Source organism: Paraflavitalea sp. CAU 1676, from assembly GCF_029223285.1.
Classification (GTDB): Bacteria; Bacteroidota; Bacteroidia; order Chitinophagales; family Chitinophagaceae; genus Paraflavitalea.
The window spans coordinates 173,015-403,700 of the sequence record NZ_JARHUJ010000004.1; the positions used below are offsets into that span (position 1 = coordinate 173,015).

General features: G+C 49.5%; 178 protein-coding genes (2 of these 178 cut by a window edge). 115 read left to right on the forward strand and 63 right to left on the reverse strand.

Features of this window, described 5'->3' with window-relative positions:
- Positions 1–666: the 5' portion of an adenosylhomocysteinase gene (gene ahcY, locus P2H89_RS13710; protein ID WP_275827665.1), read on the reverse strand. 663 nt of this gene lie to the left of the window's left edge; 666 of the gene's 1,329 nt are visible here — the first part of the coding sequence; the start codon lies at positions 664–666; the stop codon falls past the left edge of the window.
- A gap of 130 nt (positions 667–796) precedes the next feature.
- Between ahcY and P2H89_RS13715 the strand changes: the two genes are divergently transcribed.
- Positions 797–1,099, forward strand: coding sequence for a phosphoribosylpyrophosphate synthetase (locus P2H89_RS13715; protein ID WP_275827667.1), 303 nt, complete (start codon positions 797–799; stop codon positions 1,097–1,099).
- 1 nt (position 1,100) lies between these two features.
- Here P2H89_RS13715 and P2H89_RS13720 read toward each other — a convergent pair whose 3' ends face one another.
- From P2H89_RS13720 to P2H89_RS13750, 7 genes are all read right to left on the reverse strand, one after another.
- Entirely contained in the window at positions 1,101–1,511 is a 411-nt protein-coding gene (locus tag P2H89_RS13720; RefSeq protein WP_275827669.1) for an Rrf2 family transcriptional regulator, read from the reverse strand.
- 56 nt (positions 1,512–1,567) lie between these two features.
- Positions 1,568–1,789, reverse strand: coding sequence for a LuxR C-terminal-related transcriptional regulator (locus P2H89_RS13725; protein WP_275827671.1), 222 nt, complete (start codon positions 1,787–1,789; stop codon positions 1,568–1,570).
- Positions 1,790–2,113: 324 nt separating this feature from the next.
- Positions 2,114–2,830 (reverse strand): 4-hydroxy-tetrahydrodipicolinate reductase, encoded by a 717-nt coding sequence (dapB, locus tag P2H89_RS13730; protein WP_275827673.1) that lies wholly within the window; start codon positions 2,828–2,830, stop codon positions 2,114–2,116.
- A 17-nt stretch (positions 2,831–2,847) separates the two neighbouring features.
- The gene (locus tag P2H89_RS13735) at positions 2,848–3,534 is read right to left on the reverse strand and encodes a DUF5683 domain-containing protein (protein WP_275827675.1); all 687 of its coding nucleotides are present in this window, start codon (positions 3,532–3,534) and stop codon (positions 2,848–2,850) included.
- Positions 3,535–3,545: 11 nt separating this feature from the next.
- Entirely contained in the window at positions 3,546–4,469 is a 924-nt protein-coding gene (locus P2H89_RS13740) for a ParB/RepB/Spo0J family partition protein (protein ID WP_275827677.1), read from the reverse strand.
- A gap of 78 nt (positions 4,470–4,547) precedes the next feature.
- Positions 4,548–5,348 (reverse strand): AAA family ATPase, encoded by an 801-nt coding sequence (locus tag P2H89_RS13745; RefSeq protein ID WP_275827679.1) that lies wholly within the window; start codon positions 5,346–5,348, stop codon positions 4,548–4,550.
- 154 nt (positions 5,349–5,502) lie between these two features.
- Positions 5,503–6,186: a metal-dependent hydrolase gene (locus tag P2H89_RS13750; RefSeq protein WP_275827680.1), complete on the reverse strand. Its 684-nt coding sequence runs from the start codon at positions 6,184–6,186 to the stop codon at positions 5,503–5,505.
- An 84-nt stretch (positions 6,187–6,270) separates the two neighbouring features.
- Here P2H89_RS13750 and P2H89_RS13755 point away from each other — a divergent pair, with 84 nt between their 5' ends.
- Both P2H89_RS13755 and P2H89_RS13760 read left to right on the forward strand, forming a co-directional pair.
- Complete coding sequence (locus tag P2H89_RS13755; RefSeq protein ID WP_275827682.1) at positions 6,271–6,780, forward strand: NAD(P)H-dependent oxidoreductase; 510 nt, start codon at positions 6,271–6,273, stop codon at positions 6,778–6,780.
- A gap of 168 nt (positions 6,781–6,948) precedes the next feature.
- Positions 6,949–8,184: a metallophosphoesterase gene (locus tag P2H89_RS13760; protein ID WP_275827684.1), complete on the forward strand. Its 1,236-nt coding sequence runs from the start codon at positions 6,949–6,951 to the stop codon at positions 8,182–8,184.
- Positions 8,185–8,990: 806 nt separating this feature from the next.
- On the opposite strand, the gene P2H89_RS13765 is transcribed toward P2H89_RS13760, so the two are convergent.
- Both P2H89_RS13765 and P2H89_RS13770 read right to left on the reverse strand, forming a co-directional pair.
- Entirely contained in the window at positions 8,991–11,201 is a 2,211-nt protein-coding gene (locus tag P2H89_RS13765) for an ATP-binding protein (protein WP_275827686.1), read from the reverse strand.
- An 85-nt stretch (positions 11,202–11,286) separates the two neighbouring features.
- Positions 11,287–11,979 carry a LytTR family DNA-binding domain-containing protein gene (locus P2H89_RS13770; protein ID WP_275827688.1) on the reverse strand — a complete coding sequence of 231 codons (693 nt, stop codon included), beginning with the start codon at positions 11,977–11,979 and terminating at the stop codon, positions 11,287–11,289.
- Positions 11,980–12,255: 276 nt separating this feature from the next.
- Between P2H89_RS13770 and P2H89_RS13775 the strand changes: the two genes are divergently transcribed.
- Positions 12,256–12,843, forward strand: coding sequence for a porin family protein (locus P2H89_RS13775; RefSeq protein WP_275827690.1), 588 nt, complete (start codon positions 12,256–12,258; stop codon positions 12,841–12,843).
- An 84-nt stretch (positions 12,844–12,927) separates the two neighbouring features.
- On the opposite strand, the gene P2H89_RS13780 is transcribed toward P2H89_RS13775, so the two are convergent.
- Positions 12,928–13,416, reverse strand: coding sequence for a DoxX family protein (locus tag P2H89_RS13780; RefSeq protein ID WP_275827692.1), 489 nt, complete (start codon positions 13,414–13,416; stop codon positions 12,928–12,930).
- Positions 13,417–13,723: 307 nt separating this feature from the next.
- Positions 13,724–14,305, reverse strand: coding sequence for a Crp/Fnr family transcriptional regulator (locus P2H89_RS13785; protein ID WP_275827694.1), 582 nt, complete (start codon positions 14,303–14,305; stop codon positions 13,724–13,726).
- A 17-nt stretch (positions 14,306–14,322) separates the two neighbouring features.
- Here P2H89_RS13785 and P2H89_RS13790 point away from each other — a divergent pair, with 17 nt between their 5' ends.
- The 4 genes from P2H89_RS13790 (at position 14,323) to P2H89_RS13805 (ending at position 19,466) form a co-directional block, all read left to right on the forward strand.
- On the forward strand, positions 14,323–14,868 hold the full coding sequence (locus tag P2H89_RS13790; RefSeq protein ID WP_275827696.1) for a hypothetical protein: 546 nt from the start codon (positions 14,323–14,325) through the stop codon (positions 14,866–14,868).
- A gap of 251 nt (positions 14,869–15,119) precedes the next feature.
- Complete coding sequence (lon, locus tag P2H89_RS13795; RefSeq protein ID WP_275827698.1) at positions 15,120–17,522, forward strand: endopeptidase La; 2,403 nt, start codon at positions 15,120–15,122, stop codon at positions 17,520–17,522.
- 251 nt (positions 17,523–17,773) lie between these two features.
- On the forward strand, positions 17,774–18,820 hold the full coding sequence (porQ, locus tag P2H89_RS13800; RefSeq protein ID WP_275827700.1) for a type IX secretion system protein PorQ: 1,047 nt from the start codon (positions 17,774–17,776) through the stop codon (positions 18,818–18,820).
- A 244-nt stretch (positions 18,821–19,064) separates the two neighbouring features.
- The gene (locus tag P2H89_RS13805) at positions 19,065–19,466 is read left to right on the forward strand and encodes a response regulator transcription factor (RefSeq protein WP_275827702.1); all 402 of its coding nucleotides are present in this window, start codon (positions 19,065–19,067) and stop codon (positions 19,464–19,466) included.
- Positions 19,467–19,573: 107 nt separating this feature from the next.
- Here the strand turns inward: P2H89_RS13805 and bioB are convergent, their stop codons facing one another.
- From bioB to P2H89_RS13840, 7 genes are all read right to left on the reverse strand, one after another.
- Positions 19,574–20,578 carry a biotin synthase BioB gene (bioB, locus tag P2H89_RS13810; protein WP_275827705.1) on the reverse strand — a complete coding sequence of 335 codons (1,005 nt, stop codon included), beginning with the start codon at positions 20,576–20,578 and terminating at the stop codon, positions 19,574–19,576.
- A gap of 151 nt (positions 20,579–20,729) precedes the next feature.
- Positions 20,730–22,322 carry a hypothetical protein gene (locus P2H89_RS13815; protein ID WP_275827707.1) on the reverse strand — a complete coding sequence of 531 codons (1,593 nt, stop codon included), beginning with the start codon at positions 22,320–22,322 and terminating at the stop codon, positions 20,730–20,732.
- A gap of 63 nt (positions 22,323–22,385) precedes the next feature.
- On the reverse strand, positions 22,386–23,873 hold the full coding sequence (locus P2H89_RS13820; RefSeq protein WP_275827709.1) for a sulfatase-like hydrolase/transferase: 1,488 nt from the start codon (positions 23,871–23,873) through the stop codon (positions 22,386–22,388).
- 29 nt (positions 23,874–23,902) lie between these two features.
- Positions 23,903–25,276 carry a hypothetical protein gene (locus P2H89_RS13825; RefSeq protein ID WP_275827711.1) on the reverse strand — a complete coding sequence of 458 codons (1,374 nt, stop codon included), beginning with the start codon at positions 25,274–25,276 and terminating at the stop codon, positions 23,903–23,905.
- Complete coding sequence (locus P2H89_RS13830) at positions 25,269–25,451, reverse strand: hypothetical protein (protein WP_275827713.1); 183 nt, start codon at positions 25,449–25,451, stop codon at positions 25,269–25,271. The genes P2H89_RS13825 and P2H89_RS13830 overlap by 8 nt, the downstream gene beginning before the upstream one ends.
- Positions 25,448–26,560 carry a M42 family metallopeptidase gene (locus P2H89_RS13835; RefSeq protein WP_275827715.1) on the reverse strand — a complete coding sequence of 371 codons (1,113 nt, stop codon included), beginning with the start codon at positions 26,558–26,560 and terminating at the stop codon, positions 25,448–25,450. The genes P2H89_RS13830 and P2H89_RS13835 overlap by 4 nt, the downstream gene beginning before the upstream one ends.
- 154 nt (positions 26,561–26,714) lie before the next feature.
- On the reverse strand, positions 26,715–27,194 hold the full coding sequence (locus P2H89_RS13840) for a hypothetical protein (protein ID WP_275827717.1): 480 nt from the start codon (positions 27,192–27,194) through the stop codon (positions 26,715–26,717).
- Positions 27,195–27,236: 42 nt separating this feature from the next.
- Here P2H89_RS13840 and P2H89_RS13845 point away from each other — a divergent pair, with 42 nt between their 5' ends.
- Entirely contained in the window at positions 27,237–28,223 is a 987-nt protein-coding gene (locus P2H89_RS13845) for an acyl transferase (protein ID WP_275827719.1), read from the forward strand.
- 59 nt (positions 28,224–28,282) lie between these two features.
- Positions 28,283–28,663 carry a hypothetical protein gene (locus tag P2H89_RS13850; protein ID WP_275827721.1) on the forward strand — a complete coding sequence of 127 codons (381 nt, stop codon included), beginning with the start codon at positions 28,283–28,285 and terminating at the stop codon, positions 28,661–28,663.
- On the opposite strand, the gene P2H89_RS13855 is transcribed toward P2H89_RS13850, so the two are convergent.
- The gene (locus P2H89_RS13855) at positions 28,664–29,737 is read right to left on the reverse strand and encodes an oxidoreductase (protein WP_275827723.1); all 1,074 of its coding nucleotides are present in this window, start codon (positions 29,735–29,737) and stop codon (positions 28,664–28,666) included.
- A 53-nt stretch (positions 29,738–29,790) separates the two neighbouring features.
- Entirely contained in the window at positions 29,791–31,104 is a 1,314-nt protein-coding gene (locus P2H89_RS13860) for a gluconate:H+ symporter (RefSeq protein WP_275827725.1), read from the reverse strand.
- 98 nt (positions 31,105–31,202) lie between these two features.
- Here P2H89_RS13860 and P2H89_RS13865 point away from each other — a divergent pair, with 98 nt between their 5' ends.
- Entirely contained in the window at positions 31,203–32,219 is a 1,017-nt protein-coding gene (locus P2H89_RS13865; RefSeq protein ID WP_275827727.1) for a metal-dependent hydrolase, read from the forward strand.
- Here P2H89_RS13865 and P2H89_RS13870 read toward each other — a convergent pair.
- Positions 32,190–33,338 carry a phospholipase D-like domain-containing protein gene (locus P2H89_RS13870; RefSeq protein WP_275827729.1) on the reverse strand — a complete coding sequence of 383 codons (1,149 nt, stop codon included), beginning with the start codon at positions 33,336–33,338 and terminating at the stop codon, positions 32,190–32,192. The two genes, P2H89_RS13865 and P2H89_RS13870, sit on opposite strands and share 30 nt — an antisense overlap.
- A 528-nt stretch (positions 33,339–33,866) precedes the next feature.
- Between P2H89_RS13870 and P2H89_RS13875 the strand changes: the two genes are divergently transcribed.
- A complete protein-coding gene (locus tag P2H89_RS13875) occupies positions 33,867–34,862 on the forward strand; it encodes an AraC family transcriptional regulator (protein ID WP_275827731.1) in 996 nt (331 codons plus the stop codon).
- Positions 34,863–34,895: 33 nt separating this feature from the next.
- On the opposite strand, the gene P2H89_RS13880 is transcribed toward P2H89_RS13875, so the two are convergent.
- The 3 genes from P2H89_RS13880 to P2H89_RS13890 form a co-directional block, all read right to left on the reverse strand.
- Positions 34,896–35,174, reverse strand: coding sequence for a hypothetical protein (locus tag P2H89_RS13880; RefSeq protein ID WP_275827733.1), 279 nt, complete (start codon positions 35,172–35,174; stop codon positions 34,896–34,898).
- Between the two features lie 1,484 nt (positions 35,175–36,658).
- Positions 36,659–37,189: an RNA polymerase sigma-70 factor gene (locus tag P2H89_RS13885; RefSeq protein WP_275827735.1), complete on the reverse strand. Its 531-nt coding sequence runs from the start codon at positions 37,187–37,189 to the stop codon at positions 36,659–36,661.
- A 569-nt stretch (positions 37,190–37,758) separates the two neighbouring features.
- Positions 37,759–38,454 carry a sugar transferase gene (locus tag P2H89_RS13890; protein ID WP_275827737.1) on the reverse strand — a complete coding sequence of 232 codons (696 nt, stop codon included), beginning with the start codon at positions 38,452–38,454 and terminating at the stop codon, positions 37,759–37,761.
- A gap of 139 nt (positions 38,455–38,593) precedes the next feature.
- On the opposite strand from P2H89_RS13890, the gene P2H89_RS13895 reads away from it, so the two are divergent.
- Positions 38,594–39,559, forward strand: a complete 966-nt coding sequence (locus tag P2H89_RS13895) for a hypothetical protein (RefSeq protein WP_275827739.1) — start codon at positions 38,594–38,596, stop codon at positions 39,557–39,559.
- A 158-nt stretch (positions 39,560–39,717) separates the two neighbouring features.
- On the opposite strand, the gene P2H89_RS13900 is transcribed toward P2H89_RS13895, so the two are convergent.
- From P2H89_RS13900 to P2H89_RS13920, 5 genes are all read right to left on the reverse strand, one after another.
- A complete protein-coding gene (locus P2H89_RS13900) occupies positions 39,718–41,124 on the reverse strand; it encodes a radical SAM protein (protein WP_275827741.1) in 1,407 nt (468 codons plus the stop codon).
- Positions 41,121–41,993 (reverse strand): class I SAM-dependent methyltransferase, encoded by an 873-nt coding sequence (locus tag P2H89_RS13905; protein ID WP_275827743.1) that lies wholly within the window; start codon positions 41,991–41,993, stop codon positions 41,121–41,123. The genes P2H89_RS13900 and P2H89_RS13905 overlap by 4 nt, the downstream gene beginning before the upstream one ends.
- Positions 41,986–43,446 carry a radical SAM protein gene (locus tag P2H89_RS13910; protein ID WP_275827745.1) on the reverse strand — a complete coding sequence of 487 codons (1,461 nt, stop codon included), beginning with the start codon at positions 43,444–43,446 and terminating at the stop codon, positions 41,986–41,988. The genes P2H89_RS13905 and P2H89_RS13910 overlap by 8 nt, the downstream gene beginning before the upstream one ends.
- A gap of 96 nt (positions 43,447–43,542) precedes the next feature.
- Positions 43,543–44,337 (reverse strand): hypothetical protein, encoded by a 795-nt coding sequence (locus P2H89_RS13915; RefSeq protein WP_275827746.1) that lies wholly within the window; start codon positions 44,335–44,337, stop codon positions 43,543–43,545.
- 328 nt (positions 44,338–44,665) lie between these two features.
- Positions 44,666–45,169, reverse strand: coding sequence for a hypothetical protein (locus P2H89_RS13920; RefSeq protein ID WP_275827748.1), 504 nt, complete (start codon positions 45,167–45,169; stop codon positions 44,666–44,668).
- 216 nt (positions 45,170–45,385) lie between these two features.
- Between P2H89_RS13920 and P2H89_RS13925 the strand changes: the two genes are divergently transcribed.
- Positions 45,386–46,393 (forward strand): glycosyltransferase family 2 protein, encoded by a 1,008-nt coding sequence (locus P2H89_RS13925; RefSeq protein ID WP_275827749.1) that lies wholly within the window; start codon positions 45,386–45,388, stop codon positions 46,391–46,393.
- The gene (locus tag P2H89_RS13930; protein ID WP_275827751.1) at positions 46,390–47,928 is read left to right on the forward strand and encodes a hypothetical protein; all 1,539 of its coding nucleotides are present in this window, start codon (positions 46,390–46,392) and stop codon (positions 47,926–47,928) included. Before P2H89_RS13925 ends, P2H89_RS13930 begins: the two co-directional genes overlap by 4 nt.
- Before the next feature lie 29 nt (positions 47,929–47,957).
- Here P2H89_RS13930 and P2H89_RS13935 read toward each other — a convergent pair whose 3' ends face one another.
- From P2H89_RS13935 to P2H89_RS13945, 3 genes are read right to left on the reverse strand one after another with little or no spacing between them, the layout of a single operon-like run.
- Positions 47,958–49,148 (reverse strand): glycosyltransferase family 4 protein, encoded by a 1,191-nt coding sequence (locus P2H89_RS13935; RefSeq protein ID WP_275827753.1) that lies wholly within the window; start codon positions 49,146–49,148, stop codon positions 47,958–47,960.
- 6 nt (positions 49,149–49,154) lie between these two features.
- Positions 49,155–50,210 (reverse strand): glycosyltransferase, encoded by a 1,056-nt coding sequence (locus tag P2H89_RS13940; protein WP_275827755.1) that lies wholly within the window; start codon positions 50,208–50,210, stop codon positions 49,155–49,157.
- On the reverse strand, positions 50,203–51,900 hold the full coding sequence (locus tag P2H89_RS13945; RefSeq protein ID WP_275827757.1) for an ABC transporter ATP-binding protein: 1,698 nt from the start codon (positions 51,898–51,900) through the stop codon (positions 50,203–50,205). The genes P2H89_RS13940 and P2H89_RS13945 overlap by 8 nt, the downstream gene beginning before the upstream one ends.
- 497 nt (positions 51,901–52,397) lie before the next feature.
- Here P2H89_RS13945 and P2H89_RS13950 point away from each other — a divergent pair, with 497 nt between their 5' ends.
- The 8 genes from P2H89_RS13950 (at position 52,398) to P2H89_RS13985 (ending at position 70,629) form a co-directional block, all read left to right on the forward strand.
- The gene (locus P2H89_RS13950; protein ID WP_275827759.1) at positions 52,398–53,270 is read left to right on the forward strand and encodes an ROK family protein; all 873 of its coding nucleotides are present in this window, start codon (positions 52,398–52,400) and stop codon (positions 53,268–53,270) included.
- A gap of 153 nt (positions 53,271–53,423) precedes the next feature.
- Positions 53,424–57,683, forward strand: a complete 4,260-nt coding sequence (locus P2H89_RS13955; protein WP_275827761.1) for a hybrid sensor histidine kinase/response regulator transcription factor — start codon at positions 53,424–53,426, stop codon at positions 57,681–57,683.
- Between the two features lie 189 nt (positions 57,684–57,872).
- Entirely contained in the window at positions 57,873–60,740 is a 2,868-nt protein-coding gene (locus P2H89_RS13960) for a TIM-barrel domain-containing protein (RefSeq protein ID WP_275827763.1), read from the forward strand.
- A 65-nt stretch (positions 60,741–60,805) separates the two neighbouring features.
- A complete protein-coding gene (locus P2H89_RS13965; protein ID WP_275827765.1) occupies positions 60,806–63,976 on the forward strand; it encodes a TonB-dependent receptor in 3,171 nt (1,056 codons plus the stop codon).
- A gap of 21 nt (positions 63,977–63,997) precedes the next feature.
- On the forward strand, positions 63,998–65,614 hold the full coding sequence (locus P2H89_RS13970; protein WP_275827767.1) for a RagB/SusD family nutrient uptake outer membrane protein: 1,617 nt from the start codon (positions 63,998–64,000) through the stop codon (positions 65,612–65,614).
- A 29-nt stretch (positions 65,615–65,643) separates the two neighbouring features.
- Positions 65,644–66,852 (forward strand): glycan-binding surface protein, encoded by a 1,209-nt coding sequence (locus P2H89_RS13975; protein WP_275827769.1) that lies wholly within the window; start codon positions 65,644–65,646, stop codon positions 66,850–66,852.
- An 85-nt stretch (positions 66,853–66,937) separates the two neighbouring features.
- A complete protein-coding gene (locus tag P2H89_RS13980) occupies positions 66,938–68,860 on the forward strand; it encodes a T9SS type A sorting domain-containing protein (RefSeq protein WP_275827771.1) in 1,923 nt (640 codons plus the stop codon).
- An 11-nt stretch (positions 68,861–68,871) separates the two neighbouring features.
- The gene (locus tag P2H89_RS13985) at positions 68,872–70,629 is read left to right on the forward strand and encodes a glycoside hydrolase family 9 protein (protein WP_275827773.1); all 1,758 of its coding nucleotides are present in this window, start codon (positions 68,872–68,874) and stop codon (positions 70,627–70,629) included.
- 11 nt (positions 70,630–70,640) lie between these two features.
- Here the strand turns inward: P2H89_RS13985 and P2H89_RS13990 are convergent, their stop codons facing one another.
- The 3 genes from P2H89_RS13990 to P2H89_RS14000 form a co-directional block, all read right to left on the reverse strand.
- The gene (locus P2H89_RS13990; protein ID WP_275827775.1) at positions 70,641–71,423 is read right to left on the reverse strand and encodes a hypothetical protein; all 783 of its coding nucleotides are present in this window, start codon (positions 71,421–71,423) and stop codon (positions 70,641–70,643) included.
- A complete protein-coding gene (locus P2H89_RS13995; RefSeq protein ID WP_275827777.1) occupies positions 71,423–72,025 on the reverse strand; it encodes a DUF5034 domain-containing protein in 603 nt (200 codons plus the stop codon). Before P2H89_RS13995 ends, P2H89_RS13990 begins: the two co-directional genes overlap by 1 nt.
- A gap of 110 nt (positions 72,026–72,135) precedes the next feature.
- On the reverse strand, positions 72,136–73,170 hold the full coding sequence (locus P2H89_RS14000) for a LacI family DNA-binding transcriptional regulator (protein ID WP_275827779.1): 1,035 nt from the start codon (positions 73,168–73,170) through the stop codon (positions 72,136–72,138).
- A 385-nt stretch (positions 73,171–73,555) separates the two neighbouring features.
- On the opposite strand from P2H89_RS14000, the gene P2H89_RS14005 reads away from it, so the two are divergent.
- The 10 genes from P2H89_RS14005 to P2H89_RS14050 all read left to right on the forward strand — a co-directional run bounded on the left by P2H89_RS14005 (position 73,556) and on the right by P2H89_RS14050 (position 92,067).
- A complete protein-coding gene (locus tag P2H89_RS14005; RefSeq protein WP_275827781.1) occupies positions 73,556–76,786 on the forward strand; it encodes a TonB-dependent receptor in 3,231 nt (1,076 codons plus the stop codon).
- Positions 76,787–76,818: 32 nt separating this feature from the next.
- Complete coding sequence (locus P2H89_RS14010; protein ID WP_275827783.1) at positions 76,819–78,654, forward strand: RagB/SusD family nutrient uptake outer membrane protein; 1,836 nt, start codon at positions 76,819–76,821, stop codon at positions 78,652–78,654.
- A 13-nt stretch (positions 78,655–78,667) separates the two neighbouring features.
- Positions 78,668–80,317 carry a DUF4957 domain-containing protein gene (locus P2H89_RS14015; RefSeq protein WP_275827784.1) on the forward strand — a complete coding sequence of 550 codons (1,650 nt, stop codon included), beginning with the start codon at positions 78,668–78,670 and terminating at the stop codon, positions 80,315–80,317.
- A 14-nt stretch (positions 80,318–80,331) separates the two neighbouring features.
- Positions 80,332–81,744, forward strand: a complete 1,413-nt coding sequence (locus P2H89_RS14020) for a pectate lyase (RefSeq protein ID WP_275827786.1) — start codon at positions 80,332–80,334, stop codon at positions 81,742–81,744.
- Positions 81,728–82,495, forward strand: a complete 768-nt coding sequence (locus P2H89_RS14025; protein WP_275827788.1) for a rhamnogalacturonan acetylesterase — start codon at positions 81,728–81,730, stop codon at positions 82,493–82,495. The genes P2H89_RS14020 and P2H89_RS14025 overlap by 17 nt, the downstream gene beginning before the upstream one ends.
- 61 nt (positions 82,496–82,556) lie before the next feature.
- Positions 82,557–87,563 (forward strand): pectinesterase family protein, encoded by a 5,007-nt coding sequence (locus tag P2H89_RS14030; RefSeq protein ID WP_275827789.1) that lies wholly within the window; start codon positions 82,557–82,559, stop codon positions 87,561–87,563.
- Positions 87,564–87,641: 78 nt separating this feature from the next.
- Positions 87,642–88,631 (forward strand): pectinesterase family protein, encoded by a 990-nt coding sequence (locus P2H89_RS14035; protein ID WP_275827791.1) that lies wholly within the window; start codon positions 87,642–87,644, stop codon positions 88,629–88,631.
- A gap of 20 nt (positions 88,632–88,651) precedes the next feature.
- A complete protein-coding gene (locus P2H89_RS14040; protein ID WP_275827793.1) occupies positions 88,652–89,668 on the forward strand; it encodes a zinc-binding alcohol dehydrogenase family protein in 1,017 nt (338 codons plus the stop codon).
- Between the two features lie 24 nt (positions 89,669–89,692).
- A complete protein-coding gene (locus tag P2H89_RS14045; RefSeq protein WP_275827795.1) occupies positions 89,693–91,336 on the forward strand; it encodes a glycoside hydrolase 43 family protein in 1,644 nt (547 codons plus the stop codon).
- 89 nt (positions 91,337–91,425) lie between these two features.
- Positions 91,426–92,067 (forward strand): RNA polymerase sigma-70 factor, encoded by a 642-nt coding sequence (locus tag P2H89_RS14050; RefSeq protein WP_275827797.1) that lies wholly within the window; start codon positions 91,426–91,428, stop codon positions 92,065–92,067.
- Between the two features lie 43 nt (positions 92,068–92,110).
- Here P2H89_RS14050 and P2H89_RS14055 read toward each other — a convergent pair whose 3' ends face one another.
- On the reverse strand, positions 92,111–94,990 hold the full coding sequence (locus P2H89_RS14055) for an endopygalactorunase (protein WP_275827799.1): 2,880 nt from the start codon (positions 94,988–94,990) through the stop codon (positions 92,111–92,113).
- Positions 94,991–95,183: 193 nt separating this feature from the next.
- On the opposite strand from P2H89_RS14055, the gene P2H89_RS14060 reads away from it, so the two are divergent.
- Positions 95,184–96,203: a hypothetical protein gene (locus P2H89_RS14060; protein ID WP_275827802.1), complete on the forward strand. Its 1,020-nt coding sequence runs from the start codon at positions 95,184–95,186 to the stop codon at positions 96,201–96,203.
- Between the two features lie 80 nt (positions 96,204–96,283).
- Here P2H89_RS14060 and P2H89_RS14065 read toward each other — a convergent pair whose 3' ends face one another.
- Positions 96,284–96,709: an SRPBCC family protein gene (locus P2H89_RS14065; protein ID WP_275827804.1), complete on the reverse strand. Its 426-nt coding sequence runs from the start codon at positions 96,707–96,709 to the stop codon at positions 96,284–96,286.
- A 187-nt stretch (positions 96,710–96,896) separates the two neighbouring features.
- On the opposite strand from P2H89_RS14065, the gene P2H89_RS14070 reads away from it, so the two are divergent.
- The 14 genes from P2H89_RS14070 (at position 96,897) to P2H89_RS14135 (ending at position 118,136) form a co-directional block, all read left to right on the forward strand.
- The gene (locus tag P2H89_RS14070; protein WP_275827806.1) at positions 96,897–98,012 is read left to right on the forward strand and encodes a FecR domain-containing protein; all 1,116 of its coding nucleotides are present in this window, start codon (positions 96,897–96,899) and stop codon (positions 98,010–98,012) included.
- A gap of 204 nt (positions 98,013–98,216) precedes the next feature.
- A complete protein-coding gene (locus P2H89_RS14075; RefSeq protein WP_275827808.1) occupies positions 98,217–101,441 on the forward strand; it encodes a TonB-dependent receptor in 3,225 nt (1,074 codons plus the stop codon).
- A 38-nt stretch (positions 101,442–101,479) separates the two neighbouring features.
- Entirely contained in the window at positions 101,480–103,183 is a 1,704-nt protein-coding gene (locus tag P2H89_RS14080) for a RagB/SusD family nutrient uptake outer membrane protein (RefSeq protein ID WP_275827809.1), read from the forward strand.
- 420 nt (positions 103,184–103,603) lie between these two features.
- The gene (locus tag P2H89_RS14085) at positions 103,604–105,280 is read left to right on the forward strand and encodes a glycoside hydrolase family 28 protein (RefSeq protein WP_275827811.1); all 1,677 of its coding nucleotides are present in this window, start codon (positions 103,604–103,606) and stop codon (positions 105,278–105,280) included.
- Positions 105,281–105,294: 14 nt separating this feature from the next.
- A complete protein-coding gene (locus tag P2H89_RS14090; protein ID WP_275827813.1) occupies positions 105,295–107,238 on the forward strand; it encodes a glycoside hydrolase family 88 protein in 1,944 nt (647 codons plus the stop codon).
- 30 nt (positions 107,239–107,268) lie between these two features.
- Positions 107,269–108,348: a pectinesterase family protein gene (locus P2H89_RS14095; RefSeq protein WP_275827815.1), complete on the forward strand. Its 1,080-nt coding sequence runs from the start codon at positions 107,269–107,271 to the stop codon at positions 108,346–108,348.
- A gap of 8 nt (positions 108,349–108,356) precedes the next feature.
- Positions 108,357–109,880: a tagaturonate reductase gene (locus P2H89_RS14100; protein ID WP_275827817.1), complete on the forward strand. Its 1,524-nt coding sequence runs from the start codon at positions 108,357–108,359 to the stop codon at positions 109,878–109,880.
- 32 nt (positions 109,881–109,912) lie between these two features.
- Positions 109,913–111,565: an altronate dehydratase family protein gene (locus P2H89_RS14105; protein WP_275827819.1), complete on the forward strand. Its 1,653-nt coding sequence runs from the start codon at positions 109,913–109,915 to the stop codon at positions 111,563–111,565.
- Positions 111,566–111,610: 45 nt separating this feature from the next.
- On the forward strand, positions 111,611–113,053 hold the full coding sequence (uxaC, locus tag P2H89_RS14110; protein WP_275827821.1) for a glucuronate isomerase: 1,443 nt from the start codon (positions 111,611–111,613) through the stop codon (positions 113,051–113,053).
- A 17-nt stretch (positions 113,054–113,070) separates the two neighbouring features.
- On the forward strand, positions 113,071–113,841 hold the full coding sequence (locus tag P2H89_RS14115; protein ID WP_275827823.1) for an SDR family NAD(P)-dependent oxidoreductase: 771 nt from the start codon (positions 113,071–113,073) through the stop codon (positions 113,839–113,841).
- Positions 113,842–113,923: 82 nt separating this feature from the next.
- Positions 113,924–114,754 (forward strand): 5-dehydro-4-deoxy-D-glucuronate isomerase, encoded by an 831-nt coding sequence (kduI, locus tag P2H89_RS14120; protein WP_275827825.1) that lies wholly within the window; start codon positions 113,924–113,926, stop codon positions 114,752–114,754.
- Between the two features lie 65 nt (positions 114,755–114,819).
- Entirely contained in the window at positions 114,820–115,836 is a 1,017-nt protein-coding gene (locus P2H89_RS14125; RefSeq protein WP_275827827.1) for a sugar kinase, read from the forward strand.
- Positions 115,837–115,844: 8 nt separating this feature from the next.
- Positions 115,845–116,501, forward strand: coding sequence for a bifunctional 4-hydroxy-2-oxoglutarate aldolase/2-dehydro-3-deoxy-phosphogluconate aldolase (locus P2H89_RS14130; protein ID WP_275827829.1), 657 nt, complete (start codon positions 115,845–115,847; stop codon positions 116,499–116,501).
- A 63-nt stretch (positions 116,502–116,564) separates the two neighbouring features.
- A complete protein-coding gene (locus P2H89_RS14135; RefSeq protein WP_275827831.1) occupies positions 116,565–118,136 on the forward strand; it encodes an MFS transporter in 1,572 nt (523 codons plus the stop codon).
- 651 nt (positions 118,137–118,787) lie between these two features.
- Here P2H89_RS14135 and P2H89_RS14140 read toward each other — a convergent pair.
- From P2H89_RS14140 to P2H89_RS14185, 10 genes are all read right to left on the reverse strand, one after another.
- The gene (locus tag P2H89_RS14140; RefSeq protein ID WP_275827833.1) at positions 118,788–119,105 is read right to left on the reverse strand and encodes a multidrug efflux SMR transporter; all 318 of its coding nucleotides are present in this window, start codon (positions 119,103–119,105) and stop codon (positions 118,788–118,790) included.
- A 58-nt stretch (positions 119,106–119,163) separates the two neighbouring features.
- Positions 119,164–119,733, reverse strand: a complete 570-nt coding sequence (locus P2H89_RS14145) for a Crp/Fnr family transcriptional regulator (RefSeq protein ID WP_275827835.1) — start codon at positions 119,731–119,733, stop codon at positions 119,164–119,166.
- A gap of 93 nt (positions 119,734–119,826) precedes the next feature.
- Positions 119,827–121,131, reverse strand: a complete 1,305-nt coding sequence (locus P2H89_RS14150) for a Gfo/Idh/MocA family oxidoreductase (protein ID WP_275827837.1) — start codon at positions 121,129–121,131, stop codon at positions 119,827–119,829.
- 28 nt (positions 121,132–121,159) lie between these two features.
- A complete protein-coding gene (locus tag P2H89_RS14155) occupies positions 121,160–121,897 on the reverse strand; it encodes a ThuA domain-containing protein (protein WP_275827839.1) in 738 nt (245 codons plus the stop codon).
- An 81-nt stretch (positions 121,898–121,978) separates the two neighbouring features.
- The gene (locus P2H89_RS14160; RefSeq protein WP_275827841.1) at positions 121,979–122,548 is read right to left on the reverse strand and encodes a hypothetical protein; all 570 of its coding nucleotides are present in this window, start codon (positions 122,546–122,548) and stop codon (positions 121,979–121,981) included.
- 86 nt (positions 122,549–122,634) lie between these two features.
- Positions 122,635–123,354, reverse strand: a complete 720-nt coding sequence (locus P2H89_RS14165; RefSeq protein ID WP_275827843.1) for an intradiol ring-cleavage dioxygenase — start codon at positions 123,352–123,354, stop codon at positions 122,635–122,637.
- A gap of 206 nt (positions 123,355–123,560) precedes the next feature.
- Positions 123,561–124,262 (reverse strand): LytTR family DNA-binding domain-containing protein, encoded by a 702-nt coding sequence (locus P2H89_RS14170; RefSeq protein ID WP_275827845.1) that lies wholly within the window; start codon positions 124,260–124,262, stop codon positions 123,561–123,563.
- 17 nt (positions 124,263–124,279) lie between these two features.
- Complete coding sequence (locus tag P2H89_RS14175; protein ID WP_275827847.1) at positions 124,280–125,506, reverse strand: histidine kinase; 1,227 nt, start codon at positions 125,504–125,506, stop codon at positions 124,280–124,282.
- A gap of 124 nt (positions 125,507–125,630) precedes the next feature.
- Positions 125,631–128,231, reverse strand: coding sequence for a matrixin family metalloprotease (locus tag P2H89_RS14180; RefSeq protein ID WP_275827849.1), 2,601 nt, complete (start codon positions 128,229–128,231; stop codon positions 125,631–125,633).
- Between the two features lie 237 nt (positions 128,232–128,468).
- A complete protein-coding gene (locus P2H89_RS14185; RefSeq protein ID WP_275827851.1) occupies positions 128,469–128,966 on the reverse strand; it encodes a DinB family protein in 498 nt (165 codons plus the stop codon).
- A gap of 128 nt (positions 128,967–129,094) precedes the next feature.
- Here P2H89_RS14185 and P2H89_RS14190 point away from each other — a divergent pair, with 128 nt between their 5' ends.
- From P2H89_RS14190 to P2H89_RS14205, 4 genes are all read left to right on the forward strand, one after another.
- The gene (locus P2H89_RS14190) at positions 129,095–129,484 is read left to right on the forward strand and encodes a BlaI/MecI/CopY family transcriptional regulator (protein ID WP_275827853.1); all 390 of its coding nucleotides are present in this window, start codon (positions 129,095–129,097) and stop codon (positions 129,482–129,484) included.
- A 10-nt stretch (positions 129,485–129,494) separates the two neighbouring features.
- A complete protein-coding gene (locus P2H89_RS14195; RefSeq protein WP_275827855.1) occupies positions 129,495–131,525 on the forward strand; it encodes a M56 family metallopeptidase in 2,031 nt (676 codons plus the stop codon).
- Between the two features lie 227 nt (positions 131,526–131,752).
- Positions 131,753–134,200 (forward strand): outer membrane beta-barrel protein, encoded by a 2,448-nt coding sequence (locus P2H89_RS14200; protein ID WP_275827857.1) that lies wholly within the window; start codon positions 131,753–131,755, stop codon positions 134,198–134,200.
- 168 nt (positions 134,201–134,368) lie between these two features.
- Positions 134,369–135,301 carry a D-2-hydroxyacid dehydrogenase gene (locus P2H89_RS14205; protein WP_275827859.1) on the forward strand — a complete coding sequence of 311 codons (933 nt, stop codon included), beginning with the start codon at positions 134,369–134,371 and terminating at the stop codon, positions 135,299–135,301.
- A gap of 22 nt (positions 135,302–135,323) precedes the next feature.
- On the opposite strand, the gene P2H89_RS14210 is transcribed toward P2H89_RS14205, so the two are convergent.
- From P2H89_RS14210 to P2H89_RS14230, 5 genes are all read right to left on the reverse strand, one after another.
- Positions 135,324–136,274, reverse strand: a complete 951-nt coding sequence (locus P2H89_RS14210; RefSeq protein ID WP_275827860.1) for a hypothetical protein — start codon at positions 136,272–136,274, stop codon at positions 135,324–135,326.
- Between the two features lie 57 nt (positions 136,275–136,331).
- Positions 136,332–138,257: a gamma-glutamyltransferase gene (locus tag P2H89_RS14215; RefSeq protein ID WP_275827862.1), complete on the reverse strand. Its 1,926-nt coding sequence runs from the start codon at positions 138,255–138,257 to the stop codon at positions 136,332–136,334.
- Between the two features lie 79 nt (positions 138,258–138,336).
- A complete protein-coding gene (locus tag P2H89_RS14220; protein WP_275827864.1) occupies positions 138,337–138,993 on the reverse strand; it encodes a YdcF family protein in 657 nt (218 codons plus the stop codon).
- Positions 138,994–139,017: 24 nt separating this feature from the next.
- Positions 139,018–139,248: a hypothetical protein gene (locus P2H89_RS14225; protein WP_275827866.1), complete on the reverse strand. Its 231-nt coding sequence runs from the start codon at positions 139,246–139,248 to the stop codon at positions 139,018–139,020.
- 8 nt (positions 139,249–139,256) lie between these two features.
- Entirely contained in the window at positions 139,257–139,856 is a 600-nt protein-coding gene (locus tag P2H89_RS14230; RefSeq protein ID WP_275827868.1) for an SET domain-containing protein-lysine N-methyltransferase, read from the reverse strand.
- A 683-nt stretch (positions 139,857–140,539) separates the two neighbouring features.
- Between P2H89_RS14230 and P2H89_RS14235 the strand changes: the two genes are divergently transcribed.
- A complete protein-coding gene (locus tag P2H89_RS14235; RefSeq protein ID WP_275827870.1) occupies positions 140,540–140,968 on the forward strand; it encodes a MauE/DoxX family redox-associated membrane protein in 429 nt (142 codons plus the stop codon).
- Between the two features lie 99 nt (positions 140,969–141,067).
- Positions 141,068–141,352, forward strand: coding sequence for a DUF6520 family protein (locus tag P2H89_RS14240; RefSeq protein WP_275827872.1), 285 nt, complete (start codon positions 141,068–141,070; stop codon positions 141,350–141,352).
- A 301-nt stretch (positions 141,353–141,653) separates the two neighbouring features.
- Here P2H89_RS14240 and P2H89_RS14245 read toward each other — a convergent pair whose 3' ends face one another.
- From P2H89_RS14245 to P2H89_RS14260, 4 genes are all read right to left on the reverse strand, one after another.
- On the reverse strand, positions 141,654–143,045 hold the full coding sequence (locus P2H89_RS14245; protein ID WP_275827874.1) for a RagB/SusD family nutrient uptake outer membrane protein: 1,392 nt from the start codon (positions 143,043–143,045) through the stop codon (positions 141,654–141,656).
- Positions 143,046–143,050: 5 nt separating this feature from the next.
- Positions 143,051–146,527: a SusC/RagA family TonB-linked outer membrane protein gene (locus P2H89_RS14250; RefSeq protein ID WP_275827876.1), complete on the reverse strand. Its 3,477-nt coding sequence runs from the start codon at positions 146,525–146,527 to the stop codon at positions 143,051–143,053.
- A gap of 262 nt (positions 146,528–146,789) precedes the next feature.
- The gene (locus P2H89_RS14255) at positions 146,790–148,004 is read right to left on the reverse strand and encodes a FecR family protein (RefSeq protein WP_275827878.1); all 1,215 of its coding nucleotides are present in this window, start codon (positions 148,002–148,004) and stop codon (positions 146,790–146,792) included.
- A gap of 48 nt (positions 148,005–148,052) precedes the next feature.
- Entirely contained in the window at positions 148,053–148,748 is a 696-nt protein-coding gene (locus tag P2H89_RS14260; RefSeq protein ID WP_275827880.1) for a sigma-70 family RNA polymerase sigma factor, read from the reverse strand.
- Between the two features lie 543 nt (positions 148,749–149,291).
- On the opposite strand from P2H89_RS14260, the gene P2H89_RS14265 reads away from it, so the two are divergent.
- From P2H89_RS14265 to P2H89_RS14275, 3 genes are all read left to right on the forward strand, one after another.
- Positions 149,292–150,689, forward strand: a complete 1,398-nt coding sequence (locus P2H89_RS14265; RefSeq protein WP_275827882.1) for a sugar porter family MFS transporter — start codon at positions 149,292–149,294, stop codon at positions 150,687–150,689.
- A 60-nt stretch (positions 150,690–150,749) separates the two neighbouring features.
- Positions 150,750–152,039 (forward strand): DUF4861 domain-containing protein, encoded by a 1,290-nt coding sequence (locus P2H89_RS14270; protein ID WP_275827884.1) that lies wholly within the window; start codon positions 150,750–150,752, stop codon positions 152,037–152,039.
- A 129-nt stretch (positions 152,040–152,168) separates the two neighbouring features.
- Positions 152,169–154,682 carry a glycoside hydrolase family 95 protein gene (locus P2H89_RS14275; protein ID WP_275827886.1) on the forward strand — a complete coding sequence of 838 codons (2,514 nt, stop codon included), beginning with the start codon at positions 152,169–152,171 and terminating at the stop codon, positions 154,680–154,682.
- A 111-nt stretch (positions 154,683–154,793) separates the two neighbouring features.
- On the opposite strand, the gene P2H89_RS14280 is transcribed toward P2H89_RS14275, so the two are convergent.
- Together P2H89_RS14280 and P2H89_RS14285 are read right to left on the reverse strand one after the other, a co-directional pair.
- Positions 154,794–155,201 carry a nuclear transport factor 2 family protein gene (locus P2H89_RS14280; RefSeq protein WP_275827888.1) on the reverse strand — a complete coding sequence of 136 codons (408 nt, stop codon included), beginning with the start codon at positions 155,199–155,201 and terminating at the stop codon, positions 154,794–154,796.
- Positions 155,202–155,240: 39 nt separating this feature from the next.
- A complete protein-coding gene (locus P2H89_RS14285; RefSeq protein ID WP_275827890.1) occupies positions 155,241–155,603 on the reverse strand; it encodes a hypothetical protein in 363 nt (120 codons plus the stop codon).
- Between the two features lie 15 nt (positions 155,604–155,618).
- Here P2H89_RS14285 and P2H89_RS14290 point away from each other — a divergent pair, with 15 nt between their 5' ends.
- The 5 genes from P2H89_RS14290 (at position 155,619) to P2H89_RS14310 (ending at position 162,464) form a co-directional block, all read left to right on the forward strand.
- Entirely contained in the window at positions 155,619–158,363 is a 2,745-nt protein-coding gene (locus tag P2H89_RS14290) for an ABC transporter permease (protein WP_275827892.1), read from the forward strand.
- Between the two features lie 487 nt (positions 158,364–158,850).
- The gene (locus P2H89_RS14295; protein WP_275827893.1) at positions 158,851–159,237 is read left to right on the forward strand and encodes a response regulator; all 387 of its coding nucleotides are present in this window, start codon (positions 158,851–158,853) and stop codon (positions 159,235–159,237) included.
- Between the two features lie 12 nt (positions 159,238–159,249).
- Positions 159,250–160,863, forward strand: a complete 1,614-nt coding sequence (locus tag P2H89_RS14300) for a PAS domain S-box protein (protein ID WP_275827895.1) — start codon at positions 159,250–159,252, stop codon at positions 160,861–160,863.
- An 8-nt stretch (positions 160,864–160,871) separates the two neighbouring features.
- The gene (locus P2H89_RS14305) at positions 160,872–161,120 is read left to right on the forward strand and encodes a hypothetical protein (protein WP_275827897.1); all 249 of its coding nucleotides are present in this window, start codon (positions 160,872–160,874) and stop codon (positions 161,118–161,120) included.
- Positions 161,121–161,816: 696 nt separating this feature from the next.
- The gene (locus P2H89_RS14310; RefSeq protein ID WP_275827900.1) at positions 161,817–162,464 is read left to right on the forward strand and encodes a response regulator transcription factor; all 648 of its coding nucleotides are present in this window, start codon (positions 161,817–161,819) and stop codon (positions 162,462–162,464) included.
- An 88-nt stretch (positions 162,465–162,552) separates the two neighbouring features.
- On the opposite strand, the gene P2H89_RS14315 is transcribed toward P2H89_RS14310, so the two are convergent.
- Positions 162,553–164,202: a RagB/SusD family nutrient uptake outer membrane protein gene (locus P2H89_RS14315; protein WP_275827902.1), complete on the reverse strand. Its 1,650-nt coding sequence runs from the start codon at positions 164,200–164,202 to the stop codon at positions 162,553–162,555.
- Between the two features lie 170 nt (positions 164,203–164,372).
- Between P2H89_RS14315 and P2H89_RS14320 the strand changes: the two genes are divergently transcribed.
- The 8 genes from P2H89_RS14320 to P2H89_RS14355 all read left to right on the forward strand — a co-directional run bounded on the left by P2H89_RS14320 (position 164,373) and on the right by P2H89_RS14355 (position 174,077).
- Positions 164,373–164,921, forward strand: a complete 549-nt coding sequence (locus P2H89_RS14320; protein ID WP_275827904.1) for an RNA polymerase sigma-70 factor — start codon at positions 164,373–164,375, stop codon at positions 164,919–164,921.
- A 51-nt stretch (positions 164,922–164,972) separates the two neighbouring features.
- Positions 164,973–166,064 (forward strand): FecR family protein, encoded by a 1,092-nt coding sequence (locus P2H89_RS14325; RefSeq protein ID WP_275827906.1) that lies wholly within the window; start codon positions 164,973–164,975, stop codon positions 166,062–166,064.
- Between the two features lie 65 nt (positions 166,065–166,129).
- Entirely contained in the window at positions 166,130–168,709 is a 2,580-nt protein-coding gene (locus tag P2H89_RS14330; protein ID WP_275827908.1) for a carboxypeptidase-like regulatory domain-containing protein, read from the forward strand.
- A gap of 84 nt (positions 168,710–168,793) precedes the next feature.
- Positions 168,794–169,795, forward strand: a complete 1,002-nt coding sequence (locus P2H89_RS14335; RefSeq protein WP_275827910.1) for a DUF4249 domain-containing protein — start codon at positions 168,794–168,796, stop codon at positions 169,793–169,795.
- A gap of 137 nt (positions 169,796–169,932) precedes the next feature.
- Positions 169,933–170,796, forward strand: coding sequence for a glycosyltransferase family 2 protein (locus tag P2H89_RS14340; protein ID WP_275827912.1), 864 nt, complete (start codon positions 169,933–169,935; stop codon positions 170,794–170,796).
- A gap of 67 nt (positions 170,797–170,863) precedes the next feature.
- A complete protein-coding gene (locus P2H89_RS14345) occupies positions 170,864–171,538 on the forward strand; it encodes a polysaccharide deacetylase family protein (protein ID WP_275827914.1) in 675 nt (224 codons plus the stop codon).
- Between the two features lie 12 nt (positions 171,539–171,550).
- The gene (locus P2H89_RS14350) at positions 171,551–172,312 is read left to right on the forward strand and encodes a glycosyltransferase family 25 protein (RefSeq protein ID WP_275827916.1); all 762 of its coding nucleotides are present in this window, start codon (positions 171,551–171,553) and stop codon (positions 172,310–172,312) included.
- A gap of 145 nt (positions 172,313–172,457) precedes the next feature.
- Positions 172,458–174,077 (forward strand): OmpA family protein, encoded by a 1,620-nt coding sequence (locus P2H89_RS14355; protein ID WP_275827918.1) that lies wholly within the window; start codon positions 172,458–172,460, stop codon positions 174,075–174,077.
- 221 nt (positions 174,078–174,298) lie between these two features.
- Here P2H89_RS14355 and P2H89_RS14360 read toward each other — a convergent pair whose 3' ends face one another.
- Both P2H89_RS14360 and P2H89_RS14365 read right to left on the reverse strand, forming a co-directional pair.
- On the reverse strand, positions 174,299–175,498 hold the full coding sequence (locus P2H89_RS14360) for a copper amine oxidase (RefSeq protein WP_275827920.1): 1,200 nt from the start codon (positions 175,496–175,498) through the stop codon (positions 174,299–174,301).
- A 105-nt stretch (positions 175,499–175,603) separates the two neighbouring features.
- Positions 175,604–176,839, reverse strand: coding sequence for an ROK family transcriptional regulator (locus P2H89_RS14365; protein ID WP_275827924.1), 1,236 nt, complete (start codon positions 176,837–176,839; stop codon positions 175,604–175,606).
- 174 nt (positions 176,840–177,013) lie between these two features.
- Here P2H89_RS14365 and P2H89_RS14370 point away from each other — a divergent pair, with 174 nt between their 5' ends.
- From P2H89_RS14370 to P2H89_RS14435, 14 genes are all read left to right on the forward strand, one after another.
- Complete coding sequence (locus P2H89_RS14370; protein ID WP_275827926.1) at positions 177,014–178,252, forward strand: AGE family epimerase/isomerase; 1,239 nt, start codon at positions 177,014–177,016, stop codon at positions 178,250–178,252.
- Positions 178,253–178,392: 140 nt separating this feature from the next.
- Complete coding sequence (locus P2H89_RS14375; protein ID WP_275827928.1) at positions 178,393–180,255, forward strand: FAD-dependent oxidoreductase; 1,863 nt, start codon at positions 178,393–178,395, stop codon at positions 180,253–180,255.
- A 47-nt stretch (positions 180,256–180,302) separates the two neighbouring features.
- Positions 180,303–183,503, forward strand: a complete 3,201-nt coding sequence (locus tag P2H89_RS14380; protein ID WP_275827931.1) for a TonB-dependent receptor — start codon at positions 180,303–180,305, stop codon at positions 183,501–183,503.
- A gap of 17 nt (positions 183,504–183,520) precedes the next feature.
- Entirely contained in the window at positions 183,521–185,227 is a 1,707-nt protein-coding gene (locus tag P2H89_RS14385; protein ID WP_275827932.1) for a RagB/SusD family nutrient uptake outer membrane protein, read from the forward strand.
- 100 nt (positions 185,228–185,327) lie between these two features.
- Positions 185,328–187,001 (forward strand): DUF5018 domain-containing protein, encoded by a 1,674-nt coding sequence (locus tag P2H89_RS14390; protein WP_275827934.1) that lies wholly within the window; start codon positions 185,328–185,330, stop codon positions 186,999–187,001.
- Positions 187,002–187,109: 108 nt separating this feature from the next.
- On the forward strand, positions 187,110–188,510 hold the full coding sequence (locus tag P2H89_RS14395) for an alpha amylase family protein (protein WP_275827936.1): 1,401 nt from the start codon (positions 187,110–187,112) through the stop codon (positions 188,508–188,510).
- A gap of 29 nt (positions 188,511–188,539) precedes the next feature.
- The gene (locus P2H89_RS14400; protein WP_275827938.1) at positions 188,540–189,982 is read left to right on the forward strand and encodes a calcineurin-like phosphoesterase family protein; all 1,443 of its coding nucleotides are present in this window, start codon (positions 188,540–188,542) and stop codon (positions 189,980–189,982) included.
- 49 nt (positions 189,983–190,031) lie between these two features.
- Positions 190,032–191,426: a DUF5009 domain-containing protein gene (locus P2H89_RS14405; protein WP_275827940.1), complete on the forward strand. Its 1,395-nt coding sequence runs from the start codon at positions 190,032–190,034 to the stop codon at positions 191,424–191,426.
- A 23-nt stretch (positions 191,427–191,449) separates the two neighbouring features.
- Entirely contained in the window at positions 191,450–192,151 is a 702-nt protein-coding gene (locus P2H89_RS14410; protein ID WP_275827942.1) for a GDSL-type esterase/lipase family protein, read from the forward strand.
- 62 nt (positions 192,152–192,213) lie between these two features.
- Positions 192,214–194,076 (forward strand): sodium:solute symporter family protein, encoded by a 1,863-nt coding sequence (locus P2H89_RS14415; protein ID WP_275827944.1) that lies wholly within the window; start codon positions 192,214–192,216, stop codon positions 194,074–194,076.
- Between the two features lie 2 nt (positions 194,077–194,078).
- Positions 194,079–194,753, forward strand: a complete 675-nt coding sequence (locus P2H89_RS14420) for a GDSL-type esterase/lipase family protein (protein WP_275827946.1) — start codon at positions 194,079–194,081, stop codon at positions 194,751–194,753.
- A 48-nt stretch (positions 194,754–194,801) separates the two neighbouring features.
- Positions 194,802–195,530, forward strand: coding sequence for a GDSL-type esterase/lipase family protein (locus P2H89_RS14425; RefSeq protein WP_275827948.1), 729 nt, complete (start codon positions 194,802–194,804; stop codon positions 195,528–195,530).
- Between the two features lie 17 nt (positions 195,531–195,547).
- Positions 195,548–196,420: an alpha/beta hydrolase gene (locus P2H89_RS14430; RefSeq protein ID WP_275827950.1), complete on the forward strand. Its 873-nt coding sequence runs from the start codon at positions 195,548–195,550 to the stop codon at positions 196,418–196,420.
- 75 nt (positions 196,421–196,495) lie between these two features.
- Positions 196,496–197,425: a DUF4434 domain-containing protein gene (locus P2H89_RS14435; protein ID WP_275827951.1), complete on the forward strand. Its 930-nt coding sequence runs from the start codon at positions 196,496–196,498 to the stop codon at positions 197,423–197,425.
- Between the two features lie 232 nt (positions 197,426–197,657).
- Here the strand turns inward: P2H89_RS14435 and P2H89_RS14440 are convergent, their stop codons facing one another.
- Positions 197,658–198,635: a helix-turn-helix domain-containing protein gene (locus P2H89_RS14440; RefSeq protein WP_275827953.1), complete on the reverse strand. Its 978-nt coding sequence runs from the start codon at positions 198,633–198,635 to the stop codon at positions 197,658–197,660.
- 396 nt (positions 198,636–199,031) lie between these two features.
- Between P2H89_RS14440 and P2H89_RS14445 the strand changes: the two genes are divergently transcribed.
- The 31 genes from P2H89_RS14445 to P2H89_RS14595 form a co-directional block, all read left to right on the forward strand.
- Positions 199,032–200,270, forward strand: coding sequence for a hypothetical protein (locus P2H89_RS14445; RefSeq protein WP_275827955.1), 1,239 nt, complete (start codon positions 199,032–199,034; stop codon positions 200,268–200,270).
- A gap of 426 nt (positions 200,271–200,696) precedes the next feature.
- A complete protein-coding gene (locus P2H89_RS14450; RefSeq protein WP_275827957.1) occupies positions 200,697–201,194 on the forward strand; it encodes a UpxY family transcription antiterminator in 498 nt (165 codons plus the stop codon).
- 73 nt (positions 201,195–201,267) lie between these two features.
- A complete protein-coding gene (locus P2H89_RS14455) occupies positions 201,268–202,554 on the forward strand; it encodes a nucleotide sugar dehydrogenase (protein WP_275827959.1) in 1,287 nt (428 codons plus the stop codon).
- A 12-nt stretch (positions 202,555–202,566) separates the two neighbouring features.
- On the forward strand, positions 202,567–203,568 hold the full coding sequence (locus P2H89_RS14460) for an SDR family oxidoreductase (RefSeq protein ID WP_275827962.1): 1,002 nt from the start codon (positions 202,567–202,569) through the stop codon (positions 203,566–203,568).
- Positions 203,569–203,605: 37 nt separating this feature from the next.
- Complete coding sequence (locus tag P2H89_RS14465) at positions 203,606–204,409, forward strand: polysaccharide biosynthesis/export family protein (protein ID WP_275827964.1); 804 nt, start codon at positions 203,606–203,608, stop codon at positions 204,407–204,409.
- A gap of 15 nt (positions 204,410–204,424) precedes the next feature.
- Positions 204,425–206,779 carry a polysaccharide biosynthesis tyrosine autokinase gene (locus P2H89_RS14470; RefSeq protein WP_275827966.1) on the forward strand — a complete coding sequence of 785 codons (2,355 nt, stop codon included), beginning with the start codon at positions 204,425–204,427 and terminating at the stop codon, positions 206,777–206,779.
- Between the two features lie 61 nt (positions 206,780–206,840).
- Complete coding sequence (locus P2H89_RS14475) at positions 206,841–207,734, forward strand: glycosyltransferase (RefSeq protein ID WP_275827968.1); 894 nt, start codon at positions 206,841–206,843, stop codon at positions 207,732–207,734.
- Complete coding sequence (locus P2H89_RS14480; protein ID WP_275827970.1) at positions 207,731–209,524, forward strand: ABC transporter ATP-binding protein; 1,794 nt, start codon at positions 207,731–207,733, stop codon at positions 209,522–209,524. The genes P2H89_RS14475 and P2H89_RS14480 overlap by 4 nt, the downstream gene beginning before the upstream one ends.
- An 11-nt stretch (positions 209,525–209,535) precedes the next feature.
- Entirely contained in the window at positions 209,536–210,615 is a 1,080-nt protein-coding gene (locus P2H89_RS14485; RefSeq protein WP_275827971.1) for a DegT/DnrJ/EryC1/StrS family aminotransferase, read from the forward strand.
- An 18-nt stretch (positions 210,616–210,633) separates the two neighbouring features.
- Entirely contained in the window at positions 210,634–211,329 is a 696-nt protein-coding gene (locus tag P2H89_RS14490; protein WP_275827973.1) for a WbqC family protein, read from the forward strand.
- Positions 211,326–212,285 carry a hypothetical protein gene (locus P2H89_RS14495; protein WP_275827975.1) on the forward strand — a complete coding sequence of 320 codons (960 nt, stop codon included), beginning with the start codon at positions 211,326–211,328 and terminating at the stop codon, positions 212,283–212,285. Before P2H89_RS14490 ends, P2H89_RS14495 begins: the two co-directional genes overlap by 4 nt.
- Positions 212,282–212,830, forward strand: coding sequence for a GNAT family N-acetyltransferase (locus P2H89_RS14500; protein WP_275827976.1), 549 nt, complete (start codon positions 212,282–212,284; stop codon positions 212,828–212,830). The genes P2H89_RS14495 and P2H89_RS14500 overlap by 4 nt, the downstream gene beginning before the upstream one ends.
- Before the next feature lie 47 nt (positions 212,831–212,877).
- On the forward strand, positions 212,878–213,711 hold the full coding sequence (locus P2H89_RS14505; RefSeq protein WP_275827978.1) for a glycosyltransferase: 834 nt from the start codon (positions 212,878–212,880) through the stop codon (positions 213,709–213,711).
- Between the two features lie 3 nt (positions 213,712–213,714).
- Entirely contained in the window at positions 213,715–214,530 is an 816-nt protein-coding gene (locus P2H89_RS14510; protein ID WP_275827980.1) for a WbqC family protein, read from the forward strand.
- On the forward strand, positions 214,527–215,324 hold the full coding sequence (locus P2H89_RS14515) for a phytanoyl-CoA dioxygenase family protein (RefSeq protein WP_275827982.1): 798 nt from the start codon (positions 214,527–214,529) through the stop codon (positions 215,322–215,324). The genes P2H89_RS14510 and P2H89_RS14515 overlap by 4 nt, the downstream gene beginning before the upstream one ends.
- Before the next feature lie 13 nt (positions 215,325–215,337).
- Positions 215,338–215,919, forward strand: a complete 582-nt coding sequence (locus tag P2H89_RS14520; protein ID WP_275827984.1) for a GNAT family protein — start codon at positions 215,338–215,340, stop codon at positions 215,917–215,919.
- A 26-nt stretch (positions 215,920–215,945) separates the two neighbouring features.
- On the forward strand, positions 215,946–216,782 hold the full coding sequence (locus P2H89_RS14525; protein ID WP_275827986.1) for a glycosyltransferase: 837 nt from the start codon (positions 215,946–215,948) through the stop codon (positions 216,780–216,782).
- Between the two features lie 12 nt (positions 216,783–216,794).
- The gene (locus P2H89_RS14530) at positions 216,795–217,643 is read left to right on the forward strand and encodes a glycosyltransferase family A protein (RefSeq protein WP_275827988.1); all 849 of its coding nucleotides are present in this window, start codon (positions 216,795–216,797) and stop codon (positions 217,641–217,643) included.
- Between the two features lie 39 nt (positions 217,644–217,682).
- A complete protein-coding gene (locus P2H89_RS14535; RefSeq protein ID WP_275827990.1) occupies positions 217,683–218,555 on the forward strand; it encodes a glycosyltransferase in 873 nt (290 codons plus the stop codon).
- A gap of 61 nt (positions 218,556–218,616) precedes the next feature.
- Positions 218,617–219,471 carry an FkbM family methyltransferase gene (locus P2H89_RS14540; RefSeq protein ID WP_275827992.1) on the forward strand — a complete coding sequence of 285 codons (855 nt, stop codon included), beginning with the start codon at positions 218,617–218,619 and terminating at the stop codon, positions 219,469–219,471.
- On the forward strand, positions 219,404–220,636 hold the full coding sequence (locus P2H89_RS14545; RefSeq protein ID WP_275827993.1) for a glycosyltransferase: 1,233 nt from the start codon (positions 219,404–219,406) through the stop codon (positions 220,634–220,636). The genes P2H89_RS14540 and P2H89_RS14545 overlap by 68 nt, the downstream gene beginning before the upstream one ends.
- Entirely contained in the window at positions 220,633–221,763 is a 1,131-nt protein-coding gene (locus P2H89_RS14550; RefSeq protein WP_275827995.1) for a glycosyltransferase family 4 protein, read from the forward strand. Before P2H89_RS14545 ends, P2H89_RS14550 begins: the two co-directional genes overlap by 4 nt.
- A gap of 11 nt (positions 221,764–221,774) precedes the next feature.
- The gene (locus P2H89_RS14555; RefSeq protein ID WP_275827997.1) at positions 221,775–222,953 is read left to right on the forward strand and encodes a glycosyltransferase; all 1,179 of its coding nucleotides are present in this window, start codon (positions 221,775–221,777) and stop codon (positions 222,951–222,953) included.
- Positions 222,950–224,161: a hypothetical protein gene (locus tag P2H89_RS14560; RefSeq protein ID WP_275827999.1), complete on the forward strand. Its 1,212-nt coding sequence runs from the start codon at positions 222,950–222,952 to the stop codon at positions 224,159–224,161. The genes P2H89_RS14555 and P2H89_RS14560 overlap by 4 nt, the downstream gene beginning before the upstream one ends.
- A 7-nt stretch (positions 224,162–224,168) precedes the next feature.
- On the forward strand, positions 224,169–225,200 hold the full coding sequence (locus P2H89_RS14565) for a polysaccharide deacetylase family protein (protein WP_275828001.1): 1,032 nt from the start codon (positions 224,169–224,171) through the stop codon (positions 225,198–225,200).
- On the forward strand, positions 225,175–226,173 hold the full coding sequence (locus P2H89_RS14570; RefSeq protein WP_275828003.1) for a GNAT family N-acetyltransferase: 999 nt from the start codon (positions 225,175–225,177) through the stop codon (positions 226,171–226,173). Before P2H89_RS14565 ends, P2H89_RS14570 begins: the two co-directional genes overlap by 26 nt.
- A 102-nt stretch (positions 226,174–226,275) precedes the next feature.
- Positions 226,276–227,481, forward strand: a complete 1,206-nt coding sequence (locus tag P2H89_RS14575) for a glycosyltransferase family 4 protein (protein WP_275828005.1) — start codon at positions 226,276–226,278, stop codon at positions 227,479–227,481.
- The gene (locus P2H89_RS14580) at positions 227,444–228,061 is read left to right on the forward strand and encodes a sugar transferase (protein WP_275828007.1); all 618 of its coding nucleotides are present in this window, start codon (positions 227,444–227,446) and stop codon (positions 228,059–228,061) included. The genes P2H89_RS14575 and P2H89_RS14580 overlap by 38 nt, the downstream gene beginning before the upstream one ends.
- Entirely contained in the window at positions 228,058–229,023 is a 966-nt protein-coding gene (locus tag P2H89_RS14585; RefSeq protein WP_275828009.1) for an ATP-grasp domain-containing protein, read from the forward strand. Before P2H89_RS14580 ends, P2H89_RS14585 begins: the two co-directional genes overlap by 4 nt.
- The gene (locus tag P2H89_RS14590) at positions 229,007–229,669 is read left to right on the forward strand and encodes an HAD family hydrolase (RefSeq protein ID WP_275828011.1); all 663 of its coding nucleotides are present in this window, start codon (positions 229,007–229,009) and stop codon (positions 229,667–229,669) included. The genes P2H89_RS14585 and P2H89_RS14590 overlap by 17 nt, the downstream gene beginning before the upstream one ends.
- Positions 229,666–230,686 carry the 5' portion of a DegT/DnrJ/EryC1/StrS family aminotransferase gene (locus tag P2H89_RS14595; RefSeq protein ID WP_275828013.1) on the forward strand. 152 nt of this gene lie beyond the right edge of the window, so only the first 1,021 of its 1,173 coding nucleotides appear in the window; the start codon lies at positions 229,666–229,668; its stop codon lies beyond the right edge, outside the window. The genes P2H89_RS14590 and P2H89_RS14595 overlap by 4 nt, the downstream gene beginning before the upstream one ends.

The window sequence follows — 230,686 nt, forward strand, 5'->3', positions numbered from 1 at the left end:
GGCGAGCATTACGTCGGTAGCGCGACGGATGGCATCTACCAGCGATTCTTTACAACCATACTTGTTGTCGAACTTGCTCTTGGTAACGGAGTCGTTTACGTTGAAGGCGGGGATAGGCAGGGTGCCTTTCGCCATTCTTTCGTACAGGCGGTGAACACCGGTAGTGGTTTCTTCACTGAGGCCTTTGATATGCTGTACCAGCTCGGGGTATTTGTCGAATACGATGTTGGTAAGGTCGCCACCGTCGTCGAGGATCATGTTGAGGGGACGCTCGGAGCTACCGAAAAACAAGGTTTGCTCGATACACCAATCAGCCTCTTCGAGCGATTGTCCTTTCCAGGCATAAACACCGATACCGGCAGCAGCGATGGCAGCAGCGGCATGGTCTTGCGTAGAGAAGATGTTGCAGGAGCTCCATTTTACCTCAGCACCGAGGGCCACGAGGGTCTCGATCAGTACGGCAGTCTGGATGGTCATATGTAAGCAACCGGCAATCCGGGCACCTTTCAGGGGTTGGGTGGGACCATATTCCGCACGCAGGGACATAAGACCCGGCATTTCTGCTTCGGCCAAACGAATTTCTTTGCGGCCCCATTCAGCCAGGCTGATATCTTTTACCTTATAGGGTAAGGTGAAATCAATGTTTTTCGATGAGATTGTTGACATATAAAGTGTTTATTTCAGGCGGCAAAGCTACAATTATGCCCTGTAATGGCCAAAGCACCAACGTTAAAGGAGCGGCTTCCTGTTTAAATACCGGTACATTTGTAGTGGTTGACCCATAAAACACTCTTTTATGTACACCTACGACACAGTGACCGAAGCAGTGAATAACCTGCGGCAACGGGGGTATGACATTGATTTTAACCAGGAGTATGACTGTATCGCTTGTATAGCGCCCACGCTATCGCTTCAACCCAATGAATTTGAGATCACGGAAGTGTATCGTTTCGAGGGGCCTTCCGATCCGGCCGATGAAGCGGTGGTATACGCCATCGAATCGAAGCATGGTGAGAAGGGTATCCTGGTGGATGGTTTCGGACCCAGCTCCGATACAGCCAGCGAAGCCATGGTGGAAAAGCTGGCTGTTCGGCGATAGGTTAATGCTTGGCTATATCCGCCACGGTTTTCTTTTCCAATAGTTTGAGCGTTACGTCGCGCACCTGTATCATGGTGTCGTGCAGACCGCATTGCTTTTCATCGCAATTTTTACAACGCTCATAGAAATAAAGACTTACACAGGGTAGCATGGCAATGGGCCCGTCTATCAGGCGCATAATTTTGGCCATGGATACCTCCTTGGGCGGCACTTTGAAAAAGTAACCACCTCCTTTCCCTTTTTTACTTTCGAGAATGCCGGCTTTTTTCATTTCCAGCAGAATATTCTCCAGGAACTTTAATGGGATTTTCTTCTTTTTAGCGATCTCGGCAATGAGGACAGGCTGGTTGTCTTTTTTTTCAGCCATGTACATCAATGCTTTAAAAGCATATTGGGCTTTTTTTGAAAGCATGTGACTTATTGATTTGGCGGCGAGAAGTTAGAATAATTTTTTGAATGGCCAAGAAGTTACACGAGTTTATGTTCGTAGACGTACTTGATGAGCCCGATCACGTTGTTTGTCCTGGTTTTACGGAGGATGTTCTTCCGGTGGGTCTCTACGGTTCGCTCACTGATGCCCAGGTGGCCGGCGATCTGCTTATTGCTGAATTCTTTCTCGATAAGGCGTATCACTTCCAGTTCACGAAGGGTAAGGGGAGCATTCTCCTCGGTAGCTTGCAGCTTTTTCATACTATCAGATTAATTTTCAGTTGACAAAGGTTAATGGTTAGCTGGCACGAATGCCAGATATCGTACAATAGAATAGATGTTGATTGTTACAACAAGGTTGCCAGACAAGGCACCCAAAAAGGAAGCAGGTTTTTGCTTTTCGGTTTCAGGACCGGTTGTTTCGCGGCGGGGACCGCCTTACAGGGGAAATAGGATCGGGTTACGGGGATGGCTTCGGCAGCCATGGGTGATAAGGTCATGCAGCACATTTTGGTTAATCCCCGAAAAATTACGTCAATTGTTCTGTAGCAGGAAAAAAAACTTGGCCAATTTGATTGTGCCAGATCAAATTCCTAAAACGTCACTCATGCTGAAGATGCCTTTCTTACCGGTAATGAATTCGGCGGCCAGTACGGCGCCGGTCGCAAAGCCGGTTCGGTTGTGGGCTGTATGTTTGATCTCGATGTCGTCTATGGCTGAGGTATAGGAAATAATATGGGTGCCGGGGGCAGGGTCGATACGTTCGCTGAGGATCACCAGGTCGTCCGTACGCTTACTGGATTCATTGACCCATTGTTTTTTGGCGTTATTGGTGTCGAGGATCTGTTCGGCCAGGGTAATGGCGGTGCCGCTGGGGGCATCCTTCTTCTGCGTGTGGTGTATTTCTGTAAGCGCTACATTATACTCCTTGTGGGGAGCCATCAGTTCGGCAAGCCGCTTGTTGAGGGCAAAGAAAATGTTAACACCTACGCTGAAATTGCTGGCATAGAGCAAGGCGCCTTTGTGCACCAGGCAAAAGTTCTTTGCTTCTTCATAGCGCGACAGCCAGCCGGTAGAGCCGCATACCACCGGTACGCCTGCTTCGATGCAGCGCAGTACATTTTCGTAGGCGCTTTCGGGGCCGGTAAATTCAATCGCCACATCAGCCTTGCGGATATTGTTGATGGTATTGTCTTCGAGGTTCTCGATGCCTACCTTCAGCACGATCTCATGACCACGTTGTACAGCGATTTCCTCGATGGCCTTTCCCATTTTACCGTATCCGATGAGCGCGATTTTCATGTTCTGTGTGCTATTTTTTAGCGCAGCGAAGATATCGTTTTTGAACGATTATTGTTGAGGGATAATACAAAACTTAAGCCCGGCGCATTGCCTGGCAGTATGGTTGGTTTTATGTAGAGGGAGAGATCTTCGCTGACGTCAAAGTCTTTGAGATGCGCATCAACCGTAGCATCCACAATATTGAGGCCCCAGAACAGCAGTCCGAAAAGAATGGCGTAATCGCGGTTCTTGCGGAAGTCGTTACGGTAGTTGATGAGGGCGGGTGTTTGTTTAGCTGTTACGAGGGGCAGCAATTGGGGATCTACCTTTTCAAGGTATACAGGCATATTGTTGCCGACGTCGGACACTTTTACCGCATAGCTGGTGCGCTTGTACCATTCCTGGTTGTAATAGACCAGCCAGGCCGGTATACCTACAGCTGCCCAAACGATGGGTACTTTCCAGTATTTCTTGTTGTAGGCTTGCCCCCAGCCGGGTATGATGGCCGAGCGGATTGCCGCTTTGCGCGGGCTGTGCTTGGGTTTCACGATGGAGTCCTTCATCTTCGTCGAGTCGATCCGGATGGGTACTTCTTCTTTTACCTTGCCGGTATTATCGCTGATGACGAGTGTTGGGCGCTTTGGAATAGTGTCTTTAGGCTGTTGGGATATAGCCAACAGGGGCATGATGACGATGACTAAACCAACAATAAATGCTCTGATCATGCAAAAGATACTTAGTTGGCAGTTACACCAATCGCATCCAGTATCTTGTTAAGGTCCTGGATGGAGTAATACTCAATGTTGATACTACCGTGTCCTGTTTTGTTGTGATTGAGTTTTACTTTGGTGCTGAAATGCGACGCTAAATTATCTTCAATTTTCTTGTAAGCGGGTGGGAGAGAGCTTTTTACCGTATTTTTAACAGCGGTGCCCGTTTTATAGAGTCTTCGTACAAGGTCCTCCGTTTGTCGTACAGAAAGCCCCTTCGATTTGATCTCATTAAAAATAAACAACTGCTTGTCGACAGTATCGACATTGATGATCGCGCGGGCATGGCCCATGCTGATCACACTGGTACGCACCGCTACCTGAATATCGGGTGGTAATTTAAGCAGGCGGATATAGTTGGCAACAGTACTTCTTTCTTTACCCATACGTTCGGCCACCTGCTCCTGTGTTTGACTCAACTCTTCCATCATCCGTTTGTAGCTGAGGGCAATTTCCATGGCGTTGAGATCTTCCCGTTGCAGGTTTTCGAGCAGGGCCAGTTCGAGCAATTGCTGGTCGTTGGCCTGGCGAATGTAGGCTGGCACGTCTTTAAGGCCTGCCAGTTTGGAGGCTCTCCAACGGCGTTCGCCGGAGATGAGCCGGTATTTATTATTGGGCAATGCCGATACGGTGATCGGCTGCACCAGGTCGTGCATTTTGATCGAAGCAGACAGTTCGTTCAACGCCTGCTCATCGAAATCGCGGCGTGGCTGCTTGGGGTTGGGTTCAATGTTCTCTACCGGAATACGCTGCATGGTCGTAACCTGCTCCACCACCTGGGCTTTGAGGCTACTGCCGGTTGTATTCTTGAGATCGGAATCAATACTCTGCAAAAGGGATCTGATCCCTTTTCCCAATAACTCTTTATTGTTACCCTTTTCTTTTGACATTTGTATTTGTTTGAGCTCCGGGCTATGTACCCTGCTTTCTAAAACCTGAGATATATGTTGTACGTAACGGCGTAAAGGCTATTCGAGGATCCTTTCTTCCTGCTTGATCTTCGTCATATCATTCTTCTGCAGGATCTCTTTGGCGAGGTTGAGATAGTTCATCGCTCCCTTGCTTTGGCCATCGTACAGGATCACCGGCTTGCCTACACTGGGCGCTTCACTGATGCGGCTGTTACGGTGAATGATGGTATTGAATACCATTTCATCGAAGTGCTTGCGTACTTCATTAACCACCTGATTGCAAAGGCGCAGGCGGCCATCGTACATCGTCATCAGGATGCCCTCGATCACCAGTTCGGGATTGAGCCTGCTTTGAACGATTTTGATGGTGTTCAATAATTTTCCGAGACCTTCCAGGGCGAAGAATTCTGTTTGTACCGGCACGATCACGGAGTCGGCACCCGTAAGGGCATTGACGGTGATGAGGCCCAGCGAGGGAGAGCAGTCAATGATCACGAAATCGTAATCGTTCTTGACCGGTTCGAGAATACCCTTCAATACGCTTTCGCGGTTGGGATAATTGATCATTTCAATTTCCGCACCTACCAGGTCGATATGGGAAGGGATTACGTCGAGGTTAGGTATTTCCGACTTCAGGATCACATCCCTTGCCTGTGTGCCGTTGACCATGCAATCGTACAGGCTTTGCTGAATGTTGTGCAGATCAAAGCCCACACCAGTGGTACTGTTGGCCTGGGGGTCGGCATCCACCAGCAGGGTCCTGAATTCGAGGACGGCCAGGCTGGCAGCTACATTGATCGCTGAAGTGGTTTTTCCTACACCGCCTTTTTGATTGGCTACTCCAATTACTCGCGCCATTGTTTAATATAAGGTTGTTTATTTACGTCTGTCGTGAATCGTCAACCGGTAAATGACCTGCTTTTAGACGGCCTTTTTACCAGAATTCGGGCGCCATAATACTCAATAATTGTCTAATTGTTAATTACTGATTTATTGTATGGCGTTGTAATAATTATAGGTCTATCGTATCGCCGATCTTCACCAGTTGAAGCGCGGCTCCGGCATCGGCAAAAGCTTTGACGGCCTGCTGGTGGTCGATCCTGATAAAACCGAAGGTATCGTAATGAACGCCAACCACCTTGTCGCATTGAACCATCCGGGCACATTCGGCTGCATCAGTAGCATCCATAGTAAAGTTGTCCCCAATCGGTAAGACGGCAAAATTTAGTTTTGCCCACCTTGGTATCAGTTGCATGTCCAGGGTAAGGGCCGTGTCTCCGCTATAATAAAAATTACCTTCATCTGTATAAACTATGAAACCCATAGGGTTACCTCCGTAACTGCCATCAGGTAATCCGGAAGAATGCTGGGCAACCACACACTTTACCATGAAGTCGCCAAAGTTCCATTTACCTCCGGTATTCATCTGGTGTACGTTGGTGATGCCCTGCTTCATCAACCATTCGCCTACTTCCCAGGTGGCAATCACCTGGGCACCGGTGCGGGCAGCAATGCGTACACAATCGGCGATATGGTCGGCGTGGCCGTGCGACACGAGAATATAGTCGGCCTCCACTTGATCAACATCTACTACATTATTAGCCAGTTCGTTGTAAGTGATAAAGGGATCGAACAACAGTTTCTTACCTTTGACGCTTACCGAGAAACAGGAATGGCCGTAATAGGTTAGTTTCATAAAAAGTTTTACAGGACGGCAAAAGTACGTCTTCGGTATAAGAAATAGCAACCAAAAACCTTCTAAGCTGTTTAATGCTTTAATATGAGTGAGTTTTATACGATCATTTCCGGTACCAACAGGGTGGGCAGCAATACCATGAAAGTGGCGCAGCATTACCGCGACCTGCTAGAGGCAAAAGGTATCGAAACCCGCCTCGTGACACTGGAGGGCTGGAAATCGGTTGACAGGAACCCCGAATACGTGCAACTGGAAAATGAGATTCTGATCCCTTCGAAGAAGTTTATTTTCATTGCTCCCGAATACAATGGAAGCATCCCCGGTGTACTGAAGGTGATGCTCGATATGTCGGACTACAAAAAAGCGTGGTGGGGTAAAAAGGCCCTGCTCACCGGCGTAGCCCTTGGCCGCTCGGGCAACCAGCGGGGCATGGACCATTTAACCGGCATTCTGCACTACCTGAAAGTGATCGTTCACCACAACAAACTGCCCATCTCTTCAGTCGATAAATTATTGAATGGTACCGGAACCATTCACGACAAGGCTACCCTGGATGCCATTGCCGCCCAGGTGGATGAGTTTATCGCTTTTTAATTTGCATTTGCTTGCCGGGAGGATACCGGAAAGAGTAATCCTAAAAAAATTACGGGGTTTACAATATTCCCGGTTGTCAGCCGTCTACCCCGGTATGTGCGAAAGTTGACCGTGCAGGTTCGGGCACGCTGCAGCTTCGTCATTTTAACAAATTCTAAACATCTTCTCATGCGTAATGCAGGTTTTACGTGGTTTTTACTAGGTCTTATGGTATTGCTGGACATCTATGTATTCCAGGCCATCAAGGTCATTGCGCCCGCTTCTCCAAGAGCGCGGATCATCATTACCACGGTGTATTGGTTATTGTCGGTGGCGTCCATCGCCATGATCATGATGCTGCCTTATAGTAATTCGGCGGCCTGGCCAAAATGGATCAGGACCTACGTATTTGCCATCGTGATCGGTTTGTTCATGAGTAAACTGCTGGCTTCGTTGTTTATCGCAGTTGATGATATTCGCCGTGCAGGCACCTGGGCCATCGGGAAGTTTACCGGTAAAGCCGCAGCACCCGCCGAGGCCGGTATTTCAAGATCGGTGTTCCTGAGCTGGCTGAGCCTGGCCGTAGGCGGCGGATTGTTCGGCACCCTGCTGTACGGGTTCAATAATAAATACCGTTACCAGGTGAACAAGCTGCGACTCAGTTTTGCGAACCTGCCGGCCGCCTTCAAAGGAATGAAGATCGTGCACATCTCCGACATCCATTCGGGCAGCTTTACCGATAAGGAAGCGGTGGAAAAGGGCATTCGCAAGATCATGGATCAAAAGCCCGACCTTATACTCTTTACCGGTGACCTGGTGAATGACCGGGCCGTGGAAATGGAGGAATACAAACATGTCTTTGCCAAACTTAAAGCGCCGATGGGCGTGTATTCTACGCTCGGCAACCATGATTATGGCGATTATGTACATTGGGAAAGCGCGGATGTAAAAGCAGCCAATCTCGAAAGCCTGAAGTCCGTACACGGTGAAATGGGATGGCGTTTGTTGATGAACGAGCATGTGGTGCTGGAAAAAGAAGGTGAGCAGATCGCTTTGCTGGGTATCGAGAACTGGAGCGCCCGTGGCAATTTTCCCAAGTATGGTAAGATGCACGAAGCGCATACAGGATCCGAAAAATATCCGTTTAAGATCTTAATGAGCCACGACCCCAGCCATTGGGAAGCCGAAGTGCTGGATAAATATAAAGATGTAGACCTCATGCTGGCCGGCCACACGCATGGCATGCAGTTTGGTCTCGAAGTGCCGGGTTTTAAATGGAGTCCCGTACAATATATGTATAAGCAATGGGCTGGGTTGTATGAGGCCGAGCAACAACGACTGTACGTAAACCGTGGCTTTGGCTTCATTGGATATCCCGGCAGGGTGGGTATTATGCCCGAGATCACGGTACTGGAGCTGGCTTAATAAAGCTGGAGCCTTAAATACATTCTTAGTTATCAGGCAGGCATAGTTGTATTGAGGCGGAAAAATAAAACAAAGGCGGTTTACACTTCGTAAACCGCCTTTTCACCTTTTCCACAAATAAATCAAAATGCTACTAATTGCAGAGCAGAAACCAATTAACATTAACCATTGTACCAATCCTTCAATAAGGTTTTAGAGCCTGTAACCATGTCGTATGTACGGCAAACAATGTTTGGTTGGGTCACTGCGTGCTTAACAATTCATTTCAATGGTACAGAAGAAGCACAGGAATCTTACAGTAAGTACGGATCGAATAAAGTACGGGATTAAAAACGAGCACCCTGGATTCGCAATAGCTTTCTTTCATCACCTTCAATCACAAAAAGAACAAGGAGAGTTGCTAAAGGAATTTATCTCATGTGACTAAAAAACTTCTCTCATGTGACCCTCAAGGGGTAATTCGCTACGTCCGGGATAAGGGGTTGGTTTTTCAGACAGGCGATAATCATTTTAAACAATTCGGTTTAGGGCTTAGGGGCTTAGGTTAAAAACTTTCCCTATTTGTTAACCTGTCGTTGTAATTACAAATCAAAGATACGCTGCCGGGGAGGGGGTAGCCGGCCGTAATCGGTGAGCCGGGTCTATTTGTAGCCGAGGTGTGTCTATTTGCCGGTGAAGCCCGCGCGGACCACCAGTATGGGACGGATATGCGTGGAAAAATGGTGCAACAACGCGCGTCATTGTGCACTACTTCACCGATAAGTGATTGATAATAAGTAAAGTCGCTTCTAGTTAGGCAAAAACCCTTACAAGGTACTTTGTGTGATCAACCGGTTGATCTCCATTAAAAGGGTTTGACGGCCCCTGTCCAGTTGCTGGTAAGCGTTGGAAAGGTTTTGTCCATTCACCCGGCTATTCGCCATCTTTTCCAGGTTCTCCAGTTGCCGGAAGAAGGTAGTGTCCCTGCCGAATACAGATACGGTGGATTGTATGTGGTGCGCCAGGCTGGCAATCTGCCGGTGATCCTTTTGGTTGACTGCCTCCTTTAGTTTTTCCATTTCGCCGGGAAACTGGTTGAGGAACTGCCTGATGATGTTGTTGAGAAAGGCGCTATTGCCCATCACGAGGTCGTAGAGGAAATCGATATTTATATTATTAAGACTTGCTTTGAGATTTTCGAATGCGTGCTTTTGTTTGGAGAGGTATTTTGTCATGAGGTGCAGCAACTCCTTTTCCGATATGGGCTTCGAAATATAATCGTTCATACCGTGGCTAAGACATTTTTCCCTTTCGCCTGCCATGGCATGTGCTGTCATCGCGATGATGGGTATATTGCTTTTAAGTTCGTGGCGAATGGTTTTGGCCGTGATATAACCATCCATGACGGGCATTTGAATATCGAGTAGCACCAGGTCATACTTATCCAGTTTCAGCTTGTCTATTGCTTCCTGCCCATTTTCTGCCAGTACATAATGAAGGTTCCAATGCTGAAAAGTGTGTTTCATCAGCAACTGGTTCATCTGGTTGTCTTCCACAGCGAGTATTTTCACGCCTTCGAATGAGCCGTTTGCAGTAGCTGCGGTATCAGACTGTCCACCGGCCTGGTTATTTTCGTGCATGGGTAATGTGTCGTATGGAAGTTCAAATATAAATTCCGTGCCTTTGCCGGCTTCACTCCTCACTGAGATAAAGCCATCCTGTAGCTCTATGAGGTTGCGCACGATCGAGAGGCCCAGGCCGGTGCCGCCATACTTCCTGGTGGTATGGGCTTCCCCCTGTTCAAATCTTTCAAAGATGGTTTCCAGCTTGTCGCCCGGGATACCGATACCAGTGTCTTTCACAGAGATGCTGATGCGGACCGAATCGATGTTTTGCTGCACAGAAGCGATCGTGACCGCCACTCCTCCCTCGTGGGTGAACTTGATGGCATTGTTGATGAGGTTCACCAGAATCTGGGTGAGTCGTACGGCATCGCCGGTCAATGTATCGGGAATATCATCCTGGATGGTGAATCGCAGACTCAGCTGTTTTTCCTTCACGCGCGGTTGAAACATGGTCTCCAGCGAACTGCATAGGCCGCGCAGGCTGAAGGGGCTTTTCTCAATCCGCAGCATTCCGGCCTCGATCTTTGAAATATCGAGAATATCGTTGATGATGGTGAGCAGGCTTTCACTGGCCGACTGCACCAGGTGAACATATTGTTCCTGGTCGGGTGCCAGTGGTGTTTTCTGCAGCAGGTTGGTAAAGCCGATAACGGCATTGATGGGCGTACGTATCTCATGGCTCATATTGGCCAGGAACTGTTCTTTAATGGTAGCCGAATCATCGGCCAGGCGTTTGGCATCTTTCAGCGCCTCTTCTATCTTTTCCTGTTCCGATACATCGAACACGGTAGACCGGCTCGAGATATATTCATCTTCTTCGTTGTAGATGGCGATGGAGTTGAGCGATACCGGTATGAGAAAACCATGCTTGCTGACCATATTGAGGCGCAGCTCGCGCATTTCACCATTCTTTTTGAACTGGGGGAAACGTTTATTGATGATCTCTGCACTTGGTTCATCCAGCACTTCGGCAAACTGCAGCCTTCCTACTACCTCATCGCGCCGGTAACCGAGCCAGTTCAGTTCGGTTTGGTTGATGGCCTGGAAATAACCGTCCTTATCGATGGAGTGGTAACCACAGGGAGCATTGTTATACAGGTCATAGATCTCTGCGGATACCTTCTCGAGGTTTTGGCGGTAACGGATCTCGCTGGCATGGGATTGTTCCAGTTCTTTAATAAGGGATTGCTGTCGCCCCAGGCGGCGGATGATGATATAACTGAGGATCGCGATAGCGGCTACCGACAAGGCTGTGAGCAGCCGGCTGATCTTCAATACCGATGCGGCCCTGGCGCCGCCGCCCGTAAGGATGGATTCGAGCCGTAATTGCAGCATGATGCCCGTAGTAACGAAGGCAATCAGCAGCAGTACGATCAGGGCAATAAGATAATTGGGTCTTAACTTCATTTTCATGTACAGGTTCCTTATGTGCAATAAAAACTAAGCGGCCCTCCGAAAGCGATGATGCGGTTGATGACATTGGCCTACGCCCGTTGCATCACAATAACTTCAGTTTTTTCATGAGCTGGCCCCGATAGCTGTCGGCCACCGGGATGGGCGTACTCATGATATTCAGTACACCATCTTCGATGCTGTCGATCTTGTCGAGCGACACGATATAACTGCGGTGGATGCGCATCAGTTTCGGGGAACGGATCTTTTCTTCTACGGCTTTCAGGGTGGTATGTACGATATGCCATTTGCCGGGCGTGAAGATCTTGATGTAATCGCCCATGGCCTCTATCCACAATATTTCATCGAGCTTCACCTTTTTCAGGGCGCCATTATCGCGAATAAAGATATTGTCCTCATCGATATTGTTGACTTCCGAGTTATCGCGCTGCAGCACTTCCCGGGCCTTTTCTATGGCTTGCAACAGGCGCGGGAGGGTGACCGGCTTCAACAAATAATCGACTACGTTCAGTTCGAACGCTTCGAGTGCATAATCCTTATTGGAAGTGGTGAATATGATCAGCGGTTTTTTGGGCAGTGACCGCAACAGTTCTATACCACTCATACCCGGCATTTCTATATCCAGAAATACCAGGTCGGGCGTATGCCGGTTGATCTGCTGGTGGGCTTCCATGGCATCACGGCATTCTCCTATTACTTCCAGCAGGCCGGTTTGTGTGACCAGGTGACTTAACATGAGCCTGGCCATATCGTTATCATCGACTATAAGGCATCTCATTTTTCAGAGGAATCAAACTATGGTTAAATGGTAATGTTGAATTTAAGGTAGTAAAAATCTGGCAATGCTGTGATCATTCATAGCAATTTAATTCCGGCTGCTTATCACCGAAGGTTGTGACCGTTTATGGGTATGTTAACTTCTTGATTAGAAATTAACGTGCCAACAGTATTTTTTATACCTTTCTTCACGATTGATGTAATGAATTAACAACCAGTTTAGTTTCCTTGGCATGTAAGTTGAAATTTTGTCAGTGAACTAAACATCAATTGATTTATGAAAAAGAAAACACTGGCTTTACTGGCCTTTGCCCTGGCCCTAACCTCTGTATCATTTGCTCAAGGTTTCCATCTTGGCGTTAAAGGTGGTGCCAATATTTTTAAAGTAGATGGCAAGTCCTTCAGCGAAGAATATAAGTTTGGTTACCACCTTGGCGCTTTTGCCGAGATCAATATCAACGAAAAATGGGGTATTCAACCCGAACTGCTCTGGAGCCAAACGAATTATCGTACCGGTAATAAATTTTCTGATCTTTATCCGGAAGGTCAAAATGATGTGAAAGGGAAACTCAATTATGTGAGCATTCCTATCCTGTTAAGTTTCCGGCCGGTTAAACTGATCTCCTTTCAAGTCGGCCCTCAGTTTGGTATCATGACAAGCCAGGATAAAGACCTGCTGGGCGAAACAAAAGAAGCATTCAAGAGTGGTGACTTTTCCATGCTGGGAGGCGCGCAGCTCAACCTGGGTGCTTTACGCGTTGGTGGCCGGTATGTCGTTGGCTTAACGAATATCAATGACATCGACAACAAGGATAAATGGAAGAATCAGGGCTTCCAGCTCTATCTCGGTTTTGCTATTCTGTAAGGCTTATTGAAAATACTGGAAAGGTCTTGCTGCCCAACGGCTGCAAGACCTTTTTCATTCATGGCTGATAAGTATAGTGGAATGTTATACTGCAGGAGTAGGGATCGATGAGGAACGTGCGCCCGCGGGTTTGCGGGCCGTCAACCACCTGTCGATCGAGCAGCGGCCGCTACCATTAATAGTTATTACGAGCGCAATGGCCCACAACAGGATGTCGAACTCGTACCCTTCCCCTTTATTGGTGCCAAACCAGTTCATGAAAAAGCCATTGGGCAAGTGATCGACAAAGAATGCGCCGATCATGACAATACCGGTGAGGGCTGCATTGATGCGGCCGGCAAAACCAACAATGAGTAGTAAAGCGCCCAGCGATTCGATGAGGATCACCAACGCACCCATCCAGGAAGGCATACCCACAGTGCCTGTAAAATAGCCAATGGTATTGTCCCAGCCGTAGCCACCAAACCATCCAAATGCTTTTTGTACGCCATGGCCCAGCATGACGAAGCCAAGCGCAACCCGTAAAATGAACCAACTGTAACTGTCTGTCGTAGCTAATATTCTGTTTCGCATAACTGTCGTTTTTTCTTTCCGGTTGTTTTGTACAGCAAAAATGCATCGGAAGGAAGGCCTTTGCCAATGACACCCGGTAAGAAAAAACATTAACCTATGGTAAGGGTAGGCGGCGTGGCTTGAAACCTGCAGGAGCGCGGGTAATGGCAATTTAAGAGGCGTTGGCGTGTCGTGGTGGACCAGAGATACCCTCTGCCAAAGTAGTGGCAGAGACTCGTCCCGGCCAGGTGGGTGGGGTGAAGGAGCCGGGTTAGCTTTTACTCATGCGCTGGCGCCTGCCCCTGCCTGTGCATGGGATGGCGTGGCCTCAATTTTTGCTCATGCGCTGTCGCCTGATGCGGCTGAGCGACTCGGGCGTAATGCCCAGGTAAGAGGCGATCTGGCGCAGGGTGAGGCGTTGTTCGAATTGCGGATACCTGTTCAGGAAGTCGATGTAACGTTGTTCCGCCGAAAGGCTCATACCATCGCTGATACGCCGTTGCATAGCGATGTAGGCATTCTGTAGCAGGATGCGGAAGAAACGATCAAATTTGGGTATATCTATGTACAGTTGTTCAAGGTTGTTTTTTTCGATCATCAACAGTTCACAATCTTCCAGGGCGTCTACATTGTACAGGGCAGGCTGTCCGCTCAGGAAACTGTACATATCTCCTGTCCACCAGCCTTCAAAGGCAAAGTTGACGATCCGTTCCTGGCCATTATTGTCGATGTGATAGATACGCAGGGCGCCTTTGTTCACAAAACATTCATACCGGAACACATCTCCGGCCTGTACGAGGTACTGGCGCTTACGCAGGGTGCGAGTTTTGATGATCGAAGTAAAGCGGTCCGTTTCATCGGGGGTTAATTGGATGAAGCGGGCAATGTTTTTGAGAATAAGATCATACATTGGGTAAAGATAAAAATATGCTAACAAACAAACCCTTCACGCCCCTAGGAGAGGCCGGTCTGCTGCCACCGCCGGTATATGCGCCGGTGAAGGAAAATGAGCAGGTACTACTCTCGCTCGGCATAACGGCCGATCATATTGCCGCCCTGCCCATGATCGTCGAATCGGGTGCCGCATTCCTGGTGCTGGAGCTGCGGAATGCCGATCACTTCCGGCTGCTGCAGCCGGTGCCCGAAACGGTAAGTTTGCTGGCGCAGCAGTATGGGCTGGCGGGATATTGCATCTTTTGCCGTAATACCGATCATGCCGCTGATGCCTTCATTCGTTACTTCGGGGTGATCCCGGAAGCAACCGCCAACAGCCACCCCGCCTTGCCGGCCAGCGCACTGACCTGCTATCTGTATGATATTGCGATGATTAAGAAGGATGAAATGTCAATTTACATATCCTCAGCGGATACTGACAACCGGCCTGGCGCTATAGAGCACGTACAGGTGCGGTTGGTGCTTAAAGACGGAAAGATCAAAGCGGTACAGCCTGGTGTACCGGAACCTTCACTATAGCATTTTCGTATTTTTAGTGGTATTCGTTAACGATTCTGACAATTTATGCAACCTGCTACCTTGTAATACGTTGTATCTTTGAACCATTCAAAGATCCCTGCCTTGCATGGTCACTGGCTTGTTTAACCGGAAGTTATGTCTCCCTCCACCGGTTGGCATTAAACTTGACCTATATACCCCTCTCTTGAAAATCTCAGGATTTTAAGGCAGGACGTGTTATTTTGTCATAGATAAACTGTAGTATGAGTCGTATGAAAGAACCCTCAATCTTGTTTCAGCCGGAAGACGATATGGACTTTATCCCGATAATCCCTCTCAATGAAAATGAAGGCGATAACGGCCCGGAGATTGTCATTCCGGATGAACTGCCCTTATTGCCGCTTAGAAATACGGTACTGTTTCCCGGGGTGGTATTGCCCATCACCGTGGGTCGAGATAAAAGTATTAAGGCAATTAACGATGCTTACAAGGCTGACAAATTGGTAGGCGTTGTTGCACAAAAAGACAGTAATGTCGAAGATCCTACCGTTACCGATCTCGAAGATATCGGCACGGTGGCCCGGATCATTAAGATGATCAAAATGCCCGATGGGGGCACCACGGTGATCATCCAGGGTAAAAAGCGGTTCAAGATTGCCAGCATTACCACCGAAGATCCTTACTTCAAGGCCCGTATTCAATTGCTGGAAGAAGACGATTCTCCCAAATTGGAGGACTTCGAAGCCTATGTGGCCAATATCAAGGACCTGGCTACCCAGATCATCCAGCTGTCGCCCAATATCCCCTCCGATGCGGCGATCATCCTCAAGAACATTGAAAATCCCTCGTTCCTTATCCATTTTATTTCCAGCAACCTCAATACCGAATTGGTGGAGAAACAAAAGCTGCTGGAAATGAATAATATAGAGGCCCGGGCCGACCTGCTCATGCAGTTGTTACAGCGTGAGTTGCAGTTTGCCGAGCTGAAGAACAAGGTAACCACCAAAACCAAAACGGAACTCGATAAGCAGCAGCGTGAATACTTCCTGCAGCAGCAAATGAAGAGCATCAAGGAAGAGCTTGGCGGCGATACCAACGACCGGGAGATCCGCGATATGCGAAACAAGGCCGAGGCGATGAAGTGGTCGGAAGCTGCTAAGGAGATGTTCAAAAAAGGCATCGAGAAACTGGAGCGGATGCATCCCAGTACGCCCGATTATTCGGTGGTGTACAACCACCTCGATCTCCTGCTGGATCTTCCCTGGGGCACGTTTACCAAAGACCTGTACGATCTGCGCAAAGCACGCAAAATACTCGACCACGACCATTACGGAATGCACAAGGTAAAAGAGCGTATTCTCGAATACCTGGCCGTATTGAAATTGAAAGGTGATATGAAAAGCCCCATCCTTTGTTTTATCGGCCCTCCCGGCATTGGTAAAACCTCGCTGGGCCGCAGTATCGCCAGCGCCATCGAGCGCAAATATGTGCGCATCAGCCTGGGTGGCCTTCATGATGAAAGTGAGATCCGCGGTCACCGAAAAACTTATATAGGCGCTATGCCGGGCCGCATCCTTCAATCGTTGCGGAAGATCAAATCATCCAATCCCGTCGTGATCCTCGATGAGATCGATAAGGTAGGCACCGACTTCAGAGGCGATCCTTCTTCTGCCTTACTGGAAGTGCTCGATCCCGAACAAAATCATACATTCTACGATAACTACCTCGAGCTGGAATATGATCTCAGTAAGGTATTGTTCATCGCCACGGCCAATGACATCAACAATATCCAGCCGGCACTGCGCGACCGCCTCGAGATCATAGACCTGAGCGGTTACGCTGTCGAAGAAAAGATCGAGATCGCCAAGCGTCACCTGCTGCCCAAACAAAAGGACGCGCATGGGTTGAAGAATATACCACTCAAGGTGAGTGATAAAGTATTGGAAAAGATCATCCAGGATTATACGAGAGAAAGTGGTGTGCGTGAACTGGATCGTTATCTCGCTTCGGTAATGCGTTATGAGGCAAAAGAGTATGCTTTAAAGGAAAAAGTGAAGAGTACCGTAACGGCCAATGATATCGAGAAGATACTGGGTAAGCCGCGTTTCAGCAATGAGATGTATAAGGTAGCCAATATGCCTGGTGTAGCCGTGGGGCTGGCCTGGACCTATGTTGGTGGTGACATTTTGTTTGTGGAAACCAGCTTAAGCGATGGGAAGGGCGAATTGAAGCTCACGGGCAACCTGGGTAATGTGATGAAAGAAAGTGCTGCCACAGCGCTTACCTGGTTGCAATCCAATGCCAAAAAGCAGGATATCGACACCACACTGTTCGAAAAGAAAACCATCCACGTGCATGTGCCCGAGGGAGCTACGCCTAAAGACGGTCCCAGCGCCGGAGTTACCATGATGTCTGCGATCTGTTCGGCCTTAACAGGGCGTCGGGTAAAACCTTACCTGGCTATGACCGGTGAGATCACGCTGCGAGGGCAGGTATTGCCGGTAGGTGGGATCAAAGAGAAAGTGCTGGCCGCCAGAAGGGCTGGTCTTAAAGAGATCATTCTCTGCTGGCAAAATGAAAAAGACATCCAGGAGATCGACAGCACATTCATCAAAGGACTTAAGTTCCACTACGTGAAGACCATGCAACAGGTGCTTGACCTGGCGCTGGTGTAAAGTGCGCTATAACGCCGGTCATTGTTTGCTTTAATGGGATTTTAATGAAAATGATAAATGGTGCGTGAACAAAAGATTTGAAGCGGCGTTATATTAGCATAGTGGTCACTTACAAAGCAAAATCAAGATTACTATAAATTTTTCATGTTGGTTGTTTTAAGGGTTAAAGGAATTCCTCCATATCCATGGAGGAATTTTTTTTTAACAATACCTTGAGAATTATCAGTTATTTTCGTTCGCAGCTACACTGCATGCGGAAAGTATTGCTGATACCGGTTTTAATGCTGATTACGGTTTATGGGTTTGCTCAAACCCTGGGAGGCAACACCGTATACAACTTTCTCCGTCTTTCCAATACGCCACAACTCACCGCCCTCGGCGGTATCAACGTATCGAATCAATCGCCCGATATTGGTCTTGCCTGGCACAACCCTTCATTATTAAGGGCATCCATGCACACGCAGGCAAACTTCGTGTTCAATGCTTTCTATGCCGATATCCGCAATTACCATTTGTTTACAGGCTTCCGGCATGAGGCCTCCAAAACCAATTTTGCGATCGGTGTCAATTATTTCAACTACGGCACCATACCCGCTACAGATATGGCGGGTAACCGATTCGGTGATATCAGGCCAGCCGATTATGTGGTGCAGTTGTCGGCCAGCCGCCAATACCTGGAACGCTGGCACTATGGGGCCTCCCTGAAGTTCATTTATTCCAACTATGGGATGTATAGGTCATCAGGATTGGCCATGGATATAGGCATCAGTTATGCCGACACGGCCAACCTGCTGCAGGCTTCGCTGGTGATCAAAAATATGGGTGCCCAACTCAAGGCTTATACGGGTACGGCCACCGGCGATCTTCCCTTCGATCTGCAGATGGGGATCTCGAAAAGGCTTGCCAAAGCTCCCCTGCAATTCTCCCTCACGGCGCATCATTTGCATCAGTTCGATATCAGCTACCGCGACACTGCCTTCAACAACGAGAATGGCTTTGATCAGAATATGAGTGATAAAAAGTTCACCTTCGACCAGTTATTTCGTCACATTGTATTGGCCATGCAAGTGTACATTACGGATAAGGTAGAGATCAGTGCAGGGTATAATCATTTGCGGCGCAGGGAGTTGAATGTAGGGAACACCGGCAATGGCATCAATGGGTTTTCTTTGGGGGTGGGGGCTTTGTTCAGGAAACTGCAAATACGGTATGCCCGCAGCTATTATCAGAACAATACCGCCTATAACCAGTTTGGCTTGTCGTTGACCATGAAGGATTATGTTAGAAAGGGACGTTAAGTGCGCTGTTTTCTGGCATCATATAATTGTTTACCCTTAGAACCTGTAAACCACTTCCTTGGACTTTGTTAAAAATACCCGGCCAATTGAATTATTAACCCCGGATTCTCCTACTTTTATCAGTTAAGTTCCATTCGGACCGGCATACTGATAACAGTATGGTTTGAACGCAGTGAGTTGTTATGCCTGGTAAAAGGCATCAGCGGAGCTCCCGGAAGAATGTGTATCAATAAAAGGAATATAAATGATCAAAGTGGTTATTGCAGATGATCACCGCCTTGTGCGGGAAGCGTGGAAGTTGGTATTGAACCGCGACAATCGATTATCCGTTTCGGCGATTTGTGAGAACGGGTTTCGGGCGGTTGAAGCCTGCCGCAACCTTCACCCCGATGTGGTTTTAATGGATATCAATATGGACCCCATGAATGGTATCGAGGCCACTAAAGCCATTCGTGAATTTTCGCAGGATATCAAGATCATCGGTATCTCTGTGCATACCGATCAGGCATATATCAACGCACTCATGAAGGCCGGGGGCAATGGATATGTTACCAAGAACTCTTCTGGCGAAGAGATGATCGGCGCCATCATACTCGTGATGGAAGGCAAGCAGTATTTCTGTAAAGAGATCAGCGACAATGATTGATTCAGGTATCTCCGATCATACAATGGCAGCTGCCTGCAAGCAGTAATGCCTATCATGAAAAAGCCCGAAGCATTGCTTCAGGCTTTTGTTATTTAGTGTGCGATTGATCAGGCCGTGGTTGCTGCTGCAGTATGGTGATGATGGTGATCGCAGCCGTCTTCTTTGAAAGCGGCCCGTGGTTTCAACCCCAGCATATCGAACATTTCCATGTCTTCATCAAATGAGGGATTGGGCGTGGTGAGCAGCTTGTCGCCGGCAAAGATCGAGTTGGCGCCAGCCATGAAGCAAAGTGTTTGATCCGAAATACTCATGCTGGTGCGGCCCGCGCTGAGGCGTACCATCGACTTAGGCATCAGGATGCGGGCCGTAGCGATCATACGTACCATATCCCATACATTCACTTTCTGGTTGTGCTCGAGCGGAGTTCCTTTTACAGGCACCAGCGCATTCACCGGTACACTTTCGGGATGTTGAGGCATCGTGGCCAGTGTACGCAGCATGTTGATCCTGTCTTCGTGCGTTTCTCCCAAGCCCACAATACCACCGCAGCAAACAGATACACCTGCTTTACGTACGTTATCGAGGGTTTCGAGACGATCGTCGTAGGTGCGGGTGGTGATGATCTCGCCGTAATATTCAGAAGACGTGTCAAGGTTGTGGTTATAAGCATATAAACCGGCATCGGCGAGTTTTTGTGCCTGCTCTTCGGTAAGCATGCCGAGGGTGCAACACACTTCCATGCCCATTTCATTAACCCCCTTTACCATTTCCAGTACGCGGTCGAAGTCGCGGTTGTTGCGAACTTCGCGCCAGGCAGCGCCCATACAAAAACGGGTTGAACCGGCATCCTTGGCTTTCTGGGCATAAGACAGTACTTCGTCTTTCTTCATCAGGGCCTGTACGGTTACGTCGGTATGATAGCGGGCAGCCTGGGGGCAATAGGAACAGTCTTCCGAGCATCCCCCGGTCTTTATCGATAAGAGCGTACAAACCTGTACCTCATGGCTGTCATTATAGGTACGGTGCACTGTAGCGGCACGGTAAACCAGCTCCATCAGCGGCAGGTTATAGATCTCCTGGATCTCTTCAATTGACCAGTCATTTCTAATCATAGCTATAGTTTTTCGCTTTGCGGGCTCATCGTAAGAACAAGGCCCATTCGGTTAACACGGCAATATTAGCAAGTTTCCCTGAATTGGGTTTTAATCTGGTGCCTTATTCAGCCGGCAACAACCCATTTTTTTCAGCCATTTGTGGATAAGATTATTGCTGCACGAATAGTCTGCGTACTTCCAACAGCTTGAAATCGGGCAGCGGTGGTGAATATTCAACCCGACCACCCGTAATTTTTTGATAGTACAGAAGAAGTGCCTGGCTTGGGGGCCCGGCAAAGTAGATATTCTTGTAGACAGGCGCTTGGCGGATATCGGCTACGCCAAAGGCTGCCTGCAAGGCGCTGCTTCTTGATTGTACCGGATGATCCAGGAAGAGGATGTTCTTAAAGGAATATTGCGAGGGATTGGCGAAGCAATAAAAATAGCCATAGGCTTCGTCATTGTTCGTGTTGATGAACAACCTATCCGGCCGCGACGACATCTCTTGGTACATTGATTGAAACCTGCTAAACTTTTCTGCATTCTGCTGACTAGCCTTTACGGTGCGTACCAGGGCCCATGCGCCAAGCCCGATGGCTAAGGCGAACAGACCGATAGGCTTTAACTTATTCCTGCTTTGGGAAACCGGTAGCATGGTGGCTGTGCAAGCGGTGATCGTAAACAATACAGCCGGTATAAAATAAGCCGGCATCTTCCGGTACTGCTGCATATAAACAATAGCGGCGAGGCCGGTCAGCAAACTGGTTGCGGGGACTATCCATTGCGGCCTTTGTACACATACCGCCAATAACGCCAGTAGCAACACGGCGATCATGAGGCGGTGGTTGACAAAGTTCCAGTGCCAGGTGTTGGTGCTTAGCAGTTCTTTAACAGGCATAGGGCCATTTGTCGTTTGCGCCAGCGTATGCAGGGTAGCTGCATTGGGAAAACTGGTGTCGAACAACAGGAGCTCCCTGAGCATGGCGACTTCCGTTTTGTAGGGCGATTGCTGTAAAGCCTGCTGGTCTTTATGGTAATTGATATTCGCGTATTTCGCCGCACGATATTGTTCCTCCTGCTCCCAGGCACTACATTGGGCTGTATAGTGGCTGTACTGGTTTTGGTACAGGAACCAGCAAATGATCACCGTGATGGCGATAGAACCCCATGCCTTCACTTTGTTGCCGATGCCCGGTACCAACAGGAAAAAGGGGGCGGCAACGACGATCACGGGAACAATCGTATGAAACCTGATCAGCGCAGCAACCAGTAACAGCAATACGCCAGCGCTCCCGTAAAACTTGTTCAGCTTCGTTTCCGATACAGACTCCCATATCAGTAGCAGGCTGGCCAGGGTGGCTACAATAGAGGTAGAAGACTGGTTGAGGTATAACAGCATCCAGCTGCCAAACACCAAAAACAGCAATAGGTAGCTGATGGTCGCTATATAAAAAGAGGTACGCCTGAAGAGTACCAGGAGTACGCCAATTCCCGACAAATATTGAATCATCACCAGCCAAACCGAATACCAGTTTACCGATGGAAATTGTTGGTACAAATTCCTGATGGGAACGCTGATGAAGTAATGGGTGCCATACAAAAAGGGTGGGCAAATCGAAGTATCCTTTCCATAACCGCCGGCCAGCGTTTGCATGATATTGAGATCATCACCAGATAGGTATACCGGGCAGGTGAACGCCAGGATTATCCCAAACAGCCCGGTATTGATCAGCCAGGCGCTGGTCAGCGGGTGAAGCTTCAAATATGGTTGCGTTGGCTGTCCTGGCATCTTGCCGCTCATTTAATTGCAATGGTATTCAATTGATCAATGCGGTATGTATACCGTCGAATCTTTTTTCAAAGGAATGCGGGCATGGAAATACTTGTTGAACAACAGGGGGAACGTATTGATCGCGGTGACCGAATCGCTGAGGGTAGAATATTCCTCATCAGGAAAGTACACCGCAAAAAGATTGTTGAATTCAAAGGATCTCAGTTCTTCCTTCCTGAACCCGCGGTAACCATGATCGCTGATCAACAATATGATCCTTGGCCGTGCGGCATCGCGCTTTAGCCTTACTGCCAGGTCTTTGATATAGGTATTGGCATATTTAAGCTGCGAAAGGTAATTATGCATTGATCCCTGGGATTTGAACCAGATAGAGTCGGGCGTTAAGCGGCCGGTGCTGTCGTAAAAATAAGGGTCGTGTGGAAACAGGAAATGGGTGAACACAAACCGCGGGGTTTGGTTGGCCTGTCCCGAGATCGCTTTGATGGCGGAATAGTTCTGGCCGATCTGCTCCCGTTGCTGCGCCGCAAGGCTGTATTCTTCTTTTACTTCATCCTCCGGCTTATACCAGCCAAAATTCCAGCCAATATCAGTGCGTGTGCGTTTGGGCAGCGTCTGTGACAGGATGGTTCTTTCCTTACCGGCCAGGTATGTCATGTTGAGGGCCGGCTTTTCTTCCGACAGCGGAAAGAAAGACTGATTGATGATCTCGTATTTGTTTTGCCGCAATACTTCCATCACTTTATTGGGCCGCATACGGGCAATGCCTTCGCTGAATTCCGGAATATCGGCCATATTGGGCACCGATGCGTGAAAGTCCATATTGAGCATACTGCCGAGCGAATAGGGTGTGAAGTTGTAATTGCTTCTTGCATGACCGGCGACAAAGAAATGCTGCTGCCGCAGGAAACTGTCGAGTCCGCTGTTATCATAGCCCCAAAAGTCTTTCAGCGTGCGGGAGGCGGAATAGCCATCGAACACCACCATATAAATATCCGGGTGCTGACAGGTATCGCAGATGGCCGATTGGAAGTCGGCATCTTTGCTGTAGTTGGGGCCAAACCGGTTGCTCAGGGTGCTGCTGTTGACGATGATGCCCTTGCCAATCTCGTTAATGTTGAAAATGACCAGTAATATATTCAGGTAAAGGAACAGGTTGTGAAATGGATGCTTCGACCGGCGCAGCAACCAGAAAATGATGGCGCCAATGATCAACAGGAACGGGAGCAGGTAAGTGTACGTGGATAAAATTGGCAGGTACCGCTTGAAGAAGTCCAGTATACTGCCAAAGAACAGGTACACGACTGATGCATACAGCGCCAGCAAGGCAAATTTCCGTTGCCTGGGCCACAGGTAGCCAAACAATAAGTATAGTGCAGTATGTATGCCGATGATGGTAAGAGAAGTAGGTATGAAGAGGTCGCTCCACAACAGTAGGTTGAAGTAAGCGTTGAGGGTGCTAAAAAGATAAAATAACGCGACCAGAAGTATAAACAATGGTTGCTCGCTGAAAAACTTCTTCATCTTAAACAGGTGGTCCTTGGGTCAATAAATCAGTTCTTTCTTTTCATCAGGTACAGTATCCGGTGTGTGCCGGGTACCGGGCGGCGATCCTCCAGGTTAAAATACCGGGAGAAGCACGCTTCAAAATGCTCCTGTGTATAGTCTCCAAACACATCTTCCCGGCTGCTCAGCATTTGCTGCACTTTATCATCCTGTTTGGGTACAAATTCGATGATCAGCAGGGGGGCTATATCGTTGAACCAGGCAGCCAGCAATGGCAGTGGAATGTTCTTGCCGATCACCAGGTGATGTACGAGCGCCAGTGCCAGCACCAGGTCGGTTTGAATGCGATCGAAGAAGGAAGCCCTTTCCCGGTTGTGAAAACCAACGGCCGGTGAGGGATTGGCCACATCGAGGATCAGGGGAAGGATATTGGCTGTTTTGTTCCTGCTCACTTCGCGGTACAACCGGCTGATGCATTGCCCGTCTACATCGGATGCCACCACGTCGATGCCCTGAGAAGCCAGTATCCGCGAAAAATAGCCGTCATTGGCGCCGATGTCCAGCGCTGTGCGCACGGTTAACCCCGAGCAAAAAGCACGGAACAGCTTTTCCTTTTCCTGCAGGTATTCCTGGCTCAGGATGGTATCATCGTAATAGTTATTCCAGGTGGTTTTGTACGTGCGTTCGCCGGGAAATCTTTGCAGGATGGTGTCCAGGTGGCTCAACAGGTCGAGCAGCTTTTTTTTCTGGAACTGCACAGCATTGGCGCCGGGCTTTTTGCCGCGTTGCACGGTGTTCTGCAGGTACACGTGCAACCACACGCCGAGGCTGAGGTTGCTTTTCCAGGGCAGTAAGCGGGCGGTTACATCTACCGGAATGCCGTCGATGTACACGCTGAGTATCTTTTGAACGTCCTTTTTGAGGTAGTGTTCGAGGTAAAGAGGAAACAGGAAGCACTGGCAAAACTGCCGGTAGGCTACCCAGGGTTTGGCGGCGTCGTACAGGTCGAACGAGAGCGTGTCGATGAATACGGGCCTGCCTCCAATGAACTGAATATTGAAAGGGGTGGCGTCTTTGAGGATCATGCCGTGGTTAAGGGCCAGCCGCATGATTTGCAGGGTCAGCAGGGCGGCATCGCGCAATTGCTCAAAGCTCCACTCGTAGGGATAAGAAATAAAAGGAATGGTGTCGGGCTGCAAGGTCTTGTACCAGTCGGGCGAACCGGTGAGGTTGCTGTCGAGCTCCGTGTGGGTAATCAGTAACTGCTTTGCGGTAAGTTGCTTGTACAGGCCCGAGCTCATGAGCTGATCGTACGCCGTTGCGTATGACCGGTTTACCTGGCGGTACAGGGTACCACCGGCCTCGAATATAAAGCCCGATGGGTCTTTGAAGGATGCTGGATGCTGGTGGTAATTAGTCATTTACGGTATCGTTCCCGGGCGTATCGTCCTTTTTGGGCCTGAAGAAAAATGCCTTCACCCGCCACCAGATGTTCTTGAAGTAGAACAAAGCTCCCAGAATGGCAGCAATGATGGCCTGCACAAGGTAACTGCCGCTACCCGGATCTACGTACAGGAACAGATCGGTTAATATCATAGGTAACTCAGATTCGTTTTAGGCGATAAAGTTAATAAAGTCTCATACATGAGGTGTATCGTTTGCTCTATATCGCTTTTGTGCAGCATTTCTACTGTGGTATGCATATAACGCAAGGGAATGGAGATGAGCACAGAGGGGCATCCGTCATTGGCATAGGCGAATGAATCGGTATCGGTGCCGGTGCTCCTGGATACGGTGCGCAGCTGTACAGGGATCTTTTTCTTTTCTGCCACATCCTGTACAATGGTCAGCAGTTTGTTGTGTACTGCCGGACCGTAGGCGAGGGAAGGCCCTTTGCCGCAGGCTACATCGCCTTCGATCATTTTGTTGACCATGGGTGTATAGGTATCGTGCGTTACGTCGGTAATGATGGCAATATCGGGTTTGATGCGGCGGGCGATCATCTCTGCACCACGCAGGCCGATCTCTTCCTGCACGGCATTCACCACATACAATCCATATGGCAGGGTTTTCTTGTTTTCCTTCAGCAGGCGGGCTACTTCGGCGATCATGAAACCACCAATGCGGTTATCGAATGCGCGGGCGATATAGTAGTCGTTGGCCAGCTCATCAAACCCATCCTGGTAAGTTACTACAGAACCAATATGGATACCGAGGTCATCCACTTCTTTGCGGTTACGCGCGCCGGTATCGAGGAACAGATTGTCTACTTTGGGTTGAGGGTCCTTCACGTCGGGGTTGCCGAGGCGGGTATGGATGGCAGGCCATCCGAATACGCCTTTTACCGGTCCCTTCTTGCCGTGAATGAATACGCGCTGGCCGGGGGCTATCTGGTGGTCGACACCGCCATTGCGCTTCAGGTACAGGAGACCTTCGGCTGTAATATAGTTCACGAACCAGCTGATCTCGTCGGCATGCGCCTCGATCACTACTTTAAAAGGGGACTTCGGGTTGATAATACCTACAGCGGTACCGTAGGGGTCAACAAAGGTCGTATCCACATAAGGTTTCAGGTACTCCAGCCATACTTTCTGACCACTGCTTTCAAAACCTACCGGGGAGGCAGTATTGTGGTAGTCTTTCAGAAATTGCATGGAATTCTTCGTAATTACCGATTTGGATGCGGAAGTCTCCTTTTTAGCCATATGATATCTTTAGAATTTCAAATGTAATTAAATCTGAAGTAAATAGCCTCTAATCCCTAATCCGATTCCGGGTCTGCCGTCAATCGTTGGGGAGACGGGTGAAAACGAATCAATCGGATGATTAATTATGGCTTAGCAAAAAAATGGGATGCTATTACTGTCTGATAATAACGATCTGCTCGGTGGTGAGCGTGTCGCTGGTATTGCCGCCTCTATCCTGCAGGGCAAATCGAAAACGTATCGAGTCGGGTACTTTGCCATTGGGCTGACTGGCGTCGCCATGAGGGCTCTCAGCGTCGACGAGATAGCCGTTGTAGGCCAGGTTCAGCAGGATCTCTCCGGTCATCTTGGACGGGAATTTGGGAATCATGATATAGAAAGAATCGCTGGTGCGTTTGTTGCCAAAGTCGCCGTCTATTTTGTTTAACCGGTCTCTCTTCACGTAGAGCGAATCGTCGACATCGCCCTCTTTATCGCTAAATTCCAGCGTAATTTCCAACGGTTGATTCGGCTGGATCTCTTTCGTGCTGAGGTATTTTAATTTTATGGAGGGTTTGGTCTCAGGTTTATCTTTGCCACAGGCCAGTATCAACAATATGCCGGCACAGATGGTTATATATCGCATATTTTTCATGATTGTGTACAAATTTAACCGCTTGCGGTTTAACAATATGATATGAATTGTGAACATGAAGATAAAGTTTTTTCAACGGACGATACGAATTTCGAAGAACTGGCAGTAGAGCTGTTTCATTTTCAGTACCAGCACAATCCTGTTTATAATCAATACGTAAACAGTCTGCCGATCGTTGGGGCCTCCATACGGTCACTGGCCGAAATTCCGTACTTGCCCATCCAGTGTTTCAAGAGCCATACGATCAAAACGACCCGCTTCGAACCGGAAGCCGTTTTTGAAAGCAGCGGCACCACCCAGTCCATCAACAGCCGTCATTATGTGAAGCACCTGGAGCTGTATAAACGCAGCTTCTTGACGGCTTTCCGCCATTTTTATGGCCCGGTGGAAGACTGGTGTGTGATCGGCCTGCTGCCATCCTACCTCGAGCGCCGCCACTCATCGCTGGTGGTGATGGTGGATGAGCTTATCCGCCAAAGCAGCCATGCCGCCAGTGGCTTTTATCTTTATGAACACGAAAAGCTGGCCGGCGTATTGCAGGAGCTGGAAGCCAGGGGGCAAAAAACGATCCTCATAGGCGTTACCTTTGCCCTGCTCGACTTTGCTGAAAAATTCCCCCTCTCGCTGAAACATACCGTTGTCATGGAAACCGGAGGCATGAAGGGCCGCCGGGAAGAGATCACCCGCCTGCAGGTGCACGATATCCTGAAGGCGGCCTTGAAGTTACCCGCCATCCATGCCGAATATGGTATGACGGAATTGCTTTCACAGGCCTATTCGGCCGGCAATGGCATCCTGCATTGCCCATCGTGGATGAAAGTGCTGGTGCGCGAGGAAGATGATCCCTTTGCGGTACATAAGGCCGGCACCGGTGTGCTGAATGTGATCGACCTGGCCAATGTTTATTCCTGTTCCTTTATCGCCACTGAAGATGTAGGGCGTGTGTACAACGATGGCAGCTTCGAAGTGCAGGGGCGTATGGACAACAGCGATATCCGCGGTTGCAGCCTCATGGTAGCCGGTATATGAACCGGTTTTTGATGCAACGTTTTCCAGTCACCAACTATCAATAACCAAATTAAATCGCTATGAAGCAAACCATTTTCGTGCTCGCAGGCATGGCCATACTCGCATTGCATTGTGGAGTCAATAAGAAGCAGCCTTCCAAATCATGTGTGCAGGGAAAGATCATCCGCATCAGCTGCGCCAGTTATGTAGTACAATCGCTCAACGTGGATACGCTCGGCCAGGACGGCTGGAAGAACATGATGGATACCACCCAGGTGTTCGACAACGTGTTTGATGTAACCAACAAATGTAAACTGCCAAACGATCTCAAGGCGGGCGATACCATTTACTTCACCGTACAACCCACACAACCTTCCGACTGCGTGAGTTGTATGATGTTCGATGGGCCGCCCACGGTAAAATATGATCTGCAAAACGTTTCCAAACAGCCCTGCCAGTAATTAGCGGTAAGGCGCATCGAGTAAATCCGAACAGGGAATGGTACATTGACGGGTGTGGCTTTCAAAGGCCAGTTCTATCATCCGTACGGTATTATATCCATGTTCGGGTTTTTCTTTGAGCGGAGCGCCCAGGCGAATCGTATTGTAAATATGCCGGTAATAGCCGCTGTAATCTCCTGCCTTCGAGGGCATGCGCTCTTTCACCAGCTTGCCATCGATCTCCGTATGCAGCAGGCCGAAAGTGTCTTCCGCTTCCTTACCCCAATCATCGCCCACCGGCAGATCGCCGGCGCGTAGCCTGGCTTCCTGCGGATCTTCTCCGTACTTGATAAAAGACCCCACGGTGCCGTGAATCATATAGCGAGGCCCCGGCTCGCGCACGAGCATGCCAGCATGCAAGATCACTTTGGTGAAACCATAATTCAACCGGATGTCGAAATAATCGTCCACTTTGGCGTGGGGCCGTTGCTGGCGGATATCGGCAGTGATCGCTTGCGGTAGCCCAAACAGGTACAATACCTGGTCGAGCAGATGCGCACCCAGATCAAACAGAATGCCGCTGCCCGGCAACGCGTGCTCACGCCAGGCCTGCGGGCGTGCCTCGGCGCGGTAACGGTCATAATGGCCTTCAAATTCATGTACCTCGCCCAGCAGCTTCTTATCGAGCAGGTCGCGGATCGTCAAGAAGTCGCTTACATAGCGGCGGTTCTGGTAAACACTGAGCACCTTGCCCGTGAGGGCTGCCAGGTCTACCAGCTCTTTTGCTTCGGCCGTCGTATTGGTAAAAGGCTTTTCCACCACGACGTGTTTGCCCGCCAGCAAAGCCGCTTTGGAGTAAGGGAAATGTGTATCGTTGGGGGTAGTGATCACGATGAGGTCGATGGTAGGGTCGTCTACCAGTTCCTCGATGGTGCGTACCACCTTGACAAAGGGATATTTTTTTTGTGATTCGTTTTTCGTTCTCTCCAGTACAGCTACCAGCTCAAACTCGGGCATCGTTACAAAGAACGGTGCGTGAAACACGGTAGCAGAGATACCAAAACCTACTAAACCTACTCTGATGGGTTGGGCCATGCTGTAATTTTTGGCAAGATAGCCAATTTGAACGCCTCACGCGCCATCCCGCCTTACACGAAGAGATCGAGGATCAGTACGCCGATAAGGCCCATAATGCCCACAATGGTTTCCATCACCGACCACGACCTGATGGTATCGCGAATGCTGAGGTTGAAGTATTCCTTGTACATCCAGAAGCCCGAATCATTCACGTGCGATAACATCAGGCTGCCGGCGCCAATAGACAACACCATCAGGTTCGGGTTTACGTGCAAGAGCGGCATTACAGGAGCAATGATGCCGGCCGTGGTGAGCCCGGCCACGGTGGCCGAGCCGATACATACCCTGATGATGGCGGCGATCAGCCAGCCCAATACCAGGGGATGAATGTCCCAACCCTTCAGCAGGTTGGCGATCTCGTTGCTCACGCCGCTGTCTACAAATACCTGTTTCAGGATGCCGGCGCCTGCCACGATCAGCACGATGAGGGCCACCTCTTTCACGGCCTCTCCAAATATGTCCATCACTGCCTTGATGCTTTTACCCTGTGCTATACCCAACGTAAACACGGCAATGATAAGGGCCACCAGCATCACGATATTGGCATCTCCCACAAAGGCCAGCAAAGCGCTGCTCTTTTCATCGGTGTTGATGAACCAGGGCAGCACGGTAGTGAGCGCCAGCAGGATCACTGGCAGCAGAGAAGTGAGGAAGCTGTTGAACGTGCCGGGCAATTGATGTTCGGGTATATGTTTTGGTTGAAAGGTTTGCAGCGGCTGGGAAGGGATCTTTTTCAGGGTGCTGGCAAATACAGGACCGGCTACGATAATGGCGGGGATGGCCACCACCAGACCGTACAACAGGGTGAGGCCCAGGTTGGCATGGAACTGGCCAGCCAATGCGGTAGGAGAGGGATGCGGCGGCAAAAAGCCATGGGTTACCGACAGCGCGGCCAGCATCGGCAGACCGATGTATACGGCCGGTAGTTTGTATTGATAAACCACCGAGAAGATCAGGGGCACCATCAGCACAAAGCCCACGTTGTAGAACAAGGGAATGCCGGCCACAAAGCCGGTGATCATGAGCGCCCACTGGATGTACTTTTCGCCGAAGGCCCGCATCAGTACCGAAGTGATCTTCTGCGCCGCTCCGCTTTCCACGACCAGTTTACCCAACATAGCGCCCAGCATAATGATGATCGTGAGCGAGCCAAGTGTATCGCCAATGCCTTTCTGCACCGATTGGTTGATCTTATTGAGCGGAATACCCAGCCACCAGGCTGCGAGGATCGAAATGATCAGGAAGGCCAGGAAAGGGTTGCATTTACCCCAGGTGATCAATAATATCAGGAGCAGGATGCATAGCAGAACAATCAGTATCGTCATATTTGAACTTTAGCAGGGATTACTTGCTGACTAATTTAGTCAATTATCCCAACCCATGGCCTGGTAAATGAATTGCTATCACTAACTTGTTACAGCGTATGGATTCGCTTACACATATCGTATTGGGCGCCTGTATCGGTGAAGCGGTGGCAGGTAAGCGGCTTGGCAAGAAAGCCATGTTCTGGGGTATCCTTACACAAAGTCTGCCCGATATAGATTTTATAGCCGCCTTCTGGATGGGGCCGGCCGATGAGCTGTTGGCCCACCGGGGCTTTACGCATTCCTTTCTGTTTATAGCTATCGTAGCGCCGCTGCTGGCCCTGGCGGCCGACCGCTGGCACCGGCCGCACAATTATACCTGGCGCAAATGGACGATCTTTTTTGCCATCGAAATGTTGGTGCATGTGTTGCTCGACGCGTGTAACGCCTATGGAACCGGTTGGTTTGAACCTTTCTCGCACTACCGGGTGTCGTTTCACCTGCTGTTTGTAGCTGATCCATTATTTTCGATCTGGCCGGCTATCGGATTTTTGGTCCTGTTGTTCTCTCGCACCGGTTACCGTGCACGGCGTACCTGGGCCACGGCTTCCGTGGCCGCCAGCGTAGCCTATATCGGCGTAAGTATGATCAATAAGGCAACGGTCGATCGGGAAGTGAAAGCCATTGCACGGGCCGAAGGCATTGGCTGGAAACGTTATTTCAGCACGCCTACGCCGCTCAACAACATGCTGTGGTTTGTGGTGCTGGAAGACAGGCAGGGGTACCATATTGGTCACCGGTCGGTGTTCGATAGGGCCGGTGATACCTCGCTGCTGCATTACCGCCTGCGGCACGATGATTACCTGGAGCCCTTAAAGGACATGGAAGACCTGCACCGCCTCATCCGGTTCTCCCAAGGATACTATATCATCGACCGCTACGATAGCACAGTCGTGTTCAACGATCTCCGCTTTGGGCAGATCATCGGCTGGCAGCATCCCGAAGCCCGTTTTGTGTTCCACTATTTCCTGCAGAAGCCCGAGGAAAACCTGCTCGTGATACAGCGGGGGCGGTTTCGCAATTGGGACCGCGACGCCATCCGTTTCTTACTTCGACGCATTCGCGGACTTAAATGACCTTTGTTTGAAATAGAAGGTGAAGAGGAAGAAAAGGACCCGCACAACCTGGTAGCAACCATGTTGAAACAGACGCTTGAAGAAATTGTAGCGGGTGCGGAAGTCTTCTTCGGTAATGCGTTCGCAATCTTCCCGGATAATGCATTCTATCTCCCCTTGCATAGATCTTGCAATAGCTTCCTGGTGCACATCGAGGTTAAGCTCGATGCTGGCAAAAGCACTTATGTTGTTGACGTTGTAAGAGCCGATGGTACACCATTTGCCATCGTAGGTAGCTATTTTAGCATGTAGTACACTGTGGTTGTATTCGTATACCTCGATATTGTTCTTAAAGATCCAACGGTATATATAGCGTTCGGCATGTTTGGCCAGCTTCACATCCGAAATACCCGCCAGCACCAGCCTGATCTTCACACCCCGCCGGGCTGCCCGGGCCATTTTCTTACGCAGCAGCATACCAGGTAAAAAGTAACTCGACATGATGTAAATGTGCGATCGGGCATCTTTGAACATTTCAAGATAGCTGGTGGTGATCTGACTGCGTTTCTGCACCCAATCATTGCGCCGCAGGCGGATGGGGCATACTTGTTTAATACGTTTTTCCGGTGCATCAGCCTGCCACAACAAACTACGGCGGTCTTTCCGGAAGCGTGTCCATAGTTCGAGGCTTACCCGCACCAGTTCGGGTACAATGTCCCCTTCACTGTAAAGGGCCCAATCGAGCCAGGCAGGATGACCAAAGCCGTCATTGTATTTGTTGCTGATATTAATGCCGCCCACCAGGCTATGCCTGCCGTCTATTACCAGCAGTTTATGATGCAGGCGGCGGCCGAAGTAAAAGAAATCACTTTTCAGGATGGGTTGAAAGTAGCGGAACCGGATGCCTGCTTCTTCCATCGTTTTGATGAATGGTTTCGACATGTTCTGCGATGCATATCCATCGGGTAGCAGGTATACTGCCACCCCACGTTTGGCGGCGGCCATCAGCGCCTCCGCCACGGCACGGCCCGTATCGTCTTCGTCATAGATATAGACCTGCAGGTGAATGAACCGTTCAGCCTGTTCTATTAGCGACAACAACAGGGTAAAATATTCCTTCCCACCCCGGATCAGTTTCACCGTGTTATGTTGAGTATAGGAAAACGAAGGCCTTGTTCTTACCAAAGTCATAGGCTACAAGCTATTAAAATAATCCATTCGGCTATCAGCCGGCTTTTTAACACATTGGAGATGAGCATTGTTTGCAAATCAGATGCCGTGGTTGGCGGCTGCCTCGCCAGTGCTCCTGCCTCGCCGGTTCCCTTCCCCAATGCAAGTGCTTGCCGGCATCATAGGGGGCCTTTCCGATTAGTAGTCTCCTTGCCGCCGCCTTTCCTCCTAACAGACATCTTTCCACCTCGCCGGCGACCACCTGCCCGGCTGCATCACGCTGACCGGTCCGGAATTCTGGCTGCGTGCTATCATGCTCCCGAATACGTCACTGTTCCGGCACAGGACTTGTTCTATATCAAAAAATGTATCGTGTACGTTGAATGCCTTAATGCGGATTAGTGGTAACCTCTTAGGTGTTTTTATTTAGGTTGTCCATAACTGCTATATTTCCGATGGGTAGGCGATTGTGGCGAATGAAGGTGATAAAGCATAGCTATGGATATACAATTAATGTTGCGTGATAATGAACCGGTATCCTTTTCGAAAACTGTGCCGGGACCGCTGGCACGCTTGCAGGTGCCGGGTGCCATGCCACAATATGCTTCGGGCGAGTGGGGCAATTTCCTGTTTTATGAACAAACTGGTCCGGATTTCAGTATCTGGTACAAAACCTACCAGATGAAGCAAAGTATTTGCCTGCATGCAGTGACGGAGGCGCCCATGTACTCTTTGTGCTTTGCCATCAATCGTTCTTTTCGGTTTCAGCAGGAAGGCATGTCCAAAACACGTTTGGCAGAAGGAGAATTCAATATCCTATACGGAGCTTCCCTGCACCACCAGCTTTGGCTCGAGAAAGGTAAGAAGTATACGGTTTGTGAAATACAATTCGCGCCTGCCTGGCTTCATCGGTTAGGCGGCAGCTATAGCCTGGTTGATGAGTTCCTGTTCAAAACTTCGTTGGGCTTTTCAGGTCAGTTGAACCCCGTACATGCCGCCATAACGCCCGATATTCTTACGATCCTGCAACATATGCGCAACTGTCCATTTACGGGCGATGCTAAAAATACCTGGTTGCAGTCGTTGTTGTCGCGCCTGCTCCTGCTCACCGTCACAAAGATGTCGATGAGCAGCCAAACTGCAGCCGGATGGAAGTTGCAGGCCCATGAACTGGCTAAAGTGCGCGAAGCACGCGAATATTTGTCGCAGCGTATCGATCAGCCGGGCACTGTTATGGAACTGTCTCATACGATTGGATTGAATGATTTCAAATTGAAGCGCAGGTTCAAGCAAATGTATGGGGTCACTATATTCGAATTCCTCCTGGAGGCACGTATGGAAAAAGCAAAAGGGCTGCTGCTGGAAACCAATATGACAGTGCATGCCGTTGCTATCAGCGTGGGTTATAAGAATATCTCGAGTTTTACTGTGGCCTTCAAGAAGAAGTATGGAGTGCTACCCAGTACGATGCAACGTAGTGGTACTGATCAGTGACGGGTGAACATACTGCAAATGGAGAAAGGTTGTTTAGTTGGTTCCGGGTTCTTGCGTGGCGGATGGATTATCGCCAAAAAGGCGTCTGGTAGCTTTGTCGAGACGTTCTGCTGTATTGAATTTACTATAGTTGACAAGTTCCTGGTAAAGTGTGTCGGGCTCATTCAATTCATCGATCAGTAATTGATTGGCAGGATGTTCCAATAACCAGCGCTGCAAATCCGGTGAAGCAGCTGCTTCGGTGGCGGAGCACAGCGCATGAAGGATCAGACAGGCTGTGCGGGAAACTGGTAAAAATTGTTCTTCATTCATCGGAATACAAGTTAAATATAATTCAGTGGCGAAACATGTATGATCTGAGGGTTAGTCAGTCTGCAATGCAGGTCCGCCGATTGGGTCGGTTTAACCAGGATGAGGAAGAGAGGGGCGTAGTTTATCTAATAATGGATCGGGCAACCGGATTCAATGCCCAACTTAGATCGTCCAGCTATTATTATAACAACTATATCGGCATTTCGTACTAAAGGAAAACCGGAAAATTATTATTAAAATTTTGCCGGGCCCTTTGGATGATAATGGTAACTGGGTATTGTCGGGGATGATATAATTGGTTATGACGCTGGTTTATAACGGGAAAGCAAATATGAAAAGAATACACTTTGTAGCTTGTGCTGGAAGGGGCCTAATGGTTTACTCTTAAGGTGATAAAATAATTGAGTTTATAGTCAATTATGGAAATTTTTATCCGGCTAACATAAACAAGCAGGTCAATTCGGTTGGATATTTAGGTGGCAAAGAATAGTATGTTTAACGGCGGGCTGCAGGGCATTCGCTGCTCCTGCGCCGGCTTTGAAAAGCGGTTGAATGATAGGAACTCTTCTTACAATCCGGGTGTATGGCTGTGGTAAGTAGTCTGTTCGTGTTAACGAGGCCCTGGTTATGTTTAGGTTAGAGGGTCAACATAACTCGTTGGGTATACATCGAACTAACTGTGTTATTTCCCCTGCTCTGTCGCTCCTGGCAGTGGAGATCATTGGGTGATCAAGAGGTTTTACCCGCCAGCACCCGGATTATAATACAAAAGTTCATCGATGTCGGTAAGACAGATGAACTTTTATAAAGTGAGGGTTGTAGAAATCTATGGTGTATCCCTTTCGGGACTATCAACAAGTAAAAGGAAAGCCAGGTAAGAATACCCGGCTGTGGGGATTCCTGCACCTCTTCTGTACCCTGAAGAGGGCATGATGCACATGAGGAAACATAGTGAACACAGTTCACATTCGTTTAATCAATCGCCTTATGATTTGGCTAAGGATAATCAGTTCTTACGAGTATATTCGGAGGCCAGACATGCCGGCACGTTGAAAGCAAATTGAAAGGGAGAGTAGAAACACTCCCTTGTTGTGACCCAACCAAACAGTCACATGAGATCAAAACTAACTGTTATAGTAGAACAGTGTTTGCCATAAGATAACAGTAGCTTCGGACTCTCTATGTCAAGTATCTTTAAGACTTACTTTTACTACACAATCCATGCTGATTATTCTCACTTTTCTGACAATCATATAGAGACTTTATGGTGATCGTCGCCCTCGCAGCATGCTGTACTATATAGAAACAACTAATCAGGCATTTTGTACTAAAGCAAATCAAAATATATTTTCAGGAACTTTGTAGGCGAGCTACTAAAGGAGCACAATAGGTGCTGTAAATGACAGGGTTGAAGTATAGATCTTGCATGGATTATTTTTACGGCTTCCTATGAGCAGCTATGCATAATGGGTTGCCTGTACGCATCAGCCAAGCAGCTCATTGCTATCGACCTTGGTACGCAGTAATTGCAAACCCCTGGCTTTTTGGTTTCTGACTGTGTTGACAGATATGGCGAGTTTGTCGGCGATTTCCTGGTTCTTAAGGCCCTTTACATAACTCATCTTTAAGATGGTACGGCATTGAACAGGTAACTTGTTCAGCTCTTTGTCGATCACACTCAATACCTCGGCCCGGATCATTTCATTCAACACAAAGCCTTCCTTTTTTTCTGATAGGTAAAGCAACTCGGCCTGCGATTGGTTGTCGCGATGTGACTGTTTGATAATGTTTAAACAGGCATTTCGGGTAGAGATGTACAGGAACGCCTTGATACCTTGTTCCGTCTCAAAATCAAAACGTTTGTCCCAGAATTTCATGAAGGTTTCTTCTACAATGTCTTCTGCCATCAGTTGATCTCTTACCAGCCGCTCGGCAAAGTAACAGAGCGCATTGTAATGTTGGTCGAAGAAAAAGGCAAAGGCCTTCGGGTTGTCGCCTTTCAGCTCGGTTAACATGTTTGGGCTCGTGCAGGTTTCCTCTTGATACATCAGCGTCGGATTTTTAAACGGTTTAAAGAAATAACGTACAATGAGCCATCGTTAATGGCCCGATCCGTTCCGGGTAGGGCAATACTTAATCGCCACCGGATTGGTGATAACTTTACTGATGGGAATGCAAGGACAAGTGATGCTCGAATACGAGCATTGCGCTGCCAGACGAACTATTCGACAGCAAAAAACAATTCATTCACCAGGAGTGCCCGTTGAACTACTGCCTAATGAAATCTTGCTACCAGAGAGCTTTCTTTACCAAAAAAAAGAGGAGGAGGAATACTATTTCAAGAACAAGTTTACAAGTATTATTCAATATATCAAAATTACCTGTCATCTTTTACTTCCACAATACTGACCTTTAACGGGTATAAATAGTCAATGGTTAAACGATCTTCGGCAATCAACCGCCTCCATTGAATTATTCGGAAGTTTCAAGCTCGTTTATTAGAAAATAATTATCTGTCGGCCCGTTATATCACCAGATTGCTTAAACGTTGTAGCATCGTTGACCACTTCCCGATAAGTGTATATTATACATTGTTTACAACTGGTGTTGCAGTTCCGGCAGTAAGGGTTCTCGTGATGGTTTTTGTCATGATCCTGATATCCAGCCAGATAGATGCATTGCGGATGTAGTACAGGTCGTACTGGTAACGAAGCACCGCATCAGTCCGGTCGCGTACAGGGCCATGATAGCCACCGATCTGCGCCATGCCGGTGATGCCGGGCTTCACCAGGTTCCTCATCTTGTAGCGGGGGATGATCTCGGCAAAGCGGCGACAGTCGGCATGCATATGCGGCCTTGGCCCCACAATACTCATGCTGCCTTCCAGTACATTCAGGAATTGTGGAAGCTCATCAATATTGGTTTGCCGCAACCATCGCCCCAGCCGGGTAACGCGCAGGTCTTCCGGATCGGCCGGCAAACTGTCTGCCAGTTCGTTCACCACCATCGTACGGAACTTATAGCAGACAAAGCTGCGCCCGCCCCGGCCAACCCTCTTTTGGCGAAAGAATACCGGTCCGGTTGAATCAAATCGCAATAACAGCGCTACCAACGGCACCAGCCAGCTCAGTACGCCCGCGATCACGACGATCGATAGCACGATGTCAATGATCCGCTTCAGCACGAAGTAATGCCGCTTGCGGGTAATATAACGCCTGATCGATGGACTGCTTCGGGTCCCGGTTTTATCAATAGCAACGGGTGCCAATAGAACATTCATGCTAAATTGGATATGCTTTTGGGAAGAAGGAGAGTAGTAATGCCGGATATCAGATGGAGTTGGCTATAGAAGCAACCTTTTTTAACCAACCCCAGTATTTTATTGGAAATACGTTCGCCTCATTAAAAAAGTTGCCTGCATGTATGCACTCGATCACCCAGCCACTAGTACCCGGACAACGCTGGCTTATAGTGTACTGAAAACCCTGGCCTGGTTCGATCTTTTTCATTACCCGCTGACCGCCGGGGAGATCTTGCATTTTTCACATCGTACCGCAACCATTGAAGAGCTGCAACCCTTGCTGCAACAATTGCTCAGGGAGCAGGTCGTTTTTTATGTCGATGGGTTTTATGCCTTACACAATGAAGCAGCCCTGGCAGCACGGCGAAGAAGCGGAAATGAAAAGGCAACCGTTATGCTGCGCAAAGCCCATCGCATCGCCCGACTGCTGCAGGGATTTCCCTTTGTGAGAGGGGTTTGCATATCGGGTTCGTTGTCCAAAAATTTTGCCGGCGACAATGCCGATATAGACCTCTTTATCATTACCAGCGCCAATCGCCTCTGGCTGGCACGTACTGCCATGCATGCGCTCAAGAAATTATCGTATTGCTGGGGCGGACAGCATGACTTTTGTATGAATTACTATATCGATGAAGAGGCGTTGCTTATCCGCGAGCAGAATATGTTTACCGCCATCGAGTTGCTTACGCTGATGCCGGTTTGCGGGGACGATAGTGTGCAGCGTTTCTTTGCAGTCAACAGTTGGGTACAGGACTACCTGCCAGCCTACCGCGGTAAAAGCCCTGTCTATCCCTCTAGGGGGAAAGGTAGTTGGTTGAAACGGTCGATCGAATGGTTACTTAACCTTTCAGCAGGCGAAGCGGCAGACAACTACCTGATGCAGCTAACCTCCCGGCGGTGGAAGAAGAAAGAATCAGATCAACGACAAAACATACAAGGAGGAAGAATGGGATTGGTAACCGGTAAACATTTTGCCAAACCCAATCCGCAATATTTTCAACGGAGGATACTCGACGAATACCAACAGAAATTACAAAAACTCTGGGCAATGGTCGATCGGGCCGATGTTCCTGTCTTGAAGTAAGGATCACGCCGGCTCGGATAAGTGCTCACCTCAGTGGGCTCAATTTGCCGGCCAGGCTACTCCCTTCCGGATATACCTTTTGCCTCAAGCCGTGGCCCTCCACTTAAGCCGTACTACTTGCTCAAACCGTGGCGTTCCACTCAGCACGAACTACTCTCTCAAGCCGTGCCCCTGCGTTCTTCCACACGCATATTTCGCTGCGCCCAAACCGACCGGAGCTTAAACATTGGGATGCGGAACAGGTTGGCCAGTGGATGCTTCAAGGCACGGTGATAATACATTTCATTATTGATCATCTCGATAGCATAATCATAATACCGGCGGTTGTACGTGCGCTTAAAATCGATATCGCGGTCGGTACTCGATTCCCATTCCAGTTGTTGCACAAAGCGATCTTCCACTTCGGCATAAAGTGGGGTTCCCTTGATAGGGTAAGTTACAGTAATCGTGAAAAGATCGGGCTCGGCCGATTTCAGGTGATGAACCGTTTCAAAAATATCTTCCTTCGTTTCTCCGGGGTAACCCACCATGATAAACGTACCGGCCTGTAAGCCATGATGGCGGGCCAGCCTGATCATATCACGTACCTGCCCCACTTCCACCCGGCGGTCCATCAGGTCGATGATCTTCTGTGAACCACTTTCGGCCCCGATCCACACCCGGAAGCAGCCACTGGCCTTGAGTTTCAAAATAACCTCTTCATTCATGCGGTCGGCCCGGGTAATACATTCATACGGCATAACCAGGTTGCGGCTGGTCATTTCTTCGGCAAATTCATCGAGCCACTTATGGCTTACGGTAAATACGTCATCCACAAACCAGATGCTATCTACCGAGTAATGCAATTTGATCCAGGCAATTTCGTCGGCCACGGCTTGCGGGCTACGCCGGCGATAGCTTTGTCCATACACGGCGCGGCTGCACCACTTGCAGGAGTAAGGGCAGCCCCGCATGGTACTTACCGAAATGGCATTGGTGCCATGTTTCTGCTTCCAGGCGTCGAAATAAAGTTGCAGGTCAACCTGTTGCCGGTTGGGCATCGGCAACTCATCGAGATTTTTTAGTTTACCGCGTTCCCGGTTTTGTCGCACGCCATTTGTTTCATCCATATAGGCGATGCCATCAATGGCGGAACGATCACCCTCGCAGCCACCTTCCACCCATTGCACCAACTCAAGCATGGTTTGTTCGCCCTCCCCCAATACCAAAAAGTCGGCCTGCTGCTCGAGGAATTTTACCAGGTGATTGCGCACTTCGGGACCGCCTAATACGATCTTTGTATGATCCAATGCCCGCTCGCTCCTGATGAACCGGATAATGCGCAGTACATTCAGTTTGGTCATCAGGTTGGTATAAATGCCCACCACGGCAGGTTTGTCTTCGAGCAGGGTAGCGCACAGCTTTGCGAAAGAAGAGAACGTACTGTCGAATACACGGTTTGAATAGCCGTGTTGTTCCAGGTAGGCGGATATATATAAGATACCCAGGGGAACATAAGGCCGCATAATGGCTTGTTCCTTCTCATCTTCCCCGATAAAATATCCGTGGGTAAGCAGGATATTCATAACAATTCCTTTTTTAAAAGTAAATAGGTGTGGTCGGCGAGTGAGCTACAAACAGAAAACTGTTGCAGTTGATTTTCCAGTTTGCTCAACAGCGTAAAAACCTGGCGGTGACGGCGCATCGCAGGCTCCATATAAGAAGGCGGGATGAATAGCCCTACCGGTCTCCTCGCTTTGAGTTTGAATGCCGGTAGCTCGCGGAGAAACCGGCGTACTGAATAATAGTGTATTTCCTGGTGTACGTCGTCGTTCAGGCGGGCCAGTTGTGGTTTATGCGTCCAGCGCCGGAAGGCCTGGCGCAGGTTGGCCTTTGTAAGAAAGTAGCAGGTCTCCCACCAGCAATACTTCCCAAAGATCACAGCCGCGAGGTGTCCATCGCGCCGAAGCAGGGATGCTACAGATCGGCCGAAGGTTGACAATTGTCTGGGATCAATGCAATTAAGTCCGGCGAAATTGGAGAAGACTAGATCGTACTGCTCGCCGGCAAGGGTATAGCTGAGCGCTTCAAAAGAACAGGTGATGAATTGTGGCGCTGCAATAAGACTGTTGCCGGTTAATCCCCTATGTGCATCCATTGCCATGCCGGTTATCCGGTTTGCTTCCGCTCCGCCATCAATCAATTTCATCCTGGCCTGTTTGATCATTGCGGCGCTTTGGTCGGTGGCGGTTACAGTATGTCCCATCGAAGCCAGCCACCAGGCATCGTCGCCGGTACCGCAATTGATCTCCAGTATCCGCAAGGGGCCCCGGTTGGCCAGGAAAGCCTGCAACCAGCTCCGGCTGGCATTTCGTTGAGCCTGCCCGGTGAGGCTTTGGCTGAACGACACATCGTAGCCGGCAGCCAGTACATCAAAAGCGGCTGTTTCATTCATACGATAGTTTTTTCAATTGCCACCGCCCGATGAAGGTGCGGGGCAGGTAGAGGCAGGCGGCTGCCACTTTTTTAATATCGCTCAGCTTAACGGCAAAGGGATTGCGTATTGCCTGCCTGAAGGCAGCCCATCCCTGCCAGGTGCGGTACACGTGGTGCACATGCCGGTGCAGTTTCTTGTAGAAGGCAGGTGGATAGGTGTTCCTGAACATCAATTGCAGTTCGTCCGAATCGGCCCAGTTGGATTTTGCCTTCAGATCATTCTTCACGCGTTCGTAGAAAACCGTACCGGGTAATGGATAGGAAACAGAAATGCCCAGTTCGGCCGGCATCAGTTGCCGGATCATGTTGATCGTTTTACGGATATCTTCCTGGGTTTCGCCGGGATAGCCAAACTGTATGAAGAAAGAGGGGCGTATGCCGTGTTGCTTGAGCAGCCCGGTAGCCTGGTGTATCTGTTCGATGGTAGTGCCTTTATCCATCGCGTCGAGTATTTGCTGCGAACCGCTTTCGGCGCCCATCCATGCGTTTTCGCAGCCAGCGCGCGCCAGTGAGCGTATATAGTTTTCCTGCACCAGCAGATCGGCACGCGATTGAATCTTGAAACGAAGCGGTAATTGTTCCTGTTCGGTAAGGGAGGCAAATTCCTGGACCCAGCCGGGCTTTAGGCCGAAGATGTCGTCGCAAAACCAGATATAGTCAAACTGGTAACGTTCTTTCAATAGCTTAAGTTCCTGCACCACATGTTGAGGCGACCTGGAATTGTAACGATTGCCATAGATCGGTTTGGCGCACCAGTTACATTTGAAAGGGCAGCCGCGCGTAGTGGCAACGTTCATAGAGAAATAACCCGTGCTCTTTTGCCACATGGCCCGGTAAGGCGCCATATTCACCAGGTCCCAAGCTGGTAGGGGAAGACTGTCGAGATCCTTCATCACAGGGCGTTTGCCTGTTTTTACATCCGTGCCTTTTTCGCGATAGGCAAGTCCGGGAATGGAAGTAATTGAAGTGCCGGGTGTATCGAGTGCCTGCACCAGTTCAAGCAAAGTCATTTCGCCTTCTCCCAGGATGATGTAGTCGGCCCCCTCATCGAGGTATTGCGCAAAATGATCAGTGGAGTCGGAGCTGCAGACGATCACGGTACAGCCTTGTTGCCGCGCGAGTTTGCTCATGCGGAAGGCTGCTTCCCGCATATTGGTGAGGCACATCTTGGTGAGGTAGTTGAAGCCATCGTCGTACAGAACGAAGACGTCGGGCCTGAAGTTTTCCAGCAAAGGCAACACTTCATCGGGCCCCTGCGCAAACATGGTATCGAACAGGGATACTGCATAGCCATGTTCCCGCAGCAGCGATGCCGCATACAGCGTGCCCAGGGGGGCATAGGGTTGTCCGGTATCCCATTGCTTGGGGTCGTAACGCAGGAAATAGGAATGGGAGAATAATAACTTCTTCATAATCCGTTCAGGGCAACAGCCATCGGCTGCTGCAGTTCCTAAACAGTACGGCTGTCAGCCTATTAGGTTGCCTGAGACCAGCAAGAAGCCTGCACTTTATGCCATAGCAAGTACCCTGCTGGCTCCAGCATAAGGAACCTGGTCGATCAGCGTGGCACTGCGCATCACGCCAAACCGTATACCAATAGAGATCATGATGCTGAATTGTTCATCGGGTGGCACCAAGGGGTGTTGGATGTCCAGGCTCGTGGCTGGTGATCCCTCCACCAGCGGATACCATTCTGTACCACTTACAACAGGCACAAAACCGGCATATTCATTCACGGGAGCGTATCCCTGAGGTGTGTAAAACAGATCGGGGATGATACCGAATACAACGGTTATGGCATACAATGGGTGTGCTTTCGGTGCATGCAGGTTAATACCCGGGAGGAGTGCAGGAATATCCACCCGGACATGCAGGTTTTCTCTTAACACCTGGCAACCAATATAGGTGCGCACAATGGAATCAAAGCCCGTTTTTCTGTTGAGTGAAAAGCCTTCCAATATGGAGGGATAGTTTGATAATCTTATATGGCGTTCTCCATTTTCACTTCCTGTATCCAGCGCCTGGACGGGCTTCATCAGGGCATTGAGCGGCCCGGCAATATTGTGATCGGCCAGGGCTTTCTGTGGCCACAACATGCGCATGATCCATTTACTGGCAGTGGCCCTGCCTCCAAACTCGGCATTGATCCGCCGGGTAGTTTCAAACTTCGGATGTGTTTTGATCTTCTGTTTTGAAGCGCCACCCTTGCTGCGAACAATGGGCTGGTCTACGCCCCTCATTTTGTAGTAGGAAAAATTCCCCACCGATCCGGTCAGGGAAGCATCGGGATTGATACGTGCCATACTTGTGTTTTGAGGTAAGCAATAAGCTCCGGCCAGTCTAATTTGCACCGGATTGTCTCCTTCTAAATATATAACATGTATTTTAAATGTAAAAAAAATATATGTAAGCCGTAGATAAGCCGCCCCTTAAAAGGACAGTTTATCTACGGCTTATGTACAGCTTATATACAGCTTATCTACGGGTTAATGGGTAAGCTATCGCCTGTTATACTAGTAGATTGGGTAGGCAGGAAATGTATTTTACCTGGAGGAGAGATTATGCGGCACGGGGATAAAAAAAGCCCTGCCAATCAACAGATCGACAGGGCTCAATGAATAAGTGAGCGAGCTATTTTACGGAGAAATAGACATAATTTGATGTAAAGATGTATTCCCGTTCTTTTGCTTCGGGGGCTGTACTGATCGACTGCAATAAAACCTTTACCCGGTAATCACCTTTTTTCAGGGTACAACAGCTCAATAAATCCAGGTTGAACTGAAGTTGTTCTCCCTTCTTTAAAGAGCTGCAGGTACAGCAGGCATTTATGCATGGGTCTGGCACAGGCAAGCCCGGTACGCCATCAACACCGGGGAAAAATTCATAGGTATCTTTTTCTTTTTTTTCAAAACGGGGTGCTATCGAATTGATCGGACTGCCGGCATATTGCTGCAAAATGGCTGTATCCTGAACATGGAATTTTTGAAAAGAATTATTCTTTATTGATACGCTGAAAAGCGCTTTACCTGTTGAATCATCCTTGCCCTGTTTACTAATTTGAATGGTAACAGGTTGGGCATGCCCAACACAAGCAATGAAAAAAAATAGTATAATCAATATTCCTCTTACTGTCATCGCTTTAATGTCGTTGAGGTAAAGATGGGAGAAACTGAAGTTACTTGTTATGAGATTAGTAAAAACAATTCAGGAAGAGCCCGGTTTATACGAAGTATTATGAGTAAGGGTTGCCTGCCTAAAGGGGTAAATAATTTATTGTTTTTCACTGAATTGTATTGGGAGAATATTGTATAATATTGTTGGGGGCTGTTATGGCCGCAGCCCTGTATGCTCATGGATATCAGCGTCGTAATACCCACCTGCAACCGAAAGCAGCGTGTATTGCAGTTATTACAGCACCTGCAGGGATCTCAACATCCCCTGCGGGAAGTGATCATCGTCGACTCGGGCGATGACCAGTTTGGAGACCATGAACTTTCGGCGTTCGCCGCGATGGACATACAATATGTGAGGGCCGAAAAATCGGTATGCATACAACGTAACGAAGGCATTCGTCTGGCAAAGGGCGAATGGATATTTCTCTGTGATGATGATATTGAAGTGCCGGCCGATTACCTGCAAAAGATCGCCGCGCATGTGCAGCAACATCCCGAAGCCGGCGCCGTATCGGGCCTCGTACTGCAACAGGAGAAAGGGGAGTGGAAAGCAGCGTACGACCTGCATTCGCCCATGGCCCTTTACTGGCATTACCTGTTCCGCTTGAGCATATGGGGCGAAATACGCTGCGCAGAGAATAATTTCCTGGTTCGCAACATTACCAGCTATTACCGGCGAAAAGGAAATCATATCACAAAGGCGGGTTGGCCTGTGATCACCGATTTCAGTGGTGATTATTTTACAACTCCTATATACGGACTGGGCGCTTCGGTGGTTCGCAAAAGCTGGCTGCTGCAATCGCCCTATGAAGAAGTACTTGATCGACATGGTATAGGCGACAACTACGGCGTCAATATCGGATTCCCGGTGGCAGGCGTACAGGTATTGAACAACGCCTTTGTCTACCACCACCATGCAGCCGAAAACCGGCTGCAAAGGCCGCTGCAATATTACCGGCGCATGCTGGCCCTCGATTATTTCAGAAGAACCAGGGCCCGCCAGTTGCCCGCCAGCAAAGGCTGGTTATTGTGGTCGCTCACGGGCAATATGCTCAGTTTTATGCGGGTGGGAGATCGGCGCATGGTGCGTGCATCGCTGAAGACGATCTGGCAAATTGCGTGGGGATCGAATCCTTATTACAAAGCCGCTAAAGCCAACAAGAAAGTGGTAGAACCTGTTTTATGAATACCTGGTCGTCAACAGCAAGCCTTCGGCCTGCAACTGTTTTGTCGTACGAAAAGATCCTGTTATGGACGGCGGGATTGCTGTATGTGGCGATCGCCGCCGGCGCCATGCTACGCCATGAGCCTTGGGGTGATGAAATACATAGCTGGAATATCGCCAAGGGAAGCGTCAGCTATGCGGATGTTATTTACAATAGTCGCTTCGAGGGACATCCACCCACCTGGTATACCATCATGTGGATCATATCGCGGGTTACGCACAACTTCCTCTATGTGCAGGTTGTTCACCTGGTAATAGCTTCGGCCACGGTATTCCTGCTGCTTTTTTATTCGCCGCTTCCGCTGCCGTCCAGATTGCTCATTCCCTTCGGTTATTTTTTCCTGTTCGAGTTTGCCGTGCTCACGCGCAACTATGCTATCGGCGTGCTGCTGGTATTTTGTATTTGCGGATTGCTGCGTCAACAGTTCAAATACAAAGCGATCCTGTATTATGCATTGCTGCTGCTATTGTCGAATGGGCATCTCTTTGCCCTGCTGCTGGCCGGCAGCCTTCATCTTTATTACTTATGGTGGAATTATGAACAATACAAGTCGACGAAGGGATTGGCGGGGCATATGGTTGCAGGCTTATTGGTGTTGCTGCCTTCTTTGTATTTCATCTTCCCGCCATCGGGTGGCGCGCTGGCCGTGCCTTTCTGGCTCGACCGGTGGAATGCTTCAAACATCATCATCACCATTCAATCGCCCATTCGCTCGATGATACCGGTGCCGGCCTGGTGGGAAGCGCATTGGTGGAATACCGAATTCCTGATGCAGTGGCAGGCGCACCATACCTGGCTGAAATATGTAACGCCGTTCCTTGCCGCAGCGATCGTTGTGCTGATGGTAAGCCTGTTGCGGAAAAGCCGCAAGAGCCTGCTGCTGTTTGGCGCCAACCTATTGGCTACAGCCCTGGTCAGTATCGTGGTGTTTCCGCTGGGATGTGCCCGGTATGCAGGGCTCATCTTTATAGGCTTCCTGGCAGCCTGGTGGTTGTATTGCTACGAATACCGTACCAGCCGCTGGCAGCAACGGCTCTTCAATGTCTTGCTGGTGGTGCAGATAGTGGCTACGGCTATTGCATTGAGCAGTGATTGGAACAAGCCCTTCTCAAACTTCAACCGCGTAGGCGGCTTGATGGCTAAGGTGCCGGTCGGTGAAAAGCTCGTATGCGATTATTGGGGCCTGAATGCGGTAGCTGCATTTACTGATCAGCCGCTTTATTGCATCGATCTGCAGCGGGAGGTCAATTTCCTGTTGTGGGATGAGCACATGGCCCGGCTCATGAAGCTGCCCCATCGGTATGCCGATGGCGCGACGCAACTTTTTCAACAAGGTCTGGATGGATTTTGGATGATCTCTTCCGGCTCGCCCGCCGAGCTGGCTAAGGTGGATGACCTGTTCCAGCAAACATATAATGTAGCCCTCACAGACAGTGTAGGAGGTGCTATAGAAAAAGGTGGGAATGTTTACCTGTACCGGGTTGAAAAGCATTGACGCTTCCAAGACATTAACGCGTGCGAAATTCAAACCTGCTGAGGCTGGAGCGTTGCTTTTCCTTTTCGCCTCGCCTCAATTACGTGTTGATAATGCTTTTTGGCCACCCGGGCAATGGCATCGAAGGATAGATGCTCCCGGTAATAATCGATGCAGGCCTGCGCTTCCGTCGCTAAAGGCCTGGCCATCGCAGCGGTGGCGGCCGCCAGGAAAGTCTCTTTGTTGCCGGGTTGCCACAATGCGCCTAGTTGGCCTTCATTGGTCATGCGGCGAAAGCTGGGAATATCGGTAACAATTGGCACGCATCCGCAACGCATGGCTTCACTCATCGCATACCCACAACCTTCATAATGACTGCCCAGCACAAAGTAATCGGCGCTGTTGTAATACCAGGGCATCTGTTCATGCGGTATAGCGCCCAATAAGGTCGTTTGCGCATACAGCGAAGGGTGCTGCGCAATAAATTGTTTCACGGCCGTCTCCAGCCGGTTGTCACTATAGATCATATAAAGCCGCGACTGCGGGCGTTTCCGCAACAACAACGCAAAGCCGGCGAGTACCGTCAGCGGGTCTTTGTTGTCATCGAGCCGGCCCACCCACAGAAATACCGGCGATCCCTGCATGCCGGTTTCCTGCCTCGCCACCGCCCGGTTGGCATAGACCAGCGGCAGGTTTGCATCACGGCTGTCATAATCAAAAAAAGTAGTGCCCTCTATTACAGGCATCACCTTAGGGCAGGGGGCTTGCTTCATCAGCCATTCGGCTCCTTGTGCATGCGTGGTAAAAAAGAACGCATCCGCCACTTTGTTGAGTAGGTTATGAATGGTTCGTTTCAGGCGGCCGGGTGACCGTCCGCCATGATGTTGTACTACTATGGCTGTAGTGCGGGGCAATAAGCAACGAAGTACAAAGGTTTGCAGCGATAAGGTAAGGCTATGTACATGTACAACGTCGGCATCCAGCTTTTTAACTTCCAGCAAAAACTTAAACGGCACCTGCCAGGCCCGCAGCTGACTGCTGCCGCCGTCATGGATGAAATAGTGACGGATATTGTTTTTCTCAAAATGCTCATCCTTGCCAAAGCGGGTCATGAAAATGCTTTCCACGCCCAGTGGCAATAAAGATTCGGCCCAGCCGGTGGTGGTATAGTACAGGCGCACCAGTGCTTCCGCATCATCAATGCGATCGTCGTAATAATAAAAAATGTTCACCACCTTCATGAGCCCTTATTTGAATAATTGCATAACGGTCCTGGCACTATCATGCATGGAATGATACAGTATGCGTTCATGGGGCAGACTGGCATCTCGTAATAACTCCACTGCTTTCTGTTCCATTTCATCTGCATTGCTCACCACATGCCAATGCGCCACCGGATGATCGAAGGGATAACAGAAGCTGATCACATGCGCGCCGGCATACAGCGCTTCCAGGCATACCGTACTGCAGCCTTCGTACCTCGACGTATGCAGGAACACTTTGCTGCGCTGCATCAGTTGCAGCACTTCTGCATGGGGAAGCCCGCCCAGCAGCGAAAGATGATCCTGCAATTGCAGTTCCCCGATCACTGCTTCCACTTTTTCCTTTTCGCGGCCCAGTCCGCAATGAATGGCTTTCAATGTCGGTATCGATTGTTGCAATGCCCCCACCACCTTGGCATACAGGTCATATTGCTTCAGCGGTTCGAAAGAGCCGGCTGCCATGACGTCAATATCGCGGACAGCAGGCAGGGCGGCCGGAAACACGCGTTGGTCGATGGCATTGGGTACAAGATGCAAAGGGCGTACGCCGTGGCTGTGCTCATAGAGATCGCGCAGGGTGGCGCCCATAGCGGCCAGCTGGTGGCTGCGCGGACGAATGTAACGAACCCAGCGGTTCTCCTTCTTAGCATCCTGACCGCATATCCAACTGATATGGCGAATGGCATGAAGCCTGCCAAAATACTGACCGATGAAGGCGCATTCTCCGCTCCAGAAACTGAACAGGCCAATGAGTTGATGATGCTTGCGTAAACTGCGCAGCGTAGCCCATACCTGTTGATACAACAATAATCTTTTGGCTTTGCGTTTATGGGTGCCATCGAAAGCCTGCACATCGATGCCATGCCATTGGTAAACGTTCTGGTGATAGGGATACAACAGCGCCAGCACAACGATCCGGGTGCCCGGGTAGTTCTCCTGCAAAGCCCGCACCATCAATTGCTGCGAAGGCACCCACCAGGTGGCCGATTCGTTTTCCGGAAAAGCCGGGGTGATCACCACCAAGGTTTCGGGTTTATACATCGAGTTGCAGGATTTTGTTACAAAATGAAAAACTGTCCTGGTGATGGGTGATCAGGATCACCATCTTACCGTTTTCAGTGAGGTGCCTGAAATGTTGCAACAGGGTCAGTTCCGATGACTGGTCAAGTTCATTGAAAGGCTCGTCGAGTATGATGAGGTCGGCATCTTTGTACAAAGCGCGGGCGATGGCGATGCGCTGCCGCTGGCCACCGCTGATGTTGCGGCCCTGCTCGGCGATCAGTGGTCCCGCTTCCTGCTGTTCCTGCATCAGGTGGAGGAGTCCGGCGGCCTGTACGGCCCGGTGAAATTTCTTTTCATGATAATGGCTGCCATTGAGGGTAACATTGTGCTGTAAGGTATCGTGCAACAGGAAAGGCTGCTGTTTTACATAAGCGATCACGGGCCAGTAGCGTTTGCGTTCTTCCTTCGCCGTAGGCTGGCCGTTGATGAGTATCTGCCCGGCGTCGGGATGCAGGAAACCGAGCAGCAGGTTGAGGATGGTTGTTTTACCCTGACCCGATGGGCCCGAGATGCCCATGAAGTCTCCGGGCTGCAACGTCCAGTTGAGCTTGTGCAGCACCTGCTTCTGTCCGAAGTTGAAATGCACGTTGCTGAATTGCAATTGGTGAATGGCGGGCAGGGTAGCGGCGTCCGCTGCAGTGGTGGCCAAGGGGCCGGGAGTTGTTTTGTTGGCCGGTGTTTGCTCCAACAATTCTTCCGCAGTGTAGTAATAGGTTTGAACCTGGCCCAGGGTATTGAGAATTTTCACAATGCCGGGAATGATCTTGTACGCCGCGGCCATAAAAGCGCCGACGGTAATGATCGTTGCGGAGTTGGCGTAGCCGCTCCACTGTTGAAGGGCCAGCAAGATGAACAGGCCCAGCAGGGCAAACACTTCCATCATGCGGGCGGGAATGCCCTGCACGATCATCGTTTGGGCGAAGTGATGGGTGAATTGTTCCTGGCGTGCCATATAGCGCTCGAGGAAGGCGTGATTCTTATCGTAGATATTACTTTCTACAAACCCATGCAGGGCTTCCTGCAAATGCTGCAGTGCTTTTTCACTGCTGCTGCGTGTTTCGCTACGTACCCGGCGCAACCGTTTCTTCACGAGATAGGATACTGCGATCACCGGCGGCAACAACAACACGAACAGCAACAGAAACAATGTTGCATTGAAGAGCAGGATGGCAACGATCGTCAGCGCGATCAGTACCACCTGGGTGATCACCTGCTGCAGGCCAGCCAGCACATGCTGACAGAAATCGATGGGCTGATAACTGATGCGTCGAATATGCACCGACGAATCCACATGGATGAAGTTGGTATAGGCGCCTTCAAGGTATTGCTGCAGGCGCTGCCGGGCGAGGCGGGTAGCCACGCTGGCGACAAACCGGCATTGTGCGCGGTATACCAGGAAGCCGGCCAGGTTCTTTACACTAAACAGCAGCAGGCATATGCCTACCGGTAACAGGCTTTGCCGGTTTTGCAGCCAGGCTGGTAGCAGGCTGCTGGCCGGTGCGCCGGTGGGCGTGGCGTAGATCCTGATGATCAACAGCAACCAGGCCAGAGACGCTATATCGGCCAGGCTGATCAACAGATCGTATACTGCCAGCCAGCCCATCCGTTTGCGTTCGGGCGGGTGCAGGATGGCGATACTTTGCTGGATGATCTGTTTTAAGTTGGCCACGATTTAGCGTATTGATGCTCAGCTTTCCATACGGGCAGCAGCACCACGGGGTTGCCTCTGGGCCGACAGCATTTACCTGCCGCCCGACCAGCCAGCTGTAAGCGTGCTTCCTCCCAAATCGACAGAAAGCACCTGCTGGCCCACCATTGATCTGGGACCATTGTCCGGATCGTGTTGGTTAGTGTGGCTTGGCCAGGTGTTTTTCTGTAAATTTTCCCAAACTGGGTAAAGGTGCTTTCTGCGTTTGCCATCGGAATACCTGCAATAAGTTGAAAGCCATCAGGCAGTTAACTGGTTTGTTTTCCAGCCTCATTACCAGGCTCCTTTACGATCCGTTAACAAACAACCGTCGTTCCCCGTCTTGCGATATTAGGCAGAATAAAATCAGCTAAAACGGTATAGTTAGCGATTCCGCGAGTATATTTGCATGCTGTACTTATTCGTTAGCCGAACTTAATAACCAAACGACAGGCAAGACCCAAAAAATTGATTTGCCCATGAACAATCCCTTAGTGGCCGGTGTCGATATCGGCGGCTCGCACATCACGGCGGCCCTGGTCGACCTGGAGGTCCGGAGTGTATTACCTGCCTTTTCTGCCCGCAAGCATATTAATGCTCAGGAAGACGCTGCCAGCATTGTGAACGATTGGTGCGAAGCCATCGTGGAAGTATTTGCCTCCCAGCCCGCCATGCCCCGTAGAGTAGGCATTGCCATGCCCGGTCCCTTCGACTATGAAAATGGTATTTCTTTCATTAAGGATCAAAACAAATACCAGTCGCTTTATGGCCTCAATGTAAAAGAGATGATGGCCGAACGCCTGGGCATCGAACCCGATCAGATACGCCTCATGAACGATGCCGGTTGTTTTTTGCAAGGCGAAGTAGTAGGCGGCGCCGGACGCGGTTACAAAAGCGCCATCGGCGTTACGCTCGGTACCGGTCTTGGCACGGCAACCTTTCACCAGGGTATTGCCAAAGATGCCAACCTCTGGTGTGCACCCTTTCGCGACAGCATTGCCGAAGACTATATTTCCGCCCGCTGGCTCATCAATACCTACGAGCAGCAAAGCGGCACGCTGGTCGAAAATGTGAAAGACCTGGTAGCGCTCATCCGCACTGATCCCCGTATCAAGGACATATTCAAAGAGTTTGGTCAGAACCTCGCTGCCTTCCTCACCGGCTTTATCCGTGATAACAATCCCGAAGTGGTGGTGATCGGCGGTAACATTGCCCGCAGCGCCGAATGGTTCCTTGCGCATACCGAGGCAGCCTTGCTGGCCCAGTCAATTGCCACACCGTTGCGCGTCGCCCGCCTGGGCGAAGATGCCCATATCATGGGTGCGGCCGGCTGCTGGATCGAGAACTTGTAATTTACCTTCACTTTATACGAACAAGCTGATTTGCACAGGTTATCTCATCTCCGGATGATCTGTGCAGATCATTGCGAACCAGATGGTTTGTGATTGTCAAAAAGACAGTTTTCGGCATTCGGCCAAAAAGCTGTAAATTTTTGCCGATTGCATATGAGGAAGCTTGTCATTTTAGTATTACTCTGCACTACAGGCTGGTGCCTGCGTGCTCAAACCCAACAGTACCAGTTCTCCCGGATTGATATCAGCCAGGGATTGTCGCATAGCCAGATCAATACCATCATGCGCGACAGTAAAGGCTTTATGTGGATCGGCACCATGAGTGGCCTCAATCGCTACGACGGGTACAATTTCACCATCTACCGACACAATCTCCACGACTCTACCACCATCGGCGATGATTTTATCGTACGTATTTTCGAAGGGCCCGATAATACCATCTGGGTCGAGAACAGGAACGGGCTCAATGTTTTTGACCAGGCCACGGAACAGTTTAACCGCAATGCCTCTGCCTGCCTGGCGCGTTATGCCCTGCCACCGGCCTCCGTTACCAGCATCCTGCGCGACAGCCGCGGAAAGTTCTGGTTCGTAATGGGACAAGCCGGCTTGTATACCTATGATCCCGCCAGCCGTAAAACTGTTCGGGTATTCCAAACCGATGCCATTGCCCTCAACCCCGTCTCCATTGGCGAAGACAACAAAGGAGATATCTGGGTGGTCTTCAACAACGGCCATATTGAAAAACTGGATGGCCGCACCGGCTCCGCCACTTTTAAGACAGACCTGCTGGGCTCGGCCACCCGCTTCGAACGGCTGCCGTATTCCTTATATATAGATGCTGAGAACGAATTGTGGTGTTTTGTGTCGAACGATCCCCGTGGCGTATTTCAATACAATCCCGCCACCAATACCTTGCACCATATTACCGGCGACAGCGGTCCGTTCAGGCTCAACAACAACCTCGTAACCGGACTGCTGCAGGATAACAAAGGCAATATCTGGGTGTTTACCGATCATGGCGGCGTTAATATACTCAACAAGAAGAAAGGTACGAGCCAGTACCTCATGCACAACGACGACGACCCGCGCAGCCTTAGCCAGAACAGTTTGACCACTGGTTACAAAGACAAAGCAGGCAATATCTGGGTGGGCACCTATAAAAAAGGCATCAACTATTACCGCGAACGTACGGCCAGCTTTCCCCTGTTCGATCACCAGCCTGCCGATCCCAACAGTTTGCCCTACAACGATGTCAACAAGTTCATCGAAGACGCAGCCGGTAACCTGTGGATCGGTACCAATGGCGGCGGCCTCATCTATTACGACCGCACTAAAAAAACATTCCGGCAGTTCCTGCACAATCCCAGCGATCCCAACAGCCTCAGCAATAATGTTATCGTAAGCCTCTTCATAGATCATAACCAGAAGTTGTGGATCGGCTCTTATTTCGGGGGGCTCGATTGTTACGATGGAAAACGTTTCACGCATTATAAACACAGCAACGATCCGGCCAGTATTGCCGACGACCGCGTATGGGAGATCTTCGAAGATTCGCGTAAGGAGTTGTGGGTGGGCACGCTCATCGGAGGGCTCGACCGCTTCGACCGGCAGAAGAATGTTTTCCATCATCACCTGCCCACCGGCGGCAACTCGGTGAGCTCGGGGTATATCGCCGCGCTCATGGAAGACAATACCGGCAAACTCTGGATCGGCACGGCCAATGGGGTCGATGTGCTTATTCGCCGGCCCAACCTGCCCGATAGTTTTGCACATTATTACAATACGCCCGGCAATGCAGCCAGCCTCAGCAACAACAACGTGATCACGATGCTGCAGGATAAGAAAGGACAGATCTGGATCGGTACGCGCGATGGGCTCAATCTCTTCGATCCGCGCAAAAACGCGTTCCAGATATTTCGCCGGGAAGACGGCCTGCCCGACAATGCCGTGCTCACCCTGCTCGAAGATGATGCGGGCGAACTGTGGATGAGCAGTCCCAACGGTATTGCGCATATCCAGCTGCAATATGATGCTCAAAAAGACCGGTACCTGCTGCTAAGCCACAACTACAATGAACTCGATGGTTTGCAGGGCACGGCTTTCAATGAGAATGCCGCCTATAAAACCCGCAACGGAGAACTGATCTTTGGCGGCGCCAATGGTTTCAATCTCTTCCATCCCGAGGCCATCAGGCCCGGTAAATTACAAGCGCCCCTCGCTTTTACCGACCTGCGCATCTTCAATAAAACGGTGGCCGTCGGTGAAAAGATAAACGGGAGGATAGTGCTTCCGCAATCCATTACCCAAACCAAAGACATTACGCTGCGCTACAACGAAAATGTGCTGTCGATCGAGTTTGCGGCCCTCAACTTTTCCAATGCCGAGCGCAGCAAATACGCCTATAAGCTGGATGGCTTTAACGAAGATTGGAGTTATACCGATGGCAGGATGCGGATGGCTACCTATACCAACCTCGACCCCGGCGATTATACATTCCGGGTAAAGGCCGCCACCAGCAACGATGTTTGGAACGACCAGGAGCTCACACTACATATAAAGGTATTACCGCCATTCTGGAAAACACCCTGGGCCTACGCACTCTATGTGCTCGTACTCGGCGCAATCCTTTGGTTCAGCCGCCATATGGTGCTGCAGCGGGCACGCATCCGCTTCCAGCTGGAGCAGCAAAGAAAAGAGGCCCAGCGTATGCACGAGCTGGATATGATGAAGATCCGCTTCTTCACCAATGTGAGCCACGAATTCCGAACGCCGCTCTCGCTGATCCTCGCTCCGGTCGAAAAGATGCTGCAACAGGCCGAAGACGAGGGGCAGAAAAAGCAATACAGCCTCATTCACCGCAATGCCCGCCGTTTACTGAACCTCGTAAACCAGTTGCTCGACTTCCGCAAAATGGAAGTACAGGAACTGCGGCTCAATACCAGTACAGGCGATATTATCAGGTTCACCAAAGACATTACCTATTCTTTTACAGACATTGCCGAAAAGAAGAATATCCGCTTCAATTTTCATTCCGCAGTCGATCGCTTCTTCACCAGTTTCGACCACGATAAACTGGAACGCATCCTGTTCAACCTCGTGTCCAATGCCTTCAAGTTTACCCCCGAGCAAGGTAGCGTTACGGTGGCCCTGCGCCTGGAAGAACAGGGGGAAGGAACATTCCGGCTGGCCATCCAGGTAAAAGATACGGGCATCGGTATTCCCAAAGAAAAGCAGGATCTTATTTTCGAACGTTTCTTCCAGCACGATACACCTGGCAGTATCGTAAACCAGGGCAGCGGCATCGGTTTGTCGATCACCCGTGAGTTTGTCAAGTTGCACCAGGGTACCATTTCGGTAGAAAGTGAGCCCGAACAGGGTAGCTGCTTTACCGTCATACTGCCGCTGCAGGCTGTGCCGGCAGCAGCCCTTTCGATGCCGTTAGCCGCAACAGAACAAACCGGGCTGAACGGCGTGGCGCCAGCCGGGCAATCCATAACCGCACTCCCGGTAGCGATGAATGACCCGGAAGGCCGGGCCGCGGCCATCACCGGCGAAACGGGCAACGGCGTCCATCACGCTGAAAGGGAAACCACTACAGGCAACGGCGTCCACCACGCCGAGGCGGAGGCCGCCGCCGGAGAGCACGAGGCAAAGAAGAAGATGCTGCTGCTGGTGGAAGACAACGAAGACTTCCGCTTCTACCTCAAGGATAATTTACGCCAGCATTTCACGATCCTCGAAGCGGCCAATGGCAAAGAAGGCTGGCAGAAAGCCCTCGGTCATCACCCCGACCTGGTGGTGAGCGATATCAGTATGCCCGAAATGAATGGTATCGACCTGTGTAAAAAGATCAAGAAAGACCAGCGCACTTCCCATATCCCCGTCATCCTGCTTACGGCCCTGGCCGGCGAGCAGCAGCAGTTGAAGGGGCTCGAAACCGGGGCCAACGACTACCTCACGAAACCATTCAATTTCGAGATCCTCCTGTCGCGCATCCGGAACCAGTTATCGCAGCAGGCCATCGCCCGCAAAACGTTTGAGAAGCGCATCGAAGTGAGCCAGGCCGCACTGCAAACCGCCTCGCCCGACGAGCAGTTCCTGCATCAGGTGATGGAGCTGATCGAAAAAAATATGGGCAATCCCGAGTTCTCGGTCGAAGAACTGAGCAAGGGTGTATACATGAGCCGGGTGGCGTTGTACAAAAAGATACTGGCGCTAACCGGCAAAACGCCCATCGAGTTCATCCGGTCGGTGAGGCTGAAACGGGCTGCCCAGTTGCTCGAAAAGTCGCAGATGACGGTGGCCGAAATTGCCTACGAAGTTGGCTTCAATAACCCCAAATACTTCTCCAAATACTTCAAACTCGAGTACCATGTACTGCCCAGTCAATGGGGTGCGCAGGGTGCAGGATAATGTAGCCCGTGCAGAATTTTATATTGACAATCAATCGTTTGAGGTTGGTGGTTAACATTTCGATACCCATTCATAAACATCTGCATACCCTGCTTTTTCTTCCACAGTTCTACATTTATGATGAAGGAACCGGCGGGCCAACATGCTCCTGGCCGGTGACTGGAATGTGAACCAAAACGAATGATTGCTATGTGGAAGATCAAGACTTCTCTGTGCCTTATTGTGGTCGCTCTATTGTCCGTAACCACCCTCTCCGCTCACCATATCCCTCCCGGTGAATACTCGAAAATCGACGACGGAATTATCGTTCATGTGAAACGCAAGGTTACCAACGGCGTGTGCCTGGTGCGTTTGCAGGCTGTTACCGATCGCATTATCCGGGTTACAGCCAGCGCGGCCGATTCATTTTCCAATATCCCCAGCCTCATCGTGCTGTCTACTAAAAGACCGGCGGTGAAATGGGAAGTGAGGGAGGATAAAGAGCAGCTTATACTTGTTACGTCCGCCATCCGGGCGATGGTTTCGCGCATTACCGGCGAGATCAGGTTTACCGATCCCACCGGCAAGCTGTTGTTGGCCGAACCTACAGAAGGCGGTAAAAGCTTTGTGCCGGCAGTGGAAGAGGGGCTGCCGACCTGGAAATTGCGTCAGGCGTTTATCACTACACCCGATGAAGCGTTGTACGGCCTGGGGCAACACCAGCAGGGCCTCATGAACCAAAAGGGCTACCAGGTAGACCTGGCACAGAACAATACAGAGATCGCCATCCCCTTCCTCGTATCAACCCATCATTATGGTATCCTGTGGGATAATTATTCTATTACCAAAGCAGGCGACACGCGCGATTATGAACCGCTGTCGACCTTGAAATTATATTCGGCCGAAGGCAGCGAAGGCTGGCTTACGGCTACGTACGCACAAAAAGGAAAGCCGGAAAACATATTCGTCAAAAGGCCCGAGTCGGTATTGTCTTACGACTGGCTGCTATCGCAAAAGGATTTTCCAGCAGGAATTAAACTGGGTAATACGGTAGTCACCTGGGAAGGGGCCATGGCTTCTTCGTTTACCGGCGTGCACCAGTTTCTGCTGCGCTATGGCGGTTACTGTAAATTATGGATCGATGGTAAACTGCTGGCCGACCGCTGGCGCCAACCCTGGATGCCGGGTACGGCCTTGATACCCGTTGCTATGGAGCAGGGAAGGAAATACAAGATCCGGATCGAATGGCTGCCCGACGGCGATGTATCTTATGTATCCTGCAATTGGTTAAGCCCGCTGCAGGGTGATCTTCAACAACAATATGCTTTGAGTGCCGAGTCGGGCAGCCAGTTGGATTATTATTTCATCAGCGGCAACAACCTCGATGAGGTGATCGGCGGTTACCGCGAGCTCACCGGCGCCAGCACCCTGATGCCCAAATGGGCCATGGGTTTGTGGCAAAGCCGCGAGCGGTACAAAACGCAGGACGAAATACTGAATACCGTTAAGGAATTCAGGCAACGGAAGATACCGCTCGATAATATCGTGCTCGACTGGTCGTACTGGAAGCCGGACGATTGGGGCAGCCAGGAATTCGACAGCAGCCGTTTTGCCGATGCGGCGGGGATGATCAAGACCCTGCACGATCAATACAAAACACGGTTCATGATCTCCGTGTGGCCCAAGTTCTATGAAGGCCTGCCCATCTATGAAACCTTCAACAGGAACGGCTGGCTGTACAAACGCAATATTGCCGAGCAGCGCCGCGACTGGATCGGTAAAGGATATACCTCTACTTTCTACGATGCCTTCAACGACAAAGCCCGCGTGGCCTTCTGGAACCTGCTCAACGAAAAGCTCTATAATAAAGGCGTAGATGCCTGGTGGCTCGATGCTACCGAACCCGATATTCATTCCAATATGTCGGTAGGCGAAAGGAAAGCAACGATGAACCCCACTGCACTGGGATCTTCTAACCGTTATTTCAATGCCTTCCCGCTCATGAATACCAAAGGCGTTTATGAAGGGCAGCGTTCGGTAAATCCCAATCAACGTGTATTCATCCTCACCCGCTCGGCCTTTGCCGGTCAGCAGCGTTATGCGGCCGCTTCCTGGAGCGGCGATATTGGCGCACGCTGGGACGATTTTAAAGACCAGATCGCAGCGGGTTTGAATTTCTCCTTATCGGGATTGCCTTATTGGACAGTCGATATCGGCGGCTTCGCCGTAGAGAAACGATACGAACAGGCGAAAGGGGAGGACCTCGAAGAATGGCGCGAGTTGATGACACGCTGGTACCAGTTTGGTGCATTCTGTCCCCTGTTCCGCGTGCATGGTCAGTTTCCGTACCGCGAGATCTTCAACGTAGCGCCCGAAACACATCCTGCTTACCAAAGCATGTTGTACTACGATAAACTGCGCTACCGGCTCATGCCATATATCTATTCCCTGGCCGGCAAAACTTACCACGATCACTATACCATGATGCGCGGTCTTGCCATGGACTTCCCGGCCGATGCCGCTGTGCGCAATATCGGCGATCAGTTCATGTTTGGTCCGTCCATACTCGTTAACCCCATTATTCATTATAAAGCTACCAACAGGCAGCTGTACCTGCCGGCAGGTACTGGATGGTTCGACTTCTACACTGGTGCGCGCCTCGAGGGCGGCCGTACGCTCACGGCCGATGCGCCGGTGGAGAGAGTTCCCTTGTATATAAAAGAAGGAAGCATTGTACCCGTTGGCCCGGCCCTGCAATACACGTCCGAAAAACCGGCCGATCCCATCACCCTGTTTGTATACACCGGCAAGGATGGGCAGTTTACCCTCTATGAAGATGAAGACACCAATTACAATTACGAGAAAGGAGCATTTGCCCGCATCGCTATGCAGTATTCAGAAGCTACCAAAACCCTCACGATCGGTGAGCGTGCAGGCAACTTCCCCGGCATGCTGGTAAAAAGAACTTTCCGCATTGTATGGATCACCGGCAACAAACCGGTTCCATTTGATGCCGATGCCAAACCCGACCAGGTGATCAAATACACCGGAAAGGCAGTGAAGGCTACCATGAAGTAAGTGATTCGCCCCTGGCTGCGGGCGATTGATATACATTGATTCTTGCAAAACGTAAACGATCACATATGAAAAAGACCAAAACAGTCAACAAACCAGTAGTCTTTTTATGGATGCTGGTGCTGTGCATACTGGCGCTCTCTCCAGGCTATGCGCAGGAAGGAACTGCTAAAAAGAGAATTACCGGTAAAGTAACCGGCAAACTGGGTGAGGAGGCGATAGCTGCTGCCTCCGTCACCGTTAAAGGAACCACGAACTCAGTACCTACCAACACGCTGGGCGAATTTGTCATCGAGGCCAAGGCCGGCGATGTACTCATCGTAACATCGGTAGGGTATGAAACCAAAGAAACCAAAATCGGCAATGGCAATTACCTCGACATCCGCCTGGATAAAAATTACAACGACCTGCAGGATGTGGTCGTGGTAGGGTATGGCCGCATGAAGAAAACCGACCTCAGTAGCTCGCAGGTTACGGTGTCCTCAACCGATATGAAGCGTACGGTCAACACCACCCTGGAGCAGGGTTTGCAGGGCCGTGCTGCCAACGTATATGTAACCTCCAACAGCGGACAGCCAGGCGCTGCACCATCGGTGTTGATCCGTGGGATCAGTTCGATCAATGGTACCAGCCAGCCCCTGTATGTGATCGATGGGGTACAGTTCAGGCCCGAGAATCCATCCGGTGGTACTTCTACCGGCACCAACCTGCTGTCGGGTATCAATGATGACGATATTGAGTCTGTCAATATCCTGCAAGGCCCTTCGGCCACTGCCATCTATGGTTCTATCGCTTCCAACGGTGTAATCCTCATTACTACCAAACGTGGTAAGGCCGGTGATACCAAGATCTCCGCAACCAGTTTGATCACCATACAGGATGTACCCGAGAAAGTGCCGGTGATGAACCTGCAGGAGTACGCCACTTATCGTAATGAATTCGCCAAGGCGGGTGGAGCGCAATTCGAACCTACCTTCGCCGATCCTTCGGTGCTGGGTGAAGGAACCGACTGGCAGAAAGCCTTGTTCCGCCGCACGCTGTTACAGAAATATGCACTGGGACTTAGTGGTGGTAATGAACGCACCACCTTTTATACCGGCGTTGAATACTTCAAGCAGGAAGGGGTGGCCAAGGGATCGGGTTTTGAGCGTTTCTCGGCACGCCTTAACCTCGATAACCAAACCCGTCGCTGGTTGAAGATCGGTTTGAACCTCAACATCAACCAAACCAAGGAACAGATCAATACCACCAATGGCGACCTGTTAAACATCGCCATCGGCCAAAACCCTTCGGTGCCGGTTACGAATCCCGATGGCAGCTGGGGTGGACCTGTCAATACTCAATACCAATATACCAACCCCGTTGCCCTTGCCGAGATCAATGACAACAGGAACAAAGCGCTCACAGCGATCGGTGGTATCTATGCCGATATCACCATTCTCCCGGGCCTGGTATTTCACAATGACTTCAACACTTCTTATCGTTATACCAACAATTATATATTCAGACCCTCGTATAAGTTCAATGGCTACGAGAACACCACCACCGAATCGAGCCGGGAAAGCGGCAATAATTATTGGTGGGGTTTCAATACACGCCTTCAATACGACAAGAAATTCAAGAAACATGCGATCACGGTTATGGCAGCGCATGAGTCTACCGAAAATGGTTGGGAAGGTTTGAGTGGCTTGCGCCGCGGTTTTGTGACCAATGCCGTGCAGGAACTACCTGGTGGCGATGCCCAATCGGCCACCAACAGCAGCTCGAAAGGATCGGCAGCACGCGAATCCTGGTTTGGCCGCGCCAACTACGTATACAACGACCGTTATATTGTACAGGCTACCATCCGCAGGGATGGATCGGCCAACTTCGGTCCGGAGAACAGGTGGGGCACCTTCCCGTCTGTATCGGCTGCCTGGCGTATATCGCAGGAAAGTTTTATGTCGAATGTCAAGGGATTGAACGACCTCAAGCTGCGCCTGGAATGGGGCAAAAGCGGTAACCAGTGGGCTGGTGGCTACTATGCTACCTTGTACACCGTGCCTACAGCCTGGGGTACGGGTTACCTGTCGGGCAACTTCTCCAACCCCGGTCTGAAATGGGAGAGTGCTACCACCACCAACGTTGGTTTCGATGCACGCTTCTTCGGCAACCGCCTCGAGGTCATCGGCGATTTTTATATCAAGAAGATCACTGACCTGCTCACCACCAACGATTATCCTTTCTACTCCGGCGGCGACATGAGCTACTCTTCGGGTTATATCCGTTTCCCTACTACGAATGTGGGCGAAATGGAGAACAAGGGTTTCGGCATCACCATCAATTCGGTAAACATCGAAAAGCCCTTTACCTGGAAAACAGGGTTGAACTTCTCCATGGATCGTAACAAGATCACCATGCTGTACAACAATACACCGATCAACAGCACGTATGGCACCAGCTCACTGATCAGCTCTACAAGGGTAGGTCAGCCGGTAGCATTGCTGACGGGTTACATGGCAGATGGGTTGTTCCAGAACATCGATCAGATCAAGAAACACGCGGTTCAAACGTCCAGTGGTGTGCTGCTCGTTGACCCGGCACAAGGCAGCTGGGTGGGCGACCTGATGTTCCGCGATATCAGCGGACCCGATGGTAAACCCGATGGCAAGATCGATCAGAACGATCGTACGGATATCGGTAACCCCTGGCCCAAGTTCAGCTTTGGCTTTACCAACACCTTCTCCTACAAAAATTTCGACCTCAGTGTGCTGATCCTCGGCGTGCAGGGCAATGATATTTTCAACTATACCCGTTACGAGAATGAGAATCCGCAGGGAACGGCCGTATACAGCAACTATTTTAAATCCGTGGCTAATTTTGCACGGCCCAGCAGTGTCAATGCCAGCGATCCCAACGTAACCCTTACCAATCCCGGCTACCAGATCGCACGCATCACCACCAATACCGCCAATGGTAATTTCCGCGCCACACAATGGTATGTTGAGGACGGCTCTTACATACGTATCAAGAATGTAACGCTGTCTTATGCCCTTCCCGGCAAATGGGCCTCCAAACTGGCAATGCGTTATCTCAAAGTATCGGCCGGTGTGCAGAACCTGGCCACTTTCACGAAGTACAAAGGATATGATCCGGAGATCGGTATGACGCCCAACAATGGTTCGCTGATGGTGGGCCTGGACGATGCCCGTTATCCCTCTACCCGCATGTACATGTTCAGCCTTACCGCTGATTTTTAACTATCTCAAAATTGCTGAATTATGAATAAGCATACAACCATATTACTATTGCTGGCGCTGGTGGTGTCGCAGTCCTGCAAGAAGGAGTTCCTCAACAGGCCCCCCGAAGATACCCTGATCGCCGATGTGTTCTATAAAACAGCCGAAGAAGTAAGGGCTGGTACTGCTCCGCTGTACAATATCGTGTGGTTCGATTACAATGACAAGGCCGCCCTGTCATTTGGTGATGCGCGTGGTGGCAATATGATCTCCAACGACCGCGATCAGTTCTACCGTTTTGCGGTGCCTGCTACCGATCCCAATACGTTGTTGCCGGCTTATAAATCTTTTTACAAGATCATTGCCCAAAGCAACCAAACCATCCGCAACATCACGATCAATGCTACTGCTGTGGCGGAAGATGTAAAGCGTGCCGGAATCGGCGAAGCCCGGTTCATGCGTGCCATGGGGTATTATTTCCTGGTGAGCAACTGGGGCGCCGTACCCGTCATTTACGACAACGTAAAGCAGATGGGCGATCCCAATGTATTGCGCAATACGCCCGAAAGCATCTGGCAGCTCATCCTGAAAGACTTGCGGTATGCGGCCGAGAACCTGCCGGCAGCACCATTTGCGGAAGGAAGGCTCACCAAATACTCTGCCGAAGGAATGCTGGCACGCATGTACCTCACCCGTGCCGGTGTGGGCAGTGGCGGTACCCGCCGCAAGAGCGACCTCGACAGCGCCAAATATTATGCGGCCGATGTGGTACGCAATGCGCCCAATGTACTCGAGGCCAATTATTATGACCTGTTCCGTGGCGAAAACCACAACAGCGCGAAGAACAATAAAGAAAGCCTGTTCTCCATTCAGTGGATGCCCATCAAAGATCCCTGGGGTATCAACAACTCCTTCCAGGCTTATATGGCGCGTAACGGAGATATTACCGGCAGTTGGGACGGTTGGGGTGCTGCACACGGGGCATCTGCGAACCTGATCAAATACTATATGGACAATCCGGCCGACTCCATCCGGCGCAAAGCGACCTTCATGTTCGATAGCGATTTCTATCCCGAGATCCGCAAAGACCTGGGTGGTTACCGCTTCACGTCCACCGATGTGGCCAATACGAAGAAATACATTATCGGTTCCGTAAAAGACAATGGCGGCAAAGGCAGCGAAATGTGTGCCTATATCAATACCTACATGCTGCGGCTCGCCGAAGTGTACCTGATCTATGCCGAATCGATCCTGGGTGATGCAGCCAGCACCACCGATGCCGAAGCATTGAAATATTATAATGCTGTTCGCAAAAGAGCAGGCATGCCGGAAAAGTCATCCATCACTTTCGACGATATTTTCCTTGAGAAAAGGATAGAGACCGTGTTTGAAGGCATTTACTGGTACGAACTGATGCGTTTGTATTACTTCAATCCCACCAAGGCGAAGGCCATCATCAACGACCAGGATAAAGGGGCGTATACCCTTACCTACAATGGTGGAACAAATCCGCGCACGTGGAAGGCGGTGTATAATACGGTAAAGTATCCGGTAACAGATGCTACTATTTACTTGCCGATACCTGAAGCCGAAATGGTGAAAGCACCCAACCTGGCCAAGCCACCGGTACCATTCGATTTAAGCTTAATGCCCGACTAACCGATTCTTAACACCTAATATTCGCAACCATGCGTAAACATAAAAGATTATTGACCGTACTGCTGGTGCTGCTTACAGCCCTGGTGGCCTGTGATAAGGATAAAGACAGCAAGCCATCCATCGCCCGCCTGCGGGCCATCAGTCCGGCGCCCAACGACAGCACACTCACCACTGCAGGCCCCGGACAAACGGTGGTGATCCAGGGTGCAGGATTCGCTTCTACCAAGCAGATATTCTTCAATGGATACCCGGCACCGTTTAACTCAGCCCTGCTGGCCGATGATAACATTGTGGTGACTATCCCGGCCGACATGCCTTTTGCCAGCCTCGATCAGGCGCAGCTCAATACGGTGAAGGTGATAACTGCCAATGGAGAGGTGGTATTCAATTTCCCCATTGTGCCGCCCCCGCCAGTCATCCTGCTGATGTCGAACGAAAATGCGGTGGCAGGTACCCGCGTAACCATTGTAGGGAATAATTTCTTTTATATCGATAAAGTGATCTTCCCGGGTGGTAAAGAAGTTAGCGCCAACCTTACATCCAATGCAGCTGGTACGTTGCTGTCCGTTACAGTCCCGGCCGGAGTTACCGCATCAGGAAACATAAAAGTGGTGAATCGCTACGGCACCGGTACCTCCATATTGTTGTTCAACGACTTTACAACCGGCGTACTCCACAATGCCGATAATGTGAATCAGATGGAGTGGGGTGGAGAGATCGCTACCGATCCTGCCTTGTATCCCGGTGGCCAGGGTAAGTATACGCTCATTAAAGCGGCCAGTGTTGGTGGAGGTGATATGGGTTGGTGGAATGGTGCACGCTCTATCAATACCTTTAAAGGGCAGTGGGTGCCCCAGGCTGATATCAACAGGCCTTTGACCGATTTCGCGCTTAAGTTCGAGATCAATGCGAAAACTGATTGGGCGCTGGGCCGATTGTACATAGTAAAAGATTATGACTGGGGATACCTGGTAAACTTTGCCCCCTGGAAAAAGGCCGATGGCTCGACCGGCCCGTTCAAAACAGATGGATGGCAAACTGTGGTAGTTCCTCTTACAGAATTCCGCACCAAATCGGGTAGTCTTGATGGTACGGGCACTTCAGCTTCTTCGCTGAAGACTTTGCTGAAGGACAACGTACAGGGCAGCATCCATTTTATGCTGGTGAATCCCGAAACGACAGGGGTAGAGAATTTCGAAGTGGCTATCGACAACATTCGTATTGTGAGACTCCAATAGGAAGGCGGAACCGCTTATCCGGATTGGCAGGTGGTGAGCATAGAGAGCCCCCACCTGCCATCTTTTTAGTCCTTAACTTCAACAGGTGAAACAACAACTTCTTGCTTTTTGCTGCTGCTTTTGTTCCGGCTTTGCGATGGCGCAGGATGCTGGTTTCTTTCTTAACGATTGGCAACCCGTTACTATCACAGCGCCACTCTTTAATAATGTGGCCAAGCCAACCGGTACGGCCGGCGTTAGCATTACTATCGATGCCGGCAATGTCATCAACAAGGTGTCAAAATACTTATTTGGCAACAACGCCAATCCTTACATGTCGCAGATGGTCACCGAGCCGGTACTGATTGACCATATCAAAAACCTTTCGCCGGGTGTAATCCGCATGCCGGGTGGAAATATCAGCAGCGTGTATTTCTGGAATGCCTTGCCCAATACACCGCCCGCCGATGTACCGGATTCGCTCTACGATTCGGACGGAAAAAAGGTGATCGCAGGATGGTGGTACGGAAAGAACACCGCCGGATGGACGCTTTCGCTCGATAACTATTATGGCATGCTGCAGCAAACCGGCAGTACCGGCATTGTGTGTGTCAATTATAGTTATGCCCGGTATGGTACTGGTACCGATCCGGTGAAGCAGGCTGCACACCTCGCAGCTGATTGGGTGCGTTACGACAATGGTCGCACCAAATACTGGGAGATCGGCAATGAAGACGCCGGCCCCTGGCAGGCCGGATACAAGATTGATGTTACTAAGAATAAAGACGGCCAGCCGGAGATCATCAATGGCGGGCTTTACGGCGAACATGTAAAAGTATTCATCGACTCCATGCGCAAGGCGGCCACGGAAAAAGGTGCCACCATCTACATCGGTGCACAATTGATACAGGTGGATGCCGCTACCTCCTGGAACCCGGTAGAACGTAACTGGAACAGTACTTACTTTTCTAAGGCAGGTAATGCGGCCGACTTTTATATCGTTCATTCCTACTACACGCCTTTCAATGAAAACTCCACCGCTACTACCATACTCAATACCGCCGCGGCCGAAACCCAGAGTATGATGAACTGGATGAGGACCACCACGCAACAGGCAGGTGTTGCGTTGAAACCCATTGCACTTACGGAATGGAACATCTTTGCGGTAGGGTCCAAACAAATGGTATCGCATGTCAGCGGGTTGCACGCGACCCTTACACTTGGCGAACTTATTAAAAACAAATACGGCCAGGCTTCACGATGGGACCTCTCGAACGCGTGGGACAACGGCAATGATCATGGCACATTCAGTGCAGGCGATGAGCCAGGCGTTTCCAAATGGGCGCCGCGGCCATCCTTTTACCACATGTATTATTTCAGAAAATATTTTGGCGATCAGCTGGTGGCCTCCTCCGTTACCGGCCACAACGATATTGTAAGTTATGCCTCTACGTTTAGTTCGGGCCAGGCAGGCGTGGTGATCGTCAACAAGGGTACCAGCGCACAACAGGTAAAACTGAACTTTCAGAACTTCAATCCCGGTACCCGGTACTATTGGTACACCCTGACGGGCGATAATGACAACGGAGAGTTTTCGAGGAAGGTATTGGTCAATGGTACCGGCCCTGCGGGGGTAGCCGGTGGTCCGGAAAACTATGTAGACCTCAAGGCCAACGCTGCCCTGTGTGAAAATGATGTACGGATCAGTATCCCTGCCCGCTCGGCCACCTTTGTACTGGTCGAGAAAAGCAGTGTGACCGGAATGGCGGATATCGACCCGGAAGATAAGCTCGTGAAAGTGTATCCCAACCCCGCACGCAATGGCAACTTCACACTTCACCTCAATGGCTTTACACCGGTAGAGTCGATCGGATTGCGTCTTGTGAACAGTGCAGGGCAGTCGTTATATGAAGCGAATGCGCGGGGGCGGCAAATTTGGCCTATGCAACAATACCTGAGGCCGGGTACCTATTGCTTGCAGGTGGTCACGGCCAAAGGAAGTACCACCAAGAAGATATTTGTACCATAAACAGCGTGCACATGCGATCAATAGAAAGTTACGCCGTACTGATTTGCCTCTTACACGCAGCTACCTTACTGGCGCAGCAACCTGTAAATGCGATCCGCATCAACCAGGAAGGTTATTATCCACAGGCTCCGAAGTATGCGGTGCTGGTGGTCAACAAGGCGGCCCGTGATTTTTGTGTTGTATCCGGTAGCGGTAAGGATACGGTCTTCAAAGGCCAACTCGGCGAGCTGAAGACGTCGGCCAATTCAGCCTTGCAAACGCAGCTGGCCGATTTCAGTACCATCCGTAAAACAGGTACCTATCGCCTCGTGGTGCCCGGCACAACAAGCTCTTATACCTTTAGGATTGCACCATCCGTACACCACAGCTCGGCGGTGGCCTTATTGAAAGGATATTATTATCAGCGCGTATCAACAGCGCTTGAAGCTACCTATGCAGGTAGCTGGCATCGGCCTGCCGGCCATCCCGATAATGTAGTACTGATACATCCCTCTGCGGTGAGTACGCAACGCCCTGCCGGTACTGTCATCTCTTCGCCGGGCGGCTGGTACGATGCGGGCGATTACAACAAGTATATCGTGAACAGTGGTATTACGATGGGTACCCTGCTATCGGCCTATGAAGATTTTGCTACTTACTTCGATACGTTGCGCACGCATATTCCCGAAAGCAGGAACAGGATACCCGATGTGCTCGATGAAGTACTGGTCAACCTGCGTTGGATGCTCACCATGCAGGATCCTGCTGATGGAGGCGTGTACAACAAATGCACCAATGCCGCATTCGACGGCATGGTAATGCCGGGTGTTACGAAGGCGCCGCGGTATGTGGTACAGAAGGGAACAGCCGCTACGCTCGATTTCGCTGCCGTGATGGCGCAGGCATCCCGTATCCTGAAAAGGTTCAATAAGCAATTACCTGGTCTGTCCGACTCCTGTCTGCTGGCTGCAAAAGCAGCCTGGCAATGGGCTGCTGCCAACCCGGCGCTGGTATACGACCAGGACAAAATAAACCGTGAATTTAAACCGGTCATCAGCACCGGTGGTTATGGCGATAGAAACTTTTCCGACGAATGGTACTGGGCAGCTGCCGAGTTGTGGATCACTACCGGCGATGATCAATACGCATCACTGATCGGCAAAGCCGATCAACAGGATATGTCGATACCCTCCTGGGCCACCGTGCGTATGCTTGGCCATTATTCCTTGTTAAGAAGCGGACGGCGCTACGCAGCGAAATATCCTGCATCCGCAACTGCACTCAAAGAAAAACTATTACGCTATGCCGATGGATTCGTAGATGCCATTAATAACAATGCATTCCATACGGTGATGGGCAGGTATAGAACCGATTTTGTGTGGGGCAGTAGTGCCGTAGCGGCCAACCAGGGCATACTGTTGATCAACGCCTGGCTGTTGAGCAAAGATCGTCGCTATTTCGAGGCGGCCCTTACTAATCTCGATTACCTGCTGGGTCGAAATGCCACCGGCTATTCTTTTGTTACAGGTATTGGCACCCAGCGTGTCATGAAGCCCCATCACCGGCCCTCGGTGGCAGATGGCATTGTTGATCCTGTACCTGGCTTATTATCGGGTGGACCCAATCCCGGGCAACAGGATCGCTGCAAATATGAGTATGCTGAACCGGAAACCAGTTTTACTGATCAGGATTGTTCTTACGCCAGCAATGAGATTGCCATCAACTGGAATGCACCGGCAGTATACCTGGCGGCTGCCATCGAAGCGCTCTATAAGCGGGTTGGCTACTAAGAGGCCATTGATCAAAAGCTGATCAGCATACCGATCAAAGGGGTAAAGGCGAGTAGGTCTTTCTTATAAGTGATCGTTTCGCCGGAGCCGGCCCCGGTGTTTTGATCGGTCATGGTCTTATGGATGTTGAAATTGCTCCTGGACCAGGATGCCTGCAGGTCGAGGTTCACTGCGGCCCATTTGTTGAGCCTACAACCCATACCGGTAGCAGCAGCAAGCAGTAGTTGGTTCTTCGAGGTCGATCCTCCATCATAATAGATCATGATCACATTATTAGTTTCCTTTTCCTTCAGGTAGTGAAGCTCTGAGTTTACATAAAAAGAGGTGATCCCGATTGATAGTTTAGGCTGCAGGTAGAACCGACCCTGCTCCATGCGGTACACGACGCCCAGCATGCCGCGTTCGAGATGATTGCCCAATGCGTCGGCTGCATAGTTGCTATAAGCAGGGCGCGGACTCACGTAGTATTTGTCACTGTATTGCTGCTCAAGGGCTTGCTGAAACCGGTCGCTTTGTTTGCGCACTTGCTTCGAAGTATTGAGCTGGTAGGTGAACTCAACGCCCCAGTGTTTGTTCCAGAACACACCAAATGATACGACCTGCCAGGAGAGTGATTGTTCATCGTACTGTAACTGATAGTCGGTGATCTCATTTTTGAATAAGGAAGTAATGGGGATATTGATGCCAATGGCCGGTTTAGCCTGCCATTGCCACCTGAATCGTTTCTCCGACTGCGCTGGCAGCAGGAGTGATGGAAGTACCGCGATCAACAGCAGGAAGAAGGACCTATGCATTAGAGCAGTTTTATGGGTGAGGTATCGCTTTCCAGGATCCGTCCGTCGGAAAGCCTGATCTGTACGCGGAACCTGTGTTCAGCCCCACCGGCAGGTGGCGCCATGAGCAGCAAGTCGATCGCCGGTTTCAGTTCCTCGTCAGTAAACAACGTGGGAGAGGTATTCTTTACATAGTCGCCGATGGTGAGGAAGTAGTAAGGCTTATACACTTTGAAATAAGTCGACACATCGGCCCCGGCCAGATGCGTATTGTCAAAATCATTGAGTGTTAAGATACGGATGGCTTCGATGGAATCTTTGGGGCGGTATTGCGTTGGTGGCGGGCATCGGCAGCCGAAAGCATAGGCCGATTGAATAAACAGGGAGCGGCTTTTCTGCAGGCAGGCCATTTTTTCGCGCTCGAGCTGAACGCGGATACCGAATGCGCGTTTCGCTACCGTGTCGGCAGTCGTTACCTGTGGTTCGGCGCCACTGTTGTTGAGGTTGAATACGGATATGGTTTTATTGGTATATCGTTGAATAACTGGCTCAACGCAGTTGCAGCAGGATACTACCACTTCTGCGATCAGGGGAAGAAGCAGGAGAAAAATGACTTTTTTCATGTTGGTCGGGTTGGTCACGTATCGGTAACTGATCAGTTGACCACCCTATTGTACACAATGTTGCTTTGCAGACCAATTTTTCTGCCTGCGGCTTGCAGGGATAAGGTGTATTACTTCCGCCGCAGCGACGATTCGCGGATCTGTAACTCGGGGGTGAGTGTTCTTTTCTCGAATTGCTTGATGGGGCGCTTGCTTTCGATCAATTGCAACAGGAGTTCGGTAGCATCCCGGCCTATCTCGTAAGCGGGTTGGCGAATTACCGTCAGGGGCGGACTGATCAGTTCTGCAATATCGGAGTTGGAGAATCCTACCAGGGCTATGTCTTCGGGCACCCGGAGGCCACGCCTTTTCAGGGTCTTCAGGCAACCGCTGGTGAGCTTATCGCTCATGGTAACGATGGCGTCGGGCTTTTGCTTGAGGGTGAACAGGCGGTTAACGGCTTCTTCGATCTCCGAAAAGATCATGCCGCCGTAAAAGCAATGCTTCACCAGCGAGTCGTCTGCCTGGATGCCATTGGCGGCGAGCGCCTGGCGGTAACCGGCCAGTCTTTCGGAAGTGATCGAGAGGAATTCGGAGTTGGCAATGGCGGCGATCCGCCGGTAGCCATTCTGCACCAGGTGTTCGGTGGCTTCGTAAGCGCCTTTAAAATTATCGACGATCACGCTGTGGGTATTGATCTCTTCGGTGATGCGGTCGAAGAAAACGATGGGCAGCCCTTTTTCGTGCAGGGCTTTGAGGTGGCTGATATCGTTGGTTTCGGTCGAAACGGAGATGAGCAGGCCGTCTACCGAGCGTGACGCGAGGTAGCGCAGGTCCATCACCTCCCGTTCGTACGATTCATGGCTTTGCGAAATGATCACGTTATAGCCGCGATCGTAAGAAATAGATTCGATGCCGTTGATGATCTGGGAGAAAAAGTTGTTGGCTATCTCGCAAACCACCACGCCGATGGAGCGGCTGCGTTTCTCTTTCAGGCTGAGTGCGATGGGATTAGGCCGGTAGTTCAGCTTCTCGGCACAATCCAGCACCAGCTGTTTGGTTTCGGGGCTGATCTCGTAGCTGTCGCGCAGTGCTCTTGAAACAGTTGAAGTAGATATTCCGAGTGCTTTAGCAATATCCTTGATAGTAACTGCTTCAAATTTCATATGCCTGCCGTGATTTAGTTGAGGTCGTTTTCTGGTCGGTCACTAAGATACAGTTTTTCCCGCAGAGCCCTGTAAAACATTCACTTGTCATTTTGACACAACGCCATCGTTGCCGGGAACGATTGCGTAAATAAAACAATTCAAAGACTTCCGCATTCCTGAAAAAGGGTATAGAATTGTTGTGCTATTTGCTAACGAAAAAATTGCTTGCTATGTATGGAATAATCCTTTCTCATAGTGGACGGACCACTGCGTGCCTACCTCTCCATCCGCCCGATACTCCTGATATAAGAAAATGAAATAATTAAACAGATATAGACCTGTTTCGCTGATTCTAACGATCATAAATCCTCATTCCCGAACTATTTACTTTAAAAACTGCTGTATGAAAAGACTATTGATGCTATTGGTGTTATTTGCCGCATCAAAAGGACTGATTGCCCAAACGACTGTAAAGGGAACGGTGCTGGACGACAGTACCGGCCTTCCGTTGCCGGGTGTATCGGTTATCCTGGAGGGCACCACCAATGGTACGCAAACCGGGGCCGACGGAAAATTCTCCCTTTCTGTTCCCGCCACGACCAAAAAGCCTCAAATCACCGTCACTTCACTGAGCTATACCTCCCAAACGGTGAACGCGGCCAATGCAGCCAATCTTACCATCCGCTTAAAGAAGAGCCAGAGCACACTCGATGATGTGGTGGTGATCGGTTATGGCACCTCGCGGCGTAAGGATCTTACCGGTGCTATCAGTTCTTTACCCGGCAAAGTATTGGAGACAATACCCGTTGCGAATGCTGCCGAAGCGCTTACAGGGCGTATCCCCGGTGTTATGGTTACGTCTACCGACGGTGCTCCGGGTGCCGAAGTGGTGATCCGCGTGCGTGGGGGTGGATCGGTAACGCAGGACAACTCCCCGCTTTTCATCGTAGATGGTTTTCCCGTTGATAATATCAATGACATCGCCACCACCGATATCGAGAGCTTCGACGTGTTGAAAGATGCATCGGCTTCTGCCATTTATGGATCACGTGGCGCCAATGGCGTTATCATCGTAACCACCAAACGGGCAAAAGCGGGCAAGGCTGTGGTCTCTTATAATGGCTTCGCACAGGCGCGTGCTTTTCCCCGTAAGCTGAAAGTATTATCGCCCTACGAATTTGTGCTGGCACAATATGAATATGCCCGTCTGAGAAGTCAGAGCGATGTAGATAACTTCTCTAAATTTTTCGGCGTGTTTGGTGACCTCGAATTATATAAAGCTCAAAAGGGAACCGACTGGCAGGAAGAATTGTTCGGCGACCCGCCTGTTTCCACCCAGCACAATATCAGTGTAGCTGGTGGCACCGACAAAACCAAGATCAACCTCAGCTTTACCAATAATAAAGATGAAGGACTGATGACCGGTTCTTCTTACGAAAGAAATTACCTGAGCTTTAAACTTAATCAGGAGATATCCAAATCGATTAAGTTAGACGCTGGCGTGCGTTACAGCAAGGCAACTACCATGGGAGCCGGTACCGCAGCCGGTGCAAGCGTTCGTATCAATGATGCCATCACTACACGGCCGGTAAACGGTCTGGCCGATCAAATTGTACCAGATGAAATTTCTGCAGACCAGGGTGATGATTACGAACAATTCCTGAAAAGTTTGATTGCTCCTCCAAAGGTGGCCGAACAGGATTACCGCAGAAGGATCGCCAATACCCTTAACCTCAGCGCCGCATTGACCTGGCAGATCATGAAAGGTCTTTCATTCCGTACCGACTTCAACATCGATCGCATGCAGGAAGAAGTGCGTCGGTATTACGGACCACTTACGGGCGAGTCGAGGAACGTGGGTGGTAACCTGCCGCTCGGTGAGATCACCGATAATTCCAAAGACGGCTATCGCTGGTCAAACACCCTTACTTATAATTTCAAAACTGGAAACGACCATACCTTCACGGTGATGGGCGGCCACGAGATGATCGATGCCAAGGGCATGGTTAAATTCATGCGCGCCAAATATTTTGCCGAGAACCTGCAGCCCGAAAAGCTGTTCTCGAATTTTTCGTTGGGAACGGTTGATCGACTCTCGTCGAATGATCTCGTAGGTAATTCACTCATGTCTTTCTTCGGCCGGGCCAATTATTCTTATAAAGGGAAATACCTCGCTTCACTCACTTTCAGAGCAGATGGATCGAGTTTATTTGCCCAGGGCAACCAGTGGGGTTACTTCCCTTCTGTGTCGGTGGCCTGGCGTTTATCCGAAGAGGATTTCCTGAAGGACGTGAATTTTGTCAATGACCTTAAGCTCCGTCTTAGCTATGGAGAAGCTGGTAACAACCGCATCGGCATCAATAACTTTAAAGAAACCTACATGATCTCCGATGTACGCACCATTGGTTTCGGAGATGTGGCCAATCCTTATTATACGTTCACCGCTGCGGAATTGCCCAATCCAACCCTCCGCTGGGAAACAACGGTTACCCGTAATGCAGGTCTCGATTTTACCCTCTTCGGTAATGCAGTAACAGGTTCACTGGACGTGTACTGGAATACCACCAAGGACCTGCTCGTCAAAGAACCAATACCACAGCTCACCGGTTTTTCAAGCCAGTGGGTCAATATCGGCCAAACCTCCAACAAGGGTATTGAACTTGGCTTGAATGCGAACCTGATCAATAAGAAAGATTTTACCCTGACTGGTTCTTTTAATATCGGTTCCAATACTGCACGTATCGATGCATTGGGCGCCGCTACTCAAATGTCGGTCAACTCCAATTGGGCCAGCACCGATCTGAAAGCGCAGGACGATTTCCGCGTGATAGTAGGGCAAACAGTGGGGCTCATGTATGGATATGTGACCGATGGCTTTTACACTTCCGACGACTTTGCATCCTATAATCCCGCCAACGGTTCTTATACTTTGAAAGATAAGATCGCCAATGCTGCGGCAGTATCGGGTGGTATCAGCATCCGCCCCGGTGTGCTGAAACTGAAAGACCTCAACGGCGACGGGGTGATATCGCCCGACAAAGACCGTCAGATCATCGGCCAGGCGCTGCCTAAATTTCAGGGTGGTTTTGGATTGAACACAACCTATAAAGGACTCGACGCATCTGTGTTCTTCAACTTTGTGTATGGCAACGATGTGTACAATACCGGAAAGATCAGTCTGAACATGCTGTATCGTACTACTTATGGCAATATGCTCAATACGGTCAATTCAAATGATCGGTACAAATACATCGACGCCAATGGCGTGCTCGTTACGGATCTGCAAAAGCTGGCAGAGTTGAACAAGGATGCGAAGATCTGGTCGCCCTTTTCGATGGGTACGGCATCGCCGGTGTTCCATTCCTGGGCAGTGGAAGATGGCTCCTTCCTGCGACTCAATAATATCACCATTGGTTATTCATTGCCCAAGAGTCTGATCTCGAAAGTTGCGATGACTCGTTTCCGTGTGTATGCAACTGTGTACAATGCGTTCCTGTGGACGAAATACACGGGTTACGATCCCGAGGTGAGCGCTAACCGCAATACGGGATACAATGCCCTTACGCCGGGGGTGGACTATTCGGGATATCCCAAAAGCCGTTCGTATACGGTTGGTCTGAACATCACCTTCTAACTGTTATTTCCAACACAGAAAAAATTGAATGTATGAAACGTCTTGCCATATATAGTCTCGCAATACTGCCCCTCGTGGCAGGTTCCTGTAAGAAGTTCCTCAACAAAGAATATGAATCGGTCTTTGAAGAAGAATATGTTTTCGGCAGCGAGCCCGATGCCCGCAAGGCCGTGAATGCGGCCTACGCCTTGTTCAATCAGGATGCTTTTACTTCCCGCGTTTCGAACAATTTTACCGGTAACTCCGATATTGAGGTGGGTGGAGTAGGAGCATCGCCCGATAACTCGCGGCGCGATATCTGGTCGTTCGAGGCTTCCGATGCCAATGCCGACCTGCTCACGGTATGGAATAATGCCTATAGCGCCATTAACCGGGCCAACGATGCCGTTGAAGGAATTACCAATAGTTCTATCTATAAAGTGTCGTCCGAAATGAAGCAGCTGGCCGGCGAGGCAGCTGCGCTGCGTGCCTACTGGTATTACCTGTTGATGAACCATTGGGGCGATGTGCCGTTCAAGTTCAAGCCTACCAAGTCGGGCGATAACTTCTATTTGGCCCGCACAAACAGGGATAGTGCACTGACAGCGCTGATAGAAGATCTCCGGAAATATGAGCCGAACATGAAATGGGCTAAGGACCTCGACTTCGGTATCGAGCGGATGAACCGTGAGTTTGTGATCGGCATGATTGCCCGGCTGTCGCTGATGCGCGGCGGTTATTGGTTGTATCCGGATATGAAGATGAAGCGAATGCCCGATTACCTCAACTATTACAAGATTGCGAATGAGTACTGCAAGAAGCTGATTGAACTACAGCCGCATAACCTCAACCCCGATTTTAAGAAGATCTTTTACAACGAGTGCCAGGGCGTTACACCGCTTAATGATGATGTGTTGTACGAAGTAGCCTTCCATCCGGGCTTTGGTGATGTGGGTTGGTGCAATGGCGTAAAGGTCGATGCCGGATCGCATGCTTATGGCTCCGGTTCCAATTACCTCAGCCTGCCCCCCAGCTACTATTATTCGTTCGATACACTCGACAAGCGGCTGGAAGTAACCTGTGCCATTACCTATTTCGATGCAACGCTCCAGGAGCTGCCTTCGGCTTCTACCTCTATTGCACCTGGCAAATGGAACCGCCTGTGGTTGAAAACACCTCCGGGGTCAGCCTCTGCCAAAGGAACGGGTATCAACTGGCCGCTCATGCGCTACAGCGATGTATTGCTCATGCTGGCCGAAACGGAAAATGAGATCAACAATGGCCCTACGGCTGCCGCAAAAGAGGCGTTGGCCAAAGTACGTCGCCGTGCATTCGACAGTAAGAACTGGGCAGAAAAGGTGGACGCCTATATCGCGGCCCAAAGCAGCAAAGATGCTTTCTTCGAGGCGATCGTTGATGAACGTGCCTGGGAGTTTGGCGGCGAGTGCTTACGTAAGTATGACCTCGCTCGCTGGAACAACTACGGTCAGAAGATCGCAGAAGCCAAAAAGATCATGACCGATATGGGAGCAGACGCTTATGGCGTTGGACCGGGCACCTATGCCAACCTTCCTGATTATCTCTATTATAAAAAGACAGATATCAAAGGCGTTGTCTGGTATTCTAAATACAGGAAGCCTGCTGTTGCGCCGCCGGTAGTGGATGTGCCGGCGAAGGGTGATAATCCTACTGGCTACCTGCGCTTCGCCTGGAACCGCTCCCTGCGCAATACAACGGCACCAGGTGGCCCTTCAGATTTTATTATCAGAACATGGAGAGGCTACAAGGATGAATCGGGCGTATTGCCGGTACGTTACATTCTTCCTTTACATGGCTCGGTGCTTACCAATAGCCAGGGTACACTGAAAAACGACGGATACGGATACTAATAAAACTACTACCATGCAAATCAAACGTTCAATCATATATATCATACTTACCTGTTTCTGTGCCGGGGTATTCCTCGCGGCCTGCAAAAAGGACGAAGTTGAAGAACAGGTCAGGTTATTCCGCCCGGTATTAAAGGGCGATCTTGAGTCGGGCGGCAACTGGATTGAAGTGAACTGGCAGTCCATTAAAGGCGCCAAAACCTATACCATTCAGATCAGTAAGGATACATTCAAGACCGTATTCCAATCGGCGCAGGTAGATACTAATGGGCACCTGTTCCAAAACCTCGATTTTGAAACGCTTTATCAGCTCCAGGTAAAAGCCAATGCAGAAGATACGGTGTACAACTCGAAGTGGTCGACATTGGGTGCTATTAAAACGCCGAAATTCCCTTCTGTGCTGACTATACCCCTCGACGCGGATATGACGGATAAGACCGTAAAAGTAAAATGGACCAACAGTGGAGCAGCTCTTACAAGTCTGAAGGTGTTACTGGCTTCGGACAACTCCCTGGTAAAGGAAGTGCCGCTCGACGGAACTGATATTACCAATCAATTCAAGATCGTTGCAGGTCTCACAGCTAAAACTAAATATACCATCTCCATTTACAGCGGAACCGCTTTACGCGGAACGGAATCTTACACAACCAAAGAGCCAAGCCTTTACACCACCGTATTGAAACCCGGCGACGACTTGGTTACTGCAGTGGCCAATGCCGCGAACGGTGATGTCATCGGTCTGGATCCGGGCTCCTACAACTGTGTCGACGCTACATCTACTTATACCAACCTGGTCATTTCGCAAAAGACGATCTCCATTGTTTCCACATCCGGCGATCCAACCAAAACAAAAGTCAATTTCAAAGAGATTACGTTAAAAGGTACTGGAGCAGGTGTAACGCTTAAAGGAATTGAATTCGATGGTTCGGCTGGTTCTGCCGCTTATTTTCTGAATCTAACAGGGCTTACACTGGATGCAGATGCTGCTACATTCACGGACCTGGTCGTTGATAACTGTATCGTGAAAACGGTGGCCAACTGCTTTCTCAGGGGGAACAGGGCCAATGCGGGCGATCATAAGGTGAACCTGATCAAGGTGAGCAATACCGTAGCTTCTAATAGCGGGGTTGGTTCTACCTATGTGTTCTTTACGGTGGACAAATTACAGTTTACGAAATTAGAATTGGTAAAATCTACATTTCACAGCATGGGCCGGGCCTTCATCAACTGTAGTGCAACATTGTCGGGCGCCAAGCCAACGATCCTCGTTGATCAATGCACCATCAATAATTTCGGATCGGGTGGCACCTCGAGGAACTATACCATCTTTGATGCGAATGCAAACCCGGTTGACCTTACCATTCAGAATTCTATTATCGCCAATACCCCCATGAAGGACCAAACGATTGGTAACGCAGCCATTAGAGCTTCAGCAGCCACATCGGTATTGCTGTTTACCAATAACAACACCTTTAACGTCACCAATGGAGCAGCTACGCCGGCAGCATTGACCTATCCGGCCAACCTTACCATGACAAGCAATAAAACAGTGGGGCTTGGATGGGATGGTACCACAACGAACTTCAGTTTACCCGCTGGCTCGGAATTAAGAACCAGCAGCTCATCGGGCGGCCCCATCGGCGATCCGCGCTGGGCACAATAAAATAATAGCAACGTATGAAAAGAACGATCCTTACCCTGGCATGGATAACCACAACGCTGATCTCCTGTACGGCGCAGCAAAAGCCAGTGACATCTCCCGATGACCCGCAAGTTGCTTTTCCCGGCGCAGAAGGTTTTGGCCGCTATGCCACCGGCGGCAGGGGAGGAAAAGTCTTTATTGTCAATAATCTCAACGATGCAGGCCCTGGCAGTTTCCGCGAAGCTGCCTCGGCCAAAGCATCGCGCATCATCGTATTTGCCGTATCCGGAACCATCCACCTCAACACACGCCTCACCATAGCCGGTAATGTAACGATAGCCGGCCAATCGGCTCCCGGAGATGGCATCTGCCTCGCCGATCAACCAGTCAATTTCGGGGGCGACAATATCATTATCCGCTTCCTCCGGTTCAGGATGGGCGATAAATACCAAAAGGGCGGCATGGTAGACGGCAATGGTGCCGATGATGCGCTTGGTGGTACCAAAAGAAAGCACCTCCTCATCGATCATTGCAGCCTCAGCTGGAGTACCGATGAAGTGATGTCGATCTATGCCGGCGACAGCTCTACGCTGCAATGGAACCTCATTGCCGAACCGCTCAATTACAGTTATCATTTCGAAACAGGCGACAAAGACTACGAGCGCCACGGTTATGGCGGTATCTGGGGCGGCAGGCACTTATCGGCCCACCACAACCTGATTGCGCATTGTAATAGCCGTACCCCCCGCTTTGATGGAATACGCAACGCTCCCGAGGAAAATGTGGACTATCGCAACAACGTCATTTACAACTGGGGCCATAACAATACACACGCCGGTGAAGGTGGCCGCTACAATATCGTGAACAACTACTACAAGTATGGCCCCTCTACCGGCAGCAAAGTGCGTTTTCAGTTCCTGAATCCTTTCAATCGAACCGATATACCGTATGGTAAGTTTTATGTTGAAGGTAATTATGTAGATGGTTCTACAGCGATTACAACCAACAATTGGTTGGGCGTAAAAGTAGGTAATGGCGGTAAAGACGACGAAGGACAGGCAAAGCTCGATCAGCCAATTGCTATAGTGCCAGTGAATACACAAACTGCTGAAAAAGCCTATGAACTGGTATTGCAGCAGGCAGGCGCTATACGCCCTAAACGCGATATCATGGATCAACGAATTATCCGCGATGTGCAGAACAGGACCGGGGGATTTGTCGACGTGCAGGGGGGCTTTCCCCACGGCACCGCCTACGAGCTAACGGTCACCGCCTGGCCGGCATTGCAGGCAACCGCTGCACTGGTCGATAGCGATCAGGATGGAATGCCCGATGCCTGGGAGAAGAAGCACCAACTCAATGCGGCCGATGCACGCGATGCAAGCGCCTATACATTGAACAAAGGATACACCAATATCGAAATATACCTGCATGAACTGGCACAATAAGATATCCGTACGTAGCCTCGCTGTATATGCGTTCTTACTGATGGCATTCTCGATGCCACTGCGTAAAAAGATCACCGTTTACCTGATAGGCGACTCCACCATGTCCATCAAACAGGTAAAGGCTTATCCCGAGACGGGCTGGGGGGTACCCTTCGTATATTTCTTCGATTCTACCGTTACTGTCGACAACCGCGCGCAGAACGGACGCAGCACCCGCACCTTTATGGCAGAAGGTCGTTGGAAACCCGTGGTCGATAACCTGCAGGAAGGCGATTATGTGCTGGTGCAGTTTGGCCACAACGATGAGGTAAAAACAAAAGCCAGTTATACGACCGAAGAGGAGTTTAAGAAAAACCTGACCCAATATGTGGAGGATGCCCGCAGCAAAAAGGCCATACCGGTATTGATCACGCCGGTTGCCCGCCGCAAGTTTGATAGTGCGGGACGTATCGAAAGTACGCACGAACTTTATTCCGGCATTGTTCGCACAACGGCCAGGGAGCTGAATGTGCCACTGATCGACCTCGATAAAAAAAGTCAGGCCCTGCTGCAGTCTATGGGTGTTGAGCACTCGAAGCTGCTATTCCTGCAACTGAAGCCTGGTGAGCATCCCAACTATCCGCAAGGCAAAGACGATAATACACATTTCAATGAACTGGGTGCGAGGCTAATGGCGCAGCTGGTACTGGAAGAAGTGAGAAACCTGCAACTTGAACTGGCTGATAGGATCGTGAAGCCCCCGGTTAAATAAACAAGGCCTGTTGTGCCTGCATGGTGATCATACCCCCGTAACCGCCAATCAAACGACTGCTATGAATAGAACTTATACCCTTACAAGGTATCACTCAATCCTATTGTCCAAACTGGTTGTTTTGCTGTGGTTGCTCGGCAGCTGGCAATTGACAACCGCGCAAACCATTGCTTTTCCGGGTGCGGAAGGCGCCGGCCGCTTTGCCACAGGTGGTCGCGGCACTGCAACACAACCCACACAGGTATTTGAAGTAACCAGCCTGGGCGACGACAATACACCCGGCACCCTTCGATATGCCGTATCAGCATCACAGACTACCTATCCCCATCGTACCATCGTGTTTCGCGTGGCTGGTACCATTCACCTTACAGCTAAGCTCAATATCCGCAGCAATACCACCATTGCCGGACAAACAGCCCCCGGAGGCGGCATCTGCATCGCCGACCATCCCGTCGTCATCAGCGGCGATAATGTGATCCTTCGCTACGTGCGCATCAGGATGGGCGATCGCTACCAGGATAAAGGAAAGGTCGACGGCAGTGGCGGCGATGATGTGCTCGGTAACCTCGGCAATAAGAACATCATCATCGATCATTGCTCCATCAGCTGGAGTTCCGACGAATGCCTCACCATATACAGAGGCGATAGTGTAACCATCCAATGGAGCATTGTTTCGGAACCACTAAACTACTCCTACCATTTCGAGGCCGGCGGTACAGATTACCAGGAGCACGGATACGGTGGTATCTGGGGGTCAAAAAGAGGTTCGTTTCACCACAACCTCATTGCCCATGTAAAAGGAAGGGCGCCACGCTTTGCAGGCAGCAGTACCTATGCGCCTGCAACCGCGGGAACTGAGAATGCCGATTTCCGCAATAACGTGATCTATAACTGGATATCGTATAGCACCAATGGCGGTGATGGCGGCAATTACAACGTGGTGAATAATTACTACAAATACGGCCCCTCCACCTCAACCGGCAATTCGGCCGGCATTCCCATCCGGTACATGATCATGAACCCCTCCAAATCCGACCTGCCTTATCCGAAAGTTTACCTCAGTGGCAACTATGTGGATGGTTCTACCGACATCACCAGCAATAATTGGAAGGGCATCGCTATGTCGGGCAGCTCACTGGCAGATACAGGACTATCCAAAGTATTGCAGCCATTCGATATCGCACCGCTCAACATGCATTCTGCGACAGATGCATACCAACTGGTGCTGCAAAAAGCAGGCGCCTTATTACCCGAGAGAGATACGCTCGATCAACGCATCATCAATGATGTGAAGAATCGAACCGGCCGGGTCATCGATGTACAGGGAGGTTTTCCGCATGGCACACCCTATGCGCAAACGGTGAATGCCTGGCCCAATCTCGCGGCCGGTACACCACTGGCCGATGATGATCATGATGGCATGCCCAATGTATGGGAATTGGCGCGTGGGCTCAACCCCAATGATGCTGCCGACCGGGCAACGGTCAACGCCGTTGGTTATACCAATCTCGAAGTATACCTCAACGCCATCGAACCCGCCACCGCCAAAGCTGACCTGGTGGTAGCGAAAGACGGCAGCGGTCACTACACCAGCCTGCAGGCGGCCATCGATGCAGCCCCCACCGGCCGTACCACCCCTTTCATCATTTACATAAAGAATGGGATCTATAAAGAAAAGATCAATATCCCATCCAATAAACCATTCATACACCTCATTGGTGAAAGCGTAGGCAATACCATTGTTACCTGGGACGACTACAGCGGAAAAGTGGTGGGTGGCACCACGATCGGCACCAGCACATCCGCCACCATCACCATCAGTGCGGCTGATTGTCTGGCCGCCGATATTACCTTCGAAAATGCCACTGGCTATACCGGCGACGGACCGCAGGCGCTGGCCATCAACGTGAGCGGCGACCGTTGTGCGTTCAAAAACTGCCGCTTCATCGGAGGCCAGGACACGGTATTGGCCAACGGCACCGGCAAACGACAATACTTCAGGAACTGTTACATCGACGGCAATACCGATTTCATATTCGGTTCGGCCATCGCCGTGTTCGATTCCTGCGTCATTCACCCGCGCGACCGGGTTGACGGTGGTTCAGGTGGATATGTAACGGCCGCCAACACGCCGCAGGGGCAGGCCTATGGATATGTGTTCCGCGACTGCCGCCTAACGAAGAACCGCGGCGTCACTAATTATACACTCGGCCGTCCCTGGCAAAACGATGCCAGCAGCACCGATGCCAGCAGGGCACACAACAAAACAGTATTCATCAATTCGGTGATGTCTGCGTCCATACGTGGGGAAGGATGGTCGGCCTGGGATGCCAACACCAATACCAGTGTAATAACCTATGCCGAATACAAAACAAAAAAATGGGATGGTACGCTGGTAAGCACCGGGCAACGGGTTAGCTGGTCAAAACAGCTAACCGATGCCGAAGCTGCATCGTATACCTTGTCCTCGATATTTGGCAGCTGGGATCCCTGCGCCACACTGGCCGGGATCTGTTCACCGCAGGCTGTTCAGCTGGCCGTGTCGAATATGCGCGTACAGCGCGGCGCCTCGCAATCAACCCTCAGCTGGAACCTGAGCTGGCCTGTTGCCGATGTTAAGTATGACCTGTACCGCAGCACCGATAGCATACAGTTCAGTAAGATCAATGAAATAATGGGCGGCGTAGATTCAGTAGTTGCATTCAGTGTCACTGATGCTTTGCCGCAAACAGGGGTTACTTATTACTACTTTGTACAGGCATCCCGTGCCGGCATGGAGTCGCACAAAAGTCACATCGTATCGGTCAATACCCTGAAGCCGCTGAACGGCGAGTTTCGTTCGGCAGCCTCCGGCCACTGGACCAATGCAGCATCAGGCAATGGCAGCAATGCAGCGTCGGTGTGGGAGAAATATACGGCAGCTACCGATACATGGGAACTGCAACCGCTGGGCACGGCTCCCAATGCCGTGAACGTTACAATCAGGGCAGGCCATACGGTGATACTCGACGGATTGAAGAATGTCAACAACCTCACCATCGAAGCGGGAGGCGTATTGAAAGGCAATGGCGCTTACGGCGGCAGTCCGGCCCCACAGGCCTTGCGCGTAGGTGCGGGCGCAGGGGCGGGAGTCGTTATTCGCAATGATGGCTTGCTGGGTGGCGATGCCAGTCCCGATGACTTGATCATCCTGGAGTTTACGGCCAACTGCGCCAGCGTTTTGGTCACCGGATCGGGCGTTACGAAGATCACCCGGCTGCGTCCGCTGTATCCCAACAGCAATCCGCTAACGGTTACATTCGACCAGGACATGAGTCTTTCGTACAACAGCGGTGGTTTCACCGCTTATTACAACAATGCAGCCAATACAACGAGCGAAAACTTTACCTATATCATCAATGCCGGGAAAACGATTCGCATCACCAATGCTGCAGGCTCTTTCAATGCCACGCCCAACCCTACGCCCAATCCAGGTGGCAGGTATACCTACCTCATCAACGGCACACTCGACCTCAGCGCCACAACGGCGACCTCTCATGCCGTTCCGTTTTCTGCCAACGCCAATTCGCTGGTAGCCATTCGCGTTGGAAGCACCGGCCTGTTGAAATTGGGTACGGGCTTTAATACCGTCAATAGTGCACCCGGGGCTGCAAACGGAAAAGTGGAACTATCCATTGCCAACGGTGGAATGGTGGATGCAACGAAAACCACCAACTTCAATCTCGGCACGAATTATTTTATCACCGAAGGCAGCGGAGCGCTCCGGCGCGCAGTAGCTGCCACACCGGTGGTATTTCCGCTGGGCACTGCAGCTGGTACACCCAACCCGGTGAGCATCGCCAATACCGGCACGGCGGATAATTTCACCGTGCGGGTGAAAGCTTCAATTGATCAGGCGCCCCCGGCTCCCCTTCATACACTCGGCACTCAATGGAATATTACCGAAGAAACGCCCGGTGGTTCCATCGTTGAACTTCGCCTTGGGTGGCTCACCAGTACACAACCCACCGCATTCGATGCAACGAAGCCTGTATATGCCTTGCGATATAATGGAGCAACCTGGAAGCAAACAGCGGCAACACTTGCCGGCGCAGGCACCGAGGCCGATCCTGTGTATGCAACCGCAGCAGGGATCACCGAGTTCAACAACTTCATTGTTTCCAATTACTATTCAACCCTGGCCGCTACCGGCTCGCTGACCGCTTTTGCCCAAACCCACGGCACGCCTTCCGCAGCGCAAACCTATACCCTCAAAGGAACCAGCCTCACCGGGGATATCAGGATCACACCCACCACAGGTTACGAAGTATCTGCCAATACGACCAATTGGTTCAATAGTACAACGCCGCTGGTCATCGCGCCCGTTAACGGAGCTGTGAATGCAACTGTTTCGGTGAGGCTCAATGCTGTATCGGCAGCCAGTTATACGGGCAACCTGGTGCATAGCAGTACCGGCGCACTCCCTGTAACCGTAGCCATAACGGGCACCACGGTGGGTGCTCCTGCTATAACGCAGAGCGGCAGTATCGTTGGGTTCTCTCAAACATTGGGAGCGCCATCGGCCCCGCAAACGATCACCCTTGCAGGTCAAAACCTCATCGGCAAACTCTCCATTGCGGCACCTGTACATTATGAAATATCGGTGGATGGGGTAACCTGGGCCGGCAAAGACAAAACCCTCGAATTTACGCCTGCCTCCGGTGCCGTGACCGCCAGGGATATCCAGGTGCGCTTGCATGCCAGCGTTACAGGTCCTCACGACGGAGCTGTCATCATAGCCAGCAGTGGCCATGCTGAGGTGCCGGTATTGCTTTCCGGCAATACCATGCCGGCTTTCAGCATCACTCCCAATCCTGCGCACGACTGGCTGGTTGTTTACCACCCCAGGCGTTATACCATCGGCAAATTGTACATCTATAACACGAATGGCCGCCCAATGGGTAACTATTATACACGCACATCGGCCAACAGTACCACGATCAATATCAGCGCACTGCCTGCCGGCGTATATTATATAGAACACCGGGTGCAAAACGAATTGTCGACCATGAAGTTCATCAAACTATAATCGGTGGGATAGTACGGGATAGCTGCACAGCTTTAAAAACGTACTTTGCCCGCTTCACGAATGGATAGCATGCGATCTATGATAAAAAGCTTTTACCTCCTGTTGACCCTGCTGCTCTTAGCATCCGTTTCAATAGCACAGCCCACTACCTATCCTTCGTCATTCACGGTGGCGCAGGATGGCTCGGGCCAGTTCAAAACCATACAGGAAGCGGTTAATGCCGTGCGCGACTTGTCACAACAACAGGTTACCATCTTTATCAAAAAGGGAGTTTATCGCGAGAAGCTCGTCGTCCCGTCCTGGAAATGCCGCATCTCGTTGCTGGGTGAAAGTAAAGACAGCACCATCATCACCCATGCCGATTATTCGGGAAAAACCTATCCGGGCGTAGATCCGTACGGTAAGGACAAATACAGCACCTACACTTCTTACACGGTATTGATACAAGGCAATGATTGCACGGTCGAAAATCTGACCATCGAAAATACAGCGGGCAGGGTAGGGCAGGCAGTCGCCCTGCATGTGGAAGGCGACCGGTGCATCATCACCCGTTGCCGCCTGCTGGGCAACCAGGATACGCTCTACACCGCTACCGAAACGAGCCGGCAGCTTTACCGCGACTGTTATATTGAGGGCACTACGGATTTCATATTCGGTGAAGCCACGGTCGTGTTTGATCGCTGTACCATTAAAAGCCTCAGTAACTCGTACATTACGGCGGCCGCCACCACGCCCCGGCAGGCGTATGGCTTTGTCTTTCTGCATTGTACGCTCATTGCCGATACGGCAGCCAAAAAAGTGTTTCTTGGCCGGCCCTGGCGCCCATATAGCAAAACGGTTTTCCTGTACACCCATATGAGCGGCCATATCAACAAAGAAGGGTGGGACAACTGGCGCAACCCCGACAACGAGAAAACTGTATTGTATGCGGAATACCAAAGCGAAGGTCCTGGTGCACAACCAACTCAACGGGTAAAATGGTCAAAGCAGCTCACGGCAAAACAGGCAAAACAGTTCACAATAATGAACATATTTGGCAATTGGCAACCAGCTGATAAGCCAAAATAAGTCGATAATATTGTACCATTATGAAATCGTTGATTTGTAGCTCACCCGGACAGTTTGAATACCAGGAAATACCCGCACCACAACCAGCCCCGGGGCAGGCCCTCATACGCATTCGCCGCATTGGAATTTGCGGCACTGATCTGCATGCCTTTGAAGGAACTCAGCCATTCTTCAGTTATCCGCGCATCCTTGGTCATGAACTGGCAGGCGAACTGGTAGATGCAGGAGGAGCAGCAGGGTTTGAAAAAGGCGAAACAGTTTCTTTTATCCCGTATTTCAATTGTGGCACTTGTATCGCCTGTCGCTGTGGCAAGACGAACTGCTGCACCGATATCAAAGTATGTGGCGTGCACGTAGATGGTGGAATGGTAGAGTACCTGTCTGTTCCTGCCGATAAACTGTTGCATGGCGAAGGTCTTTCATTTGAAGCGCTTGCGCTTGTAGAGCCGCTGGCTATCGGCGCGCATGGCTTGCGCCGTGCAGCTGTAGAAGCCGGAGAGTTTGTGCTGGTAGTGGGTGCAGGCCCCATTGGGTTGGGCATCATAGCACTGGCCGCCATCGCAGGCGCACAGGTCATCGCGCTCGATGTGAATGAGAACCGGCTTTCGTTTTGTACCCATAAACTAGGCGTAGAGCATACCATCAATGCCGCCACACAAGACGTCATGGAACGGCTTAAACAGATCACTAATGGCGATATGCCGACGGTGGTGATCGATGCCACCGGAAATGGGAAAGCCATCAACAACGCTTTTCAGTATATGGCGCATGGAGCACGTTATGTATTGGTAGGGCTTCAAAAAGGAGATATTTCCTTCAGCCATCCCGAATTCCACAAACGCGAAGCGACCCTCATGAGCAGTCGCAATGCAACACGGGAAGACTTTGAACACGTGATACGCTGCATAAAGAACAATCAGATCGATCCGCTCACTTTTATAACCCATCGGGTAAACTTCGAGCAAATCAAAGAGCAGTTTGCCGGTTGGCTCGATCCTGCCAACGGGGTCATCAAAGCGATGGTGTCTATCAATTAAAAAATCAGTTCACAATAACCTGCTATGCGTTTTCCGGTTGCTACACTTGCCATAGCCTGCATACTGAGTCTTAGCCAGGCCGCCATTGCGCAAAACGTTACACCTGTTTCACAGGTGTGGGTACCCGACAATGGCAATGGAACTTATAAGAACCCGGTCATCGATGCCGACTACTCGGATCCCGATGCCACACGGGTAGGCGATGATTATTACCTCATCGCTTCCAGCTTCGATGCAGTGCCCGGATTGCCCATCCTGCATTCCAAAGACCTGGTAAACTGGAGCATCATAGGCCATGCCCTGCACCGGCAGCCGCCCTTCGATCACTTTGCCAAAACACAACATGGCAATGGCGTGTGGGCGCCTGCCATTCGTCATCACAACGGCACGTTCTATATCTATTATCCCGATCCCGATTTCGGCATCTATGTAACCAAAGCCACCAATATCCGCGGGCCCTGGACCGATCCCGTACTCGTGGAAGCCGGCAAGGGATTAATTGATCCCTGCCCTCTCTGGGATGATGATGGAAAAGTGTACCTCACGCATGCCTATGCCGGCAGCCGGGCAGGCATCAAAAGCGTGATCGTGGTGAAAGAGATGAACGCCGCGGGCGACAAAGTAACCAGTACCGGCGTACTGGTGTACGATGGCCACGCCACCGATCCTACGATAGAAGGCCCCAAAGCCTACAAACGCAACGGTTATTATTATCTCTTTGCACCGGCAGGCGGAGTTGCTACCGGCTGGCAGCTGGTGTTGCGATCAAAACATATATACGGCCCCTACGAACGCAAAGTAGTAATGGACCAGGGCAGCACCTCCATTAATGGTCCCCACCAGGGCGCATGGGTACAAACACCCACCGGAGAAGATTGGTTCCTGCATTTCCAGGATAAAGAGGCCTATGGACGTGTAGTGCACCTGCAGCCCATGAAGTGGGTCAACAACTGGCCCGTGATCGGGGTCGATAAAGATGGCGATGGCAAAGGCGAGCCCGTGCTGGTGTACAAGAAACCCAACACCGGAAAGCCGCAGCCCCAATCCACACCGGCAGAGACCGACGAATTCAACGGCCCGGCCCTGGGCCTGCAATGGCAGTGGCAGGCCAATCCCAAAGCCACCTGGTCATTCCTTGATCCTTCACGAGGCGTGTTGCGCCTATTCTCCGATAAAGTACCCGATTCGGCAAAGAACCTGTGGGAGGTGCCCAACCTGTTACTGCAGAAATGGCCCGGCGAGTCATTCGCGATGAGCACCCGGCTAACCTTTACGCCCAACCCAAAACTGGAGAACGAAAGAGCGGGCCTGCTAGTCATGGGACAGAGTTATGCGGCCCTCACGGTAAAGAAGAAAAAAGACGGCATCTGGCTCGTGTACAATACCTGCAAAGAGGCGTTTAAGGGAACGGCAGAAACCGAAAAGGAACTGGTAAAACTGGGCGACAGCAGTGTTACAGTAACCTTAAGGGTACAAATACTACCTGGTGCATTGTGCCGTTTTGGATATAGTGTTGAGGGAAAAGAGTTTACAGATATCGAAACGCCGTTTAAGGCCGAGCCCGGCCGCTGGATCGGTGCTAAAACGGGCCTCTTCTGCACCCGCCCGGGGCAGATCAATGACGCCGGCTTTGCCGATTTCGATTATTTCCGCGTTACCAAACCCTGATGGCCGGTAACGTTTGCGTAAATAAAAAAAGGATAGAGAGGAAGAATTACCGGTAATCTGCCTACACTTGTCGGGACGATTGTAAACCTATGTCCCATTGCTTGCGCCCCATACAGGATTCCATCTGTAAAGGACACGAACCTGCCCTTACCGAGCTATACCGCTTATTCAGCAAACGCCTGCATCATTTTGCCCGCGCCATTACACGCTCTCCCGAACTGGCAGAAGAAATAGTAGAAGATGTGTTTGTAAAACTGTGGACCAACCGGGCCCGGGTAAACGATATTGAAAACCTCACCGTATACCTCTACGTTGCTACCAAGAACCAGGCTTTGAATGCCGTATCCCAAAAAGCACGCTCCCTCATACAAGCGCCTTTCGACGATCTCGACATAGAGACCGGCGATATGGCTGCCGACCCATATAATGAACTGGTAACGGCCGAGATCATGAAGAAGATGCAGCAAGCAGTAGAGAACCTGCCTCCCCGCTGTAAGATCATCTTTAAATTGGTTCGTGAAGACGGTTTAAAACACCGCGAAGTAGCGGAAGTATTGAACATCTCCATTAATACCGTCGATGTGCAAATGGCCATTGCCATCAAAAAGATCTGCACAGCCCTCGGTATCGACCGCAACCTCCGGCAGGCCGATAAAGCAGCACGCACGAACGGCAAAATGCCCGATGTAGCGCTTTTGTTGTTCATCGTGGGTAATGGACCGCTCCTCTGAGCGCGATCCTGACCACAACAAAAGCAATGAACCGCATACGCTGCTAGGGCGATACAACTACTTCCCCCGAACCCTTTGTTTTTACGAGGGTGGCATTCCCTTTGCCCGGCACCATTTTCACATTCCTGATGGTGGCTCCCTGTACATCATCGAGGAAAATGGCATAGCGGCCATCGGGTTGCTCATATCCAAAAGAACAATGCTGGATGGTCAAAGCCTGCGCATGCCTGGCCCACAAACCATAGGAGGGCTGCACTTTAAGGTTGGAAGCATTGTATTGACCAACGCCCAGTTCGGGCGGCGTTTGTGCGGTATCCGATAAAGGGTTACCGCCCTTTACCAGCACATGCACATCGGTGAAAACGATATTGTTGACATAGCCGGTATGTTTTCCATTGGGTAACCGGAAATCCAGTTTGCCCGCTACCTGGTCAGCGTCCGGCAGCTTATAACCAGCAATGATGGGGGATGATCTTTTCTGCGAACCGTCGAAGGGTTTCCAGCGCTTGCCGCCATACGAGCTGCCGCTGTACACTTCACGTACATCGATACCGTTGATAAGAATATTCTCTACCTGACCAATGTTTACATTTTTTACCAGGAGCTCGTTGTGCTGCTCTCCGTTTTCAGTGAAGGAATATTTGCCCACATCGGCGCCCAGTATACGGCCCCGGTTGGAGATCGAAATAAAGAATGGCGCCGTGGCCCGTAACATTTGGGAACGGGAATGAATGCTGCCGGTATGACCGCAGTTGAGGTGAACATCTTTGATATGTCCGCCATCGTTGGTAGAAATGGAGAAACCGGCTTTATTGGCCCCCAGCACATAGATATTGTCTACATGCAGGTCCATAATGTCATCGGCCGTTTCCGAACCGATCTGGAACAAATTGCAGTTGGTATCGCCGATAATATTCCGCACGATATATCCTTTTGCCGGGCGCGTAAAACCCAGTGAGCAATCAGACCCAGGTTTAATGATGTCATCCGAGCTTACCCTCGAATAGATATTGATCGCCCTTACATCGTTGCAGCCCATGAAATCATAAATGTCCCGCACATTGCCGTTATGGGCGCGCGAGAAATAACTGTTGTGCACGTAGATGCCATCGGTACCGGTGGCCAGCAATACAAAGTGACCACCACGGTCGATCTGCAGCATGTTGTCAATATTGACATCCTTGCTGCCATCCTTCCGGATATAATACGGTTCGTCTTTTTCAGCATCATACCACAGGTCCTCCGTTCGTTGAATACCGCCGATCTCGATATTCGTACAAAGCTTGAACACGAACATCTTGTCGCCCCGGTTATCCGGCGCATTGTTCATGACCCGGTCGCCGGTAACGAGGTTGCCATCGCCAGTGATGCGTCCGTTGCCGATGATCCTGATATTGTCTTCCCGCTCGGCGAAGAACATTCCATTCCGGAAATAATGGTGGCCCACATCCTGCTTGGTCAGATAATTCTCCGGGTCGGCATAAGGTCCGGGATCCGTAGGCGACAGGCCCGATCGATATTTCTTATCGCTGAACCAGGTGGTCTCCGGTGCATCGGTTCCTTTCAAAGCTTTTACAGTAGCGTCTTTATCGATAAACAACCATACATTACTGCGCAGGTGAACTGTACGTACGGAATAGACTCCTTTGCTGAACAATAACACACCACCACCCAGGCGATGGATAGAATCGATGGCCTTGTTGATCAACTCCGTTTGGTCATCCTCCGCCGATCCGCTTACACCAAATGTTTTGATATCTTTTTTGCCGGCGAACCAGGAGGTAATATTCGAAACACCTTTATGGCGGCCTTCTTTTACCTGCAGCCTGAAATGATAGAGCTTGCCGGGAGCCAGCGCCTGAACAGTAGCTATCCTTTTTTTTGCGTCGAGTACCCCACGGGCTGCCAGCCAGCTTTTTCCGCCATCGATAGATTGTTGCAATTGAATGTTGGAAGCGGCGTCGCCGGCAGTCCATCCGAATTGTACCGTGGTAAGGTCCGTCTCTGCATAAGCGGCCTTGTTATTGATGATGCGCGAAAGATCGGAGATGCGATCACTGGTTGACAACACAGCCGATTCCTGCGCACTGCCGACGCTGCTCAAAACCGCCGGGCTTGCCGTGGTATAGCTGGCACGAAAGAGATATAAGCCGGCTTTTGTAAGTCTTACGGCTTTGAACACCAGTTTGAGATCAGTCCCATTGGCGGGTCGCAGATCAAGACCGGTGAAATGAAGCACCGAGCTGCCATCGGCCTGCCGCTCAATAGTAACCTTGCCTACCTGCGAATAGGAATAATTGGTGCCCACCCGTCCGATGGATTGGGTGGCGAGGTCCTTCAGCAACACATCGCCCCGGCCGATCACATTGACTGTAACATTATTCATCGATACGTCGATACCGGCAGGAATATGGATGCGAACGCGGGCGTCGGGGCTGCGCTGGCCGGCCGTATAATACAACGTCAGTGGGGCGGTAGCACCGAGGGTCATCGTACCACGGTCAAGCACGAGTTGACCGTTGAGGGCTGCCGGACGTACAATAATATGATAGGTGCGTTTTTGAGACGGGTTGATGCCTTGCAGCACCAGGCGGTCGCCGCTAAGCAGCGAACCCTCCTGCTTTGATTTTCCAAGTGCGTCTTCTACACTATAAGTAGGGGTAGTTCCGTTACAGGAAACGATTTCCCGCAACAATCCCTGTACGCCCGGGTTGGTGGAAATAAGTCCCTTATCCTCCGGCGTATCGACCGTAAAAGCGTAGGTGCTGCCCCCGGCAACGACAATGGTGTCTTTTTCGATAGAGAGTATATGAGGAGCTGCAGCAGCCTGCCGTACGCACAGGCCAGCGGGACGTTTGGTTTGTGCCGATGAGTCGGAAAATGCGCTGACAAGGCCTAAAAAAAGGGTGATGAATCTATACATATCCTGGATTGGTGATGATCCGAAAGGTACAGGCAAAGCGTTCGGCCTGCGTCAACTAAATTGTCAAAATCATCAATATAATTGACGTGCAGCAATTTATTCCGGCGCTGGTGGCAGACTACCATGTTAAAAACGCCGGACAACAATGAATTTTAACACTTCGTCCTTATATTTAACTTCTATACAGCGAATTATGGTAGATCAGGTAAAAATGGAAGAAATAGTTGCGGCGATCCGGGCAGGTGAAAAAACAGGCATAGATGACGGTATAGATCTATGGACCTTCAACGCGGCACCGGCTCATGAAAAGGAGATGCTGGGCAGGCAATACCTTTCCCTGGCCGAAAATGTAAGCCAGCAATACCTCTACCGGCGGACCGATGATGCGGTATCGGCCGAAACCCGCCTTTATTTGATCGAAGAAAACAAGATATCCCTGCACAACTACTCCCTGCGGGAGCTGATCAACAAAAAGGAAATTATCAAAGTGGCAGCTGCTATGCGCGAAGGGCAGCTTAAAGAATACCAGTCCTGGCTCGATCAATACGCTGGTTGTCCGGGATGCCTGTATTGGATCACCCTCGAGCTTTCGCTGGCCGTGTACGACGAGCGCGCCCCCATGGAATGGGACGCCATCAGCCAGCAGTTGTTCAAACAACTGGCCGAAGGCGGCGACGCCAGGGCCTGTCACGAATTGGCCAACCACTACTACTTCAATACATCCGAAAAAGACGAAGTGATAAAATGGCGGCAACGCGCCATCGCAGAAGGCGAATCGGAAGACCTTAAGGAACTGGCCGATTTCATCATCGACGAATACCCTGAAAAGATCGTCATTGCCCTCGATACCTTACACTCCATGCAAGAGAACGGCCTTCACATGGCCTGGGCCTGGTGGAAGGAAGGGCATGTTTACACCCAGGGGATCGGCACGGTAAAACCCGATCCGGCAAAAGGCTTCGCCCTCATACAAAAGGCCAGCGAACTGGGACTTACTGTAGCCAAAGGCGATCTGGCCTACCACTACCACAAAGGCATTGGCGTGCCCAAAGACCTGCACAAAGCGCTGGAATTACTGGAGGAAGCCAATGAGGCATCACGCACTTTCAATAATCAGCAGTTTTATAGTCCCGATGAAGAAGGGGAAGGGCCCGTGGAAGAAGGAGATTACGAGGAGCAGATCGAAATGATCCGGAAAGAACTCGATCAGTAAGAAGATAATAATATATAATAGCAAAGGGGCACATCATCGATGTTGCCCCTTTGCTATTATGTCCCTTAGCGGGTGATCCATTAATTATTTTCCGCGTACGTTCTGAAGTTCTCGAGGATAGCCTGCCAGCCGGCTTGCTGCATCTCTACGGAGTGGGTGTCTTCAGCCTCGAAGGTCTCCACAATATGGGTTTTGCCGCCTTCTTCCGAAAAAAGCACTTTTACTTTACGGTCATCGCCCAGGGTATAGGCAATTACCTTATTGTCGGTTACTTCAGTGTATACACCACCGAAATCGAAGCTGAAGCTGCCATCCTTGGCGGCCATGGTGGTAGAGAAAGTACCGCCCACACGCAGGTCATTGCTTGCTTTGGGCGCATGCCAGTCTGGCGATGCAAAAGCCCAGCTCATGATATGTTGTGGTTCGTTCCAATACTGCCATACTTTGGCTACAGGGGCATTTACGGTTGTTTCTACGGTGATCTTGGTTCTGTTAATCGTTTCCATGATTATACTTTTAAGGTGATGTGTTTGTGTTTGATTGATAAAGCAAACTTACAGCGTGCAGGCAAAACACCCAATGGGTAAAAACGACAAAAGCGAGGTCGTTTGCGACCCACTAAAAAAAACTTCAAAATCCCTTAATGGTGTTTTCAAAAATGCCTGTCCTTCAGGTATAAAGCCAACCGGCAGTATGGAAAAACCCGAACATATCTGGTTCCTCCTCTCCCGCAACCTGAGCGGGGAGGCATCCACACAGGAAAAAGAAGCATTGATGCAGGCCCTTCAGCAGCAGCCGTGTCTTATGCAGCAATATGAATTATTACAACGTTTATGGAAACCCCAACAGTCGGCCAGTCCGGAAGAGATAACGGCGAGGGTTAGTCAGATCCTGCAACGCTCGGCCCTGGAATCGGTAGAACAGGCGTCACCGGTAGAGCAGGAGTACAATGAGCAACCGGTTTCGCGTGTTGCGCGACTACGCTACCTCCGACCGGTACGCTGGGCAGCCGCGGTGGCAGGCATCATCCTGGCTGTCTACACCTGGCAACAATACCACCTGGTGCCATCAACAACCGGCAACGAGATCGTTGCGAAAAAAGGCAGCAAGACCCGCACCCTGTTGCCCGATGGGTCTACCGTATGGCTCAATGCAGGTTCCTCCATTACGTATGATCCGGTGTTTGCCGGTAATACCCGCGAAGTGACCCTGCAGGGCGAAGCCTTTTTCGATATTGTGAAGCAGCCGGACAAACCTTTCATCGTACATGCCGGCGATCTCAACATTCGCGTATTGGGCACCGCCTTCAATGTGAAATCCTACGCGGAAGAACCTACCATCGAAACAACACTCATCAGGGGGCTTATACAGATCACCCGCCTGGCCGATTCGGCAGGAGCGCCGATCTACCTGCACCCACATCAGAAAATAGTACTTGCCAGAGCAGAGCATGGATTGGCTCCTGCGCCAGTCATCGCAGCCGCGCAGAGCGCCGCGGTTAAACCCGAAGACGCTATCGTGAATCTCGATAGCAGCCTGAAAGAAAATGAACGTTTCGAAACAGCCTGGCTCTATAACCGGCTCGAGTTTAGGGGCGAAAGGTTTGAAGACCTTGCCAAAAAGCTCGAACGCTGGTACAACATCACCATTCATTTTGAAGACGAACCCGTGCGCCAGTTGGTATGGACGGGCTCCCTCGAAATAGAGACCACCGAACAGGCATTCCGGGCCCTGACCGAAGCCCTGCCTTTCCACTATGAAATAAAAGGGAATGATATCTATATCCGGTCCGGCGACCCGGCAAAATAACCGGTTGGGGAAGCCGTAAAAAGTAACGGAGAATGTTGCAGCATTCCCCGTTGTACTACAGGTTAAAAATTGGTGTATCCGCCGCCATGGGCGGCGGGAATTGTTAACCCATAATGATCACAAAGTATGAAAAGTTTTCTAACGGAAACCCGTTGGCCTTGCAGGGCCACGCGGCATCCTATGCTTTCCAAAGCACTGCTTGTTATGAAATTGACTACGATTTTGCTTATTGCCTTCGCCCTCAATGTGTCAGCCACGGGCTTCGGTCAGGAAAAGCTGAACTTCCGGTTTAAAAAGACCGAAATAGCTGGCATACTCACCAGCATCGAAAAAGCAACCCATTACCGTTTTCTTTACAACGATCAGTTGCCGAATATCCGCCAGAAGGTCAACCTCGAAGTGCAGGATGCCAGCATCCGCCAAACCCTCGATCAATTGCTCGAGAAAACAGGATTGATCTATCTGCAGATGGAAAATAACCTGATCGTGATCAAACCACAGCCTGCCGTACGCAAAGAGAAAACCATTACCGGCCGCATTACCGACGATGCCGGCCTGCCATTGACGGGCGTCTCAGTAAAAGTTAAAGGAACCGAACGCGGCACTACCACCAATGAACAGGGTATATTCACCATTGGCGCCAATGAGGACGAAACACTCATCTTCTCTTATGTTGGCTACGAACCCCAGGAGGCAAAGATCGGCAGCCGCAGCACCATCAATATCGCGCTGTCATCGACCACCAAAAGCCTGGAGAATATTGTAGTGATTGGCTATGGCGCCGTGAAGAAAAGAGACCTTACCGGCGCTGTGGTATCGGTAAAAAGTGATGAGATCAAAAAGGTTCCTTCGGGCAACGTTATGGAAAGCCTGCAGGGCAAACTGCCCGGCGCCGATATTACCCGCATGAGCGGCTCTGCCTCTTCCGGTGTCAATATCGTGATCCGCGGCAACCGCTCCCTCATGGCCAGCAATGCCCCGCTCGTGATCGTTGACGGTATACAATACAATTCTTTTCAGGACATCAACTCCAACGATATACAATCGCTCGAAGTGTTGAAAGACGCTTCTTCTACCGCGATCTATGGTTCACGAGGTGCCAATGGCGTTATCCTCATCACCACCAAACGCGGCAGCAACGGCAAACCGAAGATCAGCCTCAACTCTTATTATGGAGTCTCCGACCGGTCAGACTATCCCACTTACATGAGTACCCAGCAATACCAGGCCTGGAGAAGAGAAGCCAACCGCAAGATCGACCTCGCAGGCGTCAACCCCGCCGGCATATGGTCAAGTCCCGCCAATGACGGCGCCCTGTTCAGTGCCGAAGAATTAAAGAATATCGGAAACGGCATCAATACCAATTATTCCGACCTGCTGTTTCGCCGCGGCAACCAGCAGGAACACCAGGTAGGGGTAGCGGCCGGCAATGATAAAACCAAGGTATACCTCTCCCTCAATTATTATGGCGAAAAAGGATTGTTGAAAGGCGATGAGTTGAAACGTTATACCGGCCGCATGAATGTAGACCAAACGCTGGGCAAACTGGCCAAAACGGGTATGCAGATGCAGCTTACCTATTACGATATTGACACCCGCACCAACCCGATGGATGAAGCCAGCAAAGTAGCCCCCTGGTCAACGCCTTACGATAGCGCCGGTAACATCATCCTGTCTCCGGTCAATGACCAGGCCCGCTGGAACCCGCTGGCCGATGAACAGCCGGGCGCAGCCACCAACAATACGCTCATCACCCGTACCCTCGCCGCCACCTACCTCGAACTAACGCCCTTGAAAGGACTCTCGCTCAGGAGCAACCTCGGTTTCGTATTTACCGATTCGCGGCAGGGCGCATTCTTCGATGTGAACTCGTTATCGCAAAGAGGCCTCCGCACCCTCGGCTTTGGCGTAGCATCGCGCGGACGCAACATCAACTGGGAAAATATCCTTACTTATAACAAACAATTCAACGATCATAATTTCACCCTCACCGGCATTACCACCTTCCTCGAGATCAACAATGAGTTCATACAGGCCCAGGGCAACAAGCAGATACTGCCTTCGCAATTGTTCTATGCCCTGCAGAACTCCACCGAAAACCTCGCCATCAGCAGCGGATACACCAAGGAGAATCTGCTGTCTTATGCCGGTAGGATCAATTATTCATTCAAGGGAAAATACCTCGCCTCGGTAAGCGTGCGCACCGATGGCTCATCGAAACTTGGCTCGGGCAACAAATGGGATGTATTCCCCGCAGCGGCGCTCGCCTGGCGCATCAGCGATGAGCCCTTCCTGCAAAACGTCACCAACCTCAACGACCTTAAATTGCGGGTAAGCTATGGCATCACCGGCAGCGATGCCATCACGGCGTATAAAACTCAGTCTACCCTGATACGCATACCCAATGCCTTTGGAGAAAATCCGGCACTTGGTTTCACCTTCAGCGATACCATCGGCAATCCTAATTTACAATGGGAAAAGACCAGGGCTTTGAATTTCGGTATCGACTTCGGTCTTTTCGGTAACCGGATCACCGGTAGCATCGATGCCTATCAAACAAAGACCACCGACCTGCTCACCATCCGCAAGTTGCCCGCCTCTTCCGGCGTGTCGGCCACTTTCGACAACGTAGGCAGCACCCAAACCACGGGAATAGACATCAACCTGAATGTAGCCGTTATCCGCAAAAATGATATTAGCCTCAACGCGGGCCTCAGCTTCTTCACCGCCAAAGAAAAGATCACCCAATTGGTAGGCGGCATCGACGATCCGCTCAACGAATGGTTCATCGGTCATCCCACCCGTGTATCCTACGACTTCAACAAGATCGGCATCTGGCAACTGGCCGATTCGGCCCAGGCGAAATTGTATAACCAGAAACCCGGCGATATCCGCGTGGAAGACCTCGGTACAAAGGACACGATTATTAGTTCCAACAGGGATAGAAAAGTGGTAGGTCAACTGGTACCCAAATGGAATGCGGGACTCAATATCGACTTCAGGTACAAGAATTTCGATCTCAATGTATTCCTCTTTGCCCGCATGGGACAAACCATGGAATACGCTTATTACGGCCGCGTACACCTGCCCGGCCGGGAAAATGGTGCCATCGTCAACTACTGGACGCCGGAGAACTCCTCCAACGATTTTCCTCATCCGCGCACCAGCAGTTCCTTTGCCGCACTGCCCTATTCATCGACGCTGGCCTATGTAGACGGCTCATTTCTGAAGATCAGGAATATCTCACTCGGTTATAATCTGCCCAAACCATTCCTCAGCAAATACGGCGTAAACGGCATGCGCATTTACGTAACCGGTAAAAACCTGTTCACCTTCTCGAAGATCGATAACTACGATGTGGAAAGGGGAGGGGCGCTCAACGATCCGCTCACCAAACTGGTCGTGGCGGGCATCAATGTCGACTTCTGATCAAAAGCAAAAGGAATCGTAACAACAAAAATGAAATCATGAAACGCATTATCATATACCTGTTGATCATCACAACATCGCTTGTGCTGGCAACAGCCTGCAATAAAAAACTGGAAGAATACAATCCCGGTGGTCTCACGGCCGATGTGGTGTTCAATACGCCGGCAGGGTTTGAAGCCGGCGTCAGCGCGGCCTATAGTTACAACCGGCACCTTTGGGGCAAAGAAGCCGGTTATCATTTGTACGAGGCTTCAAGCGACCTGTGGATGAGCGGTGTCGATGATCCCAATACCGAGATCACCCAGTTCACCAACGGTCTCAACTCCAACAACGCCATCATTACGGCCAATTGGCAGCGACTCTATTCGGTGATCAATCTTTGCAATGCCCTGATCGCACGTGTACCACAATCGGGCCTGTCGGATGCACTCAAGGCAACACGCGAAGCCGAATTGCGCATGTTGCGTGCCTGGTATTATTATACCATCGTAGAAACCTGGGGAGGCGTACATTTTACACTCGAAGAAACCAAGGGCATCGTAACAGCGGCCAACCGAAAGCCGGTAGATACTTTTTACAATCAGATACTGGCCGATCTGCGCTGGGCTGCTCCCCGCCTCCCGAATACCACCAGCGATAATGGCCGCATAACCCGGCCGGCAGCCGAAGCATTCCTGTCGAAGATGTTCCTGTACACCAAGAACTATGACAGCAGTTATTACTATGCCAACAGGGTGATCAATGATTATGGACTGGCGCTGCAAACCAGCTATGCAGCGCTCTGGAACATGAGCAACCAGGTCAATAAAGAGATCATCTGGGCCGTCAACTATTCCACCAACCTCTCCCTCAACGATTTTCAGGGGCCGGCCGGCGCCATCGTGTATCCCGGCGGTCACCCGCGCGGAGCACACAACGGGCACCTCATGTTCCTGCAGAAATACGATGTGCGTCCCGGCATGGTGCGCGATATACCGTACGGTCGTCCCTTCAGCCGCTACCTGCCTACCCGCTTTTTGCTCGACCTCTATGACGAAACCAAAGACAGCCGGTATGCGGCCAGCTTCCAGGATACCTGGTTCAGCAACAAAACCGCCAATACCACCTACGAGCGAACCCTCACCACCGGGGTTAAGCAGAATTTTACCATCAAGCCCGGCGACACCGCCCATTGGATTCCCAAACGCACCGTCGTCTCCAACGAGTTCCGCGACAGCCGCCCCTACGAGATCTTTGACCGTAGCAATGTGTTCAACGCGAGTGGCACGCCGAAGAATACCTCCAACTTCATTTCCCTGAAGAAGTTCCTCGACCCCACCAGGCCCACCGTCCCCGAGCAGCAAAGCGCCCGGGACGCCGTCATCTTCCGCCTGGCCGATATTATCCTTATTGCCGCCGAAGCCAAGTTCATGCTTAATGAACCCGGCGAAGCTGCCAAATTGATCAACAAGGTACGCAGCCGTGCCGTGCTGGCCCCTTTGCCGGCCAACACCCTCGATATCAAGGATACGGATGTTTCCATCGATTTCATCCTCGATGAAAGGGCGCGTGAACTGGCGGGCGAACAATGGCGCTGGTTCGATCTAAAACGCACCAATAAGCTGGTGGATCGGGTAAATCTCTACAATCCGCAGGCAACTGCCAATATCAAAACCTATCATACCCTGCGTCCTATACCGCAATCGCAGATCGACGCTGTATCCAATAAAACCGAGTTTATCCAGAATCCCGGATACAATTAAGGCAAATCACTACGCCGGCACTGCCGGAGGTCACAAGCGAAAACAAGAGCCAGGTTTCGCAGAAACCGTGGTACAACCAACAAAAGCGGCCGGCCCGGTGTCTACCGGGCCTCCCGGCCGTAACGGGCTAAACGCAAATACAGCTTACTACTCGGCTATTGCACGGCGCCGGTCATCAAAACCGGAGGCCGAACTTTGCACGCAGAGAACCCTAAAAAGCCTCCTTTTGTTAAATATATTGCCGGGTGTCCTGCTACGTACGGAGGCCCGCAAAAACGAAAACGCTTTCGGCAACGTTTGCGTAAAAAAACAGTGGAAATGAGTTCGTTAATAATGAATAACTGTTTACAATTGTTGTCCGATCCAGGGCTTGCCATAGCTACTTGGACCGGCCAACTGCCTGTTCAAATTAAAATATTGATGAATATCACCCGTGCGATGGATCAGATCAAATTGAAAAAGACCACCCTGTATATATCAATGCTTATAATAGGGTGCTCTGCGATGCTGGCCGCTACTGCTCAAACTTTGCCCAAAGTAGCCGCTACTTCCTTCCGGAAAGACACGTTCAATATTACCCGGTACGGCGCCACCGCCGATGGGGTAACCCTCAATACGGCGCCAATTGCCAAAGCCATAGACGCCTGTAACAAAAAGGGCGGCGGCGTAGTACTGGTGCCTGCCGGCTTGTGGAATACGGGACCTATCGTGCTGAAAAGCAATGTAAACCTGCACCTGGTGAAAGGTGCCGTATTGCAGTTCACGGACGACTTCAACCAATATCCACTCGTGCAGGGCAATTGGGAAGGATTGCCCCAATGGCGAAACCAATCGCCCGTTTCGGCCGAAGGGCAAACCAATATTGCCATCACCGGCAACGGCATCCTCGACGGCAATGGCGATGCCTGGCGTATGGTGAAGAAAGACAAGCTCACCGAAAGCCAGTGGAAAAAGCTGGTGGCATCCGGTGGCATCAGCACCGATGGACGCACCTGGTACCCCTCCGATAAAGCATTGAAAGGATCGCAGATGAAGAACCCCGGCGTCATCGATCCGGCAAAACCTGCCGCCTTCTATGATTCCATCAAGGATTTCCTGCGCCCCAATATGGTCGTGCTCACCCAATGTAAAAAGATCCTGCTCGAAGGCGTCATCATACAAAACTCTCCGGCCTGGTGCCTGCACCCGCTTATGAGTGAAGACTTAACCCTGCGCAATGTCACTGTCAAGAATCCCTGGTATGCGCAGAATGGCGACGGCATCGATGTGGAAAGCTGTAAGAATGTGCTCATTGAAAACTCCACCTTCGATGTGGGCGATGATGCACTTTGTATGAAGAGCGGCCGCGATGAGGCCGGCCGCAAACGCGGTATGCCAACCGAAAACGTCATCATCCGCAATTGCATCGTTTATCATGCTCATGGCGGATTTGTGGTAGGCAGTGAAATGAGTGGCGGCGCCCGCAATATCCATGTCAGCAATTGCACCTTCATCGGCACCGATATCGGCCTGCGCTTCAAAACCACCCGCGGTCGCGGTGGCGTAGTGGAGAATATCTACATCAACGATATCTACATGAAAGACATACCCGGCGAGGCCATCCTCTTCGATATGTATTACATGGCCAAAGATCCTATACCGCTCAACGGCGAAAAACGCGAAGCCCCCAAAGTGGAAATACTGCCGGTAACAGAAGCTACACCGGTATTTAAGGATATCTATGTCAACAACGTCGTTTGCAACGGCGCCGAGAAAGGCATCTTCATCCGCGGACTGCCCGAAATGCACATTAAGAACATTCGTTTGCAGAACATGGTGCTGCAGGCCAACAAAGGCATCGATTGCAGCGAAGCCAGCGGCATCAGCTTCAACAATATCCGCCTCATCACCAGGCAAAGCGATCCGGTGGTAGACATATTGAACAGCGACAACCTGACCTTCAACAAGATTAGCTACCAGGACGGGGCCAGTCTGCTCTTCCGCATTGGCGGCGATCGCAGCGGTAACATCGCTATCACCAACACCGATGCTACCAAAGCCAAACAAAAGATACAGTACGAATTCGGCGCCTCTGAAAAAAGCGTCACCCTGAAATAAATCGATTGCTCATCATGAAGAAATTCCTCGCGATAACCTGTTCCCTTGCCCTGCTACATCACGCACAGGCGCAAACCAGCACAAAGATCACCACCACCCCTGCCACCAAATGGTCGCAGGAAATGGCGGCTACGGCCATGAAGATCTGGAGCGACTCTTTTGCCCTTACTCCCAACCGGCCCGCACGCTGGAGCTACGACCAGGGCGTGATCCTGAAAGGTGTAGAAGGTATCTGGAATGCGACTGCCGATGTAAAGTATTACAACTACATCCAGCGCAGCATGGACTTCTTTGTGCAGGAAGATGGCACCATCAAAGGGTATCGTCCGGATGAATACAATATCGACCACGTCAACAACGGGAAGCTGATCCTATTTCTGTATCGCGTAACTGGTAAAGAGAAATACAAGAAGGCTGCCGACCTGCTCCGCAAGCAATTGCTCACACACCCGCGTACCTCCGAAGGCGGCTTCTGGCACAAACAGATCTATCCCTTTCAAATGTGGCTCGATGGCCTCTATATGGGTCAGCCGTTTTATGCCGAGTACGCCAAACTATTCCACGAAGACACCACCTTTAACGATATTACCCGTCAGTTCGTGCTGATGGAAAAACATGCCCGCGATCCTAAAACAGGGTTGCTGTATCATGGATGGGATGAAACCCATCAGCAAAAGTGGGCCAACAAAACCACCGGCGTATCACCCCATTTCTGGTGCCGCGCCCTCGGCTGGTACGGCATGGCTATGGTCGATGCGCTCGATCATTTCCCCGCCAATCATCCCGGCCGCGATTCCATCATCGGTATCCTCAACCGTTACGCCAAATCTGTAGCAAAAGTGCAGGATGCCAAAACCGGGGTATGGTACGATATCGTCGACATGCCCAATGAAAAAGGCAATTACCTCGAAGCCTCCGGATCGGCGATGATCATTTACGCCCTGGCTAAAGGCATACGCAACGGATACCTGCCTGCCACCTTCCTGCCCGCCGTGCAGAAAGGGTATACCGGGCTCGTTAAAACATTCATCGAAACCGACGCCAACGGGCAAACTAACTTAAAAGGCACCGTGAAAGTCTCCGGCCTTGGTGGCAATCCGTACCGCGATGGCAGCTTTGCTTATTATATGAGTGAAGAGGTGATCGTGAACGATCCCAAAGGAGTGGGCGCATTTATCAAATGTGCCGTGGAAGCCGAAATGCTGCCCACGCTCAATCTGGGCAAAGGTAAGACCGTACTGCTCGATAACTGGTTCAATAACGAATGGAAGAAAGACGCCACCGGCACACAGGTGCGTCATCACTATACCTGGGATGATAAGACCTATGGAGGCTTCGCCATGCTGGGCGATATCTTCCGCATCCAGGGCATGCGCACGGCTTCACTTGAAACAGCGCCCACCGCACAAAAACTCAAAAACGCCTCGATCTATGTGATCGTAGATGCCGATACCAAAAAAGAAACGACCGATCCGCATTTCATACAATCGCAGGATATCAAAGCCATCACCGATTGGGTGAAGGCAGGTGGAGTACTGCTCCTGATGGGCAACGACTCAGGTAACTCCGAGTTCGAACACTGGAATAACCTGGGCGCCGCCTTCGGTATCCATTTCAAGGAGAACAGCCTTAACCGGGTGCAGGGCAACCAATACGAACAGGGCGCCTTTTACCCAACCGCGCAGGATGGTATATTCAAAACAGCTAAGAAACTTTACATCAAGGAATACAGCAGTCTCGATCTTAAACAACCGGCAACAGCCGTATTTAAAGATGCCGAAGGTAAAAACATTGTCATGGCAGTGAGCAAACTGGGAAAAGGAACCGTCTTCGCCGTAGGCGACCCCTGGTTCTACAACGAATACGTTGACGGTAGAAAACTGCCGGCAGAATTTGAGAACTACAAAGCGGCAACCGACCTGGTAAAATGGCTCATCGCCAACACGAATAAAAAATAGTGGAGAGACCTGCCACCGGCAGGAGTGCACATGAAGAAGCAACACGCGATACAAAGCAACAGGGAATATACAGGAGACACCTTGACCAGGTTTGGCAGGGCCCTTGTTTTGTTCGTGCTGTTGATAAGCGCCGGCCTTTTGCAGCCCATTACAACGGCTGCGCAAAGCACCCGGCCGATTATCGTATCGCCCGATGGGAAAGGTGATTTCAAGACCATACAGGCAGCCGTCAACAGCCTCTCGGGGCAATCGCCCACACCGCGCCTCATCCGCATTAAGAAAGGCACGTACGCCGAAAAGGTGTACATCGAAAAGCACAACATCATTCTCGAAGGCGAAGGCATGAACGCCACCGTCATAACCGCCTCCATAGCCCGCGATGCCTGGCGCTGCCGGCACAACGACGATTGGGGCGTAGCCACCCTCAACATCGACGGCAACGATATTACCTTGAAGAATCTGGCCGTTGTTAACAGCTTTGGATACGATTGGCATTCGGATACTACCATAGCCTGCCCCCTCGATACGGTCAATCACCAGCGTACCATCGGCAAGGGCAGTCACCAGATGGCCGTGCGCACCATGAGTGCCACCCGCTTTCAGGCCATCGGATGTCTCTTCAAGGCATGGGCCGGTGATACCATGAGCCCCTGGAATGTAGAGCACGGACTCTTTTACTTTAAAGATTGTGTCATGGAAGGCGGCGTGGATTTCTATTGCCCCCGCGGCTGGGCCTACGCCGAGAACTGCCGATTCAAAGCCAATACCGGCGATGCCGCTATCTGGCACGATGGATCGCGCGTAGCCGATTCCAAAACGGTGTTGAACAACTGCAGTTTCGAAGGATACGATGGCTTTAAGCTGGGACGTTATCACCGCGATGCCCAATTCTTCCTCCTCAACTGCACTTTTGCTGCCAACATGGCCGATAAACCCATTTACCGGGTGGGCGCAGGCACCAATATTCAATGGGGCGAAAGGATCTATTATTACAACTGCCACCGGCAGGGTACAACCGACTTCGGCTGGTACGCCAATAACCTGCCCAACGATATTAAACCAGAAACCATCAGCGCCGCCTGGGTCTTTGGCGATCGCTGGAAATTATAAATACAAGTATGAACCTGTCAAGAAAAACAATTGCAAGCATTAAGACACCCGGGCTCGAACAGCCGGCAGCTGGATATTTTGAGTTGCCCGAAAAAGTATTGCAATTCGGCACCGGCGTACTCCTGCGCGGTTTACCCGATTACTTTATTGATAAAGCCAATAAGCAAGGTATTTTCAACGGTCGCATCGTTGTTGTCAAATCTACAGGCAACGGCGCCACCGATGCATTCGCCGATCAGGATGGTCTCTACACACAGTGTGTGCAGGGCATCGACAACGGAAAAAAAGTAGAAGAAAAAATACTCAACGCCTCCATCAGCCGCGTACTGGCTGCGAAAAGCGATTGGGACGAAATACTCAAATGTGCTGCCAACCCCGATATGCAGCTCATCATCTCCAATACCACCGAGGTGGGCATCACCCTGGTGAAAGACAATGTGCACGCTTCACCGCCCGAATCTTTCCCCGGCAAGCTGCTGGCCTTCCTGTACCAGCGTTTCAAAGTATTCCAGGGCGACAAGACCAAGGGAATGGTGATCGTGCCCACCGAATTGATCACCGACAATGGTAAGAAGCTCGAAGCCATCGTATTGGAACTGGCCCACCAGAACGGGCTCGAAACAGCTTTCCTCGACTGGCTCGAAACCTATAACTATTTCTGCAATTCACTCGTTGATCGCATCGTGCCCGGCAAGATGCCCGCAGTACAGCACCAGCAAATGGAAGCCGATAATGGCTACCGCGACGAACTCATGATCATGTCGGAAGTCTACCGTCTCTGGGCCATCGAATCCGACAATGAGCAGGTGCGCCAGGTATTGTCTTTCAGCAAGGCCGATCCCGGCGTGGTAATTGCACCGGATATTAATATATTCAGAGAGCTAAAATTGCGATTACTCAATGGTTCGCATACCTTTAGCTGCGGATTGGCACACCTCGCAGGCTTCCCCACCGTGAAAGCCGCGATGGATGATGCTACCTTCAACGCATTCATCGGTACCCTCCTGCAGCAGGAAATGGTGCCTGCCGTAGCCAGCGAAACCATCTCCGTGCCCACGGCTAAGGATTTCGCCTACAAGGTGTTGGACAGGTATCGCAATCCTTATATCGAACACCTCTGGCTCAGCATCACGGTCCAGTACTCTTCCAAAATGAAAATGCGCAACGTGCCCCTGCTGCTCCGTCATTATGAAAAAGCGGGTAATATACCGGAGTACATGGCGCTTGGATTTGCCGGTCACCTGCTGTTCATGAAATGTACCCTGGCCGATGATGGCAAGTACTATGGCGAATACAACGGAAAAAAATACCTCGTCAACGACGATCATGCCGCCCTGTACGCCGCCAAATGGGCCAATACCGATGTGCCGGCCCTGGTGCAAAAAGTATTGACCGATACTGCCTTCTGGGATACCAACCTGGCGCAGCTGCCGGGCTTCACAGAAGCGGTGACCAATAAGCTCGACTACCTCATCAAGAAAGGCGCCATGGCAGCCATGAAAAGCTTGCAGACAGATGGAGTGACCGCTTGATGAAACCTTTTAAAAAAGAGAGATCAGAAGATATGAAACAGATCGTGTTGAAAGTGCATCCGAAAGACAATGTGCTGGTAGCGTTGCAAGACCTCGCCAAAGGACAAACCATTCCCTATAACGGCAGCGAATACACCCTGGTGGAAGACATTCCTGCAAAGCACAAATTCACCACGGAGACCCTACCGGTGGGTGGAGCGGTAACGATGTACGGTGTGCTCATTGGCAAGGCCAAAGAACCCATCCGGTTAGGCGCCCGCATCTCTACGTCCAACCTCAAACATGCGGCCGATGAATACCAGCTGTCCGACACCCGGAGAACAAGCTGGCATATACCCGATATAGCCCGCTGGCAAAGCAAGACCTTCCAGGGTTTCCACCGGGCCGACGGCAGCGTTGGCACCGCCAACTACTGGCTGGTAGTGCCCCTCGTGTTTTGCGAGAACCGCAACGTGGAAGTGCTGAAGGAGGCCCTGCTCGAAGAGTTGGGCTACGCCCGGCCAAAAAAGTATAATGATTTGACAAAGCAGCTGATCGATGCCTATCAGAAAGGCGTTAATATTGACACGGTGGAATTCAGCCAGCCTGCGTCGTCGGACGGACAGGCCAATCGCCATTTGTTCAAAAATGTGGATGGAATAAAATTCCTTTCGCATGAAGGCGGTTGTGGTGGCATCAGGCAGGACGCACAAACCCTGTGCGGATTGCTAGCCGGTTACATCACCCACCCTAATGTAGCAGGCGCTACGGTGCTCAGCCTCGGCTGTCAGAATGCACAGGTAGCCATGCTGCAGGAAGAGATCGCCAAAAGAGCTCCCAACTTCAGCAAGCCCCTCTACATCATGGAGCAGCAGAAAGTGGGCCTCGAAACCGATCTGCTGGCACAAGCCGTTAAGCAAACCTTTGCAGGCCTCGTGGAAGCAGATAAGTACGCACGCCAACCTGCCCCCCTCAGTAAGATCTGTATCGGGCTCGAATGCGGCGGCTCCGATGGTTTCTCCGGCATCTCGGCCAACCCGGCAGTAGGTTATACCTCCGATCTGCTGGTGGCGCTGGGAGGGTCGGTCATCCTCTCCGAATTTCCCGAGCTCTGCGGCGTAGAGCAGGAGATGAGCGACCGCTGCACCACCCAGGACAGCGCCAAAAAGTTCATTGACCTCATGCGCTCCTACAACGCCCGTGCCGTGGCGGTAGGATCAGGTTTCGATATGAATCCCTCGCCCGGTAATATCAAGGATGGTCTCATCACCGATGCCATCAAATCGGCAGGGGCCGCCAAAAAGGGAGGTACTTCACCCGTCACCGATGTACTCGATTATCCGGAAAAAGTCACCAAACCAGGTCTCAACCTCCTGTGCACACCCGGCAACGATGTAGAGTCGACCACCGCCGAAGTAGCATCGGGAGCAACCGTGGTTCTCTTTACCACCGGCCTCGGAACACCCACCGGCAATCCTATCGCACCGGTCGTGAAAATATCCAGCAATACTACCCTGTATAAGAAGATGAACGATATCATCGACCTCAATGCAGGTACCATCATCGAAGGCGAGGAAACCATCGAACAATGTGGCGAACGCATCCTGGACTACATCGTAAAAGTAGCCAGCGGCGAAACCGTCGTTCACGCGGTAAAACACGGACAGGATGATTTCATTCCCTGGAAAAGAGGAGTGTCATTATAAATTGAAATAGCACGCAGCACAGACTCGGAGCACTAAAAAACTAATATGAAGAATTTCTTAGACGAACATTTTCTCCTGCATAGCAAAACAGCGCAAAAGCTGTATCATGATTATGCTAAGAACATGCCCATCATCGACTACCATTGCCACCTGCCCCAGCAACAGATCGCGGAAGACAAGAAGTTTGAGAACCTCACCCAGATCTGGTTGTACGGCGATCACTATAAATGGCGCGCCATGCGCACCAACGGTGCCGACGAAAAATACTGCACCGGCAATGCCAGCGATTATGAGAAGTTTGAGAAATGGGCCGAGACTGTTCCCTACACCCTCCGCAATCCTCTGTATCACTGGACGCACCTCGAGCTGCAGCGCTATTTTGGTGTGGAGAAAGTGCTGAACCCCACAACAGCGCGGGAGATCTATGAAGAGTGCACCGCCAAACTTCAAACGCCCGATTTCAGCGTACGCAACCTGTTGCGTAAAATGGATGTGCGCCTCGTATGTACGACCGATGATCCTGTCGATAATCTCGAGTACCATGCACAACTGCAGGCCGAGCGTTTTGAAATACCCATCCTGCCTGCCTTCAGGCCCGATGCGGCCATGAATGTAGACAACACGGCCAATTTCAATAAGTATGTAGCGCGGGTAGAGAAAGCCGCAAACGTTTCCGTAAATTCTTACAGCGATTATCTCACCGCTTTGAAGAAACGCCACGACTTCTTCGCAGCCCATGGCTGTAGTGTATCCGATCATGGCCTCGAAGAGATCTATGCAGAAGATTACACCGAAGCAGAGATCAAAGCGATCTTCGATAAGGTGCGTGGTGGAAAGGACCTCGATCTCACAGAGCGTAAGAAATTCAAATCGGCCATGCTGGTCGTATTTGCTGAATGGGATTGGGAAAGAGGCTGGATACAACAGTATCACCTGGGAGCACTGCGCAACAACAACAGCCGCATGCTCAGTCAGTTGGGTCCCGATACTGGTTGGGATTCCATCGGCGATTTCTCACAGGCCCGGGCACTCTCTAAGTTCCTGAACCGCCTCGATACGGATGATAAACTCACCAAAACAATCCTCTATAATCTCAACCCTGCCGATAACGAACTCATGGCCACCATGATAGGCAACTTCAATGATGGCTCATCGGCCGGTAAGATACAATGGGGATCGGGCTGGTGGTTCCTCGATCAGAAAGATGGCATGATCAAACAGATGAACACTTTATCGAATATGGGCTTGCTCAGCAGGTTTGTAGGCATGCTAACCGATTCAAGAAGTTTCTTATCATACCCACGTCATGAGTATTTCCGTCGTATCTTGTGCAACCTGTTTGGAGAAGAAATAGAGAATGGAGAACTGCCTAATGATATCCCCTGGGTAGGCAAAGTGATACAGGACATTTGTTTCCACAACGCCAAGAACTATTTCAATTGGCAGTACGTCGAGAAACAATCGATCATCACGGAAAAAATCTTTTAACAAGCGGCACACACACCATGGCAATTCTGGATCTCTTTAGTCTAAAAGGAAAAACTGCACTCGTAACAGGTTGTAACAAAGGAATCGGTAAGGGAATGGCGCTGGGCCTTGCAGAAGCAGGTGCCGATATCATCGGTGTATCAGGTTCGCTCGAACTGAGCGGCAGCGATATCGAAAAACAGGTCACCGCCCTCGGCAGAAAGTTTAAGGCATACCAGGCCGATCTTTCCGACCGCAACAGCCTCTACGCTTTCATCGAAAAAGCCAAAGCAGAGAATCCCATCATCGACATATTGGTCAACAACGCAGGTACCATCATGCGTAAACCAGCCGCCGAACATCCCGATGAATATTGGGATAAGGTCATGTCCATCAACCTCGATGCGCCCTTTATCCTGGCCCGCGAATTCGGAAAGGATATGGTGGCCCGTGGCAGCGGCAAGGTCATCTTTACCTGCTCATTGCTCACCTTCCAGGGCGGCATCAATGTGCCCTCTTATGCATCCAGCAAAGGAGCGCTCGGCAGCCTGATCAAAGCATTAGCCAACGAGTGGGCGCCCAACGGTGTGAACGTAAATGGAATAGCTCCCGGTTACATAGCCACCGATAATACCGAAGCATTGCGTAACGATCCGGTTCGCAGCAAATCCATCCTCGATCGTATCCCCGCTGGCCGCTGGGGCGATCCGGAAGATTTCAAAGGCGCCGCCGTATACCTCGCTTCTGCAGCAGGCAGCTATGTAAACGGAACCATCATTACCGTAGACGGTGGCTGGATGGGCCGCTAACCCTGTCACAAACAGCAAAGCGATAAAAGATCGCACGATACACCAAGTAAAAAACAGGCATTACAAAATCCGACATAGGAACATGGAGATAAGATTTCAGAATAGTCCGAAGGAAACCAGCCGCATGAATACCGAAGAGCTGCGGGAGAATTTTCATATCCCCGCACTCATGCAGGATGATAACATCAAATTGGTGTACTCACACTACGATCGCGTGATCGTGGGTGGCGCCAAGCCGGTGAGCAAAGCGGTAGAATTACCCAATCATCCCGAACTGCGCGCTGATTACTTCCTCGAACGCCGCGAACTGGGCATCATCAATGTAGGTGGTAACGGAACGGTGGAGGCTGATGGCGTGAAGCACCAGCTGCGCAAGCTCGATTGTCTTTACCTCGGTAAAGGTGTCAGGAAAGTGACCTTTAGCAGCGATGATAAGAGTGCACCTGCAGTGTACTACCTGTTGTCGTCGCCGGCACATGCTACGTATCCCACTCGCGTACTCACCCGGGAAGAAGCATCACCAACGGAAATGGGCGATCAATCGACCGCCAATCGCCGTACGATCTATAAATATATCCATGCAGATGGCATTCAAAGCAGCCAGCTGGTAATGGGCCTTACGGTATTGAGCAGCGGCAGTGTATGGAACACCATGCCTGCACACGTGCACACCCGCCGTATGGAAGCCTATTTCTATTTCGATGTATTGGAACAACACCGGGTATTCCATTTTATGGGAGAACCAACGGAGACCAGGCACCTGCTCATCGCCAATCATGAAGCGATCGTGTCACCGCCCTGGTCCATACACTCAGGTTGTGGAACCGCTGCCTACTCCTTCATTTGGGGAATGGCCGGCGAAAACTACACCTACACCGATATGGATGCCGTAGCCATTGCCGATATCCGGTAATGCAGAAAGGGATCACAGCAACGATCCCGTGCAGTAAAGAGAACACCTAATATTTAGCAGCACATATGAAAGGAACCGTATTTTGTTTCGGTGAACTGTTACTGCGCATGTCTCCCGTCCTCAACAGGGAATGGATACAAACCAACACGATGCCTGTGTACGTGGGCGGCGCAGAACTCAATGTAGCCACCGCACTGGCGCGTTGGGGAGTACCCGCAAGGTACAGTACGGCCCTGCCAGACAACTACCTCTCCAAAGAGATCTGCGACGAGATCCGGACCAAGAAGATAGATACCTCAGCCATACATTATTCCGGCAACAGGGTAGGGCTTTATTACCTGCCCCAGGGAGCCGATATGAAGAACGCCGGCGTGATCTACGATCGCGCCCATTCCTCCTTCGCCTCCTTACAGCCAGGTATGATCGATTGGGATACTGTACTTAAAGACGTATCCTGGTTCCACTTCAGCGCCATCAGCCCCGCCCTCAATGAGAACGTGGTAGCTGTGTGCGAAGAAGGAGCCGCCGCGGCTTCTGCCAAAGGCATTACGGTTTCTGTCGATCTCAATTATCGCGCAAAACTGTGGCAGTATGGTAAAAAGCCGGTAGAGATCATGCCCCGCCTCGCAAAGTATTGCGATGTCATCATGGGCAATATCTGGGCAGCAAATAGCTTGCTCGGCATATCCGTCGATCCCGAAATACACATCGATGGCAAGCGCGAGGATTTCCTGGCGCACGCTACCAAAACATCGCTGGCCATACAACAGGCCTATCCGAAGTGTAAGACCGTCGCCAACACGTTCCGCTTCGATGCAGGCGATGGAGGCATACTTTATTATGCCGCCTTGTATAACGGCGGTCAGTTATACTACACCAAAGAACTCACAGCCGCTAAGATCATCGATAAAGTAGGCAGCGGAGACTGTTTCATGGCTGGGCTTATTCATGGCCTTTACCACGGGCATGATTCACAGAAAGTGATCGATGTAGCGGCCCGCGCCGCCTTCGGAAAGCTCATGGAGAAAGGCGATGCTACCAGCCAGGAAATGTCAACCATCATTGCACAACTAGACAAGTAACGATACCTATGAACGCAATCATTAAAAGAATAGAAGAGCAGGGAGTATTGCCCCTTTACTTTCATCCCGATGCAACCGTGAGTGTAGAAGTGCTGAAAGCCTTGTACGCGGCCGGCATCCGTGCGGTAGAATACACCAACCGGGGAGAGGAAGCATTGGAGAATTTCAAGCTGCTCAAAGAAACGCGCGACCAGGAATTACCCGAACTGCTCCTGGGTATCGGCACCATCAAGCGTAAAAAAGAAGCCAAGGCTTTCATGAAAGCCGGCGCCGATTTCATCATTGCCCCGGGTATGATCGAAGAAGTAGCCGAAACAGTATTGAAAGAAGAGATGGTATGGATACCCGGTTGCATGACCACCACCGAGATCATCCGTGCCGAAGACGCCGGAGCAAAACTCATCAAGCTGTTTCCCGGTAATTTGCTGGGGCCCTCCTTCGTTAGCGCTATTAAAGAACTGTTCCCCGGTCTCAAATTCATGCCCACCGGTGGCGTGGAAGTGAGCAAAGATAACCTCACCGGTTGGTTCAAATCGGGTGTGGTGGCAGTAGGTATGGGCAGCAAGCTCATCACCAAAGAGATACTGGAGAAGAAGGAATATGAAACCCTCATCACGAAGACCAAAGAAGCCATGGCATTGGTAAAAGAAGTACGGGGCCATTGATAGCAATCCCTTCCAACATACATCACCCAACATACCCCACACCAATCAACAAAAAATAACGACATGCAGCAAGCCATAGGCAAATACAGGTGGACGATCTGTGCCCTCTTATTTTTCGCCACCACCGTTAACTACCTCGACAGGCAGGTGTTGAGCCTCCTGCAACCCCGCCTCGAATCGCTGTACAACTGGTCAAGCAGCGACTACGCCAATATCGCTGCCGTATTTCAGTTTACCTACGCGATCTTCATGTTGTTTGCCGGTCGCATCATCGACAAGTTGGGAACCAAAAAAGGGTATGCCTGGGCCATCGTGATCTGGTCTATTGGGGCCATCATTCACTCACAGGCCGAGCCCATTGGCCAGGCCGTAGGAGCGGTAGTAGGTGCAGCAGGCGCCTTCTCGGTGATCGGGTTCATGGTATGTCGTGCCGTACTGGCACTGGGTGAAGCAGGGAACTTCCCCGCTGCCATCAAAGCCACGGCGGAATATTTCCCCAAGAAAGAACGATCATTCGCAACCGGTATATTCAACTCCGGCGCCAACGTGGGCGCCATCCTTGCACCACTTACTGTGCCCTGGATCGCCGACCATTGGGGTTGGGGCGCCGCCTTCGAGATCATTGGTGCTGTTGGATTTCTCTGGCTGATATTCTGGTTGGTCTTCTATGAAAGACCCGAAAAGCAAAAAAGACTGTCTGCCGCCGAACTGGCGTACATACAAACCAACGAGGAAGATAAAACCGCTGCCCCTGTAGCAACAGAAGATAAAGGAAAAGTATCCTGGTTCAAACTGCTCACCTATCGCCAAACCTGGGCCTTTACAGCCGGTAAGTTCTGTACCGATGGTATCTGGTGGTTCTTCCTGTTCTGGCTGCCCGCTTACCTGAAAGCGCAGTATGGCATGGTGGGTGAGTCCATCCAGTTTCCGCTGGCGATCTGCTATACGTTTGCGATGATCGGTAGCATCGGCGGTGGTTGGTTCCCCATGTATTTTATCAGGAAAGGCTATGCCGCCTACGATGGCCGTATGCGCGCCATGTTGATGATCGCTGTATTCCCACTCGTGGTATTGCTGGCACAGCCCCTCGGTTATATCAGTTTCTGGGTACCGGTTTTCTTCATCGGTATCGGAACGGCGGCGCACCAGGCCTGGAGCGCCAACATCTTCACCACGGTATCTGATATGTTCCCCAAGAAAGCTGTGGGGTCAGTGATAGGGATCGGAGGTATGGCCGGCGGACTCGGTGGCGTACTCGTTACCAAGATCGGTGGCTGGCTGTTCGACGGGTACACAAAAGCAGGTATTGCCCGTACCTGGGTCGATGCCAAGGCTGCCGGACTCGGTGAATTCGTCGACAGGATCCTGGCCATGAACCTGGTTACCAAAACCGGCGATAAGGTCGATATCCACGCAAAAGCACTCTCCAACATATCAAAAGATGTAGTAGAGCAGATCAAGACCATTGATCCTGCCTCATTCGATAAGCTGCTGGCCATCCAAAAGCCACTGGTACAATCGGAAATGGCTTCCGCCTATACGATCATGTTTGCCATCTGTGGCCTTGCTTACCTGATAGCCTGGACGATCATGAAACTATTGGTACCTAAGTACAAACCGATCACTGATCTGTAAACAGATAAAGACACTATGAACAAACGACAGGGCTGACCCGCAAAGGTCAGCCCTGTTTTATTGGATACTTTTAAAGTATTTCGCTCTTACACTTGCCCTTACTTACCTGACAAGGGTGTAAACATCCTCCTGCTGGCAGGTCCGCTTTGTTCCCCCAAAGCCTAAACTTTTCTTCTCTCCGCAGACCCGCTTTACCCCAAAAAAGCGCATACTTTTCTCCTCCCCGCAAGTCCTTTTTGCCCGCAAAATGCGTAAATTAGATGCAGCAGATCAGTGATAAAACAAGGAGTTGAGCTACCATACTGTCATGCCCGGATCAGGTCAAGTTGATCAGGGTCAAATGGCAATAAATCGTAAAGAGCGATCAAAATCAGCGAGCATCCCCCAAAGCTATTCATTTAGAAGGTATTAACCCTGAAGCGAGCATTTCTCCCAACTTCTCTCCCGGCAACTCCGCCAATGTGAAATAAGACACCTTATCGAGACCTTACCGAGACGTTATCGAGACCTTATCGAGACTTTATCGAGACCCGGCCCCGTACCGGGCCCTAACCGGCCAGTACCCGCACCCTGGTGCGACAAGGGTACCAGGTATACATGCTGCCACCCTGGCATGCAGTCAACTACCAGCCAAAGAGCCGGAACCACCAATTACTTCGAAACGACTTTCAGCCCAACGATCGACCCGATCAACAGGAAAATGAAGAACATCCGCCAAAAGTCGGCCGGCTCCTTATACAACAGAATTCCCATGATCACGGTACCCACGGCGCCAATACCCGTCCATACCGCATAAGCCGTACCGATTGGAATGGTTTGAATAGCTTTATTCAACAACAAAAAACTAAGGGTAATACTCACGAAAAAGGCCGTAGCCCACTTCAGGTTGGTAAAATTGTTCGACAACTTTAAACAGGTAGTAAAGCCAACTTCAAACAACCCCGCAATTATTAAGATGATCCACGACATAGCCAATAATTTAGCCGGCAAAGGTCGGACCTTCAGAGAAACTATTTTTTAACATAGGTTAAAAACGCAACTCCGCGCGGATGCGGCTCAATGTCACCTGCGAAACACCAAGATAAGAAGCGATATGCCCCAGTTGTACTCTTTGGATGAGCGCAGGGTTACTCTCCAGCAGATTCTTATAACGTTCAACGGCCGGCTGAAACTGTAAACCGATAAAGCAGCTTTCGGTCTTGATCAGTTCCTGTTCCGCCAGTTTACGGCCCCAGTTGGCCAGCTCGATATGGGTATCGAATAGCCTTCGGATGTCGTTGTGCGAAATACTATGCACCACCGCATCTTCCAGCAATTCCACGGTTTCATAACCAGGCTTGTCGGCCACATAACTGTTGTAGGATAGCACGACATCTCCTTCTGCACCAAACCAGAAGGTGATCTCCTTCTCTTCGCGGTAACAAAAAGCACGTGCAATGCCCCGCTCGATAAAATACATCTTATGCTCCACATGCCCCTCACGCAGTAAAACATGGTTTTTCGGATGTACTTCCTCGGTTAGCAAAGCGGCGAACTCCTGCAGTACAGGAGCAGGCAGGGGATAAATACGTTGAATATGATCAAGAATAGGATCCAAAGAATAATATTGCCTGCAAATTAAGGAAACCCGCAAATGCGACAATGCCCGGCCGAACGGTCGGGCATTGTAATATCTTAGGCGACGCCTGTTTTATTTTAATTGCCAGCCATTGCCGATAGCAGCCTTCGTCAACCGGTTCGCCTCTTTGTCGCCCTTGAAGCGTTCCCGCTTGGGATTCCACTTTAACGGCCGGTTTAGCCAGTAGGCAATATTGGCAATACAACAAACCGAGCTCGACCGGTGGCCTGTCTCCACATCACAGATAGGTGGTTTGCCACTCTTGATCGCATCCAGCCAATCCTGGTGATGATTGGCGCTGTCATACAAACGGATCTCATTGGGTTGAATAACCGCTTTGGCGATATCATCTGGTTTGCTGTCGATAAAGGAACGGCTGATGTCGAGCGTTCCTTTCGTGCCAATAAAACGAACCGCATTGCCCCGGCCAAAATCTTCGTGTTTCATCACTATGCCGTTCGCATATACCATCGTGAGGGTCTTGAATTCCTTGCCATCGGGTGGGTACAAATCCACCGGGCCGGTATGATCCATGCCCAAACCCCATTGCGCAATATCGAACATGTGGGCGCCCCAATCACTGAGCATCCCACCGCCAAACTCCTTATAGTTGCGCCAGTTGGGGAAGATGTCTTTTTCCACCGGGGGCGCCAGCTCCGCATTGAAATCACGCATCGCGGCGGGGCCTACCCATTGCTGCCAGTTCAGTTCAGAAGGGGTAGACTGCCCGGGCAGGTCGCAGGTAATACCCGCTTTGCCTACACTCACCAGCACTTCCTTAACATCTCCTATATATCCGTTGCGCACCAACTCGCACGCATGCCTGAAATTCTGGTTCGATCGTTGCATGCTGCCGGTTTGCAGCACCACTTTGTGTTTCTTCATGGCATTCACCATAGCACGCCCTTCTTCTACAGAGTGCGCCAGGGGTTTCTCACAGTAAACATGCTTACCGGCCTTTGCTGCCATGATCGATTGTACCGCATGCCAGTGATCGGGCGTGGCCACCACGATCGCATCGATATCTTTTCTATCGAGCAATTCCCGGAAATCGGCATAAGTCGCAAGCCCCTTGTATTGCGGAAGGTCTTTGGCGTCTGCATACAGCTTCTCGGTGATCTGCTGAAACAAAGCCAGTTTCTTGCTGTCCACATCGGCTCCCGCTACTACCTGCGCCTTGTTGTAAAAACCACGCACTAAACCACGCGACTGTTTACCGGTACCGATAAACCCCAGATTGATCTTGTCGCTGGGAGCCACATATCCCTGGCCGCCCATAACAAAGCGGGGGATGATCATGATGCCCACCGAAGCAGTAATGGTATTTCTGACGAAAGCCCTCCGGGAGAGCTGCTTGTTTTGATCGGATTTGTTCATATGGGAAGATCGGTATAGAGGTGGAAGATTATTTTTTCATAGCCCATTGAATTCCGCCCAGCAAATGTTGCAGGTAAAGCGCGTCGCTGGTAAAAGACTCTTTAGTATGCCCCAGCTCCGTATAAAAAGCACGGCCGCCATCGAATTCGTGGTACCAGGCCATCGGGTGGGTATTGCCCATACGCTCACCGGTGTAGGTATTTTCATCGATCGTGATCAGCACGTGTAAACTGTCCGACATCCATTTGTAATTATACCACTCGTCTTTGCGTGTCCATCTTTCAGGCAAATGCTTTGTGGAGATATGTTTGTTGTCTACGATCTGCAGTGTCGCCTCCTGGGTGGCCGGATGGCTTTTGAAATAAGCGCCTACCAGCTTGCCATACCAGGGCCAGTCGTATTCGGTATCCGTAGCGGCATGGATGCCCACAAAACCGCCACCCGAACGGATGTATTGCTCAAAAGCTGCCTGCTGCGTTTCGTCGAGGATATTACCGGTCGTATTGAGAAAGATCACGGCTTTGTATTGCTTCAGGTTGTCTTTGGAGAAAACCGTTGCGTCGGTACTGGTGTCAACCCCAAACTTGTTGGCTTCGCCCAGCTTGATAAGCGCCAGCTTACCTTCATCGATGGAGTTGTGGTGAAAACCTGCCGTTTTGCAAAAGACGAGCACTTTGTTCTTTTGGGCATGTGTAACTGCAGAAAGGCAGAGAAAAAACGATAAGACCAGGAAAGCTCCTGGTTGAAAGATCATACGGCGTATCATGAATAGCAGGTGATTAGTGAGGTCTGAAGCTAATGCAAAACATTCATACCATCTATACTACACCGCATTAAAATTATCAGATCATGCGCCTCCGGCAAAAGCCTTGACCCCCAGGTCCTTTTCAATCAGATGCATAGGAGAGTGGGCATAATAGCCCGAAATCGTCAGTTCTTCCCGCATCGGTAACAGGAAGCCAGGCAGCCAGCCATCTTCAGTGGTAGTGGCGGCACTAGGCAAGCTTAGTATCAGGCAATTGCCAACGCTGCCCAATAACGTCATTGCAGCACTTGTATACGTGATCGCCACTCTATGTTTCTTCTTATCCGTAAGGTCCGAGTTGATGATCGAAAACTGGTAGTCGGTAAATGGAATATTTACCGTACCCATTGTATCGGTCAGCCCCGGGATCAAATGGTGGAGCTCCTGCACATACAGGCCAATGGCGAAACCTACTTTGTAGTGCAGGGATTGCGCCTTAGGGTCATGCGCAACGAGATCGTGGAATAGCTTCCATTCATTGTTTTTGTTGTACCGCTGCGCCTGCATCAGCAACTCACAATAACTATCCTCGAAAACCTGTTGTTCGAAGGTGAGTGTACTGTTCCGGTCGATGAGCTGCCGGTAAGTAAGTTTAATAAGTGGAGTGCTCATAAAAAATAGAAAAAAGACCAGCCGGGCCGGCAACTGCTTGCTCCATACCATGGGAATCCAGGATTCCCCCGGCCCGGCAGGTCCGGTTAAGCTTTTACGTAAATAGAGTGCACAAGATCATAGCCGCCAGTGCTGCTATTGGCAGTCACCACGGCCAGCTCATTATCGAGCGAATCCATGATAATGCCGTCCGACGCGTTGGTGATGGAATTCTGTCCATGCGCCGAATACAAAGACGTTTTATATACAGCTGTATTGATAGCATCGGGAAAAGCGATCTGGGTTGTGAGCTTCAACGAAGACCCTACATACACCTGGGCATGAATATGGGTTACCCGGCCGGTATACCAACCCGGATAAATGCTCTTGAATTTCACCTGTCCGCTGGTGTCGGTATACTGTAACCCCCGGCAAAAAACAGCGGTAGTATTGTTTTGTGTGCCGAGGTATCCCGAGTTCGAATACCCCGAGTAATAACCATCTTTATCACAGTGCCAAATGTCGACCCGTGCATTGGCCAGTACATTACAGCTATCGTTTACATTCCGGATCGTGATGACGAGGTCGAGCGGCAAACCAGTTTTGCCATCCGTAATATCTACCCGCTGTATAGCAGAACCCCGGCTATTGTACAAAGGGTAAGGGCCATCGGTTTCAGAATCGGTAACACTGCAGCCATCGGTGCCGGAGCCTTCTCCGTCGTCTGTATCGCTGCTCTTGTTTTTCTTACAGGCTTGTACGATAAAAGGAACCGAAGTAGAACCTACGATCAGGTGCCTGAGGAATTTTTTTCTGGACTGCTCCATAGCTGAAAGATTTAAGTGTGCGATGAGGATTACTACACAAATCTTCGAAAAACACTGGAGCCCGAAAACTTAGATAGATGGCCTCGCCCTTTGTATCGGCGAATAACCCGGAGGGGCCTGTAATGTAGGCGGGGACTGCCTTTTGTTGGGAAAGCTTTAACAAATAAATGGTGGTAGGTAGATCAGCCAATATAGTCAATCCTTCATCAGGATTGTTGTTTCCATTCATTGATGAAGGAAACATAGCTATCGCTAACAGGAAGTTCTGTGCCCGAGTTTAAAGAGACCTTGCGGTTGAGGATGGATTTAACCTTGTCGACAGAAACGATATAACTGCGGTGAATGCGTTTGAATTTATGTGAAGGCAGCTTTTCCAACACGCCTTTCAGGGTCATGAGGGTAAGGATCGGTTTTTCCTGCACGCGGTGTATTTTGATATAATCTTCCAGACTTTCGATATACTCGATGTCCTGCAGGTTCACCTTCATCATCCGGTATTCCGAATAAATGAACAGGCTTTCTTCCTGCTCATACCTCGGTTTTGATTTGTACTCATGAAACTCTATCGCTTTTTGCACCGCACGCGAAAAGCGTTCAAAACTGATCGGTTTCAGCAGGTAGTCTACCGCATCCAATTCAAAACCTTCATGAGCAAACTTTTTATAAGCTGTAGTGAAAATGATCAGTGGCCGCTCTTGTAATGACCTGACCAGGTCGAGCCCCGTAATGTCCGGCATATTGATATCGATGAACAGCAGGTCAACCGGCTGCTGCCGCAGGTATTCTGCTCCGCTGATGGCGTCGTCAAAAGTCTGCACCAGTTGCAGGGCAGGGAACTTCGACACATACTCCCTGATCAGCGCCAATGCCGGTGGTTCATCATCGATAGCAATACATCTTAAAGGCATATCTCTTGAATGGTGCGTTAACGGTGAATGTCCAATACTACCTCAAAAAGGTTGTTCCCGGTCGAAATGTTTAACGAATGCCTGCCGGGATACAGGTGCTCCAGCCGCTGCCGGGTATTCTCAATCCCGATACCCGTCCTTTCGGCCTGCTTCCGGGGAAACAGCGAATTGCTGCACCGGAACAGCAAGTGGTTATCAGTCGCTTCCAGGCTGATATCGATCAAAGAAGCCTGGTGATTGCTGATGCCATACTTGAAGGCATTCTCCACAAAGGTCATTAGTATGAAGGGTGGAATAGACAGTGCAATGACGTTGCCAATCACTTTGAAGGAAACGGTCGTCTTTTGACCAAGTCTCAACTGCTGCAGGTCGATATAGTCCTGTATGCACTCGATCTCTTGCTGAAGAGGCACAAAATCCTGCCGCGTTTCATCAGTGATGTAGCGGAGAATATTCGATAGCTTCATGATGCTGGCTGCAGTATGTTCATTGTTTGTTACCGCCAGCGAATAGATATTGTTAAGTGTATTGAAGAGGAAATGCGGATTGATCTGCGCTTTCAGGAAAGCCAGCTCGGCCTGCGCCTTCTCTGCTTCTGCCTGCAGGGCCCGCTTTTCCGTCAGGCGCCAGCGCCAGGTGGTTTGCAGCGCAATGCTCAGGGAAATAGCCAGCAGGAATAAAAAGATGCTGACAAAGTCAAACGGTCCGCGCCTGGGTCCTCTCGGTGGTTGCCTGCGCCCATTGTCTTCATGGGGAAATGGAGACCGGTTACGTTCCAGATCCGGTGGGGTGCCGCGCCTTTCATCGAAGGCAGGAGTTTGTCCGCGTCCGCTATCCATGCCCGGGGGAGGCGGCTGAAACCTTCCGTCCGCCGGCATCGGGTCACCCTGTTCCATAGGGCGACGCCTGAACTCCTGCATACGCGCTTCCCGGTCGGCTTTCGATAGTTGAAAGAACAACCGGTCAAAGGGCCGCAACCCGTAAATGCCCACCAGCATCAGCAGCAGAATACCGAAATACCAGCCTGCTTTTTTCTTCAGGTATAGTTGAGGAAACAGCACATACGTGTGGAGGTAAAAGATGAACACATAACAACCAAACAGCAGCCAGTACCACGAAGCACTGATGGTAGTGAGTGCGTGGTCGCTGCCCGAATGTCCGGCGATGAACAGGAACGGCAGGCTCAGAAAGATCAGCCAGCCGATCACGTGCGAAACAATAGAAGGCGTTTTAACGCGGTACATAGGCAAATAAACGATAATAAAAATACATAATCCGGGAGTGCCGGTGTATAAGCCGATTGTATGGGTAAAATGAAAATGGGCGCCAAGCGGCGCCCATTTTCTATACAGATAACCAATAGGTTAATTACTGCTTCAGTACTTTAAAGACCTTCCGGTCGGTAGGCGTGGAGAGCGTCAGCAGATAGGTGCCCGCAGCCTGGTGGCCCGCCCCGGGAATATCGAGGAGGCTGTTGCCGTTCTGCAGTATCACCGACCTCCGTGCAATCACCCTGCCATTCATGTCGGCCAATACCAGCTCGCAGGTTTGTACGGCGGGAGCAGTAATGTCCACCACCAATTGCTGGCGATAGGGGTTCTGCAATACCCGTACGGTGAAGTCTTTGTTATGGCGTTTTAAGCGGATAAGTTGGCTATACGATTCATGCCCGTTATTATCGATCATCCTGAGCCGGTAGAAATAGATCGGTTGGGATTTGAGCGATTTATCCGTAAACCGGTATTCCTTGCTGGTATTGGAATTGCCGGAGGCCGTTACCCGCCCGATCGTGTTGAATTGAAGGCCGTCGGCGCTGCGCTCGATATCGAAATAAGCGGTTTGTTGTTCACTGGCTGTCGTCCATTGCAGCGCATTGAAGTCTGCCTGGATACTTCCGCTGAAATTGGCCAGTCGGAGGGGCAGGGTGGAGGACAGTGAAGTATGCATATAAAAACCGCTGAAGCCCGTAGCGGCAAAACTAACTTCCCACCTTGCACCGGTAGCGTTCCAGACGATATTGACATCATCAGGGTCAACAGTCTCTGTGCTGCCCGAATAGGTACCCGGCGCACCGGAGCCGCTCATACCATGAAACTGAGTTATACGAATATTGGCAATGCCGCTCGCATCGCCCGAACCAGTTGGCAGATCGGGAAACGCGCCGTTACCCGCATTGTAGGCGTCAAACTCCGCCTGGGTATAATAAAGCGTAACAGTGGCGGTAGCCGTAGCCGCATTGGAGGCCGGCTCTATGTCATAGTGCCGGGCGCAATAAGGCTGACTGTTATAAGTTTGGATCGCAGATTCATATTTCACACACACATTGATATTGCCATTCACGGGTGAAGCACCTGAAGGCACTACGCGGGCAATATCGTTACAGGTGGCATCTGAAAAGGTAGTGCCGGAAACAGAAACCGCACTGTTCACGCACACCTGCGAGCCGCCGGCTAAACCAGCGGGTGTATACACATCGCCAGGAGTCATCGCCAGATAGCCGCATACATTGGAAGCAAAACCTCTCGCAGTAACATCGTTACCGCCGTTGACATCCCCTGTACTCAGCACACGTGCCTGCGTATTAGCAGCAATGGCATAATGCATCACCGCGCCGGGACTGATGATATGGGTGAGTTGCTGACCATGGCCAAGCTCATGAACAGCCACCGATTGAAAATCCACCTTGCCACCCGTAGGAGCAGCGGGGCCATATTCCCAGTTGGTAGCGTCATTGAAAGTAATGTCCATTTCACTCACGAACCAGTTCAGCGGACTGCCGCAGCCGTTGAAGAAGGACTGGCATACGCCCAGTACGCCCGCTGGTAATTCGGACCCTACGTCGAAACGTACTACGTTAACGCCATCGGAAGCAACGACATTGGTGGCAGTGTTGGTGCCCACCGTCCAGTTCATACCGGTTTGGCAGGTCCAGGTATCCATTGCCCGTCTGAAAGAAGCATTGCCGGCAGACGCCGCAAAGCTGGTCTCCATTTGGAAAGTATAGCCACCTGCTGTATTATCGTTAACATGCCTCGCTTTGTAGGTGGTGCCCAGGTGATCGAAGTTGATATAGGCATAAGGGATCGTAATACTGCCACTGCTGATCACGCTGGCGGGGTCGGTATTTGTAACCTGCACCGGACCGCTTCCGGCAGGTGGTCCGTTCACGCCCGTAGAGGAGGGTACAGTTACTTGAATCTCGGTATCGGTCCAGGAAACGATATCACTGACTTTGGCCGTTACCCAGCCCGAGCCGCCATTGTTGGCATTCTTGAACTGCACGGTTCCTGCCGTGGCGCCGAAGTTGGTGCCGGTAATGGTTAATACCGCGCCGGTACCCGCAGAGATGGTAGTAGGTGAAAGGTTCGTGATCGTAGGGGTAGCCGTAACACCGAGCGTAGTCACCTCTTGTGGAGCAACCAGGTCTGGGTTGGTCCTCAGCTTCGTTTCGCGCAAGGTCAGTTTCCGGATGGCTGCAGCCGCATCGTCGATGGTATTGTATCGTGTGAAAGGATCTGCTGCTCTCAGTTGCCTGGTATCGTAATCAATAAATCCCTGCATGCTGCTATAGACCATATAAGAAGTACTGGCATCAACTTTACGCGTAGCGTTTTTGACAGCGGCCGGCATACAAAAGAAAATGCCCGACTGACCCGTCTGTAAAGTGAGGTAGGAACTGTACGTCTGCATGCGGTTACCCAAAATGCCTCCATGTGTGATCACCTCGATCTCCTCGCCCGCAAAGGAACCTTTAAAGGTGCGGTACACGATCACCCGGTTGGCCGTATATATATTACCCAGGGCATCGGCAAATGTACTTTGGCCGATCACCTTGCCTTCGGCGATCAGGGTCGAATTGGCCACCCGCTGGCTCAGGGAGACAGGGTATAATTCATTGGCCGGTAAAAGAGTTGGGATAGACAGTAATAGCAATAAGAGATATGATACAGGGGTTAACTGGTTCTTCATATTAGCGGGTTAATGATACTGGTTACTGCTACAGAACGCAAAAAGATTGATTATGTTTTGCGCTCAACCCGGCAATACATTGCGTTTTTTTAGTCGGATATGCGCCATGGACGGCTCTTCCATTAATAATGGCCAAAGGCTCAATGAGATAAACAAAACCTGCGGATAATTACGAAGCCCAATGGCTGGTAATTATCCGAAGGGCAAAAACTTTATCCAATGGGAGGTTGACGATCACTAAAAGTTCATTTCATCTGCACTCGGACCGTAACTTCCCGGTATCGGCACATTCAACAAGCGGAGGTATACACCCAACTGAGCGCGGTGATGTACAGTTTGGCAATACGACATCCTCACCACATCGGCTTTACTCTCTACGCTATAGATCTGATCACCGTTGCGCAGGGTCCAGTTGCCATCCAGATCCTCGTCGACCGCTTTTTCCAGCGAGGCACGTCCTTCGGCCAGGCTGCGGTCAAAGAAAGCCAGCAGGTCATTGGTATTGTCAATGGTAGGTACGCTATAGGGATTGGCAGCAAAATCCAGCTCGCTGGTTTCAAGGGTCATTTTCACCCACGATGGCAATTCGGCAATATGAGTAGCCAACCGGCGGATCGACATGCTCTTTTCATGGGGCTGCCAGTCGTACCGATCATCAGGTACACGCGATAACATCTTGCGGGTGGTGGCAGCTTCACGGTCCAGTTCTCTTAATAAAGATTCAATGATTGTCATAATGGTTTGTTTTAATAATACAAAGTAACCCAGGGGGAGTGACAGCCTTATGTCAGCAGCTGGCAGGAGTTTTAAAATAAATATTAGGTAGGATTTTGTTCGTACGAAATATTTCCTACCTTTAATCCATGATAGCAGAACAACAAGCCAACAAGCAACCAGAGCCTACCAAATCGGAGCTCGAGATATTGCAGGTTCTCTGGCAGCACGGCCCCTCCACGGTGAGGTTTGTCAACGATCAGCTCAATGAGCAAAAGCGGGCGGTACAATATACCTCTACCCTGAAGCTCATGCAGATCATGGTGGAAAAGGAAATGCTCAACCGTGATGAAAGCAGTATGAAGCATATCTACAGTGCTGCGCTCGAAGAGCAGAAGACCAAAGGGGTACTCCTGGACCGCTTCGTCGACTCCATGTTCAATGGCTCGGCCTCCAGCCTCATGATGCAATTACTGGGCAATAAGAAAACTTCTAAAAAGGAGCTTCAGGCAATTAAGGATATATTGAACAAGATGTAAATCACCAACTATGCAACTACTGTTCATGAACCCATGGCTACCGGCGAGTTTAATGAAAGCAATCTGCTGGACCCTGGTCCATTCTCTTTGGCAGGGATTGATACTGGCAGCAGTGGCCGGCTTGTTTGTATTGTTGACCCGCAAGCGTACAGCTGCGTTGAGGTATAATCTGCTGGCAACGCTGTTTATGGCATTCATGGTCGTAGTGGGTGTAACTTTTTTGAAGGAAATGAATGACAGCCCGGCTTCCGGAGCATTGCCAAATGTGGCTGTTTTACAACAGGGACAGGCCGCTGGCCAACTTACAACGGGTGAACCTGGTGCTGATATAGGAACTGGAAATGAAATTGGTTTGGTTGAGCGCTTCGCAGGCTACTTCAATGAACATGCATCCCTCGTGGTCGCCATCTGGTTCATCATCTTCCTGGCCAAAGCGCTCAAACTATTTGGTGGACTCGTTTACATTCAAAGAATAAAGCATTATAAAGTGAAGAAGCCGGCCGCCTATTGGACCAGCCGGTTGGAGGAACTGGCGGCTATGCTGGGCGTGCAGGCACCTGTTAAGCTGATGGAGTCTGCCCTGGTGACGGTGCCCATGGTGGTGGGAATGCTGAAGCCTGTCATACTGGTGCCCATGGGACTGTTGGCCAATATGCCGGCAGCGCAGGTTGAAGCTATCCTGCTGCATGAATTAGCGCATATCCGCCGAAGGGATTTTCTGGTGAACCTGGCTCAGAGTTTTGCTGAAACGCTCTTCTTCTTCAACCCTGCTGTGTTGTGGTTATCGTCCTTACTGCGCCAGGAACGGGAGCATTGCTGCGACGATATGGCCATCGGCATTACACAAAGCAAAACAGGTTACATACATGCACTCGTATCCTTCCAGGAATATCAGCTAGAGAACAATACGCCTTTTGCCATGGCATTTCCGGGTAAAAAGGATCAATTGCTCAACCGGGTAAAGCGGATCGTTGATAATAGCCACAAGTCATTGAACCCGGCAGAAAAGACTTTCCTGGCTGTTTGTATGGGATTGATCATCGTGCTGTCTATGGCGTATGGACGCCCGGCCAGCCCCAAAGAACTGGTAGGAGAGCCCCAACAGCCCGATACGGCCTTGCAGGTAAAAGAGAACAGTAGCCTGGATGCTCCCATGTACGACGGCAGTCAGGATGTTCAGCAGGCAGCCGAAAAGCCTGAAAGCGATGCTCAGGAGCCAACCAGCAAAGCTGTACCCGATACTACTATAACACCCAGGGACCTCGGTTTTTACCACAAACCCTACGATGCCAAATACAATGGGGCCAATGTGGTCGTCAATAATAAACAACCCTTTTATCCGGTATCGGAATACAAGCCCTACGAAGGAGGTGTACCCGCTTATCCGCAAGGGAACGATACGCTGCCCGTATTGAAGAAAGGGAGTTCGGTCATGACAGGCGTTATCACCACAAATAAAGATGGTAAGGAGTACAAAATCGTGGTAGATCATAACAAAGTGGTCGGTCTTATCATCAATGGTCAGGCGATTCCCAACGATAAGATCAGTCAGTACAAGGGTGAGATCGACAGCATCTTCAGGAAAATGCAGGTCGATGCGAACGAAGAGTATGAAAATAAACAGAAAGAAAACGAAGCAAACCTGCAGCGGTTATCTGGCGAAACCGGCGTCCTGCAACAAAAGCAGGCAAAGCTGGGAGCACAGGTAAAGCTTGCGGACAACAAATTGAACTTGCAGGCTCCGATAGGTACCGGGGATCAACTGTCGCTGAAGAAGAACAACCTGTTTGATAAGGATCGCAACCGGGAAATGAAATCTATTACGGACGAGATCCTTGCCGATCTCGTGAAGGAGGGTATCGTGACGGAAACCAACCCCCTGATGTTCAGGCTCACTAATGCTGAATTGGTTGTCAACCACGTGCAGCAACCAAAAGCCATACACGAACGCTTCCAGCAGAAATATGTGAAGAAGCCCAAAAATACCTACAGCTATTCCAAAGAAGGTACGCGCACCAGCAGTACCATAATCGTCGAATGATAAGATTGTGATCAGCGGAAATTAAAAGTTGGGAGGATAAAGTATTTTGCATCCGGCACATCCCTCGCCTGATATTGGCACCCGTTTGTATAGGAACGTCGCTTGGGTTTGTCAAAAAATCGGGGGATGCACCGGCTGCTCCCGGTAAGTATTACCACCCTCACGCATAGCATTCATCACATGCCTGGCAGGTAATTCCCGCCAGTCCGGTAAAAATTTGCATATACATGAAAAAAGTTGTTCAACTCATGCTGATCAGCAGCATGATCATGCTACCCGTTTGTCTGCTGGCACAAGCCAGGCTCTCTATGATTGGCTCCGTGCTCGACAAAAATAAACGGCCGGTATCGGCAGCCACCGTCAATCTTCTGCAGGCAAAGGATTCCGTCCTGTCGAAAGTGGCCCTTACCGGTGAAGACGGAACATTTCAATTGGAGAATATAAAGCCAGGCACCTACCGGTTATCCGTAACAGCCGTAGGGTTTGCCGGCTATCTCAGTGATTCGATGGTCATCACCGCCGCCAATCCTGTCATACGCATTCCCGCCATCGAAATAGCGCAGGCAGAAGCCAGTCAGCTCAATGCGGTTACAGTGACTGCCCGAAAGCCATTTGTAGAAAGAAAAATAGACCGTACCGTGGTGAATGTCGATGCCTTGATCTCCAATGCGGGCACCAATGCGCTCGAAGTATTGGATAAATCGCCCGGCATTTTGGTCGATCAGGATGGCAATATCAGTATGAATGGAAAACCAGGTGTGGTCATATTTATCGATGATAAGCCCACCTACTTGTCAGGAGCCGAATTGGCCGCGTACCTGAAATCACTCCCTTCGGGAACCCTGGAAACTATCGAGATCATGACACGCCCGCCTGCCCGCTACGACGCTGCTGGCAATGCCGGGGTCATCAACATCAAAACGAAAAAGCTCAAACAGAAAGGGTTCAACGGCAATATATCGCCGGGTTATACCCAGGGCGTTTACCCCAAAAGCAACAATAGTCTCAACCTTAATTTCCGGAACAATGCCTTCAACTATTACCTCAACATGGGGTACAACTACAATGAAGGTTTCAACGATCTCGATATCGAGCGGCGATATGTCAATGACGATGGAACACCCCATTCGCTCTTCTCCCAGAACTCCTGGATCCGGAGAAACTCCAGTTCGGGATCATTGAGGACGGGAGTAGATTACACGATCGACAAGTTTAATTCAATAGGTCTGATGCTCAGTGGCTCAAAGACCGGGAATAGGGGTACGGTCAACAATAAAAGCTATTTGTACAACGGACAAGGCGCGCTCGACTCATTGATCACCGCCGATAACGTCGACAATCGTGATTATAGCCGCGGAAGCGCCACGCTCAATTTCAGACATAAATTCAAACAAACAGGCCGGGAACTAAGTGCAGACCTTGATTACATTTATAATGAATCTCATGCCGATCAATATTACCGGAATGCCAGCTACAAAGCCGATCAAACAGTAAAAGGGAGAGATGATCTGTCCGGCATAATACCTTCCTACATCAATATCTATTCCTTTAAGTCCGATTATACGCAGCCACTCGCAGGTGGTGTCAAAGCTGAGGCAGGGATCAAAGGAAGTTTGATCGAGACCAATAATATCGCGACCTACAATGTGATCATTAACAATGTAACCTATCCCGACTACGATAAGACCAATCACTTCACTTACCGGGAGAATATCAATGCAGGATATGTGAACTTCAGTAAGGATTGGAAGCGTGTTTCATTGCAGGCAGGCCTGCGGGCAGAGAACACGATCATGCGGGGACACCAGCTGGGCAATGCACAAAAGCCCGACTCCTCCTTCAAGCGTGATTATGTGAATTTGTTCCCTACCTTCTATATGTCCTATAAACTCGATTCTGCATCGGTGAATCAGTTCATCCTTTCTTACGGGAAGCGGATCCAGCGCCCGAATTTCGGCAACCTGAACCCCTTCATATCACCGCTCGATAAATTTACCTTCTATGTGGGCAATCCCTTCCTGCAGCCAACCATTGCCCATTCGGTAGAACTATCGCATGTCTATAAGAATAAGATCACCACTTCCCTTAGTTACGAGTATTACGACGGCGACATCAATGAGACCATCGAGTTGCAGGGGCACCAGTATTATAGCCGGCCGGCCAACGTGGGCACGGCCGAATACCTGAGCCTGTCGGTCAATGCCTCGTTCGAGCCTGCCAGCTGGGTTACGGTCAACTGGTTTGGCCTCGCTCAATACGTGACCTTTAAAGCAAATCTCTATAACAATAAGCTCGATACCAGTGGTTATAATGTCATCACCAATTTTAACAGCCAGTTCAGGCTGGGCAAGGGATGGACTGCCGAGGTGTTGGGATTGTTCCGCGGCGACATCATTACCACCCAGTTTGTGCTGGGCGATTTCTGGACCCTGGGCGGCGGTATATCGAAGAAGATCCTGAAGGGAAAAGGAACTATAAAGCTCACCTTAAACGACCTGTTCTATACGAGGCTGAATTACGGGCTTATCAATAACCTGAAGAACGCAAAAGGCAGGTATTATAACCAGGGTGACACCCGGTTGCTAGGGATCAACTTCACCTGGAATTTTGGTAAAACATTCGAAACGCGCAAGCGCAGCAATGGCAGCGCTGAATCTGAGACACAGCGTATATAACTGCTCGCAAATAACTTTTAATAGGCCCCTCACGCGCTGCTGCATAGCAACGCCTGAGGGGTTTTCCGTACCTTAGAGGAGCTGGCACGATAATTTGAAGTTCATTATTATCCCTCCTTCCGAACGATTAAGGGAAGCACAATGCCGGGATAGTCAAAAAGCGCAACGATGAAAGCCTACGTACACCGTATCTTGAATGACGAAGCCTATCAGTATTTATGGGATCATTTACCGGCTGGTATTGAGCCGGTACTTCGCGCCTCTACAGAGCCTGCCGCGCAAAAGGCTGCCTTCGACAAGGCGGATTTTATACTTGGTAATCCTCCCCGCGACTGGTTTCAGCAATTACCAGCCTCATTGAAGTTTTGGCAGTTGTCATCAGCTGGTTTCAGTGAATATGAAGGCATGAGTGTCCCCATTCCAACGGCTAATATGGGCGACTTTTTCGCCCGCCCCTGTGCCGAAACGATCGTTGGGGGAGTGGCATCCTTTTACAGGGGCATTCATACGCTTACAAAACTGCAATTGAAGAAGAGCTGGCAAGGCGAGCAGGTGCGTACAGGATTGCGACTCCTCGGTGATCAGGACGCGATTGTATTAGGAGCTGGTGCTATTGGCATGCACGTGAAGAGCATGTTACTTGGCTTTGGCGCCACGGTGAAAATGGTTGCACGTACCAACCCCGCAGCCGAAATTCATAGTCGCGAGGACCTGATGAAAGCCTTACCGCAGGCCTCTCTGGTGATCAATACCCTGCCAGGCAGTGCGGAAAAATATGTCACCCGGGAATTCCTTAAAGCCATGCCATATGGTGCCGTGTATGCGAGTGTAGGCAGGGGAGAAACGACGGACGAGCAGGCATTGATGGAAGCCCTTCAATCAGGTAGATTGGCTGGCGCTGTGCTGGATGTAACGGAAGAGGAGCCATTGCCGGTTAACAGCCCGCTGTGGGAAATGGACAATGTTATAATTACCCAGCATACAGGGGGCGGTAAATCCGACGAGCTCACTGGTATCGCCAGGCAATTCATCGATAATGTTTACCATTACCTGCATAAAGAACCCCTTGAAAACACAGTTGCGCTGACAAGGGGCTATTAAATAGGTATGAACAGTAGCTCATTTATACTTTCAAAGTCTGCTGTAACTCTTTGTTGGAGTCAATGCTGATATAGGCCCAGGGATAAACGATCATTTTGCCGGTGATCTTTCGGGCAGCCTGCCGGGCCAGTTCCTGCTCGCCGGTCATATGGAACAGGAACGCGAAGTAATTATAGACATAAGGAATCAGCAGCTGGCCTTCGGCTTCTTCGCGATACCCCGCATGCAATTCCTTTATCCTTGATCTTATATCGGCGTTCTTAAAGAACTGCTCCTTTTTCTTTGGTTCGTCGTTAAGGCCATAGTAGAGCCATTCTTCCACCAATGCGAAAAGCTGTAAAGTAACCAGCAGACTATTGCTTTTATCATCATACATAGAGTCAGCAAATGCCTGCATTTCCTCGAGGCTTCCACGCCACTTCGGGTTCAGGAAGTTGATCATCATTAAATGCGCCATGAGGTGGTTGGGTACGAGTTGCTTCGCCGCTTCGAAATAGCTATTGGCAGTATCCGTATCAGTTTGCAAACCCATACATACCCTGATCATGCGGGCGCATATTTCAGCGTCGTCGGGATTCAGTTCGTCGGCTCTCTGCAGATGAGCGAAAGCATCTTCCAGCAAGTCGAAGAACCGTTGGGCCTTTTCTTCAGAAACAGATTTTCCCAAAGCAGCTGTTCTGGCGATCCATGCCAGGCAGGTCTTGGATACACCTGCAAAAAGATGAGCAGCATAAGAGTCGTGTCTTTGTGTAACCCATTTGGTGATGTCGGTTGCATTGCTTTCCTCCAATCCAATGCCTTCGTTCAACAAGGTTTTGGCATCCCACGGGAGGTCTTCATACGCCGATTCAAAAGCGGCATAGTTTCCTTGTTGCAGCCAGTTCCTGAATTCGGGCAAGCGCTCATAGCCCAAAGAAAGATCTATATCAGACGGAGCTTTTCCTATGAAAGCTTTTAAGAGTTTACCGAGCATGACGCAGATAGTTTTGGTTTGATTAGATATCGTGGAGTAAATAATAATAACATCAAATCACCAGCCTATGCCGTAATCTTCTCCGTGATTACTGCTTCCGCCCCATAAACTACCATGCTTCCAGTCAAAATAGATCAGGTTGATCGGTCCACTGGTACGATCATCGAATGTAAGGGTATAACCCATCTTTTTGAGGGTAGCGCGCACTGCTTCAGGGGTTGAATCATGCAGTAGCAGGTGTCCGGGTTTAGGTTGCCTATCAGATAACTTGGTGCCTCCCAGCGAAAGCCAAAGCTGGTTACTGTTGATATTGGCAGCTTCAGCAGCCTGCTGGGCAGTCATCCCAAATTCCACCACATTCAAAAAGCATTGCAGCAGGTTTTGATCCTGTGTGTCGCCACCCTGTACCGCAAAGGAGAGGAAAGGTTTGCCATCTTTTAAGGCAAGGGAGGGAGTGAGGGTTACGCGTGGCCTTTGTCCGGGCTGAACAACGTTAAAGGGATTCAATGTAGAATCCAATACAAAGCTCTGCATCCGCTGACTCATCCCTACGCCTGTTTTACCAGCAATACAAGCAGGCAGCCATCCACCACTGGGGGTAATGGAAACCACCCATCCGGCCGAGTCGGCAGCTTCTACCGAGGTGGTGCCGCGCCAGAGGCGATCCTGGTAAGCTTCTTCTTCTGCTAGCATAGCCAGTGCGTCACTGGTGGAAGTTTCTAACATACCGGTCCTTACATCATGGGTTGGCGCAAAGTTGCGGTGGTTGCTACTGGTATCGATCGAAAAACCTCTTTGTTGTAATAGGGAAGTGTAGGGATTGGTTTTGCCTTCAAAAGGGTAGGGATCTCCCGGACCGGCTTTGTCATCATTCTTATCGGGGTTGATCAATTTTGCACGTTGACGTGCATAGTCCTTGCTCAGCAATCCTTTAATGGGCTCCTCGGGCGCCTTGTAAGGATCACCGTAATAGAAGTCGCGGTCGGCAAAAGCCAGGTTCATGGTCTGGTAGACCGTATGAATGTATTTGGCGCTATTATACCCCATGCTTTTCAGATCGAAATTCTCGAGGATGTTCAGGCTCTGCAACAACATGGGTCCCTGGGTCCATTGCTGCATTTTGTAAACGTCGATGCCCTTATAGTTGGTTTGCAATGGTTCTTCCCAGATAGGTTTCCAGCGGGCGAGGTCTTGCTCAGTGATCAAACCTCCCTGTTCCTGACAGCCGCGTACAAATTCTTTCGCAATATCGCCAGTGTAAAAGCGGTTGTAAGCAGCCATGATGGCTTCTTTGCGGCTCTTCTTTTGTTTGAGCGCAGCCTGCTCGGCGTCTATCATTTTCTGGAGCGTGGCCAGTAGATCGCGTTGTACAAAGATCTCTCCGGCCTCAGGCGCTTCTCTACTGGCGCCGGGGTGAGTGAGAAAAACAGACTTGCTGTAGGGCCATTCTTTAATGCGTGCTTTTTGCCTTTCAATGCTATTGGCCGTTTGCGCTTCTATAGGATAACCTGCAGCCAATTGCATGGCAGGGGCAAGTACCTCCTTGAGACTCATGGTACCAAATTCGGCCAGCATATAACAGATGCCACCGGGAGTACCGGGCGTAGTGGCTGCCAGCGGGCCATATTCCGGAGGAAATTGAAACCCTTTGCCTTTGAAGAAAGCAGGCGTAGCGCCAGTCGGAGCAACGCCCATCGCATTCAGGGCAAGTACTTTTTTGGTTTTGGGATTATAGATCAAAGCCTGCGTTTCGCCGCCCCAGCTTAAAACATCCCACATGGTGCAGGTAGCGGCCAGCATGGCGCAGGCTGCATCCACGGCGTTTCCGCCTTTTTGAAAGATCATGCTGCCGGCCGTTGCCGCCAGGGGTTTGCCGGTGATGGCCATCCAGTGCTTCCCGTGTAAGGGGGGCTTCTGCGTTGGCTGGGCATTCGAAAAAAGGGAAATGGAAAAAAGGATAAGAGCAAGGGAGAGAATTCTCATGTCAATAAGTTTGGTTCCTAAAGATAAGGATTGCAGGATGTATCCGTATCCTTAGAAACCATACTATTGATCGTCGGTATTATTTGGCAAGATGTTTATCGTAACCCAACGCTACCAGGCGCACATAGGCCTGCCAAACGTTATCGGGGATATCCTGGGGGATCTGAAATCCCTTGGCAGGGTAGATCTTTATCCGCTGGAGGTCGCCGACCATTACATTGATCACTCGTTCCAGGGGGATTTCATCGCTCGGGTAATCTGCAAAGGAAATCTGGGGAGAAGTAACCAATAGGTCCTTATCGGGCCAGTGCCTCTTAAAAGTGGCATAACTCCGCCTTTCCATATAGGGTTTTTGCACAACTATAAAGGATTGCGGATCCAGCCCTTTAGATTTTAATAACTCTTGGGTGAAAAGGATGTTCTCGCCGGTATTGGTCGATTCGTTTTCTACCAGGATCGCATCCGAAGGAACACCCATGTTTACGGCGATGGCGGCAAACTGATCGGCCTCGGATTCTGTCCAGATTTCCTTAGTAAGGTTACCCAATCCGCCCGACATGATCAGTAGGGGAGCAAGCCCCTGCAGGTACAGTTCAGCACCACGGACGGCCACCCGTTTATCGTGGCTTCCCAAAACCAAAATGCAATCAGCCTTGACAGGCTGATGAAGCATATGGTGGTAATCCCATAAAGTTTGGGCCAGTGTTATGATCTCTTCCTTTACCATATTCATCATTGAATGGGCAGGCCGTCGTGAAGACTACCTGTTAATATACTTATAAACCCTTTTCAGGTAGGTAGCCAGGTCGTCGAGATTCGTGAACTCTTCGATCCTGTCAACCTGGCCGTCGCGTTGGTGACGTACTACCGCAACGGTCCCGCCGCCGACAAGAATAACCTTTGCGCGCTGAAAGATACTGTCCAACCCCTTCACATCATTGATCATCTGCATTTCTTCAATGTTCTTGACATTGATGATATAATCTTCCATAATTAACGTTAAGCGGCCAGGGCTTTGGATTTCCTGGCAGTCCGGGTTGCCTTCTTCTTGGCTGGAGCGCTTTTGGACTCAACTGCCTTTTTGGTGGCCGTTCCTTTGGGCATACCGGCTTTCTTAGTTGCTGCACCCTTGGCAGATACCTTCTTACCGTTTTGAGCTTTCTTCAGGCGCTCCCTTTCATTAATCGCATCAACTTTCAGGTTATGCCTGATCACCTGCCAGTATTCGGGACCATAGCTCACCAGAATCTCGCTGCGGGCAGGAATATCTTTAAGGGCTTCGATGAAGACCCGGTTGCCTTCAGTAACATATTCGCTGTTGTTGGTAATGCCTTTAACACGGCCAATCCCGCGGGCATCATTGGCGTAGCGTGCCAGGGAGGTTTTGTCGTGTTGTGCGTCCAAAACGAAGTTCCGGCTTACATAATAGATGTAACCATTGTTTCCCTCGTTGTGCTCAACATCCTTCCAGGTGGAGGATTTTCCTCTGTATTCAATGATACGGGTTCCTTTGGGGATAGCTTTCTGGGTGAATAGTCCCTTGCCTGCACCGGGAATCGTGGATTTCTTTACGGTCAATTGCTTTTCGAGTAGTGCCATTCAGTATTCGCTTATGTGTGATCTTTAATAAGGCGGCGAAGATAATTATTCTTCAGTGTTACAACCATATCATCCATCATAAATCGCAAAGGATGATTGTGGTACATACAATTAAAAAGAGTATGCCAGTAGCGATGCGATGCGAAAAAACAGCAGATATTCCAGTCCTCTGAAGTTGTATGCAAGCCGGTTGCATATAAATATTTGTTTTACAAATTTCTTTAGATTAGCTTTAATCATCAATCGAAGCCACGGACCAAGTCCTCTTCCCATAGGCGAACTTTCAAAATCTCCCATTAAACTCCCTTTGATTTTTTAGATTCCCCCAGGCTCATCGTCTGGTTCCTATCATTTTTTGATAGCCCCTACTCCCATTCTTCCCCACACAACTGCATTTTGTCGTATCCCCAAAGCGCTAACATTCGTTTGTCCTTGATTCAAGTCATTTATTGTTTAAATGATTGTGAAAGCTGACCGGTAATCGCGAACCCTCAGTTAATCTGAAGCCTTTTTAATTACATTTGTTTCAAGGCATTCCAAATTTCCTATCGTTCAAATCTCACCATTTACCTTATCGTTCTGACGATTCCTTAAATCACACAATGATTTTTGCTGTTTGAGTCATCTGATTTCCTGGGCGGGCCGTCTATGGGGCAGGCAATGTTATCTATCCTTTAATCAATATGAAACGAAAGGTCGTTATTGAGATTCTATCTTCGTTATTAATCTTGCTATTTGTATATACCGGCGTAAGCAAGTGGCTTGATTTTACCAAGTTCGTCGGTCAAATGAATAACCAGCCTTTCCCCGATTGGCTCACGCCTGTCATCGTGTGGACATTACCGGCTATCGAGATCATCATTTCCATTTTTCTAATGTTCGATCGGACACAAGTGATAGGCTTCATAGCTTCCTTCATTTTGATGCTCCTATTTACACTATATACCGCATTGGTATTGCTCAAAGTATTTGGGCGGGTACCGTGTTCCTGTGGCGGTGTAATCGAAAATCTCAGTTGGGAACAGCACTTAGTGTTCAACCTATTCTTCGTAGGGGTAGCACTGGCTGGTATTTTCCTCAAGAGAAAGGACAAGTTAACCGTTACGATCTAAGAGATCAACGACTGCTTATCAAAGTTCTTTGAGGGGAAGCCGAAAACCTTGCACAATAAAAGAGTAGGCGTTACAAAAACTATTTAATAAATAACCATTATGAAGAAGAGCAATGTTTCGCTCATGGTGATCGCTGCAGTTGCCGCAATTACCAGCGCATTTGCAACCAGGCCAGATTGTTTACAATGTGAAGACACGCAGCAGTATCATAAGAATGGAAATGTCTATGAGCCCTTGGGCGCATTTGGAGTCGATTACGATTGCGACTTTGAGGAGTCAATAACTTGCACATATTATAGACCAAATCCTGGCCAGCAACCTAATGTGTATGCCGCTTGCCGTTTGGGAATTTGGATTGATATGGCGGGCAGACCAACTAAATAAACGTCAAAAATGTCAAAAAGAATAAGAGTGAATTAATTTTAATGTTTAGCGTCCCTTATTCAATTTGTTGCTCAATATTCAATATGAACATTTATTGTCGCAGCATCCGGTAGGTAAATAAAATTTTGTTAATCAATAATATAAGCGAAACTTAACTCCCTTGCCGTCGGAACTGTGGGAATGGAAATTTTCCGCATTTCGAAAAAAGTGCTACATTCATGTTTTCATAGGATAAGGTTTAATGGTTAATGGTATTTGATTAGTGCGGTCCCGTCGAAGACGGGACCTTTTTATTTGCCTACTACCGTGGGTTTTGTTGGATGCCGGTAAATCCGATAACGTCAGGTGGAATTAATAAGGTAAATCGAGGATCTCCCGGCTCTAGCTTAAATGATACGCCGTTAATAAAGCGTTTTAGTACTATTTTTTCGTCGCCATTTTTATTTAATCGCCGAATGTCAGACCAGCGAAGTCCGCGAAAGGGCAACTCCTTTCTACGCTCTTTTAAGATTGTGTCCAATGCGGCACTAGGACTTTCGGCAGTTTTAGATACAAACTCTCCAGCTTTCCATCTTTTATTAAGTAAATTGTTCAAATCGCTCATTGCCTCTTGTGTATTGCCTAGACGAGCCTGGCATTCCGCGCGGATCAGGTATACTTCATCTGTAGCAATACCTGTAAATAATTGATTCGTGCCGTTATAACTGGCCTTGGGATTTACAGCATTTGTTGTTGGGTGTTTTCGGAATAATACGTCTTTGCGTAGGTCGTTTGGCTCGTAAGAGTAATATAGCGAACTGTCTACGATGCAGTTACTCACTGTAATGGCACGCAATACATTGGTTGTGATAAACCTGCTTTGGTAAATAGTTTCAGCATTCAGACTGTTGAAAGGGTTGTTCCCAGCGGTTTTAATTGTATCGTAATTGATTAAGGTGCTATACAGCGATAAACAAGTATCCGCATATTTTTTTGCATCCTGATATCTATTCATAAAAAGAGAAACCCTTGACAATAACGCCAAGGCTGCGGGCCTGGATGACCTGTTCCTATTCATTGGTGGCACATCACTTGGCAATAATAAACTTGCATCACTTAAATCTGAAAGGATCTTATTATAGGTTTCTTGAAGGGTAGAACGGACAGTCGGGTCATCTACATCCGGACTCAATTTGATCGGGATACCTTGATTTTTACCGACGTTGGAACTCGTATATTCTGGTGAAAATAGTTGCGAAATTTGGTAAAAGGCGTGGCCCCGGGCGAATAAAGCAGCACCTTTAATAGCATTCCATTTTTGTGAATTGCTGGAAGTTAAAGGTATTTTGGAAAGTGCGCTTAGTATTACGTTAGCCGTAAATACCTGTTTATAGGGTGAATTCCAATCTGGTATGTTTCCTACAAGCCCTTCAAAAGTATTTTGTTGCCAAATATGCGCATTTTTCTCCCTAATATTTAGACCCCGCCAAAAATTATAAGGCAGATAATAATTATCAGCAGATATTTCCCCTAGTGAAGGAGTTTCGCTCATTACATTCTCGTTGTCGAGCAATGCCTGGCAGTCATCCAGGGTGGAAGGAATTACAAGTTCGCTTTTAGGGTTAGATTCCAGAAACGCATCCTTGTTACATCCTACGCATATAATTAGTAATATCCAACATTGAATCTTTAAGATTGAGATTAACCTATCCATGTTAGTTATTTGAAATCAATTTTGATACCGCCCGATATCGTAAGCGGTGCAGGCATTAAAGTACCATAGTCCGGATCAATTCCCTTCTTATTTGCCTTCCATATTATGCCAAGGTTATTTGCGTAAATATAAAACTGCCAGCTTTGGATTGGTAGGCGATTAAGCTGTTGGAGGCTTAAACTATAACTTAAGCGCATATCCTGTAACCTAATATGGTCGCCTTTTTCGACCAATATACTGGCATTCTTGTAGAATACGTTACGTGAACTATTTCCACCATACTTAAGTGAAGGAACATCGGTAAAATCTTCATCTCCCGGCTTTTGCCATCTTTGATGGTAATCGCTATGTCCTTGAAAATTTAAATTATAGAGTTTGTCATAGTCAATTGAGGTACGTCTGAAATAGTATCCTGCCTTCCATGTTAAATTAAATGAAAAGGATAAGCCACCCCATTCAATTGTATTTCTAAAACCACCAAACAATGTCGGATTGGCAGGACCGTTATAAACCAGATTGGAAAAATTTGTTGAGTTGACTATAGTTCTATAATCTCTTGAGGGTTCGCCATCCAATATGCCCTGCGGGTCTCCTGTATTATGATCAAGTCCACCCCATTGAAGGCTATAAATTGAATAAACAGGGCGACCTACCAAAGGATTCAGGAAGTCTGAATTTAGATAACTGCCTACTGAAGACATCTGAACAAGATATTTGGTGATCTCATCAATTGTTCGACTCAGAAGTAAAGAAGAATTCCACCTTAATTGCTTGTGGTTTATGTTCTGGAAATTGATAGAGACGTCAAATCCCTGACCTTTCATGTTGGCTGTATTGCCTCGAAACTGGGATACCCCTGTCGTTGGATCAAGCGGACTATTGCCGATGAGATCTTCCGATTTTCTCCAATAGTATTCTAAGCTACCAGTTATTTTTTCCTTGGAAATGGCAAAGTCAAGCCCCACATTGGTCATTTGAACCTTTTCCCAGCGAAGGGCTGGGTTTGGCGGATTTAAGATGCTTCCGCTAGGTGCATTGAAACTATTGAGTCCTTGAATCAGTACTGTGGTGAAAGCTGATACACTTCTGTCAACATTTCCATTATAGCCATGGGTTAATCGAAGACGAAAGTAAGGAAGCCAATTCTCCCATTTGTAAAATGACTCCTTGTTTACTTCCCAGCTAAATCCTGTGCTCCAAAGTGGAACTCCTTTTTGATTGGTCTTTACACCAAAAATGTTGGATTCGTCTTTCCGGGCACTTACGGATAGAGTATATCTTTGATTAAATGTGTAGGCTGCATTTGTAAAATAGGAAATGTATCGGTCAATTATTCTCCTGTTTTTATCATGATAAGGTATTAGTTGGTAGAATGAAGGATTTTGGAATTGAGGGAAAGACGTTGCATAGTCTACCGGTATGCTGGTTTGGCGTTCTGTATTGTATCCGTATTGCCGAGATGTGATTTCCTGGTTTGTGAGGCTTCTGACTTCCGCACCTCCGAAGACTGTGAGGGTGTGTGTATTATTCCAATTTTTGCTATAGTCTGCTTGAGCTCGGATATTATGCGCCTGATAGGAAGTATTAACTCTGTCCAATAGGGCGCCGAAAGGAACTGGATTAATGACAGTGTTCCCAGAAATTTGAGTGTATTGATTAATCAGATCACGGACATTATATGTTTCTTGGCTATAAAGGTATTGTTGCTCAATATAACCTCGATGATATTGATATAATAGATTTAATGTGAGACCTTTGGTTATTGTGCCTTTTAGTCCAACATTAATTCGGTAATCTGTACTGTTAGTTTTATTATCACTTTGTTGCAACTCATCTAAAGGCTTATAGTTCCAATCTAGTAATTTGCCACCACCTGCGGTATCCAAGTACGATTTTCGTAAATTTAAGTACACTGCATTAGGATTTCCTGATGCGTCTTTTAATTGTGTATATGGGATACTAAAGGCAGTATTTTGATTTGTAAACCGTGTGTCACTTGCGGCAAATATGATTCCAGTGGTTAGCTCTAATTTCTTTTTCCACCAAGCGTAGGTATTGTTTGCATTCAGTGTAATACGATTATACCGATTTCCCACTAAACTATTCAAGTTTCTGTCATACCCCGCTGAGAAATAATATTGGTTTTGTTCTCCGCCCCCGCTTGCGCTGATGGAATATTGTTGGTTGAGGCTATTGCGATATAAATATTTCTTTAGGTCGTTTCGCACGTCCTGATTTCGCAAGGCTTCTAATAAAGAAGTCGCCTTCGTGGAGGAGATCAATCCATCTCTTTCCTGGATCATGATCTCTACTGCTGGTGAAAGGGCTGGATGTGTTACATTATTTTCGAAATCTGCATAATAGCCACTGTCAAAAAGCATCCTTTCTAAATCGATGTAATCGCTTGAACTCATCAAGGGTTCATAGAACAAGTCTGGTTTGGCGCCAACAGTAACATTGGCATTGACAGACAACTTGACTGCTTGTTTGTATTTGCCCGTTTTTGTAGTGATAACTATAACACCATTGGCTGCAAAGGCTCCCCATATGGAGGCTGCTGACGCATCTTTTAGAACAGTAATACTTTCAATATCGTTGGGATTAATATTTGATGGATCCCCGGGATATGGAAAATTGTCAAGGATGATTAAAGGTTCAGGGGGGGCATAAATAGTGCTTCGGCCCCGAATACTGATAGTTGCCTTATTCAGTGCATTGCCCGGTAATACACCTGGATTGAACGAAACCCCGCTCGTCACCCCGTCCAATCGATCGAGAATATTCGTACTTACTTTATAGTTCAACAAGTTATTGTCAACCTTCGAAAATGACCCTGTCAGCTTTTCGATGGATTGTTTCTGGAAACCAGTCGAAACCACTACTTCCGACAATTCCTTCACAACTGCCGTCATCGTAAGGTACACTTCCTTCTTTCCGTGCACTTTTACAATTTCAGTATGGTAACTCACGCTGCTGACGATAACACTATCGAAAGCATCCATCATTAACTTGAATTGGCCATTTAGGTCGGAAGTAGTCTGCTGTTTGCCACTATACGCGATCACATTGGCATCCACAATCGGCTCTCCCTTCTTGTCCGTTACCCATCCCCGCACTTCCATCAGCGTCGACTTGTCATCTGGAGTTATTAATCGACGTGCCACACCCGGAGTTAACACCACCGAGGAGCCGATCATTTCATAACTATATGGCTGATTGTTGAAAAGTATGAGCAGTACCTTATCAAGTGGAGCCTTATTGACAGAAATACTTGCTCGTTTGTCCTGCACGCCCCAGGCATTGTTGAATACAAAGCTGTAGGTTGTTTGCTTCTGGATGGCTTTAAAAATTGCCGGAAGGGGAGTGTCCTCGAATGACAGTGTAATGAGTTGTTGCCTGGAAAGCGTTGTTTGTTGAGCCGATCCGCAGACGCTCAAGAGCAGGCAAGAAATGGTTAATAATAAAATACTGGTCCTATTCACTGAACACCCTGTTGTTTTGGTTTCTCAATCTCCGCTGTTTCGGCAACCATTCACATCCCCGCTACATCAGGTTTCGGTCTTTCAACAGGGATATAAAAATTAAAAACTGCGAACCTTTGAGCAAATATAAGCTCTAGGTTCGCAGTAGAAAAAGATTGCTGCATGTTTTGTACATGCAGCACAGGATGGCTTAATGATTAATGGGGAATCTGCTTATTCCAAATATTTTATGTGACCTTTCGGTTAACTTGCTGATTTATAATTATATCAATACGATTATCCTTTCTTTCTTCCTTAATTCAAAGACCAATCCTTGCTTGCGCAACACACCTTCTACTTCGTCTATGGATAGGGTTCTTTCAATTTGACCAGTTAGTGACAAATTGGGGATTTTTCCCTTAAACTCAACTGTAAGATCATACCAACGGGCAATATCCTGTAACACTTCCTCTATGTTTCCACTTAGTTCAATCTTATCTTTCTGCCAGGCAACTGCTTTCTCGCCATCCACTTCACGAACTTCCACTATCTGGCCCCGTTTGTTGACAATCGCCTCTTGGTTCGGTTTCAAAACCTTTTGAACAGCTGAAGGCGTAACCAGCTTTACTGAACCATGCAACAATGTTGTTCTAACAAGCGAAACATCGCTGTAGGCATTAATATTAAAACGCGTTCCTAAAACTTCAACCGTACCCCCATCACCAGCCGGTGTTTCAATCTTTACTTTGAAAGGTTTGCGAGGCATTGGGGCAACTTCAAAAAAAGCCTCACCGGTTAATGAAACATTTCTTTCATTACCGGCGAAGGCTATAGGAAAACGCAATGATGAAGCCGCATTTAAATGGACCACACTTCCATCAGGAAGTATAACCCGGTAATTACCACCTTTTTGAGTGGTAAGTGTATTGAAAAGAACTTTTGATCCGACGGCCGGGTGTTCACTGCCCCCGGTATAAACTATTTGTCCGTTGGATCTTGTAACAAGTACTTTTTCTTGTTGTATTTTATCCTGACCAGTGGACTTGTCCAATGCTACTGTACTTCCATCGATCAGGGTTAAACTCGCTTTTGAACTCCCGGGCACTATGCCAAAATTATCCTTACTGGCACCCTGTTTTGAGGTTACCGAATCCGCTTTACCCGGCTTTAAATACTGCCAACCAACTATCGATACTCCTAAGATCACCGCAGCGGCAGCCGCATATTTCCACCAGGAATTATTGCCGGACCGCAAAGGAACAACTGCTCCGGTCGAAGCTACCTGGTCCATCGATTTGGCCCAGATGGCCTCACTATTCACCTCATCAAATATCTTTAAGCGAACAGCGAGCGACTCATCGTTGACCAGTTCATTAAACAAAGAGCGATTCTCGTCAGCTTCTGACAACCAAAGCTCTAACTCGTTACTTTCCTCTTCGGTCAAAGTCTTCCCCCGATACTTCAATATCAGGGCTACTATTTTGTCGACTTTTTCCATAAGTAATAAGGTGGTAATTGAGTTTTGAGCCTATACCCGCCAGGTTTATCAGCGTGTACAACCATATAAACAACGAGTATGGGCTTTTTGACAAAAAGATTTTTCAGATTTTTTAAAAAAGGCCTGATGCAGGCTTTTGTTGCTGGTATTTTCAGCAGTTACAACATTGTATATATGTAGAAAAGAACAAATTAATAGGAGCAGTAGTAATTTCCCTTTTAGCAATTGAATAGCGCGTGCTTTCTGGTTCAGCACATTCCTGGTCGAGATGCCCAGCCGTTCCGCAGCTTCCTCCGTGCTCGCCCCTTCCAGATAGATCTGCTTGAAGACAGCCTTGCACTTTTTCGGCAATTGCTCAATATGCGGATATAGCTTCCTCAACAGTTCCGATTCCACCATCTTCCGGAAAAAATCTTCCTCATGATCGGCCAATATATACGATAGCTCGTTGTGTGATAGGTGCCGTCTTTTCTTCTGGGATACAAGGTTCAAACAGGCATTGCGGGTCGTCGTTACCAAAAAACCTTTGATATGTTCTTCGTTGCTGAACGAACTTCGTCCATGCCATAACTTAGTAAATGAATCCGAAACGATATCTTCCGCCTCTTCCCTTTCCAGCCCCATTTTGGTTGCCAGATAATAAAGCGACCGGTGGTGTTCATTAAACACCTTCCGGAATGCATCATGCTTCCCCTCCCGAAAGGAGAGCATCCAATAGGTATTATCCTGAAATTTCGGGGTCATCGCGTTCAGCGGTTAATAGCTCGTTTAATCTGTAAATAAATAAAATGACATACCCGACTGCCATTCCGGCACCGTAGTAAAAAGATAAGGCTCGTCTGTTCAGGGAAGAAATGATCACAAAAATCAAATCCCGGCAAAACAGTTCATTTGATAAGGGGAGAGGAGCTAATGAAGCTGGGAAACTGCCGGACTGCAACAGGACCACATATGCCTTATTATATGGTCCATCGCAAATGCAACATTACAAAATAAATGCTAAACGCCAACAGGGATAATGTTATACAAAAGTCACATTTTAACCCGTTGCGTACACCCCATCGGGTAGAGGTATAGCCGCAACCCGGGAAGTGGAGGTATATAGCCGAATTGTTATTTGATTTGAATCAAGTCTTTGGCCCCACTGGCTACCGATCTAACGACCCTCTCCGGCCGGCAGTTTGCATTAGCGAAATGCTATTAATTGAAAAGATATGCCGAACTTACCTACCTGTTTGCCAGAAATCGTGTGTCCAGGACCTTGTTCAACCATCATTACCAATCAATATGCAAGTTCCCCACCAAGTGCCAGCCCAGGGGGCGCACGCTAACGAAAAGCCTGCTACCCGTAATCTTCTCGGTATTTCCCTGATTGCAGCCCTCGCCGGGTTTATTTTTGGATTCGACACCGTCGTTATTTCAGGCGCCAACCTTCCTATTAAAGAGCTCTGGCATACCACTCCCTGGTTCCATGGGTTTTTCATAATGTCGATGGCTCTATGGGGCACCGTCGTCGGCGCAATGCTAGGTGGCATCCCCACCCAACGGTATGGCCGGAAGAAGGTTTTATTGTGGATCGGTATTCTCTTCAGCGTCTCGGCCCTCGGCTCGGCCCTCGCGCAAGATCCCTACACGTTCTCCTTTTTCCGTTTTATTGGCGGACTGGGTATCGGCGTGTCATCGGTTGCCGCACCCACCTATATTTCAGAAATATCCACCCCGGCTACCCGGGGACGGCTGGTGGCTATGTATCAGTTTAATATTGTATTCGGGATACTCATCGCTTTCCTTTCCAATTATTTTTTTGAAGGGATCGGAGGCGCCAATGATTGGCGATGGATGCTTGGCATAATGGCCCTGCCTTCGATCATTTACACCATCCTGGTAGTGACCATTCCTGAAAGTCCCCGTTGGCTCATCTCAGTAAAACGAGATGCGGCTGGCGCCAAATCTGTTCTGACTAAATTAGGCGTAACTAATCCCGATCAGGAAATAGCATCCATCAATTCCAGCCTGCAAAACGAATCGGCCGGAGGGCCTTCCGGATTCACAGCCAGAAAATACCGCACTATTTTCTGGCTTGCCTTTATGGTCGCCTTTTTCAACCAATGGTCCGGGATTAATTTTATCCTGTATTATGCTCCCGAAATTCTGGAAAGGGCCGGGCTGGCATCTAAAGAATCCTTGCTCAACTCCATTGCTATTGGAGGTACCAACCTCCTGTTCACATTTGTAGGCCTTTACCTGATCGATCGCCTTGGCCGAAAAACACTACTCGTCATTGGGTCAATCGGATACATTTTCAGTCTTGCAATGGTCGCCTGGTGCTTTTATGCAAATGCAGGCGCCGGCATGCTATTGGCCTTCCTGATGCTATTTATAGCCGCTCATGCAATTGGACAAGGAGCCGTGATATGGGTATTCATTGCCGAAATTTCTCCCAATAAAGTGAGAGCTACCGGACAAGCATTTGGCGCTAGCGTACACTGGGTGTTTGCAGCCATCATCACCCTGGTAACCCCCGTATTCCTCGATGAAAAAGATGGAATTTTCAGAAACCCCTGGCCAATCTTTGCCTTCTTTGCTTTCATGATGGTGTTACAACTCATCTGGGTTATAACAAAAGTGCCCGAAACAAAAGGCATCTCACTGGAAGACCTCGAAAAGAAATTGGTGAAATCCTGATCTTCCATTTCTACCACAATGCCTTTATATTGCGCTATCAACACCAAGTCACAAATAGTTATGATGAATTGTAATTCCCTGAAAAGGTCGGCCTTTGCTATTGCAATAGGTTCCTTTGCCTTTCTCTCCTGCAATGAAAAGAGAGCCAACCAGCTTTTGATTGAAAATTCAGCAATTGACCGTCCCGCCGAATTGATCGTATTGAAGCGTTCAGAACTCGAGTCGAAAGTTGACAGCCTCACCAATGGAAAATATGTGATCCTGCAAAATGAAGGTCGTCCGCTGGTTGTCCAATATGATGATCTCGACGGTGATGGCATTTGGGACGAGGCTGCTTTCCTGCTCTCTTTAAAAGCCGGCGAGCAAAAGATATTGGATGTTTCCGTGTCGGAAAACCCGGCAACGATCAAGGCAGCGGTCCTGGCTCATGTACGGCAAAGAAGGAAAAGCGCCGACAATACCTTTGGCGATGACCTCGCGAAAGACTCCGTTCCTGCAGGTCAGCCTGCTACCGATTTTAGTAAAGAACCTTTACCGCCTTTCCTTACTGAAGGCCCCGCCTGGGAAAACGATAAAGTAGGCTTCCGTCTTTATTTCGATGTACGTAACGGAAAAGATATCTGGGGGAAAACAACCAGCCGTATGGTGCTCGATGAAGTAGGGGTTGACACCACCAGTAATTATCATGCAAAGGCTGATTGGGGAATGGACATTCTTAAAGTAGGTAAGTCGCTGGGAGCAGGGGCGCTAGCCCTCCTCACGAAAGATGCGGCCGGCAAGGACACCCTCGTACGCCTCGGCGGCACCAGCATGGGCCCCATCATTTACCAGAAATTAGCCGATGGCCCCGTAAGAGCAAGATTCCGTCTCCAATACCCCTCCTGGAAAGCATTGGATAGTACTAAACCAATAACATTAACTGAAGAGATCAGTATCTGGGGCGGACAATACTTTTATGAAAGTAAAGTAGTTGTCTCCAATGCACCAACCGGTGGCAAACTTGTATCCGGAATCGTGAATATTCACAGCAAGGAATCGAAGCAATTCGATACCGCCGGATATCAGGTGTTATACACTTACGATGCCCAAAGCGAGAACAAAGACAATCTTGGCATGGCCCTGCTGGTCGATAAAAAGATATTCGACAGTTTTATCACTTCGCCCAACGCCAATACAGATGTACAAAATACCTATGGAGTGGCTTTCAAAGCAGGTCAGGAACCGGTTACCTTCCGCTTCTATGCTGGTTGGCAACCCAGTGATCCGCAATTTGCCAGTGATGTAACATTCAGGGAGTTTCTGACCAGGGAAACGCTGAGAAGCACCCCGGTAAAAGTTTCCTGGAAATAATGAAGAACCCAGCGTTCTTCACCAGCACCTAAACTTAATAAGCAGACTCCATCCGGCACAGCAAAGCTGCCTTGCTACCCGGATGGACCTGTTTGCATTGATCACATAAAAGCACACGCACACTACAAAATGAAGAGAACATTTGTAAGTGCCGTAATGGTGTTATCACTCTTATCGGCACACGCCAGGCAGCAAAATGGCAACAAGGAACAAAAGAAAACGACCATCGCAACAAGTACACTTCCCTCCGCCAACAAACTATGGTACACTACTCCTGCTGGCAACGTTTGGGAGAATGCCCTTCCAGTTGGCAATGGCCGGCTAGCCGCCATGGTGTATGGTAATGTTGAGCAAGACATCTTACAGTTAAACGAAAGCACGGTTTGGACAGGCAGCCCCAATCGCAACGACAATCCAGATGCCTTGAAGGCGCTTCCCGAAATCCGTAAACTGATCTTCGAAGGCAGGCAAAAAGAAGCTCAGGACCTGGCTCACAAAACTGTCGAAAGCAAAAAGTCACATGGTCAAATGTACCAGCCGGTAGGAAGCCTGTTGCTCGACTTTCCCGGCCATCGATCCTATTCCAATTACCGGAGGGAGCTTGACATCGAAAATGCTGTGGCTACCACAACATATAAAATTGGAAGTGTTCAATACACCCGCTCAGTATTTGTTTCGATTCCGGCCCAGCTAATGGTGGTACGGTTAACCGCCAGCAAGCAGGGAGGGTTATCATTTACGGCATCGTATTCCACGCCTCAAAAAAATGTCCGCAACCACGCCAACGCCCAGGAGCTTACCTTTGCAGGCACGACAGGTGCCCATGATGGAGTGCCTGGAAAAGTGCAGTTTCATGGGATCGTGAAAGTTGTTACCGATGGGGAAGTCAGTCCGGTAACCGATTCTGCAATTGCCATTTCGAAAGCTGGAACAGCAACGTTGTACATTTCTATCGCTACTAACTTTGTCAATTATAACGACCTGAGCGCTGATGCACAAAAACGCGCAACCGATTATCTGAAAAAGGGACTCAATCAATCATTTGCTCAGATCAGGGAAGCCCACATACGTGCCTACAGAAAATACTTCGACCGGGTTAGTATTGATCTTGGTACTTCCAGTGCAACAACGTTCCCGACCGATGTACGCCTTAAGCAATTTGCAGCGGGGAACGACCCCCAGCTGGCGGCCCTGTATTTTCAATATGGGCGGTACCTGCTCATTGCTTCCTCACAGCCAGGCGGTCAGCCAGCTAACCTGCAGGGTATTTGGAACGATAAAATGAGTCCGCCCTGGGACAGCAAGTATACCATCAACATAAACACCGAGATGAATTACTGGCCTGCAGAAAAAGACAACCTTTCTGAACTGCACGAGCCGCTCATCAGGATGGTACAGGAACTGTCAGCAACCGGTCGGGAAACAGCGCGCACCATGTATGGCGCCCGTGGATGGATGGCGCATCACAATACCGACCTGTGGCGTATAACCGGTCCTGTGGACAATATCTTTTGGGGTATCTGGAGCATGGGAGGTGCGTGGTTGAGCTTGCATAGCTGGGAGAAGTATTTGTACAATGGCGACACGAACTATCTTGCTACTGTGTACCCGGCGCTGAGGGAGGCCGCTCTCTTTTTCGTCGATTATCTTGTAGAAGATCCTAAGCGGAAATACCTCGTCATAAATCCCGGAACCTCGCCCGAAAACGCTCCATCTACAAGGCCGGGCGTTTCTTTCGATGCGGGCTGTACCATGGATAACCAGATAGTCTTCGACATGTTATCGGCAGCTATACAGGCTGCTGAAACATTAAAACGTGACGCTGCATTAGTGGATACATTCAAAACGGTTCGCCAGAAATTACCACCCATGCAGGTAGGAAAGCATGGGCAATTGCAGGAGTGGATCGATGATCTTGATAATCCCAACGACCATCACCGGCATATATCGCATTTATATGGCTTGTTCCCATCGCAGCAGATCTCTGCCTGGCGCACACCTGAACTATTCGATGCCGCACATACGACTCTTATACAACGGGGGGATATTTCCACTGGTTGGAGTATGGGTTGGAAGGTGAACTGGTGGGCGAGGCTACTCGACGGTAATCATGCTTATCAACTTATCCAGAATCAGCTGAGTCCGGTAGGCACATTCAAAGAGGGCGGTGGCACCTACAACAACCTTTTCGATGCACACCCACCATTTCAGATCGATGGAAATTTCGGCTGTACATCTGGCATCACTGAAATGCTGATGCAGAGTCACGACGGATTTATTCACTTGTTGCCTGCATTACCCGATGTATGGCCCAAAGGGTCCATCAAAGGGTTGCGGACAAGAGGTGGGTTTGAAATTGTGGAATTGAGCTGGCAAGATAATAAGATCACCAGGCTTTTGATCAAAAGTACGCTGGGTGGCAATTGCCGTATACGAGCAGCTATTCCTTTACACAGCAAGAATACTACTTTGCAACCCGCCGCCGGTGAAAACCCCAATCCGCTCTTCAATGTGCCGGCCGTGGCTGCACCGGTCATTGCTCCTAAGGTGGGAACTGCTTCTCCAACTGGCAGAAGTTTGCCGCAGACAATCCTTTATGACTTTCCAACCGTAGCGGGTAAAACATACGAACTGCTACCATAAACCACAAGGCTTCAGTGCAAGCACTTTGTAGAGTTGCACTGAAGCCTTTTATAAGACCTGTTGTGAGCGCCCGCCTTTGCGGAGAATGGCTATATTTCCCTGTCAAAAAAGCTATTTTCTGAACGCACGGCCCATCGCCATCGTATCATAGCAATCGCGGAAATGAACCAGTTTTCCTTCATCATTGAATTCGGAGGTCATTGCCCAGATGGAGGAAAAAAGTTTGCCGGTAGCTTTAACCTTACCCTTACAATAACCGGTGGATACAACCAGGTGCTCGTTCTCGAGAATATGTTCGCATACGAATTCAGTGTATTCCACTTCATTATTCATGCTGGTGAAGAACGATTTTACATCCTGCGGCCCATGATAAATGCCAGCATGCGGAATATCGGGCTCACCCATCACTTCCCAAATAACATCGTTGTGCAAACAGGAAATAATATAGGGAATATCTCCCCGGTTGAACGCGTCATACATCTTGTTAACGGTTTTACCATAACGAACCAGTGTTTCCATAAATGCAATTTTAGGTGGTGAAAAAATGCGTGGAAAACATCATAGCTGATAAGGGGAAATAACAATGAAGCAGGGATGCGGACTAGGGCCGGAAAAAAATGCGGGAAAGAAAAGATACGAAGATTTCAAGGTCATCCATACAAAGTCATATTTCTTTATTTCTGCACCCTCATGTCTTTTTGTAACCTTTTCTGGTAACCCTACGTCTAATACAATTGCTGATGGAGAAAAAGAGCCTGGAAACGTTGGTTCATCCGGCGATTTGTTCGGTATATCCGGACGGATTGTGCGAAATCGAACAGTGGATCGCAATTGATCCAAAAGTAGTCGTTTGATAATCAAATGTTCATATTCTGGCATAAAGCTGGTACAAGAACAGGAACCTTTTTCAACGTCGATCAAAGCCATTGTATAGCCATGCAGGAACAAGATCGTATCTGGACGCTGATCTGCCGACAACTGGCCGGCGAAGCCACCGTCCATGAAGTGGAAGAACTCAACCGGATGCTCCAGGAGGATCCGGAACTCACGTTCACGATGGATATGTTGCTCAATTACTGGCAACAACGGAAAGTGGAGGATGCGGAGGATTCTGTACAGGCCTTTGACCGCCTGAAGCAAAAGTTGGATGCCATCGAATCGGGCATTTCCAATGGAAATAGGCCAGTGGCCTTAAATCCACAACAACAGCCTGCCAATCAGCACGTATCCCGGCCACCGGCTATCCCTATCGCTCACCGGATTACCTGGAAGAAGAAGACCTCCCGTACCAGGAAACTGTTCGCAACGCTTGCCACCAGCAGCGGAGCCATCAACAATTACGTTAAATCCTCTTGTCGTACGCTTTTACGAAACAGGGCTTTTTCTGCCATCAATATTATTGGACTCGCTGTGGGCATGGCAGGGGCCATGCTTTTGCTTTTTTGGATACTGAACATCTTCACCTTTGACAATTTTCATACAAAACGCGAACGGATTTATCAGGTGTACAGCCGCGAAACACAGTCGGGTCAAACAGCTGTTTGGGGCTCAACCCCACACCCTGTTGGTCCTGCCCTCAAAGATGGCTGGCCACAGGTTGAGGAAGCGGTGAGGATGAACTGGGTGGGGGCGTTTGTATTGAAATATGGCGACAAGCAATTGCAAACCATGGGATTCCTTACCGATCCCGGTTTTCTTAATGTATTTGATTTTCCACTCCTTGCGGGAGACCGTCAAACAGCCCTGCAGAACAAACACTCAATTGTACTCACAGAAGAAACTGCTGCCAGACTCTTTGGAGACGAGCCTGCCGTCGGTAAAGTGATAAAGATTGACAGCAACGTCAACTTTACCGTCACCGCCGTGGTGAAGAATCCCCCAGGCAACAGCAGCATCGACTTTGATTATCTGGTGCCATGGAGTTACATGAAAGATCTTAAGTGGGAGAACAGCGAATGGGGCAGCAGTTCCATTACCACCTGCGTGTTGCTGAAGCCGGGCGTTACAGAATCTGCTGCTAATAAAATGCTGGCCAATGTGATCAAACAGCACGATCCCAAAGTAAAAACCGAAGTGTTTTTGCATCCCATGAGGAAATGGCAGTTGTGGAGTCGGTTCGATAATGGTAAGATCGTCGGCGGGGGAATCGAGATCGTACGTTTGATGGGCATTATCGCAGCTTTTATCTTGTTGATAGCTTGTATCAATTACATGAATATGAGTACAGCCCGCAGTGAAAAACGGGCGAAGGAAGTAGGTATCCGCAAAGTGGCCGGGGCAGCGAGGATATCACTTGTTTTCCAGTTCATCAGCGAATCGACAGTTATTGCTTTAATTGCTGGTGTGGCTGGCCTGATGATTGCACAATTGGCCCTGCCCTGGTTCAATACGCTGACCGGGCAGCAATTCGTTATTCCTTTTTCGAATATAGGGTTCTGGTTAGCAGCCCTTGGGTTTGTTGTCGTTACGGGCGTGCTTGCCGGAAGCTATCCTGCTTTCTATCTTTCGGCTTTCAGGCCTGTAAAAGTATTGAAGGGTACATTCCGGCTGGCGCATGCAATGGTAACACCCCGCAAAGTGCTGGTGGTGGTCCAGTTTACTTTTGCTATTATATTCATCATCTGTACAACGATCATCTACCGGCAGATCCTGCACATACAGAAGAGAGATATCGGGATTGATCTCGATAAACTAGCCTTTGTATACGTGAAAGGCGATATGTCCAAAAACTATGAACTCATCAAGCATGAGTTATTGACTAAAGGGCTGGCGAAGTCGGTAACGAGAACGAATTCTCCCATAACCGATATCTGGAGCAATACTGATCGCTATAGCTGGGAAGGTAAAGGAGCTGATCAACATGTCAATTTCATTCAATTCCTGGCCGATCAGGATTTCACACATACCATGAACCTAAAGGTAGTGGCTGGACGAGATCTCGACCTGAAACAATACCCCACCGATTCTACCGGTATGTTATTGACAGAACTGGCCGTGAAACGAATGGGCTTGAAACAACCGGTCGGCGCGATCATTAAAGACGAACAGTTTACCTGGCATGTGGTGGGAGTGGTGCGGGATTTTATTCCCGGATCCCCCGCGCAGCCCATTTCTCCGATCGTACTCCAGGGACCCAATAAAGATTGGTTTGGTGCAATAAGTTTCAGGTTGGCCGATGAAAACAAGAACACGATCGAAAGCGTGGAGAAAATATTTAGAAAGTATAACCCGGAATACCCATTTGAGATGCGCATGGCTTCCCGTGAGCACACTGAAAAATTCAGGGGTGAACGTAATACGGGGGAACTGGCAACAGTATTTGCGGGGTTAACTATCCTGATATCCTGTCTCGGGTTATTTGCCCTCGCTACTTATATGGCGGAAAGCCGCATTCGGGAAATAGGCGTACGGAAAGTGTTGGGTGCTTCGGTGTCTGCATTGGTGGCCTTGCTCTCTACGGGTTTCCTTAAACTCGTTTTTATAGCCTTCCTGGTGGCATCGCCCATCGCCTGGTGGATGATGCATAATTGGCTCGGCAATTTTGCCTACCGTATAGAGGTAGGATGGTGGGTATTCGGCATGACGGGCCTGATTTCCGTGCTCATCGCCGTTTGTACCGTGACTTACCAGGCGTTGAAAGCTGCCACGGCTAGTCCGGTGAAGGCTCTTCGGAATGAATAGATCAGCCAATAAATAAGCAATGAATGTATCTGGCAACGGGCCGGCCGCTAAGGTCGGCCCTTTTCTTTTTTAGGCTGGCAGGCCGGAGTTCTCTTTATTAATTGATCTCCGGAGGACCTTCTATCCCAGGGTTATCTTAGGGGCATTGTAGGGTATTGCCAGGAAAATAACCCAGCCTTGACCCTGAGATAACCCTAGGAAAACCCTAGGATGACCCTAAGATGACCCTAGGATGGTGGGTAATTCACCATACACTTTGACCCATACAAGACGAAATGGAAATTTTTGCCGAGGGGCCATTATTTTGTAATTTTTGAACAGGAAACCCTTTGGGGAAGTCCCCGGTTGGAGTAAATACAGGTGTTTCGAGGGGCATTCGTGACCTTTGCCAAAACCTTATGCCATAATTATTTATCTTATCTTTGGTCGCATCCTCCGGCTTTTTTATCAGTTTTATTGGTTTCCATCAATTTATAATTCACGTTTGATGAAGAATGGCAAAACTTGCTTCCTGATTGATGACGACATCGACGACCAGGAAATATTTGCACTGGTGTTGAAAAGTGTTAATCCGTCTATAGCCTGTGTTGTAGCCAATGACGGAATTGAAGCAGTTTCAAAGCTGACGAAAGAAGAGACCTTTAATCCCGATTATATTTTTCTGGATCTGAATATGCCAAGGATGGATGGCAAGGAATGTTTGCAGGAGATTAAAAAGATAGACCGGCTTAAGGAAACACCAGTGATTATATATTCCACCTCTTCCGAACAAAAGGACATCATAGAAACCCGCAACCTGGGCGCCAGCGATTACCTGGAGAAACAATCGAGCGTAGCAGAATTAAAGAAGAGGCTGGCACATTTTTTTAAATAACTGCATCTTGTTATGAATGATGATGCCAAAGCCCGTCCCGAATCAAACTCCCACCTAAAGCCGGCTATTGACGGCTATTATGAACAACTTTTCAGACTGTTGCCTGTTGCGCTGTATTCCTGCAATAAGGAGGGATTTATTACGGAATATAACGCTGCGGCGGTGGCTTTGTGGGGGAGGGAGCCCGTCATTGGCCGCGACCGCTGGATCGGATCCCTTGAAATATATAAGCTTGATGGTACCCGGCTGCAGCCCGAAGAAAGCCCGATGGCGCGGGCCATCACTACAGGCAGTGTCAATAATGTAGAAGAGATAGCCATCGTGAGAGCCGATGGCACCCGGCGGATCATCTTGTCCTCGCCCCGACTTATTTACGACAACGATGGGCACCTGGCTGGGGCGGTGAATATGCTCAATGATATTACCGAGCGCAAGTTGACCGAAGATAAAATGGCCCATCTGGCGGCTATTGTTGCCTCTTCGGACGACGCTATCGTTAGTAAAACGCTCGACGGTATTATCACCAGTTGGAACGATGCCGCAGAACGCATCCTCGGATACACCGCCGCCGAAGTAATTGGCAAGCCAATCACGATGTTGATACCTCCCGATCGTTTGCAGGAGGAGCCTCAGATCATCGACCGGTTGAAAAAAGGTGAAAGAGTTGACCATTTTGAAACCAAACGGATCACCAAACAGGGAAAGGTATTGGACGTTTCTTTGACGATTTCACCCGTCAAATCCAATGACGGACGAATAATTGGTGCCTCCAAGATCCTAAGGGACATCACCGAGCAAAAAGAAATCGCTCGCCTGATCAAAGAAGCGGAAGACCGGTTCAAAGTACAATTGGAACAGAAAGTGGAAGAACGTACTGGCGAACTTTTGGCCATAAACGAAGAATTAGGCAGGTCAAACCATGAACTGGAACAATATGCCTACATCGCGAGTCACGACTTACAAGAGCCGTTGCGTAAGATCCAGACCTTTGCCGACTTGTTGCGCAGCAACCTCGATGATCCCGACGCAGTCGAAGCCTACCTTGCTAAGATCAATACATCCGCCAGGCGCATGGCCAGCCTTATTAAAGACGTATTGAATTATTCAAAACTATCGAGAAGTGAGAATGTTTGGGGCGAGGTCGACCTGAACCTGGTGCTGCAGGACGTGAAAAACGATTTTGAATTATTGATCGAGCAAAAGTTGGCCATCGTATCTGTAAGCCAACTACCGTTGATCAGGGGCGACCAGCAACAGCTGCGGCAACTCTTCGGCAATCTGCTCAGTAATGCGCTTAAGTTTTGTGAAAATGCCCCCCGTATCGAGGTTCGGTGCACCAATAAAGAAATATTGCCCGATTCCATGGAATATACCCTGGCGCCCGGCACCTATGCAGTCATCACCTTCGGCGATAACGGTATTGGTTTTGATCAAAAATATGCCGACCAGATTTTTGTGGTTTTCAAAAGGCTCAACAACCGGCACTACTACAGTGGCACAGGCATTGGCCTGGCGCTTTGCAAAAAGATCGTAGAACGACATAAAGGATTTATCAGCGTACAAAGCAAACCGGGCGTGGGCACCAATTTCACGATCTTGTTCCCTGCACAAAGTACCCCGCAATAATTATCCCAATGGAAGATAATATAGTCATAACAGTGCCCTACAGAGAGGGTGAAAGGGAGATAACCTTGCGATGGCAGCCGATAGGCTACACCCATCGTTTCGTCGCCGATATCGATGGCGTTGAAGTTTATTTTGAGCCGGATGAGGAAAGGAACTATCGCGTGGTGCTGCCACCTGACACGGCTGACACCAAAGTGAAGATCAATGTAGAATTGATAGGATCAGTCGTTACTGTTTTGCAGGATAACCTTGGTTGAAAGGGCAATAGGGTACGGATTAACTGGTCATAGAATCTGGAACTTTACTTAACAGGATATAGGACTTGCGCAGGTAGGTGCGCCTGAAATCATTGACAGCCGTGGGTAAACAGAAAAGACTCCCGGCTGTAAAGTCAAGTACAGTTGATGTTCCCAACGATCCCCCATGGATGTGAATACTCTTCTGTACTAACCCAAACTGCGGAAGTCTTTCTGATTTCCCATTGTTCTCATCGCCTGTGCTAAAAAATTGCCGGCACCGAGGTGCTATAATATGATCTTGACTAACTTGTGATTGTCCTGGCTGTTACCGTACGGAGCAACGGTACACTTTCAAGGATTAAAGAAAAGGACGTAAAAAGGAAAGAGTTTCAAGCGTATTATGCCGCTTGTCTGCTACAAATGTATAATAGTTTATTACTCATAATTAGGTCTCAAAACTTTTCTATCCTTATTTAAAGCTTTTTCGATAGGGTAAACCATTAGCTGATAGTCCATTATTTCCACAAATGGCGCCTGTATTTCAAGATATTGCTCACTGTTAGCTAATTTCTGCCCACTCAAATAGATGCTGGAGCGGCTAAATAGTAGAAAAATAACTATAGAAATATCATAATATTTTGAGTCATAAATATGGATATTTCCAAGTAAAACCTTCCTGTATTCTCTATTTTTGGACTGCATTATCAACGAAGCATGCCTAACATTCTTATCATTGACGATCATTCAATTATCAGGGTTGGTATCACATTTCTGATCCGCCAGGAGCTGCCATCCGCTCTTATTGATGAGGCAAAAAGCGGTGAAGCGGCCATTCTCCTGCTTAAGAAAAGGACCTACGACCTGATCATGCTCGACGTCAATATTCCTGGTACAGATACCGTCGATTTTATCAATTATATTCTTATTGCCTGGCCGGCAGTCAACATCCTCGTCTTTACCATGAATCCGGAAGAATGGCATGGCAGGCGTTTCCTAAAAATGGGTGTGAAAGGTTTTCTCAATAAGGAATCTTCGGAAGAAGAGATCAAAAAGGCTATCTGGACAGTCATGAGGGGGCACCGGTATATCAGTCCTGCCCTTGCCCAGATCATTTCCATTGATGCCCTCGAAAAAAAGAAAGAAAACCCATTCGACGAGCTGAGTAATCGCGAATTCGACGTGGCCATGCGCCTTTCGCGTGGCGATTCTATATCATCTATTGCCGAATCGCTCAACCTCCATTCCTCTACAGTAGGTACACACAAGGCCCATATTTTCGAAAAGCTGGGCGTGCAAAACATCATCCAGCTTGCCGACCTTGCCCGTCTATACGATGCCAACGCTCCCGGAGCTCGCTTGTAACGAGTTCCTATCGGAGGCGCCAAAAAAGAAGCCGCTCCTTGTAGCGGGAGCGGCTTCGATGCATTATTCTATAGTAAAATCTTGGTAATCAATTATACCCGGGATTTTGCACGATAGCATAGTACCACTGCAGATAACCCGCCGGAATCGGCAGAAAACGCTGGTGTGCATTGAGACCGAGCGGACCCAGCACAGCCGAAGTCTTACTCCATCGAGCCAGAGCCGCCAGGCGAACTCCTTCCCGCCCCATCTCACGGCTCCACTCACCTTGGAGTATTTCTCGCAGAACCACGGGGTCGCTACTGGTAATAACACCCAATCCCGATCGCGAACGTACCTGGTTTAATTTCAACCTTGCCTGCTCAAACCTTCCCAATGCAATACCGGCTTCCGCATAGATCAGCAGCATCTCGGTAAGTCTCAACTCGGGTAAAATATTCCCACGGTTAAAAGTGACCTTCACTTCATCGCCCAGGTCGTCTTTTGTACTCCAAATCACTTCCGGACTATTGTTTTGCGTTAAAGCGGTAGAGCCAGTTCCCAGGTTAAAGCCGTAGTTATCGATAACTGCCGTGGCCTGATCGAATGCTTTCTGATAGGCCCCCTGCTGCAGGTACAGTCGCGCCAGTAGCGCATCGCAGGCAGCCAAAGACATTTTGCTGCGGTGAGTGTGGAGTCCGCCGTATTTTAGGTCGGGTTTGCCAAACAGGAGCCACGTCTCAATAAAACCAAAGGTCTCTGTTTGGTTCATGCGGGTGCTGTAATAGGGAATGGAGATCCATTCGTGGTTGGGCAAAGAACCAAAATAATTGGTTAGCTGCAGGCACACGGCACCCTTTAACGCTTTGGCCTGGCCCGTAATGACTTTCTTCTCTGTCACTGTTAAATCGCTCACCAGTTCGGTATTGGCAATAATATTGCCCATGGCAGAAACGAGCGCCCAGCCATCGGTCCAAAATTTGGTGACCGCCTGGTTGGCGGCCGTCGTTTGGTAAGTATTGATCGCACACCAGGAACCGGCGAGCGATGTGCAATCATATTCATCGGTATAAACCGCGTCCAGCACAGCCTGAAATTCGTGCCAGGCTGCCATTTTCGTGTAAGCGAGGTTGAGGGCCGCATTGATTGCCGCGCCATCGGCAAGGCGGGCATACTGCCTGTTGTCGATAGCCCCCATCATTACCTTAACGGCCACGTTCTTATTTTGATCGAACTTGACCTTCACGGCAGGGAAAGATTCCCGGTCATTGAAGTCGATCTTACCATCGCTATTGAGGTCTTTAAATCGGAAATTACCTGCAGCACCATTAAGGGGGCTGGGCGATTCTGATGGGCCGGGAGCAGCCTGCCACAGGCTATCGGCTGTAAAACCGCCTACGCCTGCCTGATAAAAAAGCACGTTGGATATCTTGCCGTACATATAGTCCTGCTCGGCTACTATATAATACTCACCAGCATTAATATGCGGAAACACCACGCGACCGTCGGCATTGGTGTTGGCAACCGCCGCAGGCGCACCGGGATAATCACTGGCAGATCTGAACAAGGAAACTTTGGCCCCCGCAGCTGCCACGCCGTAAGGCTGAGTCGTCGACCAACGGGTGGCGTTGAACACTTCAACACCCAGGGAGGCAGGCGGGCGATCATCGGGGCCGGGGTCCGGATTGTTATTTACTTTGCCTTTTTTACACGCGACCAGGGAGGTCAGCAATGCTAAGTACAGGATTGGTTTTTTCATTATACGGTTTTGATACTTTGTAAGTTGAATGCATTAACCACCTTTTTGAGAAAATAGTTGCACGTAGTCGATAATTTTCAGGAAATCCAAGTCATGTATGATGGAAATATTCATGATGACTTGCTGCGATATTTGTACTTTCACGCCACAGGACCGCGTTCTACGTTTGCATGCATGAGGAATACACATACCGGCTATTTCAACAGGCCTTCAATGAACACTATGAGGCTTTGTGCAAGTATGCCTTTACACTGGTAAAGGATCGGGAAGCGTGTGAGGATATCGTGCAGGAAACCTTTCTGCGCGTGTGGGAGAAGAAAAAGGAACTCATCGGTACCGATGGGCTGAACTTCTATATGTTCCGGGCTGTACGTAATAACTGCTTAAGTTACCTGGAACAACGACAAAAGCATGCGGTCAGTGAATTGAGAAGCGTGGATCTGGCCGATGCTCCTGGCGAAACCAATCGGGAAAAGGAGAGCGGTAAAGACTACCAGACATTACTCAATGAAGCGATCGAAAACCTGCCGCCCAAATGCCGGGAGGTATTCGTTCTGAGCCGTGTGAGTGATCTATCCTACCAGCAGATCAGCGATACACTGGATATCTCTGTGAAAACGGTAGAGAACCATATGGGCAAGGCTTTACGAATATTGCGGTCCTTCGTCCGTAGTAAACAGGTCTGCCTGGCCCCCCTTGTTTTGTTAACCTTTTATTGATGGAATAGGGGTTTATCTGTTTTTTAAGTTATATATGAATACGTGCATCCAATGACCTCAGAAGATCATAAAATGGAACTCATTGCCAAAGTGCTTAGCGGCCGGGCCTCGGCTGCCGAGCAGGAGCAATTGCAACAATGGCTGGCAGACCCCGCCCACCGGGAGGAGTATGAAGAATTGGCCATTATCTGGCAGGAGAGTCTCCGCCTCACAGCCTCACAATCATTTGATAAAGAGGCTGGTTGGGCCAAATTGGCCGCCAAAGTGAATCAGTCGGAGATCGCACAGGAAGATGCCGGAACGATCACCACAATTACCGCCTCCAGCCCAACGATCGTCATGCAGCCCCTCGTGGATAACGAACCGATGCTGCAACCAGATAACCGTACTATACAAAGCCGGGATACTTCTGCCATCCAACGGCTAAAATGGCCGTTGGCTATTGCTGCTGCTGTGATGATTGCCGCTTTGCTTGGCTGGATACTCTGGAGCCGAACCACTAACGGGCCCTGGCAGGAAACGGTGGCAGCCAGCAATACTTCCATTCGCCTGTCCGATGGCACGATGGTTAGGCTCCGGAAGGGAGCATCTTTACAATACCGGGATAACTTCGACGGAGCCGAACGACATGTAAAGTTGTCGGGCGAGGCATTCTTTGACGTGCACCACGATGAAGCCCATCCATTCGTCATTACAACCGGCCAGGCCGCCATTAAAGTATTGGGTACCTCATTTCTCGTGAATACCTCCGATCGTAAAGATGAAGTGATTGTAGTGACTGGCCGGGTAAGGATTGCCAGCATAAGCAATACAGGCAACCGCGTCGAGATCGGTGCAGGGCAACGTGCCTTACTTCAGCAGGAAGAATTTGTTCAAACACCCGTAACAGATTCCAATTTCATCGCCTGGAATACCGGTTTGATCGAGTTCAGGGACAAACCCCTGGAACAAGCGCTGGAAGACCTGTCAAACCTTTATGTAATACCTATTGAGCTTGATACCCATAACATTGTACCCGACTCCCTCGTCATTACGGCCCGGTTTAATAACCTCAGCCTCGAGCAGGCCCTCGGAGAGGTAGCGCTCATCACCGGGCTAAGCATGAAAAAAGAAAACAGTAAAATCCTTTTTTATATGAAATAAATAGTTCCTTTGTCGGGCCCGCAGGGCGCCCCAACCATCAACTAGCACAGGAAAGGAACTTTGGTATGAAAAGAGCACTTGGCTTAATGGCCTTGTTTTGCTGGTCTATTTTTATTGCGCAAGCGCAAAAACTGTCATTTGCATCCAGGCCCTATTCACCTCCTTTTCACAAAGCTTCTGTAAAAGATTTCCTCGATCAGCTCAATGCCAGCGGACAACTCTTCGTAGAATATTCCTCCAACCATCTCGATACCGGTAAAATTATTATCCTGCAAGGTGCTCCGTCAACATTAGGAGCCGTACTACAACAGGTATTGAGCGGACAAAAAGTAAGCTTGTTGGAAAGGAACAATAAAATAATCCTTGTACCAGCAGCAACGCCGCTGCCCGACGATTTTCTGCTTTCCTACTTTGCGGTTTTCGGATTGATAAAAGAAGAAGTAAGTGGTGAACCGCTTGCCGACGCCACCATCTGGCAGCCTGCACTGCAAAAAGGAGCGCTCTCCAACACCTATGGTCACTATACCTTATTGCTGCCGGCTGGCCGCCAAACGCTTTTCGTTTCCTATGCAGGCTACCATCCACGACGCCTCGATTTTGACCTGCATGAAAATACCCGTTTCGACCTAACCCTCGAACCGAGGACCGAAATATCAGAAGTGACAGTTACTGCCGACGGAAAGAACAGCCGCAAAGGAGATAACCTGGTAGGATTAACTGAAAACGTACAGGATATGTTCCTGGGAGAACCAGATGTAATCCGTTCACTGTACCTGCAGCCCGGTGTTAAGAATACGCCCGAAATCACCAATGGGCTCCTCGTGCGTGGTGGCAGCCCCGACCAGAATGTATTCCTGCTCGATGGTAACAAAATTTTTAATCCAACACACCTCCTCGGTACCCTGTTTATCATCAATCGTACATCCGTAAAATCACTGCATCTTTACAAAAACAATTTCCCTTCGCAATACGGTGGAGGACTATCGTCGGTGATCGATGTGATCACCAAAGACGGCAATATGAAGCAGTGGAAAGGCGAAGCGAATGCGGGCGTGCTGGCAGGTTCCGTCACCCTGGAAGGACCTGTAAAAAAAGATAAATCGGCAATCATAGTGTCTTTCCGGCATAGCTGGATCAATCCCATGTTGCGGGCGATGAATGCCGGTATCAGTGTAAACTTTTATGACCTCCATGCCAAGTTTACACAATGGGTCGGTAAGAAGGATAAATTGACGGTGGATGTTTATGCCGGGCAGGATGAGCTTACCCTTCACCGTGATTATACCAACAACCTCCAAAGCTGGGGCAACAGAACGGCATCCCTCGCCTGGAACAGGTTATTGGGCCCCAAGGCCTTCCTTTCATCCTCCGTCAACTACAGCCGTTACCAGAATATTGCAGGTTTCCGGTATAACCTTTATGACAGTACCGGGGCCTCTATGCAGAATCGGGTATACAATACTTATTCTTCCATTCAACAGGTCAATGGCCAGACCAAACTTGAATTTACTGCTACCAACAATTGGAGGGTGGTTACCGGCTTCAAAGCCAACTTCACCAAAGTGAGGCCCTTCGACTCCAATATCGCCACCGACTTCTTTGATAAACCGGAAGACTTCTCCGACTTCCCGCCAATAGCATTTCGTGAACTGGTGTATTACCTCGAACACGAGATCAGGCCCGGTAAAAGACTTTTTATACGCCCGGGGATTCACCTGTCGCACTTTACCAACAACGGTTATTCGTATACCTCCTGGCAGCCGCGATTCTATGGCAGCTACAGGCTGGGTAAGCAACATCAACTCAACCTGGCGTACAGCCACATGACACAATACCTGCATCTCGTTACCAATCCATACCTTGGCATCAACGGCGACGCCTGGGTGCCCAGTACCAAAATGCTGAGCCCGGAAGAGTGCGATATGATCAACCTGGGTTACACATACCGGGGCAGGAAAAAGCTGGTCGTCACGGGCGAGGTTTACTACAAACAGCTCCGAAATGTTACCAACTATGTTGAAGGGAAGAACCTTTTCCTGAATACGGCCGATTGGGAGCAGAACGTACAGTCGGGCAAGGGCTGGTGTTATGGGTTGGAAGTGAAACTGGAGAAAACAGCTCCCAGGTGGTACCTGCAGGCGGGTTATACCTTATCGTGGAACTGGCGCAGGTTTGCCGGTATCAACAACGACGAAAAATTTCCTTTTAAATACGACCGGAGGCATTCACTCAATGCTGGTGTCACTTATCGGCACAACAACCATTGGAACTTCTCTACCCTCTGGACATTTTCAACCGGCAATGTGTTCACCATGCCCGATCGGGGTTATCCCGATTTCGATGATGCACAGCAGATATTCAATCCTTTGTCGCCCAAAGAATACCGGTTGATCTACCACTCGTCGATGGTGAACCAGTATCGTACGCTTCCTTATCACCGTCTCGATGTAGCTACAACCTTTACCATGCAGCACACTGCCAGGCTGGTGTCGCGCATCTCGGCCGGTATATACAATGTATATGGATCACCCAACCAGTATGTTTACGATCTCGAAGGAACCTTCGGAAAACGCTCGCTGGTAGTAACCACCAAATACCAGTTCTTTAAAATAACCCCCTATATATCTTATACGTTTGCTTTTTAAAATATGAAATCAGAACAATCCGCATATCGCGCAATTATTCCTCCGCCGCTAAGGTGGATGGGGATCGTTACTGCAATACTGTGGATGCTGGGAAACACTGCCTGTAAAAAAGGTTTTACTTCTGATCAGTTTGAAGACGATCACCTGGTGGTGCTGGCCGAAATATCGGCGGGCGATTCGGTCAGGATACCAGTGGGCAAAACTATCCGGGTGGGTAATGGTAACCTGCTCAAGTTCGAAAGAGTGAATGACGCTACCGTTACGCTGAAAGAGGAGAATACGCGCACCTGGCTATTACAGCCCAGCTATGCCTGGCAATATGCCAACAATCCGACCTCTGTATTTACCAACAGGAAGCGGTATAAGTCCAACACTACTTATTCTATCGAGATAAGTCACCCCACCATGGGCACGGCCACCGGTACCACCCATATCCCTCCGTTGCCTAAATGGAATTCAATAGATACTGTATCGCAAGTGCATGAAACAAGGAATGCATTGGCCGTGACCGTCAATTTTCAGGATGCCGCCGACAAAGACGATTATTATATCGTAGAAGGCGTTAAGGAGCTGTTGAAGCCCGGTAAATACTTTATTTACCAGGGAGTGAAGTACGACTATTATACCAATCAGGGCAAAACCCTTTATGAACAGGTAAAGAATACACCGGGGGTAATATTGCGCAACGATACGGTCTCGATCAACAAGTTCCTCCGGCTCGAATTGTTCACGGAAGATCCTGCAACGGAGAACGCGCGCTTCGAAAACCTGCACAACCCTTTTCGCCGGCTTTTCTTAACGGATAAGAGTTTCAATGGACAATCCTATACCTTTAAATTTTATGTAGACAAACAATTCTTCATCGCCACCGAACCTTTCCAGAAAGGCCGTGTCCGCATTCAGTTCAAAGCGGTTAGTAAGGAACTGTTCGACTACCTGCTCGACTACGAGAAATACAAGACCGATTTTGGTGCCATTCCGGCCAACCAGCTTCCTTCCCCAACAGGCAATATCAAAAATGGCCTGGGCATCCTTGGCGGATCGGCGAGACGCGAACGGATTTACTATTTCGATACGCTCTGGTAGCAACGCCACGCTATGGAGAAATCCTGCCCCGCCTGCTGGTATTGCACAGGCGGAAATTATTTTCCGGCAAAGAAATAGGGGTTTCTGATTATTTCCGGTTTTACTACGGTAAGTGCCAAAATGCTTATCGAGGAAATATGAGCTATTCCCAGCTGTCGACAGTTGCCGGAGTTATTCCAGGTGTAAAGATGCAGGTAGTATTGCCCAGCCCTAAAGAGCTGAAGGTTTCGGCTGTGATCATCACTTTCAATGAAGAAAAGATCATCCGTAAAACATTGGCGAAACTGGACTGGTGCGATGAGATCGTTATTGTGGACAGTTACAGCACCGACAATACGGTAGCCATCTGCCAGGAGTTCGGTTGCGATGTCTATTCCCGTACATTTGATGGGTATGGTACACAAAAACAATTTGCCATAGCCCGGGCTACCAACGACTGGGTGCTTTGTATCGATGCCGACGAGATCCCGACCGACGAACTGATCGCAGAGATCAGGAGTATCAGTCCGGATACCAACTACGCGGGTTTTTCCTTTCCCATGAACATGGTCTTTCTCGACAAAGAGTTCCATCACGGAAAAGAAAGCGGACGACATTTCCTCCGCTTGTTCAATCGCCGCATGGGCGGCGTAACGGCCGAAAGAGTGCACGAAAGCTTCCGGGTTGAGGGAGCGGTGAAAAAACTGCAACACACCATCCTGCATTTTAGTTACACCGGCATACATCAGTGTATCGAAAAATTAAATAAGTATTCCACGCTGTCTGCGGAGATATCCTATGGTAAAGGCAAAAAGAAATCGGCATTGGCTGTATTGTTCGGCCTGCCTTTCAATTTCGTCAAATATTATCTGCTTGAGCGCAATTGCCTCAACGGCATGAAAGGTTTTTACTGGTCGGTCTTTGCTACTTACTATCACTTTCTGAAATACGTAAAGTTGAAAGAGCTGCATAGAACCACGAAGCTGCCGGTTTTAGATCCGGAAGCAATGATTGCCCGATGACTGAATCCTTAACTGTTCTCTCAAACTTCCCATGGTGCCGACCCCTTCGTATCCTTTGCGCGTTTTGATGTATCACAAGATCAGTGCCGACGGACAAACTGATATGCTCACTGTACCGGTCAGGGACCTCGAGTGGCAACTGCATCATCTGCGGCAGGAAGGATACAGGACGATCTCACTGAGTCAATTGGTAAACCATCTCCGGCAGGGAACCCCTTTGCCGGAGAAACCCTTGCTCATCACCTTCGATGACGGATATCTCGACAATTTTACCAACGCTTATCCCGTCTTCCGGCAATTGGGTATGAAGGCTAATATCTTTCTCGTGCCTTCATTCATCGACACCGATACGTACCTCGGTGTAAACGATCTGAAGGCCATGGACCCGTCGCTGATCGAGTTTGGTTTACATTCCTTCGACCATGTCAATTACCGCGACCTTTCAAAAGACGCCGTGCTGGCCGATCTCGATAAGTGTAAAAAGGGCCTGACAGAAAAAGGGATCGCTTTTCAACCCTGCCTGGCATTTCCGTTTGGCGCCTGGCCCAAAAAAGGAGCAGCCAGTCAGGCATTTTTCGATGCATTGGCCGAGCAGAAACTCTCGGCCGCATTCCGTATAGGTAACCGACTGAACCGCTTGCCGCTGAAAGAACCCTTGTTGATCGAGCGTCTCGATATCAGGGGCGGCATTACCCAAAAAAAATTCACCCGGCTTGTACGCAAAGGCAAGAGCCTCTTCTGATAAAATATACCCATGCAAAACAGGTTTAGTACAATCAATGCCTGGTTCGATAAGATCTATATCCTCACACTCGAACGGTTGACGGATAGAATAGCGCTTTTTAAACAGGAGCTGGAAGGATTGAACTATGAGGTATTTTATGGAGTGGATAAAGAGACCATCAGCCTGCAATCGATGAAAGCGGATGGAATATATAACGATGTGGCCTACAGAAATATCTACTCAAAAAGAGCCGATATGAGTGCAGGTATGTTCTGCTGCTCGCTGGGACATGTCAAAATGTATGAGTCCATACTTGCCCACGGATATGATCGCGTGCTCATCCTGGAAGATGACGCTTTTCCGGTCAATGAAAACCTTTCTCTGTTTCCAGCCATTACAGAAGCGTTGCCCAATGACTGGGAGGTATTTTACCTCGGGTATGAAGGCAACGAAACATTTGGCTGGCAACAAAAGATCAAGCGACTGCTTTATATGAGCTTCCCATCGCACGCGTCCCTGCATCTGTCCAGAAAGATCTATTCTAATTATTACCCACGCCCTCTTTCTGCACAAATAGCCCGTGCAGGTTTTCATGATTGCACCCACGCCTATGCGGTAACCCGCGAAGGAGCCAGGAAACTCCTGCAAAAGCAAACACCGGTATTCTACAACGCCGATAACCTGCTGGCATTTGCCATTGCCAACGACGAACTACGGGGATATATCAGCAGGCCAAAATTGTTTAACCAGCGAACGGCGTTTGTGCATACCATGCATTCCCTAACCTCCTGATGCAGCGGTTCATACTATTCAATAAGTGTTTTGGGTGTTGATAATCAGGCTGTAATGAGTGGTTTTCAACCATTTATGCTTATTTATCCCCACCTGCTGGCAAACTCAAGTGATTTGGAGTATTTTGTCGGCAAATCCGGTTCCAGTGAAAAAACTACTAATCCCCTGCCTGCTGGCAGTCATGACTCAATCCGTGTGGGCACAACCCAAGCCGCCCACAGCTATCGACACTACCAATGGGCTGAAGTTCCAAAAAGAGAATGTGATCAATGCCAACACGATCATTAAGATCGAGAACCTGGGCATAAACATAAATTCCGATTTGCCGGAATTGAGACCCACGATCTCGGCTGATGGCAACCTGCTATTCTTTATTTGTGAAAACCATCCGGCCAATACCAAGTACAACTCTATTCCAAATTCGCAAGATATTTGGTATTCCGAACGCGACAGCCTGGGTAAGTGGAGTGAAGCACGCCACCTCAAATCACCACTCAATACTGCGCATTACAATGCCGTTTATTGGATATCGCCCGATAAGAACAGGATACTGATCCGCGGTGCATTTATCGATGGTGGTTATCACGGAAAGGGCGTAAGCCTTAGTTACCGCAAGGAAAATGGCCGCTGGAGTGAACCACAGATGCTGTACATCAAGAATTATGAAAAGTACGACCGGGGCCTGCTGTCGGGCGCAACCATGACGCACGATGCGCGTACCCTGTTGCTGTATATGACGCCCGATAAAGGCAGTAGCCTCAACGACCTCTTCGTTTGTTTCCTGCAGGACGATGGTTCCTGGTCCGAACCCAAGACCCTGGGAAAACAGATCAGCCTGCCCGGTTACGATGAAATGACACCCTATGTAGCCGCAGATGGCGTTACCATGTACTTCAGCAGCAACCGCCCCGGCGGACTGGGAGATAATGATATTTACATGACCAGGCGCCTCGATAAATCCTGGCAAAAGTGGAGCGAACCCGTTAACCTGGGTGCCCCCATCAATACGAACGGCTGGGATGCTTTCTTTACCCTCGATGCTGGTGGTGAATATGCCTATCTCACCACGAATGAGAATACCTATGGCGAAAGCGATATCGTGCGGGTAAAATTATTGGAGAAGGAAAAGCCAAATCCTGTGATCCTGGTGAGTGGCAATGTATACAACCAGAAAACAAAACAACCGCTCAGCGCCTCTTTGTTATATGAAACCCTGCCCGACGGAGCTCCTGCCGGCAACGGCGTGAGCAGCCCTACGGATGGCGCGTTCAAGATCGTATTACCCTATGACAAGAACTACCTCATCAGGGCAACCGCCGATAAATTCTTCGCAGTGTCGGAAAACCTGAACCTCGATTCAATGATCAAGGCAGGGTATAAGGAAATTCATAAGGACCTTTACCTGGTGCCCATTGAAATTGGCCAGGTGGTACGACTGAATAATGTGTTCTTCGACTTCGATAAGTGGAACCTGCGTCCCGAATCGTTTGTTGAGTTGAACAGGGTAGTGACCTTGCTGAAGGAAAACCCGTCGATCGAGATCGAAATGAGTGCCCACACCGATAGTTACGGTACCGACGAGTACAACTTCAAGTTGAGTGATAATCGTGCTAAATCGGTGCGTGAATATATCATATCGCAGGGTATCGATCCTAAGCGGATCATATCGCAAGGATATGGTGAGTCGAAGCCTGTAGCACCGAACGATACGGATGAGAACAGGCAATTGAACCGTCGTGTGGAATTCAAGATTTTAAAGAACTAGGCAATTGATCAGCCGGAGGCCAAATACCTCCTGGCTGATCTCATACCGTCTTTCAGCTGCATGTTCATACAAGAGGTTGTCTTTTAGCTAAGTGGCCCAAACCCGGCCTGATGATTAGCTTAAAAGGCAACCTCTCTCGTTTTGAAGGCAAACTATTTATTTACCGGAGCTTTCATGATAATTCCTTCAATCTGCGCAACTTCAATTAAACCAGCACATGATTACTTCATATCTACCGGAATAAACACCAATGGTGTGGGAAGACAGGAAGCCCCGGGAGGAGAATAAGTGAATTTGATGGTTTGCTCCGCTCCGTTTGCAGCCGGCGGAAATACCTGAACAAGGATTGCCTCGGGCGATTTCCTGGTCACCAGTTTATCGGCAGGCAATTGAATAATGCCTTCCTTGAATTTTCCCTTACTTACTATCATGGTATTGGCCATACCGCCACACCATTGACCGTTGTCGGCACGTGAGTTCCAGGTTACGAGTGCCAAACCACGGCCATCGGTACTCTTCCACTTCATCTCAACCTGGTACATGACACCGTAGTTACCTGCAAGAGTAGCAGTACGGCCGGAGGTACCTTCGGTACCAAGCACCCAGGGATCCTTATTACCATCGGCCACGATGATCTGTTTGATGCCATCTTTGGTATCCAGGGTGTCCTGAACCTCAACACGGTAATTGGATACTCCAAATACTCCGCGACCTGCGTTGTTGCCTTTAGAGGGCAAGATGTTCTTGATACGTTCTGCTGCAGTGGTGACAGGTGTTTTGGTGTCGGTTTGCAGAATACTGATCTCACCAGGCTGGTCGATCACAAACTCATAAAAACCGTGTACCAGTTCGTCATACTTAACCACAAATTTTTCATGGGCAGGATCTATGGTAATGGACTTTCCAGGCTTGACAATTCGTACGCTTGTTTGTGGGGTTGCTGCAAAGAAGTCGGCCAATCCCTGTTTACCAGCCAGGAAATAATTGGTAGTAGGCTTTTGGGATGAGTATTTCAACATGCGCAGGCGCATATCGGTTTTGCCGGTATTTTTAATCACCGCAGCAATCCTCGTTTCGATCTTCGCCGGCTCCTTCACTCCATTCACATTATACACATATAATCTCACTGTTCCAGGATCAACAGCTTCTCGCAAGGCAATGGCTTCCGGTACGCGAATGTATTCAGGATCATCGGAGATCAGGTATTGAGGTCCGGGCAATACGACCTTTCTGTAACCAACCTGTTGAAACTTTTCGGTGAGCACTCCGGGCAGTTCAATAAGGCCACCTTGTGGGGCTGCCAACACGCGCTTGCTTAGTTCGGGGCCAATTTCCTGAGCCAGGGATGGGAGGGTAGTGGCTAAACTGCCGGCGAAGAGGAGGGAAAGGCAACCTGCTTTCTTTAATGATTTTTTAATCATGACTTGCAATGGTAGGTTATTTAGATAAATAATTTATTAACCATTGCGAATATAGTAAATGTTTTTATTAATTAGATCTCATCTAAGACGATTATGATCTACTTCTTACTTAATGGAGAGTAGTTTATCACGGGCGATCAGGCAACCGCCTATAACGCCGGCTTTCTCCTGCAGCTTCGACATATGAAGTTGAGTATCGTTATTTACAAGGCTCAGTGAATATTTATTGAGCGCACTGCGTATCGGAAGGCGGATGTAGTCGCCGGTTTCGGCCAGGATGCCGCCGAGAATAACTAACTCGGGGTTGAATATATTGATAAGGACGGAGATGCCGCGGCCGATCTTTTCACCAATTTCGGCAATGAGTTCAATACATAATACGTCTTCATTTTTTGCTGCTTGAATAATATCATACAGCCGCAAATGCTCGGGTAGTTTGTCCTTTTGCACCAGAACAGAGGTAGATCCCTGTTCTATCTTTTCCCTAAAGAGTCGCAACAACGCTTGCCCCGATGCTTCCGTTTCAAGACAACCTTTTTTGCCGCAATGACAAATGATCTCGTTGGCAAACAGAGGTATATGGCCAAATTCTCCGCCAAACCCCGATTTCCCGCGATAGATCTTTCCATCGATCATAATACCCAGACCAATGCCGTAGTCCATATTGACAAACAGCACATTCTTCTCTTCCCGGACAAGCCCATTATGAAATTCGCCGTAGGCCATGGCTCTTGAGTCATTCTCCAGGTAAGTACGAATGCCAGTGATCTTTTCGATCGTGGTACTGAGGGGTTCTTCGTGAAAATGAAAATAACTGTAACTGTAGCCGTTTTCGCTATTGATGCGGCCCGATAGGTTGAGGCAAAGCGCCAGGATGTTCCGGTGCTCCTCGGGCAGGCGGGTAATAAAGGTTTGGATCACCCGCACCAGTTGATCAAATGCTTCCTTGGTATTCACCAAAGAATAGGGGACATGCATTTCTGCTTTTACCAGGTTCTTTTTGAAATCGAGCAGTCCTATATTAATATAGTATTGCTTTACATCCACACCGAGAAAAAAAGCGGAATCCGCTACGAGCCCATACAGGTTCGCTTTGCGTCCACCACCTTTCGAATCTTCTTTCCCATAATCCTGTACCAGGCCGTCTGTGATCAATTCATTAATGAGGCTGGTGATCTTGGGTACACTGATATTCATCTCCTGTGCCAGATCGGTAATCGTGTTATTACCGGTTTGATCGAGGTGATTGATGATCTCTCTCTTGAACGCTTTGTTCTTATAGGCGACCCCTGAAGTGTTCTCTTCAGAAAATATTTCAAATATGCTTTGCTTGATTGCCATAGCTGGAAGGGGATAAAGTTTTTTCATTAACTAAGATAAGAGAATAGGGTTTAAATAATAACTATAGGCTAATTGAAGTATCCTAATAAAAATATTTACTAATTGTGTTCTTTTAATAAATTAATTATTAAATTTACTAGCGAAAGTAAAACAAATTAATAATATCAAGGTTATATGGCGTCAGATCTTAGTAATGCAAGCCTGATAGTAGCAGTATCCCCTGAAAATGAACCCTCCGGTAAGCCTTATTCGGCCCTGTACCGGGATGAACTCATTGAAAACGTATTGCCTTTTTGGTTAAGGCATAGCCGGGACGAAAAGAACGGTGGTTATTTTACCTGTTTGCGTCGCGATGGCAGTGTATACGATACCGATAAATTTATGTGGCTCCAGGGACGCCAGGTATGGTGCTTCAGCTACATGTATAATAATGTAGCTCCTAAACAGGAGTGGCTCGATCTGGCCATTCATGGCGCCGGGTTCATGGAGAAGTATGGCCGCGATCATACAGCGGGCAACTGGTATTTCTCGCTTACAGCTGAAGGTAAACCACTAACCCAGCCATACAACATATTCAGCGACTGCTTTGCAGCAATGGGTTTTGCCGCTCTCGACAAGGCCAGCCCCAACGATCGCTATAAGCAGATCGCTATCGATACCTTCGAAAATATTATTCGCCGCAAGGATAACTGGAAGGGCATTTATAATAAAGCCTACCCGGGCACCAGACCCCTCAAAGGGTTCAGCCTGCCAATGATCCTCTGCAATCTTTCGATCGAACTGGAACACCTGCTGGGAGCCAGTCGTGTAGATGAATTCATTCCCCAGGTCATACACGAAGTGATGGAGGTGTTTTATCAGCCCGAACATGGATTGATACTCGAAAGCGTACAACCCAATGGCGCCTTTTCCAACAGCTTTGAAGGCCGGCTCATCAATCCCGGCCATACCATCGAAGCCATGTGGTTCATTATGGACCTCGGTAAACGTATGAACGACCAGGCGCTGATCCGCAAGGCCTGCGATATCATGCTGCATACGCTGGAGTATGGATGGGATAAAGAGTTTGGCGGCATCTTCTACTTTATGGATGTGCTGGGCAATCCACCACAACAACTGGAGTGGGATCAAAAGCTTTGGTGGGTGCATGTGGAAGCCCTTGTTGCGTTGGCAAAAGGGTATGCGCTTACAGGTGATGAACACTGCCTGCGTTGGTTCAAAAAAGTACACCAATATACCTGGAAACATTTCAGGGATGAACAATTTGGAGAGTGGTTTGGCTATCTCAACCGCAGGGGAGAGGTATTGCTCGACCTCAAAGGAGGCAAATGGAAAGGATGTTTCCATATACCCCGATCACTCTACCAGGTATGGAAAACCTGGGAAGCGCTCGAAGCAAATACAGCTAAATAAGCCTGTTGGGCTAACCAGGCGGCCGGTGCAGTAAAAGAACCGTGTAATAAAAGGTAGGGACGTACTCAATTAACGATTGCTCATTCTCAATTGCCACGCTGATGATTGCTGCGTGACAACAATGATAAAACATACGAAAAATGAAAGGTAAGGTCCATTACTTATTGTATGTCTTACTGGCCGGCAGCATAACAATGCAGGCGCAACAGACCTTAAACACGGAGGTGTTGATCATCGGGGGCGGGGCCAGTGGTACCACTGCCGGTATACAGGCAGCCAGGATGGGGGTAAAGACACTCATCGTGGAAGAAACCAACTGGCTGGGCGGAATGCTCACCGCTGCCGGCGTATCGGCCATCGATGGCAACCACCGCATGCCGGGTGGCCTCTGGGGAGAGTTCAGGCAAATGCTGTACAGGCATTATGGCGGCCCCGATTCCGTAGCCACAGGTTGGGTAAGCAACACACTGTTTGAACCACATATCGGCAATAAATTCCTGCAACAACTTACTTCAGCCGAAAAGAACCTGCAGATATTATTCAATACCCGTTGGACAAGCGTAAAGCGCGAACACAATAAATGGACAGTAACGATTGCGCAAGGCAAACAACAGCAAACCATTCAGGCCACCATTCTTATCGATGCCACCGAGTTGGGGGATGTAATGGCAGCGGCCGGCGCTAAATACGCCATCGGTATGGACAGCCGGTACGACACCGGAGAAGAACTGGCTCCTGAAAAGGCCAACGACATCATACAGGACCTCACCTATGTGGCCGTACTCAAAGATTATGGCAAAGGGGCAAACAAGACCATCGCTAAACCCGAGGGCTACAACAAAGCTGAATTTGATTGTAGTTGCGATGTCAGTGATCCTGCTTCCTTCGATAGTCCGCAGAATAATTGTTACCGCATGATGCAATATGGCCGGCTGCCCGGTAACAAGTACATGATCAACTGGCCCAAATGCGGCAATGATATTTATCTCAATCTCATAGAAAAAACACCTGCAGAAAGAGAACAATTGCTGAAGCAGGCGAAATTGCACACGCTCCGTTTCCTTTACTACCTACAAACGGAACTGGGTTACAAACACCTCGGCCTGGCGGAGGATGAATTTCCCACAAAGGACAAGCTGCCCATGATTGCTTACCACCGCGAATCAAGGCGCCTGAAAGGATTGGTTAGTTTTACCGTAAATCACGTAGCCCGTCCATATGAAACAGCCGATGCGCTGTACCGTACCGGGATCGCCGTGGGAGACTACACCATCGATCACCATCACCTGAAGAATCCTTCCGCACCGGCCATCGACTTTGTCAAGATCAAAGTGCCCTCCTACAATGTGCCCATGGGTAGCCTGATACCACAAGGGGTGGAGGGGCTGATCGTTGCAGAAAAAAGTATCAGCGTAACCAATATTGTCAATGGCGCAACACGCCTGCAACCGGTGGTACTGCAGATCGGACAGGCAGCGGGTGCAATGGCTGCACTTTGCATACAGCAGCAAAAGCAACCCGCCCAGCTGAAAGTGCGCGATGTACAACAGCAATTACTCAGGGCGAATGGTTATATCATGCCTTTTATCGATGTGCCAACCACCGATCCTCAATTCAGCACCATACAAAAGATTGGTGCTACTGGAATTCTCAAAGGAACAGGCGTACCCTATATGTGGGCCAACCAGACCTGGTTTTATCCCGAACAGCCCATTAGTGGATACGAACTGGTGCAGGGGCTCCGTCTTTATTATCCTGCCTTAAAAACATACTTGGCGGCATCGGGTGAAATGCTCACAATTGCCGAACTGGTAAAGATCCTCAAAGCCATCAGCGTGGTGACCGATGAACAGCAACTGATCAAGGAGCTCACCGATGCCAGCATAAACCTACCCCGTGATAAACTCGCTCAATCGCTCAACAGGCGTGCTGTAGCGGTACTGCTCGACAAACACCTTCATCCTTTTGAGAAGTCAATCACTATTTCAGGTAGCCTGGAATAACCGGTCTTAAACATTCTAAACCTCCTTTTTAACCAATGCAGTTGTATATGAGACAATTCCGGCATCTAATGTTTGCAGGGCGCAGGATCTGGCTGCTCGCATTCTTACTGGCCTACCACCTATTGACATTTGGCCAAACCAAACCGGTAACAGGAACCATCACTTCCTCCGATGGCGTTCCGTTGGCCGGCGTAACAGTAGTGATCAAAGGCACTACACAGGGCACTTCTACCGATGCTGCCGGCTACTTTAACTTACCCATCAGTACCGAAAAAGCTATTTTGGTAATCTCCATGACGGGGTATACATCGCTTACGCTGACTGCCAATGCAGGCGCATCATTGACCTTGAACCTTGAAAAGAAACTCAAAGACCTCGATGAAGTAGTAGTGGTAGGGTATGGCCGTCAAAAGAGAGGCAACGTGGTTGGTTCCGTAGCGCAGATCAGTGGCGAACAATTGAAGCAGGCGCCCGCTATGAACGTAACCAATATGCTGGCCGGTCGTTTGCCAGGTCTTACTACCGTACAACAGTCGGGCCGCCCCGGAGCCGATGATGCCTCGCTCCGCATCCGTGGTGTGGGTTCCTATGCCAGCAGCTCGGCGCCCCTCATCATGATCGATAACGTGCAAAGACCCTCTTTTAGTCACCTCGATCCCAGTGAGATCGAAAGCATCACCATTCTGAAAGATGCCGTTTCTACTGCTGTATATGGCTTACAGGCAGCAAACGGAATTATCCTTATCACCACCAAGCGTGGTAAAACCGGCAAACCGGTGGTAAGTTATGATGGTGCCGTAACCGTAAACCAGAATACCCGTTTCCCCAAGTTCCTCGATGGACCCGATTACATGCAGTGGTACAATAAAGGAACCGAAATGGACAATGAATACAATGAACATACCGGCGCCAGCATCGTGCCTTATGTTTATTCACAAAAGCAGATCGATGAAGTAAGGAGTGGAACCAACACCAATCCGTTACTGGGTAATACCGATTGGCTCGATATGCTGGTGGGCAGAGAAAGCATCAGCCAGCAACATGCCATCACCGTTCGCGGTGGAACCGATAAGGTAAAATACTTTACGTCGGTTGGTATGCTCGATCAGGATGGAGTAGTAAGGAATACCGGTTTCAAACGCTACAACGTTCGTTCCAATATCGATGCGGAATTGAACGAGGTATTTTCCGTAGCGCTCGATCTGGGCCTTCGTCAACAACTGACCAATACGCCCGGTATTTCTCCCGACAACACAGCCTACCTCAACCCGTTCTATCAGGGTGTGCGTATGCTGCCCAACCTGCCTATGTATGCGCCCAATGGATTACCAGTTGCCTATAATAGTAACGCAGGCTGGGTAAATCCCATCGCATCCGTTGAACAGTCGGGTTATCAAAGAGCTCAAACCAACGTGTTTCAGGGTAATATATCATTCAAAATTAAAGTGCCCTGGGTAAAAGGTTTGGAAATGAAGTTGCTGACGGCTTACGACAAAAGCAGCACCGAGAATAAAAGCTGGTTGACGCCGTATACGGTCATGGGCCGCGCGCGCGACCAGGTTTCCGGCGACTTTGTGACTATCAATACCCTGCCCGGTATCACCCGTACCACGCTGCGCCAATCCTTCAGTCAGTACAACCGCAAAACATTCCAGCCAAGCATCACCTATACAAAATCATTCGGCGATCATACGATCAATGCATTGGCCCTATACGAATGGTCTCAACAGAAATCAAACGTATTCTCTACCGGTGCCAGCAATTTCGCCCTCACCGATCTGCATGAGATCGATTACGGCAGCAAGGCTACCGAATACCTGATCGCTCCCACAGGATCCAGCGATATCGATGATTCGAGAGCCGGTTATGTAGTTCGTTTGAACTATGGCTATAAAGACAAGTACCTGCTCGAAGTGGCAACCCGTTTCGATGCCAACGTAAATTTCATCAAGAACAACCGTTGGCATCCGTTTCCCGGTGTTGGCCTCGGTTGGGTGATCAGCAAGGAAGACTTCTTCGACGACCTCACCAGTGTAGTGAGCCACCTGAAGCTGAAAGCCTCTTATGGTAAGCTGGGCAACGGATCGTCTATTGGCTCCTTCCCTTACCTCCAAACCTACCTGCTCACTACCGCTCCTTCCATGGTGATCGGTGGCCAGCCGGTAGCAGCGCTTTATACCGGCGCCCCTCCCAACGTAGACCTTAAATGGGAAACTGCTTCATTCACCAACGTCGGTTTCGAGTCGGTATTCCTGAACGGATTACTGGGTTTTGACTTCGAGTGGTTCTACAAACTCACCAATGATATCCTGGACAGTCCCGGTGGTCTTTATCCTCCTTCCCTGGGCGGATATTATCCCTCCCTTATCAATAATGGTATCGTTGCCAATAAAGGGTTCGATTTGCAGATCAGGCACCGCAACAGGATCAATAAGATCCAGTATGGTGTAACGGCCAACCTGAACTGGGCTAAGAATAAGATCCTGCGCAGGAATGAAAGTGCCGGATTGCCCGACTGGCAGCGCACAGTAGGCAGAAGTGTAGGTGAAAAGATGGGCTTTATCGTTGATGGTATGTACCAGAACTGGGAAGAAGCTGCCAATGGCGCCTCACCCAGTGGCGGCACCATTGCACCCGGGTTCTTCAAATACCGCGACCTCAATGGCGATGGCCGTCTCACCCGCACCGACGACATGACCTTTGTAGGCCGTAGCAATATCCCCGAATTGATGTACGGTTTGAATCTCGACCTGCAATATGAAGGTTTTGATTTCAGTGCCCTGTTCCAGGGAGCGGCTTTGGTAAATGTCAACCTGGCCGGTACCTATGAAGGTTCCAGCGGCACCAGCGGTATCGACGACAATACACCGTTTACCAAAACATTCTATGGTTATGGTAACTCTCCCTATTTCCTCGTAGAGAACTCCTGGACACCCGACAACCCCAATGCAGCTTATCCACGTCTTACGGCCTATAAATCTACCCTGTCGGCCCACAATGCACACTCCAATTCCGGTTGGATAAGAGATGGATCTTATCTCCGTCTCAAATCTGTGCAGCTGGGTTATACGATCTCTAAAAAGTTGCTGAGTAAAGTAGGCGTACAGCAGGTTCGTTTCTATGTATCAGGCTTCAATCTCTTTACCTGGGATAAGCTGAAATACCTCGATCCTGAAATGCCCAACGTGAACAATGGATTCTATCCCCAGCAGAAGATGTACTCTGGCGGCGTAAACATTACTTTCTAATCATCAATTCTGACTTTATGAGCAAGTTTAATTCAATCATATATAAAGGCGCTCTTGCAACCGGTCTGCTGTTGAGCCTGCAGGCCTGTAAAGTAGATATATTGCCTTCGGCCCGTTATACGGAGGAAGCTGTGTGGAACAATCCAACCAATATGGAACTCTACATCAATGGAATGTATTCCGAGTTCAAGACCTTTCAGTTTGGTGCTTTTCCCATCGGCTACGACAACGCCACCGATGCATTGAGCGATATCGAAAAATATACCTCTTCAGTATCCGGTAATGGAACCGTCAATATCCTGGCTACGGATGCCTCCAGGGTGAACGCCGCAGGTCCGCAGTTGAACTACTGGCAGTCGGGGTATGTGCGCATCAAGCGCATCAATGAACTGATGGATGGCATGTCTAAATATGCAAAGATCGACGAGGCCGCCAAGAAGCAATATGAAGCGGAAGCACGTTTCATCAGGGGCTACGTTTATTTCTGGCTCGTAAAACTGCATGGCAGTGTAATATTGCTGGACAATCTCAGCCAGTATGCGCAAAAGGATCGCCAGCGTTCATCGGAAGAGGACTGCTGGAAGTTCATTGCTGCCGATTTTGCCTTTGCTGCTGAGAACCTTCCCAAACAATGGGATGCAGCCCGCACCGGCAAGGCCACCAAAGGAGCAGCCTATGCCATGCTCGCCCGTACCTGGCTGTATGCTGCATCCATCGCAGAAAATGATAAAAAGCAATTCAACCAGGATGAACTCACCGGCGTAGCCGCATCCAATGCGCAAACCTATTATCAGAATGCTGCTAACGCTGCCAAGGCAGTGGTAGACCTGGCCAATGAAGGGTTGTATGCACTCGAATCTGATTTCGCCAGCATCTTTACCAATAAGAACACCAAAGAGGCGATCTTCAAGATCGACTTCCTGGCGCCGCAGCTCACCCACAACTTCGATCTCGGCTTCGCACCTCCCGGCGATGCACCCGGCCAATGTTTAGTGTATGGAGTACCCACGGCCGAACTGGTCAATGAGTTTGAAATGAACGATGGATCTAAGTTTTCCTGGAGCAACACTACCCAGGCGGCCAATCCCTACACCAACCGCGAGCCTCGTTTCTATGCTTCCATTCTTTACAATGGAGCAAGCTGGAAAAACCGTACGATCAACACCACACCTAGCAATACAACAGAAGGTATTGCAGAATACGGCACGGTTACCGAACCCCGTAAAACTGTAACGGGCTACTATATCAGGAAATCGCTCAATCCTGCCGTGAACGATTTCGTGGTGAACAAAAGTGTACAAAGCTGGATAGAGCTGCGCTACGCAGAAGTACTACTGATACAGGCAGAAGCTAAGGCAAAACTAAATGACATCAGCGGTGCACAGGATGCCCTCAATGCCCTGCGCAACAAACGTGGACTGCCCAATACAGCAGCGAGTACAACTGCCCAGTTAATGACAGCTATCGAACATGAGCGTATCGTAGAGCTGGCATTTGAAGGACACCGCTACTGGGACCTCCGTCGCTGGCGCAAAGCACATACCGTGCTCAATAATGTGAAATTCACCGGACACAGGGTAACCGCCTCCGGCGGAGGGTTTAAGTACGAATCCGTACCCTGCGATAATACCAACAGGCAGTTCACGCCCGCGTTGTATTACATACCGATCCCGACAGCGGAACTGATCAATAACAAAGCGCTTACGCAAATCAAGGGTTGGTAATCAAGTGAGTTGCAGGTGGCCGGTTTTCGTATAACCCTATAATCTGTTGCGTACAACCGGCCATCGCAGCCCGCATTCTTAACCGGTAAAAATGAATTACATGAAAAATTATTTCTTCCTCTTTATAACAGCACTCACCGCAGGCGGCCTGTTTACTGCCTGTAAAAAGGTAGAATCGGTTCCCCGCAAAGAACAAAGCGCCCTCAGCGACATCTACCTTACCTCCGATGGCAAAGGCAGCGATCGCTTATTCGATCCCCGTTACAGCGCCAACAACGACACCATCTACTTCGATGTACCCTGGTATTTCCCGCCCGATTATGATAAGGAAGTCGATCTTTCCAGGCTGATCGTACGGGCTACCATCCCAACAGATGCCACCATGACGCCGGCACTGGGTAAATTGACCGATCTCACCAAACCATTGGAGATCACCGTAACCGCAGGTAATGGCAATCAGTCCAAATATGTGATCATGGCCAAAAAGGTAGGAGATGTATCTGTTACCAGTGCCAGCATTGAGCTCAATGTGAATGGCGCTACCGAACAGATCGACGGTGTAGTACAGGCCAATGAGATCCTTTTTTATGTATTGCCCGGCACCGATGTATCGAATGCAACGCTGGCATACGAGATCAATAAACATTCCAAAGGAAGCATTACGTATGGTGCATCCATTAACCTTACGCAACCCGTTCCATTTACTATAACAGGTAAAGACGGCGTTCCAAAAACTTATACCCTGCGGGCCCTCGAACCCGTTAAACTGCCTTATGGCGCAGGTATCAACCGCAAGTTGTGGATCAAGCCTGGTGCAGAGCTCGGCTTTACCGCCAACAACGAGGTGTGCCTCGCGGTAAGCGGCGACAACCTCGTGGTTACCAGGAGAACAACGCCTTCCAAATACGCTGTCTTCAACCGTTTCACGGGAGCCTATATCAAAGACATGTACAATCCTTTTACCGCTGTATCCTTCCAGGTGATCAGTGACTCGGCCGATCATCTGATGGCCTGTTCATGGGCGCCCAAAAACAGCAAGTTCATCCTGTACAGGTACAATGATGTGGATGATGCCACACCGGTTAAACTGGTCGAGTGGACCAATAACAACCCCAACGCCATCACCGGTGACGGTGGGGTAGGCAGAAGAGTGAACGTATATGGCGACCTCACCAAAGATGCGGTGATCATGGCGCCCGCCGGTCAGTCGGCCGTCATCTATAAATGGCGCATCGTAAACGGTACAGCAGTAAGCCAAACGCCAGAAGTGATCACCTATAAATCCGTTGCAGGCGGCGCAGCTTCCTTCATGGGTTTCTATGCCGAAGCGCAACCTATTGGGGCAGGGGCCAATGCCGATTACTTCATCAACTACCAGTTTGAGGTAGCCCTGGTAAACGGCACCACCCATGAACGGTCGGCATCGCTGACGGCCATGCCAGGTGTTGTGTTCACCATGCCTACGGCTTATACCAAATTCAACAATGCCAACTACCTGGCCATTGTGAAATATATCAACACCTATGATCTCAACCAGGTGCAGATGTCGCTCTTCGATGTTACCAGAACATCGATGATGAGCCTTCCGCCCACCGATCCCAATTATTCATCGCTGAACGTATTCAACTCAACTACGCTCACCGGAACTGCCAACGGCAACGGAACCGCCGACATCGCCGTGGGATACTCCAACAACAAGGAGCGCATGCAGGTGTATATGTTGCTGACGAATGGAGGGATTATGGCGCATGAGTTCACCAATTACGCGCCTTAACAAAATCGCTTACAGGTTGCAGGAACTGGTACAGCAGCCTGCAACCTGTTCTTGCTGTTATGAAACAATCATTGTAACACCACCTTATTCTCCAACAAATATTCTGTCATGAAACAACTCCTCACAGGCTCCCTGCTCGTCGTGGCCGCCATGGTTGCCTCGGTAGCTTGTAAAAAGTCTAAGTCCGACCCACCCGGTACGGTCAATCCCGTCGATACACCGGTAGTCACCAAACCCGGACGGAATGTGATCGCCTGGGTCGATGCCCGCTCCAACGTATTCGGCACTTACGGACGGTTGAACGATACCACCGAACTGAAGAAAGTACTGGATACGTTACAGCAATCCGGCGTAACCGGCCTGGTGATTGACGTAAAAGGAAGTTCGGGCTACACCATGTATCCCAGCGCCTATACCAAACAACTCACCACGCTCGATGGCAAATCGCTGCCAGCGAATGTGGACTATGTGGGTTATATGATCAAAGAAGCTCGCAAACGCAGCTTTAAGATCTATACCTCCATCGTCACCATGGTGGAAGGGGATGGTAACCGTCAGATCGGTCCTGTATTCGACGATCCCAATTTTAAGCAATATGAAAGTATCGTTTGCGATGTAACCGGTAAAAGGGTACCCGTTACCACCACCGGCCGCAATGCATTTGTAAATCCAGCCCAGCCTGCGGTGCAGGAGCGGGCACTCAATATCGTTAAAGAGATCGTTGGCAAATACGATATCGACGGATTCATTCTCGACTATGCCCGGTATACCGATATCGATGCCGATTTCTCCGATTTCAGCAAGGCACAATTCATAAAGTTCCTGCAGGACAAATACAACGATGCAGATGCAGTGAATATGAAGTTCCCTACTGATATCGTCACCACGTGGCGGTCGAGTAATGGGCAAACGCTCCCTGCTACCACTGGAAAGTATTATAAAAAATGGCTGATCTATCGCACTGGCGTTATCAACGACTTTTTCAAAAAGGCACGCGCTGCCGTGAAGAGCGTAAAAGCCAATGTGAGCTTTGGTGTATACGTAGGTGCCTGGTACACTACGTACTACCAGGTTGGGGTTAACTGGGCCAGCAATGAATACGATCCTTTTAACGACCAGGAAGTCCGTTTCGACTGGGCCTATCCGGGCTATATGGAGAACGGTTATGCTGAGCAGCTCGACCTGTTGATGACGGGTAACTATTTTACCCAGATCCTCCTGTCGGAAAATGCGGCGACTGCCAACCTCAAATACCACTGGTGGAGTGTGGAAGGATCGATCAACGGCACCAAATACATCACCAAAAACAAGATGCCGCTCTACGCCAGCATCGATATGGGCAATGTGGATTGGCCCAATAAAGGGGAGATTACCCGCGCCATCAAGTATATCCTCAACAATACCTCTGGCGGTATTATGCTGTTCGACGTAGTGCACATTTATGCACCGCAATACAATCGATTAAAGCAGCCACTTTGGGACGCTGTAAAAGAAGGTATCAAACAATAATGAAGGTCGTTAAACATATAATAGTGCTTATGCTGCTCCTGCCTGGAAGTTTTACCGCTTTCCCGCAGGAGCTTCCTGTTTCCGTACACGTATTGGTGAAAGGTAAGATCTCTGATACACAGGGCAAACCCCTGCCCAATGTAGCGGTCACTGATGGCACTACCATCACCTATACTGATAAAAAAGGGGCTTATCACCTGGAAAGTACCCGCCAGTCCATGTTTGTCTATATCACCCTGCCAGCCGGATATGAAATTCCGACCGAAGACAACATGGCGAAATTCTACCAACGCATACAACCTGTAAAAGGTAAGTTTAGGGCCGATTTCAAGCTGCGGCCACTCGTTCAAAACGATCAGCGACATTTTGCCATCGTGTGGGCCGACCCGCAGATCAACAATAAAGAAGAAGCCAATCAATTGCACGCCACCGCCGTACCCGACACCAAAGAACTGGCTGCACAACTCATGCAGGAGGCGCCCGTGCATGGCATCGCCGCCGGCGATCTCTCCTGGGATGCGCCACCCATCATTCCCGAATACAAAAAGGCCATCAGATCGACCGGAATTCCTTTCTTCCAGGTATTGGGCAATCACGACATGGATATCCATGTTCGCAGCGATGAGCAGTCCGATAGCACCTTCCGCAAGAGCATGGGCCCCACCTGGTATTCCTTCAACAGAGGTAAAGCACACTATATCGTGCTCGACAACGTATTCTATTTTTCCGACGGTTACAATTATATGGGGTATGTAACCGAGCAGCAGTTCCGCTGGCTCGAGCAAGATCTGAAAACCGTAAAGCCAGGTTCACTGGTATTTGTGTCCATGCACATCTCCGCTTATACCAACGAGAAAGCCCGCACCAAAGCCAGCGCCGATCAACCTGGCGATGTAACGATGAACCGCAAGCATCTCTACAAATTGCTGGCTCCGTTTCAAACGCATTTCCTGACGGGCCATACGCATTACAACGAAAATATTATCCACGACAATATATATGAACACATCCATGCTGCAGTGTGTGGTACCTGGTGGATCAGCCCGCTCTGCGGCGACGGTACACCCCGTGGCTATGGCGTTTATGAGATCAATGGCGACAGTGTACAATGGTATTATAAAACGGTAGGGAAAGATAGAAACTACCAGATGCGGGTATACAATAAGGGAGCTTATAAGAACAGGCCGCTGGATATCGCCGTAAATGTCTGGAATTACGATGAAGCCTGGAAAGTGGAGTGGTACGAAGATGACCAGTTTAAAGGCAGCATGCGCCGCGAAACGGAATACGATGCCGCAGTAACTGATTTCCTTACAGGACCTCAACGTCCGGCAAAGTATCCCTGGGCCCGCCCGCTGCTCACTGATCACCTGTTTTTTGCAACCCCATCGGGCATAGCAAACACGGCCACCATCGTGGTAACAGACAGGTTTGGCAATAAACACCAGGAAAAGATCATCCTGCAACAATAAACATAGGTGGGATAGGACGCATTGGCGATCATATCCTGTTGATACATCCATGCAACGCAACAATAGTTTAGACGCATTAAGAGGCCTGGCCATACTGGCCATGGTTTTATCGAGCAGTATCGCCTTTGGTATATTGCCCGCCTGGATGTACCATGCGCAAACACCTCCGCCGGGTCACACATTCAATCCTTCCCTGCCCGGCATAACCTGGGTAGACCTCGTGTTCCCCTTCTTTCTTTTTAGCATGGGCGCCGCCATTCCATTGGCCCTGCATAAAAAAGTGAAAGCAGGCGCCGGCTTCCTGTTGGTGCTTTACACGGCCGCCCGCCGTTACCTGTTGCTCGTATTCTTTGCACTTTTTACACTGCATGCACGCAGCAATATCATGACCGGTACTCCTGCACCGGTGTACTACCTGCTTTCTATCGTCGCCTTCGTAATGTTGTTCTTCCAGTTTTACAAACCGGCAGGGCCGCAATACCAAAAGTTATTCCTCGTAATTCGAATACTCGCTTTTGCCGCAGCGGCGCTGATGCTGTACGGGCTGCCCTTTAAGGATGGCAGAGGTTTCTCCTTCGATAGAAGCGATATCATCATTATTGTATTGGGTAATATGGCATTCTTCGGCACGCTTATTTGGTGGTTTACAAAAGACAAACCCTGGATACGGATGGCAATACTGCCCTTTCTGATGGCAATACTGGTGGGCGGTAAAGAACAGGGCACCTGGAACGAAATGGTGCTGCAATGGTCGCCACTGCCCTGGATGTATAAATTCTATTACCTGAAATACCTGTTTATCATCCTGCCTGGTACACTGGCCGGCGACTGGATGCTGACGTACGGTACAGAACATCATTTTTCCAAAGGCAGTCCGGTCAAATGGAATACCGGCCTTACCTCCTTATTATCTTTTGCGGTTATAGTAACCAATGTTATATTGCTTTTTGGCCGCTACACGGTGCTCAACCTTATCCTTACGGCCATACTTTGCCTGGTGATATATCTATCCCTGAAAAAACAAGCTGCGCAACAACCATTGATCATGGCTTTTTTCAAAGCCGGGGTGTATTTATTGGTGCTGGGGCTATTTCTTGAAGCGTATGAAGGCGGCATTAAAAAGGATCCCTCCACGTTCAGTTACTATCTCGTAACAAGCGGACTGGCTTTCTTTATGTTGATCGCATTTTACGGATTTCAATATTCGGCTGTTGGCGAGCGGGTAGTAAATTACCTCAGTCTCAATGGCCGAAATCCAATGGTGGCTTATGTAGCCGGCAACCTGTTGCTGCTGCCGCTCCTCCATCTTACAGGCGCCATATCGCTTTACGGGGGGATGCAGCACGCCGTGGCAACCGGCTTCCTGAGTGGCATATTATTCACCGGCATCGTTTCGCTCATAACCGTGTGGTTTACGAAGCGGGGCTGGTTATGGAAAACCTGATCGTTAACCTGGAATAGCATTAAATGATAATACTTCGGCAAACACATAGTAAGTTGATGAAGGCTGCCTGCCTCATTGGTATCTTTTGCTGTCTTGGCCATGCCGGGCATGCGCAGACAGTCGACAGCAGCTATCACAATTACCTGTACGATAGTCGACTCGCTTATTTCAAACAACTTTCGCCTGTAAAGAAGGCCATTGTGTTCTGGGGTGATAGCATTACCGATTGGGGCGATTGGGCCGAGTTCTTACAATTCAGGAAAGCCATCAACCGGGGTATTGCCGGCGATAATACATACGGCCTAAGGGCCCGCCTCGGCGAAGTGCTGCGCCACCGGCCAAAGAAATTGTTTATCCTCATTGGTACCAACGACATCAATAAAAAGATACCTGTTCATTGTATCGTGGAGAACTACCGGAAGATCATCGGTGAGGTAAAAGCCAAATCACCTGCAACCACTTTGTATGTGCAAAGCGTATTCCCGATCAATGACCAGCTTATTGGCCGGCAGTATTACAGCGGCACCAATGAGCAGATCATGGAGCTGAACAACGCCCTGAAGGGGCTGGCAGCTGAAATGTTGGTAACATATGTCGATATATATCCCGCCTTGCTTGATGCCCGGCAGCAACTCGATGCACGTTATACCTACGATGGTTTGCACCTGTCGGGCCTCGGGTACCAGGCCTGGGTCAGCTATCTCAAAAAGGAACGCCTGCTCTGATCAATAATCATCAATAAGCATACTATTAAATCATTCACTTTCACATTCGACTTTACACTATCATGAATCTATCCACCCTGGACATCATTATCATCCTGCTTTACCTGGTCGTGATCATTGGCCTTGGATTCTGGATATCCAAAAAAGCGGCTAAGAATATTCAGTCCTACTTCCTCGGCGATAACAATATCAAATGGTATTGGCTCGGTTTCAGTAACAGCAGCGGAATGTTTGATGTAAGCGGAACTGCATTCTATGTAGCGCTTCTGTTCATCTATGGATTCAAAGCTGCCTGGCTTCCCTGGCTCTGGCCTATCTGGAACCAGATCTTCGTGATGGTCTTTCTGGCCATCTGGATACGCCGCAGTAATGCAATGACCGGGGCCGACTGGATCATTAAACGATTCGGCGATGATAAAGGGGGCCGCATGGCCCATATGATCGTAGTGATCTTTGCGATCGTGAGCGTTATCGGATTTATTGGATACGTATTTGTTGGTATCGGTAAGTTTGCCGCCAACATTCTGCCCTGGGATCTCGCCAATGCGGTGCTGACCAATCAGCAAACATATGCCCTCATTATCGTCATGCTGACGACACTCTATACGGTAAAGGGCGGCATGTACAGTGTGGTAGCCACTGAGGTACTGCAATACGGAATCCTGGTGGTGAGTTGTATACTCGTGGTGGTCTTTGCCGTAAAGGGAGTTGATTACGACGCACTCCATCAGAAGTTGCCACAGGGCTGGGCCTCCTTTTGGCCCGAATGGAAATTGAATGTGAATTGGGGTAATACCTTTTCCCAGGCTAATCAGAAAATAGAAGAAGATGGATTTATCTGGTTTGGCGCCCTGGTGTTGATGATGATCGGCAAAGGCATCTTCGCCAGTCTGGCAGGGCCGGTACCTGGTTTCGACATGCAGCGCATCCTCAGTGCCAAGAAACCCTGGGAAGCAGCCAAGCTCTCCGGATTCACCAATCTCGTATTGTACATACCATTGTTCATGATGGTAAGCGCGCTTACCCTGATCGCCTTCAATTCATTCATGCCCACCCTGCAGGGGCAGGAGAAGCCCGATTTTGAAGTGATCCTGAGTCAGGTGGTCAGCAATTACCTGCCCGCGGGTATCCGGGGCGTGGTACTCGCAGGCCTGCTCGCATCCTTCATGAGTGCATTCTCTGCTTTTGTGAATGCCGCGCCTGCTTACCTCGTTAATGACTTTTATAAAAAATACTTCCGGCCCCATGAAAGTCCGCGCCATTATGTGAAATGCAGTTACCTCACCTCGATAGCCATCATTGCCATCGGATGCTTTTTCGGACTCTTTGCCGATTCATTGAGTTCTCTTACCCTGTGGATATCTTCGGCACTTTATGGTGGTTATGCCGCTGCCAACGTGTTGAAATGGATCTGGTGGCGTTTCAATGGCTATGGTTATTTCGCCGGTATGTTTGCCGGATTGATCTCTGCCAGCTTTGTACCTAAATTGATGGCCTGGTTGGGCAACAACGTCTTTACCGACTACCGGGAACTGTTTGGTAGCGGCATCGGAACACTCATTTCATTTTTCATCATACTCGTGTTATCTATTTCGGCCAGTATCATCGGCTGCCTGCTTACACCTCCACCCGCCAGGAATGTGTTGGAGTCGTTCTATGCCAATACAAAGCCCTGGGGATTCTGGGAGCCTGTGTTGCAATGGGTGCGCCAGGAAAATCCTGCCTTCGAACCTAACCGCCAGTTCAAGTGGGATATGCTGAATGTGCTGGTTGGCATATGCTGGCAGATGAGCATGGTGATCATGCCGATCTTCTTTGTATTTGGTTATTTCAGTTACGGCTTTACAGCATTGGGCGTATGGATCGTGTGTATGATCATCCTGAAATTCACCTGGTACGATCGCCTTAAAATCACCGCTGCATAAAAATGAGAACCTATTTATTAGCCGCGTTGCTGGCCATGGGTGCCGGCGCCCGCGCTCAATCGACCGAATCGACCGACAGTAGTTATGCCAATGGATACTATGTAGAGCGGGTGAAATATTTCGATAGCCTGCATCCGGTAAAAAAAGGGATCGTATTTCTCGGCAACAGCATAACTGAGGTAGGGGAGTGGTCGGAAGTATTGCCCGGTAAACCTGTTGTAAACCGCGGCATCAGCGGCGACAATTCCTGGGGCGTATACGCCCGCCTCGATCAGGTACTTGCTATGCAGCCACGGAAGATCTTCCTGCTCATTGGTGTCAATGATATAAAGCGGGGCACCGGTATAGATGCAATCGTAAACAACTACGATCGCATCGCTGCAAAGATCAAAGCAGCCTCACCGCGCACGAAATTGTATTTCCAAAGCGTATTGCCGGTTACGGAATCGGTACTGGCCAATATTTATGTGAATATCACCAATGCAAAGATCAAAACGTTGAATGAACGCATGGAGGTGATCGCTGCCAAATACAATTGCCCTTTTATCGACCTGCATCCTGTATTCGACGATGGCAAAGGGCAATTGAAAAGGGAACTCACCACCGATGGATTGCACCTCAAACCGGCGGCCTATATATTATGGGCCAACTACCTGATGCAGGGCAAATATTTGTAGGGCAGGCCAGAAAGACTAGAAGACCTATTAATCCCAAAAAGTAGCACTATGCAAATACAAGATCGTACCGTTTTATCGGCAGGCATTGCAAGGCAGGTTTTGCGCCTTGCCTTCTATTCAATATTGACATTATCGGCAACATCCTCACTGGCACAGGAGCCGCCAAAGAAGATCGACAGCAGTTACAACAACACCTACTACCAGGGCCGTATGGAATTGTTCAACACCTTGCCCCTGCAGCAAAAAGGCATCGTGTTCCTGGGCAATAGCATCACGGAACGTGGTAACTGGAGCGAACTACTGCCCGGCCAAAAGATCATGAACCGCGGCATCGGCGGCGATAACACCTTTGGTGTATTAGCCCGCCTCGATATGGTGGTGAAGGCGAACCCGAAGAAAGTGTTCCTGCTCATTGGAATTAACGACCTCAGCCGGGCCCTGCCTCGCGAAGTGATCCTGCACAACTACGAGCGTATCATTAATTATATTCGAACCAACGCTCCCAAAACGACCCTGTACGTGCAAAGCGTATTGCCATTGTATGAGCCGCTCACTACCGCTGCTTACCTGAAGAACAAGAAGGACAGTATCCTGCAATTGAATGTAGGCATCAAAGCGCTGGCCGATAAGTACAAGCTGACCTACATCAACCTGCATGAAGTATTAGCCGATGGCAATGGCGACCTGAAAAAAGAATACACGGCGGACGGCATCCACCTGCGGCCGGCAGCCTATGTATTGTGGGTAGATTTTCTCCGGAAAAAGAAGTATCTCTGATCCATAAAGACAAGTACATGAAGCGATCTCTGTTAATAGTGCCTTTGTTCGTATGCGCCATTGGGCTGGCAGCACAGGCACAAAAACCTGCACGCCACACCTATGCACTCAAAGCGCAGGATACCCTGTGGATGGATCAGTATAAACCAACCACAACCCCCAACGGAATTTCCGTGCTGTTTGTGCATGGCGGAGCGTTTACCGGCGGCGACCCTGTAAACCAGCAGCCCATGGCCGATGGCCTCTCCAAACTCGGCTACCAGGTATTCGTCATTAAATACCGGCTATACCTGAAGGGTAAAAGCTTTGGGTGTGAAACAGCCCTGCCCGAAAAACTAAAAGCTATACACCAGGCGGTGGAGGATGCCGACGATGCTACCAAATACCTCGTAACCAACGCGGCAGTACTGCGCGTAGATACGAGCAAGATCTTCATCGCGGGCAGCAGCGCCGGCGCCGAAGCTATCCTTAACCTGGTATACAATCCCTTTGTTCGTAAGGGCGATAAGAATTACAAACCCTTCCGTTATGCCGGCGCGATGTCCTTCGCGGGTGCTATTCTCGATATCAATAACATCGATGCAAGACCGCCCCTGCCGTTGCTGATGATGCACGGCACCAACGATCAGCTGGTGCCTTATGGTACATCGGCTCATCGCTTCTGTAAGGCAGTTGACGCCGGTTGGATGATTATGTTTGGCGCCCAAACCCTATATACCGAAATGGCAAAAAGGAACTGGCCGGTAGTATTGTACAGTTACGAAGGCAAGGGGCATGAAGTAAGTAACTATATGTTCAGGAAGTTTAAAGAGATGGACGAGTTCATGAAAGCCGCCGTGCTGGGCCACAGCCTGCCGATGGCGCATATCATTGTTAAGAAAGAAGAATAATACAGTGCGCAGATGCCGTTTGAGCCGCTTGCCGGCAATGCAGCAAAGAATTAAATAAGTGAAAAAACTGGTACAATGAAAATTACGGGAACCTTTCTCGATGAGATCAGTCATGATATTCCGCACCAGAACTGGGGTGCAAAAGAATGGCGAAAGGACTTTGAGCACATGAAGGCGATCGGCATCGATACTGTGATCCTGATCCGCAGTGGTTACAGGAAGTTCATCACCTATCCCTCGGAATACTTGATAACGGAACACGGATGTTATCGTCCGCCCGTCGACCTGGTAGAGCTCTTCCTGCAACTCGCCGACGAGCTGGATATGCAATTTTATTTTGGTCTGTACGATAGTGGCAAATATTGGGATACCGGCAACATGCAGCACGAGATCGACAGTAACCGCTTCGTAATAGATGAAGTGTGGAAACAATACGGTCATCACAAGAGTTTCAAAGGCTGGTACCTCAGTATGGAGATCAGTCGCAAAACGAAAGGTGCTACTGAAGCCTTCAGAACCCTGGGCCACCAGTGCAAGGGGGTGAGCCATAACCTGCCAACGCTCATCTCACCCTGGATCGATGGTAAGAAGGCAGTCATGGCTGCTACCGCTACCCTTAGCAAGGAAGATGCCGTATCGCTCAAAGCGCATGAACAGGAGTGGAGCGAAATATTTGCCGGCGTACAGGGAACCGTCGATGCGGTGGCATTCCAGGACGGCCATATCGACTACCACGAGCTCGACGATTTCTTTGCCGTGAATAAACAAATGGCCGACCGCTTTGGTCTGCAATGCTGGACCAATGCCGAAAGTTTCGACCGTGATATGCCGATCAAATTCTTTCCCATAAAATTTGAGAAGCTGCGCCTGAAACTGGAGGCAGCGAAGCGCGCAGGATATGATAAGGCCATCACCTTCGAGTTTTCGCATTTCATGAGTCCGCAATCGGCCTACCTCCAGGCCGGACACCTGTACAACAGGTACAAGGAATACATTGGACTGTAAATAGGAGCAGAATATGCCGCCATGGAGGTCACGTGAAATGGGAGTATCAAAGCACCCTTTCGCTAGGTTCTTGTTCTTATTTAGTTCTTGCCTCAGCCATACCAACGCTATGCTTCGTTATTGTTTCATTATTGTTTTCTTCGCTGTTTTGCGATGTTTTCCTAAGGGAAAAGCGAACAAAACCCTAACAAGGAGCGAAGAAAGCAATAGCATATCTGCAGTCATCAATGAATTACGCCAGAGCCGGCCGGTTGTATTTGTTCCGGTACTGAATGGGCGAGAGGCCGGTTAGCTTTTTAAAGGTAGTGCGGAAGGCCTTGGTATCGGAATAGCCCACTTTGTACATCACCTCGTTCACATTTTCCCGCGAAGACTCCAGGCTCATCTTGGCGGCCTCGATCTTAACCCGTTGAATATATTCGACAACGGTATTGGACGTGGCTTTTTTGAACCGGCGTTCGAGGTTTCGGCGGCCCATGGCAAACATAGTGGCCAGTTGGTCAACGGTAATGCGATCCTGGAAATTCTTTTCGATAAAGAGCTGGGCTTGCCGGATGGGTTCGTCTTCGTGCTCCTTTTGCCCGTTGAACATGATAAAAGGCGACTGGCTGCCCCGGTCGATCTCGATCTCGAATACTTTCGAACAAAGGATGGCTACATCTCTACCTGCTTGTTTTTCAATGATATAAAGTATAAGGTTGAGGTAAGAATAAGCCCCGCCACTAGAGTAAATACCCTGTTCGTCCGTAATGATTTTATCCGGCACGAGGGTTACATCGGGAAACATCCGCCTGAACTCATTAGCACCCAACCAATGAGTGGCGCATTTTTTACCATGCAGTAATCCGGTGGATGCCAGCAGGAAAGCTCCCAGACATAGGCTCGCGATCTCAGCCCCGGCCTTGTATTGCTGCACGATCCAGGGAATAAAGGCCTTGTTGACCTCGATAGCCTCCTCCAGGTTGCCGTGTACGGCCGGTATTATCAGAAGGTCGGTTTTGATGGGATCGTGAACGGTTAGTTCCGGGTGCACAGTAAAAAGGCCCTTGTTGAGCTTGGTTTCGTGCGAAAGCCCTACCAGCTGTACTTTGAACAACGGATCGCGGCCCATATTGACCACCAGGTCATTTACTTCAGTAAATAACTTCAGCGGCCCTTCGATGGCGCCGAGGATAGCGCCTTCCGGCACAAGGATGGATAAATGTTTCATTTCCTAAAAATACCGAACCGGCTTGTCGCAATCAACACCTTTGGATGGCGTATTTGCACCCCCATCCGCCTACCGTAATACTACCTGATTTTTAGGGGTTTCTATTTATCAATGCTTTTTCGATTATATTTATATTTCATCTATTGTAGAATATTTCATATTTTTCAATAGCGACAGCAAATTCCTTCCTTTGGATCACCCGTTTACTCCGTTACGATGTGTTAACCGGATAGACACACTACAAAGATCAATTGCGCCATAAACCACGCAAATAGCTCGGACCACCTTTTCAGACAGGAAATAATTGATAAGACAGGCTTATTTGAACAATAGCACACGATTGCTTAATTGTTGTTTTTGAATTGGGCCCGATGCGCGAACTTAAAACGGAACAACATGGCCAGGAAACGAACTGCTGTCAATGAAAATGCTCTGCCGTTACTTAAACGGTTAATACGTGTTAAATTAAACCTGAACTGCAGCACCTCTTCGCATATACAGCAGTTGCAACACGATATTCAACAGATCACCGGCGAATACCTTTCTTCTCAAACACTCAATCGCTTTTTCGGCATCATCCATACAGGCTTCAACCCGTCGATGCATACACTCGATACGCTGGCAAGGTATGTGGGATATAAGTCGTTTGCGGAATTTGAAATGCTGAATGCGGAAAAGAATTCAGAACAGATCAATTCTACTTTTACTTCACGTTTCATTGTATCGGTATTTGCCCAGATCAATCCGGAAGAAAATATTGAGCCAGGTATACTGCAGGTAGTAAAGAATATTGCAACCCTTATGGCCGACGACCGTCAGCTGGCGGCGGAGGTATATTGCGCCATGGCGCCCAGCATATTTGGGCGTAAGTTCTTCTTCGAACAGTTTGTCAATATAGATGCGCTCGATAATGTGTATGGCAACGGATTGCAATACTACCTGCTGAATGCACATAACCGCGAACAGAAATTCTTTGCTTATATATTGTATTGCTACCGGTATTTCCTAACCGCGCAGTCGGGCCTGTTCCAGAAGTTCTATGGCTTGCTCAATGCTTACCGTCAATCGGAGATCATGACCTTCCATCCATTGCTCGTTGACCGGTACTATGCCGTACTGGTGTTCAACCAGGTGATGGGTGGGAAGGAAGGAAGCGAACAAACCTCCGAAAAAGGCGAGTTGGCCGATTTCGATATCTGGTCTTCACATGCTAAATCCTGTTATTGTGCAGGATACTTGGTGGGCGAGGCGCTGCTGCTGGCAGGCGAGTTTGGCCGGTCGTGGGAGATTTTGAACAGTGATGAGATCAAGCCATCCAGTTTGTCGGGTTGCCTGCAGGAGGAATTCATAACGCATTTGAGTATTCTAAAATTAACAAGCGGTTATTTCTCTAATCATATCAGCAATAAACGGGCAATGTCGCTATATTTGGAGCTAAGCGAAAAGCAGCTGCCAGTACTGCTGCATGATTACCTGACGTTTTATTTGTTGTTCCTGAAGCGTAGTTTATTTCCGAAGTCGGTCATCAGAAAAGAGGTGAATGAACAGCTGAGTTATCTTATCAGGAAGACAGGGTTCGTTTATTTCAGGGAGTTCGATATGCAACTACATAGATCGGAGTCAATATCGTTGTGAGGTGTAATTAATGGAGATTAATGGAAAAAAAATTGGAAGAAAAACGTTGCATCTTTACTTACACGATTGAAAAATCCCAATTATCCACTCTAATGTCCTCGTTCATTTTTTCTTGTATGTTCCTTCAGACTGATCACATTCCTTTTCCTTGTGAATAGCCCCTGTTTCAGCGTAATGCTATTCTTTGCCGCACAATCACGTTAAGATTACTGTACGACGCAGTAAGCAATCACCTTTTCTCGTTTTTTCAGGACCACTGTTGGTATCACTACCCGCAGTAGCCGCTGATCTCTCATTCTATCTTCTTATCGAATTCTAAACCCCTTGGTGTGACAAGGGTCAGCGAAGCTTTATGTCAAAAACGCCTGTTGTGACAGGGGGAAGCGAAGCTTTGTGCCCATTGCCAGCCACGTGAATACCAACGCTATGATGAAAAACGGAATACAATGGTATGCCGTATATACCAAACCCTGCTGGGAAAAGAAAGTAGCCGGATTGCTTGCGATGAATGGAATAGAACATTACTGCCCGCTGCAGCGCATAATAAGGCGCTGGAGTGATCGCAAGAAGGTTATCATGGAGCCGCTGTTCAAATCGTATGTGTTTGTGCGTATCAGTGAGAAAGCGCAAATACCCGTGCGTCAGGTAAGTGGAGTGCTCAGTTTTGTACAATACCTGGGCAGGCCTGCAGTAATCAAAGACGAAGAGATCGACATCATTCGGCAATTCCTGAACGAATACAGAAATGTACGGCTCGAACGCATGGAGTTTAACATCAACGATCACGTTCGCGTAGTGAGCGGTCCATTTATGCAAATGGAAGGCGACGTGCTCGAAGTAAAACATAAAACAGTAAAAGTATTATTGCCCTCCCTGGGCTTCCTCATGACCGCTGAGATCGAAAAATCCAATCTGGTAAAGTAACACCTTCTGTGTTGGTGCGCGTCCTGCACCGATTTATTTCCTCCACCATTCGCTTAAACAGCTACTCAATAATATGAGACAACATAAGATTGCCATCATTGGCCTGGGATATGTTGGCCTGCCCCTGGCCGTAGAATTTGCCAAGAAGTACCCCGTTGTTGGATTTGATATCAACGAAAGAAGGGTAGAAGACCTTCGGAAAGCACATGACCGCACCCTGGAAACCAGTGCTGAAGAACTGGAAGAAGTGATCAAAGAAGCGAACGATCAGGAGCCTGGCTTGTTCATCACCTTTCAGCCAGAGATGCTGTGGGACGTGAACGTATATATTATTACAGTTCCTACCCCGGTCGACAAACACAACCGGCCCGACCTAACGCCACTGCGCAAGTCGAGCACCACCGTGGCCAGGGTGTTACGCAAAGGTGATATCGTGGTGTATGAATCTACCGTTTATCCGGGTGTTACAGAAGAAGAGTGTGTGCCTATACTCGAAAAGGTATCCGGTCTCGTTTTCAATAAAGATTTTTACGCGGGTTACTCGCCCGAGCGCATCAATCCTGGCGATAAAGAGCATACCGTTACCAAGATCAAGAAAGTTACCTCGGGTTCCACCCCCGAAGCTGCAAACATTATCAATGAATTGTACAGGAGCATCATTACGGCTGGTACCCACCTGGCGCCTTCTATCAAGGTGGCTGAAGCGGCTAAAGTGATCGAGAATGCACAACGTGATATTAATATTGCCTTCATCAACGAACTGGCAAAGATCTTCAACTGCCTTAATATCGATACCGGCGACGTATTGGCCGCTGCGGCTACAAAATGGAACTTCCTGCCTTTTAAACCAGGCCTTGTGGGTGGACATTGTATAGGCGTGGATCCGTACTACCTCGCACAGAAAGCCCTGGAGGCTGGTTATCATCCCGAGATCATACTGGCTGGCCGCCGGTTGAACGATGGCATGGGTGCATACGTAGCCGGAGAGGTGATTAAGATGATGGTGAGGAAGGGCATCCAGGTGGCAGGCAGCCGGGCGCTGGTGATGGGTATCACCTTCAAAGAGAATTGTCCGGATGTGCGGAATACCAAGGTGATCGATATTGTTCGCTATCTCAAATCCTACCACATACATGTAGATGTATACGATCCCTGGGCAGATCCCGTAGAAGTACAACATGAGTATTGCATCAGTACCCTCCGTGAATTACCGGCCGGCAATAATTACGATGCCGTGATCCTTACGGTGGCCCATCAGGAGTTTACGCCCGAGGTAGTGCGCAAACTATCCAACGGACGCAGTATTCTGTTTGATGTGAAATCGGTATTGGACAAAGAATTGGTCGACGCTCGCTTATAAAACAACTACCCTATGCAGTTTCAACAATTTCACCAGGAGGATATCAGCAACAGAAGGTTCCTCGTAACCGGCGGCGCCGGCTTTATCGGATCATCAATCGTAGAGTACCTGGTTCAATACCAGGCAGGTTTTATCAGAATACTGGATAATTTCTCTACCGGTTCATTGGATAATATCCGGCCGTGGCTATCACTCCCGAATGTAGAATTGATGGAAGGTGATATCCGCGATGCCGATGCCTGCCGCCAGGCGCTGGAGGGGATCGACTTTGTAACCCATCAGGCTGCCCTCGGGTCGGTTCCCCGCTCGATCAATGACCCTGTTACCTCTAACGACGTTAACATAGGCGGCTTTCTGAACTTGCTTGTAGCAGCGCGCGATGCCGGCGTAAAAAGAATGGTATATGCGGCCAGCTCCAGTACTTACGGAGACCATCCAGGTTTGCCGAAAGTGGAAGACAAAACCGGAAAGCCATTGTCGCCCTACGCGGTCACCAAACTGGTGAATGAGCTATACGCCGAGGTGTTTTCTTCCCTGTATGAATTCCATACCATCGGTCTACGTTATTTCAATGTCTTTGGCCCACGGCAAAATCCCAACGGACCCTACGCCGCCGTAATACCATTGTTCATCGACGCAGCTTTGAAAGACGAAAGCCCTTATATTAATGGTGATGGCAACACGAGCCGTGACTTTACATTCGTAGCCAATGCCGTTCAGGCCAATATCAGGTCACTACTGACCCCTTCACTGGTAAAGCATGAGGTCATGAACATCGCCGTTGGGCAGGCTACCTCCCTCAACGAATTGTGGGCCCATATCGGCGATATCCTCGACAAAGAAATAACCCCGGTTTACCGGCCCGAGCGGAAAGGCGATGTAAAACACAGCCTGGCAGATATCACCAAAGCCTCACAACTAATCGGCTACCAACCTGCCGTACTGGTACGGGCAGGATTGGAATTGGCCGTTGAATGGTATAAGTTGAACGTACTGCAGTCCCTGCACTCCTGATTTCACCATCGTATTCTGTTTATAAAAAATAATCCCCATGAAACGGATAACATTTAGCAGACTCCACCTGCAAATGATCGTTTTTGTTTGCCTCGCAACCAGCGTCATTTCATGTACTTCCTCTAAGAAACTGAATTATTTCAACGACCTGCCCGACTCAACCTACGTAAAACTTCCCCCGGTTGTTGAAGAAGAACGGGTGATCGGAAAAGGCGACGTGCTCGATATTAGCTTTAGTGCGAAAGACCAGGATGCAGTAACGCCATTTAATAAACAAACCAGTGCGGCCATGACACCGGCCCCTGGCGCCAAAGGTGCAACGCCAATACCGGCCCAGGGATATACGGTAGATCCGTTGGGTGCCATCGAAATGCCGGTGATCGGGAAAATGGAAGTGAAGGGAATGACCTCCCGACAATTGAAGAACAGGTTGACGACGATGGTGAGTCCCTATCTCAAGGATCCGATCGTCGAGGTAAAATTCTCTTCCTTCAACGTAACGGTATTGGGAGAGGTGCGGGCGCCCGGTACATTCAGTCTGCCGTCGAACCGTACCACGATATTTGAGGCATTGGCGGCGGCAGGCGACCTGCCCCATTCAGCCAAAAAATACAACGTCAAGCTCTATCGCGATTATAATGGCGAAAGGGCTGTGATTAAAATAGATCTCAACGACAAAAGCCTGCTTTACAACCACCAGGTATTTCAAATGAGGCCCAATGATGTGTTGTACGTCCAAACACGCAAAGGGTCGATCTTCAAAGAAGACTTTGGATTGTTTGCCTCCATTGTTACCCTGGTTGTGAGCATTGTAACACTAGGTCTCACTATTTCGAATTAAGTAAAAGCCATTTTCATGGAACAATCATTCATGGAAGGAAATGAGAACAACAGCAGCTTTGATGTAAAGCGCTTTCTTACTAAGATCCTTAAGAATTATCTGTGGTTCATCGTTTCCATTGTAACCTTTGCTGGGGCCGCCTGGGCCTATTTGCGCTATTCGGTACCGCTGTACCAGGTAGCAACTTTTATCCAGGTACAACAGCCTAATGATGCAGCTGCTATTCTGGGCGGATCTCCCTTCTCCAGCAACGGCAATGCCAACGCCCGCAATTATCCCGACATCAATGGGGAGATCTTTAAGCTGCAATCAGCTGCCCTGATCGGCGAAGTGGTCGATTCCCTCCGGCTCGACATCGCGGTAACTACAAAAGGAAAGTTGCAGGATATGCCGGTGGCGCTCGATCAGCTGCCCTTTACCATCGATGTAGGCAGAATGGATCCGAAAAAGCAAAGTGTCACATATAACCTTCAACTAACCAGCGATTCTTATCTGTTCAAAACAGATCACCAGCAGGTGAAAGGGATCTATGGCGAACCACTCCTGCTGGGCGGCGATACCGTCATGCTGAGGTTGCGCGACCTGGCCGGCGTGAAGCCGAACAAAACATGGCAGGTAAGGTTCCTGAGCCGAACGGGCGCTATCGCACTCTATACCGGCCGCCTTACCGTAGGGCAGGTGCCTAAAGGAGGTATGGGGATGATCCAATTAGTGATGCGCGACGAGATTCCTCAGCGTGCTCAAAAGATTGTAAATGTACTGATCAATAAATACGACCTGGCGAATTACCTGTTCAAGAACAAGGCACTGCGTTCGGAGATCCAGTGGCTCGATAACAGACTGGCCACTGTGAACGAGGAATTGAATACCCAGGAAAATTATGTCAGGAATTTCAAGGCCAACAATAAGATCAACGATGTGTCGTCATCAGCCAATCAGTTGCTGAGCAGCCTCACCTCCATCGATACTAAGAAAAGCGACAACGACTATAAGGAGAACCTCCTGAAGCTGATCGAGAACAATATCAATAACAACAATGGTAAAGAAGAACGGATCAATGTACCTGGCTTGCAGGATGGCGACCTGATTGCCCTGGTGGGGAAATACAACGACCTCGTAAGCCAGAAAGCTACGATCCTGGAACAGGCAGCTCCCCTCGATCTGCGCCTGCCTCCTATTAATGCCAAGATTGAATCCACCAAAGAGAACATTGTAAACCGCATATCCAGCATCCGCCAGGAGCTGGCTACCAGCAATAACTTTTTGGCAGGGCAGGAACGCAGCACTACCGGCCGTTTTGTTACACTTCCGGAAAAGGAAAAAGATTATATCCAGGTAAACCGTCTGCTGAACATTAAACAGTCGCTCTATGTGTTCCTGTTGCAAAAGAAGGAAGATAAGAATATAGAGTTTGCTTCTTCGGCCATTACCGGTTCCCGTATTGTGGACTGGCGGGTGAATGGCGTGCAGGACCCCAAACCATCCATGGTGTATATAGGCGCCTTCCTGGCTGGTGTGCTGATACCCGCAATGATCATTCTCATCAGGTTCATGCTCAATAAAAGGATCGAGACCCCCGCAGAAATATATAAGACAACCACACTGCCTATTGCCGGCGAGATCGCCTACGTAGGCAAAATGGAAAATGAAATGGTGATGAGGCCAGGCAATGTATCGCCGGTGGCCGAGCAGTTCCGTACACTGCGCACGAACATCTCTTACCTCAACCAGGGAACGCCTAATAAAGTGTTGCTCATCACATCGGGGGTGAGCGGAGAAGGCAAGAGCTTCATCAGCCTCAACCTGGCCAATACACTGGCCATCACCAACAAGAAAACCGTGCTGATCGAATTTGACCTGCGCAATCCCAGTCTGGCCGCCCACCTGGGCGCCAATACCAACACGGGTATAGCGAACTTCCTTACAGGCGAGGTGGAATTAAGTCAGATCATTCAACCGGTGGAAGGGGCCGACAACCTCTTCTTCATCAGCGCCGGGCTGCCTTTACCGGCCAACCCGGGTGAGATCATTTTGAAGAACGAAATGCAATCATTGTTTGAACAGTTGCGGCAAAACTTCGAATTTATTGTACTGGATACACCGCCTATTGAAGCCGTGTCGGATGCACTGACATTGGGGAAATGGGCAGACGCAACCTTCTTTGTGCTGCGCCACAAATATTCACTCCGTTCATCCCTCGTTAGAATGCACCGCCTGTATGAAGACCACAAACTACCCCGTCCGGCACTGATCATCAATGGCATCAAACGCGGCGAAGGATTTAATAACGTGCATGGTTATGGATATGGATATGGAGATATGGACAAAATGAAACGTAAGAAACAAAAGGTTCGCCTGAAGATCGCCTGACCCTTACAACCTTATCCTGGTTATTCATCAGTAACACCCCTAAACAAATGAACCAGGAATCATGGAACCCACAGTCAGTATTTGCATGAGCACCCACCGCCATGAGCGGTACGTCACGCAGGCTATTGAGGGAGTAATGATGCAGCAAACCAGTTTTCCGATCCAATTGGTGATCGGTGAAGATCTCTCAGATGACAGTACACGATTGGTTTGCGAAGAGTTGGCTGAACGTTATAGCCCCCACATCAAATTATTGCCGTCCGACAAAAATTACGGGCAAAATCACAATCTGTCTCGGATCATCCACGCCTGCACAGGCAAATACATTGCGATGTGCGAAGGCGATGACTATTGGATCGATCCGGCCAAGTTACAGAAGCAGGTTGAGTTCCTGGAAGCGCATCCCAATTACGTCATGTGTTTTCACCCCATCAACACGGTCGACCCGGAGAGCCGGCTGCTGGAAGAACAGATCGCCGACGGAAAGGTAATTCACTACCGGGCGATGGAATTCTTTCACCTGTTCGTGCCCACGTTATCGATCGTATTCAGGAATTGCCTGGATCAATTCCCGGAAGAGTTCTTCAAGATCAAAAGCACCGACGCTTTTATAGTAGGCATGCTTTCGGGATTTGGAGATGGGGCACGATTGGGTTTTGTAGGAGGTTGCTACCGTAAACACGAGGGCGGCCTGTACAATCAGCTTACTGTGCTCAACAAGTACAAGCAAGCCATCCATACCAGGAGGTGGATGTGGCGCTCGGCTTATTTCAGAAAAGAGCAGCGCAGGGAGATCAAACGGGAACTGCGACGACGGGAACTACTTTATCTAAAGATCTTCCTGAAGAAAAAACAATTGCTAAACTGTGTGCGGTTGTCTCTTTTCTATGTTGGACTTGATCTGACCGCGGCCGATTACTGTATTTCTGCTTTCACTTTATACATCAACCTGTGAAATTAAAATATAAGAACAGCTTCAAGGGTTATTTCCTTTTTTACTACCGGGTGGTCGGCAACCGCCTCCTGGTATTCCTGGGGCTCAGTGTGTTGATCAGCTTTTTAGACGGCATCGGGTTGGCGATGTTCATTCCGCTGCTTCAATCGGTTGCTAATCCGGGCAGTCATGCAGGCGAAGAATCACTGGGTCAACTGCATTATTTTACAGATTTCATTCACTGGTTGGGGCTCGACCTCACAGTGACCACCGTGTTGCTGGTGTTGATCATGATGTTTGCGCTGAAAGGAATGATGCGCTTTACTCAGCTTAGTTACTATGCAGCCCTCCGGCAGATGTTTATCAAAAAGATCCGCTACAGCCTTGTAGATAATTTGCAGGGACTGTCGTACGGAGCTTTTTCCAAACTGGATGCTGGCAGGATACAGAACACCCTGACGGTAGAGGTGCAGCGTTTGTTCCAGACCATGAAGTTCTATTTCGATGCTTCGCAGGCTTTTGTGATGCTGGCTACCTATATGGCGCTCGCATTCCTCGCCAATTACCAGTTTGCCTTTTTGGTGGGTATCGGCGCCGCCCTATCGAACCTGGTATACCGGAAGATCTACAAGGCTACCAAGCGGGCCTCCAATGAGCTCTCTAAAAAGGGCAGTGACTTTAATGGATTCCTTACCCAGACTACCCTCTATTTCAAATACCTTAAATCAACCAACACGTTTAACCTGTATGCCCGCAAGCTGAAGCTGGTGATCAACGATGCCGAACACCTTAACCGGAAGATCGGCAATATGAACGCTATTACCACCAGCGTAAAAGAGCCGATGATCATCATCGTGGTAAGCCTGGTGATCCTGTTGCAGATGAACTGGATGGGCGCTACCCTCAGCACGATCATTCTTAGTCTGTTGCTTTTTTACCGTGCATTGAGTTTCCTGGTCACGGTGCAAAATCACTGGCAGGGATTCATTGAAAATATTGGCGGTATGAATGCGGTAGCCAATATGTTGGAGGAAATGAGTTCGTTGCGGGAGGAGAAAGGTTCTATACCTTTTAAGGGGCTGAACAATCAGATAGCCTTCAACAATGTGGTGTTCTCTTACGATGAGATTCCCGTGCTCAATGGCCTCAATATTGTAATACCCCGGAAGAGTACAGTAGCACTTGTAGGCGAAAGCGGATCGGGTAAAACGACGATTGCCAATATGATCGCCGGTCTCATACAGCCAACACGTGGTGAGTTATTGCTTGATCAAACTTCCATACGCCAGATAGAACTCGACAGCTATCGGAGTAATATCGGGTATATCTCACAGGAGTCGGTGATATTCAACGACACCATATTCAATAATGTCACTTTCTGGGCCGAACCTACCCCCGAAAACGTGCGGCGCTTCGAAGAAGTAGTGGAAATGGCTTCGCTGAAAGAGTTTGTCCTGGCCCAGCCGCAACAACGGGATTCACGCCTGGGCGATAATGGCATCCTGATATCGGGCGGTCAAAAACAACGAATCTCTATTGCCCGCGAGCTGTACAAGAATTCCGAAATACTCATATTCGACGAGGCGACCTCGGCCCTGGATTCCGAAACCGAGCGTATCATTCAGGGAAATATAGAAAAACTGTATGGCAATTTCACGATGGTGCTCATCGCCCATCGGCTGTCGACCATCAAAAGAGCCGACACCATTTATCTCATCGAGCAGGGCAAAGTATCTGCTTCCGGCTCTTTTGAAGAAATGATCCACAAGTCTTCCAGGTTCAAAAAATTAGTCTCTCTCCAGGCATTTTAATATTCACCGCTATGATACCCGTAACCAAACCATTCTTACCTCCGGTCGAAGAGTATGAGGCTTTTGTCCGCGATATCTGGCAACGTCAATGGCTTACCAATAATGGCCCATTAGTGAATGAGCTAGAACTCAAACTGAAGGTTTACCTCGATGTACCACACATGCTTTTTGTATCGAACGGCACCATTGCCCTTCAATTGGCCATTCGGGCACTGGAGCTGAAAGGCGAGATCATTACTACGCCCTTCACCTTCATCGCCACTACGAGCAGTGCTATGTGGGAGAATTGCAAGCCCGTGTTTGTAGACATCGATCCGGGTACACTCAACATCGATCCTGCAAAGATCGAAGAAGCCATCACGCCCGAAACCTCTGCCATCATTGCAACCCACGTATTCGGCAATCCCTGCGATATCATGGCTATCGAAGACATTGCCAGGAAGCATGGACTAAAAGTGATCTATGATGCTTCGCATTGCTTTGGCACCAAATACATGGGGAAATCGGTATTCTCGTATGGTGATGTGAGCACGACCAGCTTTCATGCCACCAAGATCTACCATACGATCGAAGGCGGCGCGGTATTTACGCAAGATCCTGAACTGCTGAAGAAGATGGCCTATATGCGCAATTTCGGATTCGACGGGCCTGAGAATTTTGCCTGCGTTGGCATCAATGCCAAGAACTCGGAATTCCATGCAGCCATGGGCCTGGCCAACCTTAAATACGCCGATGAAATATTGGCCAAAAGGAAGGAATTGTACCTGTATTACGTAGAGAATCTGGAACGGCTCGACAAGCAGCTACAGTCACTGCAGAAGAATACGGTATACAATTACTCTTATCTGCCTATCCTGCTGCCCTCCGAAGAACAGATCAAAAAGATTGAACTATACCTGAATGCCAACCTCATATACCCCCGGAGATACTTTTTCCCGTCTCTCCATACCTTAAACTTTGTTGACAAATACGATTGCCCGGTTAGTCTGTGCGTATCCAAAAGGGTGATGTGTTTGCCAATGCATCATAAACTAACATCAGAGGAGGTAAACTTTGTAATCAGAATTTTATACAGAGCACAGAACTATTAAGCAATGAAAATAGCGATCATGCAGCCCTATTTTTTTCCATATATAGGGCAATTCCAGCTGATCCATGCTGTAGATCGATTCATACTGTGCGATGACGTACAGTACATACGGCATGGATGGATTAACCGAAACCGCATTCTTAAACAGGGGGAGGGTTATCAGTATATGATCGTTCCTGTTTCTAAGCACCCGAGCCGGGAGACGATTAGGAACATCAGAACGGTGGAAGGTGCTGCCTGGAAAGAGATCATATTCAGGCAAATTGAATGGTACCGGAAACGGGCACCTTATTATAAGGAAGTAAGACAGCTGATGTGCCACTGCCTGTCGCCCGAAGAAACGAATATCACCAGGCTGAACGGTAGTTGCATCAAGGCTGTTTGCGATTATGTGGGAATTCCGTATTGCGTGGAAGTGTCTTCGGAAATGAACCTCAACTATTCAATGGTGCAGGCCACGAGCGATTGGGCGCTACAGATGTGCGGGCAGTTGGGCGCAACCTCCTACTTCAATCCACCTGGCGGTACCGTGTTGTATGAAAAGGAATTGTTTGAGGAGCGTAATATCAAGCTGCACTTCGTAAAACCGCTTTTCAGGGAGTACGACCAACGCAATAACAATGGCTTTCTGCCGGGCTTGTCCATCATAGATGTAATGATGTTCAATTCAGCCGCAGAGATTGCAGACATGTTAAACGATTACCAGTTATTATGAATCCGATCGGCGGGTATTACGAACTTGAGCTTTCCAGGGGAACGCAGAGTTACCATGACACACCTTATGCTTTCAAGAGCGGCAGGGCCTCGTTGCATTACATACTCCGGCTCTTGAAGCCGTCATTGGTCTACGTGCCTTATTATACCTGTAACGGGTTGCTCGACTCATTTGAGGCTGCCCAGACCAATTACCAGTTCTATGAGATCAATCACCTGTTGGAGCCCGACGAACTACCCGAGCTGGAAAGGGGTGAATATTTCCTCTATATCAACTATTTCGATGTAAAGCGCGAGTTCGTTCAAACACTGTCGGATAAGTATGGTGACCGGTTGATAGTGGATTGTACACAGGCGTTTTTTATGAAGGGCAATGGAAAATCGTGGTTCTTTAATTCATGCCGGAAATATTTCGGGGTACCTGATGGATCTTATATGTATACGCCCCGCCATGTGCATGATCAGCCTGATATACAGCAGAACGAACAATACATCGTTTCACACCTGTTGAACCGGTTCAACAACCATGTGAAGGAAGGTTATGTGTCTTTTTTGGAAAACGAAGAATTGTGTGGCGCGGAATTATTTGGCATGTCCAAATTAAGCGAGTACCTGTTGTCCAATATCAACTATACTGATGTTATTGACAAAAGATATGCCAATTACCGCTACCTGGATACCATCTTCACAGAGCAGCATTTGTTTCCACCCGATCCCTGCGATGGATGCGTACCGATGGTGTATCCCGTACTAATGAATAAACCGGTAGACCGGAAGTTGTTTGCCGACCTGGGCCTGTTCATCCCCACTTATTGGGCCGATGTAAGGAACAGACGGATGAATGGCTTCGAGATCGAAAAACTATTAACAATGCTTTTGCTGCCGCTTCCTATTGATCACCGCTACAATCTGGACGATATGGAAAGAATGGTAAAGCTGATAAAACGATTCCAATGAACCCTTCAGTCTACATCAGACCGCTCGTGGTCCAGGACGCCCTGGTATCCTATCAATGGCGTAATAACCCCAGAATATGGCGTTTTACCGGATCACGCCCCGACAAGTTCGTGACGCCCGAAATGGAGACCGCCTGGCTGTACGAAGTATTGCAAAGGCAAAACGAAAGACGATTTGCCATATGCCTCCACACGGATAACAAATACATTGGTAATATCTTTCTTACCGACATACTGGACGGGGAAGCCCAAATGCACATCTTCATTGGCGAAATGGAGTATTGGGGTAAGCGCCGTGCTTACGAAGCCATCTGCATGATCTTCGACTACGGCTTTAATGAACTCGGCCTCGAAGCCATCTATGTGCAGATCAATTCCAGGAATGCCGCCGCTATCGTGCTGGGTACCCAGGCAGGTTTTAAGAAGGAATCTGAGTATTATGACACAAATAAAGAAATGATGCTGGAGAAAATGATCTTCAGTCGAACTATGTACGACCAGCAAATGCACCTCAAAGACGCAGGAAAAGAGATCGATCATTTGTAACACCGCCCTGCCCCTTCCTTAGCCATTAAAGACAAAACCAGCTACCAATGAACCAACCTTTAATTTCCGTTTGCATCATCACGTACAATCATGAAAAATATATCCGCCAATGCCTCGAAGGAGTAGTGATGCAAAAGACGAATTTCCCATTTGAAGTAATAGTAGGGGAAGATTGCTCTAAAGATGGTACGCGCAAGATCGTGGAGGAGTTTGAGGCAAAATACCCGGACATCATCAAGCCAATTTACCATAGCAGCAATGTAGGAGGGGCCCGTAATGGATATGAATTTTGCTACCCACGGCTTTCCGGGAAATATGTGGCCATTTGTGAAGGCGACGACTACTGGACCGATAACAGCAAGTTGCAAAAGCAAGTCGATTTCCTGGAGAAACACGAAGACCACGTAATGTGTTTTCACCGGGTACAAAGTGTCGATGAGAACGACGTGTTTATTGAAGGACAGGAGGTATCGGATAAGGTAATGTCCTTTAAGGGAAAAGATATCTTTCACATCAGCATTCCTACCCTGTCGGTGGTGTTCAGGAAATGTTTCGATGTCATCCCGCCCGAAATGTTCAAGGCCAAAAGTGGCGACACCTTCCTGTTCGGATTGCTGGCCAGGTTTGGCAAAGCTGCCGATCTGGGATTTGTTGGCGCACGGTATCGCAAGCACAGCGGTGGCGTGTACAGCCCCAAAAGTATCGTAGACCAATTCGCTCAAGCCATAGAAACTCGAAAACTGATGAAGCAATGCTCCCTCTTTGCTGATGAACAGAAAAAAGAGATCGGCAGGGAGATCCTCAAAAGGAAAATATTGTATTTCAAGTATTTCCTGAAGAGGTATGAACCCCTCAATTCTTTCAAAATTATTATTCGGTAAAACATGAGCTTCCTGATGCCGGAAACTAACGACGAGCCGGCCTTATTGCCCGGGCTGGAGCCCGCGGTCAATAGGATCGCCATCATGCAACCCTATTTCCTTCCCTATCTTGGTTACTTTCAATTGATTAAAGCTGTAGACGTATTTGTTATCTACGACAACATCAAGTATACCAAAAAAGGATGGATCAACCGTAACAGGATCCTGCTGAACGGCAGGGATACGCTGTTCACGATCCCACTGGCGGGTTCCTCCGACTTCCTGCCCATCAACCAGAAATTCATTGCCGCGGACTTTGAAAACAGGAGGTCGCACACACTGGCCCGGATACAGGAGGCCTATCGTAAAGCGCCCCAGTTCGACAATATCTACCCCGTCATAGAACGCATCTTCCATGACAACAGCCGTAACCTTTTTGATTTTATTTACAACTCTATCCGGGAGGTGCTCCGCGTGCTCGGTATTTCTACCACCCTGGTGGTTTCTTCTTCCCTCGAAGTCGATCATCAAAGCAAGGGTGTACACAAAGTATTAGCAATCTGCAACAGCCTGCATGCGCATACCTACATCAACCCAATTGGCGGTGTTGAGCTCTACACTGGCAAGGAATTCCGCGATTATGGCATTAACCTCTATTTCCATAATATGAACGTGGTTCCTTACAGTCAGGCAGCCGATGAGTTCGTCTCGCATTTGTCTATTGTCGATGTTTTGATGTACAATAGTCCGGGACAGGTGAATGCCCTGCTTGATCAATACAAACTATTAGAGCCGGCAGATAGAATCAATACCGGCAACCAACCAAATGATGAATTATGATTAGCTCACTTACAGCACACATGGGTGTCGGTGCTTTTCTCTCCGGCATTCGGGAAAGAGGGTGGATGCACTTCGAGAGATGCATAGAACCTTCCTTCCTCAAATCCCTGAATGAAGGCATCAACAACGCCTACAAGACTTGTCACAGCGTGCAGGTGAAAAATGGGGTGGACGTCAATACCGATGGCACTGTACACCACCTGCTTGGACAGGAGCCGGTTTTCCTGGAGTTCATCCAGCGGCTAGAGCTGCACGAACACATCCGGGCTTTTTTCAACGCGCCTTACATCCTCAACTCGTTCGGTGGCGTCATCAATTTGCCGCACAAGGCTTCCTACGTATGTAACATTCATCGGGATATTCGAACCTTCTACAACATCCCCATGATGATGAATATGCTCGTAATGCTCGATGACTTCACGCTGGATAACGGCGCAACCTGGTTCCTCACCGGTTCCAACAAAAAGGATGAAAGGCCCGAAGATGAATATTTCTATCAACGTGCCGATAGAGCTGTAGGAAAGGCAGGTGATATCATCCTGTTCGACTCACTGGTATGGCATGCCGCCGGCAAGAATATCACCGGCAATGTGCGGAGGGCACTTACGCTTACGTTCTCCAGGCCATTCATGAAGCAGCAGCTCGACTATCCGCGTGCCATCGGTTACGACCGGGGCGAGGAGTTCCAGGAAGAGGTTCGGCAGATCATTGGTTACAATGCCCGGGTGCCCGCCAATCTCGATGAATGGTACCAGCCACCCGCTAAAAGATATTACCGTCCGGGCCAGGGATAAAAAAACAAATCGTATGTCGTTTATATTAAGAGAGATCTGTCACGAAGACCTGCCATTGATCAATAGCTGGCGCAACGATCCGGAGATCATTGCCCTGCTGGGCAATAATTTTCTCTACATCTCCAGCGATGTGGATGCCGCCTGGTTCGAGCAATACCTGCAGAACCGGGATAAAGCAAAACGCTTTGCGATCGTGGATGAAACGTGTGACCGTATGATCGGTACCACCCAGCTTACCGGTATTCATGCCATCAACCAATCGGCCGAGTTCTCGATCGCCATTGGCGACAAACGTTACTGGAACAAGGGGGCAGGACAGGTCGCTGCACGTATGATACTCGATCATGGGTTTAAGGACCTCAACCTGCAACGCATCTGGCTTACCGTACTCGTGCGCAATGATCGGGCTATTCACCTGTACGAGAAGATAGGTTTCCGGCACGAAGGAGTACTGCGAAACTCGGTGTATAAACAAGGCCTGTTTGAAGACCAGGTGATGATGTCGGTGCTTCGGCAGGAATACCTGAAACAAGTGCCTGCTGTTGCTGCACAAAGCCAGGCGCCCGCCTATGTCCTGCTCAACGAATCCGTCTGAAACCAATCAATCATTTTTTATCCAATATGGACAACCAGCCCGTCGTATCCGTATGTGCGGTTACCTACAACCACGAATCTTACCTTGCCCAGTGCCTCGACAGTTTGGTGATGCAACAAACCAACTTTGCCTTTGAAGTGATTGTAGGCGAAGATTGTTCCACTGATAGTACCCGCAAGATCCTGCGGGAATACGATCAAAAGTATCCGGGAATTATCAAGCCAATCTATCATCAACGGAATGTAGGGGCCGCCCGCAATTTGTTTGAGCATTGCTTGTTGATGGCGAAAGGAAAGTACATCGCTATTTGTGATGGCGATGACTACTGGACTGATCATTTGAAATTACAAAGGCAGGTAGATTTTCTGGAGGCGCATCCCGGTTGTGTGCTGTCGTTCCACCGCGTAAAACAGGTTGACCAGCACGATCGGTTCCTGCAGCAGCAGGAAACAACGACCGAGATCAGATTCTACAGTTGGGAAGATATCCTGCACATCAGCATTCCCACCTTGTCGGTGGTCTTCAGGAATTGCATCCCCCATTACCCGGATGAAGTGTACCAGGCGAAGAGTGGTGATACCTTCCTGTTTGGCATGTTATCGCGGTATGGCGGAGCAGCGGATCTCGGATTCATCGGTGCCGCCTACCGGGTTCACGCAGGAGGTACTTTTTCGGGTAAAAGCCAGGTGGAGCAATACCGGCAAACCATCCATACACGCAAGTTGATGCAGCGCTCCCCCTTCTTCAGCCGCGAGCAACTGGTAGAGTTGAGCAAGGAGATCGAAAGAAGGAAGAAGCGATATATGAAGCATTTCATTAAAAAAGGCGAATTCGGCAATTGCCTCAAAATACTGTTCACCTAAAAGCAGTTCCTTATGATCACCATTATTACACCAACCTACAATCGGGAAGTGCTGGTGCAAACTACCATCAGGAGTATACAGGCGCAGAGCTTTACCGATTGGGAGCTGATCATCGTGGATGACGGGTCGACAGACAATACCGAAGCGGCCCTGAAGCCCTACCTCGCAGATACAAGGATCAGGTATATCAAGAAGCACAATTCGGGTCAGGCCGACAGCCTGAACACCGGGGCCGCACAGGCCCGTGGAGAATTCATAACCTTCCTTGACAGTGACGATGAAGCATATCCCGACTGGCTGAAAACAGTGCACGAACACGTAAAGGAAGACAGCGGGATCATCTGTGTTGGCGCCATGAGGAAATATCCTGATGGTTCGATGGTCAGGGAAGGTATGAATCAATTCAGGTTCTTCGGCAAAACCATTTACCTGAAATTTACCTGCGGTTCCCTTTTCATCCGCCGGGATATTTTCACCTCCATCCGCGGGTATGATGCTACCCTTAAATCAAACATACAGACCGACCTGGGCTATCGTCTGTTGGTTTACCTGCGCAATTCCAGGCTAAATGCGGTCGTGGTGAATGCATACCTGGTGCAGATCAATGTGCACGAGGGTGACCGCATCCGCACCAATTGGAAGAGAAGGCGCGAAGGGGGTATCCAGTTCATAGAAAAGCATTATGGGTTCATTTATGAAAATGACCCGAAAGAGATCGCCAACATCTACGGCACCATTGCCTATTCCAGCTATAAGCTACGTCACCGGGGTGAATCGGTGAAGTACTTGTTCAAAGCGATCCGCCACAATCCTGTTCGCTGGGTCAATTACATGCGCGTGGTGAAATATGCATTCTGGTAGTCCCTCACGGTATTGCTCATCTTATTGAATCGATCTCATATGACTGAAAATGTTTGCGCCGTTATAGTCACCTTTAACAGGGTCGACACGTTGAAAACTGCACTTGCCCACATATTGGCCCAAACCGCGAAGCCGGCGGCCATTTTGATTGCCGATAACAACAGTACCGACGGTACACGCGAATACCTGGCCACTGTAGACGGAACAGATCAGATACATTGTCTTTATCTGGATTCCAATGTAGGTAGCGCCGGAGCCATCGGAGAGGCCATGCGCTATGGGTTGGCCACTGGCAATTACGAATATTTCTGGATACTTGATGATGATACCTTTTATGAAAAAGATGCCCTGCGTGAACTGCTGGGGAATAGCAGGGAAGGAGGTTTTGACCTGCTGGGATTGCACGGCGCCCTGATCAGGTTTGGAAAGAAAGTACCATTGAAACCAGACCTCAAACTGCAAACTGCCGACTATGCCCTGATTGATGGAGCGCTCATTAGGCAGGAAGCCATCCGGAAAGCCGGGGTGGTAGATGCTATCTTCTTCATGATGTGCGACGATCATGAATATTGCATGCGCCTGAAGAAACACGGCTGTACGATCGGAGTGTTGAAGAGTGGCGCCGACAATCGCCTTTATCTGGGTGGTCAGGGGCGCTTCACAAGAGCCACGCTATGGAGGGGATACTATTCTTCCCGCAACCACCTGCTGATCATAAAAAGATATTTCTCGTTGACTGGCTTGTTTGGCTATTTATTCATGCAGGCTAAACTGATCATTGCAGCCGCTGTATTCGCCCCCGACAGGTTTCAGCGTGTAAAACTTCGCCTTTGGGGTATATGGCACGGATTAAGAGGAAAAGGAGGTAAAACGCTCGACCCACAGACATTGAAATTCATTCCTGCAAAATAAAAGTAAACCTTAACGACTACCCTTCGCAGTAACACCATTTCAGAATCAAAAAATGAAAACAGTGAAACGCCAAAAATTCAACAAACAACTAGTTAATGCACTCAGGTTTACTTACAGGTTTGGCCTCATCAAAGCATTGTTGCTATTCGTTACCATATTCGCAGCGGCAGAAGAATATAAGGTGAAGTGGAAGGGACGGCAGGTTCATATGCGCAAGGGTACAACCGATTTTTGTGTGTTCAGGCAGGTCCTCGTGTTTGAGCAATACAAAGTAAAAGGACTGGAGAAAGAGAAAGTAAAGGTGGTCGTGGATCTAGGGGCCAATGTCGGCCTTTCTGCACTGTACTTCAAATCGATTTATCCCAATGCTACGATTATCGCCGTTGAACCCGATAAAGAGAACTTCGAATTGATGACCAGGAACGTGGGTGCATGCCCTAATGTCTACTGCCTCAACAATGCGATCTGGAATACCAGCAAAACGCTCGGCGTATACGATAGCGGAGGGGGAGAGTATAGTTACCTCGTTAAGGAAGAAAGTGAGTCGGAAATAGGTTCCGTACGATCGGTGACCATTAATGAGATCATGGAACGGTTTGAACTGCAAAAGATCGACCTGCTGAAGATAGATATAGAAGGTTCCGAAAAGGAATTGTTTTCAGGTCATTACGCATCCTGGCTCCACAAGGTCGACTGCATTGTGATAGAAGTGCATGATTGGTTCAGGCCAGGTTGTGCTGCGGCTTTCTTCCGGGCGATCAGCATGAGAGATTATACATTTTCGTTCAAGGGTGAGAACATCACCATCGTTTTCGATAAAACACCTCAGCCTGTTACAGTAGCATTGGATGGCGAAACAGATCAATCTTCATTTATTAGCATTGGTAGAAATGTTAACCTATCAGCAGGAGTTTAAACAGGTTGGGTTAACCCAGCAAAAGAGGGAAACCGCCCCTGCCACCAGGGTACTGTTTGTTATAGATACCCTGGAGGTTGGCGGGGCAGAACAAAGTCTGCTCGATCTGGTCAGCAGGTTCAGGCAGATCGATCCCCTCGTTTGCCACTTGTATGCAGGTGAAACGCTGAAGCCGCAATTTATAAACATGGGCATACCGGTATGGTCGCTGGCAATCCAAAAGAAATATGGCTTTGTAACGGGCATTAAGAAATTGAAGGCATTGATCCGGCAAGAGCAACCACACCTGGTGGTGGCCTGCCTCACACGGTCGGAGTTGATATCGCGCATGGTTTGCCGCAGCCTGCACATTCCGGTGATTGGTACGTTTGTCAGTGATCTTTACGGAAGACCCTATAACCAGTCGCTATCGCGAAAGGCGCAATGGGGCGTTACTTTTTTTAAATGGCTCAACCGTTTTACGGCCGGTTATTGTACCGGTTTCATTGCCAATTCGGAAGCTATAAAAAATGCCAATGCCATTCAATTGGGAGTGCCGCCTGCCAAGATCCAGGTGATCAACCGGGGTAGGGACAGCCAGCGGTTTACATACTTGCCACGCACTATAGTGCCGGGAAAAGCCATACGTTGTCTGAATGTAGGTCGATTGGTTTCGGTGAAGGGGCAGCGCGATCTCATCCTGGCCTTCCAGCATTTTTTGCGCACGCATCCCGATGCACAACTGGATATCGCCGGAGAAGGTCCCGAAAGAAGTGCGCTGCAGGCCCTGATCGAATCAAAGCAGCTTGCCGGCCACGTCCGGTTATTGGGCAATCGAAACGATATACCGGCCCTCCTGCAGGAATATGATTCCTTTGTTTTTTCATCCTATAGCGAGGGTTTTAGTGGCGCGGTGGTAGAAGCCATGTTGTCGGGCATACCGGTACTGGCCAGTGATATTCCCGCCAATAGGGAGGTGATCAGACACCTGGAAACGGGCTATCTTTTTCCATCGGGCGATGTGACGGCGCTCTGCGCGGCTTTCGCCTGGTATGGCGACCATCGCCAGCAGGCTATCGATATGGCTGCCGAAGCACAGGCATATGCCAGGGAACATTTTGAACTCGATAAAATTGCTGCCCACCTGGAAACCTATTTGCGGACGATAACTGGAATTGCTATATGACGATCCTTCATCTTGTTCAGAAACCCCAGATGCGCGGCGCCGAGATATTTGCAGCCCACCTGGCCAATCATACAAGCCGTCATGGCCATAAAGTGATATTGGTTTCGCTGTTCCCTGGTAATAGCCCACTGCCATTCGAAGGTACCATGATCAACCTGGGCGGTAAGCCTGGTCATCGGTTGTTCAACCTCACAGCGTGGCGCCGGTTGGCCAACATCATCCAACAGGAGAAGCCCGATGTGATACAGGCCAATGCAGGAGATACCTTGAAGTATGCGGTATTCTCTAAGCTGTTGTTCGGTTGGAAACAGCCTATTATCTTCCGGAATGCCAGCACCATTAGTTTATACATTAAGACCTGGGCAGCCAGGAAATGGAATGGATTCCTGTTCCGGCATACAGATAAGATCGTTTCTGTCAGTAAAACATCGGCCGACGATTTTGCAGCCCTGTTCCCTCAATGCCGCGATAAGATCACGATCGTTCCTATTGGAATAGAGGAAGTGCCGGTGCAAACAAAACAACACGATGCGGCTCAAAACGGATACGGTTCGTTTCCCTTGCTGGTACATGTTGGCGGTTTTACCTACGAAAAGAATCATATCAGGCTCATAGCTATATTCCAGGAACTGCTGCGTATTTACCCCACGGCACGCCTGCATTTGGTAGGCGATGGACCCTTGCGAAGTGAAATGGAAGCGATCGTATCGCAAAAAAGACTCGATCGGTCTATCCGGTTCCTGGGAGCACGCAAAGATGTGATGGAACTGATCGCCGGCGCTGATGTGTTGTTATTGCCCAGTATCATTGAAGGGCTACCCGGCGTAATACTTGAAGCCTTTTATTGCAGGATACCCGTGGTAGCGTACGATGTGGGAGGAGTTGGAGAAGTGCTTATCAACAATGATACCGGCCACCTGGTGCGTAAAGGCGATGAAAATGGATTTGTAGAAGCAATATGCGAAGTGATCGAGAACAGGAATGAAGAGGAATTCCTGGTGCAAAATGCTTACCAGTTGGTTACATCAGGTTACCTCAATAAATGGATCGCTAAGAGGTTTATCCACGTATACGAAACGGTACTCCGCCACTGGAGAGAAGTGTACCACATACAGAAAACAGTGTAATCCTTACTGCCATGAATACAACGCAAGGCCAGTTTGCCCGCAAAAAGATGATCGCCCCACATCAACAGGTGCAGGTGTTGCACATCATTAAATCACTAGGACGCGGCGGCGCAGAAGTGCTGTTGCCGGAAACCCTGAACAAACATGACAAGGAAAAATACCACTTTCACTATATCTATTTCCTGCCCTGGAAAAACCAGGTAGTAAAGGAGATCGAGGCAGCAGGCGGGATCGTCAATTGCTTTCCGGCCAATAATAACGCACAGATCCTCCTGCAGATTCGGAAGATCGTTAAGTATATCAAAACGCATCGCATTCAGCTTATTCATTGCCACCTGCCCTGGGCAGGTATCGTGGGCCGCATAGCCGGTCGCCTCACAGGCGTGCCCGTAGTATATACCGAACACAATAAATGGGAACGCTATCACCGCCTCACCTACCTGATGAATAAATGGAGTTTTCCGGGTCAGCAACAGGTGATCGCCGTTTCGGGTGAGGTGGCCAATTCAATAAAACTGCATTATCGAAAAGCATCACCTGCCGTGCAGGTCGTGCAAAATGGGATCGATACCGAAAAATATGCTGCTCATCATCCGGTAAGCCGGGATATCCGTCGCGAGCTCGACATACCAGCCAGGTCAATCGTGATTGGTATTGCCTGCGTCTTTCGCGCTCAAAAAAGGCTCCACTACTGGATAGAAGTGGCCAACGCATTAAGGGCGCAGCATAGTGGGTTACGGTTCATCATTGTCGGAGATGGCGTGTTACGGAATGAAGTGCACCAGAAAGCGCGAGAGCTCAATATGGATCATTGCTTGCATTTTGCCGGCTTACAAACGGAAATGAGGCCCTGGCTCAAGGTGATGGACATCTTCATGATGAGCTCGGAATTTGAAGGGCTGCCCATTGCCCTGCTCGAGGCGATGAGCATGGGATGCATGCCAGCCTGTACCGCAGCCGGCGGCATTCCCGAAGTGATTAAGGACAATGTCAACGGAATATTGGTGCCAGTGAACGAACCCATGCAGTTGGCCGGCCGCCTGGCTGGCTTCCTCGATCAACCTGGTCTGCTGGCCGAAAGACAGCAAGCTGCCCGGGATACCGTCGTGAAGTACTTCAGTATGGAAAAAATGGTAGGTGAGCTGGAACTGATCTATGACCAATTGATACCGAAAAACAATCACCAATGATCGGTGCCATTGTATTGATGATCGTATTGTTTGGGGCAACCCTGCCTTTGCTGCAGGTGTTGAAAGCGGGGATCCCCTGGCTGAAACTGGGCCTGCTGAAGAACCTGTATTGGTACCATGTAGCCTTTGCGATTATCTATTACATCTATGTGCAATCCTCCGCGTCCGATTCGGTGGCCTATTTCAATCGGGCCAGTTCGAACTTCGAGAACTGGATGGATGCCTACGGAACAGGAACCACGTTTATCGACTTTGTGGCTTGGCCATTTGTCAATTATCTCGGGTTCACCTACGAAATGATGATGATGTTGTTTGCCTGGATGGGCTACTGGGGGTTTGTATTCTTTTACATCATTTTTAAAGAGAATCTAAAGTTCAAACACAAGTTGCAGGGGGTAGACCTGGTAACGTTGATCATCTTCCTGCCCAACATGCACTATTGGACCGCTTCACTCGGTAAAGGATCTATCATCTTCATGGGACTGGCGATGATCATGTTTGGCCTCAGCCGGCTCAACAACCGGAAAGTGGCACTCCTCGCCGGATTACTCCTCGTATACCATGTTCGCCCGCATGTATTTTTCATCATGGGCCTGGGCATATTGGCCGGCCTGGTAGCGGCACGCGCGAAAGTTCCGCTTTATCAAAAGCTCATGGTAATTGCCGGTGTTGGTGTGGCCGTATTCTTTTTGTTTGAAGACGTCATGAAATTTGCCAACCTGGATAGTGAGAACCTGTTGGAAAGTTTTGATCAGTTGTCGAGCCACCGCTCGGTAGAATTGGCCAAAGCAGGATCAGGCATCGATATATCCGGCTATCCACTGCCATTGAAGCTATTCACCTTCTGGTTCAGGCCGCTCTTTGTAGACGCGCCGGGCCCCATAGGTATCATCGTATCTTTCGAAAACCTGTTCTATCTCTGGCTTGCCTGGCAGCTGTTTGATGGCCGTTTCCTCAAATTCCTGGGTAGAAGTTCGGCCCTGGTGAAAACCTGCGGCGTCGCTTTCCTGGCTACTTCGGTTGCCCTTTCGGGTACTCTTTCCAACCTGGGCATCATTATACGGCAGAAAAGCATGGTCATGTATTTCTTCCTCTTTATCATATTGGCATTTATGGATTACCGGAAAGAACTGGCTATCAGCAGGAAGAAAAAGCCAGTAGCCAGCGATCCCTCACCAGCACTCTCCGGGCAGGTATCACTCAACTAAACCATTTATGGAAGGCATATTCACTATTTCGCTCGATTTCGAACTGCATTGGGGCGTATTCGATAAAAAGGACCGCCGCGAACGCGAGGCCTGTTACCGCAATACCCTTCAGCTGGTGCCCCGCATGCTCGAGCTGTTTTCAAAGTATGATGTGCACGTAACCTGGGCTACGGTGGGCAGCATGTTTGCCAAAGACCAAAGCGAATGGGAACAATTGAGACCGGCCATCGAACCGCAATACAGCGTGGAAAAATATTCCGCTTACCGGTGGGTATCGCGCAACGCCATGTTGCCCGATTATCAATGGGCGCACTTTGCGCCCGATATGGTACAGGCGATCCTGCAGTATCCGGGACAGGAGTTGGGAACGCATACCTTCAGCCACTATTATTGCCTGGAGCAGCAGGACGAGCCACGGGCTTTTGAGGCCGATCTGCAGGCTGCGCAAAAAGCCGCTTCGTTGTTTGGCACGAATCTAACCTCGCTGGTGTTTCCGCGCAACCAGTTTAATCCGGATTATCTCAAAACATGCTTCGAGCAGGGAATCACAACTATCCGTTCAAATCCTTCCAACTGGTTCTGGAGCCCTGTGACAAACGGCGGATCAAGTTTGCTGAGGAAATTAGTACGTACCGCCGACGCTTACGTGCAGGTGGGGTCACACCGTACTTCCTATCCTTTGAGCAGCATTGAAATAACGCCGGGAGAACCTTTGCAACTACCAGCCAGCCGTTTCCTCCGGCCCTGGCGTTCCGAATACAAGTTTGCCAACAAATGGCGTATCGGCCGGCTTTGCCAGGAAATGCGCCTGGCCGCCAAACATGGAGAATGTTATCATCTATGGTGGCATCCCGAAAACTTTGGCGACCATCCTGAAGAAAACATGAATGGGTTGATGACCCTTCTGCAGCAATATGAAAAGTGCCGTAGCAAGTATGGAATGAAGAGTTGGAATATGGGAGAATATGCCACGCACCTATTGAAAGCGACACCTCGAAACTTAACATATGGCCATGCAACTACGGCCTGCAACCCCTGAAGACAGGCCCGCCATCATCGAATTGCTCCGTCAATCCCTTGGTGAATCCTCGATCCCTAAGTCCGAAGCCCTCTGGGTATGGAAACATGAGCACAATCCATTCGGCCCCTCCTATGTGTTGGTGGCCGAAGAGAATGGAAAACTCATTGGTTTGCGTGCCTTTATGCAATGGAGCTGGATCAGGAACGACAGGGTTTACCGTACCGTAAGGGCGGTAGACACTGCCACCCACCCCGACCATCAGGGTAAGGGCATCTTCAAAAAGCTGACGCTGCAGCAATTGGAAAGCTGCCGGCAGGAAGGCATTCTCTTTGTTTTTAACACACCCAACGGGCAAAGCAAACCCGGGTACCTGAAAATGGGATGGGTTGAACAGGGAAAAATGCCGATCAAATTCAAAATACTCCGGCCTTTTACCGTTGCCAAAGCGCGCTTCTTCGACAAGGAAAAATATACAGGGCAATCGGAAGATCCGTCGCCCTTTCAAAAATGGACGCTTGGTGTATTGGGTAGCCTGGACAGGTATGTTCAACGAACAAACCAACTGGCTACCCTCTTTTCACCTCAATATATTTCCTGGCGTTATGCCAACAATCCGCTGTATTCTTATAATTACTTCACCGACCAGGAGAATTACCTGCTGATCAGCCGGATCAAGATGCATGCCTACACAAAGGAATTGCGATTGGTAGATTTTATCAGGCTCAATCCGCAGGCAGATAACGGTTACCTCAACGCCACCATGAAAGCGCAGGTATCAACATTCTGTGAACAGTACCAGATCGATTTTATATCCCTTTCCGGTCAGCAGTTTCAAGCCAACAAAGCTTGCTTCAATTGGATGGGAATGTTGCCGGTGCGGCGCCTTGGGCCCACGATCACGCTGCGTGATCTCAACATGAAAGAGAATTTTCAGTATTTATTGGATACAAAGAACTGGTGTTACTCCACCGGCGATCTTGAACTGTTTTAAGTATATGTTCCTTCAATTCATTTAGCGGATGCTCATTCCCCCCGGGATAAGTGACAGGAATGTCCATGCGGGGGAATGAGTGCCGCACCAACCGATCAGCACATGCTCAACAGGCCCACGAAGTCAAAGCTTATACGCATCACCACTGTTCCCGTGTCGCTGAAAGTGCTACTCCGCAGGCAACTGAAGTTTATGGCCGACCATTTTGAAGTGATCGCAGTTTCATCTCCGGGTACTGAGCTCGACGATGTGCAACAGGCGGAAGGTGTGCGTACGGTAGCTGTCCCAATGACAAGGGCCATCACTCCCTGGCAGGATATCAGGGCTCTTTGGGGAATATACCGTTTGTTTAGAAAAGAGCGCCCCGCTATTGTGCATACCCATACTCCCAAAGCTGGATTACTGGGCATGATAGCGGCAAAGATGGCAGGAGTGCCGGTACGCTTGCATACCGTGGCTGGCTTGCCCCTCATGGAGAAGAAAGGATTTACGCGCAGGTTGTTGGAGTTTATTGAAAAAGTTACCTACAACTGCGCTACGAAAGTATATCCCAATTCCGAACGGCTTGCTCAGTTTCTGATCGATCATCGTTTTTGTAAAACCACTAAGCTGCAGGTGCTGGGCAATGGCAGCAGCAATGGTATTGATACCACTCATTTCAAGGTTACCGCTGCGCTGGAAGCCGAAGCCCGCCAATTAAGAAGGGAGAAAGGTATTGCGCCCGGGGATTTTGTTTTTGTATTTATCGGGCGTTTGGTAAAGGATAAGGGCCTCGAAGAATTGGTAGCAGCTTTTACCGCCCTGCATACAAAATACAAGGGCGTCCGGTTACTACTCGTTGGTCCGTATGAGGAAGCGCTGGATCCGCTGTCGGCACATACCATGCACAGCATTCAAAATGATCCGGCGATCCTGCAGGCCGATTTTCAACACGATATCCGCCCGTGGCTGATGGCAGGCCAGGTACTGGTTTTCCCTTCTTACCGCGAAGGATTTCCCAATGTTCCACTGCAAGCAGGATGCCTGAATCTCCCATCCATCGTTACCGATATTAATGGCTGCAACGAGATCATACAGCACAATCTCAATGGGCTTGTGATCCCGCCAAAAGAGGTGGCTGCCCTGCAGGCAGCCATGGAGCAACTGCTGACCGATCAGGCACTGTACGCGCACATGAAGCAACAGGCACGGGATAGGATCATTCAACGATACGATCAGCAGCAGCTGTGGCAATTGCTGCTCAATGAATACCAGGAACAACTAAGCAAACATGAACTTGTACGCCCGATACTTCAAACGGCTCATTGATTTCCTCTTGGCGCTGCTGGCTTTCACACTCCTGCTGCCCGTCATAGGTTTTATCACATTATTACTATTGATGGCAAACCGGGGTGAGCCCTTCTTTTTTCAGCGTCGCCCGGGGCGGCATGGCCGTATATTCTGGCTGGTGAAGTTTCGGACCATGAACAACCGGAAAGATGCGGCCGGCCAGCTGCTGCCCGATGGGGTTCGCCTTACGGCGGTAGGACGATTTATCAGAAAGACCTCGCTGGATGAATTGCCGCAACTGATCAATGTGATCAAAGGCGATATGAGCCTGATAGGCCCCAGGCCTTTACTGGTCGAATACCTGCCTCTCTACAGCCCCGTGCAAAACAGACGCCATGAAGTACGGCCAGGAATCACTGGCTGGGCACAGGTGAATGGCCGCAATGCCATTGGCTGGGAAGAAAAATTTGAACTGGATGTTTACTACGTGGATCATATCAGCTCGCAGCTCGATGCCAAAGTGATCCTGCTAACAATAAAGAAAGTTTTCAAAACAGAAGGTATCAGCCAACAGGGACATGCCACCATGCCTGCCTTTAAAGGAGCCAAACAAGTATGAATATACTCATTACATCGGCCGGACAAAGAGTGTCGCTGGTCAAAGCATTTAAGCAAGAGTTATCCAAGGTCTACCCCGGCTCAAAAGTATTAACAACGGATATGAGTCCGGAAATGAGCGCGGCCTGCAATGTGTCCGACGGATACATCCGGGTGCGCCGGGTAACTGATCCGGGATATATAGATGAACTATTGAGCATATGCCAGCAGCACCAGGTAAAAATGGTAGTGCCTACGATCGATACGGAGTTGATGGTATTGGCCCAGCACCGGGATCAGTTTACGGCGGAAGGCATCCACCTGATCATCTCCTCACCTGATTTTATTGATCAGTGCCGTGATAAACGTAAGATCAACACCTTTTTTGAGGCTCGTGAAATTCGGGTTCCGGCTGCAATCGACAAGTACCAGCCCAGTTTCCCCCTTTTCATTAAGCCGTACAATGGCAGTTTGAGTGCCGACACCTATGTGGTCCATTCGCAAGCCGACCTAAGGGAAGAATTCCTTACCAATGAGCGACTATTGTTCATGGAATACCTCAGCAAGCAGGATCACGATGAATATACCGTGGACATGTATTATGATAAAGCAGGCGATGTGAAATGTATCGTGCCGCGCAAGCGGATCCTGGTGAGGGCAGGCGAGATCAATAAAGGCATCACCAGCAAGAATGGGATACTGAAATACCTGCGCCATAAGCTGGCTCATATAGATGGGGCAGTTGGCTGTTTGACAGCGCAGTTCTTCCTTAATAAACAAACAGAAGAGATCACGGCGATAGAGATCAATGCGCGGTTCGGCGGTGGTTACCCGCTCAGCTACCATGCCGGTGCCAATTATCCCTTATGGCTGATCGAAGAGTATTTCCAGAACAGGCAGATCGAATACACCGAAGATTGGGAAGATCAGCTGCTCATGCTCCGCTATGACGATGAAGTGCTTGTTCATGCAAATAGAAATTAAACCCAATAGTTTTTTTGTCTTTGACCTCGATGATACCCTCTATCCCGAGATCGAGTTCCTGCGTTCTGGTTTCCGTGTGATAGCACGCCAGCTGGAACAAAGAACCGGTACGAACGTGTATGAAGAAATGTGGGTACGCTACCGGGCCGGTGAAAACGTATTTGCCTGGATAGCCGGTCAATATCAGGATCAATGGCCGGGGTTGACGGTTGCCCAGCTCCTGAAGATCTATCGGGAACACGAGCCTGAAATACAGCTCCGGTTGGGCGCCATCGATCTGCTGAACAGGCTGGCTGCCATGAAAGTTCCTGCCGGCCTCATTACCGATGGCAGAAGCATCACCCAACGCAATAAACTGAAGGCGCTTTACCTACATGATTATTTTACCGATACCATCATCTCCGAGGAGTTTGGGTCGGAGAAACCAGCTGAAAGGAATTATCGCTACTTCGAAGAGAAATATCCCGGCAGGCAGTTTACGTACATCGGTGATAACACCACCAAGGATTTTCTGGCTCCGGCAAAACTCGGCTGGTTTACTTGTTGCCTCAAAAGCGATGGCAATAACATACATACACAGGTATTCGATCTCCCATCCTGTCCTGCCGCTGTGATCAACTCATTTGATGAAATACAACTAACATGAACCCGAAGATCTGGTTATCCTCTCCCCATATGGGAGAAAAAGAACAGGCTTACGTACAAGAGGCATTCGATACCAATTGGATTGCTCCCTTAGGTCCTCATGTAAATGGATTTGAACAGGACCTTAAGCATTTCCTGGGAGGTGATGTGGAAGTGGCGGCGTTGAGTTCGGGCACGGCAGCCCTGCACCTGGCGCTGGTGATCCTCGGCGTACAGGCAGGCGATGAAGTTATTTGCCAGTCGATGACCTTTGCCGCATCTGCCAACCCGATCGTTTACCAGGGTGCTACACCCATATTTGTTGACAGTGAAGAGCTCACCTGGAATATGTGCCCGCAATTCCTGGAACTGGCGATTTGTGATCGCATCAGGCTCGGCAAGAAACCCAAAGCCATCATAGTAGTACATCTTTACGGTATGCCGGCGCAGATGGTGGAGATCATGCGGATAGCCCGTCACTATGATATACCGGTCATTGAAGATGCTGCAGAAGCCCTGGGTTCAACCTACCAGGGAAAACAGGTAGGAACATTCGGCGATATCTCGATCTTTTCGTTCAATGGCAACAAGATCATTACCACCTCCGGTGGCGGTGCGCTCGTATCGGCCAACGCCACGTATGTCAACAAAGCAAGATTCCTGGCAACGCAGGCCCTCGATCCGGCACCGCATTACCAGCATTCGCATATCGGATACAACTACCGTATGAGCAATATATGTGCGGGGATAGGCCGTGGACAAATGGAGATATTGCCAGCACGTGTGCAAAGCAGGCGGGACAATTTCTCCTTCTACCAACGTGCATTCGGCGATATATCCGAAATACAGTGCGGGGTAGAGCCCTCCCCGGACTACCATTCCAACCACTGGCTTACCGTAGTGCTGATAGCGGGAGATCGCTTTACGCGCGAAGATCTTCGGCTGGCCCTTACGGCTGATAATATCGATAGCCGCCCTTTATGGAAGCCCATGCACTTGCAGCCCGTTTACGAGGGAGCACCTTACTACGGATACGATA

Excerpts from the sequence above, each read along its gene's own strand:
- P2H89_RS13715 (WP_275827667.1), top strand. The coding sequence starts at position 797 with ATGTACACCTACGACACAGTGACCGAAGCAGTGAATAACCTGCGGCAA.
- P2H89_RS13720 (WP_275827669.1), bottom strand. The coding sequence starts at position 1,511 with ATGCTTTCAAAAAAAGCCCAATATGCTTTTAAAGCATTGATGTACATG.
- P2H89_RS13725 (WP_275827671.1), bottom strand. The coding sequence starts at position 1,789 with ATGAAAAAGCTGCAAGCTACCGAGGAGAATGCTCCCCTTACCCTTCGT.
- dapB (WP_275827673.1), bottom strand. The coding sequence starts at position 2,830 with ATGAAAATCGCGCTCATCGGATACGGTAAAATGGGAAAGGCCATCGAG.
- P2H89_RS13735 (WP_275827675.1), bottom strand. The coding sequence starts at position 3,534 with ATGATCAGAGCATTTATTGTTGGTTTAGTCATCGTCATCATGCCCCTG.
- P2H89_RS13740 (WP_275827677.1), bottom strand. The coding sequence starts at position 4,469 with ATGTCAAAAGAAAAGGGTAACAATAAAGAGTTATTGGGAAAAGGGATC.
- P2H89_RS13745 (WP_275827679.1), bottom strand. The coding sequence starts at position 5,348 with ATGGCGCGAGTAATTGGAGTAGCCAATCAAAAAGGCGGTGTAGGAAAA.
- P2H89_RS13750 (WP_275827680.1), bottom strand. The coding sequence starts at position 6,186 with ATGAAACTAACCTATTACGGCCATTCCTGTTTCTCGGTAAGCGTCAAA.
- P2H89_RS13755 (WP_275827682.1), top strand. The coding sequence starts at position 6,271 with ATGAGTGAGTTTTATACGATCATTTCCGGTACCAACAGGGTGGGCAGC.
- P2H89_RS13760 (WP_275827684.1), top strand. The coding sequence starts at position 6,949 with ATGCGTAATGCAGGTTTTACGTGGTTTTTACTAGGTCTTATGGTATTG.
- P2H89_RS13765 (WP_275827686.1), bottom strand. The coding sequence starts at position 11,201 with ATGAAAATGAAGTTAAGACCCAATTATCTTATTGCCCTGATCGTACTG.
- P2H89_RS13770 (WP_275827688.1), bottom strand. The coding sequence starts at position 11,979 with ATGAGATGCCTTATAGTCGATGATAACGATATGGCCAGGCTCATGTTA.
- P2H89_RS13775 (WP_275827690.1), top strand. The coding sequence starts at position 12,256 with ATGAAAAAGAAAACACTGGCTTTACTGGCCTTTGCCCTGGCCCTAACC.
- P2H89_RS13780 (WP_275827692.1), bottom strand. The coding sequence starts at position 13,416 with ATGCGAAACAGAATATTAGCTACGACAGACAGTTACAGTTGGTTCATT.
- P2H89_RS13785 (WP_275827694.1), bottom strand. The coding sequence starts at position 14,305 with ATGTATGATCTTATTCTCAAAAACATTGCCCGCTTCATCCAATTAACC.
- P2H89_RS13790 (WP_275827696.1), top strand. The coding sequence starts at position 14,323 with ATGCTAACAAACAAACCCTTCACGCCCCTAGGAGAGGCCGGTCTGCTG.
- lon (WP_275827698.1), top strand. The coding sequence starts at position 15,120 with ATGAAAGAACCCTCAATCTTGTTTCAGCCGGAAGACGATATGGACTTT.
- porQ (WP_275827700.1), top strand. The coding sequence starts at position 17,774 with ATGCGGAAAGTATTGCTGATACCGGTTTTAATGCTGATTACGGTTTAT.
- P2H89_RS13805 (WP_275827702.1), top strand. The coding sequence starts at position 19,065 with ATGATCAAAGTGGTTATTGCAGATGATCACCGCCTTGTGCGGGAAGCG.
- bioB (WP_275827705.1), bottom strand. The coding sequence starts at position 20,578 with ATGATTAGAAATGACTGGTCAATTGAAGAGATCCAGGAGATCTATAAC.
- P2H89_RS13820 (WP_275827709.1), bottom strand. The coding sequence starts at position 23,873 with ATGAAGAAGTTTTTCAGCGAGCAACCATTGTTTATACTTCTGGTCGCG.
- P2H89_RS13825 (WP_275827711.1), bottom strand. The coding sequence starts at position 25,276 with ATGACTAATTACCACCAGCATCCAGCATCCTTCAAAGACCCATCGGGC.
- P2H89_RS13830 (WP_275827713.1), bottom strand. The coding sequence starts at position 25,451 with ATGATATTAACCGATCTGTTCCTGTACGTAGATCCGGGTAGCGGCAGT.
- P2H89_RS13835 (WP_275827715.1), bottom strand. The coding sequence starts at position 26,560 with ATGGCTAAAAAGGAGACTTCCGCATCCAAATCGGTAATTACGAAGAAT.
- P2H89_RS13840 (WP_275827717.1), bottom strand. The coding sequence starts at position 27,194 with ATGAAAAATATGCGATATATAACCATCTGTGCCGGCATATTGTTGATA.
- P2H89_RS13845 (WP_275827719.1), top strand. The coding sequence starts at position 27,237 with ATGAATTGTGAACATGAAGATAAAGTTTTTTCAACGGACGATACGAAT.
- P2H89_RS13850 (WP_275827721.1), top strand. The coding sequence starts at position 28,283 with ATGAAGCAAACCATTTTCGTGCTCGCAGGCATGGCCATACTCGCATTG.
- P2H89_RS13855 (WP_275827723.1), bottom strand. The coding sequence starts at position 29,737 with ATGGCCCAACCCATCAGAGTAGGTTTAGTAGGTTTTGGTATCTCTGCT.
- P2H89_RS13860 (WP_275827725.1), bottom strand. The coding sequence starts at position 31,104 with ATGACGATACTGATTGTTCTGCTATGCATCCTGCTCCTGATATTATTG.
- P2H89_RS13865 (WP_275827727.1), top strand. The coding sequence starts at position 31,203 with ATGGATTCGCTTACACATATCGTATTGGGCGCCTGTATCGGTGAAGCG.
- P2H89_RS13875 (WP_275827731.1), top strand. The coding sequence starts at position 33,867 with ATGGATATACAATTAATGTTGCGTGATAATGAACCGGTATCCTTTTCG.
- P2H89_RS13880 (WP_275827733.1), bottom strand. The coding sequence starts at position 35,174 with ATGAATGAAGAACAATTTTTACCAGTTTCCCGCACAGCCTGTCTGATC.
- P2H89_RS13885 (WP_275827735.1), bottom strand. The coding sequence starts at position 37,189 with ATGTTAACCGAGCTGAAAGGCGACAACCCGAAGGCCTTTGCCTTTTTC.
- P2H89_RS13890 (WP_275827737.1), bottom strand. The coding sequence starts at position 38,454 with ATGAATGTTCTATTGGCACCCGTTGCTATTGATAAAACCGGGACCCGA.
- P2H89_RS13895 (WP_275827739.1), top strand. The coding sequence starts at position 38,594 with ATGTATGCACTCGATCACCCAGCCACTAGTACCCGGACAACGCTGGCT.
- P2H89_RS13900 (WP_275827741.1), bottom strand. The coding sequence starts at position 41,124 with ATGAATATCCTGCTTACCCACGGATATTTTATCGGGGAAGATGAGAAG.
- P2H89_RS13905 (WP_275827743.1), bottom strand. The coding sequence starts at position 41,993 with ATGAATGAAACAGCCGCTTTTGATGTACTGGCTGCCGGCTACGATGTG.
- P2H89_RS13910 (WP_275827745.1), bottom strand. The coding sequence starts at position 43,446 with ATGAAGAAGTTATTATTCTCCCATTCCTATTTCCTGCGTTACGACCCC.
- P2H89_RS13915 (WP_275827746.1), bottom strand. The coding sequence starts at position 44,337 with ATGGCACGTATCAATCCCGATGCTTCCCTGACCGGATCGGTGGGGAAT.
- P2H89_RS13920 (WP_275827748.1), bottom strand. The coding sequence starts at position 45,169 with ATGACAGTAAGAGGAATATTGATTATACTATTTTTTTTCATTGCTTGT.
- P2H89_RS13925 (WP_275827749.1), top strand. The coding sequence starts at position 45,386 with ATGGATATCAGCGTCGTAATACCCACCTGCAACCGAAAGCAGCGTGTA.
- P2H89_RS13930 (WP_275827751.1), top strand. The coding sequence starts at position 46,390 with ATGAATACCTGGTCGTCAACAGCAAGCCTTCGGCCTGCAACTGTTTTG.
- P2H89_RS13935 (WP_275827753.1), bottom strand. The coding sequence starts at position 49,148 with ATGAAGGTGGTGAACATTTTTTATTATTACGACGATCGCATTGATGAT.
- P2H89_RS13940 (WP_275827755.1), bottom strand. The coding sequence starts at position 50,210 with ATGTATAAACCCGAAACCTTGGTGGTGATCACCCCGGCTTTTCCGGAA.
- P2H89_RS13950 (WP_275827759.1), top strand. The coding sequence starts at position 52,398 with ATGAACAATCCCTTAGTGGCCGGTGTCGATATCGGCGGCTCGCACATC.
- P2H89_RS13955 (WP_275827761.1), top strand. The coding sequence starts at position 53,424 with ATGAGGAAGCTTGTCATTTTAGTATTACTCTGCACTACAGGCTGGTGC.
- P2H89_RS13960 (WP_275827763.1), top strand. The coding sequence starts at position 57,873 with ATGTGGAAGATCAAGACTTCTCTGTGCCTTATTGTGGTCGCTCTATTG.
- P2H89_RS13965 (WP_275827765.1), top strand. The coding sequence starts at position 60,806 with ATGAAAAAGACCAAAACAGTCAACAAACCAGTAGTCTTTTTATGGATG.
- P2H89_RS13970 (WP_275827767.1), top strand. The coding sequence starts at position 63,998 with ATGAATAAGCATACAACCATATTACTATTGCTGGCGCTGGTGGTGTCG.
- P2H89_RS13975 (WP_275827769.1), top strand. The coding sequence starts at position 65,644 with ATGCGTAAACATAAAAGATTATTGACCGTACTGCTGGTGCTGCTTACA.
- P2H89_RS13985 (WP_275827773.1), top strand. The coding sequence starts at position 68,872 with ATGCGATCAATAGAAAGTTACGCCGTACTGATTTGCCTCTTACACGCA.
- P2H89_RS13990 (WP_275827775.1), bottom strand. The coding sequence starts at position 71,423 with ATGCATAGGTCCTTCTTCCTGCTGTTGATCGCGGTACTTCCATCACTC.
- P2H89_RS13995 (WP_275827777.1), bottom strand. The coding sequence starts at position 72,025 with ATGAAAAAAGTCATTTTTCTCCTGCTTCTTCCCCTGATCGCAGAAGTG.
- P2H89_RS14000 (WP_275827779.1), bottom strand. The coding sequence starts at position 73,170 with ATGAAATTTGAAGCAGTTACTATCAAGGATATTGCTAAAGCACTCGGA.
- P2H89_RS14005 (WP_275827781.1), top strand. The coding sequence starts at position 73,556 with ATGAAAAGACTATTGATGCTATTGGTGTTATTTGCCGCATCAAAAGGA.
- P2H89_RS14010 (WP_275827783.1), top strand. The coding sequence starts at position 76,819 with ATGAAACGTCTTGCCATATATAGTCTCGCAATACTGCCCCTCGTGGCA.
- P2H89_RS14015 (WP_275827784.1), top strand. The coding sequence starts at position 78,668 with ATGCAAATCAAACGTTCAATCATATATATCATACTTACCTGTTTCTGT.
- P2H89_RS14020 (WP_275827786.1), top strand. The coding sequence starts at position 80,332 with ATGAAAAGAACGATCCTTACCCTGGCATGGATAACCACAACGCTGATC.
- P2H89_RS14025 (WP_275827788.1), top strand. The coding sequence starts at position 81,728 with ATGAACTGGCACAATAAGATATCCGTACGTAGCCTCGCTGTATATGCG.
- P2H89_RS14030 (WP_275827789.1), top strand. The coding sequence starts at position 82,557 with ATGAATAGAACTTATACCCTTACAAGGTATCACTCAATCCTATTGTCC.
- P2H89_RS14035 (WP_275827791.1), top strand. The coding sequence starts at position 87,642 with ATGATAAAAAGCTTTTACCTCCTGTTGACCCTGCTGCTCTTAGCATCC.
- P2H89_RS14040 (WP_275827793.1), top strand. The coding sequence starts at position 88,652 with ATGAAATCGTTGATTTGTAGCTCACCCGGACAGTTTGAATACCAGGAA.
- P2H89_RS14045 (WP_275827795.1), top strand. The coding sequence starts at position 89,693 with ATGCGTTTTCCGGTTGCTACACTTGCCATAGCCTGCATACTGAGTCTT.
- P2H89_RS14050 (WP_275827797.1), top strand. The coding sequence starts at position 91,426 with ATGTCCCATTGCTTGCGCCCCATACAGGATTCCATCTGTAAAGGACAC.
- P2H89_RS14055 (WP_275827799.1), bottom strand. The coding sequence starts at position 94,990 with ATGTATAGATTCATCACCCTTTTTTTAGGCCTTGTCAGCGCATTTTCC.
- P2H89_RS14060 (WP_275827802.1), top strand. The coding sequence starts at position 95,184 with ATGGTAGATCAGGTAAAAATGGAAGAAATAGTTGCGGCGATCCGGGCA.
- P2H89_RS14065 (WP_275827804.1), bottom strand. The coding sequence starts at position 96,709 with ATGGAAACGATTAACAGAACCAAGATCACCGTAGAAACAACCGTAAAT.
- P2H89_RS14070 (WP_275827806.1), top strand. The coding sequence starts at position 96,897 with ATGGAAAAACCCGAACATATCTGGTTCCTCCTCTCCCGCAACCTGAGC.
- P2H89_RS14075 (WP_275827808.1), top strand. The coding sequence starts at position 98,217 with ATGAAATTGACTACGATTTTGCTTATTGCCTTCGCCCTCAATGTGTCA.
- P2H89_RS14080 (WP_275827809.1), top strand. The coding sequence starts at position 101,480 with ATGAAACGCATTATCATATACCTGTTGATCATCACAACATCGCTTGTG.
- P2H89_RS14085 (WP_275827811.1), top strand. The coding sequence starts at position 103,604 with ATGAATATCACCCGTGCGATGGATCAGATCAAATTGAAAAAGACCACC.
- P2H89_RS14090 (WP_275827813.1), top strand. The coding sequence starts at position 105,295 with ATGAAGAAATTCCTCGCGATAACCTGTTCCCTTGCCCTGCTACATCAC.
- P2H89_RS14095 (WP_275827815.1), top strand. The coding sequence starts at position 107,269 with ATGAAGAAGCAACACGCGATACAAAGCAACAGGGAATATACAGGAGAC.
- P2H89_RS14100 (WP_275827817.1), top strand. The coding sequence starts at position 108,357 with ATGAACCTGTCAAGAAAAACAATTGCAAGCATTAAGACACCCGGGCTC.
- P2H89_RS14105 (WP_275827819.1), top strand. The coding sequence starts at position 109,913 with ATGAAACAGATCGTGTTGAAAGTGCATCCGAAAGACAATGTGCTGGTA.
- uxaC (WP_275827821.1), top strand. The coding sequence starts at position 111,611 with ATGAAGAATTTCTTAGACGAACATTTTCTCCTGCATAGCAAAACAGCG.
- P2H89_RS14115 (WP_275827823.1), top strand. The coding sequence starts at position 113,071 with ATGGCAATTCTGGATCTCTTTAGTCTAAAAGGAAAAACTGCACTCGTA.
- kduI (WP_275827825.1), top strand. The coding sequence starts at position 113,924 with ATGGAGATAAGATTTCAGAATAGTCCGAAGGAAACCAGCCGCATGAAT.
- P2H89_RS14125 (WP_275827827.1), top strand. The coding sequence starts at position 114,820 with ATGAAAGGAACCGTATTTTGTTTCGGTGAACTGTTACTGCGCATGTCT.
- P2H89_RS14130 (WP_275827829.1), top strand. The coding sequence starts at position 115,845 with ATGAACGCAATCATTAAAAGAATAGAAGAGCAGGGAGTATTGCCCCTT.
- P2H89_RS14135 (WP_275827831.1), top strand. The coding sequence starts at position 116,565 with ATGCAGCAAGCCATAGGCAAATACAGGTGGACGATCTGTGCCCTCTTA.
- P2H89_RS14140 (WP_275827833.1), bottom strand. The coding sequence starts at position 119,105 with ATGTCGTGGATCATCTTAATAATTGCGGGGTTGTTTGAAGTTGGCTTT.
- P2H89_RS14150 (WP_275827837.1), bottom strand. The coding sequence starts at position 121,131 with ATGAACAAATCCGATCAAAACAAGCAGCTCTCCCGGAGGGCTTTCGTC.
- P2H89_RS14155 (WP_275827839.1), bottom strand. The coding sequence starts at position 121,897 with ATGATACGCCGTATGATCTTTCAACCAGGAGCTTTCCTGGTCTTATCG.
- P2H89_RS14160 (WP_275827841.1), bottom strand. The coding sequence starts at position 122,548 with ATGAGCACTCCACTTATTAAACTTACTTACCGGCAGCTCATCGACCGG.
- P2H89_RS14165 (WP_275827843.1), bottom strand. The coding sequence starts at position 123,354 with ATGGAGCAGTCCAGAAAAAAATTCCTCAGGCACCTGATCGTAGGTTCT.
- P2H89_RS14170 (WP_275827845.1), bottom strand. The coding sequence starts at position 124,262 with ATGCCTTTAAGATGTATTGCTATCGATGATGAACCACCGGCATTGGCG.
- P2H89_RS14175 (WP_275827847.1), bottom strand. The coding sequence starts at position 125,506 with ATGTACCGCGTTAAAACGCCTTCTATTGTTTCGCACGTGATCGGCTGG.
- P2H89_RS14180 (WP_275827849.1), bottom strand. The coding sequence starts at position 128,231 with ATGAAGAACCAGTTAACCCCTGTATCATATCTCTTATTGCTATTACTG.
- P2H89_RS14185 (WP_275827851.1), bottom strand. The coding sequence starts at position 128,966 with ATGACAATCATTGAATCTTTATTAAGAGAACTGGACCGTGAAGCTGCC.
- P2H89_RS14190 (WP_275827853.1), top strand. The coding sequence starts at position 129,095 with ATGATAGCAGAACAACAAGCCAACAAGCAACCAGAGCCTACCAAATCG.
- P2H89_RS14195 (WP_275827855.1), top strand. The coding sequence starts at position 129,495 with ATGCAACTACTGTTCATGAACCCATGGCTACCGGCGAGTTTAATGAAA.
- P2H89_RS14200 (WP_275827857.1), top strand. The coding sequence starts at position 131,753 with ATGAAAAAAGTTGTTCAACTCATGCTGATCAGCAGCATGATCATGCTA.
- P2H89_RS14205 (WP_275827859.1), top strand. The coding sequence starts at position 134,369 with ATGAAAGCCTACGTACACCGTATCTTGAATGACGAAGCCTATCAGTAT.
- P2H89_RS14210 (WP_275827860.1), bottom strand. The coding sequence starts at position 136,274 with ATGCTCGGTAAACTCTTAAAAGCTTTCATAGGAAAAGCTCCGTCTGAT.
- P2H89_RS14215 (WP_275827862.1), bottom strand. The coding sequence starts at position 138,257 with ATGAGAATTCTCTCCCTTGCTCTTATCCTTTTTTCCATTTCCCTTTTT.
- P2H89_RS14220 (WP_275827864.1), bottom strand. The coding sequence starts at position 138,993 with ATGATGAATATGGTAAAGGAAGAGATCATAACACTGGCCCAAACTTTA.
- P2H89_RS14225 (WP_275827866.1), bottom strand. The coding sequence starts at position 139,248 with ATGGAAGATTATATCATCAATGTCAAGAACATTGAAGAAATGCAGATG.
- P2H89_RS14230 (WP_275827868.1), bottom strand. The coding sequence starts at position 139,856 with ATGGCACTACTCGAAAAGCAATTGACCGTAAAGAAATCCACGATTCCC.
- P2H89_RS14235 (WP_275827870.1), top strand. The coding sequence starts at position 140,540 with ATGAAACGAAAGGTCGTTATTGAGATTCTATCTTCGTTATTAATCTTG.
- P2H89_RS14240 (WP_275827872.1), top strand. The coding sequence starts at position 141,068 with ATGAAGAAGAGCAATGTTTCGCTCATGGTGATCGCTGCAGTTGCCGCA.
- P2H89_RS14245 (WP_275827874.1), bottom strand. The coding sequence starts at position 143,045 with ATGGATAGGTTAATCTCAATCTTAAAGATTCAATGTTGGATATTACTA.
- P2H89_RS14255 (WP_275827878.1), bottom strand. The coding sequence starts at position 148,004 with ATGGAAAAAGTCGACAAAATAGTAGCCCTGATATTGAAGTATCGGGGG.
- P2H89_RS14260 (WP_275827880.1), bottom strand. The coding sequence starts at position 148,748 with ATGACCCCGAAATTTCAGGATAATACCTATTGGATGCTCTCCTTTCGG.
- P2H89_RS14265 (WP_275827882.1), top strand. The coding sequence starts at position 149,292 with ATGCAAGTTCCCCACCAAGTGCCAGCCCAGGGGGCGCACGCTAACGAA.
- P2H89_RS14270 (WP_275827884.1), top strand. The coding sequence starts at position 150,750 with ATGATGAATTGTAATTCCCTGAAAAGGTCGGCCTTTGCTATTGCAATA.
- P2H89_RS14275 (WP_275827886.1), top strand. The coding sequence starts at position 152,169 with ATGAAGAGAACATTTGTAAGTGCCGTAATGGTGTTATCACTCTTATCG.
- P2H89_RS14280 (WP_275827888.1), bottom strand. The coding sequence starts at position 155,201 with ATGGAAACACTGGTTCGTTATGGTAAAACCGTTAACAAGATGTATGAC.
- P2H89_RS14290 (WP_275827892.1), top strand. The coding sequence starts at position 155,619 with ATGCAGGAACAAGATCGTATCTGGACGCTGATCTGCCGACAACTGGCC.
- P2H89_RS14295 (WP_275827893.1), top strand. The coding sequence starts at position 158,851 with ATGAAGAATGGCAAAACTTGCTTCCTGATTGATGACGACATCGACGAC.
- P2H89_RS14300 (WP_275827895.1), top strand. The coding sequence starts at position 159,250 with ATGAATGATGATGCCAAAGCCCGTCCCGAATCAAACTCCCACCTAAAG.
- P2H89_RS14305 (WP_275827897.1), top strand. The coding sequence starts at position 160,872 with ATGGAAGATAATATAGTCATAACAGTGCCCTACAGAGAGGGTGAAAGG.
- P2H89_RS14310 (WP_275827900.1), top strand. The coding sequence starts at position 161,817 with ATGCCTAACATTCTTATCATTGACGATCATTCAATTATCAGGGTTGGT.
- P2H89_RS14315 (WP_275827902.1), bottom strand. The coding sequence starts at position 164,202 with ATGAAAAAACCAATCCTGTACTTAGCATTGCTGACCTCCCTGGTCGCG.
- P2H89_RS14320 (WP_275827904.1), top strand. The coding sequence starts at position 164,373 with ATGCATGAGGAATACACATACCGGCTATTTCAACAGGCCTTCAATGAA.
- P2H89_RS14325 (WP_275827906.1), top strand. The coding sequence starts at position 164,973 with ATGACCTCAGAAGATCATAAAATGGAACTCATTGCCAAAGTGCTTAGC.
- P2H89_RS14330 (WP_275827908.1), top strand. The coding sequence starts at position 166,130 with ATGAAAAGAGCACTTGGCTTAATGGCCTTGTTTTGCTGGTCTATTTTT.
- P2H89_RS14335 (WP_275827910.1), top strand. The coding sequence starts at position 168,794 with ATGCTGGGAAACACTGCCTGTAAAAAAGGTTTTACTTCTGATCAGTTT.
- P2H89_RS14340 (WP_275827912.1), top strand. The coding sequence starts at position 169,933 with ATGAGCTATTCCCAGCTGTCGACAGTTGCCGGAGTTATTCCAGGTGTA.
- P2H89_RS14345 (WP_275827914.1), top strand. The coding sequence starts at position 170,864 with ATGTATCACAAGATCAGTGCCGACGGACAAACTGATATGCTCACTGTA.
- P2H89_RS14350 (WP_275827916.1), top strand. The coding sequence starts at position 171,551 with ATGCAAAACAGGTTTAGTACAATCAATGCCTGGTTCGATAAGATCTAT.
- P2H89_RS14360 (WP_275827920.1), bottom strand. The coding sequence starts at position 175,498 with ATGATTAAAAAATCATTAAAGAAAGCAGGTTGCCTTTCCCTCCTCTTC.
- P2H89_RS14365 (WP_275827924.1), bottom strand. The coding sequence starts at position 176,839 with ATGGCAATCAAGCAAAGCATATTTGAAATATTTTCTGAAGAGAACACT.
- P2H89_RS14370 (WP_275827926.1), top strand. The coding sequence starts at position 177,014 with ATGGCGTCAGATCTTAGTAATGCAAGCCTGATAGTAGCAGTATCCCCT.
- P2H89_RS14375 (WP_275827928.1), top strand. The coding sequence starts at position 178,393 with ATGAAAGGTAAGGTCCATTACTTATTGTATGTCTTACTGGCCGGCAGC.
- P2H89_RS14380 (WP_275827931.1), top strand. The coding sequence starts at position 180,303 with ATGAGACAATTCCGGCATCTAATGTTTGCAGGGCGCAGGATCTGGCTG.
- P2H89_RS14385 (WP_275827932.1), top strand. The coding sequence starts at position 183,521 with ATGAGCAAGTTTAATTCAATCATATATAAAGGCGCTCTTGCAACCGGT.
- P2H89_RS14390 (WP_275827934.1), top strand. The coding sequence starts at position 185,328 with ATGAAAAATTATTTCTTCCTCTTTATAACAGCACTCACCGCAGGCGGC.
- P2H89_RS14395 (WP_275827936.1), top strand. The coding sequence starts at position 187,110 with ATGAAACAACTCCTCACAGGCTCCCTGCTCGTCGTGGCCGCCATGGTT.
- P2H89_RS14400 (WP_275827938.1), top strand. The coding sequence starts at position 188,540 with ATGCTGCTCCTGCCTGGAAGTTTTACCGCTTTCCCGCAGGAGCTTCCT.
- P2H89_RS14405 (WP_275827940.1), top strand. The coding sequence starts at position 190,032 with ATGCAACGCAACAATAGTTTAGACGCATTAAGAGGCCTGGCCATACTG.
- P2H89_RS14410 (WP_275827942.1), top strand. The coding sequence starts at position 191,450 with ATGATAATACTTCGGCAAACACATAGTAAGTTGATGAAGGCTGCCTGC.
- P2H89_RS14415 (WP_275827944.1), top strand. The coding sequence starts at position 192,214 with ATGAATCTATCCACCCTGGACATCATTATCATCCTGCTTTACCTGGTC.
- P2H89_RS14420 (WP_275827946.1), top strand. The coding sequence starts at position 194,079 with ATGAGAACCTATTTATTAGCCGCGTTGCTGGCCATGGGTGCCGGCGCC.
- P2H89_RS14425 (WP_275827948.1), top strand. The coding sequence starts at position 194,802 with ATGCAAATACAAGATCGTACCGTTTTATCGGCAGGCATTGCAAGGCAG.
- P2H89_RS14430 (WP_275827950.1), top strand. The coding sequence starts at position 195,548 with ATGAAGCGATCTCTGTTAATAGTGCCTTTGTTCGTATGCGCCATTGGG.
- P2H89_RS14435 (WP_275827951.1), top strand. The coding sequence starts at position 196,496 with ATGAAAATTACGGGAACCTTTCTCGATGAGATCAGTCATGATATTCCG.
- P2H89_RS14440 (WP_275827953.1), bottom strand. The coding sequence starts at position 198,635 with ATGAAACATTTATCCATCCTTGTGCCGGAAGGCGCTATCCTCGGCGCC.
- P2H89_RS14445 (WP_275827955.1), top strand. The coding sequence starts at position 199,032 with ATGGCCAGGAAACGAACTGCTGTCAATGAAAATGCTCTGCCGTTACTT.
- P2H89_RS14450 (WP_275827957.1), top strand. The coding sequence starts at position 200,697 with ATGATGAAAAACGGAATACAATGGTATGCCGTATATACCAAACCCTGC.
- P2H89_RS14455 (WP_275827959.1), top strand. The coding sequence starts at position 201,268 with ATGAGACAACATAAGATTGCCATCATTGGCCTGGGATATGTTGGCCTG.
- P2H89_RS14460 (WP_275827962.1), top strand. The coding sequence starts at position 202,567 with ATGCAGTTTCAACAATTTCACCAGGAGGATATCAGCAACAGAAGGTTC.
- P2H89_RS14465 (WP_275827964.1), top strand. The coding sequence starts at position 203,606 with ATGAAACGGATAACATTTAGCAGACTCCACCTGCAAATGATCGTTTTT.
- P2H89_RS14470 (WP_275827966.1), top strand. The coding sequence starts at position 204,425 with ATGGAACAATCATTCATGGAAGGAAATGAGAACAACAGCAGCTTTGAT.
- P2H89_RS14475 (WP_275827968.1), top strand. The coding sequence starts at position 206,841 with ATGGAACCCACAGTCAGTATTTGCATGAGCACCCACCGCCATGAGCGG.
- P2H89_RS14485 (WP_275827971.1), top strand. The coding sequence starts at position 209,536 with ATGATACCCGTAACCAAACCATTCTTACCTCCGGTCGAAGAGTATGAG.
- P2H89_RS14490 (WP_275827973.1), top strand. The coding sequence starts at position 210,634 with ATGCAGCCCTATTTTTTTCCATATATAGGGCAATTCCAGCTGATCCAT.
- P2H89_RS14495 (WP_275827975.1), top strand. The coding sequence starts at position 211,326 with ATGAATCCGATCGGCGGGTATTACGAACTTGAGCTTTCCAGGGGAACG.
- P2H89_RS14500 (WP_275827976.1), top strand. The coding sequence starts at position 212,282 with ATGAACCCTTCAGTCTACATCAGACCGCTCGTGGTCCAGGACGCCCTG.
- P2H89_RS14505 (WP_275827978.1), top strand. The coding sequence starts at position 212,878 with ATGAACCAACCTTTAATTTCCGTTTGCATCATCACGTACAATCATGAA.
- P2H89_RS14510 (WP_275827980.1), top strand. The coding sequence starts at position 213,715 with ATGAGCTTCCTGATGCCGGAAACTAACGACGAGCCGGCCTTATTGCCC.
- P2H89_RS14515 (WP_275827982.1), top strand. The coding sequence starts at position 214,527 with ATGATTAGCTCACTTACAGCACACATGGGTGTCGGTGCTTTTCTCTCC.
- P2H89_RS14520 (WP_275827984.1), top strand. The coding sequence starts at position 215,338 with ATGTCGTTTATATTAAGAGAGATCTGTCACGAAGACCTGCCATTGATC.
- P2H89_RS14525 (WP_275827986.1), top strand. The coding sequence starts at position 215,946 with ATGGACAACCAGCCCGTCGTATCCGTATGTGCGGTTACCTACAACCAC.
- P2H89_RS14530 (WP_275827988.1), top strand. The coding sequence starts at position 216,795 with ATGATCACCATTATTACACCAACCTACAATCGGGAAGTGCTGGTGCAA.
- P2H89_RS14535 (WP_275827990.1), top strand. The coding sequence starts at position 217,683 with ATGACTGAAAATGTTTGCGCCGTTATAGTCACCTTTAACAGGGTCGAC.
- P2H89_RS14545 (WP_275827993.1), top strand. The coding sequence starts at position 219,404 with ATGGCGAAACAGATCAATCTTCATTTATTAGCATTGGTAGAAATGTTA.
- P2H89_RS14550 (WP_275827995.1), top strand. The coding sequence starts at position 220,633 with ATGACGATCCTTCATCTTGTTCAGAAACCCCAGATGCGCGGCGCCGAG.
- P2H89_RS14555 (WP_275827997.1), top strand. The coding sequence starts at position 221,775 with ATGAATACAACGCAAGGCCAGTTTGCCCGCAAAAAGATGATCGCCCCA.
- P2H89_RS14560 (WP_275827999.1), top strand. The coding sequence starts at position 222,950 with ATGATCGGTGCCATTGTATTGATGATCGTATTGTTTGGGGCAACCCTG.
- P2H89_RS14565 (WP_275828001.1), top strand. The coding sequence starts at position 224,169 with ATGGAAGGCATATTCACTATTTCGCTCGATTTCGAACTGCATTGGGGC.
- P2H89_RS14570 (WP_275828003.1), top strand. The coding sequence starts at position 225,175 with ATGCAACTACGGCCTGCAACCCCTGAAGACAGGCCCGCCATCATCGAA.
- P2H89_RS14575 (WP_275828005.1), top strand. The coding sequence starts at position 226,276 with ATGCTCAACAGGCCCACGAAGTCAAAGCTTATACGCATCACCACTGTT.
- P2H89_RS14580 (WP_275828007.1), top strand. The coding sequence starts at position 227,444 with ATGAACTTGTACGCCCGATACTTCAAACGGCTCATTGATTTCCTCTTG.
- P2H89_RS14585 (WP_275828009.1), top strand. The coding sequence starts at position 228,058 with ATGAATATACTCATTACATCGGCCGGACAAAGAGTGTCGCTGGTCAAA.
- P2H89_RS14590 (WP_275828011.1), top strand. The coding sequence starts at position 229,007 with ATGCAAATAGAAATTAAACCCAATAGTTTTTTTGTCTTTGACCTCGAT.